We start from the raw sequence: 230686 nt of genomic DNA, 5'->3' as shown, positions 1-230686 counted from the left end.
TGATATTCAATATCATCTCTGCATTCTCCCTGATCTGCATCTTTATCGGCTTCTGCATGGTGAGGTTCAGCTTGCCGTCTTCCCTGACTGACGCAACCCTGCCCTCAACGTGGTCGCCGGCATATATGGCACTGTGTATCTCTTTCTTCGGGATAAGAGCTGAATATTTGTTGTCCACAGCGACAAATGCGCCATACTCCGAGCTGTACTCTATAACTATTCCCGATATAGCATCGCCCTGCTTATATGGGGAATTGCTGCTCAGATACTCATAAACCTTCATGGACACACACAGTCTGTCCGATTTGTCAGTGTACATCCTGACCAAGTATTCATGGTTCTCTCTCACCGGGCCAACCTGCTCCTTAAACGGAAGCAGAATATCCTTTTCAAGCCCCCAGTCCATGAATGCACCTATCTTGGTAGTTCCCACACACCTGAGAACAGCCATCTTACCCATAGTTATATATGGAACATTCACAGTTGCAATGAGTCTGTCATCGGAATCCCTGTATATGAACACGTTGATGTGCTCGCCTGTCTTTATGCCATTCGGAACCTGCTTTCTCGGAAGAAGCACCTCACTGTCAGATTCTGCACATCCAAGATACACACCAAATTCCTTTTCTCTCTTTACTATAAGATCATTCCATTCGCCTATCTTTATCATCGTCATACCGTCCTCTTAATTTTTTCTGTCGACACAGTATATCATATATCCTTACTGCTCCGTTCAAACTGGACAACACACCTTGTCCTGTCCTCTTCATCTGCCAGGATTATCTGAACATATCTGTCGTCAATAAACCTCTTTACTACTATAACATCATCTTTCACATATTGCATCTTATATTCCGCTCTGACTGCAATAATATCCGCAACATCATCCACGTATTCCTGGGCAAGAGCAATATACGCTTCATTATTCATATGATTATTGGAGTCTATCTGATAAGACATGACCTTTCTGGTATCTATAGTCTCCGCATCGCCCAGCAGTTTTACCTTGCGCGGCGCATACTCCATGTCTATGGCTGGCTCCATCGGATATGCGTCTGACATCTCTTTTTCTATCTTGGTAGGCCTCAGTCTCTCAGTGTCCATATAACTCCAAATGGATGCCGCCTTGACTATGCGTTCTCCATTCTCGTCCAGTATATCTATATTTCTGAATCCCAGAGATGCCTTGAAATCATATGCCCACGTCCTGACTTTGATCTTCTCTCCCATCGCAGGATATCTGACCACCTCTATCTGCCAGGAAACCAAGAACCATGCCCTGTGATGCTCTGCCAGATAATCCAGTCCTATGCCGACCTCCTCAGACTGCAGTATGGCACAGTCCTGGAAATAGTTCGCTATGGTCGCCATGTTTGATATCTTATTACCACCGGTCTCACTGTACCTGACGATCGCTTCGTATGAATACATTACGCCACCTCCATGATGCTCATTTTACTATAATTTTATACCCTATTTAGAGGGCTATCGCAAGGTGAAAAACTTTTTTCATTTTTTTTAAAAAAGTGCTTGCATTATTCTGAGCTTTAGTATATACTACCATTTGTTGAGGCAATGGGCTATCGCCAAATGGTAAGGCACTGGACTCTGACTCCAGCATTTTCAAGGTTCGAATCCTTGTAGCCCAGCTACTAAGACTTGAGATTTATCTCAAGTCTTTTTTATTTCATAAACCGCTTCATATAATAATACTTACAGTGGGCAGTCCGCTCCACAGCACATAAAAAAGACATGTCGTTAGGCTCCGACATGTCTTTCGTGTATTACTATCTGTGAAAAATTTCATTGGCGTAACAAAAATGTAACACATTTTTAAAACATTATCAATAGGTTTTCGCGTATTTTTCTAAAAATTCAATTTCAATCCAAGCAATTTTCGCGCATTATTCTCAAATATATTGTTTTTGTCCACATCTTCCAGATCAAGGGCCTCTATGTCCGCACATGACTGTTCCTGATCAGACCATGGACTGTCCGTTCCGAACAGGATCTTGTCAGACCCGTGAGCTGCCACTATCTTCTTAAACATGTCACCACCAAGAAGCTGCCATCTGTGCGATGCCCCCTCCCGCCAGTCTATCTGTCCATAGGAAAATGCCGTGTCAAAATACACATCTCTTCCGCAAAGTCTGTTCAGCACGTCATCCCACATCTGCCATCCACCCATATGGGCAAGCACAAGCTTGTCAGGCCCAACCTCATCCAGCACCTCCTCCGCCATTGCAGGAGTGCAGTGAGTCACATCAGGAAGTCCTATGTCTGTTCCCGCATGTGTCACCACGATAAGCCCAAGCTCTGTGGCATAGCTGATTATCCTTTTATATCTTATATCGTTGAAAAAAGCCCCCTGGTAGTCAGGATGGATCTTTATCCCCTTCAGACCTTTGTCGCATATATCCCTGAGTATCTCTTTGTAATTGTCATTGTCGGGATGTATCCCTCCAAACGACCACACATGTGTCTCTGAAAAGCGCTCATTCTCCTCAACTGCGAATTCATTTATATGCTTATATTGTTTCGGAGACGTTGCCACCGGAAGTACCACAGACACATCCACATGTCTGCTCCTCATGTCATTCTCCAGTCCGTCAAGTGTGCCATCCGAATGTGCCCTTGTACCGGATCTACTCTCCAGAAGCCCTACCGTCTTGGCTGCTATCCTGTCGGGATACGTGTGTGTGTGAAAATCTATTATCATAAATATTCCTCCTGTACATTTATACTGCGTAAGCGCAGAACACCTCTGCTGCGGCCATGCTGTTCACGGTCTCCATATCCACAGTTGAAAAACATCGGATTTTGAGGTATCTTTATCAAAGATATTTCCACAAAGGAGAAAACATGAGCAAACGAAAAAAGAAAATGACGCTGAAACAGATGCGTTCCCTCGTCGTCTTTTTGGTCGCCATAAACATCATACTATTATTGTGCATACTTGTCATGGGATTTTTTCTGGCAAGGGCACAGATCACCAAGGGGAAAGGACAGACTGTCATGCTCCAGAAGGCCAACGACACATACACGGTGTGTGTGGATGCCGGTCATGGAGGAAGCGATGTAGGCGCTGTGGGACTTGACGGAAGCTACGAGAAGGACGACAATCTCCGTCTTGCGCAGGAGGTTGCCAAAGCCCTGAAAAAGAGCGGCGTCAACGTCATAATGACCAGATCCGACGACAGCGACACACAGCTCGACTCCCGTTCAAAGATAGCAAACAAGGCCAAGGCTGATATCTTCGTTTCGCTACACCGCAATTCAACAGCCAACCCAAACACCACAAAGGGCATTGAGATATGGATACACAGCTCAGGATCTGAGCGCAGTTATGCGGCCGCAGATGACATTCTGAGCAATCTCGAGGAAGTTGGTATAACCGCCAACCGAGGGGTGCGAATCGGAACCCAGGGAGACAGCGATGATGACTATGCAGTCATCAGAGACACCGATATGACAAGCATGATCGTTGAGATGGGCTTCATGACCAACCAGGACGATCTGGACTATTTCAATGAAAATCTTGAGAACTACGCCAAGGCAATATCCAACGGTGTGGTTCAGTGGCTGAACGATTATGTCCAGTAACGCCGGACATATCATAACATTTGAATAATTCCATAAAAAAATAACACATTGAGCACAGCCCAATGTGTTATTTTTTATTCACTTATAACTGTTCTGTTTCTTCCTGATTCCTTCGCCTTATAGAGTGCTGAATCCGCTCTGTTGAACCATGCCTTGGAACTCTCTCCCTTGGTGTACTCAGCGACACCACAGCTACATGTTATTCCATCCTTGTTCATAAAGTGGAAATAGTAGCATCTGAACTCTGTTCTTATGTCCTCAACAACATTCATGACCTTGGACAGTTCCACATCATGGAACAGTATCACGAACTCCTCACCGCCGTATCTGAAGGCAAGTCCCATATCCTTCGACTTCTCCTTCATCATCTTACACAGCGCCTTGATAACTATATCTCCATTGCTGTGGCCATATGTATCGTTGACTTCCTTGAAATGATCTATATCAAATATGGTGACATAGGACTTCGCCCCAGTCTGCTCCACATTCTCGATCTCCTTATCAAGGCTCTCCTCAAAAGATCTTCTGTTGTACAGGCCTGTCATCGGATCAACCATAAGCTCACTCATCAGTGTTACCTGTCTGTTGTAGCTTCCGGCAATCGATTCCATAAGTGCCTTCGTGTGCTTGTTGACGACCATAACCATCGCACACATAACAGATACTACCAGTATGTATATGAGCAGTGCTCCAACCCAGTTCATCTGTGTGGCAAGCTCACCGACATTCAAATGTAATCTCACAACATTGATGACCATGAGTGCAAGCACCGCAACTCCCGACCATACCGTCAGCTCCTGATCTGCAAATAACGCCGTGGCAATTATGGTGACACACGGAATAAGTATAAGCGGGTATATGGTGCAATATGTAAATGCTATAACACCGACACATACATATATCATACCTGTCACGACATAATTCTTGTGCTTTATGTCCGCCTCATCGTGCTTCATATAAAAATAGCAAATTGTGATCGCTATAGCCTGTACTATCATCGGCAACACTATATACTTTACTATATATGCGCCTGCTCCTATGCTCTTATCTACTCTGTATACTCCAAATAATATCCATGCAATAACAAAAGAAATACTGCATATAACTATCATCATACGCCATACCAGCATATGCCATCTTGCGTCAATCTCATCCTTGTTAATATCATTCATGTGTACGCACCCCGCAAAACATCATATATGTTGATTTTACCATATGAGGGTCCTTTTTTCCACCATTAATCAACAAAAGACGGACTTTTTTTATGCCAAAATCCGTCTTTTGTACTAAAAATCGTCAAATTACTTAAGGTTGTAGCCAACCTCAAATGCCTCAAGATTCTTCTCCACTGTCTTAGGTGGAACTGTGTTCTTGATAACCTCAACCCATGCATCATGTGAGAAATCCATGTGCTGTGCTGCGATTCCTATGATGACTGTGTTGAATACCTTATTGTTGCCAAGCTTCTTGGCCTCGTCCATGGCATCAACTGAGATAACCCTGTACTTGCCGCTGAGCTCCTCGATGATTCCATCAGGATACTGTGCTGCGCCTGTAACTACAGTGATAGGATCTATTCTCTGGTCATTTACAATGATAACTCCATCCTTCTTCAGGAAGTGTGCATATCTGAGTGCCTCAAGTCTCTCAAATGCTATTAGGACATCTGCACATCCCTCTTCCACGATAGGCTCATTTACCTTCTCACCATATCTTACATATGTAACAACACTTCCACCTCTCTGGCTCATTCCGTGAACCTCTGAGAGCTTTACATCATAACCTGCTGCCGTGGTGATTCCACCGAGTATACGGCTTGTGAGAAGTGTTCCCTGTCCGCCTACGCCGACGATCATAATATTCTTTGTCTCCATGATTAGAACTCCTCCCTTTCTATAGCATCGAACTTACAACGCTTCATGCACAGTCCACAGCCTGTACAGAGTGTGTCATCTATACGGATGGTTCCATCCTCCTGCTTGATAACTGCAGGGCATCCAGGCTTTAAGCACATACCGCACTTCTTGCACTTCTCAGGTATTGCCTTGCATCTTCCTGTTATCTTAGTCGTCTTCAAGAGTACACAAGGTGACTTTGTGATGATGACTGATACCTCATCCTTTGCTGTCTCCTCCTTGATGAGCTTCTTAAGGCCTTCTATATCAAATGCATTTATCTCATGGACGTTCTGGATTCCCAGTGCCTTGCAGAGATTGTAAATATCAATGGCGTATGTAGGATCTCCCATCAGTGTCTTACCTGTTGCGGCGTGATCCTGATGTCCTGTCATACCTGTTGTCGAGTTGTCAAGTATGATGACTGTTCCTGTGCTCTGGTTATATACCATGTTCATGAGTGAGTTCACACCTGTGTGAAGGAATGTTGAATCACCTATGACCGCTACCCAGTTCTTGATATAATCCTTGCCCTTTGCCTTCTCCATTCCATGAAGGGTAGAAATGGATGAACCCATGCAGACTGTTGTGTCAATAACACTGAGCGGTGCGACAGCTCCGAGTGTGTAACATCCGATATCTCCTGCAGCGTGGATCTTCAGCTCTGAGAGGACTGAGAATACGCTTCTGTGTGGACATCCAGGACAGAGGATAGGTGGTCTGGCTGGAACCTGAGCAGCCTCGGCTGTCTCTACCTTCTCGCCGAGAAGCTTCTCTCTGAGCATATTTGCGCTGTACTCACCCTGAACTGTGAGCAGGTCTTTACCGACTGCATCTATTCCCCATGATCTGACCTGAGTCTCGATATGTGGCTCAAGCTCCTCGATGACATACACCTTGTCTACCTGTGCACAGAAGTCCTCGATCATCTTTCTTGGGAGTGGATTTACCATGCCAAGCTTTAAGACCGATGCGTTTGGCATAGCCTCTCTGACATACTGGTAAGGGATACCGCTGGTGATGACACCCACACTCTTGTCTCTCATCTCAACTCTGTTGATCGGCATGTCAGCTCCGTCTGCTGCCATGTCCTTGAGTCTCTGCTCTACAAATACATGACGTGGTATAGCGTTACCAGGCATCATGACATATTTCTTTATATTTCTCTCATATGGCTTGTCAGGAATCTCCTGTCTGTCACAGAGCTCTACAACACCCTGTGAGTGTGAGAGTCTTGTGGTTGTACGGAGCATTACAGGAGTATCATACTTCTCACTCAGCTCAAATGCATACTTTGTGAAATCCTTTGCCTCCTGGCTGTCTGATGGCTCAACAACTGGGATCATGGCTGTTCTTGCTACAAGTCTTGAATCCTGCTCATTCTGTGATGAGTACATTCCAGGATCATCTGCTGCAACAAGTACCATACCTCCGTTCACACCTGTGTATGCTGCGGTGAACAGCGGATCTGATGCCACGTTCACACCTACATGCTTCATCGACACTATTGATCTCACTCCCGCAAATGATGCACCGATCGCTACCTCTGTGGCTACCTTCTCATTTGGTGACCACTCTGAATAGATATCTCCTTTGTACTGCACCATGTTCTCACTGATCTCTGTACTTGGTGTTCCAGGATATGCCGCTGATACCTTGACACCCGCTTCATAACAGCCTCTGGCGATGGCTGCGTTACCAAGCATAATCTTTTTTTCGCCCATGAATCTTACCCTTCCTGTCTATATTGATATTCTTGTTTTTATTTTTTCGTCTTAATTGACACTCTAATTTGTTATTATACAAGAATTATCAATAAAATAAAAGAGTTTTATACAATGTGATTACAAAGTGTGATTACAAAGCCATATCGAACAGCTCCTCTTATCGACATTTTCCCTATTCAGTTATATTCTGCGTCTGACGTACCATGTCTGCAAAGCCCTGCCACTGCATATCAATAATATCGCCACTGCCGGCTGAACTGTCCACCTTACCGCCAACAAGAGCCATAACCATATCAAAATCTGCAGAACCCACATATTCACTGTTTTTGAGGATCATACCATAGGCCGCCACGGCACTTGCCGCACTCATGTCAACGGACATTTCGCTGCTGTAGCTGTCAGTCTTCACCACACGGCTCACAAGACTGCTCTTATCCCCATCCGGCTCCTTGTATCTTACGTTCACTGTCGCAAGCTCACCGGTATAGTCCTCTGCGCTATCAGACTTATCCTTAACGTCTTGTGATGCAGTCTCCGATGTATTTGCCTGATTGGAATCCTGTCCGTATTTGTGCTCGGCTGCAGGCACATCGAAGTCTGATCCCGCAGGCACTATCTCATAGAGCACCGTCACCATATGTCCTGCGCCTATCTCGCCGCCGTCCACAGCGTCATTTGCAAAGTCCGCATCCGCAAGGGCGCGGTTCTCATAACCTATCTGCCTGTAACCCTTGACATTTGCCGGATTGAACTCTATCTGGAACTTCACATCTTTTGCAACAGTGTTCAACGTGCCGCCCATCTCATCCACCAGCACCTTCTTCGCCTCGTATGCAGAATCTATAAATGCATAGTTTCCGTCACCATTATCAGCAAGAGCCTCAAGCTTGTTGTCCTTCAAATTGTCTGTTCCAAACCCAAGCACGCTGAGAAAAATGTTGTTTTCCTTCTTCTCCTCGGTTATCAGATCCACAAGGTCGCTCTCACTGGTAAGCCCCACGTTCAGATCCCCGTCCGTTGCAAGTATGACACGGTTGTTGCCTTCCTCTATAAAGTTCTTCTCCGCCAGCTCGTAAGCTGTGATGATGGCATCGCCGCCGTTGGTACAGCCCTCGGCTGTCATACTTGAAAGCGCCTCATTTATCGTGTACTGCTCTGAGCCGGATGTGCCCGAGAGCACCACCGTATCCTCACCCGCATATGTGACTATGCTCACCTTGTCGTTCTCATCCAGATTCTCCGCCAGCATGGCAAATGACTGCTGCACGAGTGGGAGTTTGTTATCTTCATACATGGATCCCGAGGTGTCGATCAGGAACACCAGATTTGAAGGCTTCTTGTCTCCAAAATCTATTTCATCCGTGTTGATCCCAACCATCATGAGCTTTGTGGCCTTGTTCCACGGGCAATCCGAATATTCTGTGTATATGGAGAACTTCTCTCCATCCTCAGGCTTCCTTCTGTAGTCATAGGTAAAATAGTTCAGCATCTCTTCTATTCTCACCGCTCCGTCCGGTGGGAGACAGCCTGACTCTATATACGACCTGACGTTGCTGTATGATGCCGTATCCCTGTCCACCGCAAATGTGGAGAGAGGTCTGTCCGCTGTGGATACAAATCCATTCTCCGCCACGCTGTCATACTCTCTCGTATCGTAGGCGATCTCTGTATACATAGAATTTGAAGTATCTGTCACCATCGCTGCATCTCCAGCGACTGTTGCCACATCACAAGCTTCCTCCGCATACATAACATCATTCGACATACTGTTGAATATTCCACTCAAGCCATTGTCCTGCAACGACTTCTTTTTTTGCTTACTTTCTTTTTCCCTGTACTTTTCTGCGATCCCTGTTATCTCTGTCTTATCCCCATTTTGTTTTTCAAGGCGCATTCCCCTGCCATCTACTGTATCATCGTTACCGCAGCCCGTAAGACCTCCTACCATCATAACCCCTGCCATAACTGCGCATATGGATCTTGCAAATATTTTTGAATTATATTTCATCATAAAAAATCCCTCCGTAATATGAATTTCAAGCTACCGGTCAAGCTTTATATTCTATATACGAAGGGATTATTATTTTTTATGGTAATTTCTGTATTTTTTTAATTTTTGATTTGTTTGTGCTATTCTGCCCTCTCAAATCTGTACCAGTTGCCCTCAACCTTCACTACAAGGCTGCCATCATCACACACAATGTAGGCTGAGTTTCTGGATGGGTTCATGTCAAAGTTGACCTCGCCGTCATTTGCCGGCACGCCATCGGTGTAGCTCTCAGCATAGGCCGCTTTGCTCTCATCCACGCTGTCAGCATCGACCATGTCGTATGTGTCCCTGTAGAGCACACCATCCAACATGATCATGGGGATATAGTCAGCACTATTCACAGAATTCTGAGCATCAGTATTTCTCTGTACATCATAGCTCGCCGTGGCGTTGTCTGCCATTTCAGCAGCATCGCTTTGAATATCGTCTGCCGCAGCCGCGTCACTTTCTTCTGCATAATAACTTTCATCCGAAGTCACCTTCACACTGTTGTCCTGCGCTGTCTTATCGCTTGCCCTCTTACGGCTGTTCCTTAACGGTCCGGCTACGATCAGCACACACACCACTGCCGCTGCCACAAGACCGGAAACGATCTGGATGGTTCTTCTGTTCCTGACTTTACGGTCTTTCTTGACTCCAAACTTCTTATCTCCAGATTTCTTATCCTGCACCCGCTGCGCATCCACCGCATCAAGTCCTGCCTCTATTTTTCCCCAGAGATCAGGTGCATCCATATTCTCTATATATTTGTCAGCTATTTCCTTTTCCAGTTCATCTTCATGTCTGTTCATAGTCTGCACCTCCTAAGTCTCTTGATCGCACTGTTGTAAAGCCACGTGACTGTTCCCATCGGCTTGCCAACTATCTCTGATATCTCTCTGAAGGTAAATCCTCCAGCCACCTTCATATCAACTATCTCCCGCTCATCAGGCTTAAGCGACTCCATGGCCACCTTCAGTGACACGCTGTTCACAACCTGTTCCTCCATGCTGCCACTCTGCCCGGTCTCCGGTATCTCATCCACCAGAGCCTCACGGTCTATCTTCCTGATCCTGTCCACCGCCATATTCCGGGCGATCGTGACCAGCCATTTCTTATGTCCATTTCCCGGCTTATAGCTTCCCGCAATGCTGTACAGCTTGATGAAGAATTCCGATGTCACATCCTCAGCCTCCTCGCGCTGTCCTATGGTGTCGTACACCACAGCATATATGAGCTTCAGATACGCATCATATATGTGCCGCAGGCTATCCCTGTCGCCCGCCGCCATCGCAGACATGCACTGTTCAAATTCTCTGTCTGTCATAGCTCCCTCCTCATGATAATATACGTTATATCAACTGATTTTTATGGAATGTCATTTAACTTTTTAATCTTTTCCGCCTATTTGCAACATCATATCTTCCGCATGGCGGCAAATCCCATCACGTAATTTTTTCTGCCACCGGCCGTGTCAAATGGCCATACCATATGGCGGCTGTCAACCAGCTCCACGTCATAGTTCATATGAAGCGACATATCCTTCATGAGCTGTGCCACACCTTCTATGTGCTCCACCGACTTCATCGTCTCCACATCCCGCCTGTCAAATGCATTTGCAAGCTTCTCTGCGCATGTCTGATCCTCACATGCAGCGACCTCATATCCATATATGAGGACATCCTTTGTCATATGGTACATGTAGTCATTGAGTCTCTCCACCGCCGCCTCGTTCAGCCCCGAGATGGCACTGCTTATGAGTCTAAGATCCTCGTCATGATAATTGTCCCTGTAGTGGTAAAGCAATGCCGCAAATCTGGAATTTAGCTGGCTGTGAAGCCCGACCGCCACACTGTAATCAAATATATCAAGATACCTGTCGGTGTCATTTACTATATCCCCAGATTTCGTTCTGCCAATATATTTACCGGAATTGGCAGTCGCTATGCCTGTCAGGAACTCAAGTATATGCTCGGTGTCCTCACAGTCCTCAAGCATCGCCTCATACAAGCGGTACTGGTCATCGTCTACATGCCAGAATGGAATATCCGCTATTATATAATCCTGTTTCTTCAGCCCATATTCCCTGACTGCCGAAAGCACAGCTTCCCTGTCTCTGTCTATGAGCACCAGCCTGTAATTATCTGCCAATCTTCCTATATCTATATCGCCGGCCGGCCCTATTCCCCACAGTGCAAGCACAGGCTTTGAATTCGCTGCATCTGCATCCTGCCCGGATTCTTTTTTTACCCGGCAGTTATTTTCTATATATTCCGTCACCTCACGTCTGTACTGTTCCCATCCCACATAGGAATCCGGTATACGCTCCGTGGCGATCATCTCATCAAAATAGCTCATTGTCTTCTCCTGACTCTGTGAACTGACAAATAAAGCAAAAGGGTTATGCCTGTCAGTATTTATTGATCATTCACAGGTATTTTATAAAATTTTATTTTTAAGCACAAGTGGAATGTAGTATAATACACATAGTTGTGCAACAGGACACACCATTCCAGTTTTTTTACATTTTGGAGGAGTTATGGAATCAATACAGACAAACGCTCTGAACAGCAAATACATCAATTCACTCCTGCGCCCGGAGGAAAATCCTTTCATGCAGGAGATGCATAGTTTTGAGGAGATCATGATGATGTATTCATGTGCCATCAGAGAGGTGAAGACAAAATTTGAAGTGCTGAACGATGATTTCAGCGTAAGATATAAGAGAAATCCTATAGAATTCATACAGTCAAGGATCAAGAAGCCTGTCAGCATTGCCAAAAAGCTTGCAAGCAAGGGCTGTCCGGTGACATGTGCAAGTATACTGAACAATCTGGATGACGTCGCCGGAATAAGAGTCATCTGCCCATTCATCGACGACATATATATGGTGGCAGAAAAGCTCATAAGTCAGGACGACATCACCCTGATCGAGGCAAAAGACTACATATCGCATCCAAAGCCAAATGGCTACCGCAGTCTGCATGTCATAGTCGAGATTCCTGTGTTCTTCGCAGACCACACAAGGAATATGCGTGTGGAGGTACAGATCAGAACAATCGCGATGGACTTCTGGGCGAGCCTGGATCACCAGCTCAGATATAAGAAGGATATCCCGAACGTAGACATGATATCCGCAAGACTTAAGAAATGCGCAGATGTGATATCCGCAACAGACCTTGAGATGCAGTCCATCAAGAACAGCATATATGGTCAGAGGTATATTCCTGAACTTAAGAGAGAATCACCTGAAGAATAACTACAGTTATTTATTACTGATATTTTTCAACCTCAGGTAGAATGAAAAAATTGAAATATTTGCAACTTTTCATTTGACATTTTATCAAATCTGTTGTAGTATAACTGATGTTGTTAAGCAACATGTGTGCATAGCTCAGCTGGATAGAGCACTTGGCTACGGACCAAGGTGTCGGGGGTTCGAATCCTCTTGCGCACGTGACAGAAGCTGTCTGAATTATTTCAGACAGCTTTTTTGTTTCATCAAAACAACTTTATAACAGCCAAATATTATTCATAAAAAAAGCCAGGGGTGCGGCTATAAGCTTTATTTACATAAAGTGCTACTCCCTGCTCCCCAGATATTCTTCCACCTTCTCCGACGTATCCAGTCTCAGCCGTACAATAGTCATCATGATCATATACCGAAGCACTTCCTTTAATATCTCATCCTCAAACTGCGACTTCATATTTTCCGGATACGCATGTACGAGAAAATGCACATTGTAGGCATCGCCCTGTCTTGAGATAAATGCACTCACATAGAGGCCATTCATGACCGCTGTTATGATGTCGTCATCCGTGATCTGTATATTTATCTTATACATCTTTGATATAAACTTTACCGTCTTGTCTTCTTTTACGAGAAAACGCCTGTCTGTAATCTCTCCTATGGAAAAGTTCTGTTTATGGAGTGTTATTGCCTGTAGGAATTCTGATTCTTTGTCATTCTCTATTATATAACCATATATATCATTAGGTGTGTATGCCATATCGTTCAAGTTATCCTTTCATCTATTTGTCTATATGCTAAGCGCTTTTGTCTATCACTCGTCCGGAGTCGTCACGTCACACTGCCCATCGTAAGTCCGATCACAAATACCACAAATGCACCAATCGTAAGCACATACCACTCGATAACACGGACTGTAAGTTCCCAGTCAGACGGCTCAACATCATACAGGTTTCTCACCCTGGGCCACATGGCCAATCTGAAAAGTTCATCTGGAAACAGCATACTTACGACTGCAATAATGCATATAATGATTCCAAATATATATAATACTATATTTCCTCTGTTTGTAGTCTGCGGACCAGTAATAAACTTCACTATTTCATAAATATCCGGCGAATTTGCATAATAATCTCCTAAAACCACATCAAAATCGTTGGTCATCGTGCCGTCCGCATTGTATACCATGTATCCATCTTTTGAGACAGCGCCTCTAAAAAACACCTTATCACCCTCCATGATCTTTACTCCGATATAATCATCAGATGATAACATGCCATCCTCTGTCCCTGCCGGTATGACAGAAGAATCCTCCATCCAGCTATATGGTCCATATGTTATGTCCCTATATTCATCTCCTGTAAATCGGTGATAACACTTAAATTCTATCCTCTGGTCATCATATACTGTGATACTTGTATGTCCATCTGTATATGTCACATTTCCCTGTTCTTCTTTTCGGGGCAGAAAGTCACCCCTGAATTCTATTCCCTTTATGGACATTATAATCGGATAAATTATGGAAAATGCTATGACCATTGCCACTATAATGATCATTAGAACCTTCTGCGTCTTAGATAAATTCTTTATTCTTTCCATACACAGTTCTCCCTTCAACCACCAATTTTCTGTTATCTTCATGAGCTGCCAAAACATGCTCTGCAAGTTTCAAGTACATATCGACTGCCTATATTATCCTCCCGTACTATCCGCAGCCCCTGACTAATGCCCACGCACGCCTAGAACAGATCCAGCGTATTGTCAAGATATATCTCTTCTCTTACCCTCAGCTGATACTCTGGCTTTGTCATATAGTATAGCAGAAATTCCAGCACTATGGCACTCCCAAGACTTCTTCCCTCTATCTTGAAATTGGAAAATCCCATCGGCAGGTAAATGTTCCTTATATCATCTATACCTATAAATCCAGGATTCTCCATCGCCTTTGAAAAACGATAGCCGTCTGCTGCGTTCGGCGATGTACAGCGGTGAATTGATCTCTCACCGAGAGCCATACGGCTCACATCCTCATAGCAGGCTTTCCTGTCCTGGCAGGAGAACCAACAGCATTCGTTGCACAGGAATTCCACCTTGTCTTTCTGCTTTTGCGAAAGCGCCCCCAGCCTGTCAAATGCTTTGTTCAGCCGGAAATCCGGCACAACATATCGGAATTCATCCCGGTCAAGCTCTGCCGAAAACTGGTCAAAGTCCGTAATGACCTTTGTTGTAGATGAAACCATATATAGTCCCGGATAGTTCTCCTGCAGATAGTCAAGCAACAACTCCGAATGGACTATGACACCGTTTTGAATATCACCCTTCTCAAACGCTCTGCACAAATCATTACACCGTTTATCCGCAAGATGTTCCGGCCTTAACAATGAGTTGCTGAAAGTCAGCCTCGCCGATATTCCATACTCACTCATAAACTCCAGCACATCTCCGGCATCGCTGTCGCCATATCCCACTCTGCCACCACCCCAGAGGCAGTCTTCCGGTGCTCCATACACCGAGCCGATATCACACCAGTCGTAAAAATATTCCCTGTGCTCACGGTATAGTGGCAGGAATACCCTGTACAGCTCGTAGAATTCAAAAAGTCCGGGCAGATGGTAATGTGCCTTGTATTCTGTTTTGCTATTCCCTGTCTCTGGCTTTGATCTGCCAGACAATGGCTCATTCTTCATAGTGTTCATTTTTCTGTTTTTCTTTCAATTCCCACATGTTATCTTCGTTTCCAGCTTCCGCATACTGTCTACAATTATATAAAAGTTCTTCATCTGTTGCAAACCATGTTTAGGATATTGTATATTTAATATTGCATTTAATGAAGATAAACCTGTTGTTTCTTTCATTGTCAATAGTGATGAGTTAAACTAAAAATACGACTAAACTGCAACGGAGGTTATTATTTATTATGGGAAATACATTCAGGGAAGTGCAGTGTTTCAAATGCGGACACATTTTTATGTGGCAGAAAGATGGTATAGAATATCAGTCTGAATATCGTCTGGAAAGCACCAGCGAACTGCTGGGAATCGCGGCATGTCCTAAATGCGGAACGGATATGTTGGTAGTTCCACATGTTCTTGACGGAATCTCTAAAGATTCAAAGGGAATCGTGAAATCAGTGATACGGGGAATATAAAGACAAAAATAACCGGGTATGTTTCTTCCTGAACATGCCCGATTATTTTTTATATGGGAATATCCTACTCATCTGGATTCACGATGGCGCCTATCTTAAACTCTCTGCCGTCCTTTTGCCACTGTCTGTACTCCGCTGTAGCGGCAAAGAGTACATCTCCCGATGAGTTGATTGCCGTCTCAAGCGAATCCTGGACCACTCCGATGATCATTCCGACAGCAACAGCCTGCATGGATATATCCTGTGGGATTCCAAACAGCGAGCACGCCATAGGAATGAGCAACAGCGAACCTCCCGCAACACCTGAGGCACCGCACGCGCCAAGGGTTGCCATAAGACTGAGCATGAGTGCTGTCGGAACGTCAACCGACACTCCCATGGTATTTGCAACGGAAAGCGCCATTATAGTTATAGTGATGGCGGCACCATCCATATTGATGGTCGCGCCAAGCGGTATGGATACCGAATACACATCCGGGTCAAGTCCAAGTCTTTTGCAAAGTGACATGTTCACTGGGATATTTGCCGCAGAACTTCTGGTGAAGAACGCCGTCACACCTGACTCTCTGAGGCATCTCCACGCAAGTGGATATGCATTTCTCCTTAAGACGATAGTCGCAAGGAGCGGATCTACGATCAATGCAACCGTAAGCATGGCGCCCACAAGCACAAGCAGCAATCTGCCATATTCCTTGAATATCGACAATCCACTCTCCGATACTGTCGTGAACACAAGTCCCATGATTCCAAATGGTGCGCACCCGATGATCCACCTCACGACGGTTGATACCGCATCCGATATGGATACAAGTGCAGATTTTATAGACTTGCTTGTCCGTCGCATGGCAAGTCCAAACAAAAGTGCCCATGCAAGTATGCAGAGATAATTTGCGTTGAGTATCGCATTTACGGGATTATCGGTGATGTTGAGCAAAAGATTCTGGAGGACCTCCATAATTCCCGATGGGACGACATCCGCCTGATATGATTCAAGGTCCAGTGTCATGGTTACAGGGAAAATAAAACTTGCGCTCACCGCCACTACCGCTGCGCATAGCGTGCTGAGCATATACATGATCGTCACCATACGGAACTGCTGGCCATTTCCCTTTCCTGCATTTGCAATTGAGCTGATGACAAGGGCAAACACCAGTATCGGCGCAATTGCCTTGAGCGCCCTGACGAACATGGTTCCGATCAGACCTATTCCCGTTGCCCCCGGCACCAGAAGTCCCAGCACCGCACCGATCACTATTCCAACCAATATCTTCGCGATCAGCGACACCCTATTCCACATCTCTACAATCTTTTTCATGAATCTAACTCCTAACTATATCTATATTTCTGCTTTTTAACATACATTTCCTTTAGCATTCTTCTTTCTCAGAAGAAGTATCCTCACGAGCAAAAGCACTGGGAATATAACTCCCGCAAGGATTCCGCGTTTCTTAATAGTATCATATATCGATCAGGCTTGTATATAACAGATTTCATAACACCCAAAAGCGGCGAACAGATTCTTGCTTCTGTTCGCCGCCACTTCACTTCTATAATATTCTATTTTATGACCAGACTTCCTCTGCTATCTCCTTAACGAGTTTGAGCTTTGCCCACTGCTCATCCTCTGTCAGCTTGTTTCCGATCTCACACGATGCAAATCCACACTGAGGGCTCAGGCATAATCTGTCAAGTGGTACATACTTTGCAGCCTCATAGATCCTTGCAATGACCTTCTCCTTATCCTCAAGAACCGGAGATTTTGTTGTGATGAGTCCGAGCACGACCTTCTTGTTCTCTGAAACCTTTGCAAGAGGTGCAAATCCGCCCGATCTCTCATCGTCATACTCAAGGAACAGCGCATCTACATTCTCATTTGCAAATACATAATCTGCAACTGTGTCATAAGGACCGCTTGTGAAGAATGTTGAGTGGTAATTTCCTCTGCAGATATGTGAAGTGATGACCATATCCTCCGGCTTTCCTTCAAGGGCAAGATTGTTCACTGCAAGCAGCTCCTTTTTGACATCCTCAAGTGATATTCCAAGCGACCTATATCTCTGCTTTGCTGCATCCCCCACTATGGCTCCCCATGTACAATCGTCAAGCTGCAGGTTTCGGCATCCAGCATCATAGAACTGCTTAATAACATCCTGATAAGCCTTTCCGATATCCTGGATAAGCTCCTCATTTGTAGGATAGAACTTCCTTGTGTTTGCAATATTGTCAGGTACTATCATCTGCTGGAATGTCTGTGCAGGAGCCGGTATCGTATACTTTGCAACTGTATTCTCATCCTCGAACTGCTTTAGGAACTTAAAATATTCAACAAATGGGTGCGCCTTTGCCTTTATCTTGCCTACAAGATAAGTGTCGTCAAGAACCGCAAGCTCTGCATCGAATTTCACACCATTTCCAGTGTTCTCATGGGCAACTCCATCAAGTCCCCACATAAAGTCGAGATGCCAGAATGTTCTTCTGAACTCGCCATCTGTGATCGCATGGAATCCAAGTTCCTTCTGCTTTGCAACGACCTTGGTAATCTCCTCATTGACAACTTTGTCGAACTCCTCCTTGGTGATCTTTCCGTCCCTGTATGCTGCCTTCGCATCCTTGAGTGCCTGTGGTCTCAGAAAGCTTCCTACAAAATCGTATCTGAAAGGTGTCTGTAATTTGCTCATATGTCTTTATCCTCCGTAGTGTTTTCTCGTTTTCTTAACTTGAGGATATTCTAGCAGGATAGACTGTCCATGGAAAATACTATTATTTTGAGGCTTGCCATAGCTTTAAACTATGGAATATGATAAGAGTACTCCACTATCAATGCTTAAAATTCTATAAACCGCCAAATCTATAACAAAAAGCCTGCATAATCCCTATGTGAAATCATCCACAATGACAATCGTCAAATATGATTTCATATAGGCTTATACAGGCTTTCATACCCTATTATTCAATATTCTTTAACTCCACTGCGAGTTATACAGATCCGCATAGAATCCATTCTGCGCCATAAGCTCATCATGGTTACCCTGCTCTATGATGTCACCGTCCTTCATAACAAGAATGATGTCTGCATTCTTGATGGTTGACAGTCTGTGGGCTATGACAAAGCTTGTCCTGCCCTTCATCAGATTGTCCATGGCCCTCTGAATCCTGTGTTCTGTTCTCGTATCGACTGACGATGTAGCCTCATCGAGGATCAGGACCGGATTGTCAGCAAGAATTGCTCTTGCGATAGTTAAGAGCTGTTTCTGTCCCTGGGAGATATTTGTTATCTCCTCATTGAGCTCCATGTTGTATCCACCCGGAAGTGCCGAGATAAATCTATGTGCATGAGCTGCCTTTGCCGCTGCGATAACTTCCTCATCCGTAGCGTCCAATCTTCCATATCTGATATTCTCCATGATAGTGCCCTTGAACAGCCATGTGTCCTGAAGCACCATGCCAAATACATCCCTGAGTTCACGCCTGTTGAAGTCCTTAATATTGTGTCCGTCCAGAAGTATAGCACCGCCATTCACGTCGTAGAATCTCATGAGCAGCTTGACCATGGTAGTCTTGCCCGCTCCGGTAGGTCCGACTATGGCTACCTGCTGTCCCGGTTTTACATGGGCTGAGAAATCCTTGATGATGATCTGATCCGGATTGTAGCCAAACTTTACATGTTCAAATGTAACTTCACCCTTGATTCCCTCTGTGGATACAGGATTCTCTACTATCTGCTCCTCTTCTTTCTCTTCAAGAAGTTCAAATACCCGCTCAGCGGCTGCTGCCATCTGCTGCATCATATTTGTGACCTGGGCAACCTGCTGAACAGGCTGTGTGAGGTTCTTCACGTACTGTATAAATGCCTGGATATCACCTATCTGGATAGTTCCTCTGATCGCCAGAGCCGCACCTGATATGGCAACTGCCACATAACCCAGATTGCCGACAAACATCATGATAGGCTGCATCAGTCCTGAGAAGAACTGTGACTTCCATGCTGACTTGTACAAAGTCTCATTTGTCTCATGGAACTCTCTTCTAACGTCGTTCTCCTTATTGAACGCTTTTATGACATTGTGTCCGCCATACACCTCTTCAACCTGGCCGTTTATGTGTCCCACGTATTCCTGCTGCTGCTTGAAGAATCTCTGGGATTTCTTGATGACAAACATCATGAGCATGATACTTATCGGAAGTATCAGCACTGATATAAGTGTCATAAGCGGGCTGATCGTGAGCATCATCACGATTACACCGATGACCGTACTAACCGATGTAATGAGCTGTGTGATACTCTGGTTCAGACCATTTCCCATGGTGTCTATATCATTTGTGATCCTTGAAAGTACCTCACCATAGGTTCTGCTCTCAAAGTAGCTCATCGGCATCCTGTTGATCTTCTCGGACACCTCACGTCTCATCCTGTAACACACCTTCTGGGTGATACCGGTCATGATGAAGCCCTGAACAAAGCTAAATGTCACACTTAGCACATACAAACCGAGACAGAACAGCAATATCTTACCGATATACGTGAAATCAATTCCGCCGTTGCCTGTTATCTTGTTCATGATCCCCTCGGACAGGGCTGTTGTCGCCTTGCCGAGTACCTTCGGACATACTACGTTGAATACCGTACTTCCAATTGCAAATATAGCAACGACAACAACCGCTGCCTTGTACTTGCCTATGTATCTAAATAACTTTCCTATCGTTCCCTTGAAGTCCTTGGCTTTCTCGCCGCCCATCATAGGACCGTGGCCTCTTCTAGGGCCTCTGAAACTTCTCTGATTATTTGTCTGATTCTGTTCTGCCATGTCCTACACCTGCCTTTCTGAGTCAGTTCCAAGACTGGCTGCTATCTCCGATGGGGAAAGCTGCGACTCGGCTATCTGCCTGTACTCCTCACAGGTCTGCATGAGTTCCTTGTGTGTTCCCTTGCCGACTATCGTACCCTCGTCAAGCACAAGTATCTGATCTGCTGAGAGTATGGTGCTTACACGCTGTGCAACGATAAATACCGTGCTGTCATTTACGTGCTCGCCAAGTGCCTTTCTGACTGCCACATCCGTCTTGAAATCAAGCGCCGAAAAGCTGTCGTCAAATATCAGAATCTTCGGCTTTCTCGCTATGGCCCTGGCTATAGCAAGGCGCTGTTTCTGACCACCGGACACATTTCCACCGCCCTGAGCAACCGCACTGTCGTAACCGTGCTCCTTCTCCTCTATGAAGTCGGATGCCTGGGCAATCTCAGCTGCAAGCTTGACATCTTCATCAGATGCATCTGGTGCACCGAATCTTATATTGGACGCAATCGTTCCCGAGAACAGAATTCCCTTCTGCGGAACAAAACCGATATTCTGTCTCACACTCTCCATGGTGAGATCTCTTATATCCTGTCCGTCTATCGTTATCGAGCCCTCCGTAACATCATAGAACCTCGGGAGGAGCTGAACCAGTGTACTCTTACCACAACCGGTACTTCCTATGATCGCCGTGGTCTGTCCTGGCTTCGCCTCAAATGAGATATTCTCCAGCACGTTCTCATCTGCGCCCGGATAAGCAAATGCAACATTATCATACTTTACAACGCCCCTTGGTGCTTCAAGCTTATTTGCCCCGGCTACATCCTGAACTGTCACATCCGTATCTATGATCTCCTGTATTCTGTCTGCTGCCACGCTGGCACGAGGGAGCATAACTGACATCATGCTGAGCATAAGGAATGACATAATGATAAGCATTGTGTATGTAATAAATGCAGTCATTGATCCTACCTGAAGGACACCCGCATCAATCTTGTGGGCTGCCACCCACTCTATAAGTATGCTTATGGCATACATGATGAACATGAGTATAGGCATTGCAAATGTCATGACTCTGTTGACGAACAATGTGTTCTTCGTCAGATCTTTATTTGCCTCATCGAATCTCTCTTCCTCGCGTTCCTCTCTGCCAAATGCCCTGATAACCGGGATACCTGTAAGTATCTCTCTTGACACAAGGTTTACTCTGTCCACCAGTGTCTGCATAACTTTAAACTTTGGCATGGCAATGACCATAAGCGTTCCCATGAGGATCACAACTGCTGCTATACCGATGAATATTACCCAGCCCATTCCGGCTCCGTTCTCAGCAACCTTGACGATTCCTCCAATAGAAAGTATCGGTGCATATAGAACCATTCTGAGCATCATAACTGTAACCATCTGTATCTGCTGGACATCATTTGTAGATCTCGTTATAAGAGATGCAGTTGAGAACTTGTTGATCTCAGCATCCGAAAATGCGATAACCTTGTTGAACACCTTCTCTCTGAGTCCGCAGGCAACGCTTGCCGCAACCCTTGACGCCACAAGTCCTATGAGAACCGCAGCTGCTGCCATGAGAAGTGACATTCCAAGCATCTTCACCGCTGCCCACTTCAGATATGACATCTGTCCTGCCTTATAATCGTAGCCAAAGCTGTCGTAGCATATTCTTGTACATGCTATGGCTGTGGATTCCATATAATTCTCACCCATGCTGTCGAGCATGCCATCAACCGTAGGCTTCATCTGTTCACCGATCTGCGCCCACATCTCCTCCGGCATCTCGTCAAGGGTGATTCCCATCTTGTCTAGCCCTGTCTTGATCTCGTTGTCCTCGTCAGAGTTCACCATCTGATATGGATAGTAATACATCATAAGCCCCTTCATACAGGCACTATCCACTTCGTCTATGTGTTCCTCGCCGTCTTCTGTCAGGTAATAATAACCATCCGAACCATCTTTATAATATTTCTCCCATACGGCTTTCTCATCGTCATCCATAAATCCGCCTATCACTTTGTAGGCTTTCTCCGGGATCTGTTGCGGACTGCAGTTCTCTATACCGTAGTTCTGTATACCGGTATCTATGAGCTTTGAGGTGTAGTCCGGAAGTGACAGATCACAGTATGCCTGCAGAACGAGAAGCAGGGCTATGATAATGACCGACTTCCAATACGGCTTCAGATTTCTGAATATCTGCATGTCATTTCCTCCTTGAACAATTATTAATCAGATGAATGTATCCCCCTCTAGTCTTTCTATGTGCACAACATAACATCACCTGTACCGGATCGCTCCCGCTCATTTCGGCCTACAGCGGTACTAAGGTGCCACTTACATGCCACCTAAGGACCGGTGGCCTCAAATGTCCTGTACAGGTGATGTTATGTTGTACACGTTAATATACATTATGCAGGGATACATTCATCTGATATCTACGCTTTCTTCTGACGGAGAAAATGCCATGCTTTAGCTGACGTTGTTTTCCCCTTTACATTTCCAAGCGTATTCTTACTTTATTTGAATATCTTTGAAAGTTTATCATTGCATATATTCTCAGTCAATTAAATATCTATAAAGATTTAATAATTTTTATGACAAAAAAACGGCAGCCGCTGTTCTCCAGCAACTACCGTTTCTTCTGACTTTCAATCTAAGCCAGCTTTATCCGCTCCGCCGCGTCCCTTGTTATCGCTAGTCTTTTTCCCTTTACCTTGATTATCACATTACCAAAGTAAGACGATACAACCTGCACCTGATCTCCGGTCTCAAGCTGGCATGCGCCGAACAGTGATCTGTCCGCACAGTTCCAGGCTACCTCTCCTGAGAAACCGTTTACTGCATCTGATAATGACATCATAGTAACCACCCCTTCAAAATAATTGTTTTATGAATTCTATTATGTTTCAATGCACTATCCGATATGCAATTTGTCTTTCGTTTCCTCTATTGTCTACACAATTATAACTCTTCAGGGTCGGTGCAAGTCAATTCTAATTGTTAGTATATGGGGCTAATCTTTCTTACACCGAACTAACTTGGATACACAAAAACCCCACCGACATCCGACTTACCATCAGACATCAGTGGGGTTATAATGTTCTCAATATTTATTATCTTACACCGAATTACTCGATCATTACTCGATCATTACTCGATTACCTTAAGCCATCCCTCTGGACCTTCGATTCTGCCCATCTGGATTCCTGTAAGAGTATCATACAGCTTCTGGATAACTGGTCCCATCTTCTCCATACCGCTTGGGAAGCAGATCTCCTTGCCGTGGTCGTTGATCTTGCCTACAGGTGAGATAACTGCCGCTGTACCGCACAGACCGCACTCTGCAAAATCCTTAACCTCATCGAAGTATACTTCTCTCTCCTCAGCCTCAAGTCCAAGGATATCCTTTGCAACTACCATCAGTGAACGTCTTGTGATCGATGGGAGGATACTGTTTGACTTAGGTGTAACTACCTTGCCGTCCTTTGTAACGAATATGAAGTTTGCTCCACCTGTCTCCTCAACCTTTGTTCTTGTAGCTGCATCGAGGTACATGTTCTCATCGAATCCCTCTTTGTGTGCTGTAACTATTGCATGAAGGCTCATTGCATAGTTAAGACCAGCCTTGATGTGTCCTGTTCCGTGAGGTGCTGCTCTATCGAAATCTGAAACCTTGATTGTGATAGGCTTTGCACCGCCCTTGAAGTAAGGACCAACTGGTGTACAAAGGATTCTGAACTGATATTCATCTGCCGGCTTAACACCTATAACAGGGTTTGAGCCGAACATATATGGTCTGATATATAATGTAGCACCTGAACCATAAGGTGGTACATAATCAATGTTTGCCTTTACTGTATCTACTATTGCCTGTACAAATCTATCCTCTGGGAAAGGTGGCATCTCAAGTCTTCTTGCTGAGTCTGCCATTCTGCTTGCGTTAAGGTCAGGACGGAAACATACAACACGTCCATCCTCTGTTCTGTAAGCCTTCATTCCCTCGAAAACTGTCTGAGCGTACTGAAGAACACCTGCGCACTCGTTTAATACTACGTTAGGATCCTCTGTGAGTGTACCCTCATCCCATGCTCCATCCTTATAATTTGCTACAAATCTCTTATCTGTCTGAACATAGCCAAATCCAAGGTTTGCCCAATCGATATTCTTCTTATCCATATCTACATCTTCCTTTCTTCTTGAACACCAGCCATGCAAAATTTGCCTTCGGCAAATGGCTGGTGCTACATGTCAAGTTTTCATAGAAAACTTAACACATACTACTTTAGCTTGTGCTTTTTTGTATGTGTCTGTTATATCACATTATTTCGCCTTTTTCCATATGTATATTTAACATTTGCTTGAAAAATTAAGGTTTTTCTTCCAAAAACGGCTAATTTTTTCATGTTACAATGTACAATTTGATGATTTTCCCAAGTTACAAGCTTGTCTACTTCAACTTATTACCCTCTGAGAAAGCATCGCCAACCCTGTCGCCGAGTGCAAAATATCCATGTCCGATGGTGTCAAACACGATCGGATGGAACTCTTCATATGTGATCTCGCCGTCATCGCCCAGGATACGGTCGTCTGCAACAACATTTACAATCTCGCCGAGGAACTTGTCCCCGTCTATGATCTCCTTGAGCTTGCACTCCATTGTCAGTGAAAGCTCGTTGATGACTGGAGCATTTACAAACTCGCTCTTTCTGGTTGTAAAACCAGCCTTCTTCATCTTGTCTGGCTCGTCATTTGCCGACACGATTCCCACATAGTCACAGGCTGCCACATGCTCTGCATCAGCAATGGCAACTGTGAACGCTTTGTTCAGCTTTATATTCTCGGTAGTCTTATGACTTCCAAGGTCAAATATGATCTCATTTGCTCCGACTATTCCGCCCCATGCCGCATTCATGACATTTGCATTGCCATCGGCATCGTATGTTCCGATCATCATGACCGGTTGTGGCACCAGCATAGGTTTTGCACCAAGATTCTTACTCATATTATCTGCCTCCTTAATTTGAAGAAACTTACCCTTCTATTTTATGACTACTGCCATCTAAGGGCAATATTTTTTTGGCTAAAATAGTCTTACACAATGTACGACAGCAGTGAATATTGTTCATCGTAAGGCACGTTTATTTTATTATATTCCAAATGCATATTAGTACCGCCAGGAACAGCACATTTGCAAATGTGAAATATGCCAGATATCTTCCTCTAGCGCCCTTGTCCTGTCTCGCCACGTATTTGAATGAGATCAGGCTTGCCATGGATGCAATCAAAGTTCCAAGTCCTCCGAGATTGGTACCGACTATCAGATCTGTGTATTTATCTGTAAATCCCGACAATAACACCGCCGCTGGCACATTACTTATGACCTGACTTGCAAGTACTGATGTGATCATCTCATGCCCGCCAAGCACATTCTCTACAAATATCCTAAAGCCATCGATCCTTCCCATATTTCCTATAAACACGAAGAATCCCACAAATGTGAATATCAGCGAATAGTCTACCTTCAGCAGTAATCTTCTCTGGCATATAAGAACAACCACAAGTACTACCGCAAATGTCACCCAGTATGGGACGATCCGCGCCACGGTGAGCAATGACAACACAAAAAGTATGCAGTAAATTCCGACAAGCTTCCTGTCAACCTGTACATCTCCGTCCGAGAGTCTGATCTCAAGCTGCCTGTTTTTCCCTTTCATGCATACTATAACACATATCACAAGAAGCGCTGCCGATGCCACTGTATATGGCAGCATAAGCAATACAAACCTGCCTGCACTGATTCCGGCAAGTCCATACAAGTACAGATTCTGCGGGTTGCCTATAGGTGTCAGCATGCTTCCAAGGTTCGCAGCTATGGTCTGGAGGGTTATCACCGGCACCATCCATCTGGTGAGTACTTCCTCTCCTGCCATACCAAGGACCGTGAGTGTCATCGGTACAAATGTTATGAGCGACACATCATTTGTGATAAACATGCTGAAAAAGAAGCACATGAATATCAGGACAATTGTCACCGCCCGGAGCGAACCCATACGATTTATCATGCTTTTCGCTATGATGCCAAACATCCCCTGCTGTGAAAATCCCGCGACCATTGTCATAAGGCAGAAAAGTATCGCAAGTGTCCTGAAATCTATGTAGTCCACATACACACTGTCCGGAGGCACGATAAATGCCGATATCACCGCCAGCAGAAGTGCCACGGTGAGCACTGTCTCTTTGCGGACAAATTCTCCGATTTTCTTTATACCCCCGATCATGGTCTGAATGTCCTGAGTGCCTCTATAGTCTTGGTAATCAATTCATCAAGTGACCAACCAAGCATATCTGCACCTCGCTCTATGACCTCTCTGGAACATCCTGCTGCAAAGCCTTTACTTTTATATTTCTTCTTTACCGACTTGAGTTCGAGATCCTGAACACTCTTTGATGGTCTCATAAGTGTAACCGCTCCGATAAGTCCTGTAAGCTCGTCCACAGCATAGAGAACCTTCTCCATCTCATGCTCTGGTTTTATGCCAACCGTGATACCATAGCCATGGCTTGCCGTCGCATGAATGATCCTCTCGTCAACACCGTGCTCTCTCATGATCTCCTGGGACTTGATGCAGTGCTGCTCAGGATACTGTTCAAAGTCCAGATCGTGAAGCAGTCCGACTATTCCCCAGAACTCTTCCTCATCGCCATAACCAAGCTCCCTTGCAAAATATTTCATGGTTCCCTCTACGATCTGTGCATGCTCCAGATGGAACTCATCCTTGTTGTACTCTGTGAGTAATTCCCACGCTTCTTCTCTTGTCATCTTTTTATCCTCCTCGTAAAAATACCATATCTATCTAAGCCGTGCAGGTCTGCACACACGTGCCGACATCTGTTCCTTAAGTTCTGTGATCCTTGCGGCACACGTCGTCAGATTCGCCGCAGCATTTTCAGGCTTCATCGCCGTTCTCACCTGCTCCGAATCACTATCATCTATACCAAGCACATTGTTCACTGCGTAACACTCATTGAAAAATCCTTCTTTGACGCAGTTCTCCGCACCATCCCCAAGACATCCTCCTATAGCGATCACATATTTGCCGTGTTTCTTTGCAAGCTTTGCGACTCCCAATGGGGTCTTGCCCATCATGGTCTGGGCATCTATCCTGCCCTCACCGGTTATGACAGTATCTGCCCACTCTACATCCGCCTCAAGCCCTATCTCTGACAAAACTATATCTATTCCCGGCATAAGTTTTCCACCTAGGAACATGAGAAACGCATATCCAAGTCCGCCCGCAGCGCCGGCGCCTAGTGTATACCTGTCGAATTTTCCTGTTTCATTTTCACCTACAGGCTCTGTATCTACGTCAGTTTTTTCATATCCACAGTCAATAAGCTGTGCCGATTTGCTCAAACCTTCTACAGATTCTTCTACAATATCAGCATAATGCTTCATGTATTCTTCCATGAGCTCAACAGTCTCCGCATTTGCCCCCTTCTGTGGTGCAAATATCCGGCTGCATCCGAGCTCACCTACAAGTGGATTCGTCACATCACAGGCGATACGGAATGAACAGTGCATTAACTTTGATACAAATTCCACTTCGCCGTCACCTGTCACACGAGAAACTTCAGCTTCTTTCTGGCCAGATTTATTGTCAATACCAAACATACCATCAGGTCTGATCATACGCTCCAGGACGCCAAGCCCCGCCGCTCCATATGGCACATCCTTCCCATCCGCATCAAGACAGGAAAATCCAAGAGCCTGAAGCATTCCTATCCCGCCGTCATTCGTTGCACTACCACCTATCCCGATGATAAAACGCTCACATCCCTTTGAAACGGCATCATTTATCATCTCACCGACACCATATGTAGTCGTATGCATCGGATCTCTCCGGTTCTCCGGAACAAGTGGAAGCCCCGCCGCCGCTGCCATCTCCATGACAGCAGTTCGCCCGTCTGCGGCATTATATATTGTATATTCCGCAGTGATCCTATCACCAAGCGGTTCGGTCACATAACATCGCTCTCTGCTGACACCATCTCTTCCATATATAAGAGCATCAGTAGTGCCCTCTCCGCCATCAGCCACCGGACGAACCCTTATCTCTGCATCCGGCAATATGGACTTTATTCCTTTTTCTATGGCATTCCCCGCTCCAAGACTAGTCATGCTTCCCTTGAACGAGTCAACCGCCACAAGTATTTTATTCATAATAACTCCTGTCTGTATACTGAAGCACCAGTCATCCTTCTTTGTACATGGCTGAAGCTTCACATCGCCTTTGTATATTATAATACCATCTGCAATTTTTGCACACAAAAAGTGGGGCGTATACAAAACTGTTGTTATGTTCTGTATACGCCCCGTTGTTCAAAATGATGTAATTAAGCTATTTTACTTTAACAGATTTCGCCTTGCTCCACGCAGAGTAAAATGTCACTGACTTTCCATTTATCTTTACTGTCTTGTAGGTTCTCACACGTACATAGTATGTCTTTCTACTCGCAAGCTTCTTGACATTTGTTCTGATCGTCTTGTTCTTGCTTACAGTCTTTACCTTTGTGCCACTTCTGAAATTCTTATTTGCACAATACTGTAACTGGTAACCCGTTGTCTGTGTCATCTGCTTGTTCCATCTGACTGTCATGCTGCCCTTGCCGGACGCAGTCGCAGCAATGGTGGTTCCCTTCGGATTGATGGTGAAATACATTGTCTTCGAATCCTTATATTTATTTCCGCACAATGTGACCTTGACCGAATATTTTCCTACATTTTTTCTCCCCGCACTGTATGTGACCTTGTAATCCTTATTCTTTGTCAGAATATTCCCAGCGGCATCTTTTACTGTAACCGCCGGTGTTCTGACCTTTCCATTATATACATACGAAGCCGCATTAAGCTTAACTGTAGACACCTTGGATATTCTAGATGTCGAAAGCTTTTTGCCGCATGACTTACACGTTGTGGTGATGACGCCAGCCTTCGACATTGTTGCTTTTGTTGTCACAGTGTTCACCTTTGTGGCGTGCTTACATACGGTCGTCTTTGCTGTGAGGACGCCAGACGCGGCATTACTATACACCACGTAAGTGTTCTGTATATATTCAAGCTCACCGGATACCTTGTAACCCTGTGACAACATATACTCATTGCTGTAATACTGGTCTCTTGTAAATGAAACATTGTCTTCTGACTTCTCCACCATACAATATGATGACACATTTCCATACTCGTCTGTCACATCGCCAAGTACACCTGCTATGTCATATTTGAAATATGCATAATCTTTGTAGTTATTATCTATTGAATTATATAAAAATACACACTTATCGCCCGTCTTCTCCTCAATGTACACATATGCAGGTGAAGAGGATCTTAAAGAATATCCGGCAACAGATTCTTGTGTATCGGTGTATCCACACTCCTCAGCGTTGAATGTACCCTCTGTAGTCTTCAGCTCATGCATATAATACTTTCCATCGTTTCCTGGTATAGGCATGAGCTCATACTCTGTATATATACGCACATTCTCTGCCTTTATCGTTCCATCTGGATTATACTCGGTACGCACCCCCTCCGTCACAGTATACAATTTCTTATCATCAGCTTTTTTGTACACCTGACAAATGTCACCTTCACCGCTCAGATCAATCTCTATGCTCTGTATCTGCTCATAGTTCATTCTGGTTGCCTGTGTCTTCTGAAGACCGGTCAAACCATTTACAGCAAAACAATCTGCAACCGTTGTGTTCATGGCCAGAACAAGGTTGCCGTCCGTCTTTCCCGCAAATGCGTGTACCTCAGCATTTACGCTTATCTTGAAGTATGATCTTGTTCCCTCCGGCTGTAAAACTATTGCGTCAGTTGACTTCTGCTTCTCGTTGACATACAATTTACCGTCACCAACGATTTCCACAGAACCGCCATATCCATATCCCCATGCATACAATGCACTTACATGACTCGTTCCCACGAGCTTAATCTTAAAATCATCGCCCATCATATTGGTAACGACCCTGTAATCCGGCAAATTACAATTGGTGAGTGTCAAAGTGTTCGTACTCTTGTCATACACCGCACCTTTGGCACTGGTAGTTGTTCCTGCCTGCGGAGTCCTGAAGCTGTACACATATATCGCTTCGTTATTATCCGGATTGTAGAACTCAACATATGCAAAGCTCCACTCCTCATCCTCACACGGGCCATTGTTTGCGGCCATCGCCGTGACACCGCCTACCGTCAGAATAAAAATAAACGACAGCAGAAATGTCAATCTTCTGAAATGCTTCATAGTCATTCCCCCTTCTATGATATTTTCCGTCTACAGGCAAAAGGCTTCTCTCACCTGTTGTTTTATGTCATAGATTATAGTCATCTGCTGTCGTTTTCGTAACGTTACATATGTCTCATTATATGTTGTATATTAAATTTTGCTTTTATTTATCACTTTTATCTAATCTATATGCACGTTTTCAATTTGGCGCATTTATACTTCCATAGTGATCAACTCTAACGCAACCATCATTCCTCATGCCATCCATAGTAATACTGTATAAGACCTACCCTGGTTTTTGTTCCTGTCTTTTCATTCATGGAAGATATATGCCTATATAGGGATGCCCTTGATATGTACAGCTCATCCGCTATATCCTGTACACTGCCATCAGATACAAGCAGCTTCTGCAACACCTCCCGCTCACGTCCAGTGAGGTGATGAGCATCTGCAAAGCATTCAAAATCAACCTCAACTCTTGCGTTAGAATTCTCCGCCGATTTCGTCACTTTTTCTTCATCATATCGTCTATATTGTTCCTTCTGTAGATTTTCAAGCACAAATACCGCAATGCTTATAAGTACGAGCAACAATATGACCACTACACTCATAACCATGATTCCGGGTGAATCTATCAGCATATATGATATTATTCCCACAATACCCGCACCAATGTTGTTGACTGCCCTTCCGGCACCAGGCCAAAGCGCTGACCAACGCATTCCATAGGATACATTTATGAATCCTGTCGTGAAATACACTACGAAGAATCCGGCTGCAAGATAGAATACAATCAGACCTATGATAAATGCCCCTCCAAACTCTATGATAAGCATGGCTATAACGGACAACACTGTAACGCAGTACATCATCTGATTCATAAAGCGCTGATCTTTTATATCAAACAAGAAGCCTGCTACAACTCCGCTTAATGCGAGAAACAACCTTGGCCATTGCCCCACATCTGCCCCGCCCTCAGCGTGGACAACGGTCACAACATTATCCAGTGCGGAAAATATAAACGTCATAAGAAGAACAACCATCACAAGCGCCACAGCCACCGATCCGCTATCAGGAGTTGTTTCGTCACATTTTTCTTTGCAATCCGTTTTGTTCCGCTCATCTACCATGTATGTGTCCACTTCCGCTTCTGCGTATTCATCTCTGGTCAGAAAAAGTATCACTGCAAGTGCCACTATGGCCAGCGAGAACATAACCATACGCAGGATCACACTGTCTATAAGATTATAATTGATATACTGCAGAAGCAGTCCAAGTGCATATGAAATTCCCACAATTACCGTAAGATGCTTTCTATCCGTATAATCGCGGCTCACATCGTGATACACGCGTCCTCCCATAACACCACACACAATAAAGAATATAATTCCATATAACAGTATCAATTTGCCGGAACACAGTATTATCGCTGCGAGCGCGGCAACCTCCACTATATTCAAAGTAATAATTATTATCTGTTTGATTTTGCTGCCGACATATCTCTCAATCAGTGCATATATGAATAGTCCCACCACACTGGCCAGCAGTATCACGCTCTGATACAACAGAACACTTCTGGCATCCACAAACTCCGCAGCCCCGCTGTCGAAGAAGAATTCCATACCCAGAAATACAAAGCTGAACAGAGCCAGCGAGATCACACTTCTGATATGCGCCGGTTCAAAGCCTTTTTCATTATTATTTATTTTTTCAACATCCACTGATCTTTCCCCTGACATATATGGTCATCTCCTGTTTATTCTGTATTAAAGATAATATAGCGCTGAATTTTTGTCAAAATATAAAGTATGCTAATTCATAACACCTATATTCCTTGGAATATCAATGTGATTGAATCGAAGAAGGACGCCCCCCAAAAGGCGTCCTTGCTATATTAATTATTATCTATGCATTTTCCGTACCGTCATCTTCTCTCTGACACTTTCTTATATACACAGCAAATCTCACAGATGCGGTGAGTGCTATCACAATCCATGTAAATATATTCGTATACCACACTCCCCAGAATCCCATCTTTAACACATACATCAGTATCAGTGCAAATACTATCCTTCCTCCCACCTCAAGAGCACCATTCAGCATGGAGAACACCACATCCCCCATTCCATTTAATGCGCCTCTCATGGTATATATCGTTCCAAGTGCAATATACATACTTCCGGATATCACAAGTCCCTTTGCGCCAAGCCTTATGACATTCTCCTCCGTCACGAAAAATCCCACAACATTTTCCCTGAAAACTGCTACCAGACAGAACAATGCTGCGCCAAGAGCCAGCGTGATGAGCTCTGTCTGCCATACCGCTCTGCGCACCCTTTCGTACTTGCGTGCGCCACAGTTCTGTCCTGCAAATGTAGACAATGCAAGTCCCAGAGAACTAAACGGCTGGAATATGATTCCCTCAACCTTTCCTGTTGCAGTATATGCAGCCATGACCTCCGGACCATATCCATTTATAAGGGTCTGCAGTATTGAGCAGGATATTGATATCATGGAAGTCTGAACCGCCATTGGTATACCGATACTAAAATCTTCCTTCATTATATCTCTGTCAAACTTGAAATGGCATCTCTTCAGTCTGAAATAGGGATTGGTTTTCACCGCATAACATATAGAGCCAACGCTAGACAGGATCTGACTGAGAACCGTTGCATATGCGGCACCGGCAACGCCCATATCCATGTATATGACAAACACTATATCAAGCACAACATTTATGGCAGAAGCAACCATAAGAAATATAAGTGGGGTCTTTGAATCCCCAAGTGCCCTTAGCACAGCAGAAATTCCGTTATAAATAGCCACCGCTATCGTAAATCCACAGGTGATCCTCATGTATGTATATGCGTAGTCAAATGTCTCTGCAGGGGTCTTCATGAGCCTTATAATAGGCCCCGCAAAACAATATCCCAGTATACTCATGAGTGCACCAACCGCCAATATGACAAACAATGCATTTGCTATGGCTTTTTTTACCTGCTCTTCTTTCTTCGCTCCAAAATATCTTGATATGACAACACCTATTCCAGATGCCATTCCATTGCACAAAGAAAAAAACAGGAAACTGATCATTCCAACTGATCCCACACCGCCAAGCGCATTTGCCCCAAGATGACGACCAACCACTATCGAATCAACCAGGCTGTATACCTGCTGAAATAGATTGCCTATAAGTAGCGGAACTGAGAACTTCATGATCAGTTTCATACTGCTTCCCTCTGTCATATCCATAACATATTCTTTTTTGTTCAATACCTTTTCCACTATGTTTGCTCCTTGTATATATTTAGATTATCCATGATATACAAACTCATGAATCACCTTGCAGATTTTCATAGCAGCACCATCCGTATTGTAATCCCTGTGTATTAACCCATATGCCTCATCATAACATAAGTTATGCTAAGGTCAAGAAGCTAAATGGCTAATCTTCTATATACTCAACATAATCTCTTTCATCAGCGAAAAGCTGGTACTCTCCGTCCACATATCCCATATACCCTTCCGAAACAAAATATCCTTTTATCATAGTGCCACCTCCTGAACTCTTTTACTACCAAATATACCTTAATATGGCTCTATCTTATCTTGTCAAGTGTCCAAAAAAGCGTACACCAAGTCTCTTTTATATTCCACAAGTACCGACGCAAATCCGGGCTTGAAGATAAGTGACACGGCATATATAATGTATATAATTTTGAAAAATTTCTGCCATATAAACATGGCACCAAGGAGGAAATATGTACTACGGCGCACTTGAAGCCGGTGGCACCAAGATGGTTTGTGCCATAGGCGATGCAGACAAGAATATAATAGACAGAATATCCATACCGACGGGCACACCTGACCAGTCCGTGCCTGCCATGATAGATTACTTTAAGAAATATGACATATCCGCTCTCGGAATCGGTACATTTGGCCCGGCCGACGTCAATCCTAATTCCCCTACCTACGGCTCCATCATGAGGAGTCCCAAGAAAGCTTGGGAGGGATTCAGCCTTTACAAAGCATTTACGGATGCGCTTAGCTGCCTGGTTGTGGTGGACACAGACGTAAACGCAGCAGCCTGGGGTGAATACCTGTACGGAGCACTGAAAGGACTCAACTCGGGAATGTACCTCACTGTTGGAACCGGCATCGGCGGCGGTATAATATCCGATGGCAGACTCATTCACGGCATGGAACACCCGGAGACAGGCCACATCCTCATCCCTAGACGAACCGGCGATGATATACCATGTACCTGCCGATTCCACCAGAGCTGTGTAGAGGGTCTTGCATCCGGCCCTATGCTTGAGCGCAGAACCGGAATGAAAGGCAAAGACATCCCAGCCGACTCACCGGTATGGGATCTTGAAGCATTTTATATAGCTGAGGCACTGGTCAACTACACCATGTGCTACTCAGTTGAGAGGATCGTCCTTGGCGGCGGAGTCATGGACAACAAATTCCTGTTCCCTATGATCCGCAATTACTACACTGAACTGCTGTCGGGTTACATCGACATGCCACAGGTCAAGGACACCGACACATACATTGTTCCCGCAGGGCTCGAGGGAAATCAGGGCATCATAGGTGCTATGAACCTGTTCTGATACACACATTTGTCCACAAAAAAACAGTTTCACCAATCGACTGGTGAAACTGTTTTTTCTTTTCTATGCTGTTGCCTTCTCGTACTCCTCAAAGGTCTTATCCATGATAACCTTGTACTTGCCATACTCGGTCTTGTTGTAGAAGCACTCCTCTGAAAGACTCTTGATACCAAACTCCTCGAACCACTCTTCCTTAAGCTTGTTGAACAGAACCTCCTTCTTTGGTCCTGTGATGGTCTCCAGATGCCACAGACTGAAATGCAGTGCATAGTTGATGTAATCCTGCTCATACTCCCAGAAATTGCCGTGGGCTTCAAGCGCCGCCTTGAGTGCCACAAGAGCCTCGTGGAAGCACTGCCATGACTTCTCTCTGGTGTTGGACAATGACTTTGGATTGTTTCTTCTCTGGTGTGCAAGCACCTCGTCCACTATCTCTATATTTGTTGCAAATGCTATCGCTGAAAATACGAACAGCATATCATTCGAAGTTCTGAGCTGCTGGAATCGGAAATGGTTCTCCTCAACATATTCCCTGCTGAAGAGCTTATCCCAAGCCCATCCCACAAATACCTTGAATATATTGCCCGTGAAATTACGGAAATACATTGGTCTGTACGGTGGAAGCTCCTTCTCGTGAAGTGTCCATCTGACCTGAACAAATTCCTGAAGATCCTCTCTGTACTGATCTGATCTGAACACAACTACCTGAGCTCCGGTCTCGTGAGCCTTGCTCCATGCCTTTTCCAGCATGTCCGGCTCAAAGAAATCATCGGAATCCAGAAATGAAAGATACTCTCCGGTCGCGATCTCAAGGCCTTTGTTTCTCGCTGCCCCGGCTCCGGCATTTGCCTGCTGTATAACCTTTACACGCTGATCCTTCGCCTCATATTCCTTCAATATCGCCAGAGAATCATCTGTGGAGCCATCATCCACGCAAATGATCTCTATATCCTTAAGTGTCTGACCCACTATGCTGTCCATGCACTGGCGCAGATAATCAGACACATTGTAAACAGGAAGAATAACTGATACCTTTGTACCCATAGCTTTACCTCTATTTGTTTCGACTAAATAAACTCTTGATCTTTCTAGGTATGAACATAATGACCGCACCGATCCTGAATGTAGGTGTCTTCTTCACTCTGTCCAGATCTGCACGGGTCTGATGAACCAGACCACGGAGTCTCTTGACTTCTCTCTCAAGCTTGCGCTCACGGTCTGTACATGCGATTCTTGTATAATAGTAATCGTCAGGGGACTTGATGATAAACTGGATGTTCGCCCACTCAAGCTTTGTAAATATAGTCTGATCAATCTCCTGCATCTCCATTGCTCTCTTGAACTCGGAGCTGTATCTTCTTATATAATCCTTCTTGAATTCAGGTCCGATTCTCCTGATCGTCTCGTTGTAATTGTGGTATTTCTTGAGCCAGTATACGCCTCTGAAACGCTCCCAGATCTCAGGATCCTTTACAAGTATATCTCTGATGTGATCATACTCAACATTGACACAGTATACCTTCTCTCTGCTGTGAACAGATGAATTCGGGTTATCTCTGCGGTTCATATAATATGGCTTGTTCACTATCATAGCTCTCTTGGCATATATAAATGTCTGGAACCAGAAACCATTGTCCTGGAATGATGCTCCCGGAGTCTCGTTGTGTCTGATATGATACTCCTCTATGAAGCTTCTCTTGTAGATTCCACTCCATGTGTTCATAATGAAACGGATCGCACTTGGTGTCTCGCTTGGATTGAACACAACATTATAATCCTCTGCATTCGGTGACAAGTGGTTGTACACCAAAGTCATGTTGCCATTGTCATCGTTGCGCTTAAATCTATAGAAATCTGCCTTTACAAGGTCAAGGTCGTTCTCAACCGCCTTGTTGTACAGTTCCTCATACATATTAAGTGGCACAAAATCATCAGGCTCAACTATACCAATATACTCACCTGTAGCCTTATCAAGACCGATATTCATGCCTATTCCATAACCGCCATTTTCCTTGTCAACAATAATGATACGGTCGTCTTTCTCCGCATATCCCTTTAATATTTCAAGTGAACTGTCTGTAGATCCGTCATTGATACATATGATCTCGATATCCTTCAATGTCTGATTTACAACACTATCCATACACTCCACCAGATACATCTCTACGTTATATGTTGGAATGATGATTGAAACCTTTGCCATCTTTCTTCTCCCATAAAATTTTATCACAATGTTAATATGTGCTATAATGCACAATTCATGGGCATTATAGCACATACTATATATATTATGCAATTTTTGATTTTATTTATTTATAAGCTATGCAAATAAGGCAAAATATGCAAGAACTATAACTCCGAGCACGATCCTGTACCAGCCAAATATCTTGAAGTCATGCTTCTTGATGTAGCTCATCAGGAACTTGATGACAACAATGGATACAAGGTATGCAACGACACAACCTATAATAAGTATAGCGAGCTCAGCACTTGTAAATGACAGTCCGAATTTGATCATCTTCAATGCACTGAGTCCGAACATAACCGGAACCGCAAGGAAGAATGTGAACTCCGCTGCTGCCACTCTTGATACACCGATGAGCAGAGCGCCTATGATGGTGGCACCTGAACGGGATGTACCCGGTATGATGGAGAGCACCTGAAACATGCCTATAAGAAACGCTGTCTTGTATGTTATGTCGTTCAGCGTCTCAACCTTCGGTGTTCTGGTCTTGTTCCAGTTCTCAATCACAATAAATGCTATTCCATAGAAAATAAGGGCAATCGCTATGACAACCGCTGTGTGCAAATGCGCCTCTATGTAATTATCAAACAGTATCGTAACTATCGCTCCAGGTATACATGCAACAACTGTCTTGAACCACATACTCCAGGTATCTTTCTTCATGACAGGCTGTGTCTTGTCTTTGAGCTGGAAAGGCCACATCTTATTCCAGAATATGGTCACGACAGCAAGTATCGCTCCAAGCTGTATCACCACGAAAAACATTTCCTTGAAATCAGTGCTCGCATTCAGTGAGATAAATTCATCCACAAGAAGCATATGTCCTGTGCTACTGATCGGGAGCCACTCTGTGACACCCTCCACGATACCAAGGAATACTACCTTAAGTATCTCGATAAAACTTAATGCCATCTCTTCTCTCTCCTTTTAATTCGTTATATTATTGTGTGAACACCATGGATGTCTGTCCGGCATCCTGGTGCGGTCTCTATGATAACATATTCTCACTCGTTGTACATCATTCTACAGAAAGCTTTAGAAAATGTTATGTATGAGTTTATCTTCTGTCTATAATTTGCATATATCCGGTATCTCAGCTCCCCAGATATCAACCAGCTTGTCCACTGAAAATGCCGCATTTGCCGGACTTGTGGATGGAAGCACCACAGATTTTATGCCAAGAGTCTTCTGCTGGTACTTCGCATAATACTTTCCTGAGGTCTTGCCGTTGCATATCACTTTTGTAACCTTGGAAGCTTCCACTATCTTCGACAGATCCGTGGGCGTAACATTCTTTATACTGCTGTCGCTTGAACCTATGATGTCACAACTGTAGATCGCATCCCACAGGGCTATGTGGTGTGCATGCAGCATGGCTTTCTTCTCATCTATGGTCACCGGAAGTTTCTCGCCAAGCACTCTGCTGATGACATTCCAGAATCTGTTCTGCGGATGTCCGTAGAAGAACATCTGCTCCCTGGACTTCACCGATGGCAGGCTTCCCAGTATGAGTATCCTTGATTTCTCGTCGTATAGTGGGGGAAATGGATGTACTATATGTTCATATCTGTCCTCTGTCAATCTTCTCACCTCTCAGATAATATTCAAATAACTTTTTCCATTTTTCTGGTACATTGTACGCCACCTGCCGGTTATTTTTCAATTAAATTCTTGCTTTTGCAGCTATATTTTAAGTCATGTCCACATTATTTAATTTACTTCCAAATGATATTCATGTATATTAATTAAGTTAACGTAATTTACGGACTATGAGGGAGGTCCGCCAATGCGGTAACGAACACATTTGGGAGGAATTATACATGAAAAAGAGAGAATCTTTTAACAACAAATGGGGCTTCATCCTGGCCTGCATCGGCTCTGCCGTGGGCATGGGCAACATCTGGATGTTCCCTACAAGAGTCTCCATATACGGCGGCGGATCCTATCTCATACCATATTTTATATTTGTGGTACTCATCGGATTCACCGGAGTTATCGGAGAGATGAGCTTCGGACGAGCTACAAGATCCGGTCCAATCGATGCATTTGGAATCGCCATGGAGAAAAAGGGCAAGCGAAAGCTCGGTGAACTGCTGGGCGGCATACCTGTGCTCGGCGCACTGGCAATGGCCATCGGATACACGGTCGTCATGGGCTGGATACTGAAATACATGATCGGAGCTTTCACCGGAAGCACACTGTCACCGGAGGATATAGACGGCTTTGCTTCAAACTTCGGCGGAATGGCATCTTCATTTGGCAACAATGCATGGCAGATCATTGCACTTGCCATCGGAATCACCATCCTTATGTTCGGCGTGGGCAACGGTATTGAGAAGGCCAACAAGATCCTGATGCCGGCGTTCTTCGTATTGTTCATCATCCTGGCCATATATGCGGCATGCCAGCCGGGAGCCATAGAGGGATACAAATACATCTTCCGCATAGAGCCAAAGGTACTTGCAGATCCAAAGACATGGATATTTGCGCTGGGACAGGCATTCTTCTCACTCTCAGTTGCGGGAAACGGAACTCTGATATACGGCTCATATCTGCCAGACGATGAGGATATACCGGGGGCTGCCGGACGTGTTGCACTTTTCGATACGATTGCTGCCATGCTTGCCGCACTGGTAATCATACCTGCCATGGCAACTGCCGGAGCACAGCTCAACCAGGGCGGCCCGGGATTGCTGTTCATCTATCTGCCATGCCTGTTCAAGTCCATGCCTGGCGGTTATATTGTTGCCATACTCTTCTTTGTGGCTGTGTTCATGGCGGGACTGTCATCACTAATCAACCTGTACGAAGCACCAATCGCAACGGTGCAGGAGAAGCTTGGAGTTGGCAGAAAACCTGCATGTGCCATCATCGGTGTCATAGCAGTTGTGGTATCCATCTGTATACAGGGTATCGTATCTGACTGGATGGATGTACTGTCCATCTACATCTGCCCACTTGGCGCAGGACTTGCCGGAATCATGTTCTTCTGGGTATGTGGCAAGAAATATGTTGAGACACAGGTCAACACCGGAAGGGAAAAGAAGTTCACAGAGAAGTTCGTGCCTATATGCAAATACATCTACTGTCCTGTATGTCTCCTTGTATTGATACTTGGTATCCTTCTCGGAGGCATCGGCTAGACAGACATTTCAATATAATTAATAAAAAGCAGTCTGACGGATCATCACCATGTATAACACTGGCGATGTCCGCAGACTGCTTTTTCTTACTTTTTGTTCTTCAGCACCCAGATATGTTCGTTTATTCATCATCTGAAAGTCCAAATCCCTCTTCCAGGAACCTGTTCCACTCAGCATTATTGCTCTCAAGTTTTTTCTTCTGCATAATCCTGTTCCTATCTGTGAGGATGGACAACATCTCATCCACAATCTCCTCAAGAGGCAGCTCCTGATAATGCGACAGATAGCCCATCATCCTGCCCGCCGTAAAATCCGTATTCAGATTCTTTGTTATGAGATCACAGAACTCCTCGGGATATCCCCGGTCAAGCATCATCTCATAGAGCTCCATGCTCATCTCTGATCTTGGTTTCATCAGTCTTTCTCCCAATCACAAAATTTGCCACGATCGTAAATACCGCACTGATTATCAACTCCGTGTAATATCCCAGACCTCTGCTGAGTATCATACCCGGCAGCAACAATTTGCTTCCAAATATCGGCAAAAACATCTCCATGAACAGCTTCTCACTGATTCCCATACCACCTGGAAGTGGAAGCATATCGACCGCAACAGCTATAGCTCCCTGCATCAGTATGATAAGTCCTGCAGATGCCCCCGCAAGTCCGAATGCCTTGTACACAAACCATGTCGCTGCAAACAGTGAAAATCTCTGGACAAGTGTTATGAGAAATACTATTACCAGCATCCCGAAATGTCCCATCATATAATCCGCAGTCTGGTTGTATTTCTCCATCGATGCTGCAAGCTTTTCCTCACGTGACTTCTTGTGTCTCAGGAATCTCATCTTCTCAAGAAGTCTGCTGCCCTTCACAACAAATGCCTTGGCAAGTGACGGATGGAATGCGAACAGCACCATACCTGCCACACACACCACGTTCAGCATAAGTCCCAGATAGAACACCCACTGCACATCATCTATATAAGTATGTATAAACTTCTGTCCAAATATAGCGATTCCAAGTCCAAGTAGCACCAGTACCAGCTTGTACGTGATCGTCACTATGAGCAGTACCTGTGTGGACACCGGGATCGGTATCTTCTTTTTCTTCATATAATATATCTGCGCCGGCTGTCCGCCTGATGCAGATGGTGTAATACAGCTAAAGAAGAATCCAACTGATGAGAAAAGAAAGCATGTGCCCCTGCGTATCCTGACACCTAGCTTGCTCATCATATAATGGATGATCACAGATTCTCCCCATATAAATACAACAACACATACCACTCCCGGTATAAGCCACCACGGATTCACCGTCTTCATTATATCCGCAATCTGCCCTAAATCCTTGCCGTGGAACACTCCGTATATGGTGCCGGCAAATATCAGGACAAGGAACAATACGTTGAATATCATCTTTTTCTTGTTTTCCATATCTCTGCCCTTTTCATAAGTGGGGCAATACCCCTTTAAATACAGCGTGAACGTCATGCACAATGCTAGTATATCATGGATCATTCAATTAAATGGCAAAAAAGGTTGGTTTTTACTTTAATTATTTGTAATGTGAGTTTTATGTGGCATACACATTCTATTTTTCACTGTTCAGGATCGGCAGATTCTGGTTCTCCTCCCAGAGAGTCTGGCCTCCTGTGTTATATCTTCGGCTATGTGAGGATTCTTAGACAGTGCCAGCACAAAACGATCTACGTCTTTGTAGTATTTTTCGTATATTTCTTCTACTCCATTTTTTTCTTTTCCTGACGCCAAGTTTTTTACCTCCCTTCACATATAAGACCAGTATAAATGAAAAACGTTACAAAAGGAGCAGACGCATGTTAGGCGCTTCGCGCGGCGTCTGCGTACTTCACAAGGAATCCTCCCACTTACGTGGGTCCCTCCTTATGAAAATAAAATGCTGTGAATTTCGAAAATTCTTCACAGCATTTTTCATCGTTTATATTTTGTCAGATTTTCTTCTCTTTGACTAGAAGCTGTGGCCTCCACCGCCGCCACCGATGCCTCCGCCTCCGAATCCACCGCCGCCGATTCCGCCATGACCGCCGGATCCGGATCTTGTACTTCTCGTTTCACTGATCATATCATATTTATGATTCATATTATATGAAACCTTTGTACCGGTAAGTAAATTTTTTGAACCCATGTCATAAACCTTCGAGGTCTTTTTCATCAGAAGATAATTAAGCATTATAGAAAATATTATTGCAAGGAGTATGTTGCTGATATGCTTCATTGGACGGCTTATCTGCTCTCCTGCCAGCAGCATATTTATCTGCTTGAATGCCTCATTTGCGCACTCAAAATATTTCTCTTCGCTTGCATATTCATAGACATTGTCTGTTATCGTATACGCATTTGTCTTGGTGATGATCTTGTATGGTCCGCCATACGAATAGATGTATATCTGTCTGTTACGCATATCAATGAAGAACATAACGCCATCGCGGGTGCCAAATTCTCTTTTATAGGCAGATTCCGCATGGTATGCTGTAGATTTGTACATAAGGTTCGATGTAACACACAATACATTGCAATAACGGGCAGTCTCCTTCATAGTCTCCGACAATTGTGCCTCCTGACTTTCAGTCAGCACATCTGCATCATCTTTGATTACCACTTCATGCTGGTGACTATACGAATCATCCTGATCCTTCTCAGATGCCTGAGCAGTCACTACACCATTACATCCCATAACCCAAAACAGCAGTATGATCATTACAGTGATCACCATTCTGGTAATTACCGCTCTACGCACGATGATCACCTCCCTTATACTCAAACTGTGGAAGTGGTCTTGTGGACATCCGGTTGTGGCTGATAACCAGATCTATGAGTGTCAGAATGGTTGCAGCACATACCAGAAGCACGCATCCATAATAATACTTGTCCATAACAGGTTTTATCAACACGACCGCTACAGAAAGAATGGTGGCAAATGCAACAAATAATCCCATGACGCCACTTTTTCTTTTTACTCTTCTCACGTTTACTATGCCTTTTACTGCCCCATAAATGGCTACCAGACACGAGATGCACGCCACAACATAACTGGCCTTTCCCATAATATCCCAGTTAAAAAGAAACGGATTTATATCAAACTTCAGGCAGAATAATACTATTATGCACACTATCAGCTGTATAACTTCCAGAAAACAGGAAAACTTCACAAATGAAGTTATCTTATTTTTTATTTTTCTTTTTGTGTCTTTTTGTGGCTTTTTTGTTTGCAGCTTTTTTGTTTGTAGCTTTTTCTTCTTGCCTCCACTTTTCTTTGCATTGAGTGTGTGCCTTGCGAAGAATCCCACATCATTTTCATGTGTCTCTACATCTGCTATCTTCTCCATCTCATCGCAATATATCATGGTCACAAGCGCACCTATCGCAGATACAAATGCCAGTAGCACGCCAGGTCTCACCGTAAGAAATAAGTTCAGCAAAAAGTATAATGGTGCCACTCCTATCAGGCATCCCAGCAGGAACTTGCCGATATCAAGCGGTATATCCGCAGCCACTTTTCCTGTGCTGCCATTTACCGCTGCATATGCAATACGCTTACCGTTCTTGTATGACAAAAGCCACACAGGAAACAACCCGGTCTTTGCTCCAGTGATCTTTATCTCCATCGTTTCTGACAATGGCTCCTCCGGTTCACCGATAGCATCGTATGTACATAGATGATGCTTTATCTTACTCATCATCACATCATACGCCATATCACCTGTCACCTGCGCTATCTTATCCCTGTAAACCTTATAATCCACATCCGGCAGATCCGCGTAGAACCCACTCAGATATCCCATGGAAAACGTTTTCATGTCAGCCGAGTCAAATGGTGCCACCTTGCTGCTGAGATCATCCGGAAACAGCGATGATGCATCCATGGTTATATTCTCATAATGATTATCTGCAAAGCATCTTACATTATATGTATGACTGACTGTATCAACCCCTGAGCTATAGCTGTCCGTCGCCCTGACAGCGGTTTTACCTTTCTGGTCAACATCACACAGCCAATACGGCATGTAGATTCCACGGAACTCCTGCACATTTCGTCTGTGTTTCAGCCTGTTCGGAGCGTATATCGCCCTCTTCATGACTGTGGCATATGATGCCTTGCACATGTCCTTCGTCACCGCAAACGGTATCACATAGTCCGGTCTTCTCTCGCTTTTCAGCCGGCTGGAAAGCATAGTCGCTGCCCCGCAGTAACTGCAGAATCCCGTCGCTGATTCATCTGTACTGTATATCTCCCCACCACACTGCGGACAAATGAATACAGTAAGCTCCATAAGCTTGCGTTCCTCGCTGTCCTCATCCTTGTCGACACTCTCCGGCTCGTATTCATTTCCACATGCTTTGCAGTACATTTTCTTTCTTGCTATATCATATACCAGATTGCTGCCACATCCGGCACATTGTATCATATGTATTTCCCCCTGTAATATAAATTGTGAAAGATTATTAATGCAATAACCTAACTCATTATACTACCTCTTTTTATAAAGAACCAGTTCCGGATTTGTCCCTTCCGCCTCATATGTCGATATCAATATAAAATCCATATCCGCCAGGACCCCAAAACATCTGTCTCCACCAAACTCACATTCCAGCTGGAGAGCAGTTTCAACGTATCTGTATTCGGTACCGTCTCACCGTTTTCCCATCGCGACACCGCCTGCCTTGTGACCATGACCTTTCCAGCAAGGCCGTCCTGGGATAATCCCCTTTTGGTTCGAAGTTCTAATATAACGTCCTTTGTCTCCATTGCTTCCACCTCCGTTATGGATATCATAGCAGATTGCGGGGATGGTGGAAATCAACGGAGTGTTGCTCTGTTCCTATACCGACTGCGTAAACCGGCATTTCGGGAAGCCCGAGCAACCTATGAATTTTCCAAATTTCCCCGATCTCTCAACCAGCTTTTTCCCGCATTCCGGGCATATCATAGATATCTTTGCAGATGCAGACTTAATATCTCCACTTGAGTCCTGCGGCATTTTATTGCCGTTCTTCTTTAAATGATCGGAGGTCTTAGTGCCTTTTTTTTGCGTACCGTCAGATATAGCTTCGATCTCTTGGGGCTTATCGCTGGCTTCCTTGGGCTTACCGATGAGCAGCTCTCGAACCTCTTTAGCTGTTATCATCTCGGCAGTGCACTCTCTCGCAACCCTCACCGGCCTGCAAGTCCATACCGCCTTATCTCCTATCATGTAGAATCTGAATTTCGCCCTTGTCGCTGCAACATTGACGATATTATTGTTCACCCAGTTGACTGCTCCCATAGATTTGCTGTCGCATCCGAGTAGGAATATAACCTCATCCGTTCCCTGGCCCTGGAAAGTGTGCACTGTTCCAATGTTATTTGCATTAAGCCATTTTCTGACTCTTGGCTCTTTTCCGTATAACTCCGATTTCTTTATCATCTCCAGCATTCCCTCTTTCACCGATGTAAATGGTGTGATGATAAACAACCTAGGGATATCACAGGAATCCCGTTCAAATTTTCTCTCCAGTAGTTTCAGAACAAGCTCGCCCTGCGCCTTGACAAAGTGATCCTTCTTGCCCGAATTCTCAGCACCGGCTACATCTATCCAACAGCTCTTGTCCAGGATAAATGTTCTTGTCCTGTCCTCCTTAGGAGCTGCCGTCTGCTGCTTCATAGTTCCATCATATGAAAGCACATTTGAGATTGTGTACATCGGGTCAATGCAGCGTCTATGGACTACCAGTGGGCAGCCTACCCACTCTTTCTCCTCATCCTTTCCAAGATAAGTTCCATACGGATTTATATAGTCAGCAAAAGCCTGCACAGAGATTTTCTTATCCTTGTAACCTGCCAATATCTCCGCGGTAAGCAGCTGTTTTATCATGTCAGTCTCTGCGGTAACCACAGGCTCGATCTGCTTTGGATCTCCTACTATGATCGCCTTTCTGCATCTGAACATCGCACCAACTGCCATCTGCGGCTGTGCCTGTCCTGCCTCATCGACAATAAGAGTTCCAAGCACTCCGCTTTTCTTCACGTCTCCCAGAAATGTCTGCGCAGAAGCAAATGTAGTGGATATCACAGGGGTCAGCAGGAAAATGCTTTGGAGCATATATGGCATGGCTTCTTCTCTGTCAGCAAGCTTCATCCTCTCACCACAATCATCAAACACATTCCACGCAATCATCAGGTTGATGATATTATGCCGCATGCATTTTGATGAAATGACAAATTCTTTGTGCAGCTTACATGCATACAGGAATAACTTTTCACGCTCTCTATTGTACTGGGCGGTAAACCATGGATTGGTTATCTGTGCTTTTGTTGACAGCCGATCATCCTCGGATACATAACGTTCCATAAATGCAGCGTCCACCGGGGTCATCTTCATCTGCCCATGCGAGTATTTTGAAATACACCGCTGGTATTCCTGAAAATTCTGCAGGCCTGATATCCTGTTGTTCAAAGAAGTTATCTCTCCATTAAGTTTTGATATTGTCGCTTTCTTCTCCTGAATGAATATATCTCTTGCGGATGTATCCTTACGCCTTGCGAACAATCCCTTCGGTCTGCTTTCCTCAAGCTCGATCAGCTCTTTTTGTTCAGCAAATAACTGACGCTCAAGCATCTGCCGCTTTCTTTCCACATCACTTATTTCACATGACAAATCCTCTGGTGCATCTTCCTGCAGCTCCACAGGAACCGAACCTGCCAGAGCACAGATCTGTCCTAATTCTTTTCGTAAGTTTTCAACCAATTTATACTGAGATAAAAACTTTTTTCTTACCTCCAGATATTTTGCCTTATGCTGCTCCCTGACATCATTTGATCTGTAGTCCTCCACAAATGGCTTCAGGACCGAATTGCAATACTTACGGATATTTGCCTTTCTGCCAAACGGAGCGGATATCAATCCCCAGCAGTCAGCTCCGCCTAAAAGTTTATCCGCATAACGCGTAAAATAAATGTCCTTCTCCTCTCGGCTCTTACCATATCTGGTTATAGTCTCCACATCACCTGACTTGTTGATATCAAACAAATCATGAACCTCATCCAGACCGCAGCGGATCTCCTCTTCGTCATCCCCAGACGACTCCAGACTGTCAAGTATATCCCTCGCCTTCGGAAGGTCTATCGTGATATTTTCCACCGCCGCATTGTTACATGACGCGACCAGCATACTATAGTTGTTGATCTCATCAACATTTATCGAATAATAATGAGGCGCATACTGGTAATAAGCATTTGCATTTGTCTCTAGCGGTCCATGAGAAAATGAATGCATTTCGAATATAGAGTCTGGATCTTCTGCGTTCTCAGCGAGAAGTTTGGCACGCTCAACGATATTGCTTGCCACGATCTCCTTGAGCAATGTAGTCTTTCCCGTTCCGGGAGGTCCGTTTACAGAAAAAACTGGAGCATCCCCGTCCTGTCTGATTGCAATATTGACTGCAACCTGCTGCATCAACGCCGGCATATATTTGGCCGGCCATTTTCCCCTTGGCGAATTTGTAACGTTAAGAATTCTGTCAAAGAACAGCTTCATCTCACTTTTTCCCGCATCCGGCGAGATGATCGTTCTCGGTAAATCGTCTGGGCCTTTCGACTTTTCGTACCCTGCCAGAATGTACTCGATCACTTTCTTCTCATATTCATTCCCATCGCCAAAGTTCCCGTTCTGAACCAGCTCTGACAACTGAATAATGTCATTCAAAAAGAAACTTTTACCCTGATCCGCATAGTCAAATGCGTCTTCGTCCGCATCTCTGGCCTGTTCGCTCGCATACCTGTTGTATTCGGCAATTCCCATCGATTCCTGAGGATCATCTAAGAACCTGTGTTTCACATACTCATTAAAAATCTTTTCATATATGGTTGAAATGAACTCATCGACATTCTGGTCCTGCAGTTTCTCATCAATCTCTCCAACAAGTTCTTTATATTTGTTAGTATCGAGAGCAAAGTCATGACTATTATGTGCTCTTGACTCATCCCACCTGGCAACTGCCCACAGTATCGATGACAGCTGGAAACTATTCTTAAGATACACGCCTTTCGTATCTGTCTTGAATGAGCACCATGCGATCGCGCTCTTTTTTGGATAAGCTATCTCAGGATTATCGGATTTATCCTCTATAAACTTCTCAAGATAATCAACTACTGTATTCCTCTCTACCTTCCCCAGACAAAAATGGATCTCATCACCAACCGAAAGAAACTTCGCATAGTCGTCCCTGTCTTTTTCCAGGATCATTTCCAGATCTATATCAGAAGCCGACAAAACTGGCAAATCAAAGAAGACCTCGATCTTCTCTGCCTTAACCTCTTTGCCATTCTTAATATTCTTAATTAGCTTTTTGTTCTCTGAACTTTCCTGTGGAATGTCGGTCTGACCTAGAAATTCTGTGATTTTCCAGTAGTTTAAGATTTCCAGGACTGCGTTCTTTCGTTTGTCTTCCATTCGGTGTGCTCCTTGTGGTGTAACCCCTAATCTTCTTTCTTGAAATATCTTCCGATTTTTCTTATAACCTCACTTTTGAATCTGTTTTTACATTTGCTTACCCTTTATCTTATCCACCAGTGTCACGTCCGCCGGCAGCCAATCGACCGAATCAAGTTCCTCTATAGTGAGCCACTTCGCATCTTCATGTTCTTTTAATTCTATATTAAGGGAGCAAGAGGTGCAAGCTCCAAAGGTGTTATTGTTCCCGATGGTTTTGCAGTTTTTAAAGATTCCCAAATTGCTTCCAGTACCGTGCCCAGTATGTCTGCACCTCCAATCAAATTACGTACTTCTCTTATTGAAAAGGGAATCATTGATTCAAACTTCTGCTTTACAAAAGACTATATCTTTACCAGCCCTTCATTGGCAGCTGCTATTGTTATGGGAAGAAATGCAAACGGAAGAATCGAATGGAAAACAGAAGACCATAAATCAATCAAAGATATTGAAGAAAAACTTTGAAAATTAAAATCATATGTTCCCATTCTTTTCAAGGTTGTCAAATACGAGCCTGGCTGAGCCTTTAGTACAACGATTGATCAGAAAAGCCGGAAATGGTTTTTCTCTTGTGAAAAACAGAGTTAATAAGGTCTTTGGGGAATCTCTTGAAGATTTAACTGTATCCACAACACAGTAAACAAACTCCCACTTAGCATTGTCCTCCAAATGGTCAATATTTTTGTACCCAAATCGTACCCAACGCCATCTAAAAAATTCCTACAAAGCCTGTAAATACAAGCCTTGTAGGGATTTACCCATTTATTCAAACTCGACAAGTCCGAAAGTGTTATTAAACATATCTGTTTAGTTTTTATCTCTTTTCTGCCGTTATTTTATCTCTGTTACATATACTATTTTGGCTTGCTGATTTTCTGTTGCCAATTTGTTGCCACTTTATTATAACTGCGTTAAGATTACTTCGCAATCATTATTTTGAAAATATGCTTCAAATGCTTCAAACAACGCTTTTATGGCATCCCATTCATTTGCTACGGCACTTTCCATTGTATTATCTCCACAAGTAATGTTTCATTTATTGTAACGTCAATACATCACCCAAACACATATATGTTTGCAAAATACATCTTTCAGCATCTTCTTTTGTAATATCTGAATGTACTCCTTCACACTGTAAATTACTCAAATTATCAATCCAGTCCAAAAGATATATCACATTACTTCCTACAAGTGTCTTCTTCATAGACTTATCTTCAAGTTTCTCAATTACAGCAGATAATTTGTTTTTATAATGATTGCCACTCACATCAATTTCTGCACCTGACTTTGTTTTATATACCTTATCTTTATAATCAGGAAAATGCTTAGAAAATAGTTCAACAGCAGTACTTTCAAACAATCTACGACAAGTCGTCAATGCTTGTGAATACATCTCAGGATTTCCAGAATTTATTTTTCCTTCAATTGCTTGTAGTTTTAACAACGTTTCTTTTGACAACTCTGAAAAAGCTAAGTCAACCTGTTCTCTATATCTTGCAAAAACATCTGTTGCAACATTACCAAAATTCAGCTCTATGTGCTTTTTCAAAGCGTATTCATAATACTGGGCTTTTAAAGATGCAAGTCTTTTTTGTGCAATAGCAACATCCGCTACCATTGTAATTGTTGATCTGTGAACATTTGTTGTTAGTCTATCCATAGCCATTAACGCCAACTCACCACTCACAGATGCACCATTAGTTGTAAAATTTCCGACCGCCTTCTGCTGTGCAGTAATTTTTTCTTCAAGTTCAGAGGCTAATTCTGTAAATATATATAATTTTCCATCTTTTTGATAACCTCTTCCTTTTTTATATGCAATATTCCACGCATCACTTATAACTCTTCCATCGTTATTTTGGGGATAACCACCATATTCATATTGAAGCCAAATAAGATTTTCCTCATCATTTGTAAGTCGCGCAATCTTCGAGCATTGTAGCAACGCAGATTCTGTAGTTATTGTACTGTCTTCAATTCCATCGATTACTTTTTCACACGCTTCTAACGCTTTTTCAATCTTATTCAATTTTTCACCTAGCATTCTAATCTCTTATCCAACCTTTTATTGTTTTTTTAATAATTCGTTTTCAAACATACGTTTCCAAATCACTCTATTCATCACAATATATTTTTAATATTTTTAATCAGCCTTATGTTCCACTCTTTCCTCTAAAGCGCTTACTTTAATTTGAACTTTATTAAATATACTCGAATTTTTTGTCAATAAAGAAACATTTTTTTCCTCTTCTTTGTTTATTACATCTCTCACTATAAAAATAGAATCTATAATTATATCTTTTTGCTCAAGTTCTGCTATTTTCTTTCTTTTATATTGATCCTTAAGATTCCTATATGTATTTAACAAAATAATATCTCCAGTATTCATAAAACGAAAACTATCAATATTTTCATTCATCCATATTTGCTTAACTCCTATATATTTGGCAAACTCATCTTTACTACTATTTCGCCTAGTTTTTCTATACAATGTCAAAACTTCGGATATTGCATTATATACATTGTACGCTTCTATAACTTTATCAGCTGTCAAGCCAACTAATAACTCTTCAATTTTGTTTTTATCAAACAACGCATTTTTCCCACGCTTTGCCAAACTTGCATTCTTATCAATCCAGTATCCTACATAGTACTGAATTACATTTTCCAATTCCATGACAATTTTCCCTTGAATATCAACTCCATGTTCCTTCATATATTCATATTCATTAATTTGTCTTTCCAAAAAATATCCTTTTTCCAACAATTTTTTTTGAAGATCCCTAATGACAGTATGATTCGCAATAAAATAACTATCACGTATTGGAGTTTGCGAATTTAAAAATTCTGTTATTCGCATACGCTCACTATAATCCGCTATCGATATCACTCTCACAAGAATATATACGGTATCATTTAATTTTCCCTTTTGAACTGCATTGTAAAGTGTATTCAATGTTTGACATCCATTCACAACTGATGCTCCTGTTAAAAATATTTCATTTGAAGCAGGACTATTCTGTGCTTGATCACAAATAAAAACAATACCATTATTATAAAAATAAAACATATCTGCTTGGTCCGTTGATGTCGCAGTTCTATTAATACCATTGTTTACCGAAGATCCGTATTCATATAAACGAATATTCTCATCAAAAATAGTTGCAATATTATTTGAAATCCCTTGGACAAGCTCTTTTCCATTTACAAATCCAACAAATGAATCTATTTTTCGGGTTTGAACATTATATGCGGGTTGCATCTGCTTATACTTTAAAGATACTGAAATGCTATTTTTTCTATTTATTTTTTCATAAATATTAGCAATAGCATCTCTATCATGGTACACAATTTCCAATTCACTCCCCGTATCTTGCCTGAAAGTTTCCGCATTACTTTCAACAATACTTTTATTTGCGACTATTCCCTTATTATAACTAACAAAACAAATTCTAAAATGTGTTATAAGGCTATTTTCTAATCGCGACTTAAATTCTGCAAATTTTGTATTACTTCCCTCATAGCATCTCTCATTAGATATTAATGTCATAAAACCATTCCATGTTTTCAAGATTTCCCCTTGGTCAATCTCATTCTTAATGTTTTCTTTTTTAGCAGGAAATTTATATTGCATCACGATTAGTGCTTGATTCTCTTCGTCAATAATAACTGAGTCGATCCCTAAATCCCCAGCCCCATCAATTAATGCTTCCGCTATATCTTGTTCCTGTAATTTGTAATAGTTTTTCAAATACCAATGTGCAAAAGCTAAGGAATCTGTTTTGTATTCATTACTTTCTCTAATTCCCTTAATATTTTCACATATTTTCGCATAATAAGATTCGTATTTTGTTACCGCCATTTTTTCTCCTCATATACTTTATCCAAAGTAAACTCTTACATAAATATTTTTCATAACACGATTTGTCAATATAACTTGTCTATTATATCACTTTCAATTTACATTTTTCATTCTCTCGGTCCCATAAATCGATCGCCATTCAGATGTATCATATGCTCCGGCATTTCAGCAATCCAGACCTCTGTTTCCCATGCAAGTTTTTCCGCAAATTTCTTATATGTCTTGAAATCCAGAAATGCGGTTACAAATACTTTTCCTGCTGTTACATCTTTCGTCATTTCTGTAATTTCCAATATACGCTTTGGATCCATCGGACCGACCGATGTTACCGATTCCACAAAATAGATCCAATTCTTATCCTCACGATATAGCACTACATCAGGCATCTTATCATGCAATGTAATTTCAAATCCCAGTTCTTTTAATTTTTCTACATTCTTTACCAGATCTTTTTCTATTGTATCGCCAACGTACAAACATTCAGAATTTGGTGCAAATCTCGGTGCAAATTCCTCGATAATGGCTTTTTGCAGCTCATTATGCTTACCTGCTGAAAATTTAAAGCTTTCACCATTTATATTTACTGGCATCATTGTCATCTTCTTTTTAGAAGCGTACAAATCAATTAACTTTTCATGATAATAAAGAAACCGCTTTATAGATTCTTTCCATGCTAGTGTTTCCATCGTTATCAGTATTTTAATTGTTTCTTCCGTCAATCTGTAGCGATAGTTCGGACTGTTGGTTGCTTTTCCATTATCCTCTATCAAAGCAGCTGTCCTGAATCTGTGCAGAGCCTGCTTTCTAAACGTTTCTCTGCTGTTTTCTGCATAGCTCATACCGTAAAATGTGTTAACAAACTGAATAATATCATGAATACGAATCCACTCATTTGTTGCTTCACTCCATGACATATCCGGCTTTATTCCTGCCATAGCCAGTATCACATAGCAGCATATATCTGCCTGCTGTGCTTTAGGCATACCTATTGTTTGCAGAAATTCTCTTGTTTCCTCTATTTTCTTATCCACAGTATCCCTCCAGTATCAAATTGCAATTTGCCTCCGAATAATCCTTACTTTTAAGCACTTTTCTGCCCATTTCCTGAATATCCTCTAACTCTGGCACAGGCATTGCATTTATCTCTGTTGAATTAACCTGTGTAGACCCATTTAAAATACGATAATATTCATCATAAAGTGTAGAATTAAATAATACATACAACCCATACACCAGACATTCTGACATTTCCGTTAATACACCGTCCACAAAATTAATTTTATTCTGTGTACTTATCTTTTGGTACTGCGGAAATCTTTTAGCTAAATATACTCCACATTGTAATCTTCGTGGTTCTTCCTTTGCTGTAAATCGCTTTACAAATAGATAGTTCTTGTTATCTTGCATTAATCCCTTTTGTTCTGTCACCACATATTCATGTTCTTTCTGGATTGGAAATTCTACCTTTCCTTGCTTTATATGCTGTGAATAAAATAAAGGTATTGCCCCTTCTTCCGCTTCATCCCTCAAAATATCACGATTACGGAAATCTACGGTCAATCCCGTTTTCATTTTTACTCCTATTGCCGGAAGTGTCTTATCAAATTTATGCAATTTCTTTAATACTTCCACTTCATTTTCATCTGTCACAAGATAAACATAATAATCTGATCCTGCTACAACCAGATCATACGGAACTGTTAATGATGTCAGCTTCCCAAAATCACTATTTGATTTCGATGATGTAATCGTAACGGTTTCTGGCTTTTCACTTGTCTTTTTTACTTTAATAATAATTGTTTCCTGCAACACACTTTCTTTGTCAAAAACCTTATTTCTGCTGACAAAAAGATGAATATATTCCAATTTCCCTTCTGTCAGAAAATATTCCCGGAAACGTTTAAAATACGCCCCTGATGTCCATGATCTTGGAATGATGTAAACCATCTCTCCATTTTCACATAAATTAAATAATCCCATGGACGCAAAAATGAAATATAAATTCGGTGCACCATAACATACCTCTGGCATTGCTGTAGCTTCTGGCGCATCTTTCGGAATTTTCATATACGGCGGATTTCCAATCACAAAATCATATTTCTTAGGCTCCGCATTTCCTCCCAACATATGATTAAAATCCAAATACTGGCTCAAAATATAATTATCTTCAACGATATTAACTGTAAGTTTTTTTCTTGTCTCTTCTTTACAATATTCCAGATTACGTTTCAACAATGGCAATACATTTTCATCGTTCTCATAGCAGGTAAGCTCAATCTCCTGAATAGAATCTATTGTTTCCATTCGCTCAATAAAAGCACATGATAATATACCTGAACCAGCCCCTGCATCAAGCACACTTACTCTGCCTGTTTTCTCATCCAACTTATATAATCCCGCCATAAAACGGGCAGTTTCCATACTGGTAAAAAACTGTCCATATTTTTTACGTTCTTTTTTCGGCATACTCTCTATATATTCGTTTGTAAGTTCTATAATTTTTTCTAGCATATTCCACCTACCTACAAGCCTTCTATTTCTTTCTATTATACTATAGCACAGACCCTTTTTCAACGTTTTGTAGAACATGTGTTCTATTTTTTAATTTCCGTTGTATTATAATCATTATCATCTATATCTATAACATCGTCGTCACTCTCACCTTTGACAGAAAAGACTCCTGTCATAAACCATTTATATGCTCGATCTGCGATAACCTTTGTTTCCACCAAATCCAATCCACCACCTACAATAGCACCTACTCCTGGCAACATCTTTCCAAGATTTACGATTCCTTTTGAACCAAATTTCGTAACAAATCTGAAGCCAATCTTCTGATTAATCTTTGTCAGGACCTTCCCTGGTATCTTTTTTATAACACCATTTGCAAATTTTACACCAAATTTGATTCCTGCCTGTTTTAACAAACTATTCACTGCAACTCCTGCAAGACAAGCATATACAAAGGTTTGTGTCTGATCACTACTCAAATCATAATCAGCCATATATGCTGTACAAGCTATCATCCGCATTTGTACATAAATTACACTTCCTATATTCGCTGGTATCGCAACTGGCATTGTTATAAAGCCACCAAGTCCTGTTACAACTCCTGATATTGTACATTTGGCAATTTGATTTTTCAGCATATCCCTACAAGCTTTTTCCTTTGTCTCGTGCTTTGACAAATAATCATTTGCCATATCTTCAACACCGGGACTGACCATCGGTATTCCATTTAAACATTTTTCATAGCAAGAGTCTAATAATTTCATAATGTCTTCTTGCGTCATTTTTTTCTTTTCCATATTTCTCATAATTCCAATCTTCACATTCTTTATAAGCTCATGAATTATATTCAACGCAGACATAGTTCTATTCAAATTTTATCATAATTGCGAGAATTGCTCCATCCTATTTTCACAAACATGCTCCACCTACAGTTAAAAAAAGTGGCAACTATAATCACCTTTTCCATTTATCTATATACGATTTTCTTCAATACAATCTCTTCTGCACAAGCCCTGATATTATTCATTTTCCCAACCCATGCCATCTGATCCTGCATCTTCAGTTCTTCCGTCACTCCATGCACTCCTTTCATCTGCTCTACCAGTCTGTCCATCATCTGGTTACACTCCTCATCAATCAGATGCAAGTGCTCATTTAACTTTCCAGCAAGTACCAACTCCAGATATAGTCCCTTCCGATGCTCCTGCAAATATGTTTTTCTCAATATTCCATACTTTCCAATCAGATACTCTGTCTCTTCTGGAAGGTACAGATCTGGATAATACAGACCGTCCTCTCCTAAAGTATAACTGATTCCATTTTCTCCCATAATGTGTTTCTCCATGATTGTCCTCCTATCTTGCTCCCCGATCTTTGTTCTGACTACGGGTATGCTGTTTATTTTTCTGTTCATTCTGTATTTCTTGTTTCTTTTCTGCCAGCTTCGCCCTAATACCATGTGCTACTGGCTCTTTTCCTGTTTCTTTCTTCCATTTTTCTATTGCAGTTCTATACTGACTATACTCAGTTTGAGAAGCCTTAAAATCCTTTAAAAAATCCTATACACTTCTATAACCGATCTTCTGCACAATTCTTGGAAGGTAATCTTTCATATAGGTGCTGTTTCCTCTGTCTGCATGATTTCTACATCATCATCCTGCTCTTCACAATCCTCAAAGCTTGCCCGAAAGCTGATTGTTGGATATTTGTGTACTCCGCTCATAGCTTGTCCTCCTCATTCTCAAGTTCTAATCTGTCTGCCAGTTCTGCCTGCTTATTCGGATATAAATGTGAATAAGTATTTAATGTGGTTTCTATCTTTTCATGTCCCAGCCGCTCTGCTATTGCCAATGGCTGAAATCCAAGCTCCACCAGAAGTGATGCGTGGCTGTGACGCAGATCATGAATATGGAATCCGCAATCCAAAACCTGACCAGCTTTTAAAGATTGCCAATGCGCTAGGCATCAGCATTAACATTTTCATGGATTTTGATATAGAAACAGTTTCTGATGTATTATCATTACTGTTTAAACTGGATGACCAGATTGATATGAAATTTGAGGCAGATAAGGACGATGAGGGCAATTTCAAACCTGCTACTGTTAAGCTGTCCTTTAAGAACAACCTCATCAATAAAAAACTCTGTACCTATATGAAAGCTCTGGAAATTCGTGAAAATATGCAAAATGCTAAAGATGAATATTCAGAAGAAGAGTATACTGACAGTTTGCAGCATATCAATGAAAATATCGAAGAAATCAAGCAACACCTGCTTGATGACAATATGGTTGTCAAAAAAGACACTGACCGCCTTACTGTAAAAAATTATCCAAATTAGTGAAACCTCGTAAATTATCAAACATAAGATGATAATATCTAATTAAACAGAAAGCACCCACTCCAAGGGTGGATGCTCCGAGTTTAGGTTAATGAATGTCCTTAAGGACACCGCCTATCCTGTTGGCAGACAGGATAGGCATTTTTATTTTCGTCTGCTCTTCCTCGAAGAGCTTTTCTCTTTATCGAGAAAGGCAAGCAACGCTACAATCAAGCTACCAAAGGACATCAACAATGCTAATATCCCAATGAAAATCGAAATGGTCTCATAAGCCGTCATCGGCGCCACCTCTACGTCGCAAAATACTATTTAGCATCGGTTACAATCGGAAAGTTCATTTCAACAATAAACTCTTTTTTTTCTATTCTTGCTTCAATCTCTCCATCCATCCGACTAACCAGCTCCTTTGCAATAGATAGTCCCAATCCAGTAGATGTTTTACTTCTGGCAACATCTGCTTTATAAAATCGCTCAAATACCTGATCTATATTAATCTGTTCTGGATGTGTAACCTGATTGCTGATTCTAAGCACCGCCTGATTTTGATCACGTTCCAACACAATGCTAATCTTCTTTTCTCCATGATCCAGCCCATTTTTTATCACATTCTGGATAACACGGCGGAGTCCCTGCCTGTTTCCATGTATATACAACTGTTCTTCCGTAATCTGAATATCCGGCTGAATTTCCATTCTTACCCATTCATCATAGTATGAAAAAACTGTTTCTTTCAAAATCCGGTTCATACAGCACAATGTCAATTCCAAACTGTAAGATTCGTTTTTTAACTTTGTAAACATAAAAAGTTCTTCCAACATTTCATTCAGACTATGAATTCTTTCGTGGATAGTGCTTAAATAACGTTTCTGATCCTCTATATTTTCACATTCTTCCATTAGCTGGAAATATCCGTCCAAAGATGTCAGTGGTGTGCGGATATCATGAGAAAGATTTGTATAAGTGTCCGCAATCAGAGCTTCTTTCTCCTGATAATGCTGCTTCTCTTTTCTTCGCAGTTCCAGAAGCTCATTCAACTTGTCAGAAAGCTTTCCTATTCCACCCACATCAAATTCATGGTTAATCAACATGTTACTGTCATGTTTCATCATAAACGCCAATTGGCGGCAGATGTCTTTCACCTGCCGCTGGTATTTCCACATAATAATAAATTGTAAGATAATAATTCCTGCTAATATCCCAATTACGATATACATCCGTTAAATATCCCTCTTTTGAAAAACAACGCTGCTTACTGATATCATCATAACGATGAACACTATTGCCACACCAAATGCCGCCAAACACTCATTTCCACTCGGATTCATAGGAAGCAGTGATAATTTTCCTGTTATCGTATACTTATAAATCTGGAAATTCTGAATTCCTATTTTTTGAATGGCACTATTGATCACCCCATACACAATGGTCATTACATTCATGCTAAGACAGACAGCAATGACCATGCTGATTACATTATTTTTCAAAATAATTGCAATCGCCATACAAATCAGCACAAGTGCATAATGAAGAGCCAGTTCAGTCACAAAATAAGATAAAATTGCCTTTGTATTTCCCCATTCCAATTCCCCGAAAACAATACCATTCGCCGCTGCCTGAAATAAGAATGCACCTGCCATTGTCAGTACCGTAAAGACAGCCAAGGCAATTGCCCTGGAAAAAATCAGAGTTCCTCTATTTCTAACCTGACCTCCTATATTCTTAATATATCCGCTACTGATATCCGCTGTTGAAAACAGAACAGTAAAAATCACCAAAAGCAGTGCATACAATTTTCCTTGGGAATTGGCAAAAAAGATATCATATACCGTCACCTTTTCTCCCGGCTCCGTAGGCAGCATTACCATCATTCCCACATTAATATTATCCACAGTAGGTTCAGTAACCTGCTCCTGTTCCATGGCATCCTTTTCAGTCAAAAGCACATAATCCGTCTTGCATAAAGATGTTGTAATCAATAATATTGCTGCCAGTACGATCCAGATTACATACATACTTTTGGTTTTAAGCATCCGGTATAAATCCATTTTTATTATATTAAGCATGATCCGCACCTCCCGTCAGATTCAGAAAATAAGTTTCCAGTTCTTCACTGGTTATGGAAATCCCTTTTACCGGAATTCCTGACTTTGCAAGTTCCATATTCAACGCTGCACTTTCATTCAATCGTTCAAAAATATGAATATGCTCTTTATCTGTTACCTGATAGTTGGTAAATCCCATAGAATCCATCACCGGAATCGCCTGTTTCGGATTATCCAATGTCAACTCTATCCGTTCACTGCATCTTCTTATTAATTCTTCTCTTGTAATTTCCTGTAATAAACTTCCATTATGAATAATTCCATAATCAGTAGCAATCTTCGATAATTCCTCAAGAATATGACTGGAAATGCATATTGTCATATTCTTCTCTTTCTGAAGTCTCTGAATCGTATCCCGGATCTCTGCAATACCCTGTGGATCCAATCCATTGATTGGCTCATCAAGAACTAGTAAATCTGGTTCTCCAACCAAAGCAAGACCAATTCCCAAACGCTGTTTCATTCCAAGTGAAAAATGTTTTGTTTTTTTCTTTCCCACATCCTCCAGACCGATAATTCTCAATATTTCTTCAATATAACTTTTTTTCTTTATTCCAAACAGCTTGCATTTGATATTCAGATTTTCATATGCAGTCATATTTCCATAAAGTCCCGGTGCCTCAATCAGACATCCTATCCGTGATCGAACTTTTTGCAAATCCTTTCCCTTGTATCCGAACATCTCGATTTCTCCACAAGTTGGCTTGGAAAGTCCACTGATCATCTTCAGACAAGTTGTCTTCCCAGCTCCATTCCGACCGATAAAACCATAAATAGCACCTTTTTTAATATGCATATTGACACTGTCCACAGCTTTATGGTGTCCATATTGCTTAGTCAAATTTCTTGTTTCCAATAACATTTCGCTCAAGTTTTTCATCTCCTTTTTCTTATCTGCATTTATCATAAAGGAATAATCCTAATCAAACGCAAATAAATAGTAAAAAAAGAGTAAAGATTATAGATGAAGACGATAACCGATTCCCCAGACTGTTTCAATATATTCCTCAGATGTAACTGTTTTTATCTTTTTACGAATATTGCTTATATGTACATCCAGAGTTTTTGTTTCACCCATATATGGTTCGTCCCACGCATATTCAAAAATGTCCTCTTTACTGAAAACCTGCTTCGGATTTCTGAGCAGTAATTCTAAAATCGCAAACTCCTGTCTTGTTATCTTAGGAAGTATTTTTCCACCAATGCTGACCTGAAAAGTAGCTTTGTTCAATACCATCTCTCTGAACGAAAGGTTAGATTCTTTTATTTCCTTTTCTTCTGTATGACGAAGCTGTACCTTAATTCTTGCCAGTACCTCTCTGATTTCAAAAGGTTTCGTTATATAATCATCAGCCCCACTAGTTAAAACCTTTACCTTTTCATCCAAGCTATCTTTCGCAGTCAAAACAATAACCGGAAGATTTCCCTTTTTCCGTATTTCCTCCAGAACTGCTTCTCCTGTAATTCCCGGCAACATCAAATCCAGCAACACCAGTGCATAGCTATGCTCCTGCATATTCAAAAGCAGCTTTGCCTCAGTTCCGGAAAACGCCTGCTCACAGGAATAGCCTGCTTTGGATAATGCTTCCTGAAGCAGATTATTGATATTTGTATCATCTTCTACAATCAGTATTTTCTGCATGATAGTTCTCTCCTCTATTTTAAACTGTGAAAACATTATTTTCTTGCATTATACGCTTTCCCTGTAAATGTCAATGAAAAAGTTTACCAGTCGCTAGCGAAAAAGTTTACCACTCCGCTAACGAATTAGTTTACCATCTGCTATTGAATAAGTTTACCACTTTGGCTCAAATATAAGGGAATGCCCGTGGTAATTGACATTCCCCCAGATGTTAGCCGTAAAGCTTATCAGCTACACCCTCGTATGCATCAAGCATAAGTTCATAGTTGTCATCCAGTTCCTTTACGGTTTGCTGTAGGAGCCAGATATCTTCTATGAGATTGTTGTATTTTTGGATCAGTTCTGACTTCGTCAGATCTGTGTTTTCATCAAGAAAGTGGTACTCATTCATCTGAGACGGCCTCCTTTCCTGAAGTGATCACAGCTGCGTGTTCGTCCCGATAAGGGTTGGACGAGTTCATGTTGAGTACGTGAGACATAAATGTCAGACGCCCAACCAGAGCAGCTACCATTGTTTTATTTTCAAACATAGTTGTCCATTCAGAGAACTTGAGATTAGTTGATACTATAACGCTTTGTCTCTCTGCCCGATCAGATATGATCTTGAATAACAGCTCAGACTGATGAAGGTTGAATGTCAGATAGCTGAGCTCGTCAATTATAAGAAGTTCGGCTTTATCCAGCTGGCGCTCAAGCTTCATGAGGCTTCGATTGTCCTGCGCTTCAATCAGCGAGTTAGCAAGATTTGCTGCAGTGTAGAATTTAACCTTCATGCCCAGGTTGCAGGCCTTGATGCCGAGTGCAATAGACAGATGTGTTTTGCCGGTACCGGGATTCCCGATCATGACTATGTTTTTACGTTTTTTGATAAAGTCACATGTTGCCAGTTCATTAAGATAAGCTTCATCCAGATGTTCAAATCTGTGCAGATCAAGCTCATCAAAAGTTTTCAGATATGGAAAATGGGCCGCTTTAATGTGCCTTTGTCTTGTTGCAGCTTGTCTGGTATCATACTCATTCTTCATAAGTTTGATCAGGAAGTCTGCATAACTGGAATCGTCATTCAGATGCTGTATTATATCGTTGCAATGCTTGAAAGTTGGCAGTTTTAAAAGTTTAGAGTAGAACTCTATTGTCTGCTGTTTTAATTCATCCATCAGCTCACCCCGCATTTCTTATCAAACCTTACGAGATCCGGGTCAGCTACTTCAATGTCATTACTCATGTGAATGATGTTTGTTTCTACCGGTTTGTGCAGATTTGAGCGTATGATATCAACCGTAGGTACTATTCCTGATGGAAGGCTGTGTTTGACAGCAAGGATTTTTTCTTCACCATAATCCACACACAGTCTGAGAAGCTTAACCATTTCGGCATTACCACCGGGAAGCTTTTTGCCCCAGTCGATGAGTTCTTCAGCAACCGTGTCACGTACTGGTTTTGCCTGAAATACGCCTCTTGACTTGCGTTCCAGCAGATCAATGTAGTGCTCAAGGCGGTAAGAAGTTTTTCCTGAACCAAAGAGCCTGTCATGTGTTGCAATAAGTTTTCCATTATACATGATGAGGACTTTATCAGCGTATCCTTTTACGGTTACTGTACGGCGTAGATATCTTACCGGTACTGAGTAGTTATTCTTTTCAAATCTGGCCGTAGAATAATCACCTATCTCAGGAGTTGCAGTGCGGCTTGTATCATACCTATATATAGGAACAGAATGAAGATACAACTGCTCCTCATGGTATGCTTCATTTACACTTATCGTTCTTGACTGAACTTTGTGAGTTTTGCGGTAATTCAGACAATCCTCTATGAGCTTTGCGTTAAGCTCCTCAAGAGACTTGGCTTTTGGTACTGGCACCATAAAATTTCTTCGTGAATAACCGACTAGATTTTCAACCAGACCTTTTTCGTTACCGCTTGCTATGTTACAGAAATCAGTCTGAAATGCATAATGAGCTGCAAATGCCGCATAGCCATCGGTTGCTATAGCATGTTTGCCAAAGCCCTCCCTAACGGCAACTTTGGCATTGTCAAAAATCAATCGATTGGGCACGCCGCCAAAGTGATCAAACATACGTTGCTGGGCTTCGAGAAACGATTCAAGGTTCTGCGTATAAAACAACTGGACAAATATGTCACAGCTGTAACATAATCGCCCGCAGAAGCTGTATAGCTTTTGCTTGACACCATTTAGATAAACAGTGCATTCACCCCAGTCTATCTGTATGGCATCTCCGGGATCATACTCAAGCGGTATGTCTGCCTGTGGATGTACAGAATGCTCTTTTCTAAGATCGTTTACGGCCTTTCTGATAGTGGATTCTCCTCCGGCGAATCCCTTCTCAGCGACAAGACGATCATAAATACGTTTTGCCGTGTGCCGTTGCTTGGCGAGCCCCTCCCGTTCATCTTCTCTGAAACAAGAGAGAATGAATTCGCGAGTCTCGTCGGTGATGATTGTTGAATCCCTGTGGTACTCTTTCCGATTACCCGGGATAGTAGTTCCATCACAATACTTTTTGACTGTCTGCCTGGATATGCCAAGTGTTTTGGCTATGGCACGGATCGACATTCCGTCATTGTGATAGGAACGGATAAGGTAATACATGTCCATTTCTACTTTCACACCTTTCGTCTCCTTCGTAAGATTTTGAACATAAAAATCTTACAGGATGTATTCCAGGTGGTAAACTTATTCAGTAGCGAAATGGACTAAAGTGGTCAACTATTATAATAGCGTTTACACTTTCCCCTTTTTTCCCGCAATTACTCCCCACAGATCCCCGGAATTCTCCAGTACATAACATACTTTTTTTCCAGCTGAACTTATAATTTTCAGTATTGCTGTGCTTCCAAGATGCATATATCGCTTTTTCTTACCATTATGCCTTTATTTCTCCATCAGTGCTTTCGCACCCCTTATCCCGCCCACAAATAGAGCCAAACTAGAGCCATTTGATAAAACAAATGCCGGAAGCCCGCATAAATACAGGCTTTCGGCATTTTAGTCCGTTATTCAAACTCGGCAAGTTGTCGTTTTAACTTAACCTGTTTTGTTTAAGTATTATTAAAAATCTGCCAATATTTTACTTTATTTGCACACTTTATTTTGGCTTACTGATTTTCTGTTGCCAAAGTGTTGCCAAGAAACGGTTTTTAACAATCTTGTCATTGCAACACACCTATGATGTAATTAATGCCTTAATTTCTTGATGCATTTTTTCATAATCATATTTTTTCCCTTTTTCCTCCAATACATATATTCTGATAAACTCACTTTTATAATTTGCCAATTTACTAACAATTGACAATTTATCCCCCGCTAAATATGAAATTTTTCCATTGTCTGGGTCATACAATTTCACTGCCTCACGTAAATCCTCTGAATCGGCATTTTTTTCTGCTACTTTATAGCTATTATGTATTTTTTCAATTGTAATTGGCACAATTTGATAGCCCCACCTATCACTACCTATAATTTGAGTAATCTTGTCCGGATTCTTTTTTAATTCCCATTTCAAAACTGCAAACTCTTGAGATGGCGAATCTTCATACAAATCTTTTATTTCAAATATTACTTTTGGACGTATTCTATCTCTATACATTTCATACAGTCTCTTATACTCTTCATCATTCGTTTTATCATAATATTCTTTTAAAGATACCTCAAAAAAAGAATCATTAAACTTTAAAAACTCCTCATCATTCACACTATCGTGTATTTCTTCCAATGAATTATATAAAAAATTACCACTTTGAACTAATTTAATGTACATGCACTTTACCATTCCTTCAAAAGCAGCATTCGTTTTATGAAAAATAACCTGTGAATAATGAAAATATCTTGACATCAAAAAATGTTCTACAACATGTTGCCCCTTTTTATTACATGCTAGGACTTTTTTCCCTGGCAAATCGGAATCTTCTACAACCATTAATAATCTAACTAAATACTGCAAATCAACTAAACCATATTTTACTCCTGTTTGATAAGAATCCCTTAACAAATAATCTAATCTATCAGCATCTAAACTTGAATGAAGTAACTGAGTATAAACCATATTTCTAGATCCATATTCTCCTGTAAAAATCTCTCCAATTTCTTCAGAATCCAATCCATATTTTTCTAATATACCTTTAATCTCCTGATTATGAATAATAATATATTTTCCTAAGTGCTCATGATGTGCCGATTTTGAATGGGACGATGACATCTCGTACAAATGTTTTTTCTCGTTTTTTCCCACTAGCTGAACAATACTATTTGCATTTTGGTTATCTTTACAATAACTATAAACACTTTCTCCTAAATGAGAAAGAGGATAATGTCCAATATCATGCAATAATGCAGCTGCACGCATCTTTACAACATCATCCTCTGTAAGCATCCCCTGTTTCAACAAATGTTCTGTCATTAATCCCATAATATATAAAACACCTAGTGAATGAACATATCTAGAATGTTCTGCCCCCGGAAAGACAAAATTGACTCTTGCTAATTGTCTTAAGCCACGCAAACGCTGAAAAATTGGCGTATCAATAATTTCTAATTCCATTTGTGTAATAGCAATTCCGCCATAGACAGGATCATTAATATATTTAACAATTTTCAATCTTTCATCTGCCATTTCTTATACCTCCAGTTGAATAAAACCTTTTTTTCGGAGCGTACCGAAGGCATAAGCACACTGTTCTTTATTGTATTGTGGTTTTTGCTTTATAAGTGCGCCAAAAAGAGCATTATCCCCTTCATCAATTTTCCAACTTCTCTTATTGTTAAAAATATATAAGAGTGAGGCTAATAATTCATACCAAGATGCAATCCCAAAATCTGCTCTTTTATCTTCTAAAAGTGAATTTACTATGTCTATATTATTTTCTGCAGATGAAGATAAACTATATCCACTAAAATCATTACTTGATAAAATTTCCAAATTATTATAAACATAATTTGTTAAGGAAGGGGAATATGGTCCACGCACATACCAATTATATGTGTATCCCAAATCTGTTCCTAAAGACTGCAAAAGATATATCTTTTTTTGACAAATAAGTCTATCTTCAAAACTTTCTTTACTAATTTCCATTTTCTGAAATACAATTCCGTTTGCAATATCAATATTATTCATTATAATCAACCTTCCATTTTCAAATGCACTTTTATAGTAGCATAATTAGAATCAAGTCTCAATTGTTTTTTCATAGTACCATTTACTAGTATATTCATATTCGCTCGCAGTATATTCCGAACATGTGTTCTATTTTATAATATCAAATTAATCAACCAGCGTCAACTAAGAACTATTAAATTCTATACTGTTTAAATTGGCATCATTTTCCATCATTTTGACACCCCATAAAATATCTATCACCTAATATAATCTATCAGATGTATCATGCCGGAAATCCAATCGGCTATACCGATTTGACCTCTGCCTACTGGCAACAGCACATCATTTGTGCCTGAAGAATCAAACAATAGAAAGGACTTGAAATATGTTTAAGAAGAAAGAAAAAACAGAGAAAGCACCTACGAATAAGAAAGTGCGTACCACAACAGCAGGACACATAAGAAATCTGTCCTGCTGTTGTGGGCGGTGCTTTTAGCAAACACCAGCTTTGGTGTGTATAAGAATTTTACCGCTATTAACACACACACGGTACATGAAAAAGAAATCATTCAGCTAAGATTGAACGATACCAATGGGATTGAGAATTTCGTCAAGAACTTTGCAAAAGCCTACTACTCATGGGATACCAGCAAGGAAGCCATTGAAGCGAGGACAGCGGAAATCAGTAAATACCTTACCAAAGAATTGCAGTACTTGAACGCCGATACCATCAGAACGGACATACCAACCAGTGCGACTGTTACAAATGTGCTGGTCTTGAATGTAGAACAGTCTGGAACGGACGATTTTACCGCTGCCTACGAAGTAGATCAGCAGGTAAAAGAGGGAGAACAGACACAGGCAGTCACAGAAAACTATACCGTGACCGTTCATGTAGATAAGGACGGTGCAATGGTCATTACCCAAAATCCTACCCTTGCTCCGGCGGTACAGAAATCAAAGTATGAACCGAAAGCACAGGAAGCCGATGTCAGTGTCAGTTCCGACACAGTTAAGGACGCTACCGCTTTCTTGGAAACATTCTTTAAGCTCTATCCGACAGCTACGGAAAAGGAACTTGCCTACTATGTCAAAGACGGTGTGCTTGCTCCTGTATCCGGCGACTATGTATTTTCGGAACTGGTAAACCCTGTCTTTACCAAAGACGGCGACAACCTCAAAGTCAGCGTGTCCGTAAAGTATCTGGATAACAAGTCGAAAATGACGCAAATCTCACAGTATGAGCTTGTGCTTCATAAGGACGATAACTGGAAGATTGTAGAATAAATGTTACAGCAGAATAGTATGGTAATTGTTTATCCAATCTATACTATTCTGCTTACAATTAGATTGACAAAATAAGAATCCCTCTCATATAATTGGTTGCAATTGTATTGAGGAAATACAACCTTAAATGTATAATGGGAAAGTAGCATTGCAGGAATGAGGTAGGCTAATGAATAAAATATTGATTATTGAAGATGATTTAGAAATAAATGCGTTATTGGCTGATTTTCTAAAAGAAAAAGGATATGCTGTGCATTGCCAATATGATGGACTTCATGTTCTGGATTTTTTGAATAAAGAAAAAATTGATTTGATTATACTTGATATTATGCTTCCTTATCGGAGTGGTGATATTATTTTATCTGATGTACGCAAGAAATTTACGATACCTGTTATTATTATTTCAGCGAAAGAAACTACACAAAATAAAATCGACTTGCTTCGTCTGGGAGCAGACGATTATATCACAAAACCTTTTGATATGGAAGAAGTGCTTGCCAGAATTGAAAGTAATCTGCGAAGAGTACAATTTCAAAATAGCCAGACAGAATGTTTGCAATATAACAATCTGACTTTAGACCTAGAGAAAAATACAGCATTTTTGAATGGAATAGAATTATCCTTAACCGCTAAAGAATTTGGCATTTTAGAATTGTTGATGAAATATCCAGATAAAGTATTTTCAAAATCGAATCTTTTTCAAAGTGTTTGGGGTACAGAATATATTGCTGAGGATAATACACTTAATGTTCATATCAGTAATTTACGCAATAAATTAAAAGCGATATGCTCTGATACAGAATTTATTGATACTGTTTGGGGCATTGGCTACCGCCTACATAAAGCTAAGGATTAAACGTTCCTTAGCTTTATTATTTTTTTAACTTTTCTCATTACGATTTAAGAAATTCTTTAAAATTGCCCGTTATACTGGTTTAAGTAAAGGAGGTTTGGGATATGAGTTCAATTATTTTAGAAGCAAAGTCTTTAACCAAAGAATATAAACAAACATTAGCATTAGACCACATAAATTTACAAATAAAAAAAGGAAAAATTTATGGATTTATTGGTCAAAACGGAGCAGGTAAGACTACTTTTTTAAGATTAGTCACAGGGCTTGCGTTTCCAACAAGTGGTACACTTTCTTTATGGGGAAATTCTGGAACAGAAGAATTGCAGAAACAGCGTAAACGAATTGGAAGTATGATTGAAACGCCTGCTCTATTCCCGTCAATGACTGCCTATCAAAATATGGAAGTACAGCGTATTCAACGAGGCATACCAGATAAATCAGTTATTAAAAGGACATTAGATATGGTTGGATTGCAAGATACAGGCAAAAAGAGTGTCCGCAATTTTTCATTAGGTATGCGTCAACGATTGGGGATAGCGATTGCACTTTTAAATACACCAGAACTATTGATTTTAGACGAGCCTATCAATGGTCTTGACCCTGCTGGAATTGTAGAAATCAGAAATTTATTAAAAATTTTGAATAAAGAATATGGTATGACCATTTTGGTTTCAAGCCATATCTTAGAAGAATTGTATCAAACAGCATCAGAATTTATTCTGATTGACCATGGAAAAATTATAGAAGAGATTTCTGATTATAAATTAAATGAACGGTGTAAACGACATATAGCAATTAAAACAACAGATGTTCAGAAAACGGTTCTGGTTTTGGAAGAGAATCTTCATACAGATAACTTTAAACTAATGCCAGATGGCATAATTCGTTTGTATGATTATTTGAATGATTTAGAGACAGTTGCGTCTGCTTTGGCAGAATCGCACATTCTTGTAACAGGACTTTCTGTATCTGGCGATACTTTGGAGGACTATTTTTTGAGCAAAATAGGAGGAACAAAAGATGTCAAATCTCCTAAAAACTGAGTTATATAAGTTGTTTCACAGTTGGTATTTTTGGGGAATTGGAATATTCAATCTCCTTTTAAGTAGCATATTGCTGTTAGATAGTAAAGAACTCTCTTCAAACTTAATTATGGCATCATTATACAATATTCCGTTACTCTATTTTTTGATTATAGTGTTTATAGCATTGTTCATTGGAAGTGATTTTAGTGGAAGAACTTTAAATACTTATATTACTGCCGGACATAAAAGAAGTTCTATATTTAGAGTAAAGTTAATTGTATCTCAAATAGGTTGTATTATCATTCTGGTATTTCCATTATTTGTACATGGAATTATTAGTCAATTTTATATTGGAGAAAAACTTTTTTGGAATGATAGCACATATACTATGGTTTTACTAACTCTATTTGCCATGATAACACTGTGTGCATTACCAATGTTTTTTGCTTTTATTTTTCGTGATATGGGGAAAACACTGACAGTTTCAATGGTTTTATTTTTTGTTATGATTTTTTTGCTGAACAGTGAATCTGCACAAATAATCAGCAGAATAATACCAATGGGACAACTTAGGTTAATTTCATTGCAAAAGGTCTATTCGACAAACTTTTGCTTGTTTGTAGATTTTTTATGGAATTTTATTTTATATTTCATTGCAGGTAGTGCTTTTTTACATACAGACTTGAAATAACCGGAGGTGTTTTTTATGGATAAATTATTAAAACTGGAAAAATATCAGTTGTTACATAATTCTATTTACTGGTGTGGTATGATTGGAATATTTATTTTAGGATTTTTTACAGCAGATACTTATGTTACAGAGGTCATGGGACCGACAGAAGAAATTGCTTCTTCTCTTGCTGATATTTTTAATGGAATGGTGTATGATTCTACGTTTCTTCTTATCATCATGTCGGCTATACTTGCATTGATTTTAGGACAGGAATTTTCTAAGAGAACAATAAACTTAGAGGTCAGTGCTGGACATTCCAGGAAACAAATTTTTACAAGTAAAATAATATCGTATTTAATTGCTTTTAATCTTATGGCTCTTGTCTATCCAGTTTCAGGGTGCATAAGGGAATTTGGACGCTTTGGTGTTGCAGACGTGGGAATGTTTTTTTACAATATTATAAAAGCAATCATTTATTCTTGTCTGCTTAATAGTGCGATATTTCTAATTGCAATACTTATTTGTTGCTATTTACAGGATGCTGTAAAAGCAACTTCGGTTACAGCAATTATTATTTTTGGTCTTAGCTTATATCTTGGCTATGGAATGATGTTGAGATTACCAGTCGGTTTTTTACCTACTTATCAAATCAGAATCGTTGTCAGCATGAAAACCTTTTTTCAACCGATAGCTATTTTAGTAGGATGTATATGGTCTGGTATATTGGTATTGCTTTCGTGGATAAAATTTTGTAAATGTGATTTTAAATAGGTGGAGAAAATGTCTAACATAGAATGGATTTTAATTATCATAATAATATTTTTAGTAATACTGCTATTTCGATATATTCAATTAAAAAAACAAATCCGTAATCTTGCGGATCAAGTTAATGAATTGAATTCTGGAAATTCACAGCAGATGTTAGACATTTCGTTGATTGATAAAGATTTAGAAAAACTGGCTGGTATATTGAATCAATATAATATCAGACAACGACAGGCTGTTGCAGGCGTATTACGCAATGAAGAGTATTTAAAAGAATCTGTTGCTAATATATCACATGATTTGCGTACACCTCTTACAGTCATTCTTGGTCATTTACAATTATTGCAAAAAGAAAATTTGGAATCCAGTCAAGCACAGCGTGTAAAAGTGATTTTTAGCAAAGCCGAAAAAATGAAAGAATTGGTAGAAACATTCTATGACCTTTCTATTTTGGAGGAACAGCAGACAGTTCCAGAAAAAGAAAAGTTTAATATATCTAATATGTTAATAAATTTAATTACGGAAAATGCCGTTGCATTAGAAAATGAGAATATTTTACCCGAAATAAATCTCCCAGATTATTCAATATACGTATATTCTGATAAAAATATGGTAGAACGAATTTTACAAAATCTGTTGACAAATGCAATTAAGTATTCTGTTGGAACGATAAAAATAACACTTATGGAGAAAGAAAATAATAATATTATATTTACCATTGAAAATCCAATGAGTGACAGTTCAGAAATTGATTGCAATCGACTTTTTGACCGTTTTTATACAGGCGATAAATCAAGACATAATGGAAGTACAGGATTGGGACTTGCGGTAGTAAAAACACTTGTTGCCATTCTTGGCGGAAATATTGTTGCAAAAGTACATACCAATAGCCTTATTATTACTCTTGAATTATAAAGTATTGAAGATATATTCGTACACTCAATGAGCTAAAGGCTTGGCAAAGTGTTCAGCAACAGGTTCTTCCCGATTGTCCACTTGTACTAAGTTATAACGGAACTCCAACCAGTAAAACAACGCTTCCCAGAGCTTTGGAAAAGTTGTCAAATTTAGCAGGTGTTCATCGTATTAAAATTCATGCCTTGCGACATTCACACGCTTCATTGCTTATCAGCATGGGCGAAAATCCTTTACTTATCAAGGAACGTTTAGGACATGAAAAAATACAGACAACACTCGGCACTTATGGTCATCTGTATCCAAATACGAATCTTGAAGTTGCTAAAAAGCTGACTGGAATATTACAAGTACAATCTGCTACTGAAAGCATTGCTAATTATACCAGCAATCAACATACAGCAATCTATCACAGAACAGTTGAAGAAAAATAATGCAATGAAAATGCAATCCTATAAAGGAAAAGCTGTAAAACCCTTGTAAACAAAGGCTTTACAGCTCAGCTTCAACTATTCAAACTCTACAAAGACTAACGCTTTTTGTTTAGGAATTATTCTCTGTAATGTTTCTCGTTCTTTTGATTATTTGATATATCCATATTATCCTGCCTATACGAGCTAATGTTATCATTTTGTTATCGGCATTGATAACACCTACTCGATAACTGTGGATAATAACTATATGTAGCATGTCAAATTATAAGCTATTTTGCTTAGAGATTCAACACAAAACTGAAATTTTACTTTTCCTTATATTCATCTGGTATTGCTATTTGAAATGTTTCACACAACAGCATCACATCATGCACATCATTTTTATCGTGTTCATATCCCAAATGAAGCATTACCTGACTCAATGGTTCAATACAAGAAACAGTTATATCTCCAACTTTTCCAATACCGGAAAAAGTTTTTGATGGAAATATATCTCCCTCATAAACAATTCCGTCATCTGTAAATTCAAAACAATGTAAATCAATGATTCTTTGTTTATCATCTTTCCAGACAGTATGACCATCCGTTGTATAATCAGTATTTACTTCCTCAAATCCATGCTGCTTAATCACATAAATATAATCATGATAATGTTTCAGTTCAACAAACAAATCAATATCATTGTGTATTCTTGATTCTCTTTTAAGAAGTGCATCAACACCCCATCCGCCATCTAAATATACTTTAATTTCGTTTTGCAAAGCATATTTTATAATTTCACATGCATCTTCTGTACGTACCATAATCTATCCTCCAAATTCAAATCTTTGTATGCTTTCCAACTCACTAAAAGCCTGAAATTTGTCAGTCTTTCATCCTTTTTGTTATCAATCACCAATTAGCTGTAATCCATTAGGATTTAGCTGATATATTTTATCGCACACCTCTTCAATATACTTTCTATCGTGAGAAATGCTAATGACAGCCCCCGGAAATTCTCGGAGCATTTTTCTTATTACCGGACCGGACAATGGTGAAAAATTTCTTGTCGGTTCATCCAGAATAAGAACATTTGCACCACTTAAGCTCATCCTCAAGAGAAGCACTTTCGCCTTTTGTCCGCCTGATAACTCCCGAATCGGATGCTCCATTTCATCTGGTGTGTATTTAAGTGAACCAAGGTATGTTCTAATTCTTGTACGCTCTTCTTTATCTCCTGTTTTATCAAGGTAATCAACCGGTGTAACATCCAAATCCAGCAGGTCTTCATAAGTTTGAGGCATATATTCTGCTTTAATGTCATTCCGATTTAGGAGTTCTTCCGCTATCTTTTTTAGAAGAGTCGTTTTTCCTGCCCCGTTGGCTCCTATCATACAGATTTTTTCTGAACCTTTTATTTTTAAATGAATTCCTTCTGCTAAAATTCTTTTGCCATCCGGAGTCACAAGCTTTGAAAGTTCATATTCTATGACCGTTTTTCCTGCGGGAATGTGTGAGTTTTCATCCCCTAATTTGACAAAGATTGCTTCTTCCTGTTCCGGCATCTGAGTCATATTTTCATCTTCTTTTTCAAATCTTCGTTCCATTGCCTTAACCGTATGCATTTTGTCCTTTAAGTTTTTGGCAACAGACGGTGCTTGTCTGGTACAACTTCTTAATGCACCTTGTACACTCTGCATAACTCTTTGATATTTTTCATCGCGAATCTTTTTCTCCCTACGGTCACTCAGTGCCCGCTGTTTTTGGATTTCAAATTTATGAAGCCGTTCTTCCACATAGCGTCTATAGGGAAGCTTTGCCACGGTATATCTCGCCTTTGTTTTTCGTATAATCTGCTCGATATGTATCACCATGTTGGCAGTACGCTCTATCAGCGTTTCATCGTGTGAAATAAAAAGCACAATGTGCTTCCAGTCATTTATGATTTTTTCCAGTAATGTAAGCGTCGCAATGTCGATGTCATTGGAAGGTTCGTCCAACAACAGCACAGAAACATCGCGAATGAAAAGCCTCATAAGTTGTGTCTTGACTTTTTCGCCTCCTGAAAGACTACCCATTGTCTGGTTACTGTAGAAAAAATCATTTTTCATTCCAAATTTTCCCGCAATAACAGACAATTCTTTAGGCGTTTTCTCCCAGAATATTTCCTCTTCAGAAAAATATTCGTATATTGTTTTTTCCTTATCTTCATCGAGCATCTCCTGCGGAAGATAACCAAGACGTTCGTGTCCCATTATCCTTTCCCCATCTGCTTCTATATAGTTTTCTACAAGCGACGGATTGTATATCCACTTCATTAATGTCGATTTCCCATTTCCCTCTTCTCCAATAATAACTGCCTTATCTCCATCATTTAGCACAAGGTTGAAATCATTAAGAATTATTCTCAGGTCTTTTTTATGTGTTAAATTTAATTTTTTTATCTGCAACATTAAAGTTTCTCCTTTTCGAAGTCTGAGCCAATTATTATTTTGAACACACAAAAACGAGTCTTTTTTGCATACGCAAAAATAGACTCGCTAAATAGCCCCTTATTTCTTTTCCAAAAGGAAAACAAAGGAAATGCCTCTTGCGATAATCCAACTTAAGCGTACACAAAACAAACCTATTCTCTACAGGCTCAATAACTATATGTGTCTTACTTAAATCAAATTATCTATTAATCATTTCCTCACCTTACACAAAATGTGCCTTTCTTTCTTCTAATGGCAATACTATCATACTGTATTTTTTGTGTCAATACATTTCACCTTATGGAAGTGCAAATTAAAATTTTCACTTCCTAATTATACATCCAACCATTACGAAATTCAATCTTTCACAACCTCTTTACAACCACAACCACAGCACTCCAGCAAACGCAGGAGCACCATACCGTAAAACGCTTATGTGTAAATCAACTCCGTTCCTACAACTTCCCTCACACAAGCCTGAATATTATTCATTCTTCCAATCCATTCGTAGGGATTATCTTTCTTTAATTGTTCCGTCACATCTTGTCTGTCGGCATATTCCTTTACCAGTCGAAGAAACATATCCTCTGCTTGCTTATCGACTTCTGCAAGATAACTATGCAGCTTTCCGCTTGTCAGCAGGTTCATATATAACACTTTATAGTGTTCCTTTAAATGCCTTGCATGTCGTTTCCCCCATAAACCAATCGGCTCTATTTCTTCTTCGGCTGGTACTGTGATGTTCGGCAATAAATAATCACCCACCTGTCTATAAGTTCCGCCCATTTCTTCAAAAATTGTCTTTGTCATTTTCCTTTTCCTCCTGTGATTTTTGTCTATCGTGATCGTGTATTATCACGCTTGCGACCTTTAACTGTTCTTGCCTGCTCCAACAAATCATCTATCTGTTTGCGACCAAAAACCTTACGGAGCAGGCTGTAATCTTTATTTTCTGCTTTTAGGATTTTGTTTTCTTCGGTCAATCTTTCATTGACTTTCTCCAAACGCTGATTGGTGCGGTATAACTGTGCATTCGCTGTATTCAGCCTATGATAGTTGTCCCACCCCTCAAAGCAGCGGGCAAGCACCGTTTTGACAAGTTGCTTCAATTTCCTTACAACCGGCTCTGCCATTTTGGTTTTATATGCCTTTGCAGTCATAAATTTCTCTGGTTCTGGCAACTGATATTTCGGTGCAGTATCAAGCTCTATTTCAAGATTTGACAGCTCGTCTTTTGCCTTATCATAGTTCAATACTCGTTCCGACAACACATCAAATTCAATCTGTTTCTGCTCGATTTTCGCACCTAATGCCGCCACTTCTTTTTCTCTTTCCTGCTTTTTATAATCCAAAACAGAAAGATGTTTTTCGTGTGTGCCTAAATGTTCCCACTCAATCCCATAACGTTCCATCACCGCCGCAAGCTGTTCTTTTTCGGACTGTATCCATTGCGACCACTCCGTATCGCCACGACTGCCGCCCTTAAAACCTTGCGTTGCAAGAGCCTGCTTTAGTGACACTCTTGTATCAAGTCCACGCTTGCTGCCTGTGGTAAAAGGTACAAAATCTATGTGCAGATGTGGTGTAGCTTCATCCATATGCAGATGAGCCGAGAACACCCGAAGCTGTGGATTTCGCTCCTGAAAACCCTGATAGTATTCATCTAAAATCTGCTTTGCCAGTTCTCCGTTTTCCGTATCGGCGTTCATATTTCCCTTACCGCCCACCTGTAAAATGATTTCGTGGAACGGTTTTTCCTGCTTGGAACTTCGGATTTTTTCATAATAATCTTTTATCTTTCGGTCTGACCTTATCTGCTTGGCATTGTATCTTTCCAATGCTTCATCAAACAATTCGTGATAAACTGTCTTTATATTTTCATTGCAGTAGTCGATATTGAGATGAGTACGAGTTCCGTCTACATTTTCTGCTCGGAACTTTCGGCTATTGTGATTGACCGAGCCTTTACCGACCATTGCACTTATCGTTCTCTGCATTTTTTCATCTCCCATCTGTAAATTTCAACATTCTCAGGTTTTGTTACTTTTGTCAAAAGTAACGCAAAAGCACTTTTGACGGGTACACCCATCAAAAATGCGACCTGTAAACAGGTTTTGCGTTCTCCGAAGGCTCTCCGAGGGGTGAGCGTGTGCCGGTGGCACACACGCCTGCGAACCGACCGAGCCAGCAGGCGAGACCAAAGAGCCGCCTTTGAAAAGGCACTCTCTGCACACTCCCCTAAACTTTATCCGGTGTCAAAGTGTGACGATGGTGACAATGTTTTTCACAGCGTGCTGCTCTCAAAAACATTGACACCTTTGACACCGTTTGTCACGCCGTCTGCTCGGTTTCTTTCCAAAGTGAAACCTTTCTTCCGTCGTGTGTGCGGCTGTTCTGATAACGGATACCGTAATCACGAAACAGCCTGCTTGCGTTGATACTGAGCCTTAAAGAAAGTACATTCGGCTTTATATCCACCGCAAGCCTTTCGCAAAGTTCCGAAGCAGTTCCTTCCCATCTGTCACTTTCCGAAAAGAGCGTATCCGCTATCTTCTCAAGCAGAGGTTCGGGCGGTTCTTTCCACATCTCCGTTTCCGATTTTGCAAAGTTCCACACCAATCGCTCGCTGTCCCTTACAAGATGGATTTTCATATCCTGCTGGTCTCTGCCAGCAACATCAAGTGTGGCATTGTTGGAAGTACGCTTGTCCTTACTGAGAACAAATGCACCGTCTGCCGCACCCATCAGACCATTCGTGCCTGAAATCATATCGAATATATCTTCCGATTTTTGTTTGCGTGTATGATGAACAATAAGCATTGAAACCTTGTAACTGTCTGCCAACGCTTTCAGCCTTGCCACAACATCATAATCACTTGCGTAGCTGTAATCTGCTCCGCCTGCTTCACGCACACGCTTTAAGGTGTCTATGATAATCAAGCCTGTGTCTGGGTGTTCCCTCATAAACCCTCTTATCTGTTCTTCCAGTCCGCCATTGACCGTTTTACATTCCGTTGCGAAATACAGATTGCCTGTCTCCTTTGCACCGAACATCTGAAACAATCGCTTCTGCAAACGTGGGTAATCATCTTCAAGGGCAAAATAAAGCACCGTTGCCTTACGCACCTTATACTCCCAAAGCGGTGTGCCTGTGCTGATATGATAGGCAAGCTGTGCCATCATAAAGCTCTTTCCCACTTTCGGGGAACCTACGAAAAGGTAAGTTCCCCTTTGGAGCAGACCGTCGATAAGTGGTGTCTGAACCTCAAACACCGTATCATACAGCGTTGTCATTGATACTGTTTTCAGATAGGAAGGGTCTAACTGTCTGAGTATTTCCCTTTGCATTTCTTCAAAAGATTGCTCGTACCCCTTGAAATCCGTATCCTGATTGACTATACTATTGTCAGTACATTTGGAAAGTGACTGTTCCGCATCTGTTGCCGCAGATACATTTGGAATAGTCATTTCTTTTTTATTCTCCATTCGCATCCTCTCCTTTCAAACCGCCGAGAATAATGGAAATCAGTTCTATTACACTCAGCAGTTCATCATCCACACCTTTTCCTGCTTCAATCCTTTTCAGTTCCGCAAGGACTGTGGCAAATTCCGTTTTCAACGCCTTATACACTCTCGGATTGCCCTGTACCACCACATCCTGATTTAAGCAACGGCGGTAACAATACTCCTGTTTTGGCAATCCTGATAGAGCTACAGCTCTGTTAATGAGTTCGTTTTCTTCGGGCGATACTCGAAACCCTACTGTGATATTCCTCCAACGATTTTTGTTATCTCTGTTCTTAGCTGACATTTTCAAAATCTCCTTTCCCTAAATCATCTAATTTTTCTGCCATCTCAATCTGCTTTGACGGAAAGAGGTGTGCGTACTGATAAGTAATATCAATACTTTCGTGACCAACTCGGTCAGCAATCGCCACCGCAGAAAAGCCCATATCAATCAAGAGTGAAATGTGGCTGTGACGGAGATCGTGAATGCGGATACGCTTCACGCCTGCCGCCTTTGCCCCTCTGTCCATCTCGTGATGAAGATAGCTTTTCGTCACCGTAAAGATACGGTCTTTCTTCTTCAATCCGTAAAGCATACCGAGATATTCTTTCATTTCCTCACACAGAAACTTCGGCATTTTAATCGTGCGGTTGCTCTTTTTCGTTTTCGGAGAAGTAATCACATCCTGCCCTTTCAAACGCTGATAGGATTTATTGATTGTGACTGTTTCCTTATCAAAGTTGAAATCTGCCGGAGTCAAAGCTAACAGCTCGCCCTCTCGGATACCGCACCAGTAAAGCATTTCAAACGCATAAAAGGAAACAGGCTTGTCCATCATCTCAAAAGAGAATTTCTTGTATTCTTCCTTTGTCCAGAACAGCATTTCCTTGTGTTCCTCACGTCCCATATTTCCCACCTTTGCCGCAGGATTGGAACGCAGTTCATAGTAGCGGACAGCGTGATTGAAAATGGCGGACAACTGATTGTGCAGCGTTTTCAGATACGTCTGTGAATAAGGCTTTTTCTTCTCATCACGATAGGCAAGCATTTCATTCTGCCAAGTAATAATCTCCTTTGTGGAAATCTCGCTGATTTTCAGTTTCCCGAAATACGGAAGTATCTTTGTGCGTATGATATGCTCTTTGGTAAGCCACGTGTTTTCCTTCAAACGGTTCTTCACATCATTGATATAAAGCTCCGTAAAGGCTTCAAAACTCATATCAAGGTCTGAAGAAGTCTGCAATTTGAACATTCTTTCCCATTCCTGTGCTTCTCGTTTGGTAGCAAAGCCACGCTTGCATTTCTGCTTGCGTTCCCCTTTCCAGTTCACATACCTTGCCATCACATACCAAGTACCGTTATCTTCATTCTTAAATACCGGCATTTACATTTCCCCCTTTCCTGCTCCGTAGAGCCTTTCGTAAAAATACTGGCGATTTACACGCCCTGCAATCGTAATAAAGCCCTTTGCTTTCAATTCCTCATTTAATTGTCTGATGAGTTTATATGCATAAGGTTTTGATACGTTTAGTTCCTGAGCCACATCTTCGGCTCGGATAAATCTGTTTTCCATATCCTTTTTCTTCCTTTCTTAAAATAATTTTTTGCTTGCCGCTTTCTCCGTGTTAAAGTTCCAACAGGCACTCCTGCTTGTCGGCAGGCGCTGTGCTGTCCCAATGCACCGCAGTACATCAGGCGCTCGCTCGTATAGGGGTTCCCGAAAAGTCGGAGACTTTTGGGGAAGAGGAGGAGCAGTGCAGCGAATGAGCTTTTGTGCTTGCACACAAGCGAACGATACGGAACTTGCTCCGACGAGGTCTTGGCGGTTTGGCTTTTCGGACGGTCATTCAGTTGTCGCATTAAGCATATTTGTTTAATTCGTAATTTATTTTACTAAACATATTTGCTATTGTCAAGTGGTTGCAAAGAAAATATTAAACATTTTTGTTTCGGTTTTTCTTGACTTCCACTAAACATTTCTGCTATACTTATTTCACTAAATATAAAAGGAGCGTATCATTATGGCTATCAGCGAAAGAATACATTTTTTCAGACTAATGCGTGGTATGACACAAAAGTATCTCGGTACAGCAATCGGTTTTCCAGAAAAGAGTGCTGATGTGCGTTTGGCACAGTACGAAACTGGTACACGCAAACCGAAAGCAGACCTTACAAATGCATTGGCACAGGTGCTTGATGTTTCTCCACAGGCTCTTGATGTTCCTGACATAGACAGCTATATCGGTCTTATGCACACTCTGTTTACCCTTGAAGATATTTACGGTCTTACTGTCAGTGAAGCAGACGGAGAGGTATGCTTAAAGGTCAACAAGGACAAAGGCAGAGAAGCATATGAACTCCTCAAAATGCTGTATGCTTGGAAAGAACAGGCAGACAAGCTATCTTCCGAAGAAATCAACAGAGAAGAATACGATAACTGGCGTTACCATTATCCAGAGTTCGACACCACACAGCGTTGGGCAAAAGTTCCATCACAGGAATTAAGTGACGCTCTCGTGGAAGCATTCAAAGACCACTTGAAAGATAAATAAGCACCTACAGGACCTGCCACTGGCAGCTCCCTACAGATGCTTTGGCAACGACAAAAAAGCCCTTAACTATGGTTATTAACCACAGCTAAGGGCTTAGTTTATAATATGGAATTTGTTCAGAGCCAAGCTCCGAACTTTAGTCTGCAAGCCACCTGTTAATTGTTCCGTTACCCATAAACCACTGGATAACAAGAATAATGGCACTTGCTATGACTGTTATCAATTTGTTATCAAAAGACTAATCGAAATCGCTGAAACCCGCATAAACACTGGCTTTTTTAAGCAACTCGATTTATTCAAACTCAATCGTTCCAGGTGGCTTACTAGTCAGATCATACATTACTCTGTTCACACCCTTAACCTCATTGATAATCCTGTTCATAACCTTCTGAAGAACCTCAAATGGTATCTCTGAACAATCAGCTGTCATGAAGTCTGTTGTATTTACAGCACGGAGTGCTACGGCGTAATCGTACGTTCTGAAATCTCCCATACAACCAACTGAACGCATGTTGGTCAGGGCTGCGAAGTACTGACCGAGGCTTCTGTCGAGGCCTGCCTTTGCGATCTCCTCACGGTAGATGGCGTCGGCATCCTGAACGATCTTGACCTTCTCGGCTGTAACCTCTCCGATGATTCTTATTCCAAGGCCTGGGCCTGGGAATGGCTGACGGAATACCAGGTACTCTGGGATTCCAAGCTCAAGGCCGGCCTTGCGGACCTCGTCCTTGAAGAGAAGACGGAGTGGCTCCACGATCTCCTTGAAATCTACATAGTCAGGAAGTCCGCCTACGTTGTGGTGGGACTTGATGACCGCTGACTTGTCAAGGCCTGACTCGATGACATCAGGATATATGGTTCCCTGTACGAGGAAGTCAACGGCACCGATCTTCTTGGCCTCCTCCTCGAATACACGGATGAATTCCTCGCCTATTATCTTTCTCTTTGCCTCAGGCTCGGTTACTCCGGCAAGCTTGCTGTAGAATCTGTCCTGCGCATTTACTCTGATGAAGTTCAGGTCGTAAGGTCCATTTGGTCCGAATACCGCCTCAACTTCGTCGCCCTCGTTCTTACGGAGAAGACCGTGGTCTACGAACACACATGTGAGCTGCTTGCCTATCGCCTTGGACAGGAGAACCGCAGCTACTGATGAGTCCACACCACCTGACAGGGCGCACAGCACCTTGCCATCGCCTATCTTGGCACGGAGACTCTCTATTGTATCTTTTACAAATGAATCCATCTTCCAGTCGCCTGCGCACTGGCATACATCCATGACAAATGCTCTGAGCATCTTCATACCTTCCTCGGTGTGCATAACCTCTGGGTGGAACTGAGTCGCATACAGCTTCTTCTCAGCATTCTCCATGGCTGCCACTGGGCATACAGGAGTGTAAGCTGTCTTCTTGAAGCCCTCTGGTACCTCTGCAATATAATCTGTGTGACTCATCCAGCAGATGGTCTTGTCATTCACATCTGCAAACAGCTTGGATGTCTTGTCAACCTCAACCTCTGTTCTTCCATACTCGCTGACAGGGGCCGTGCTGACCTTGCCGCCCAGCAGATGAGCCATGAGCTGTGAACCGTAACATATTCCGAGAATAGGAATACCCAGTTCGAATATCTCCTTGCTGCAGCTAGGTGATTCGTCTTTGTATACGCTGTTTGGTCCGCCGGTAAAGATGATTCCCTTAGGGTTCATCTCCTTGATCTTCTCCAGCGGCAATGTGTACGGATGTACTTCGGCATATACATTACACTCTCTTACACGTCTGGCGATCAGTTGGTTGTACTGTCCGCCAAAGTCCAATACGATAATCAGTTCCTTATCCATGTATATCTCCTTTGTTGCCTTTTATTACTTATAACAGATTTCTGAACATTTCCTAGTATAACACAATATGCAGCACTTTTGTGCTGCATATTATCTAAAAATTATGTTGTTTTGATTATTTATGCAAATTACATATACAACACGATATTTACCACTGATTCGTTACCTATTATACATAACATATAACACCGCCCATCAGCTACACGGTTGCATTTGGGAGTTACATTTGGGTTATGAACTCCCCAAAGCTGTAACTTCCACACTGCTAATTATACCGTATCACTCAAAAGCTCCATGTATACATTTTCAATGTATACGCGCGCCTACTTCAGCTTCTCCTTCAGAACCTCAATACCCTTCTGGTACTGGCTGTCGTTCTTGCCCTGAAAGTCCTCGTAGGTGTAATCGTCTGGAAGGTCCACTTCTATATCAGGTGCAACACCCTTCTTGTGGATATCGTTGCCGTCGTGTGTGAAATACTTCTGTGTCGTGAGCTTGATCGCTGTGCCATCACCAAGTGGTATAACGCTCTGCACGATTCCCTTTCCGTAGGTATTCTTTCCTACAACAGTTGCAGCCCCAAATTCCTTGAGTGCCGATGTAAGTATCTCTGACGCACTGGCACTGTACTCATTTGTCAGGACTACCATAGGCATATCTAGGTATTCATCATCTGTCGATTTATACTCGTCCACAACCTTGCCGGTCTTGTCCTTGATGGACACTATGGTTCCCTCTGGGAGCAGATAGTCGCAAATGTTTACGACCGTGGTGAGCATTCCACCCGGATCACTTCTGACATCGATCATCAGTGCCTGCATGCCCTCCTTCTTGAGCTCCTCAACTGCCTTCTGGAAAAGCTCGTCTGTGTTGTCTATGAACTGCGTGATCCTCACATATCCGATCTTGTCGTCTATCATAAATGATGATACCGTGCTGTACTCAACTATCTCCCTGGTGATGGTGACATCGTGGTAAGCCTTATCACGCTCCCTGTATATCTTCAGCGTAACATCAGTTCCAGCATCGCCTCTTATGAGTGATACGAGGTAGTCAAGATCATCGTCTGTAGTGATCTCGTGATCGTCTATCTGTACAATAATGTCATCAGGCTGTATATCCACCTTCTCAGCCGGTGCACCCTCAAGGATATTTACCGCACGGACATATCCCGTATCCTCATCCTTGCTGACCGTAACTCCGATTCCGGCATACTCACCTGAATCATCCTCCTGCAGCTTGGCATATTCTTCCTTGGTGTAATACTGTGCATACGGATCGTCAAGGGATTCCATTATACCCTTGTATATGCCCTCCCTGATCGTATCATCGTCAATATCATTGTAATAATAATTGTCTATGATACTCTCGATCTTCGCTGTCTTGTCAAGTACGTCCGCATCCAACAGATTGCCATCATAGGTTATCTTGGTGGAACTGCCGGTTTTGCCGCTGAGTGTGCCACTGAACACACCTGATGTACCGCAGCCCGTCAGACCGATCACCGTACTTGCCAGCACCGCTGTCACTGCTATCTTCTTCAACATTTTCCTCATATCATTATCTCCTAACCTTGTATTGCCATCAAATACCTGAATCTCTCCATATCCCCTGCCCGGTCTACTGTCCAAGGAAGTCATGCGGATTGACATACGTTCCGTCTATCGACACGCCAAAATGGCAATGCGGACCTGTCGACACCCCCGTACTTCCTGCCTTTGCTATGACCTGACCTTTCACAACCTTGTCGCCAACATTTACACAGAGCTGTGAGTTGTGCATATATACCGTACATATTCCGCCGCCGTGGCTGATCATGACCATGTTGCCACCACCGCCATTGTAGCAGGACATCACGACTGTGCCGGCCTCCGCCGCAACAATATCTGTTCCATAATCACAGCCTATATCAATTCCCTGATGATATGTACTTGCTCCCGCTGTAGGAGCATCTCGGTAACCAAATTCATCCGTGATAACACCTCCGGTCGATACCGGCCACATGAATTTGCCCTTATATTTGGAGGTGTCGTATACCTTTCCATCCTTCGTATACACACCCGTACCATTTGCATTTGCCTTGCCCATCTCCTGTCTGGATATCTCCGCGATACGTCTCTCGGCTTCCTCACGGGCCACAGTGAACTTGTTCATCAACGACTTCTGGGCTTCTATATCACCATCATATCTAGTGATCTCTTCCTGCTTCTGATCTATAAGGGTCTGCAGTTCAGCCTCATTACTCTCCAGATCCGTCTTGACCGACTCCACCTGTCTGAGGTCAGATTCAAGCTGCGCCTCATAATTGGCTATATCTGTCTTGGTCTTGATCAGCTTTGCAAGCTGCCTCTGATCGTATTCCGATATCTGGTCTATATACTCTGATTTGTTCAGGAGATCGCTGAATGATATGGATGTGAGCAGGGCGTCGACATATTCCGTCTCCCCCTCCTCATACAGATACTGTATTCTCTGCTTCATCGCCTCATACTGCTCATCCTCTGCCTTCTGAGCTTCATCCAGACTTTTCTGAGTTGTGTCTATCTCCGTCTGGAGCTCGTCTGTCTGCTCCTGCAGGCTCGTTATCTGAGTCTGGACGGATGTCATCTTGGCATCCAGATCTGCAACGTCCTGAACGATCTTGTTCTGCTGTTCCTCCAGAGAATCCAGAACGTCCTTGGCATTCTTCTCGTTTTCACTGGCATCATCCTTCTGACGCTCAGCCTCTTCCTTCGTCATGGCATATGCCATATTTCCCCCGGTCTGAGACGCAGCCATGCCTCCCATGACTACACATCCCGCAACAAGCAATGCCATCCTTCTGATATTCCCTTTTACATTGACTTTCTTTTTCATAATCTACTACTCCTTGTTATCCCCATCTAACAATTAACTAGTATATCTTATGTCGTCGTGCGTGAGCGCGATGACCTGCGCACGCATCAGCGTGCTTCATTATATTATATCGCCTGCCGGCTCAATGAGGGCATTCGCATTATGACGTCTTGCGCAAGCGCATCCGTCGCAATGCTCATTATATCATACTCTCAAATGCTTCCTCGTGGTAAGGATACTTCCTACCAGTCCAACACCGATACCAAGCACAAGTCCAACCGGTATCATGGTCTTGAACAGGTCATGCTGGCTCACAAATGCAAACAGCGTTGTGACAACCTTAAATCTTCCGGCAACATATGTCAGTATCTTATCATACATGTAGTACAGAAGGACCAGAGGTATAGCCGAACCGACCGCACCTATGATCACACCCTCTATGATGAACGGCGCCCGTACAAATACATTTGTCGCACCGATCAGCTTCATGATCCCTATCTCTTCCTTTCGCACCGTGATACCTATGGTGATAGTGTTGCTTATAAGGAAGATAGATACCAACATCAGTATCACAACTATTCCTATGGATGCATATCCGACAAGAGATGACAGTGTCGTGATGCTGTCCGCAGTCACGTCAGAGCTCTTGACCTTTCTGACTCCTGAAAGTCCCTGGGCAAATGCCACGAACTCCGGCTGTCTGGCCACATCCTTGAGCGTAACCTCATATGAGGCCGAATTCTTAAGTGGATTGTCCTCGCCAAATGCATTCTTTGCCGCCTGTGGATCATCGTAGTTCTGCTCAACAAATTTATTCCATGCGTCATCCGCCGACACGTAATCCATCGTGTTTACATAATCCAGAGTTCTTATCTGTGATCCGATAAGCTGTATCGTGTCGTCCGACACATCCTCGTCAAAGAACACTGATATTGTAACTGTATTCTCAAGCTCCTGCATACCGGACTGAAAGTTTACAACTACCGCATATATGATTCCAAAGAGGAACAGACATGATATGATGGTTCCAAGTGATGCAAGTGAGAACAGAATATTTCTTCTTATATTTGCAAAGCCCTGTCTGAGGATATAGAAAAATGTACTAATCTTCATCTATATATCCTCCTTCCTTCTCGTCACTGATAATTACACCCTTCTTCAGGGTTATAACTCTCTTCTTCATCTCATTGACGATATCCTTGTTGTGGGTTACCACGACAACTGTGGTTCCTCTCTTGTTGATATCCTCAAGGAGGTTCATGATATCCAATGAGTTCTTAGGATCGAGATTTCCTGTAGGCTCATCCGCCAGTATGATGTCAGGATTGTTGACCAGTGCTCTCGCCATGGCAACTCTCTGCTGCTCACCACCTGAGAGCTCTTTTGGATATGATTTGTACTTGTCTGCAAGTCCAACCAGCGTCAGCATGGCCGGAACACGTCTTCTGATGTATCTCGCCGGAGTCTGGATAACTCTCTGTGCAAATGCAACATTCTCGTATATAGTCCTGTCCTTCAGAAGCCTGAAGTTCTGGAATACGACTCCAATCCTTCTTCTGACCTTCGGTATATCTTTTCTCTTTATCTTGCCATAGTCGTATCCGGCAACAGTGATATTGCCCTCCGTAGGATCGAGCTCCTTGAGCAGAAGCCTAAACAGAGTGGTCTTGCCTGATCCACTGCTTCCAACTATAAATACGAACTCGCCTTTTTCTATATTGATGTTCACATTCTTGAGCGCCTGATTGCCCCCAGGGTATGTCATACTCACGTTCTCTAACTCTATCATCTCATGTCTCCTATATTGCCTCTTTACGGCATAAACTGTACATTATCTTACATTTGTCCATAGTCGGATGATTCTGATTCATTTCATCCACGCTTCATTATACTACATATTGATTGTTTTGTTGTGTATAGTTTGTGAATTAAAATTAATACACGATGCGGCAGTCTTCATATATCCATATGTAAGGCTGCCGCTTCTATGCAATCTATATTCCAGATAACTGTCCACCGGACATTTTAATAATCCAGTGACTCCATGTACTTCATGTACTTTACAACCATAAGAGCGATCTTGAATGTGATGGCATCCTCGAATACTCTCAGATCAAGGCCTGTGCTCTTCTGCAACTTATCAAGTCTGTATACCAGAGTATTTCTGTGGATGTACAACTGTCTTGATGTCTCTGATACGTTCAGGCTGTTCTCAAAGAACTTGTTGATAGTTGACAAAGTCTCCTCGTCAAACTCATCAGGGCTCTTGCCGTCAAATATCTCTCTGATGAACATCTTGCACAGAGGAAGTGGAAGCTGGTAAATAAGTCGTCCTATTCCAAGATTGCTGTATGCTATGATATCTGTGTTCTCATAGAATATCTTTCCAACATCCAGAGCCATCTTAGCCTCTTTGTATGAACGTGAAACTTCCTTTATCTCATTGACAATTGTTCCGAATGATACATGTACAGATGACATCGCCTCGGTATTGAGCATGTCAACGATGACCTTGGCAATCTTGTTCATGTCGTCATATGTCTCGTTGGACTTGACTTCCTTGACAAGAATGATGTTCTTCTCGTCCACAGCAGTGATGAAATCCTTTGTCTTGGCTGAGAAGATATTACGTACTGTCTCAAGTGCATTGGTATCCTTCTCATTCTTTGTCTCTATGATAAATACGATTCTTCTCACATCAGTATCTATGTGGAGCTTCTTTGCTCTGTTGTAGATATCAACCAGAAGGAGATTGTCTAAGAGAAGGTTCTTGATAAAGTTGTCCTTGTCAAATCTCTCCTTGTATGCGACCAGAAGGTTCTGGATCTGAAATGCTGCAATCTTGCCGACCATATATGTATCATCGGTCTCGCCCTTTGCCATGAGAATATGCTCTAACTGGTTATCGTCAAACACCTTGAAGAACTGATAACCTCTTACAACCTGGCTCTCTGCCGGTGAATCAACAAATGCACGAACTGAATCCTCGCAGTCATCTATATCCTTAAGTGTTGACGCAAGCACTTTTCCCTCTGTGTCCAACACGCACAGGTCAGTTCTTGTTATACCTTTTAATCCGTCTATTGTATCCTGAAGAATCTGGTTTGATATCATTCTTTTCACTCCTTATACTCATTATACGTTTTATCCCGTAATCCATTACTCTTATTTTAAAGCAAAATTGTAGAAAAAAAAAGAGAAAATGCAGATTTTTTATATGTATTTTCTGCATTTTCTCAATTTTTCAAGAATTAAACTACTGTTTCCAGTTATCTGGAGTGTAATTGTAAGTTCTATGTGTTATCTAAGACTAGTTAACAAGGATCTCCTCTGTCTCCTTATCGAAGATATGAATCTTGCTTAAGTCAAATGCGAACTGAACTGTGTCGCCAGGTCTAGCTGTTGTACGAGCATTTACTCTTGCTGTGATATCGAACTGGTCGATTGTGAAGTATAAGTAAACCTCGGCACCAAGCATCTCGTAGATGTTGATTCTTGCATCGATTACGCTCTCTGGTGATGACTCGATGAAGAGCTGCTCATCATGAATATCCTCTGGACGGATACCAAGAACAACTTCCTTATCGATAGCATCAAGTGCGATAAGTCTCTCAGCCTTGCTGTCTGGAACCTTAATTGAATGTGAACCGAACATAAGGAGAACGTCAGCACCTGACTTAACAACCTTACAATCGATGAAGTTCATAGGTGGCATACCCATGAATCCGGCAACGAACAGGTTACATGGCTTGTCGTAGAGGTTCTGAGGTGTATCTACCTGCTGGATGATACCATCCTTCATAACTACGATTCTTGTACCAAGTGTCATAGCCTCTGTCTGGTCATGTGTTACGTAGATGATAGTTGTCTGGAGTCTCTGATGAAGCTTTGAGATCTCAACACGCATCTGTACACGAAGCTTAGCATCAAGGTTTGAAAGAGGCTCGTCCATAAGGAATACCTTTGGCTCACGGACAATTGCACGTCCCATAGCAACTCGCTGTCTCTGTCCACCTGATAAAGCCTTTGGCTTTCTGTCAAGAAGATGCTCGATATCAAGAATCTTAGCTGCCTCATGTACAGCCTTGTCGATCTTCTCCTTTGGAACCTTTCTTAACTTAAGTCCAAATGCCATGTTATCATATACTGACATATGTGGGTACAGAGCGTAGTTCTGGAATACCATCGCAATATCTCTGTCCTTTGGCTCTACATCGTTTACGAGCTTGTCGCCGATCCATAACTCACCTGAGCTGATATCCTCAAGTCCTGCTATCATTCTAAGAGTTGTTGACTTTCCACATCCTGATGGTCCAACAAAGATGATGAACTCCTTGTCTTCGATCTCAAGGTTGAAGTCCTTAACTGCGTTGAATCCGTTAGGATATACCTTGTAAATGTTCTTAAGTGATAAACTTGCCATTTGAAATTACCTCCGTAGTGTATATAATCTTGTTTTTGTTCACCCTAAAAACTATTGTTATTCTACATCATTGGCATTTTTCATTCTATGTGATTATTGCTCAAAAAAATTTTTGAACTTTTGTCTAAATTGTATACATGCACAAATTTTGCAACATTTTGACGGTTTTCGAACCGTTTTCCCTTGGTTTAAACTTCCTTTTTTGTGAAACCTTCACCATACCCATTTATGTCAATAGGTTTTTTCGTCACGTTTTCGGTATATTTTATTACTTTTGCCTATTGTTTTTACTCATATATATACTTGACAAACCAGAAAAATGTAGAACAGCCGGCAAAATCTGTAACATTTTGTACTACAGTAAAAAAACTCTACTGATATCGGTGTTTTCTATTACGATATCAGCAGAGTTTTCTATATATTTTCTACATGTTCTTCTATATCTAGTTGTTGGCTGCGTTGTCCACACCTATTACTACGACAATGTCTGCACCTGAAATGTCGACATCTGAAGCAACAGATGAGTCAATATCTGATCTGTCAGCCGTTGCCGCTCCACCCAGAAGGCTTACAAGTCCGCTCACATCATATGAATCTGATGTGTAGATAACTGTTGTTGACTGATCTCCGTTGTCATATGTTCCTATATCTACTGATGTGTATCCATCCGCTGTGAGTGTTGTCTGCCATGTAGCTGCCACACCTGACACGCCTGATGCGTTGAGCACTACTACTTTTGCATCCTTGCCATTTCCTGCATTTGCATCATCTGTTGAAGCGTCCTGTGAGCTGTCATCCGCTGATGTGTCTGAGCTGTCTGCAGCATCGCCTGAACCTCCAAATGTAGGATCTGACGGATCTGACTCCTCAGTCACAATGCTTGTCTTATTGCCCGTGTCCGATGCGTCTGATTTCTTGCTCTTGCTGACGGTTCGTGCAAGCAGTACGAGCATGACAACTATAGCCACTGCAAGTATGATAACCGCTGCTCTGAGCATTGTATCTAAGAATAATTTCATTACTTTCTTACCCATTATATAGCCTCCATCTCAATATAAATGTATATTCTCATTTGTTAACAAAAACAACTAGAGTATACCAAAGTGCTTTTTTATTTTCAACATTTAATTCGCATGATATACTAGAATTAAATTTTTGTTCACAAATAGCGGAGGTACAGATTTGAAAACAGCGATAATAATTGGCGCCTCGACAGGCATCGGAAGGGCGACAGCACTGGCGCTTTCAGGCAAATATAACAGCATATCTATCACTTCATTCAAACACAAAGAAGAGCTTCTCTCTCTGAGAGACGAACTTACGGCAAAAGGCTGCATCTGTTACTGTGAGACCGGAGACGCCGGGGATATGGAATTTATGGAGAAGTTTATACAAAATACCATAGATCATCTCGGCAGCGACATCGATCTCCTCATCAACAATGCCGGCATATCTTATGTGGGGCTTATAAACGATATGACAGCCCAGGATTTTGACAGAACCATGAAGTCAAATGTATACTCGGTTTTCAATAGCTGCCGACTCGTGGTTCCTCACATGATCCAGCTCCACAAAGGACACATAATCAATATCTCATCCGTGTGGGGAAATGTCGGTGCGTCGTGTGAGGTCGCATATTCAGCCTCCAAAGGTGCTGTAAATTCCTTCTCAAAGGCTCTTGGAAAGGAGCTTGCTCCAAGCGGCATAACCGTCAACGCCATAGCATTTGGCGCAATTGACACCTCCATGAACGGTCATCTGTCACCGGAGGAACGCCAGATGCTGGAGGATGAAATACCTGCAGGAAGAATGGCCACACCTTATGAAGCGGCAGATTTCATTGTGCACATTGCCGAGTGTGGAGAATACCTGAATGGCCAGGTGATCACATTTGATGGCGCATGGCAATAGGTGCTTTTCATCAAATTTTACAACAGTATAGGCGATTTTGTCCAAATTTCTATTGCTTAATTGTATATATTGCATTAGAATATATTATATATGTTATAGAATCGGGGTTATAAAATGGGATTTGGATTTGGGAAAAAGAAGAAAAATATTTCATCGGACACAGCTCCCGCCGCCGCAGATATCAAGACTACTCTTGACGAGGACGGCAATGTGGAGATTGTTTCCAAAAACTTCAAGATGAAGCCGACACAAAAGCTGGAGGAGCAACCATCCAGTGAAGGGGACACTTGGATCTGCTGGGGATGCGGACAGCCTACGGATCAGGATATCTGTCCTGTCTGCGGTAAGAAACGCACAAAGTAACAACACACACACAAGGGGCTGTGAAAAAACTCGATTGAGTTTTTTCGCAGCCCTTTTTTACTTTATTGCAATGCGGTCACTGCGCATCGCTTATATTTATTTTCTCTACACGCTGCTAAAATGCGATTCCAAGAGCATTTATTATGAGTCCCCACGCAAGTCCTGCAGCATACAGCACCACTGCTATCCTTATATTCTCCGCAGGTCTATGCCTGTTCATCCTAAAGAGCACCACAAGGCCTACTCCTGCACTCACCAGAAGTCCTGACATCATAGCACCCGCGCTGAGTATTCCCTGAAGATACAGCTCGGTTATTATGACTGATGCCGCACAGTTAGGAATAAGGCCCACCAACGCTGCTGCCGCCTCTCCAAGCACAGGCACATCATTGAATATGCGGGCTATGGATTCCTCTCCTATAGCCTCTATGATCACATTTATCACAAGTGAGAATATAAATATAAATATCGCAATCTTTGCAGTGTGCACCAGAGCAGATCTGAATATCCCCCCCTCGCAGTCGCAGTGTTCCTGTTCGCACACCTCATGGATATTCTTCTCTCCCAAATGTCCGTGGTCGTGACTGTGCTCATGGACATAGTCATGCACATGTCCCTTTCCTTTCTTCTCAGCAGCATCCTTATACACTATATTCTGTGTGTGCAGAGAGCTTTCTGCCGCTTTTGCAGAGTCACTGTGCGCATGTCCGCTATGGTGTTCGTGCTCATCATGTCCACCATGTCTGTGAACCGGATCTATCTTCTTTACCTGGACCGGCTTTCTCATTCTGTCCAGCACAAATCCTACTATATAGCCTGTTATTACGGCTATGACCGCCTTTGTCGCAAGGATCTTCACTATTGTCCCCGCGCTTATCGCGTCATTTGACAGCATGATCGGCAGCATCTCGTCCGAGGTTGACATGAACACGGCTATGAGCACGCCCGCCCCTATCACGCCTCCGCTGTACAGGTTGGATGCCATAAGTGAAAATCCGCACTGTGGCACTATTCCCAGCACTCCGCCAATCAATGGTCCAAGCTTCTCTGCCTTTCCAAGCACATGTGCCTGCCGGCCTGCAGTTTTTCTCTCAAGCCACTCCATGACCACATAGGTGATGAGCAGAAACGGGATGAGCTTCACCGTATCAAACAGTGCATCCTTAAATGAATCTATAAGCAATTCCTTCATATTATAAAACACTCCTTCTCAGATCAGCACTCGTAGATATTGTACCCACAATTGTCCTGACTGAATCCAAAATACTCCTCGTTGGTCATATCCATGAAATAGCTGCATATCGCCCTGCATATTCCGTTATGGCAGACAAACAACACCGACGAATCCGGATATGTCTCGCGGGTTTCAATTATCAGATCGTACGTTCTCCTGGCGATATCCATCATGGATTCTCCTCCGGGATATCTGTATGCGAACATCCTTTTGTTGTTCAGGAAATCCCTGTCGTCCCTCTGAACACCCTCATACACACCGTAATCCTGTTCTATAAGCCTTTCATCCGTAAGTACCGGCAAATGCTTTCTCTCCGCCACCGCTCGTGCTGTCTCCTGTGCCCTGGAGAGCGGCGATGCTATTATCACATCAATAGAGCAGCTATCCAATCTCTCTGCAAGGAGCTGTGCCTGCTGAAGTCCTTTATCTGTAAGATGGGAATCTGTCCTGCCACAGACCTTATTAAGTCTGTTCCATTCCGTCTCTCCGTGTCTTGCAACATATAACTTCATATGGGTTCTCCTTCCAGTCATATTGGGTATCTGCTCTTTTTACCAACTGTGTATTAACTACAAAAATCTCATGTCTTTATAATATTAAGCATTTTTGCAAATTAATCAACTGTTTTCGGCTATTAAAGCGTCTGGAATTATCTTCTATATGCTCATGCTGTCTGAGCTCGAACTATTGTCTTTGTTCTGTGAACTGCCATTTGCGCTGTCATTCTGCCCATTATCTAAATCACCATCCGGTCTCTGCATATTTCCATCATCTGAATTGCCACCTGGTCTCTGCATATTTCCATCATCTGAGTTGCCGCCTGGTCTCTGCATATTTCCATCATCTGAGTTGCCGCCCGGTCTCTGCATTCCGCCATTATCTAAATTGCCGCCCGGTCTCTGCATTCCGCCTGAGCCCTCGCTGTATGTAATATCGTCCAGTGTAAATGTACTGTTCTGGTCACCGACAGTCAAAGTGTAGTTATCCCCCTGTTTCATGTCTGATGTGCTGATAACAACCGAGTTAAATTTCTTATCCACCTTATAGCTGAGCACCTCCTTGCCATCTGAATCAGTAAGTGTGATCGTTTCGCCGGCGTCAACCCACTCATCAAAGTTAACAAGAGCCGAGCACTGTGTGGACTCATCTCCAAATCCCTGAGCCATACCGGAACCACCCACAGCTACGATCTCGCCGCCTGTTATCGCAGCACAGATTCCGTAGTCCATCGCGCCATTGCCATTGTCCGAAGGGCCGAGTACATGTACGCTGCCTCCTGTAATTCCAATGTAGCCATTGGAATCTATTCCATCACCGCTGGCATTTATATTTATCGTTCCTCCTGTTATAAGAATATATGCATCATTGTCGGCATCCATGTCCACTCCACCCATGCCCGGGCCGCCTCCAAAACCATCATGGTTGTCTCCCGAACCTGCGCCGCCTCCAGCTGCATTAAAGCCGTCATCACTGGATATCACATCTATATTACCGCCAGCCACAAGGATCTTATACCCCTCTACCCCCTCATAACTCTTAGATACATCTATATCTCCACCGGTTATTATCAGAAGTCCCTCCGCATGGATCGCATCATCCCCAACCGATATGTTGATGTCTCCGCCTTCTATATATACATATCCTTCCTGCTGGTCGTCATTTCCCGCATGTATACCATCCTCATCACAGCTCAGGTTAAATGTTCCGTCCGCAATTCTCACGCTATCCTTAGCGTTCAGGCAGTGATCCTGACTGTCTATGGTATAGGTGCCACCTGTAACCACCAGGTCATCCTTGGACACGATTCCATGTCCCGTAGTGTCTTTAACCGTCAGACTTCCGGTGCCGCCCAGTGTAAGGTCACATTTGGCAAATATCACGGCATCCACATTGTTGTCATCCGTCTGAACGTAGTCCCCAGCCACCGTAAGACTATTCTCTGCCCCTTCCGCCAACGTCACAAATACCTTGTCAGCGTTCTTCGCATATATTGCCGCCTGCATCTCCTCCACAGTCATCTCTGTCTTTACACTGGTATTCTCTGCATCCGCACTGCCATTTGGGCTTTCTTTATCAGCGTCCGTCTCTGTGCTCACATCACTTGTCACCTCAGTATCTGAAGTCGAGCTTGTGCTCTGGCTGGTTGAACATCCGGCAAGCATTGCCATGCACATGGCCGCTGTCAACCCTATAGCCAGACATTTGCGGATTCCCGCTATATGTCTCATATATTTATTCTTCCTCATACGATCATCTCCTTACTAAGTATCTGCCTTATCAACTGACTTCTACAATGTCATGTCCCCCGAATCCACCTGCGCCAGCATGATCTCAAGGTTGCCATTTCTCACTCTGAGCTTATCTATCATATCCTTCTGATTTGTGTGCTTCTTAAGCTTCACCACATATGTAAGCTTGAACAGGCTTCCCATGTTGGTCGTCTTCACATTTATCAGTCTGTAACTGTCTGTACAGTCGGCAAGTATCTCATCAAATGCCTCTGTATAGTCGAGATTTTCAGGCACGGTGATCTTCAGGGCTCTCTCTTCATCCCTTCCGCCGCCAAATCCAGTAAGGCTGCAAATGAACATCGCTCCGCCTAGTATGGTGGCAAATAATACTGCATATCCTATAAATCCCATTCCGGTCACAAGTCCAGCTCCCATCGCAAGGAATATGGCGCATATCTCCTTTGCCGAACCTGGAACCGATCTGAACCTTACAAGGCTAAATGCACCTGCCACAGCAACACCCGCGCCAACATTGCCATTTACCATCATGATCACCACGCACACAACCGCAGGTATAAGTGCCAATGTCACCAGAAAACTCTGGGTGAATTTACTTCTGAATGCGTAAACCAACGCAAGGAATACTCCTATTATAAGGGATACCGCTATGCAGGTCAGAAACTCCTGCACTGATATCGTTGTCGCCGTTCCAAATATACTGTCAAATAATCCTGTCATCTTCTATCTCCTCCTGTCTATGTTTGCCACTTTATCATTTACATAATTCGTCTTTTTTAGTTTCTGGCTTTAAATGTATATGATCCACTTATGTCAGCCTACCATCTGTTTATACGCCTCTCCATACTTTGAAAATGACGTCTTGTATGCTCCATACTTTGTCAGCAGATGTGACAGCCACAGCGGGAACCCACCTGCCATCTTGATCTCCATCAACACCTTATATTCTGGTACGACCTTGTGCCCATATGGTTCTTTCTGAAGTGTCAGATCATCATTCTGCCACAGTATATTGTAATCAAACGTGATCCTGAGCTCCGGATCATCTATCCCTTTGTAGGAATCTCTCTCATACGAGAGAACCACCGCAGGCTCCAGATCTTTGTATACCTGCATGAAATAATCGATCTCTCTGCCGATCTGACAATCCTTGTGCAGCGGCTGGCCGCCCACCAGATAATCCATAGCCTCCTGTTCAGGCACCTCCAGCCTTCTTTTGTACACAACAGATTTGTATTTCTTCTTGAGCTCAATAAAAACCTCTGAATCGTCATCCGGGACTCCATAGCTTCTGAGCCTGAGCTTTTCTTTGTAAACCGGCTTTTCTATGGAGTCTCTGATGAGCCTGTGGGAAGGAGTGTCGAAATATATGTTAATGATCTGGCTATGTGCAAACCTGTCCGGTTGCATATACCTTATCATTTCGCTCATTATCTGCTCGTACTGTTCTCTATCTAACATGTACTTAAGTTCATATCTTTTAAACGTGTTGTCTGCCATAAGCATCATCCTTTCTTTACCTTATTCCCTCTTGATGATGCTATAATAGCCTGTAAAACTTAAACGAACTTTAAATATAAAAAATTGTCTTCGGTGACTCCTGTTGGTGTGTATTCTCTACGTTGTATATCCAATCGGTAGTGTCGGCGACCGAACTTTGACGCTTCTGTGCCGCCGCAGAGAGCTAGGCGCCCTTATCGTGCTTGGCGCGGCGTGCACGATGGAAACAAAGTCAAAGTGAGGGTAGACAAACGTGATTGGATATACAACATAGAGATTACACCAACAGGAGTCACCGAAGACAACCGCAACGCAAAAACGCCCATCTGTGGATCACTCCACAGATGGACGTCTATAGTCTTATATTATAATCTTATGTCTAGTTGATTTGAAGATAAGGCTCCCGCCAAATGCTTAGGATTAGCAAACGCCCTGAGCAAGCATAGCGTCAACAACCTTCTCGAAGCCGGCGATGTTAGCACCTGCAACATAGTCTGCGTTTCCGCCAACTGTCATGTTGTATCTCTTTGCTGCATCTGAGATGTTAGCGTAGATTGTCTCCATGATTCCCTTGAGCTTGCCATCAACTTCCTCGAATGTCCATGAAAGTCTCTCGCTGTTCTGGCTCATCTCAAGAGCTGATGTAGCAACACCACCTGCATTTGCAGCCTTACCACCAACGAAGAGAACACCATTCTCCTGAAGGTACTTAGTAGCCTCAAGAGTTGTAGGCATGTTAGCGCCCTCTGTTACTGAGATAACGCCGTTTGCAACAAGCATCTTAGCATCGTCAAGGTTAAGCTCGTTCTGTGTAGCACATGGAAGAGCAAGGTCACACTTGATTGACCATACGCCGTGATCATTTGCATCCTTCTTTACATGGTACTCAGCTGATGGTCTAGCAGCAGCATAAGCATCAAGACGTGCTCTCTTAACTTCCTTAACTTCCTTAAGAAGTGCAACATCGATTCCTTCTGGATCGTAGATCCAACCTGTAGAATCTGAACATGTAACACACTTAGCACCTAACTGATGTGCCTTCTGGATTGCGTAGATTGCAACATTACCAGCACCTGATACTGCACAAGTCTTGCCTGCGATATCAATGTCATGATCCTTTAACAGTGCGTTTGTAAGGTAAAGCAGTCCGTAACCAGTAGCCTCTGTACGAGCAAGTGATCCACCATATGTAAGTCCCTTACCTGTGAGAACTCCCTCGTATGATCCACGGATTCTCTTGAACTGACCGAACATGAAACCGATCTCTCTAGCACCTGTTCCGATATCTCCAGCTGGAACATCGACATCAGCACCGATATACTTACAAAGCTCTGTCATGAAGCTCTGGCAGAATGCCATGATCTCTCTGTCTGACTTACCCTTAGGGTCGAAGTCTGAACCACCCTTACCACCACCGATTGGAAGTGTTGTAAGTGAGTTCTTGAAAACCTGCTCGAAACCAAGGAACTTAATGATACCAAGGTTTACTGATGGGTGAAGTCTGAGACCTCCCTTGTATGGTCCAATGGCATTGTTGAACTGTACACGGAAACCTCTGTTGACCTGTACCTGTCCGTTGTCATCTACCCATGGTACTCTGAACATGAGCTGTCTATCTGGCTCTGTGATTCTCTCGAGGATAGCATTCTTTCTGTAAAGCTCCTCATTTGCCTCGATGCAAGGTCTGAGTGAATCAAGAACCTCTGTTACTGCCTGTAAGAACTCAGGCTGATCTGCATTCTTCTTCTGTACTATCTCGAGTACTTCATCAACATATGACATAGTAAAAATCCTCCTAAACTGATTATATATCGTGACCTGTTAATTATTTTCTGACCACGCTCCCTATTATAGTATAGGAAATTAAGATTGTAAAGAAAAAACTTGTGAAATCTAAGTATTTTTTTGTTTTTGCTTAATTTTCCCCTGTTTTTATCAATTAAGCTTATTATTTATAAACATTCTTCTTGTTTTGGGGTATTTCCCGCTGAGTTAAACGTCTAAAGTCTTTTCGACACAGTTTTCACTTTTTACTTCTTCTCCTCATCGTGGTGAAGATCATTCTTCCAGTATCTGCATCTGTGCTTTACATTTGTGGAGAATACGATCTGAGTCTTTGTCTTGCCAAATCTCTGAAGTTCACCAACAAAATGATCGAGATCTGCTGTTGTCTTGAAACGTACCTCAATGAGCATTGAGTAATCTCCTGTCACACAGTTGCACTCCACAACATTTAACACGCTGTCTATATATGGATAGAACTCAGCCTTCTGCTCAGGTGAAACCTCCAGATTGATAAATGCCTTGATATAATGACCCATAGCCTCCGGGTTGAGCTTGGTCGTAAATCCCTCAAGCACGCCCTCGGCAAGCATCCTGTCTATTCTTGTTCCAACTGCTGTAGGTGACATGGACACCTCAGCGCCTATATCCTTGAGTGATACACGTGCATTGTCCTGAAGCATGGCAAGTATCTTCTCATCCACCTCATCCAGTCTGTAGTATATCAGTTCTTTCTTTTCCATAAGATGTCTTCTCCTTCTCACTTTCTAAGGCAATTACAATATTATCCTACATAACCGCAATTGTCCTTTTCCCTATTCAAGCACCTTATCTCGTGGTGCAACTTGTGTTTCACAATCATATTAGCATATTTACTTAAGATTATAAATGTGTAGTGTCATTATATACCCTGCTCTGCGCAAATTACAACCTGATTTTTATGTATATTTACCGTTATACCCAACCTGGATTTTTACCCATAAGTTTTCGTCATTTTACGATATAATTATCCTCAAGCCAGTGCGCCACCCCATCCTCATCATTTGATGATATAACCGATGTGGCATACCTTTTTAGCTGTTCATCAGCATTTTGCACTGCGTAGCTTTCGTCAGCAAGTTCAAACATATCTATATCATTCCTGCCATCTCCAAAGGCAACCACCCTGTCGCATTCCAGAAGTTCCTGCAACTGTTTTATTGCATTTGCCTTAGATGCTGCAAACGGCATGATCTCCAGCCATTGTTCATCTGTATAAATGTCTTTCTGATATACACAGTGAAATTTATCCTTATACTTATCGTACAACGGTTTTAATTTTTCCGGACTGTCAATGCAGGTTATGTAGAAAATATCTCCCACTTTCAAGTTCTCTGCTGACTTTACGATATTTGTCCTGACATCCCCCTGCCTGCTGAGCAGGAATTTCTTCATACCATCTGTGCACAGCTCCGGAACATACGAAAATTTCTCCTTGCCATCTATCCGCGCATACACTATCGGAAATATCTGATTACCGAACAGATCGTCAAGCACTGATCCTACCGATTCATCAAAGTAATTTGCAGCAAGGACTTCACCGGTAACATTGTCTACGATAAACGCCCCATTGTATACGATCAGTGGAATTTCTGCCCGCAGTCCGCTTGTCACCTTCTTAGCTGTGATAAGGGAGCGCGCCGTGGCATAAGAGAATATCATTCCTCTATCTGTCAGATTATTGATTACACTGTTTGTATACTCGGATGTGGTCTCATCGCTGCGAAGAAGCGTACCGTCCAGATCTGATACATATAAAGTTTTCATGTTGTCACCCACCTATCACAATTTTTCTGCAATACATACTATATTTCTACAACTCACACATTTTCATACAACGTGCATTATTTCTTATAATGCTTTCGTTTTCCCACAATTCACTCGATTTCCTACTACCCACTAGATTTTCAATTTTCTACTACATACTAGTTTCCATAACACTCTATCTTCTGTACAGGATTTCCACATCGCCGTCCACGAATCCAGCGGCAACAGCCTCGTACTTCTTAAGTTTCTCAGCATATTTTCCTTCTGTGAGATACTTTCTGATCATCTCACAGGAAATATCAAGTATCTTCTCCCAGCCTACACCCTGCTGCCATTCGTACAGATCTTCCCCTGTCGTGAACTCCTCGTAACAATTCCAGTCCTCGTCCTCCTCGTCAAAATAAGTTGAACTTATCAACTGGATCGACCAATGCAAGTCCACCTCTTCATATATATTGAAGTTGATCGCCACCCCCGGCAGCGGCATATTCTCATCTAAAATTCTGTCTAACCATTTTGCAAATTCATCATACATAACTAATCCCCCGTATATAAAACAAAGCTGATGTGAAGTATTCTCTATACACATCAGCCTCGTTTTATGACTCTATATAATTATTACTTGTTGTTCTTGATGTACTCATCAATTCCCTTTGCACCAGCTCTACCAGCTTCCATTGCAAGGATAACTGTTGCAGCACCTGTTACGGCATCGCCACCGGCATATACGCCTTCCTTGGTTGTCTGTCCGTTTGCCTCTTCTGCAACGATACACTTCCACTTGTTTGTCTCAAGTCCCTCTGTTGTAGATGAGATAAGTGGGTTTGGTGAAGTTCCAAGTGACATGATTACTGTGTCAACGTCCATTGTGAACTCTGAATCTGGAATCACAACAGGTCTTCTTCTGCCTGATGCGTCTGGCTCACCGAGCTCCATCTTCACACACTTCATACCGCATACCCAGCCGTTCTCATCCTCAAGGATCTCTGTTGGGTTTGTGAGGAGATCAAATATGATTCCCTCTTCCTTAGCATGATGAACCTCCTCAACTCTGGCTGGGAGCTCCTCCTCTGAACGTCTGTATACGATATGCGTCTCAGCGCCAAGTCTGAGTGCTGTTCTTGCTGCATCCATAGCAACATTTCCACCACCGACAACGGCAACCTTCTTACCTCTCATGATAGGTGTATTTGAATTCTCGTCAAATGCCTTCATGAGGTTGCTTCTTGTGAGGTACTCATTTGCTGAGAATACGCCGTTGGCATTCTCGCCTGGGATACCCATGAACTTAGGAAGTCCTGCACCTGATCCGATGAACACTGCGTCAAATCCCTCATCCTCAAGGAGTGAGTCGATTGTGACTGACTTTCCTACTACTACATTTGTCTCTATCTTAACACCAAGTGACTTGATGTTCTCGATCTCCTTGGCAACTACCTTCTCCTTTGGAAGACGGAACTCTGGAATTCCGTATACGAGAACTCCGCCCGGCTGGTGAAGTGCCTCGAATATAGTTACATCGTAACCCATCTTTGCAAGATCTCCGGCTGCTGTCACACCTGAAGGGCCTGATCCGATGACTGCCACCTTGTGACCATTCATCTCCTTTGCAGGCTCTGGCTTGATTCCGTTCTCACGGGCCCAGTCAGCAACAAATCTCTCAAGCTTACCGATGGATATCGCCTCGCCCTTGATTCCTCTGATACACTTCTGCTCACACTGTGTCTCCTGTGGACATACACGGCCACATACAGCAGGAAGTGCTGATGACTCGCTGATGATCTTGAATGCCTCAGCGAAGTTGCCTTCCTTGACCTGAGCTATAAATCCAGGGATATTGATAGATACAGGACAGCCATTCATACATGGGGCGTTCTTACATCCTATACATCTTGAAGCCTCAGCCATAGCCTCCTCTTCATTATATCCGTAACAAACCTCTTCAAAATTCTTTGCACGTACCTGTGGCTCCTGCTCGCGAACCGGCACTCTCTTCCAAACATCTACTTCTATAGCCATTACTTGTCACCTCCACAGTTTCCACATCCGCCATGATGTGTATCGCCCTCTTTTGCTGCAAGGAATGCTCTGCCCTCTGCAGTCTTGTAGAGCTGCTGACGCTGCATAGCCTCCTCAAAGTTCACCTTGTGACCATCGAACTCTGGTCCGTCTACACACGCAAACTTAACCTCTCCGCCTACTGTTACACGGCAGGCACCACACATTCCTGTTCCGTCTACCATGATAGGGTTAAGGCTGACAACTGTAGGGATCTCAAGCTCCTTTGTGAGCTTACATACGAACTTCATCATGATCATAGGTCCGATGGCAACACATACATCATACTTGTTGCCAGCGTCTACAAGTTTCTGTATCTCATTTGTAACGACACCCTTGCTTCCATATGAACCGTCATCTGTTGTGATATACAGGTTGCCGGCTACCTTCTTCATCTTGTCCTCAAGAATGATGAGTGACTTGTTTCTTCCTCCGATGATGACATCAGCATCGATGCCCTGCTCATGGAGCCACTTTACCTGTGGGTATACAGGTGCTGTTCCAACACCACCTGCAACGAAGAGGATCTTCTTTTTCTTGAGTTCTTCTATATCCTCCTTGCAGAACTCTGATGGACATCCAAGTGGTCCAACGAAATCCGCAAATGAATCTCCAACCTTCTTATTCTTCATCATCTCTGTAGCAGCTCCAACTACCTGGAATACTATAGTGATGGTTCCGTCCTCTCTTGAGTAATCGCAGATAGTGAGAGGGATTCTCTCTCCATCCTCAGAACCTCTGACAATTACAAACTGTCCCGGAAGACATTTATTTGCAACTCGTGGTGCAACCACGTCCATGAGGTATATGGTCTCTGTCAACTGTTCAACCTTAGTAATCTTATACACTCTGTGCTCCGTCCTTTCCGACAGCCAAATTCTGACTGTTATGATCATTTTATTCTGTAAATGGGTGCAAACGCCCCTATTTATACACGTACGTACTTAATTTAGCAAAAAATATCAACAAAATCAAGGTATATGTAAAAATAGCACTGTTCTAAAAATGATCCTCAGGTGCAAAAAATCCCGCCAAAAGAGAAAATTTTCTCTCTGGCAGGGACTATTATATCTTACTTTATATTACTGTCTCTTCCTCTTCGCCTTGGCCTTGAGCGCTTCCTCTTTCCGTCTCTCGTTCTCCTGAATTATAAGCTTCTTCATTCCCTCCAGCTTTTTCTGGTTCAGCCTTATCTGCTCAAGCTCGCTCTCCGCTGCCTGCTGTGCCTCTTTGCTCTGGAAGGTGACAAACTTGTCAAATGCTCCCGGATAGGCAAATGTCTTTTCTACATTATTATAAGAAAATACAATTCTTATATGGCTTCCATCACATTCCATCACACTGCCTTCACCAAACTTCACATGGTTTACTTTTTCATTCTCAAACATTATTACATCCTCCTATCCATATTATTTCCATCTACAATACTGTTAAAACAAACTCACTAAAATTACGATATGATGCACCTGTCTGTTTCGATCTGCAAGGCTGACTCTGTTCACTATGTGTTCTTCCTGCTACTAATTATACTGTAACAAAAAAATCGGCACTTTTTCCAGTTAAAAATGCCGACTTTTTTTATTTTCGTGAAAATAGTCACTACGAGTCATGGTTTTTGTTCATTATTGATTTCTCAAACACATGAACCATACAAAAATGTACTCATATTTTTACCAAGCCATATTGTGCACTTTTATCTATCTTGCATTTGCTTTGAGAAGTTCCGCAACCTCCGTCTCTGTTGCAAGTGAGAGTGCCTTTGCTGCCAACTCATCTGCTTCAGCCTTCGACCACTTGGCTATCGTTCCTCTTGTCGCAAGGACTGAAGTGGCACTGACTGAAAACTCTCCCAGTCCAAATGATATGAGGAGAGGTATGAGCAACGGATCTGCTGCCGCCTCACCGCACATGCCTACCATGATGCCCGCTGCATTTGCCGCCTCGATGATATTCTTCATGGAGCGGAGAACTGCAGGATTGTAGGACGAGTACAGATACGCAACCTTTGCATTGCCTCTGTCGACCGCCATGGTGTACTGTGTCAGGTCATTTGTGCCTATACTGAAGAAGTCTGCCTCCTTTGCGAGCAGGTCTGCTATGAGACTTGCCGCAGGAGTTTCTATCATTGCACCGACCTGGATATCCTTATTGTATGCTATATTCTCTGCATCAAGCTCAGCCATGAGCTCCTTAACAAGAGCCTTCACGCTTCTGATCTCATCAACACATGTGACAAGCGGTACCATGATCTTGATATCGCCAAATGCACTTGCGCGGAGAAGTGCCCTCAGCTGTACTCTGTATGAATCTTTATTCTGCAGACAATATCTCACTGCTCTGAAACCTAAGAACGGATTGTCCTCTTTCTCAAGTCCAAGGTATGGGATATCCTTGTCACCACCCACATCAAGTGTTCTGATGATGACTTCTCTGCCCTCCATGGTCTCGGCAGCCGCCTTGTACGCCTGGAACTGCTCTTCCTCAGATGGGAGCTCTGATGCGCCCATGAACAGGAACTCTGTTCTGAAAAGGCCAACGCCCTCTCCATCACATGCAGCAACCTGCTTTGCATCCTCCGGATTACCGATATTGCCATACAAATGTACCTTTGCGCCATCAGCTGTGACTGTGTCTTTGCCTCTATATACCTCAAGAAGAGCCTTATCACTTAAGTACTTCTCTCTCTTTGCCCGATATTCTTCTATCTCTTCCTGGGACGGATCAAGTATGCAGATTCCATCGCATCCGTCAACTACTGCTGTCATTCCATCTGAAACCATGTCAACTATTCCATCCACGCTGAGTACCGCCGGTATCTCAAGTGCTCTCGCAAGAATAGCTGAGTGGGATGTCTTGCCGCCAACCGCAGTGATGATTCCTGCCACATTCTCCTTGACGATTCCTGCTGTCATGGATGGGGTGAGATCCTCAGCCACAAGGATAGTTCCAGCTGGAACCTCTGATATGTTCACATCAGGTGTACCTGTGAGTATCTTGAGCATTCTCACCTTGATGTCGCCAATATCAGTTGCTCTCTGTCTTGTGAGTTCATCATCTGCCATCTGGAACATTCCGGCAAACATATCACATGTACTCTCAAATGCAGCCTCTGCACAGGTTCCGCTCATAATCGCGCCCTTTGTGATCTCATCCATCCCCGGATCTGTGAGGAGCAGTATGTGTCCCTCAAGGATCTCCGCATTGTGCTCTCCGACACTCTCCTTCATGGCCTCTGCCATGGCATGTGTCTTCTCTGTAAACGCTGCAACTGCATCGTCATATCTCTTAATCTCTGCATCTGTATCTGTGATTGTTCTGTTCTCATATTCCGGCTTTGCGTCAGATATGATCACAACCTTTCCAACGCCGTAGCCGGCTGAACCCGCGATTCCTTTATTCATAAGAAAACCTCCAATTATTCTCTATACAACAAATGGTACTCAATCTGAGTACCATTTGTCCGTAACATTTACTGAAGTCTGATATCAGATTTCACTTATCATTTCCCTGCTGCGACGTCAGAACATCTACATGTCCTACTCGCCGAATCCTGACTCGATGAGCTCAACTGCCTTTGCAAGAGCCTCCTTCTCATCCGCACCGTCACACTCTATTGTAACCTCTGCACCACACTTGATGCATGCTGCGATGATGAGCATTACGCTCTTGGCATTGATCTTCTTGCCTGCTACGTCGAGAGTTACTGCGCATGAGAACTTTGTCATCTCCTTTGCAAATACTCCTGCTGGTCTCATATGAAGTCCCTGTTCATTTACTACTTTTACTGTCTGTGCTACCATAATAGTCTTCTCCTTTTCTAATACGGGCCGCAATGATCATTATACGACTGCAAGTGATTGTATATATCATTTTCGGGTCGCTCCCGCTTATTTCGGCCTGCAGCGTATGCAACAACTGGTGGTTTTCCAGTTGTTGCCGATAATCGTCAATATGTTTTCCATTGACGATTATCTAAGGACCGGTGGCCTCAAATTCCCTTCAAATGATATAAACAATCACTTGCAGAAATCCTCTATCATAAGCGGCCCTTGTGTTGTTAAATAAGTCTTTGTGATCTGTAATTGTCTACCATATGGCATCACAGTCAGATGACCATTTCATCTTTTCATTTGAGCCATGTATAGCTGTTTCACAAACCCCAATTGTATAAATTATAACATTCTGTCGTTTTTTGTGCATTACTTTTGTGCATTTTTTACTCCTGCACTTTTCTCTTGATAAGACCGAGCATGATACATGTGATCACTGATCCAACAAGCCATGAAATGATGTATGGTAACCAGTTGCCTACTGTTGCGAATACAAAGATTCCGCCGTGAGGTGCCATCAGTGTACATTTGAATGCTGCTGACATTCCACCTGCAACTGCTGCGCCTACGAGTGTACATGGTATTACGTGGAGTGGATCTGCAGCTGCAAATGGTATTGCACCCTCTGTGATGAATCCACACGCCATTACGATATTTGATACTGTTGAGTTTCTCTCTGCCTTTGTGAACTTCTTAGGGAAGAAGATACATGCAAGAGCAATTCCAAGTGGAGGTACCATACCACCTACCATAACTGATGCCATTGAGATATAGCATGCCTGAACTGCTGGATCTGAGAGCTGTGCGCCGCCTGCGACAAGCTCTGACGCTGTTGCGAGAACCATTGTTCCGTATACATAAGCTGCCTTGTTGATAGGGCCGCCCATGTCTATCGCCATCATACCGCCGAGGATAATTCCAAGTGGGATGAGAAGATTTTTATTTGCAAGGGCTGTCAGCATATCTGAAAGTCCTGTATTGATCAATCCAATAATTGGATTGAGTATAAATATCATAAGTACTGCAACTATAAACATACCAACAAGTGGATATATAAGTGTTGGCTTAATTCCCTCCAGTGACTTAGGGAATTTGGAGCAGATCTTTCTAAGAAGAAGAACTACATATCCTGCAAGGAAACCTGCCGCGATACCGCCGAGGAAACCTGATACTGTATTTCCGCCGCCCTCTGCTACAAATCCAAACTTTGATATAAATGACTGGAAGCCGCCAAGGTTATCTCCTGCCCATACATAACCGGACAAGGCTGCATTTCCGGAAGATGCCAGGATACCACCAAGGAAACCGACTGCAAGTCCAGGTCTGTCTGCTATAGACTCTGCTATAAATCCTGCAAGCACCGGAACCATCACGCCCATCGCCAGGCCACCGGCATACTTGAAGAATGCTGAGAGCGGGGTCATGGAACCGAAGTTGGATCCACCTGTTGCACCAAATCCGCAAAGTGTATCTATAAGGAATGCAAGAGCTGTGAGGATACCACCGCCGATTACGAATGGGAGCATGTGTGATACTCCGTTCATAAGATGCTTGTATATTCTGCTTCCCACACTGCCATTTGCACTGCTTGACTCTTTTCTGCCGCCCTCCTCGTGGTGAACAGGAACCTGACCATCCACGATCTTCTGTATGAGCTCCTCAGGCTTGTGTATTCCGTCTGCCACTCTTGTGAAAAGAACCGGCTTTCCATCAAATCTTGCTGTTTCAACACTCTTGTCAGCTGCAACTATGATACCATCACAGTTTGCGATCTCTTCATCAGTAAGTATATTTTTTGCTCCGCCTGAGCCATTTGTCTCAGCCTTTAAGGCATATCCCATCTTGGCGCCGGCCTTCTCAAGTGCCTCGGCTGCCATATATGTGTGAGCTATTCCTGTAGGACACGCTGTAACGGCAAGCACTCTAAAGCCTTTCTTCTCAGGAGCCTTCTCAACTGCCTTTTCCTCAGGCTTCTCTGCTGTCTCCTCTGGGAACTTTGCGTTCTCGTATTTGTCAACGACTGCAAGGAATGCATCCTTGTCTGCTGCCTTCAGAAGCTCTGCTCTGAAGTCCTCATCCATGAGGAGCATAGACAGTCTTGAAAGTACCTCAAGATGTACATCTGATCCGCTCTCTGGTGCTGCGATCATGAAGAACAGGTTTGATGGCTGTCCGTCAAGTGAGTCGTAATCAACTCCATCTGGAACTGTCATAGCTGCAAGTCCAGGTCTCTTGACTGCCTTGTTCTTGGAGTGAGGGATTGCTATTCCTTCTCCTATAGCTGTTGAGCCCTCTTCCTCTCTCTTAAGTATTCCTTCTTTGTATATTTTCTTGTCTGAGATGTTGCCTGCTGCATCGTGCAGGTTTACAAGGTAGTCGATTGCTGCATCCTTTGAATCTACCTTTACACCCAGAGCAATGCTTTCCTTTGATAAAAGCTCTGTAATTCTCATAAGCGTAACCTCCTCTTAAATAATCAGCTGCATCCACATATGCTGCTGTGCGATATCTGAATCTCCTAAGTATTCCCTCTCACGACGGAACACGTACGTTTTACTATAACTGCTTGTAGAGTTCTTCTACTTTGTCCGCTGTGGCAAGGCCTTCTGAAAATGCTGTGGCACTTCCGGTTGCTGTTCCTCTCTTCAGCGCTTCCATGTAATCGTGATCCTTCAGGTAGCTTGCTGTAAATCCTGCAACCATGGAATCACCTGCCCCTACTGAGTTCACAACCGTTCCCTTTGGAACTCCGATCTTGTGAACCTCTCCTGTCTCTGTGATGAGTATTGCTCCATCCCCTGCCATGGATATGAGCACATTTCTTGCACCCATGACCTGAAGCTTCTTCGCATACTCAACTATCTCGTCATCTGTCTTTAATACTACTCCAAACATCTCGCCAAGCTCATGATTATTTGGCTTGATGAGGAATGGACGAAACTTCAATACATTGAGCAGAAGATCCTTTGTCGCATCCACCACGATGTCGATGTTCCTGTTCATAAGCTTCTCCATGATCTGCTCGTATATGTCAGATGGAAGTGAAGCAGGGATGGTTCCCGCAAGTATCAGGCAATCTCCCGACTGGAGCTTGTCCAGCTTGTCAAACATCTGCTGAAGCTCATCTTTCTTAATGTCGGGTCCCTGTCCGTTGATCTCCGTCTCCTGTTCTGCCTTGATCTTAACATTTATCCTGCTGAGACCATTCTTCAGCTGGATAAAATCTGTCTTAACTCCCATGGCCTTGACTCCGTCCTCAATCTCCTTACCGGTAAATCCAGCAACAAAACCGAGAGCTACGGAATCAACTCCTATGTTCTTAAGTACGGTGGAGACATTGATACCTTTGCCGCCATAGAATATAGCTTCTGACTTACTTCTGTTCACCATTCCAAGCTCAAGGCTGTCCATCTTGACAACATAATCGAGCGCCGGATTGAATGTCACCGTATAAATCATTATCTGAGTACCTCCTTTACAACTGTGGCATCTATGTACTTATCATTTACAAGTCTGTCAGTGATAATACAGGCTTTTTCGATTGCTGCAAATGTCACTGCCGTCACCTTGTCGAACTTGCTGCTGTCAGCAAGGACTATGCTCGCATAAGATCTGTTCACCGCTTCCATCTTCACCATAGCCTCTTCCACATCAACCGTTGTGAATCCGTAATCCATATGGATTCCATTCGTTCCAAGAAAGCACTTTGTGAAATTGAACTTTTTCATGGAATTGACTGCCTCGGCTCCGATGATCGCCTCTGTGATCGGCTTAACAAGTCCGCCTATCATGTACGTTCTGAGGTTCTTCTTCAGAAGTCTCTTGGCATGTGCTATTCCATTGGTGACAAATGTAGCATTTGTTTCGCCGATATAGTCGATCATGAGCTCCGTGCTGGTTCCTGCATCTATAAATATGAAATCTTCATCATTGATCATCGTTGCCGCATATTTTGCAATGGCACTTTTCTCTTCGACGTTGAGCTGTGCCTTGGCTGAAACCGGTGCCTCATTGGTGATATATTCATGCTCGATCGCCTTGGCACCACCATGGAATCTCTTGATCTTACCCATATCGTCCAGAGCTATCAAATCTCTTCTTATAGTAGATTCTGACGCTCCCGTGATCTCCGTGAACTCTGCAACTGTCATAGACTTTCTCTCTTTCAGTGCATCTAAAATCGCTGTGTATCTATCCTCGGTCATCATAATAATTGCCTCCTGCCTTTTAAGTATGTCTCCTGTATATGTGTTTTTCGTGTTTGTGTATTTTCTTTTTTCGTGGCTTTTCAGAATGCATATATCTGCATCCGGTGCTTTTAACTTTTCTTTAGGATAACATATTTTTTGACTGTTTTCAATTACTTGTGATTGTTTCAAGGTGGTTTTCACTTGATTTCAGTCACTTTCAATCAATCTATATGCATAATATCATCGCAAATGAAGATTGTCAATCATTATTCTGCATATTTTTGAAGATTTTTGAATTATTTTGATTGTTTTTGACTATTTGCAAGGTTGGTACTCGTTTTGCAGCTTCCAGCACACAAAATAAGACACCGACCAAATCTGATCCGTGCCTTACTCTGCGTTATCAATCTATGATTATTCTGCCACATCCGCAGGATTGACATGCACCATCACATGCTTTACCTTTGGAAAATTCTTCTCTATTCCCTCATGGACCTCTTCCGCTATCTCATGCGCATGTCTTAATGTATATGAACCGTTTACACCTATCTCCACATCTACATATATTTTGTTGCCAAATATCCTTGTGTGAAGAAGATCAACACTGAGAACTTCTTTCTGGGCGAGCACAAAATCCCTCATCTCTTTCTCTGTCTCTTCATCGCAGGAGTGATCCACCATCTTATCCATGGCATCCTTGAAGATATCGTATGCCGCCTTAGCTATGAATACAAAGATAACAATACTTGCAATGGAATCCATAACCGGGAATCCCATCATCGCACCACCGATACCGACAAGCGCGCCGACCGATGACAGCGCATCTGATCGGTGATGCCATGCATCTGCCATAAGTGCGCTTGAATCTATCTTCTTCGCATAGTGTCTTGTGTACCAGTACATTATCTCCTTTGTGACAATGGATACAACAGCCGCCACCAGTGCCAGCATCCCCGGTTTCTGCAGGCTTTGGTAATTGCCACCGATTATGTCCTTAACCGCCTGCGAGCCGATCTTGATACCGGTATACAGCAGCACTATAGACAACACGATCGCTGCCACACACTCAAGCCTCTCATGGCCGTAAGGATGCTCCTTGTCGGATTCCTTCGACGCCAGCTTCACCCCGATTATGACTATTATGGTGCTGAACACGTCTGATGCTGAATGTACCGCATCACTTATCATTGCATTTGAATGTGCAAATATTCCCGCAAATAATTTGAATACTGACAACAGTACGTTCTGTACTATCGTTATAAACGATACTTTATTTGCAACCTTTTTAAACTCATCCTCTGATACGGCAGATGCCGCCATCGTGTTTATTTTGTTTGCGCTTTCCATATAATCAGCCATCCTTTCTTAAATGAACACCAGTCTATTGATAATCACCTTAATCAAAAGACCGATGCTGTGCGATCAATAAATTTCAGAAAGCTCTTATCACTAAATATATGTGGGAGATTTTATAGAATGTCTAAAAGAGTATAAAAAAACACCCACGACTCAGTATTAGTAACTACTGTCCCGTGGATGTAAAGATTCCACTGCCATGATGGCCCGACTCCTTGGCTTTCGCCAATGGTCTGCTCAGTTTGTACTGTAGATTTATATGCAGTGCAAAGAGTTAATTTAGGTTACCATCTATGGCAGTCTATGTCAATATTTATTTTCAGATCAAAATTCTTTTTCAAAACTGAACTTAATATCCTTGAGATCAAGTCCATTCGATTTCACATACAGTCGGAGCACATTGAATCTGCCGTAAAATTTGACCTCTTTCCTGATCACAACATCCTTGCCGTCAGTTCCGTTAAATGTGAAGTTGCTCACAGGGAATCCGTTGAAAAACAGGGTACACGGCAACTGGGCAAGCTTTTCGAGTGTCGAGCTTCCCCTCAGGCTCACCTCATACTCTCCCGGATGTTCAACATCAAGTGCTATGACATAATTCGTGTCGGCGGTGCTGGCATTCTCTGTCAGATCTATAAGTATGTCTCTGTCGACATTGATGTATTCCACATCATCAATTGAAAAATCGTCCGCCTGCTTTGGACGGTTTATTATCTCTACCTCTACAGGCTCTCCCACAAGACGCTTAAATGCATTCGTATTCATGGCAAAGTTACACACATTCTTTGCAATTCTCTGAAGCTCAGCTCTCAATATACGTCCGTCCTGAAGTGCCTCTATGACATTATCTCCGCCCATGTTCTTCGAGCCGTCCGGGCAGCACATATACATGTCATTCTGTGCCTGTATCATAGTCGCAAAGTCATTTGCATCCGGCTCCATACCCCTGCGGTTGATGGATGCCCACCAATCTGTCATGACCACGCCTGTAAATCCCCACTCATTTCTGAGTATCGTGGTATTCAGATCATAACTTCCTGCGGTGTAGAGACCATTTACCAGACCATATGTTGTCATAACAGAGTCGGCATATCCCGACTTGACAGCTATCTCAAATCCCTTCAGGTATATCTCCCTGAGTGCCCTCTGGGAGATGACCGAGTCCGTCGTATGGCGGTGATACTCCTGATTATTTCCGCAGAAATGCTTGATCGTTCCGGACACGCCGCTGGACTTAAGTCCCTCTAACTGTGCAGTTGCAATGGAACCCGTAAGGTATGGATCCTCGGAGAAATACTCAAAGTTTCGTCCATTAAGCGGGTGACGGTGGATATTCATTCCCGGTCCGAGAAGAACCTCAACCTTATTTGCTGTCATCTCAAGTCCGAGAAGTGCATACAGTCTGGTGTTCAATTCTTTGTTAAATGAACATCCGCACAGAGTGCCATTTGGAAGTGAGAATGCCTTCATACCTGAGTCGAGTCTCATTCCCGATGGTCCGTCATCACAGCACACCGACGGAATCTTATGTGCGATCAAATTTGGCGATACCCCGGCAAATGCTGACGCTGTTCCCGCCGTCACAAGAGAACTTCCCATTCCCTCGCCGCGGACAAAGCATGCCAGATCCTCATCATCAAACTGCGCTATGAACTCATCCATGGAAGCCTTGCCTTCCCTTACATCAAGAAGCGTAATTCCCTTGTCACCAGTAACCGGTATCTCCTCCGGCAGTTCCTGCTCTCTCCTGTCATACATATCAACAGTGACTAGAGGTGTCTCCTCATACTCTATAAGCATCCTGCCGTTCTCATCACAGAATGGTTTCATGCGGTCAAACTTCTCATATGGTGCAAGTGCCTCCTGAAGTTTCTGAAGCTCCACTGTCTCAGCGAGCTCAAAGAACAGACACTCTGTTGTATTTCTTATGCTGTTTCCTACATGGATAGTGTAGTCTCCAGCTTCAAGCACATAACAGTTTCTATGGCCTGTCGCCCCTGAATCGTCAAATGATGCCATGCGGTCAAGTGGTATCTCAAACTTCAGCTCATCGCTGAGTCCCGGAACAAGCTCCTTTGTCTTCGCAAAATCAATGAGCACTCTGGATGGCTTGCCAAGCCTGCCCTGTGGCATCTCACCGTACACCTGGACAACCTCCTTGCCAAGTCTCTTTCCTGTATTTGTGACTTTGACACAGATATTCGCCACGCCTTTTTCAAAATCCAGGCTTGCATGCTTTACGCCGATCTTGAAGTCTGTGTATGACAATCCGTATCCAAACGGATATCTGACCTTATCCTTTGCAAATGTCTCAAAGTAACGGTATCCCACATAGATATCCTCAGCGTAGAAGTTTCTCTCTTCGCCGCCGAAATTGTCATACGCAGGATAATCCTTGATATCGTAGGCTATCGTGTCTGTGAGTTTTCCTGAAGGGCTGACATCTCCTACGAGGACATCAGCCACTCCATATCCTCCGACCATTCCACCCTGCCATACATACATACAGGCATCCGGGGAAATCGTGTCAAGAAATGACATATCTATAAGACCGCCGACATTCAAGAGAACGACCATCTTCTGGAAATTCTCTCTGACAAGTCTAAGCATATCAGTCTCTATATCAGTGAGCATAAATGCTCCTTTTTCAAGTGTATTGTCCTTGTCCTCGCCTGCCGTCCTAGCGATTATCACTATGGCCGAATCCGACTCGCCGGCAGCCTCCTGCACGAGCTCCTCTGTAACCGGCATCTCTGCCTGTGACCACGGCTCCTGTCCCCAGCCAAGTCCCAGCTCCACAGGATGTTCCTCATCCCATGCGGCATAAGTCTCTGCCAGTTTCTGATTGACATTTACATCCTTGCACTCATTAAGTGCATCAAGGATTCCCACCACTCTGGCAACATTCACCATGCCGCCTGAACCGGTTCCACTCTTATAATAATGGTTCTGCATACGTCCAAATACAGAAACCGTCTCTCCCTGCTTAAGTGGCAGAGCTTTGTTGTCGTTCTTTAACAGAACCAGTCCCTCTGCAGCCATCTCACGGGCTGTCTTCTCATAGACCTCCCAGTCAAGTACTCTATCTTCCATGTATTTAACCTCCGTTGGGTATTTCAAACTTTTTGTGTGTTTCTTGCAATTTATATTTTACAGTCAGTTTCGTTTATTTGATATGGAAAAGTTGTTTTATTGCATTACCTGATGACATAACTTGTCTACTGCTTTACATATCTCTGATTTCTGCTGTTAGGTTTATCAGGCAATGTCATCTTTATCAGTCCAAGCTCCATCGCCGGATTTATATAATTTTTTCTAAGGGTCTCTTTGGACTTAAGCCCCAACGCCTCCATTATGAAATTTGACGTATACGGCACATCATATTCCATGACCGCCAGCATCCGCTTCACATACTCTGAAACCTCAGAATTTGATCTGTTTACCTGCAATACAACTTCATCCAGAATCTGATTTATCATATCGAGCATGAATTCTATAAATATGTCCGAGTTACCTTTTGTATGGCATACCGCTATCGCATCATAATATTCATTCTGAAACCGTTCAATCTGGCTCTCCAGTGGTATATATTCAAATACGCTTCTCCACCTATACAGAAGAACCGTATGCCACAATCTTGCCATTCTTCCATTTCCATCTGCAAATGGATGAATAAACACAAACTCATAATGAAATATTGCAGATAAGATAAGTGGGGGAATAACTCCCTCATTTTCTTTAACCCACTGCATAAGATCCCGCATAAGTTCATTTATCATATGTGGTGGAGGAGCTACAAATATACACTCGCTGCCTGAAAAAACTCCCTCATTGCCTTTTCTGAATACACCGGACTCGTGGACGGTCCTGTACGTCAATATTCCATGAATCCTTTTCAGGTCTGATATACTTGTAGGGTCTATTTCAGGGATCTCCTCATATGCTGCGTAAGCATTTTTCACTTCCTGTATTTCTGTTTGATCTCCAAGAACAAGATGTCCATTTATTACATCTCTGACATCACTTAATGACAGTGAATTTGCCTCTATCTTTAGCGAAGAATGAATTGATCTTATTCTGTTGTTTCTACGCAAATGTGGTTTTGACTCCAGCTCTTTATGACTGGTAATACTTCCAACTTTTTCAGATATCTCTGAAACAAGTTCAAGCATTTTATTCGATATCGTATATGGTGGTACATAACCGCTCATCAGTTCACCTCCATCTTGCTTATTATCTTGCTTACTATCTTACCAATTTATTGTGGAATTTTCAATGAGATTTATATACACATACCACCGGATTCCTTCGCAGAAATTTGCAGATTCAACACATGTGACGCCAAGAACCAACAAATAAAAAAACTACTCTACAAAACATTGCTTTGCAGAGTAGTTTTTCTACAGTCTGAGACTAAATTTTCTAGACTTTCCCCTATTTTTTATATGGCATAAAATTTATTTAACTTTTATCTTCTTTATACCACTATAACTTCCATATATTTTCTGTGATCCTACAATCTTATAACTTCTCACCCTTACATAACAGATTTTTCCAGTCCGTTTCTTAGTTAATGTCACACTATACTTAGAGTTTTTCTTTATTGTATATGTATTTACAGACTTCTTAAATTTACTATCAAGAGCTGTTTGCATCTCATAACCACTTGCCTTTGTATCTTTAACATACTTAACATATATGCTTGATTTTTTCTGTGATTTGATTCCCTTAATTACCTGTATTTTAGGTTTTACAACCACTGTTATCTTCTTTGTTGCGGCTTTATATGTGGTTGTCTCTGCTGCATAAATGAAAACAGTAACCTTACCTGTATTTTTAACAATCATTTTTCCAGTCTTATCAATCGAAACTATATTATTGTTGGAAGACTTGTATGATATTTTTCCATTTCCATTTGTCTTTGCCTTTATGGTACCAGGCTTTCCGCCATATACCAAAGTATAATTTGCAGCAGTAGTTGTTATTGTCTGTGTCTTTTTAACTACAGGCTTTTTGGTTATCTCAAAAACACATGTTGCTGTACCTGCATAATAATCCTCTGTCTCTGCAACATATGCCTTAATTATATACTTTCCTTCATTAGATGGTACAGTATTTGAATACTTGTTACTTCCTACTTTAGAATATGTATATGTAACTTTACCCTTTCCATCATTTCCTGTAAGAACTGGAGAAGATGGGCGATCACCAACATGCCAGCCCGCCATCATCAAAACAAGATTATTGAGTGACTTTTTCGTTACAGGCTGTGAACTACTATATTTATCTGTAATTGTAAACTTACAGGTTGCAACTCCACCATAATATTCATTCGTCTCTGCAACAACAACCTTTGCTATATATGTTCCCGCCTTTGTTGGCATTGTATTTGTAAACTCTGTACTTCCAACTGCTGCATAGCTGTATGTTGCTGCGCCATTACCTAAATTGCCTAATAAAATAGGTGTTGGCGCTCCTTCACTTATATCCCAACCATCAAGTATTAACACTAAATTATCTAATGTTTTTTTAACTATTGGTGTCGGCTTATATTTATCTGTAATTGAGAACTTACATGTTGCCACCCCACCATAATATTCATCAGTCTCTGCAACAACAGCTTTTATTATATATGTTCCCGCCTTTGTTGGTATAGCACTTGTGTACTCTGTACTTCCAACTGCCGCATAGCTATATATTACTGCGCCATTGCCCAAATTGCCTGTCAAAATTGGTGTTGATGCATTTTCGCTTATATCCCAATCGTCAAGTATTAATACTAAGTTATCCAATGATTTTTTGACTACCGGAGCTGGCTTACTATTGTTATCCGTTATTGTGAACGTACATGTTACCACTCTAGCGCAATATCTATCAGTCTCTGCTACCTCTGCCTTTACAGTATATGTTCCTGCTTTTGTCGGAAATTCTGCTGTGAAAACATCGCTTCCCTCTGGTGCATATGTATATGTTACCGCACCATTACCATCATTTCCAAGTAATACTGGCTGTGATGCCGTTCCGCTCAAATCCCAATCAGACATTTTAACTGCAAGATTACTTAATATTCTTTTTGTCGCAATGGTCAAGATATTACTTCTACATCCAGTATAAATTTCGTTCTTATTTTCATATGTACATATACCATATGCTTCTACCAAATAAGTATATGTAGTATTCTGTTTTAAACCAGATATAACACAAGAGGTTGTTGAACCATTTGCTATATCCTTCACCTTTGAATATGTATCATCATTCTGATTATACAAATAAATATTATATCCATCTGCTCCTCTTACTGAATCCCATGATATGTTTACACTATCAGCAGAATACTTTACAAGTGATGCATTTGTAGAATCAAGATACAAGCCATGACATTCGGCACCTGATGCACCTAAACAATAATCATTTGCTGCATTAACCCTGTACTCATATGTTATTCCTGATATACAATTTTTATCTTCGTATGTATCTATGTCTTCTCCTGAAACAACTGCTATTCTAGAATAGTCACTGTCCGTTGCCTTCTTACGATACACTTCGTATTTTGTTGCACCTGACACGGTATCCCATGATAACCGGAAACCGCCCTGTATTGTTGTCAGACCGAGAGCATTACAAGTATCAAGGCTTGTTGCCACCTTCTTTATTGTGAATTTCTGAGCTGAACTCTCATTTTTTTCATACAACCACACATTTGTACCATCTGCCGAGCCATTACTATCTATATCAAGTACCGCATCTCCACATGATGCGTTTATAAAATAAGCACCTTCTGCTCCTCTCACAAACCACTTTTGCGCAGTCGTATTATTTCTTGTATATACTCCTACATTCGTTTCATTTTCCTGTCCCCAATTAGTATCATCAAGAGCTTTATCAGAAGCATTGTTTATTATTTCATATGATCCGCTTTCTCTCTTTCTAAAATGCCAAAGCTGATTTTTCTGTCCCGAGGCGGTTCTTATTGTCACATTGTCATCGCTATCGGCTGTCAAATACTTACCATTTCCTGTATTGATTATATTTGCGTAAAAGTCATCTCCTAAGTTAACTATCGAACTATCATATCCATATGTACTTACTGTCTTCACTGCTTCCTTCTGACGATGCTCTTTATCATTATAAGGTATTGCATATATATCAATTCTATAATGTCCTTCTTCCGGAATTGTAAATTGATAACTATTTGCATTTACATCTCCGTTTGAACCTGTTGCTCCACCGAAGCACTCTTCCCCAGTATCAGTATTGGTGATGATTAACCAATAATGTAAGAAATCACTCTGACTGCTCGTTTTATTCCACGTAATATTTATTTTATCTCCAACTATGTAACACTCTCTGTTTGTTGTAATCGTTGGAGTTGTCATTTCTCCTGAAGCCCCACTCAAAGCACTTATGTGTAATACTCTTGCACCAACATCACACCCATTACTCCATGTGTGTGGATCACACCATTTTCCAAACGCTCTAGGAGTATTATTTCTAGCTCCGTTATGTGCGTAATAGGTTGCATAACCACTACTATTATATCCTCCACAAATCATTATATGTGGTCTGTATGTATGCGTATTACACCACTCTATTACAATATCTCCAGCCGCAAGAATATCTCCATCCAGACTTTTTGTCGCCTGTCCAGATGAATCAAGCTTTAAAATCTGTCCTTGTACTCCAGTTGCATTTGATACTGCATTATAACAATTTGTCGTTATTGTCTCAGTATTTATTGATATACCACCAGCCTGTACACACCGAGAAACAAATTCAGCGCATAATCCTACACCATCATTCCAATGACTTGCTGCATATTGTAACGCTGCTTCAGCGTTATATCCAGCAGCCTCTACTTTATCAGCTTTCTTTCCTGGCATAAATGGTACTAACGTAACAATCATCACGGCTGCCATTATCATGCTAATCCATCTTTTTTTCCGTAGCGAAATACCTTTATTCCACTTTTCATTCATACTCATAAATTTTCCTCCTCTTCCTACAAACTACTCAAGAAAAACACAATCTTCATTATTTGCCAAGTGCATCCCTCCATTTTTCTTTTGCTAATATCCTATTGCTTTTCATTTTAACGGAATGCCCGTTAAAAGTCAATTTCAATGAACATTTGTAATATATTTTATAAAAGTATATTTTTTCAGTGACTCAGGAGTACCTAATGCATTATTATGAAATAATCAAATCTCTTCGCGAAGACAATGACCTTAACCAGACTCAGGTTGCAAATATAATACATGTTGCACAGACAACATATTCTGACTACGAGAAAGGCAAAGTTCGCATGCCGATTGAATGTCTTATCGAACTTGCCAGGTATTACAATGTTGATATGAATTACATAACTGGTGTTTCCGGCTGCAAACAGCCATTTCCCATAAAAAAATAAGACACTGACCAACATCATTTTGATCAGTGTCTTATTTTTATTTACGAGTAAAACCTATGAACGATAATCCCCATTGATCTTCACGTAATCATATGTCAGGTCACAGCCCCATGCCTTGGCTGTCACGTCACCGATTCCGAGATCTATGTTGATGTGGATTTCATCTGAGCTCAATACCTTGGCTGCCTTCTCCTCTGAGAATGGTACGCCTGCGCCGTTGCGGCATACTGGAACTACGCCAAATTCTGACTCAAGGTCAACTGCAACCTTATCTATATCAAAGTCTGCCTCCGCATATCCGATGGCACAGAGGATACGTCCCCAGTTGGCATCCTCGCCGAACATAGCACACTTTGTAAGTGGGGAACGGATAACGCTCTTTGCCACGATGATGGCTGTGTCAAGATCAGGTGCTCCTGCAACTGTACACTCGATCATCTTGGTTGCGCCCTCGCCGTCTGATGCAAGCATCATGGTCATGCACTCCATAACTATATAGAGGGCCTTCTTGAACTTCTCATAAGCTTCGTTCTCCGTGTCGATGAGCTTGTTGCCAGCAAGGCCATTTGCCATGACTGTCAGGGTGTCATTTGTGGACTGGTCTCCATCTACTGAGAGACAGTTGTAAGTAACCTTTACGATCTCTGAGAGCGCCTTCTGGATAAGCTCTGATGTAATGGCTATGTCTGATGTGATGAAGTTAAGCGTTGTAGCCATGTTTGGATGGATCATTCCGCTTCCCTTTGCCATACCGCCTAAAGTACATGTCACACCGTCTATATCAAACTGAACAGCAACCTGCTTATCCACTGTATCTGTCGTCATGATAGCATTTGCCGCCTTGTCGTTGCCGTCTGCCGAGAGACCGTCTGCAAGTTCTTTCATATGCTCCTCAAATGGCTCGATAGGGATGATCTGTCCGATGACGCCTGTTGAAGCATTGATGACAAGGTTCACATCTATACCCAGGGCATCCGCTGCAAGCTGGGATATCTTCTCAGCCTTCTCTATTCCATCTGCGTTGCATGTGTTGGCATTCTTGGAGTTCACAATGACTGCCTGTGCCTTGTTGCCAGATTTCTTCAGGTGTTCCTTGGTAACTGTGACCGGTGCGCCCTTCACTTTGTTCTGTGTATACACGCCTGCTGCCACACATGGCACCTCTGAAAATACCATTCCAAGATCATTCTTGTTCTTGTCAGGGTTCAGTCCACAGTTAAGTCCATTTGCCGTGAAACCCTTGGCCGCGCACACGCCACCGTCTACATATGTGTAACCGTCATAAATCTTTTTATTCATGATTGTCCAATCCTTTCCATATATCTATCTCATCTGTACAATCTATATCATATTTCAATACGCACCCAAGACATAACCCGCATCTCATAATGTATATTTCTTTGAATCGTTTTGCTATTACCTGATGCCGGACATACGAAGGCGCCGGTACTCAGCGAAGAATCGATAACATCAATCCAGCCACTCAGTAGCTTTTTGAGCGCTAGTACCGCTGCAGCCTGAGTCGAGCGAAAGCGTTCCGGCACAGGTATTCAAACACGATTCAAAGGGAAAACAATATTCACATGCGGGTTATGCCTGGTGTTCCGTCCTACTTATTCACCCACGCAAGGAACTTGTCCAGTCTGCCCATGGTCTTGTCTTTTCCTATCACGTTCATGATCGTGAACAGGTCAGGTGAGTTCTGCTTGCCTGTTATGGCAACTCTTACTATGGTACATACATCTGTGATGCTGCCCTTGTATCCGTCAGGATTCTGCTTGTACTCCTTGACATTTGGACAGTAGCCGATCTTCTCGCCCATGACCTTCATGCTTGAGAACCAGTCCTCTGAGTCAAGGAAGAGATCATTCTTGTACTCCTCGATGACCTCTGTGATCATCTCCGGTGTGTACTTCTCGTCTATCTCATACTGGAGATCCAGCTCATCTTCTGGTGTGTACAGATAGCCGAACATAGCGCGCAGATCTGACCATTTGCCGACATCCTTGCGGACCTTCTTGCCTGACATCTTCCACAGATTGATGGTCTTCATGAAGCCGTCCTTATCCTGTGTGCCAAATGTGTATATGTTCTCGTCATGCTCCTTTGCCCACTCCATGATGAGGTCGTAACACTCCTCGGCTGTGAGCTTTGAGATCATCTCCTTGCTGACATCATTGAGCTTCACCATGTCAAAAAGTGCGCCGCTGACAGGCATCTTCTTGAGTGATAATGTAAAGTCGTCTATTGTCTTGTCTGCATGTGCTGCATGCCACTCTTCGTAGTTGGAGTTTGCTATTGTCATAAGGTACTCAAGCACGCTGACTGATGGGAATCCCTGCTCTGCATAGAAGCCAACCGCAGCCTCCGGGTCCTTTCTCTTGCTGAGCTTTCTCTTTCTCTGGTGCTCGCCCTCCTCGTCCACTGTAACCTCAAGCTTCATGATAGGTGCGATGTGCGCATACTTTGGAAGCGCAAATCCACACAGATCAAAGAGCTGCTTGTGAAGTGGATATGATGCAAGCCACTCGTCACCTCTGATGACAAGATTTGTCCTCATGAAATGATCGTCAACTGCATGTGCAAAATGGTATGTAGGTATTCCGTCTGACTTCAGAAGTACCACATCCATGATATTCTCAGGCATCTCGATCTTGCCCCTGATAGGATCGCTGTAGATAACAGTCTTTCCTGCCTCGCCCGGACTCTTGAGTCTAACAACATATGGCTCGCCCGCTGCAAGCTTCTCCTCTATCTGCTCGTATGTCAGATTTCTTCCTACTGCATACTCGCCGTAATATCCTATGTCAACCTTTGCAGCCTCCTGCTTTGCCCTGATCTCATCAAGCTCCTCGGCTGTTGTGAAGTCAGGATATGCATATCCCTCCTGCATAAGCTTCTTGACACAGGTCTGATATATCTCTTTTCTCTCGCTCTGCTTATATGGGCCATATATAGTCTCGCCACCCTCAAATGGTCCCTCGTCAAATCCAAGGTCAAACTTCTTCAGCGAATTGATGATCTCATTTACACCATCCTCAAGCTCTCTCTTTCTGTCAGTGTCCTCTATTCTGAGGTAGAACACGCCACCACTCTGCTTTGCAAGCTTTCTTGAGATCATGGCTGCATACAGTCCACCGATGTGCATGTATCCTGTAGGGCTTGGCGCAAATCTTGTTACCCTTGCCCCCTCTGGAAGCTCTCTCTCCGGAAATCTCTTCTCAAGGTCATCCACTGTATCTGTTATATCTGCAAATATCAAATCCGCTAATTTGTTGTAATCCATCTCCTGTTTTCACCTTTCTGCTATATCACTTATCATCAAGAGTCTGCTTGATGATCGCTTCATTATATCCTGTCTGATTATAATTTGTATTATGTTTTACGTCAATTCCTTAAACCACAATGGCAATTGCATAGATTCCATATACTTATCGCCTTGACTTACACGTAAAATTTTCCACAACTATCTCATACACATTTACCGTTGCCAGCATCTGGTCTGAGTAGTTATACTTCTTCTTTTCTACCTTGTCAAACGATCTCATATTCTCGGTATTTCTCGCAAGCTGATGATTCATAAGGCAGTTGAGTGCCTCGCACTTTTCCTCAGGATCTGTCAGCTTTCTGGCTGTGCCATTTCCCATGATACTGCTGTAGAGATAACCAAAGCTGCAGGCATTTGGTCCCTCAACCAGATAGTGATCTGTATCCATCTCTATGGCCACCTTCGGATCCGCTGCCAGAGCATCCACCTTCCTGCCCTCACCGGCAGAGTGGAAATAAAGCTTCAGAACATCCTCCTCGTAGGTATAACCGAAATTCAGCGGAACTATGTACATTCCCTCTTCATCGTGAACCGCCATCCGGAACACCTTACACGAATCAAGTACATCCACTATCTCTTCACGATCTGTTATCATCCTGTCACTTCTCCGCATCTCCCGCATACAATACCTCCTTTTTCAGCGTACAATCTATTAAAATAGTATAAATGACGTCAGCATATTTGCAAGTTTTTTGAACTTTATATTATTCGGATTTTCAAAACTTTTTTATTTCTGATCCAGGCTCCACGCTTTAACTTTATATGATGTAACTCCAAGTATCGTCTCGCCGTCTATCTGAAGTGGTGTCGGACGATCAAATTCAACCTCAACCTCTTTTGCGTTGAATATATCAACATACTTTTCGTACTTGACATGCTCTCCCTTGAATATAGAAGGAAAGATCATAAGGGTTCCAAGCTTGCCCTTGCCGCGGAACACCATAACCGAAACTGTATGCTCCGGATTCAGTCTGTCCTGCCCGGGGGTAGCCATCATTCCGCCGCCATAATATCTGCCATTCATGGTTGGCACGAGCCAGGCATTTTTATATTCATGACGGACTCCATCCACTTTCACCACAGCATTTCTCGGTTTGAATGCGTAGAGCAGGCCTTTGATAGCTATAGCCGTATAGTTCACAGGCTTGTTCTTATGAGTTTTCTCATTCTTTGTCCTCTGGCGGTCGCCCTCCTCACAGCAGTAACCGTCTATTCCGAATCCAACATTGTTGATGAACAGCCACTTTTTGCCGTTGATCGTCACCTCCGGGAGATGCTGTATGTACTGATTTATCTGGTAATCCGGAGTGTCATGACTGTTATGTCCTATGTCCTTTGCAAAGTCATTGCCGCTTCCGGAGGCATAATAGTAGATGGTATTCTTCACATCCATGTCCTTTATGTCATTCACAAATATGTTCAGCGTTCCGTCACCGCCGCACAGGATAACCTCGTCATCCTCTGCAAGCGATCCCATGAACTCCGCATATGAAGCGATCTCTGTCATCTTCTTGAGTATCGCATCAGGATATGTATCTGCAAGTGCCTGCACGTCATACATACATTTGCCGTTGCCCGCCAGTGAATTATATAAAATGTACTTCCTTCCCATAGTTTTTACCCTTTTCATCTTTCTCAAGAACAAGTCTCACCCTGTCGCTGATCTCATTCTTCTTCATTGCTTTTACCTCATCGGCAGGTATCACATCCACCGCATCTATATAGACGTCAGATCTGCGCCTCAGCACATTCCTGTAGATGTTCTCCGTTCCATGTATCGCCATGACGACTATCGGCGCATGCGCTTTCTGGGCTATTCTGAAAACACCCGTGTGAAATGGCAGAAGTCCGCCCTGTCTGTTTCTCGTTCCCTCCGGGTATACTCCAACTGCCATATCTCCCTTCTGGAGAATCTCGGTAGCCGTCTTGATCGTAGACAATGCCTTACCCGGATCTGATCTGTCTATCGGCATAAAGCAGCATCTTCTGATGATCCTGCCGAATATCGGTATCTTAAAATTCTCCGGCTTGGATATAAATGCCACATCCCACTTCTTAAATACCTGCCATTCTATCAGCGGATCATAATTTGACAGATGATTTCCCACAAAGAGTGGTTTGACATCCACTGGAATCTTCTCCATGCCAGTCACATGCATTTTCACTCTTAGAAACCACATGGCAAATCCGGTGGCACCATACAGCAGATGCCTGTAGAACCTGCTGTCCTCCATATACTGCCTGTCAGTTCTCACGAACAGACTGCACACGAAGAGAAAAAGTATGTACATCAGAAATATGGCTATGATTCCGCCAAGTATATATATAATTATCACTTTTTATTCCACCCTTTTCTAATATCATCCATAAGCTTCATCATATATATAGACTCTGACAAAGGCATCGATTTACTCTGGAACTGTCCCTGTCTGATCATATCAAGGCTTTCCATGATCTCATACTCATAACCACTTATCTGTTCCGGCACATCCACGTGTCTGATAAGCCTGTCCTCGCAGTCAAATACATCTATCCACTGTGGATTATTTATATTCTGGACTATCATGTATCCCTTCTCACCGTAAAAGATGCCTTTTCTGTCTGATCTTCCGTACATGCTGTGGGTTGTCACTGCCATCCTGCCGTCTCTGTATTTGACGGTTATACTCTCCTGTCCGTCTACTCCAGTCTCGTGCATCATAACAGAGGACTCAATATCCGAGATATCCTTTCCCATATGCATGACAATGAAGTTCAATCCGTAAACTCCCACATCCAGAAGTGCTCCGCCTGCCAACTCCGGGTTGGTAAGCCGCTCTATATTTGATATCGGGTAGGACAGATTACATGTCATAGTCCTGACATCACCTATTACGCCAAATTCCAGAATTTCATTTATCATCTGTCTGGACGGCATATACCGCGTCCATATTGCCTCTGCCACGTACACATTCTTCTTTGCTGCCAGACCTGCGATCTCCTCAGCCTGTGCAGCATTGTAGGTAAATGCCTTCTCGCATAGCACATTTCTTCCATGTTCTATGCAGAGCTTCATTTGCTCATAGTGATGCGAATGCGGCGTTGCAATGTATACCAGATCTATCGCATCGTCACTGACCAGTTCCTCATAACTTCCGTAAGCTTTATCTATTGCAAACTCGTTGGCAAATGCATTTGCCTTTTCCCAGCTTCTCGAACCTACAGCATACAGCTTCACATCAGTCATCCTGTTTATCGTGTCCGCCATAATGCCGGCAATCTTGCCTGCGCCTAATATTCCTATGTTCATATGCTGTCATCCTCCTGTTTTTTCTATCTGTTTTCCAGCGCTGACACTGCATATATATCTTCAAAAGTACATCTCTTTTTGTTTTCGACATATTTTGACACTACATATCAGATTATAACACACAGACGGGAAAATAGAAGAAAAACTCCTGATGCCAGCGATAACTGACACCAGGAGTCCTCCCCTTTATCTTGAGCACCATAATAAGCACCCAACCCACTATATATGTTGTTCTATGCATCTCTATCGGCTACACATATTCTACAGTGTAAAATATGTTGTTCCACAATCCGCATGTTACTCTCTGTACATAAGGTAGCTGTACATATCTGCATAATCATGTCTCTCATTCTTGATGAAATCGATGGCTTCCCTTGGATGCTGATTCAGCATTCCGGTCAGCATGTATGGCACATCATAGCCCCATACTGCATCTCCCTTTGCCTTGAGCGGAACCATGTACTGCTCTATGAACTTCAAGATGTGGTACAGGTTGTACTTTGGATTTCTGAGGAATCCAAGAAGAAGCTCAAGCGCACAATTTCCTGCGCCCCTGCCCATACAGCTTACAGTTCCATCGAGCATGCTCGCACCGCTCCTCATTGCCTCAACAGTGTTGGCATAGGCAAGCTTTAAGTTGTCGTGTGCATGTATTCCTATCTTCTTGCCATACTTCTCTCCAACTGCGACATATTTCTCCGCGAGTTTCTTGATCTGCTCAGGGTACAGTGAGCCGTAGCTGTCAACAATGTATATTCCATCTACATTGCTCTTACCAAGCAGCTCAAGGGCAAGATCGATATCCGACTCCTGATCCTTTGAAACTGCCATGATATTGCATGTGGTCTCGTATCCCTTTGCATGTGCATCCTCAATCATCTCGATGGCTGCAGGCATGGTGTTGATGTATGTCGCCACCCTCACCAGATCGATAACACTGTCGGCTCTGTCGATGATATCCTTCTTGTAGTCGCATCTTCCGACATCAGCCATAACTGAAATTTTCAGATCTGTATTGTTCTCTCCAACGATGGCTCTTATATCCTCCTCGTTGCAGAACTTCCATTTGCCGAATTTGTTCACATCAAACATTTCCTTGGAGGCCTTATAGCCGAATTCCATATAATCAACCCCCGCCTTGATGTTCGCTTCATAGAGGGCTCTTATAAACTCGTCAGTAAAATAGAAATCGTTGACAAGTCCTCCATCTCTTATTGTTGCGTCAAGTACCTGAATGTCAGGTCTGTAGGTGATCAGATCTCCGCCTATCATAATAGTGTCCTCCTTCTTCTTTTTTACATCAACCTTTCAATGGGATTTTTGATAACGGCCGATGTTTTCTCAATTTAAACTTGCGTCACTTTAACGCGTTGGTGTATGTTGGTGACTTTGTTCAGTATAGCACATAAAAAAATTAATGCAAGGACTTTATTCAAAAAATACAATGAAAATCAAGATCCCAAAATAATTTTCTCGCAAAAAATTATAAAACAGCCTAAAAGATACAATTTTCTGGAACTTTGTATCTTTTAGGCCTAAATTGTTGATTTCTGGATAATTTTTAGCTCAGATCCTCGCCGTTAGTCTCGATGACCTTCTTGTACCAGTAGAAGGAATCCTTTCTGTATCTCGCAAGATCCTTCATGTCAAACTCATCTCTGTTGACATATATAAAGCCGTATCTCTTGGTGATTCCCTCGTGGGTGGACACGAGATCAATTGCTGACCAAGGACAGTAACCCATCATCTCTGCGCCCTCGTCTGCTGCCAGCTTAATCTGCTCTATATGCTTTCTTAAGTACTCTATACGATAGTCGTCGTGTACCTTGCCGTCCTCTGTAAGCTTGTCATATGCGCCAAGACCATTTTCTGTCACAATCATAGGAAGGTGATATCTGCTGTACATCTCTCTTATAGTTGCCCTGAAGCCGTCAGGGTCTATCTCCCAGCCAAACTCTGTGCGGAGAAGATTTGGATTTGGATACGCCTTGTATACCCCCGGCTCAATACCGGCTGATTGCTGATCCTTTTTTTCTGAGTCCGTCACAGCAACCGGGCTGTCATCCCACTCAACCGTTGCAGTGTTATAATAATTGAAACCTATAAAATCAGGCTTTGCCTGCGCCATGATATCCATATCTCCAGCCTCAATAACAGGGATAGCGTCATGCTCTTCAAGGAACTTCCACACCAGGTCGTTGTATCTTCCATACACTGCCATATCAAGGTAAAGCCAGTTTCTTATCGCGTTGAAGTTCTGTGCTGCCAGGACATCCTTCGGCTTACATGTGGCAGGATATACCAGAGAGATGTTCGGGGCAGGACCAATCTTTGCTCCAGGGCACATCTCGTGGAGAAGTTTCATGGCCTTTGCCTGAGCAAGGAGCATGTGGTGATTCTCCTGGTAAAGCTTCTTGTATTTATTTGTCACGCCCTCCATGTTGCAGGTTCCGATCACGTCACCCACAAGTGTGAGCATGTTCTGCTCATTGATAGTCAGCCAGTACTTTACTCTGTCGCCATAATTTGTGTAGAGAAGCTTTGCAAATTCAACAAACTCGTCAACACTCTCTCTTCTCGACCAGCCACCTTTTTTCTCAAGAGCCGCAGGAAGATCAAAATGGAACATTGTGACAAGCGGCTCGATTCCGTACTTGAGGCACTCATTTATCACATTGTTGTAGAAGTCAATTCCCTCCTGGTTGACTCTGCCGGTTCCCTCTGGGAGGACTCTGCTCCACGCGATGGAGAATCTGAATGTCTTGAATCCCATCTCAGCCATGAGGGCTATGTCCTCTGCATATCTGTGGTAAAAATCAGCGCACACGTCCAGCTCACTTGTTCCCGCTGGAACTGTCTTGATATCCTGCACACTTGGACCCTTGCCGTGTGACAGATTGGCACCCTCAACCTGATATGCGCTTGTCGATGCTCCCCAGAGAAAATTCTCCGGGAGTCCATGTTTCTTTGTGATTATCATAATTTTCCCTCCATGGATTTACATTTTCAATAGTATTTATAAAAGAGATGAACCATCTGTTCCAGTTCATCTCCATCTTACGTTTGTTTTATTGCGATTTTATTTCACGCCCTCATACTTCTGCTTATAATTGTACAACGCGCCAAGAAGATTCGAATCATTGCGGAACTTGCATGTGTCGATAACCATGCCATCGTAGGTCTTTGTAATCTTTCTTATCTTGTCCACATACTTCTTAACCCCCGGAACAAAGTTCGGATTGGCACTCATTCCACCTCCGATAAGTATGACATCCGGATCTATCGTCATGTACAGGTTACAGCAGAGCTTTGCTATGGAGAAGTATGAGTCCTCAACCATATCTATGATCTCCTGATTGCCCTCATCTATCCATTGATATACCATCTCACCGGTCACCTCTTCTGGCTTCATATGCATTATCTTGGATGCCTTGTATGTAATGGAGCTTGCAGTACATGTTGAGGTTACCATGAACGGGTTATATTCAAATGTCTCCTCAACAGTCAGCTCTTCACAGCATCTGACATTATCAGCTTCTTCCCTTGTCATGTTCATGAGGGCATATGACAATTCACCTGCCAGAAGTTTCTTGCCTCTGTGGATCTTTCTGTCAATGATTATTCCACCGCCGATTCCTGTACCCACGACAACGACTGCTGCATTTGTAGCCGTGCTGGCATTGCCCAGCCACAACTCTGCGAGGGCCGCACATTTGCCATCGTTCTCAAGGGCTACAGACACACCGCCGCATGCCTCTGATATGAGATCACCAAGATGTGCACCATCAAGATACTTGATCCCGCCACCGCCGTACACTATGCCGCGCTCGACATCTATCTGTCCAGGAAGCCCCATGGCAATTCCTGTTATGTCACAGTCCAGTACCTTCTCGTCATACACCTTCTTGATCTGCGCCACAAATGCCGGAGTTCCAGCCTCGGCATATCTGTCGGTTGGAGTCTTACCCTTTCCCGATATATTGCCCTCATCGTCCATTAACGCATACTTTATAAATGTTGCCCCTACATCAAATACTAAATACATAAGTCCCTCCTACTTTTCTCATTACCCATTGTTTTTTTCTTTCTATATATATTTTTATATTCACCTTGTCACTCTCGTTCTCTCCACAGCATCCTTCCAGCCTGCAAGGAGCTTCTCCCTCTTATCCTCAGTTATCCCCGGCTTAAATCTTCTGTCGGCCTTCCAGTAGCCCTTGATCTCATCCAGACTGTCATAGTAGCCAACCGCAAGTCCAGCCAGATATGCAGCTCCCAGAGCTGTTGTCTCCGTGATCACAGGCCGCACTATCTCGGCATTCTCTATATCTGCCTGGAACTGCATCAGGAAGTTGTTGGCACTTGCACCACCGTCCACTCGAAGGCTTGTGATTGAAAGTCCTGCATCCATCTCCATAGCCGCAAGAACATCCGATGTCTCATATGCCAGTGATTCAACTGTCGCCCTGACAAAGTGCGCCTTATTTGTTCCCCTTGTGAGGCCGAACACTGCCCCTCTGGCGTACGCATCCCAGTAAGGAGCGCCAAGGCCAGTAAACGCAGGTACCACATATACACCATTACTGTCCGGCACCGACAGAGCAATGCGCTCAGTATCCGCCGCACTGTCTATGAGCTTCATCTCATCCCTGAGCCACTTGATGGCTGCTCCAGCCACAAACACACTTCCCTCAAGCGCATAGCTGACTTTTCCGTCAAGTCCTATGGCTATGGTGGTGAGAAGTCCCTGCTGCGAGTCAACTGCCTTATCCCCCGTATTCATGAGGAGGAAACAACCTGTTCCGTAGGTGTTCTTCACATCACCGGCCTCAAAGCAACACTGTCCGAACAGCGCGGCCTGCTGATCTCCGGCAACTCCCGCTATAGGCACCTCACCGCCAAATATCTCTCTGTCCGTGTATCCGTATATCTCACTGGAATTTCTCACTGCCGGAAGCATGCTCTCCGGGATGTTGAACTTTGCAAGCAATTCCCTGTCCCACTCCAGTGTATGAATGTTGAATAGCATGGTACGCGATGCGTTCGTGTAGTCCGTTGCATGGACTCTTCCGCCTGTGAGCTTGTATATAAGCCATGTGTCAACAGTTCCGAACATCAGCTCCCCTGCCTCTGCGCGTTCCCTGGCTCCAGGCACATTATCAAGTATCCACTCTATCTTCGTTGCAGAGAAATACGGATCTACTATCAGTCCCGTTTTCTCTCTTATCACCTTGTCATATCCTTCAGCCTTAAGCTGCTCTATCCTGTCCGCAGTTCTCCTGCACTGCCACACTATGGCATGATACACCGGATTGCCGGTCTTTCGATCCCACACTATGGTTGTCTCTCTCTGGTTGGTGATTCCTATGGCGGCTATGTCCTCGGTGCGGATTCCCATGGTCTCCCTCGCCTCCATCATCACCGACATCTGGGTTGCCCATATCTCCATAGGGTCATGCTCCACCCATCCGTTATTCGGGAAATGCTGGGTGAACTCCTTCTGTTTCACTGAGCATATCCTGCCTTCCTTATCAAATATTATCGCCCTTGAGCTGGTCGTTCCCTGATCCAGCGCCATTATATAATCTGCCAAATTGCCCTCCTATTAACACGGACGCTCGGTTCTAGTGTTTTGCAACCAAACTGATGGGTATGCCTTCTCAGGGGACGCTCCCGCTCGTTTCGCCCTGCAGCGGTACTAAGATGCTGCTTAGCGCACCATCTAAGGACCGGCGGGCTCAAATGCCCCTGCGAAGGCATACCCATCAGCTTGGTTTATATACACTGTTAAGCCTCGCTGTTCTCCGTAATTATGTATGGTTCGTCGGGCAATTTTGCCCTGACAAACCTTTTTTCATTCTTCCTTTTAAGTATCTATCAAATAAGCCAGAATCAAATAGTTCAGCTTAATTGTTTTGATCAAATTTTCTCAATCGTTTTTCAAATAATTCTCTCTCAAATGTTCGTTCACTCTCTCGACCTCTAGTTTGAAGTCTCTTGAGGACATGCGGATTGCACCCTGTCCCATGGTGACTATCTGCTCCAGTCCGTCCGATGTGACCACAGTGACCTTGTGCTTTCTCGCAAGCTCATGTGTGAGCTTTTCTATATGCGCATCCGCGGTCTCACCCTCCTTGGTGTACACCACCTCTATATCATCATAAGGGAATCTCTCGCCCTTGTTGTCCTTCACCTTGTAGCCGTCAAATACCACTATTAACTTACAGTTCATATATCCCTGATAGTTTGACAGTATGTCCATGAGCTTACCTCTGGCGGAGTCTATGTTGTGCTCCGACAGTTCCCGAAGTGTATCCCACGCAAATATGACGTTGTAGCCATCCACTATGACATAGTCCTCGCCACTCTTTCTGCGCTTGAATGCTCCAGGCGTGGCTATACCTCTATCAGCGGGTCTGCTGCCCACAAACGGTCCATTTCCGGGCTGCCTGTCTCTCGACTGACTTCTATTGTACCGTGCACAGCCTCGATATTCAGACTGGACCGAGGTCCCTGCGGCACCAGCAGACATACCGTTTCCGGCTATGCCATCACTTCCTCTGCCGGAAGTTCCGTTTACCTTATACTCAGATGTAGTTCTCCTGAATCTTCCGTTCAGTGCCACATCCTTATCCTTGTAATCTCCGCCAAATGTCCTTGCAAATATCTCGCTGAGTTCCTCGTCCGTGATGGACATATCCGACACGCTCTTTCCCGGTCTGTTCACCGGAATATCCGTAACATCGCCATCCTCTGTATACCCCAGCTGACCTGAGATCTCAAATCCCGGATCCTCCTTCACATGCATGTTCTCATATACATCGTACCAGTCAACCAGATAACCTGCACCGTGAGCGCAGAATACCGATGATGATGGATTAAATCTGTCAAGCTCAGGATCATAATGTCTCTCAGCCAGAACCTCTTCGGTGTTGTGGCATGGCTGATAGCCGTCTATATCCACCTGAAGCCTGCCTGTACCTCTGGAAAATGCTGTGAGTTCACTGTAATACTCTCTCATTGTATATACCGGGGCATGTCCCGTGATGACTGTCGTCTCACCGGATATCTCCTGACCGTCCATAGTTCCACTCATCTTCACTATGTCTGCAAGAACCCTTCCGGCATACTCCTGTGGTACCTCTATTTTAAATGCATACACAGGTTCCAGCAAGACACTTTCCGCCATCATAAGGCCCTGTCTCACCGCCCTGTATGTCGCCTGTCTGAAATCTCCACCCTCAGTGTGCTTCTGATGTGCGCGCCCCGCAGTGATGCTTATCTTCATATCCGTGATTGGCGATCCCGTAAGCACTCCCCTGAACTCACGCTCCTGAAGATGGGTGAGTATCAGTCTCTGCCAGTTCTTATCCAGTACATCCTCGCTGCAAATGCTGTCAAAGCACATTCCACTGCCATTTTCCATAGGTTCAAGCAACAAATGTACCTCTGCGTAGTGCCTGAGCGGTTCAAAATGTCCTACACCCATGACTGGAGCCGCGATCGTCTCCTTGTATGATATCCTGCCCTGTCCGTATGTGATGGCAATTCCAAACCTGTCTCTTACCATCTGAGCCACTACCTCAAGCTGTACCTGCCCCATGACCTTGATGTATATCTCTCCTGCGGTCTCATTCCACTGCACCTGGAGCTGGGGATCCTCTTCCTCAAGCAGTCTGAGCTTTGACACCATCGTGACCGCATCCACATCAGTCGGGTACATGACCTTATAGCTGAGAACCGGCTCCAGACTTGGAAGCTCTCCATCCGGGCAGGCACCGATTCCCTGTCTGCCGTAGGTATTCACCAGTCCTGGAACAGCACATACACAGCCCGCAGTGACATGATCCACCATGTCATACTTTGCACCGGAGTATACCCTTATCTGATTTACCTTTTCAAATGTTTCCTCGCCTTGTCTGCCTGTAAGCGTGAGTACATCCTTTAGTCTCAGGGTTCCCCCTGTGATCTTCATATAGGTCAGCCTCTCTCCTTTGTCATCACGGCCGATCTTAAATACCCTTGCGCCAAATTCATCCCTTCGCCGAGGCTCTGTCACATATCTGTTCATTCCATCCAGCAGCTCAGCCACACCATCATTTTTAAGTGCCGAACCAAAATAACAAGGAAACAGCTTTCTGTCTGCCACAGCCTTAACTATGTCATCTTCCCGGTTTTCCCCGGTCTCGAGGAATCTCTCCAGCATGTTCTCATCGCACATGGCTATGTGTTCACCAGCATCTTCACATAAAAAATCGACACAGCCATCACTCAGTCTGTGTCTGATATTGTCCATGAGATACTCCCTGTCATACCCCGTCATGTCCATCTTATTTACAAATATAAATACAGGAATCTCATATCTCTCAAGCAGTTTCCACAGCGTCTCCGTGTGGCTCTGCACTCCGTCCATGCCATTGATGACCAGAACTGCATAATCGAGGACCTGAAGAGTCCTCTCCATCTCCGTTCCGAAATCCACATGTCCTGGAGTGTCAAGCAGTGCTATATGCATATCACCAAAGTTAAGCTCCGCCTGCTTGGAAAATATCGTGATCCCCCTGTCCTTTTCCTGACTGTCCGTATCTAGATATGTATCCTGATGATCCACCCGCCCAAGCTTTCTTATCTGTCCTGCCTGATAGAGCATCGCCTCCGACAGGGTGGTCTTACCCGAATCAACGTGGGCCAGTATGCCCGCGACTATGTTCTTCATATGTATCTTTTTCCCTTCACCAGCCGATATATATCACCTGCCACGCATCTTGCTGACCATTGATATATATCGGTTCTTTATAAACTCATTTATCGGTTCAGCTATGAGTCTGTATCCGCCATGCTATCGCCATCCGGGATTCCCTGTTTTTCATTCTGCGCCGCCTTATATCTCTTGAACCTCTTGAAGAATATGGCTGTAAATGCACCTATGATAAAAGGGAACATGAATGTGGCAAATCTATAGAGAAGTGCCATGGCTCCGGCTGCAGCAGAACCAACAAGTCCCGAATAGATCGCTGTCATAACAAGCTCACTTGATCCGATTCCTCCCGGCATAGGAATGACTGCCGCCAGCATGACACTCATGGCTGTTATACCTATTGACGTGACAATATTCATATCACACAAGTTGTGACACACTATATAAGGTATGGCAAACCAGCACGCGAACTTGCATATATCAAGCAGCATGACTACCACTATAAGCCACGGTTTCTTAAGTACAACCCTGGTGGCATCCTCCATCATGGCTGTCTGTTCACTTAAACTGTCAATCTGCTTTACAAATCGTCCTTTAAACAAAGCATCAGTTTTTTCAAGAAGCCATCTGAGGAATCTGTGAAACGGCGGCCAGCACGCAAAGAGCACTATCGCCATAGTTATGAGTATGGTCGCTATAACGCCGAGGACAACATATGAACTGTATTTGCCGAACACTCCAAGCATATATTCTCTGTTCGCAAGAAACAATGCCACCGCCATAACACATATGGTCATCTTGTGTATCGCATAATCAATAGAGTACAGACCAAGCGCTTTCGACGGCTGTATTCTGCAGTGTTTCATGAACAATGTGGATGCCACTATGGTACCGCTCCCAAGCGTTGACACCCTGTAAAATGACACAAAATACGTCATAATATTTGCATCGAAAAATGTCATATTGTTCTCCACCTGTCGCATGAGGATAAACGTTATGCAGCTCTCTATCACTCCGTATAAAAGCGTCGCTCCGAGAATAGCTGCCACGACCACAGGACTTGTCTTTACAAGCTGCGACATTATAGGGCCTGCCATGTCACGGAACACATATATGATAAGTCCGACCAGCACCAGCACACACAACCATTTTATAAGTGTTTTCTGTCTATCTGATAGTTTTTTCATAGTCTTATATCCCTTTTCCCCTAATATCAATTCATTCAGATCAGTCTTATCCCAATCTGCCCACCATCTCAAATGCACCGGCAATTAGCGGCTGATCTCATGTTTCGTACAATAGATTAACAAGCTAAAGTGAAAAAAACAAGCATTTGTTATTTCATTCTGACATAATAGGTAGACTTGCCTGTACCGCCTCTGCCTATATCGCCCTCTTTTACGAGTTTTCTGAGTGCTCCCTCTACCGAACTGATGCTGAGAGACGGACAAAGTTCCATTATATCCTGCTTTGTAAACTTTCCTATTTTCAGCAGTATTGCTTTTCGCACCATCTCAATCGCCGGCAACTTTTCCTCTACGATTTCAAAGCGCTCCTCAAAATCCTTATAAGCAGCCAGTATTGTCCCAAGGAGATATTTTATAAACGGGATCACGTCCTCTGTGCCCTCGTGCCAGCCTGCCTGGGCTTTCCCAAGCGACTTATAATATAACTCCTTATTTCCTGCGATCTTAGCCTCAAGAGAAATATACTTTCCAACATAGAATCCACTTCTATATAGCAGAAGCGTTGTGAGCAGTCTGCTCATTCTGCCATTGCCATCATTAAACGGGTGTATGCACAGAAAATCATGTATGAAAACAGGAATGACGATCAGCGGCTCCACCTCGAAATTACCGATCACCCTGTTGTATTCCCCACATATCCTGTCCAGCGCTTCCGGTGTCTCAAATGGAGCCATCGGCGTGAACAGGACTTCCGTTTGCCCATCAGGATAAGTTGCGCTGATATAATTCTGCACCGTCTTTGTTCTTCCTGCAAATGGGTTATTCATATGACTGTACAACATCTTATGCAGCTGAAGTATATAATTCTGAGTTATAGGTATTGCATCAAAGCTTTCATGTATAACCCCCAGCACATCCCTGTAACCTGCTATCTCTTCCTCGGCTCTGTTCTTCGGTGTGGTCTTCTCCTCAACCAACTGCTTTATTCTTGTATTTGTTGTGACTATACCCTCTATGGCATTGGATGCCTCCGTGCTCTGGATCTTTGCTATCTCAACAAGCTTATCCAGTTCATCCGGACGCTGTCTTAAATACAGTTCCTGTTTACCTGCATATCTATATATTGCAGCTATGAGTCCAAGCACTTCAGAATCCCATTTTTCTTCTTTTATTTTACTGTAATTAAAAGTTCTCATTCCCTTAATTTACTCCTTTTCCCTTAAATATTAGCACATTTTAAGGGAAAGTCAACTCAATTAAGGGCATTTCCCCTCAAAGTTCTATCAGTTTTAAGGTTATCCAATTGTATACTATTTATGCAGCTAATTAAGGGTACTTTCAAAAAAAGCCATCACATCAAAACACGATGTGGTGGCTTTTTCATATAAATTCTATATCACAGCAATTACTATCTATCCATTTAGCCGAATAACGGAGTTGAGTAATATCTGTCTCCACTGTCTGGAAGAAGAACTACGATGTTCTTGCCTGCATACTCAGGGCGCTCTGCGATCTGCTTTGCTGCAAAGTAAGCTGCACCTGATGAGATTCCTACGAGGATTCCCTCTGCTGATGCGATCTCCTTTGCTGCTACAAATGCGTCATCATTCTCAACGGCGATGATCTCGTCATATACCTTTGTATTCAGAGTGTCAGGAACAAATCCTGCACCGATTCCCTGTATCTTGTGTGCTCCAGAAACACCCTTTGAGAGAACTGGTGATGTGGCAGGCTCAACTGCGATGACCTTTACATCTGGATTCTTCTCCTTCAGATACTCGCCAACGCCTGTGATAGTTCCACCTGTTCCGATTCCGGCTACAAATACATCTACCTTGCCGTCTGTGTCCTCCCAGATCTCAGGACCAGTTGTGAGTCTGTGTGCCTTTGGATTGGATGGATTTACGAACTGGCCAGCTACAAAGCTGCCAGGGATCTCCTTTGAAAGCTCATCAGCCTTTGCGATGGCTCCCTTCATTCCCTTTGTTCCGTCTGTGAGAACTATCTCAGCACCGTATGCCTTGATGATGTTACGTCTCTCAACGCTCATGGTCTCAGGCATAACGATGATCGCCTTGTAACCCTTGGCTGTTGCTATGGATGCAAGACCGATACCTGTGTTACCTGATGTAGGCTCGATGATAGTTGCACCCGGCTTGAGTGTTCCATCCTTCTCAGCATCCTCGATCATCTGGAATGCGATCCTGTCCTTAACGCTTCCTGCCGGGTTAAAGTACTCCAGCTTCGCAAGGATATTTGCCTTGAGATCATTCTTCTTCTCTATGTTTGAAAGCTCCAGAAGTGGAGTCTTACCTATAAGCTCTGCTACGCTCTTATATATATTGCTCATTGTATAAAACCTCTCTTTCTAACTGCAAAATTTTAATATATGATTTGCGGTGCGAAAACCAAGTATATCTGTCGCAAGCCGCACCGCAAATATATTACTCCTGAATTGCCTTGAATGCCTCGTCAAGATCCTCGATGATATCGTCTATGTTCTCAGTACCTATTGAAAGTCTGATCGTGTTCTGCTTGATTCCCTGATCGATAAGCTCAGCCTCGTTCAGCTCTGAGTGAGTTGTTGATGCCGGGTGGATAGCCAGCGACTTAACATCAGCGACATTTGCAAGAAGTGAGAATATCTCCAGGTTGTCGATGAACTTCTTGGCTGTCTCTGCGTCACCCTTGATCTCAAATGTGAATATCGAACCACCGCCGTTAGGGAAGTACTTCTTGTACAGTCTCTGCTGCTCAGGATCTGTTGAAACTGAAGGATGGTTTACCTTCTCAACAAGTGGATGATTGTTCAGGTACTCAACTACCTTGAGTGCATTTGATACATGTCTCTCAACACGGAGTGACAGTGTCTCAAGTCCCTGAAGGAATATCCATGAGTGTATTGGTGAGATCGTAGCACCTGTGTCACGGAGGAGGATAGCTCTGATTCTTGTGACAAATGCTGCAGGACCTGCTGCGTCTACAAAGCTTACACCGTGGTAGCTCTCATTTGGCTCAGTGAGCTGTGGGAACTTGCCTGATGCCTTCCAGTCGAAGTTACCGCTGTCGATGATGACGCCACCGATAGTTGTTCCGTGTCCACCGATAAACTTTGTTGCTGAGTGAACTACGATGTCAGCGCCGTACTCGATAGGTCTTACGAGATATGGTGTTGCAAATGTGCTGTCGATCACAAGTGGAATCTTGTGTGCGTGAGCGATATTTGCTATTGTCTCGATATCTGAAACCTCTGAGTTAGGATTTCCAAGGACCTCGATGTAGAGAGCCTTTGTGTTCTCCTGGATAGCATCCTCAAATGCCTGTGGATCAAGTGGATCAACAAATGTTGTATCTACATTGTAATCCTTGAGTGTATGTGCAAGGAGATTGTATGTTCCGCCGTAGATATTCTTTGCTGCTACGATGTGATCTCCTGCAAGTGCAAGGTTCTGAATTGTATATGTAACTGCCGCTGCACCTGAACCAACTGCCAATGCTGCAACGCCACCCTCGAGGGCTGCGATTCTTCTCTCAAATACATCCTCTGTTGGATTTGTAAGTCTTCCGTAGATGTTGCCGGCATCCTTGAGTGCAAATCTGTCAGCTGCATGCTGTGAGTTGTGGAATACGAATGATGATGTCTGGTAGATTGGTACCGCTCTTGCATCTGTAACCGGGTCTGCTGTCTCCTGTCCTACGTGTAACTGTAATGTCTCAAACTTTAAATTTCTCTCTGCTCTTGTCTTCTTTGCCATGATCTTATTCTCCTTAAATTCAAATATTTTATCTGTCATGCGCACCTGCCCATTCATCTTGTCATGTATATGAGCTCATGTGGCATTATACTCTTCTTTATTATTCTCTGTCTATTATGTATGATCTGTTATTTATATCTGTGTCATGATTATTTGTTCTGTGTTCGCTTTAACAGCAGCAACACATGACTTCTATGAAACACATTCGTCTGTCTTCGTTAAGGTACTGTGGTTTAAATGTACTTCCCAGCATATCAACACCTCTTTCTCGATTTTCGTCTTTGAAATTTGACTTGATCGTATCATTTCTGTGATTATTTTTACTTTTCACATAATTCCTACTCGGAAACTATGAATTAAGCATAGCTGTATATTACAGCCTAATTCCCACTTTGTCAATAGGTTTTTTATGAATTATCTTGATTGTTTTTTTTCAGATGTTATAATAGACGTGTAAATGATGTGAAATCATCAGTAAATACAGGCATTTGGGAGGTTTATATTATGAAAGTATCCACAAAAGGGCGTTACGCTCTGCGTTTTCTTATAAATATAGCATCGAGGACAGACGGCAAGCCAGTGAGCATCAAGGATGTTGCCGCACAGGAGGAAATATCCGAGAAATACCTTGAGCAGATCACTTCTGTGCTGAACTCCGGCGGGCTGGTGAAGAGCACCAGAGGACCGCAGGGAGGCTATCTTCTAAGGAAAGCACCGGAGGACATAACTGTTGGAATGGTTTTAAGGCTCACTGAGGGCGGCATATCTCCTGTTGCGTGCCTTGATGCAGATGAATTCCAGTGCGAACGCGAGGCAAGATGCTCCACCATAGGTCTCTGGCGCAGACTGGACAAAGCGATCCGGGACGTGGTAGACACCACCACCATCGCTGACCTTGTGGCAGAAAGACCTGAGGCGGCAGATAACTATTGCATTTAAAGCACATTTACCATATCAAAGCATAAAAGCATGTATATATAATTTCCAGCAGGGCAGCTGGGATTCATATATACATGCTTTTGTTATATTTTTATATTTTGACTTCAAAATCCGTACAACTTTCTCAACATACGGCCTTACACCATCCCCAGGGAACACATCTTCCGGCATCTCAAATCCGTGTTCCTCACGGTACATATAATACCTGTTATCTATTTATTCACCATATTTTTCACAGAGATCATATACCTCCCTCAAATTATGCATTTATTTACAAAAATAATACCCTGTCCTTGCGGACAGGGTAAGTGAACCTGTGGTGTAAAATTTTCGCTCTTACTTGTGAGCCATTGTCTTGATCTCTGTGTCGATCTTCTGTACGAACTCGTCAAGTGGAAGAACTGTTGTGTCAGCCTCACCGTGGAGTCTGTATGATACTGTTCCGTTCTCAGCCTCGTTGAATCCGATTACGAGAAGGTATGGAACCTTCTGAACCTGACCCTCACGCATACGATAACCAAGCTTCTCTGCTCTGTCATCAAGCTCTACACGAACGTCGATGGCATCAAGGGCATCAACAACCTTGTGAGCATAAGCCATAAGATCCTCGTTGTCTGTCTTTACAGGCATAACTCTTACCTGTACAGGTGCAAGCCATGTTGGAAGATTGCCCTTTGTCTCCTCAAGGATGTAAGCCATGAATCTGTCGAGAGATCCAAGGATAGCTCTGTGGAGAACTACAGGTGTCTTCTTCTCGCCGTCCTTGTCGATATACTTCAGATCGAACTTAGCTGGCAGACAGAAGTCGAGCTGACATGTCGAGAGTGTATACTCATTTCCTACGGCCGGCTTAACATTTACATCAAGCTTTGGTCCGTAGAATGCAGCCTCACCGATCTCCTCTGTGTAATCGATTCCTATATCATCAAGAACTTTTCTAAGTGCATTCTCTGCTTTGTTCCACATCTCATCGTCATCGTGATACTTTACCTTGTCCTCTGGGTCACGGAGTGACAGTACGCATCTGTAATCTGTGATTCCGAAATCCTTGTATGTGTCAAATATGAGCTTAACAACTCCTGCAAACTCTTCCTCGATCTGGTCTGGTGTCACAAATATATGTGAATCGTTCTGACAGAAGTGTCTTCCTCTCTCAATACCCTTGAGTGTACCACTTGCCTCAAATCTGAAGTCGTGTGCGATCTCAGCGATCCTGATAGGAAGATCCTTATATGAGTGCATCTTGTTTGCATATATCATCATGTGGTGCGGGCAGTTCATTGGACGAAGTACAAATGACTCTCCCTCCATCTCCATTGCCGGGAACATGTTGTCCTTGTAGTGATCCCAGTGACCTGATGTCTTGTAGAGGTTTACTGTACCTACACAAGGTGTCATAACGTGGAGGTAGCCAAGCTTTCTCTCCTTGCGCTTGATGTAGTTCTCAAGCTCCTGCCATACTGTATATCCCTTTGGAAGGAACATTGGAAGTCCACGTCCTACAAGGTCATCGACCATGAAGAGCTGCATGTCCTTGCCGATCTTTCTGTGGTCTCTCTCCTTTGCCTCCTCAAGTAACTGAAGATGCTCCTCAAGCTCCTCCTTTGTAGGGAAGCACACACCATATATTCTCTGAAGAACCTTGTTCTTGCTGTCGCCCTTCCAGTAAGCTCCTGAATGTCTGATGAGCTTAAAGTTACGGCAAAGCTTTACATTGTCTACGTGAGGTCCACGGCAGAGGTCTGTGAAATCACCCTGCTCATAGCATGTGATTGTTCCATCCTCAAGTCCATTTATAAGATCGAGCTTGTACTCGTCATCCTTGAACATCTCAAGAGCTTCTTCCTTGGATATCTCCTTGCGGATGATCTTCTTGCCGCTCTTGGCAACCTTCTTCATCTCTTTCTCGATGGCTGCGAGATCTTCCTCGCCTCTGATAACGTCATCGCCGAGATCTACATCGTAGTAGAATCCTTCTGCAACTACCGGTCCTACCCAGAACTTTGCCTGTGGGTACAGATGCTTGATAGCCTGTGCCATAAGATGTGCACAGGAATGATTCAGTGTCTTAAGCTGTTCGTCTTCTTTGAAATTAACCATGTCAGTTCTCCTTCTTACTTCTTATAAAGTGAAAATAAATTGCATGTAACAACTAAAAAAGCACCCTTAGATATAATCTATCTAAGGGTGCGTATGCACGTTTCCACCTTAACTTTTAACTCAATTATGCCTTTAACGCAGCTACGCGGTGACGCTTATATCGCGCACGGCTCGGGAGTGGTCTTCATGTGATATATCATAAGCTGCTCCCACCATATGTTCTGGCTCACGTCTGATTCATATCTGAGTCCGATTCACATATGCAGCTCTCTCTGGATGCATCCACCACACTACTCTTTCCGTCTATGCCTTTGTCTTATCTGCCACCTAGTGTAGCACGATATATTTTTTTTCACAATAGTATTTTTTATTTTTTTGCCTTTATTTTTTCAACCATTTTCAGCCTTTTTCAGCCAATCAAACAGCCAACAGACTTCTCTCTACCTCATTTCCATGGAAAGACTCATATCCTGGCCGTCCACCATAAGAGTTCCCATGCTGCCGCATACCACAGGCATCATCGGTGACAGATGTCCGAGATCCACATCCATCACGACAGGCACATTGTATTTTCCTATGATCCCCAGCACAGCCTGATACTGGTCAAGGCCCATCATCTCCTGTCCGAACTGCAGCGGTCTGCCGATCATAAAGCCCTTACAGTATCTGAACCATCCGCCACCATCCATCTGCCACATGGCTCGTCTTATGGACATGACGTTCAGATCACAGGACTCGAGGAACCAGATAAATCCATCATCCTTATATCTCTCAAGGAATTCGCCAACATGGTCAAACTTTGTTCCTATAAGGTTCACCAGACAGTCCATGCAGCCGCCTATCATTCGCCCGCTCACCTGAAACTTCTCAGGATAGCCCTTTATCACTCTTGGCTCTGTGATGTTGTATGGCAGGAATGGATGTTCCTCATCCCTGAGGGATTCCTTCTCCCATCCGTCATATCCGGCAAATGACAGTTTCTGTCCCTGAAGGACCGCCATAGCATCCGCAACTGATCGGTGCCACGGCTCTTGTCCAAATGCCGCCGCACACGGACCATATATGGACGCCGTATCGCACAATGTCGTGAGCAGGAATGTGAGATTTGTGTTGTCCGAATATCCCATAAACCACTTCGGATCTGCTGCCCTCAGTCTATCAAAATCAACATAGTTAAGTATCTCGCACATGAGCTCTCCGCCGCCGCAGGATATGAGTGCATCGTTCTTCTCCGATGTGTAATAGTCATTTATCTCCTGACCGCACAGCTCCGGCTTGTTGCTGATTCCTATGCCTTCTCCGACATAACAGTTTGGCCCGATCTGTATACCAAAACCCATATTCCTGAAGTTCTCCTGCGCTCTGCCAAATGCAGTCTTATACGGCTCTGTATCACAGCCAAATGATGGCGCAACGAAACCTATCGCATCGCCCTTTTTTATAAATTTCGGAAATCTCATATATCATACACAGGTATTTCCTGCTTACCTCCTTCTTATCGTTTTATCATATTCAGCCATCCGGTCCAAATCTCCAGACATCATAAATTTCTACATCAGTTTTAATATCCACTCAACCACGAACACCGTCACACACGCCGCAGCAGCCACAACTATAAGCCCCTTCTGCTTGATTCCAAGTATGAGTGCTACCACAAATCCACATACAGCGCTTATGATACTCTCCGTACTGTATAAAATTGACGGAAGTGTCAACGCCGTGAGACATGAATACGGCACATAGTAGAGGAATGAATTGACAAATCTGTTCTCTATCTTCTTGCGGAACGCCACCAGCGGCACCATTCTTATGAGGTAAGTGACGACCGCCATGGTTATTATATATATGTATATATTCATCACTGCACCTCCTTTTTCTCAGCAGTTCCCACTGGGAAGAATATAGCCCCTATCACAGAGGCTGCCACCGTGCTTATGATTATGGCAATTCCCGTCGATATAAACTTGAATATCGGAACGTAATACAACACGCATGATATGGCAGCAGCCACAAGTGCCACTATGGCAACCGGTCTCGATTTCTTAGCGACCGGCATGACTATGGCGACGAACATTCCGTAGAGTGCCAAGCTTAATGCGCTGCTGATGGACTTCGGAAGGATCCCGGATGCCACCGCACCGAACAGCGTTCCGCCCGTCCAGCCGACTATCGGAAGGATCTGAAGTCCTATCATATACCCAAATGTCAATTCCTTCACATGGCCCATCGCCACCGCAAATATCTCGTCAGTATTTGCAAATGCTATTACGAGTCTCTCCTTGATTCCAACTGCCTCCCCAAGCTTCTGTGAAAGTGACAGGCTCATGAGAGAATATCTCAGATTGATTATGAACTGGGTGAGTATCATCTCAACCAGCGTTCCCCCTGCAAGGATAATCTTGAGTCCTGCAAACTGTCCCGCACTGGTTACATTTGTCAGGCTTATGATGACCGCCTGAAAACTTGTGAGTCCGCCCTTTACCGCCAGCAGACCAAAACTAAAACTTACTGCGAAATACCCCAGTGCTATCGGTATTCCATCCTTTAACCCTTTTCTAAATTCCATCTTAAATACTACTTCTTTCGTGACAAATTATGTTATCTCTTCCTTCTGCGTCCTCCGCAGTCGTAACACTTTACATACTTCCACACAAATCTGTCCTTGAACCCAAGGCCAAGATATGTGTATGCCCTTACCTTTGTATACAGCTTTCTGGCAGCCGCGATCTGCCTGTCATCCGGCTCAACGCGTCCGTATACAGCAGCCTGAACCCATTTTATAAACTCTGTGAACTCATCGCCCTTTATAAAGCTGCACGACTCCGTGACAGTGCCGGCATACTCCGTGTCGTTCTCACTGACGTTCTCTATGGCACCAGAAAACACCATCATATCATACATCGCCGTGGACATCTCGTATATAGCTGATATCCTGTTTCTTCCCACAAGCCTGCGTCTCCTACGCGCAACTATCGTCCTTCTTCTGAAGATGACTGCGCCCCACAATATCAGTATCACAGCAAGCACAACAACAACTGTTCTGAACACTCTGTTCTGTACAAGCTCCGACAGACCATCCCCGGCATCCCCTGGTGATCCCGACTGCGCATCTCCACTGCCATCATTCGGGACATCGACCTGATTGCCATTTTCTCCTGTGCCATTTGAAGAATCACCATCCGTCTCCGTAGTGACTTCTGTATTCTCTGACATCTGGGTTGTCGAATCAGTTGTCGCCTCCGTTGTTACATCCGGACTTGAAGTCTCCTCAGAAGTCTCCGGCTCCTCTGTATCATCCGATGAATTGTCCGCAGTATTATCACCGCTGTAATCCGGTTCCTTCGGTATCCCCAAAGTATCCGCCCTGTCTCCAAGCGGTGTGGCATCCACGATCACCCAGTCACCGGCATCCTCACTGTACGCTTCAATCCACGCATGACTGTATTTATCCAGAACCACCGCACGGTATGTTCCATCCGACTGCTTTATCCACGCAGACGACGGCACCACATAACCTGTATTATACACGGTGGAGATTCCCAGTATCCTGAAGCCCACCGCCGCCGCAGAAGCAAAGTGAACACAATATCCCTCATGAACGTCATACATCGCACTGTTGACCGGATCCTCACCCTCGGTAAATTTCTTTGGTGCTGTGGTATATGACATATGCTGTCTTATATATGTCACCAGTTTGTCCATGACCTCATTGGAAAACTTCTTATCTGGCGCATATCCCTGTATCTCTGATTCGTATCTTGCAAATGTATCCTTATCATAATACACCATGACCTCATCATCAGGGCTGTGTCCATCCGCCCTTCCGTGCCACGCCCCATTCTCATATGTAACATAGCTTCTCGACTTGACGTAGAGATTTCCCTGAGGCTTATCCTCCCTGATTATCTCATCCACAACTTCATCACCGGGATTGACCTCAGAATCATCCACCTTATAGTAACCTGAATATCCTTTGTTACTTTCCCCCGACAGAAAATATTCCATATTGTCCACCATGTCGAGCAGTTTCCCTTGTTCCTTCACACCTCTGTCGTATACGCTGTCATATACAAGAAGGGTGACAACAAGGCACGCGGCAAATACCGTCACAGGAACTGCAATGTTCCACACCACCGACAGCGGCTGTCCCATTCTCATGAGAACATATCTAGCCACGATAAGTGACAATACAGTAAGCACTACTCCGGGTGCACTCACAGGTACACTGAGTGTTGCGCCAGCAAGCATAAACAAAAATGCAAGTCCGATAGCTATCATCAGACTGTTACACCTGTATATCATATAAGTGGCAAAGAACATTGACACCGCCACTATAAAAAGCACAAATTCCGTCACAGCACTCACGCTGACATAGTCAAGATCTATGAGTCCTGTCTTTATCCCATAAACCTTTTTCAGATCATATGCTATGCTGTATACCATGCCCTTTCCTCCGGCATAGAGCAGCTTTCTTCTGGCAAGCCCCCAACCCAGCAACACAGTAACCGGAACCACAATATCCAGTATCCTCTGTTCTTTTCTCAAAATGTACCACAGAGAATAAACCAGTGCTATCACCAGACTTCCTATGATATACGCACCCACAAGATTGGTGGAGTCCATATATTTATTTATATCCGAGCTGTATGCGATATCGCCCACAAGGTATGTCATACCAAGCGACAACGCCCATACAGCCAGTCCCAAAACAACTCTCAATTCCACACCTCTGTAATTCTATGATGATGCCTGGAGAATCTACACCGTGATATAGGATTTTGCAAGATCCTCCTTTATGGTTTCAAATCCCACCTGAAAACTTTCATCTCCACACTCTATATTGCCATTCATGTCTATGTCGATGAAGCTTGTGAAATCCTCACCTCTGTATCTCTCTCTGTACATTCCTATCACATCGTAGCTGTCATTTGTCCTGGCATCCACATACGACAACCTTGCAGCGGCATCGTACACATCCTCCTCACGGACTATGCGGTATCTCGTTATGGACATCTCCTCCGGATCATACCACGCTATAAAGTGAGGGACTTTAACATCTATCAGTGAAAAGCTCACCGATACCATGGATTCCAGCGCAACAGACATTGCCTGTCCATAGTGACGGCAGTTTCTTCCATCGAGATCCATACAGATGATGACCGGACACGACAATGCCTTTGATGTATCCCTGACCATTATCTCATCCTGTCTGGCCGACAACTTCCAGTGGATACGGGTCATCCTGTCTCCAGGTCTGTACTCTCTCACCTGATACACCTCGGTCGAGTCATCGCTTCTCACATCCGAATAATATACATCACTGTCCGTCACAAAATCTCTTGTGTTCTTCGTGACCTCCACCGGAACAAGATAGCACTGAGGCAATACGTAAATGTACGCCGTTCCACCAACCTTTTTCCTGATTGAGAAAATATGGAAAGCATCATATATCCTGACGCCCGATGCCTTTATCTCGTATCTTCCGCTGACATCCAGCTTCATCTTTCCCACGCACTTTCCATACCTGTCATCTATCTGTTCAAATGTACTCTTCTTCTTTTTCTTCATACCCGGAGCAAGAACACTGAACACCGCTGCCACATGGGGTACCTGACCACCGGTGACAGATACCGCAAGTTCTGGATAAAATGTACTGTTCTTCTCAACCACAGGTATATTCATCTGCATCTTAACACTGGTTCTTATGTATCGCACGATCAGCCCGGCTATAAGACTCAGCATGACAGCAGTCATGATCACCGCTGCGAAAAAGTATGATTTTTCTTTATTGATTATTCCTATATATACACATGCCCCTATCAGGACAATATACAATATTCCTCGTCTCATACGACATCCTACCACTACACGCTTCCAAATCTCATGCTACTTTTTCGCCGAACTTCTTCGTCTAACCGACGGTTTGTACACCCTCTCCATTATGTCCTTGAGCACAGCCTCCTGTGTTATGTGGTTCACCCTTGCCTTGGCACTTAAGACTATCCTGTGTCTTATGACGTCCGTCCACACCATCTGCACATCCTCAGGTATGACAAAATCTCTCCCGCTTATATATGCCCAGCTCTTCGCCATCTTGGTGAGGGCTATCGTTCCTCTTGGACTCACTCCTAGCTCAAGGCTTGGATTCTCTCTGGTTCCAACAACAAGCTGGCCTATATAAGAATACACGTCATCACTGACCTTGACATGCTTTACTTCCTCCCTGATAAGCCGCAGCTCAGATGCACCTATTACAGGCTGTACATCCTGAAAGCCATCAGCGGAGGTCCTTCCCTTAACTATATCCAGTTCGCTCTCTATGGATGGATATCCCAGCTTAAGGCACACCATAAATCTGTCGAGCTGGGAATCAGGAAGAAGCTGTGTTCCGGCACTGCCGATAGGGTTCTCCGTGGCAATTACTATAAATGGATCCGGAACCTGATATGTCACTCCATCCACAGTCACATGCCCCTCCTCCATAACCTCGAGAAGTGCCGACTGTGTCTTTGGAGATGTTCTGTTTATCTCATCTGCGAGGAATAGATTGCACATAACCGCACCCGGTCTGTACACAAACTGATTTGTCGCCTTGTCGTACATCGTAAATCCCGTTATATCTCCCGGAAGGACATCCGGTGTAAACTGGACTCTCTTGTTCTGGAGCCCCATTGCATTTGCAAATGCAAGAGCCATCGTCGTCTTGCCGACTCCCGGTACATCGTCCATGAGAATGTTACCGCCTGCGATTATCGCCGCCATTATCTTGGCAATACACACATCCTTGCCTATGACGACCTTCTTCACCTCATCTATAACGTCCATTACCTTGTCATTATAATTCATCTCGTTCTCCCATCCTTCAGATTATCTGTCTACATACGCAACAGGGAGGAAGCTCTTCCACTTCCTCCCTGTTATCATTGCTGCTGAAGCTTCGCCTTTACCGTCTCTATATTATTCATTATAACTCTGTATGTATCATTGTCCCCATAGACACTGTAGAGTTCTTCTGCCGCAAGCTGATAAAATTTGAGTGCCTGCTGGTAGTCCTCCTGTCTGTACCACACCTCTGCAACAGCAGACAGCGCAGCACTGTAGTGATATCCTCTGACACCCTTGAGCTGATATCTGCGCACCGCCTCCGTCAGCTTGTCCTGAGCTTCCTTGAGCCGACCTGCCCTGAGAAGGCTCTCGCCGAGATTGGCATATGTGGCAACAATCTCCGTACCGGCATTCTCATGTCTTTCTATGATGCTGAGCGCGTGCTCCAGTGCATCAACAGCCTTGTCGTAATCGCCAAGCTCCTGATAAATGAGCGCCACGTTGTTATAATAACCCGCCAGCAATATATCATATGGACCGAGCTGCTCCGAATATATGTCATACACCTTCCTGCAATATGACAGGGCTTCCAACAGGTTACCTGCAGCCCTGTTCTCATTTGCAATATTCATGAGAGCGGTTCCATATGGAACTGTATCTTCAATCCCCATCTTATGAGCGAGCCTCATGACCTGCCTGCAAAAATACAGTGCCTTGTCGTGTTCTCCCGTGGTGCGGTGAAAACCGATAAGCTCATTGTATATCGCAAGCATGGAATCAGTATCCTTTTCATATTCAGCATCGCTGAGTGCCTGGGTAAGGTATCTCTCCACCTCCGGCAGTCTGTTCTCTGCGAACAGCTTATCAAGCCCGCTAAAAACCTCATTTATATTCATATAGTCAACCTCAATTTCTCTCACAATATCCTGTCATCACATCATAACACAATATTCGATTCATTTACAGACCCATTAAGGAAATCCATGGCATTGTCCAGAGTGGTCCTGCTTATCGCCTCCAGTGCCTCCTCTGTAAGGAATCCCTGATGAGACGTCACTATCACATTTGGAAATGACAACAGTCTCGCAGTGATCGAGGACTCCAGTATGTCATCCTCCCTGTTCTCAAATACATTTGGAGTCTCCTCCTCGTATACATCCAGCCCGATTCCGAAGAATTTTCTGCTTCTGATCCCAGCTATGAGATCGTCGGTCTTGATGAGTGCACCTCTGGAGGTATTCACCAGGATCACGTGATCCTTCATCATGCCAATGGTCTCTTCATTTATCATATGGTAGGTCTCGTCGGTCAGCGGACAGTGAAGCGATATAAGATCAGATCCCGCCAGAAGCTCAGGGAGCTCCACATATCTGACAAAATCAAGGTCCGGATTCTTATACATATCGTAAGCGATCACATCCATTCCAAATCCATGACATATCCTCGCCATGGCAGCCCCGATCTTACCGGTTCCGACGATACCGGCTGTCTTGCCGTAGAAGTTCATGCCTGTAAGTCCGACCAGACTGAAGTTGTTCTCCCTCACCTTTATATAGCTCTTGTGCAGTCTCCTGTTCACCGCCATGGCAAGTGCCATCGCATGCTCCGCCACAGCCTCAGGCGAATAGCCCGGAACCCTCATCACAGTTATACCGCATTTTTTTGCCGCATCCATATCCACGTTGTTGAAGCCCGCGCATCTCATCAGTATAAGCTTCACGCCCGCATCACTCAGCGCATTCACAACAGGTGCACTCACATCCGAGCTGACAAATGCACATATGGCGTCATACCCCTTTGCAAGTCTTGCGGTCTTCACCGACAGATCTGTGTCCACATAATCTATGGTCAGCTTGTCGTACTGATCTTTTATCGCATCGAACGACTCCATGTCATAACGCTTTGTATCATAAAATAATATATTCATATCTGTTCCTCCTGTTTTTTCCTCTATCGGTATAATGTGTAGCATTGCTTTTTTCTATGTACAAAAACGGAGATTCTCTGAACTGTGTACAGAGGATCTCCGATTATTATTTGCGTGACAGTATAGCTGTAAGTCCCTGTGTCGGAACGTGTGAGTCATCGTCATTCAGCATGTTCGGCAGTGTGAGTGTCGCCTCATACACCTTGCCCTTTCTGCAGGTCGTGAATGATCCATTCATCTCCTCCGCCATCTTCTGACATGTCAATGTTCCTATGTGTGTGCTCTCCGCCTTGCCACCTTCTGGATTTATATAATTTCTGAAATAAATTCTTACCTTTCTCCGGTCTATATATACCCTTATATCTATAGTTTTGGACTTGTCCGAATACTTGCGAATGTTGGTAAATACATTGTCGGTTATTCTCTTCATACCCTGAAGATCAACGTATATTTCGGCTTCCTTGTCCGAGATATCAATGTCGAACTGATATCCATTCTCGCCCAGGAGCACAACATACTCTCCAAGCATCTGGTCAAGGAACGGCCCCGCCGGGAACATCTCCATGTTGAGATCCTCACCGCCCTTTGAATATACATAGAAGTATCTGAACATCTTGTCCGACATCGTCCTGAGCTGCTCCGCCTTCTCAGCACTTATCCTTATGTATTCGTCAAGCTCCTCCTGGGATGAATACTCCTTGTTCTGCATGAGCTCCAGATATCCCGCCATGACTGTGAGCGGAGTTCTTATATCATGGGCCATGGCTGTGACCAGATCACTGTTCGCCTGCCATGCCTCACGCTCCCTGCTGAGCTGCTCAATAATGGTCTGCCTCATGGTGTCTACATTCTCCGCCAGCATACAGATCTCATCCTGACCGTGTATTGTTATCGGCCCATTGATATCCACATCCTTGATATCCATGACCTCATTTGTGAGGCGTCTCATTCTGCCTATCTCTCTTCCGAAATAGACTATTATCACACCGATGAACAGGATACAGCATATGACAAATATCGCTATCTCTCCGACATCCTTGATCGTATCATCCGAATAGTCAACTATGCAGACATCAAACACTCCATCCTTGAATAGCACAGGATAGAAATCGTAGTCAAATTCATTGAGGTCTCCTCGCAGCATGCTGGAATTGCCGTAGTAAGCTCCCTCATCCGCGGTCACCGCATCGGATTTCTTCTGGGATTCGCTGCTCGAGGATGCCTTCCTCTTGATCTTTCTGATATTTCCATAGTTGTCCTGTAACAGAATGATTATCTCACCAGTCTCCGAATTCGTTATGACATATTTGTATGCGCCCTTCTTCTCTATCATCCAGTCAGAGTCGAATACTATATCATTGTTGTTATAAATCAGTATGTACACATTGTCGTGCTGCTCCTGCCATGCCCTGAGTGCCTGCGTATCCGTAGCCTTTATGGAATGGCTGGTCACATATGAAGCAAAGCTCTGGATCTGTCTGGCGGATCTCTTCTGTGTATTCGTGTCACTCATGTATACATTTTTCATGTAGCTGTTCAGTGCAAATGTTCCTGCAAAAAAAGCCGATATGGACAATATTAGCCCAAGCAGTATGATCACAAACAGCTTTACCCTGAGTGTCCGCTTAAATGGCATCTTCATATCAGTCTACCTGATATCCCTTTCCATATATGGTCCTAATGATCTCAGGCTGCGCTGAGTTGTCCTCTATCTTCTGTCTGAGTCTGAGTATGTGTACCATGACCGTATTGGAAGATGAAGGAAGATACTTCTCCTGCCATATATTCTCGTAGAGTGCCTCGAGTGACCATGGCTTTCCTCTGTGCTCCACCAGGAAGAACAAAAGTGCATACTCCTTGTCGGTGAGCTTGATGACCTCACCGTTCTTGATCACAATCCTCTTAAATGAGTCAATATTTATATTGCCGACTGAGATATTCTTTGGATCGGTCTCTGATTTTCCGCGGTACACCTTGTATCTTCTGATAAGAGCATTCACCTTGCGGTTAAACTCGCTCTGGGTGAATGGCTTTGCCAGGAAATCATCGCCACCCACATCGTATGCCTCGTTCTGATCCGGCTCCTTCGTCTTCGCCGTCAAGAAGAGGACTGGGATAGATGAAAACTCTCTGATCTGCTGGCATGCCTCAGTACCTGAAAGCTTTGGCATCATTATGTCCATAACTATGAGATCGATGTCCTTGTCCGCACGCACGGTCTCGACAGCCTCAACTCCATCGGCAGCCTCCACAACATCGTATCCAAGTCTCTTGAGATATATATTGAGCAGCGTTCTGATGTCCTGCTCGTCGTCCACTATAAGTACTTTTACAGATTCTTTTTCGTTCTCCATATCGCATTACTCCTTATCCACACCAAATGTATGTACATTATAACAAATACTCATATCTTTATTCCATTCTAAACTTCTTTGTAAGGAAATTTAAGTCATAAAAAAACGGGAACCCTCACTATGTGAGAAGTCCCCGCCTTTTCTTTATAAAATGATTGGAAGAGCTATAGTTAGGTGTGTCTAACTGTTTCTGAGTATATCCAAATTGCCAGCATATGTCAATAACCTGCCCGCCATTTGTAATGATAACATTTATCAGTTCGCTCTTCTCTCCTGTCTTCTTCGCTTTATGCCTCTCCATGCCCCCATGATCATGTCCCTGTACACGCCAGGATTGAATATGAGCAGCAATGGGAAGAGTTCCAGTCGTCCCGCAAGCATGTCAAACATCAGAACATACTTGGTAAATCCCGTCAGCCCGCCAAAGTTTCTGGTAGGTCCTACCTCGGAAAGACCCGGTCCTATATTGTTGAGACACGATGCCACCGCAGTGAAGTTGGTCACCAGATCCCTGCCCTCAAGAGACACAAGAAATACAGACAGGGTAAATATTCCCATCAGCGTGATGAAGTATACATTTACCGCCCTGACTACCTCGTGCTCCACCGGTTTGCCATCCATGTTTATCTTCTTGATATTCTTCGGATGGAAATACGAACTCAGTTCCTTGACAACGGTCTTGAACATTATCACGAGTCTCGACACCTTCATACCGCCACCGGTGCTTCCCGCACAAGCTCCGACAAACATCAGGATGACCAGCACCGTCTTACAGGTCTGTGACCACTGGTCAAAATCCGCCGATGCGTAACCCGTCGTGGTGATGATCGATGCCACCTGGAAGGCCGCATGTCGCAGGGCATCCCACATATTTGACATGGTGTTCATCAGACTTACAAACAGTATCACCACCGATGTCAGGATGATGAGGAAATATGTCCTGACCTCCTCCATGGAAAGTGCCTTTCGGATGTTCCTGAACAGCACAAAATAATAAAAGTTGAAATTCACACCAAACAATATCATGAACACTGTTACAACCCACTGTATATATGGTGAGAAGCTTCCAAAGCTGTCATTCTTTATTCCAAAACCGCCTGTTCCGGCTGTTCCAAATGCCGTACACAGAGCATCGAACAATGACATATGTCCAAACATAAGGAAAATGACCTCCAGAACCGTCATTCCGAAGTAGATAACATACAATATCCTGGCAGTGTGCTTGAGTCTTGGAACAAGCTTTCCAACGGATGGTCCCGGGCTCTCCGCCTTCATCAGGTTCATATTTGAACCGGACGCACTGTTCATCGGAATGATGGCAAGCAGGAACACCAGAACTCCCATACCGCCTATCCAGTGGGTAAAGCATCTCCACAGCATCATGCCGTGTGACATACTCTCCACATCGCTCAGTATGCTGGCTCCCGTTGTGGTGAATCCCGATATGGTCTCAAACAGTGCATTTGTGAACGAAGGGATCTCCCCTGAAATGACAAATGGCATGCAGCCAAATATACTGAGCAGTATCCAACTGAATGCCGTAGCTACACATCCCTCTTTGAGATATATGGTCTGATTTGCCGGTTTTCTAAGTGTCATAAGCGTTCCTATCACAAGACATGATATTATGACTATAAGGAACGCAAATATTTCATGTTCCTGATATATGAGAGATGTCAGGCATGGAATGATCATGAGCAGACCCTCAAGTCTTATGATCTGGCCAAGTATAAATACTATCATGGAATTATTCATAATCTTCTCCTAATCAAACTGCCTTAAGCAAGTATATCTCTTATATCCGTAAATCCTGTCTCAGTGGTGACTATCATGGCCGTATCTCCAACCTGTATAGAATCCTGACCTGTTGGAAGCAGGATCGAACCGTTTCGATTTATAAATGCTATGAGGAGGTTCTTCTTGAGATTGAGATCCTTCAGCGGTATATCCGTCACCTCCGACTTCTCATCCACACGGAACTCTATCGCCTCAGCTCTTGAGTCAAACATGTGGTAGAGTGTCTCTATGCTGTTACTGTTGGAATTCTTCTTCGCACGGACATATGCGACTATGGACTCCGCAGTTATACTGCATGGATATACAACACTTCCCAGATCGAGGCTGTTTATGACCTCTCTGAAATTGCTCCTGTTTATCTTGGTTATCGTCTTGGCATTTGAATGTTTGCGGGCGTGGAGAGTCAAAAGTATATTCTCCTCGTCGATTCCTGTCAGGGACACAAATGATTCAGTCTCCGCAAGACCCTCCTCGTTCAAAGTCTCCTGATCCGTTCCATCACCGTTTATGATGATAGCTTTTGGTAAAAGCACAGAGAGCTCCTCGCATCGTTTCTTGCTCTCCTCAATGATCTTGACAGATATTCCCATGTTGACAAGCTGCCCAGCCAGATAGTAAGCGACATTGCCGCCTCCTATTATCATGGTGTCCTTGACCCTGGCAGTCTTAAAGCCTATATGCTCCATGAATTTTCTGGACATAGGTCTTGTTCCGACACATGACATGATATCTCCCGCCTTGAGCACAAAATCTCCGGAAGGGATATAGAACTCCCCGGCTCTCTCAACTGCCGCTATAAGTATATTTATCGGCTTCTGTTTATTTGCAAGATCCTTACCCAAATCAGCTATGCTCTTGTTGTCAAGCACGTTCTTCTCCGGGATCTTTATCCTGGTCATCTCCGCCTGTCCGTGTGCAAATGAATTTATCTCAAGAGCCGTTGGCAGATACAGTACCCTCGACACCTCGATTGCAGTCTCAAGCTCAGGGTTTATGATCATGGTAAGTCCAAGCTTTTCCCTGAGATAGCTTGCCTCCTTGCTGTAATCCGGGTCTCTGAGTCTCGCTATGGTCGCGCAGTCTCCGACCTGCTTGGCTATGGTACAGCACAGGATGTTGAGCTCATCCGACGACGTGACTGCAGCTATCAAATCTGCGTTCTGTATTCCCGCTTCAAGCTGCACACTGTGATTTGCTCCGTTTCCAACTATTCCCATAACATCATACTGATTTGCGTATGTTGCGACCTTCTGGGGATCCTTGTCTATGATAGTTATATCATGCCCCTCATTTGCAAGCTGCTTGAGTATGGCCACGCCAACCTTTCCACAGCCCACTATTATGATCTTCAATCCCGTCTTCTTGCTTGATCTGCTACCAAACACGGATTTATCCTCCTTGATTACCTTCAATTAACTAAGCCAAGTATAGCATGCTAAATATAAAAATCAACACCTGCCATTTTTCTTTACTGAAACCTTACACGAACAGTCTTATTATGCAGCACACCAGCACAAATATGACAAATGCTATGCCGACTATCATATTTGTTCTCTTGCTGAAACCTTTGGTGGGTTTTCTGTAGATTCCGTCATCTTCTTTGTTCTTCTTCATAGCCTTTTCTGTCTCCTGTTTTATTGTTATGAGTTTATTTTATATGTGATTTTCCGCAATAGCCTTAAGCCTCTTTATGAGCAGATTCACATTTGTGTGCCTCTTCAAAGAATTTTCCCCACTCTTTATGAAATCCCATGACTCCCCATAAGTCATATCTGTAGTCACAGTCTCATTCTCCTCAAAAAAACGCTCCAGCGATCCCGACGTCTCATGCTTCATCGAGAACTCCGCCGCCCTCCGCACCTTGCCGTGCTCATCTGAATTTGCATCCCGATACAGAAAATGATCCAGGTTGCTCGAAAAATAGTATACGGAGTATTTTATCTTTTTACTTCCTATCTTTATTGATGACAGTGAAGTGAGCACATCCAGATTCGCACTCTTGCAGAGATTGCGCTCCTTCACGTGATCCGGATTTGCCGTCACAATGATATCCGGGTAGTATACCGGCTTGTCTTCATTTCCCCCATCAGTCACGACCAGATTGTCATCTATGTACGCCCCATCCATATCCACAAAATGAATTATCTCCACAATATCCTTCGGATACAGGCCCGTCCTCTTTAGCAGAGGACTGACCATTATCTCATCTATAAACCGCTCTATGTTGTCAGGATGTATGCCATTCTTTGAGGTTATATCACCGCCAAAGCTTCCGTCATCCTGCATGAGCATGGCAAATTCCAGAACAATATCAGGATCTATATCCTCAAGGAGCTGTCCAAATGGCACCTCAAGAGCATTCCGGTCCGACACTCCCTCGACAAGGAACAGGAAGATCTTCTTCTTAGGTCGTTTCCCCATGATCCATACCTGCCTTTCTGAATGCCGATACAATCTTGAACCTCTTCGTATTCCTATACAGCTCCTCGTCCTGTTCTCCAACCACGATCTCCCTGAAATAAGTATTTCTGAGATTGTTGCTGCTTCCGATTCCCTTCATACGGATATACCTATTTCTCGGATTTGTCGTGGTGAAATATATATAATCCTTGCTTATGACCTCCAACGGTCTGAGGTTATGCGATGTAAATATAAACTGCCCCTTGCCAGACTCCTGGAACGTCTGCAGCACCTCTCCCAGAAGATACTCAAACACACCGGCATCCAGCTCGTCTATGGCTATCGTGCACGACTGCTCATTGTACGCATCTATTATCAGACTGAGCACCGACACGATCTTGCGGATACCGTCGGACTCGTACCTGAATGGCATGTGTACTCTTCCGTCAGGCGCAGCCTCCTGATTGTGGAACACACTCATGTCCGTCTCATTCCTGCTGGACACTATCTCCACCACATGTCCCATACTGCCATCCTTCATGAGGGCAGGCGACAGCTCGTGAAGATCAACATTAAGTCCCGGAACTATCTGGCTGAGGACTATGTTTATATTCTCAAACTGGCTCTTTATCTCGCTGAAGACTATCTCCGGCATGATGTTCGGCACATCCGTCTTCAGAAGGAATTTACCGCTCTGTGTGTATAGCGGAAGTCCGTAGTTGAGTCTTATATATCCTGTTGATTTCGTGTCTACCACATGAAGATAGAGCTGACTGTAGTACGCCAGCTCCAGTATAACCTGATAAAACTCAGAGTATAACCCGCACTCATCGCACACCTTTGCAGTTCCGAGCGAGAAGATAAACGATGCCGACTTTTCCTGCGCCAGTCTTCTCACCACATTCAGCTCATCCACGAACTTTCTGTCATTTGTTATGAAATATTTCTGCTTAGATACAGGCCCGAACGGCATGTCGTCAGTGCATGTGTCAATCACAGGCTGAAGTATCATCTTCCTGCCCTCAAAATCACCTGACATACTCAGTTTCTCACCCGATATGCGGACTCTGTAGCTCGGCTGGCCACTGTTCTGATCCTCTCCTCCGTACTGTCTGAATCCGTTATTTGTCTCATTCTCCACGGCGGACATGAGGAATTCGTACACAACCTTTCGGATGCGTCCGTCCTCGTACTGAAGGTCAAATGTAAACTCCAGTCTGGCCATCTCCTGACCCTTTGCCACACATTCTGCATACACCGCCGGAACCTCAGCTCCAATCATCAGAAGCTTCAGTATGGCAAGCGCCTCTATAAAACTCGTCTTACCCGAGCCGTTCTGTCCATAAAGTCCCAATATATCTGATTCTGTTCCATACGGAACAAACTTCTTTCCACAGGCAAATACTATCTCTCCATGCTCCACACTCTTGAAGTTGTCAAGCACCGCTTTCTGCAGTCTTATCGTGGGAAGCCTATCCCAGTGGTCTTCTCTAAATTGTCTGATTCTCATTCACGGTCTCCTCAGATGCTCTTAATATAACGTCATAAAACTGTATTACCATTATATTGTTATCTCCAATTTCCGTCAACAGCCATCAAGTTTTTCGAATTTTATATTCTGTTTTTTTGATCTTTCACAGCTTTACCATTTCTATATCTTAACGGTGGTTCTCCCACCGCCGCAGAAAATTTCCTGATAAAATAACTTACATTTGGGTAACCTGATTTCATGGCAATCTCGGTAACCGACAGATCTGTGGACTCGAGAAGATGCCTTGCATACTTAAGTCTAACATAGTTCACATACTGTGTGAGCGTCATGTGAAATCTCTCACTGAAGAATCTTGACATGTACTTTTCCGACAGATGAAAATGTTCAGAAAGCTCAGCAAGACTTATGTGCTCATGATAATTATCCTGTATATATATAAGTATCTCCTTTTCCAGTCCACCTGACGCTCTCCCTGTCTTCGCTTCAAGCTGATCGTATTCCACTAAAAGATCTACAACCTGCAACAGTCTGATTCTCACCTGTATCTGTCTGTGTGTTCCAAATTTCCCATTTTCCTCTGACAACTCATCAAGAATAGGTATAAGTTTTTCAAGCAGATTCCGATTCGTCACTTCAGGTCTGAATTCCCGTGTGTGATTCCTAAGAGGAAAAAATATCTCATCCTCCAATTCATCCTTGGTCTGAAATGATATGAATTCCATCGGAAACAGAAATGTAAAATAATCCACCGGTGTTTCCGGGGCGGCCATCATATGCAGCACTCCCGGACTTACTATATATACAGCTCCGTCATCCCCTATAAATTTCTGTCCATCAATCTCAACCATAAGTGGACCTTTCCTTACATATATTATCTCCACCTCATCATGCCAATGAACCGGGATCTGGAATGCATGTGGCCAGTATCTCATATGATACTCACAAAATGGATATTCTCTTGTCCCGTGTGGATGATTTTCCTTTAATTCTGCGTACATATTAATCTCCTGCCTCCACATTTGTCTCATACTACGTTGTCATACTACCCCATATGTGGAATATGTGCAACTTTTGATTGATATAGTACAAGATTCAGCCTGTGAAAATGCGATATTATACAATTTAGTTACAATATATAATTTGGCACTAGTCTGCAAAGGAGCAACGGTTATATGAAGAAATTATCTGCACTTTTTATACCTATATGTTTTGAAACACTTTTCTATATGTTGTCCGGTATGGTTGACACACTCATGCTATCATCAGTTGGGGACTATGCCGTGGGTGCTGTCGGAACCGCCAACAGTTATATCGGAATGTTCATCATCATGTTCTCCATCATATCATCCGGCATGATGACGGTCATGACTCAGAATATCGGCGCAGGCAGACCTGGGATTGCTTATCAGGCACGCCAGCTTGGTCTTATATTCAACTCAGTCATAGGTATGGGAATGTCTATATTCCTGTTCATTTTCTCCGGAAATATTCTTGATCTGATAGGAATAGCCGGAAACCTCAGAGAACCTGCCATGAGCTATCTTGAGATCGTGGGTGGCGGCTGTTTTCTGAATGCTCTGATTCCAATCTTTGCAAGCTACCTAAGGGCATTTGGACACACAAAGCAGCCTCTTATCGCTACCATAATCGGCAACCTTGTAAACTTTGTTTTAAATGCGGTATTTCTCTTTGTACTGCACAGAGGAGTACAGGGCGTTGCCACAGCTACGATCATATCTAAAGTTATCAATCTGTCGATAGTTATTATTTTCTCCTGCACCCTTGTAAAAGCAGGCAGAAGCCCTGAAAGGCTCTCAAATGGTACTGTTCTTTCACAGATTATCAAGGTAGGTCTGCCATCCGCATTTGAATCTATGCTGTACAATGTTGCAATGATGCTGGTTGTCAAATTTCTAAATCAGATGGATGCCGACGGATTAAATGTCACCGCCCGCTCATATGCCTCCCAGATAAGCAACTTCTCTTTCTGTGCAGGATCAGCTCTTGCCCAGGCAAATGCCATAATGACCGGATGGCATATCGGTGCTGGTGATATAGAGGCATGTAAAAGAGACACCAAAAAGGCCGCCATGATCGGTGTGATCGTGGCGACCTGTCTTGAATCTTTATTTGCTGTTACTGCCCCATGGACCATGAAGCTGTTCACCGACAACCCGGACATGATCCACATTGTTACAAGGCTTCTTACCATTGACATCATACTTGAAATAGGCAGAGTCACGAATCTTGTCTACGGCCAGGCCCTTAAGACCAGTGGCGATGCAGTATTTCCAGCTTCTATAGCCGCTGTCTTTATGTTTGTATGTGCCGCCGGCGGCACATGGCTGTTCGGATTGCATCTTGGTCTGCTCGTAACCGGAGCCTACATCGGCCTTACCTGTGACGAATGTGTGCGTGCGGTTGGCATGATTCTGCGCTGGCGAAGCGGAAAGTGGACAGAGAAGAAACTGGTGTGATAATACACTAATACCAAACGTATTCCAGAATGTATCAGCCCCATACTTCAGGCTTTTATCACAGAATTCCACCTATCATATACACCACAAATGCTGCAAGCCACGCCACAACGCACTGCCATATCACTACGGCGATAGCCCAGCGGTGCCCCATCTCTCTCTTGATGGAGGCGATGGCTGCTATACAAGGCGAGTAAAGCAGGCTGAATACGAGCAGCGATGCTGCAGCCCTGGTTGTGATAGCTGCGGTCACTGATCCGTTAAACAATATCTCAAGTGTGGATACCACACTCTCCTTCGCCATGATACCACTTATGAGCGACGTACATATTCTCCAGTCGCCAAGTCCAAGAGGCTTAAATATCGGCACCAAAAGTCCGGCTATCGCAGCAAGTATGCTGTCCTGCGAGTCTTTCACCATATTGATGTGCATATCAAAGCTCTGAAGGAACCAGATACATATAGTTGCAAGAAATATAACTGTGAACGCCTTCTGAAGAAAGTCCTTTGCCTTCTCCCACAGGAGCTGGCCTACGTTCTTCGCACCCGGAAGTCTGTAATTTGGAAGCTCCATGACAAAAGGAACCGCATTGCCCTTAAACAATGTGCTCCGATAAACCATAGCCACAATTATTCCTATCGCAATTCCAAGGAAATAAAGCCCTGCCATAATAAGGCCGCCCTTTCCAGGGAAGAATGCGCTTACAAAGAACGCATATATAGGAAGCTTAGCTGAACAGCTCATGTATGGAGTGAGCAGAATAGTCATCTTTCGGTCTCTCTCACTCGGGAGTGTCCTGGTTGCCATGACGGCCGGAACCGTACAGCCAAAGCCTATCAGCATCGGAACTATGCTCTTGCCGGAAAGTCCGATCTTCCTTAGCAGCTTATCCATGACAAATGCAACTCTGGCGATGTATCCGCTGTCTTCCATGAGCGACAGGAAAAAGAACAGAGTCACTATGATCGGAAGAAAACTGAGCACACTTCCGACACCCGCAAATATTCCATCCATAACAAGGCTCTTGACGACCACATTTACATTTGCTGCGGTGAGAAGCTTTCCCACCTGAACCGTGAGTGCATCTATCCCCATCTCTAAAAGTTTCTGAAGTCCAGCTCCGATCACGTTAAATGTCAGATAGAACACCGCCAGCATGATACCTATAAAGCATGGGATTGCGGTATACTTACCCGTAAGAATGCGATCTATCTTTTCGCTTCTGATCCTCTCCTTGCTCTCCTTTGGCTTGACTACACAGTTTTCACATACCTTTTCTATGAAATTAAATCTCATATCAGCTATGGCTGCACTCCGGTCAAGTCCTCGCTCTTTTTCCATCTGGATTATCAGATGTTCTATCGTCTCTTTCTCGTTCTCATCAAGTCCAAGCCTGTCAAGTATGAGATGATCTCCCTCTATGATCTTGGTAGCAGCGAATCTAAGCGGCAGATCTGCCGCCTTTACATGATCCTCTATAAGATGCGCCACCGCATGTATACATCTGTGAACAGCTCCGCCAAACTCATTCTCATCACAGAAGTCCTGTCTTCCAGGCTTTTCCTGATACTTGGCTATATGTATGGCGTGTCTTACAAGCTCATCCACACCCTCGTTCTTTGCCGCAGATATAGGAACAACCGGGGTTCCAAGCATGGCCTCCATCCCATTTACATCTATGGAGCCTGAATTGCCTGTGACCTCATCCATCATGTTGAGTGCAACGACAACCGGTATCTCCATCTCGAGAAGCTGCATCGTGAGATACATATTTCGCTCTATATTAGTAGCGTCTACTATATTGATGATAGCCTTTGGGTGATCGTCAAGCACGAAGTTTCTGGACACGATCTCCTCGCTGCTATAAGGAGACATCGAATATATTCCAGGAAGATCTGTCACGGAAGTATTTTCCCTGCCCCTTATCGGACCATCCTTTCTGTCGACAGTTACTCCGGGGAAATTGCCTATATGCTGATTTGATCCGGTGAGCTGATTGAACAGTGTCGTCTTTCCACAGTTCTGGTTTCCAACCAGGGCAAATGTAAGTCTTGTTCCTTCCGGAAGCGGATCGCCGTCCCCTTTGACGTGATATTTTCCTTCCTCGCCAAGTCCCGGATGTTCCTTCTCCTCTATTGTCTCAACCCTAGTGTGAGCTCTGGATCTTGTCTCTATCTGCTCTGCATCTATCTGCTCTGCATCTGCCAGTCTGAGTGTAAGTTCATATCCATGGATCTGAAACTCCATAGGATCGCCCATAGGAGCAAGCTTCACAAGGGTGAGCTCCGCACCGGGGATAACACCCATGTCAAGGAAATGCTGTCTTAGCTCTCCTTCACCGCCAACTGCCTTTATTCTGGCACTCTGTCCCACCTTCAAATCTCTCAGTGTCATAATTGATTATCCTTCTTTCATCATTCGTCCAGATTCATCCACGCAGTCTTTCAGTACCACAAAATCGTCTGTCGAATGCCGTCTATTTATGTCTATTGATATTTTTTCTCAATTATAACACGATGCGTTGTATGCGCAATATATAGATCCTGATTATCGTCTATATTTTCACGGCTTTTTCATGTGCATCTCTGTCTATAGAAATCAGTTCCTTAAGTTCCCTCACCGTGAACACGCCGCAGACAACTGCGGTAATGCCGTCCGCTATCGGTCCCGCATACATGACACCATCGATTCCCATGAATATAGGGAATATGATGATGAGAGGAAGCAGAAATAGTATCTGTCTTGTGAGTGACATGAACACACCAAGTCTCGCCTTTCCTATAGAGTTGAAGAAGTTTGATGTCACCGGCTGGATTCCATTTACGATGGTAAGAAACATATATATCCTGAAGTATCTCTCTGAAAACTGGAAGTACAGCTCGCTTCCCTCTCCAAATGCGCTGATGATCTGTCTGGGGAATATCTGGAATGCTGCAAATGCCACCACCGACAGAGCCGATGCTGCTGCCAGCGCCAGAAGATAAGTCTTTCTCACCCTCCTGTACTTTCCTGCGCCATAGTTGAAGCCTATTATCGGCTGGGTTCCCTGTGATATTCCTATAACGATCGCCATGAATATCATGTTTACCTTGCTTATTATTCCTGAACACGCAAGTGGTATGTCGCCTCCATACACCGACTGTGCTCCGTATCTTGACAAAGTATTGTTCATGACAACCTGGACTATCGCCATGGCTATCTGATTGAAACACGCCGACGCACCGAATCTGAATATATTGCCGCAGGGCTCTCCTCGCATAACAAAACTTTCCCTGGTAAGATGTATTGTCTTGAAATGGAACATATATCTGAGGCTTATGGCAAATGATATGATCTGTCCTGTGATAGTTGCCAGCGCCGCACCGCGCATACCCATATCGAGCCCGAATATAAGTATCGGATCAAGTATAGTGTTGATGATGGCACCTGTCAGCATGGATATCATTGAATACCTCGGACTTCCATCAGCCATGATCAGCTTGCTCATTCCGGTATTCGCTATCAGGAATGGGAAACCTATCGCTGTTATCCTTGTGTACTCCTGTGCAAATGGCAGAACCTTGTCAGTTGCGCCGAATGCCTTTAGCATAGGTGTCAGGAATATTGTCGTCACAAGGAAAAGTGCCACGCCAAATATCGCCATGAGACAGATTCCATTTCCTGCTGCCTCAGCCGACTTCTTCTCATTTCCGGCACCAAGCTTCAATGAAAAGCTGGTCGCACTTCCTATGCCAAGAAGAAGCGATATCGCAGTACATGCCGTTGAAAGAGGAAATGCTATATTTGTCGCAGCATTTCCAAGCATTCCCACTCCGTGTCCTATAAATATCTGGTCAACTATATTATAAAGTGCTGTCACCAGCATGGATATGATACACGGTATGGCAAAGGTTGTGAGCAGATGTGCCTCATTCTCATATCCAAGGGGATTGTTCTGATTTTCATTTGTCTTTGTGTTATCAGATGTCATGATTCTGTATTGCCTTTCTGTCTGTATTGCGACTCAGTTTTTCATTCCATATTTCTTCAGGTCTACCCGGTCATTTTCAACCTCTATGCCGTCTGCCCTCAGGCGGTCCGCCTGGACATCTGCTCCACCGAACGCAAATGCTCCCGCAAGCTCACCCTTGGAATTCACCACGCGGTAACACGGTATATTCTCAGGATCAGGATTCTTATGAAGTGCATTGCCCACGGCTCTCGCCATCTTCCTGTCACCTGCCATCTCCGCAACCTGGCCGTATGTTGCAACACATCCCTTCGGAATCTTCTTCACCGCATCATAGATCCTCTTTGTAGGGCTGTATGTAACTATGTCATAGCTCTCCGCTATCATCTGCTTCACCGCATCATCGGGCACACTTCCATCAAGTATGATCGTATTCCAGTGTTCTTTGTTCTGATGCCACCCCGGTATGACAGACTCAAATGCCTGCCTCCAGAAATCCCGGCTTTCCGGATCAGCCTTCACATTCAGATTGATATATCCATCCCTCTCATAAGTCCAAAGGAATGCCTTCTTGCTTCCCTTTACCCTGACAAGCTGCCAATTCTGGTCGTGAAATGGCGCCTCCTGGTAAGTGTCCGGAAATGAGAGACCATATGCCAGAACTTCCTCTCTTGTTGTCATGTGTATTTTTCCTTTCTTGTGTTGCGATTATGTAATTATCTGTATCCCTTAAGATATCTCTTCTGCTCATCCGTTATACGGTAACTCTCCACTGCCTTCTGTATCGTCTTTCGGTGAACCCAGTCGGACATGCGGTGTTCTTCTATGTACGGAACGACCGCATCCCACTGCTTTGCCAGGGCTGTAGCCATGTACCACGCTATCATCATGTTGACATAATACTCATCAGACTCAACTCCCGCCACAAGCTTCACATACTCAGGCTCAAAATCCTCGTCAAGATAAAGTCTCATGAGCATTCCTATTCCGTACCTTATAGTATAGGTCTCGCTTGAGGCAATCCAGCACTTGATGACCGGTAGCAGTTCTTCCTTGTGCTTTTCAAAACACTTCGGCGCAGGAAAATCACATGTCGCCCAGTTATCTATATATGGAAGAAATCTTTCTATCTCCGAGATACATCTGTCATAATCCTTTATCCTGGTTATGAGCATCATGTGGAGATTATTTTCCTCGTAATAATGGTGTGGAAGTTCTTTTATAAACTTTTCTGACAGTTCTGTTCCAGCTATACTCTTCGCATACTTTCTGAGCACTGGAACTCTTATGCCTATGACAGTCTCCTTGTCGGTGTCAGGCATAAGCCTGCTGTGAAAATCTCTGTACTTTATATCCTGAAGTTCAAACAGATGCTTTTGAATCTCATCCATATTTTCACCTTACGCTTTCTAATTTTCTCGTTGTTAGTTTTCCATTTTCTACATTTTTCTATTCTAACTCATAATTGTATACAACTATTATATCTAATACTATCTGAATTTCTTCACATGCTCCGATATAAACCGAAACAGTTCGATATTGACCTTCTCATTCTTCTCCTCCGCCTCAAGATATTCAGGCACTGAAATATCTGTCTGAACCTCTCCGCATACATCAACACCCAATATTCTTGAATGTCTTATACCACCGGCATATCTTTCATCATTACGACAAGCGTCTGTATTTTTTTCTTCACCCTGACCGCCAAGAAAGACACCGAGCAGGTGTTCAAGTCCACCGATTGACATATCCCCCTGACTCCAGTTTGTCTCCGTGTATTCTGTTCCGAGGACGTCTTTGTCTATAGATATGTACAAAGGCAGATCTGTTCTGATATGGTTCAGCTTATCCTCAGGCAGTCCACCATGCAGGTCTTTGGCAGAAAATATCAACAGTCTTCCGCTTGAGATATCCCGGGAAATATCATACGAATCATCGTACTCAGCTTCTTGTACATTATACCCACATTTATAGCTTCCCACATTTTCTTGTCTCCCCTTGGAACCTTTATAACTTTCCAAAGTCTGCTCTATATCTGACTCCGGCGGACCTACAACCACCAGCTGTCTTAGATTTTCATTCTGTATAAGAGTCTGTCCCGCCCAGTCTCCGCAGCTCATCATTTCCGGAACCATAGGTATCTGCATGTCTGTATGATGATCATACATAACCAGCCCAAACGGTTCGGTTATATGATCTGTTATAATCTTCGTTATATAATGATAATTTCCCGAATCGATATAATGTATACCCTGGATTCCGTACGGCTCTATCCTGCCCCATATTTTTTCATACGCATTTTTTGAACAATACATATCTGTCTCTTGTATATCAGAGCAATCTATGTATCTGAATCTATCTATATCTTTTATATCCTCATCACGATATACGTGAGTAAAATCCAAAATCATATTCTCATTTTTCACCTTGCTGTCACCCATATACAACCCCCATATATACAATAACAAGTCAATTTCGCAGCAATATCGATTAACCTGTCAATAATAAAATAATCTTAATATAAAAATCGCCCGACTGTATTCTAACACAACCGGACGATTTTAATCACTATTTGTCTTTCTTTTTCCTTATGTGGATCTCCGGGATTGCCACCGTGTCATATGTCACAGACGAGTCATCCTCACCCACATTATCCTCATTGTCATCATGGCTCTTTGTGTTCACCTCAGGAATAGCCAGATTGTCAAATGACATGTTGAATCTGTGATGCTTTTTATGCTGTTCTTTATTTTTTTCTCTCATAGTTGGTTATACCCCCTAAAGTATGTTTATGAAAAATGTAATTACCAGGCTGTTCAGGAAGTCAGCAAATAAACTTCCTATAAGCGGTATTATCAGATATGCCTTGACTGAAGGAACATAGCGGTCGCATATAGCCTGCATGTTAGCCATGGCATTTGGCGTTGCTCCCATACCGAATCCGCATGTTCCGGCGGACAGAACCGCCGCATCGTAATCCCTGCCCATCACGTTGAACACAACAAAATATGTGAACAGCATCATGAGTATAAGCTGCGCTGAGAGCAGTATGATCAGCGGAAGTGCAAGTTCTGCAAGCTGCCACAGCTTCAGTGTGATCATCGCCATTCCAAGGAACAGTGACAGGCAGATACCACCAAGGTTGTTGATCTCACCCATGTATATATCAAACTTACCGGAATACTCTCCGATATTTCTGATGACCGCAGCCGCGATCATCGCACCTATATATATAGGAAATGTAAGTCCTGTCTTTGTTAGGAGTTCCGATATGATGGTTCCTATTCCTACTGCTATGATGAGCTGAAACACTGCTGCCGCATACATATTGGTATGACGCTCATGTTTCTTCTCATCCTCAACCAGTATACTGTCGTCCTCGGCAACTGCAGTGTCCAGAAGTTTCTTCCTGTCTATGAGTCTCTTGCCAATAGGGCCACCTATAAGACTTCCTGCGATAAGTCCAAATGTTGCCGCAGCCGTGCATATAGTTGTTGCCCCCTTGACATCAAAATCCTCCAGCACCGGGCCAAACGCTCCTGCAGTTCCATGACCACCTACCATAGGTATAGATCCCGTGCAGAGTCCAACAAGCGGATCAAGATGCAGCAGCTTACTCACCCCGAGTGCCAGAAAATTCTGGGACACTATAAGCACCACAACCAGTCCAAGGAATATGAACAACGACTTTCCTCCGCTCTTTAAAACCTTGAGATTCGCCTGGAATCCAACGGATGTGAAGAAGAATACCATGCACACCTCTCTCAGCGTATCGTCAAATGTAAATTCTGCTATGCCAAGACTGTAACACACACAGGTCAGGACTGCGAAAAGCAGACCTCCTATGACCGGCGCCGGTATGCAGAATTTCTCCAGGAAATTAATTCTTTTCTTCAAAAACTGTCCCAATATAAGTACCAGAACTGACACCGCCAGTGTCTGATACATATCTATCTGTATCTCCATGTAAGACCTCTCTTATCTATATTATATACACATGCAGACATCCGTGATCAGATACCATTTTACCCAATATCATCTGCATATATTCTTTTCCGCATTCAGTATATTTATTATCAGCAGCTGACAACTACTGTTCAGCCGGGATCTCTATTCCTTTTTTCTGATAATAAGCTTTCGCACCATCATGAAATGGAATGGTCACGTTCTTCACAGCCTCACTCTCATCTATCTGGAAGGTGAGTGCTATTGAATACTGGATATCCTGCGCATGTTCAAAGAGAAGTCCTGTGAGCTCCTCCACTATCTTCTCATCCATATCATCCCTGGCGAGGAGCACTGCTCTGACACCGAGTGTCACAACATCCTGAGTCTGTCCCTCGTAGGTTCCCGCTGGTATGGTGTAATCCGTATAGAAGCCGTACACGGATTTTAGTCTGTCCCTGCATTTGTCATCTATTCCGATGAGCTTTACGTCACATTCCTTAGACAGCTCCTCGATCACCGAGGTCTGTATACCTGCTGTACAAAAGAATGCATCTATCTGTCCTGATTTGAGTTCATTTGCCGCATCCACATAATCGAGATTAACCGTGTCCACAAGGGATTCCACAAGTCCGGTCATCTTAAGTATCTGCTCTGCATTTCTCTGGGTACCGGACTCCTCCTCACCCACAGAAATCTTCTTGCCCTGAAGATCATCCAAGCTGTCTATTCCCGAGTCAGATCTCACCACAATCTGACACGCCTCAGTGTACAGGCTGGCAACTGCCGAGTACCCTCTGTACCTCTTCTTGTCCGTGGCACCTGTTCCGTTGTAGGCCGCATCCACCAGATCCGCCTGGGCTATCGCCATATCCACATATCCGTCGGACAGAAGCCTGATATTCGCCGTGGAGCCTGCAGTAGCCTTTACCTCAAAATCAAGATCCTCATCCTCCGAGGATGCTATCTGCGCAAATGCGTTGGAGAACGCATAGTATCCGCCGCCAACTCCCGCGGCTCCCAGCTTCACGGAATTGCCACCGATACCACACCCGGTCAGCGAAAGTGTCACCGCCATGATGGCCCCTGCCGCCATCAGACGTTTTATCAAATTCCTCTTTATCATGTCGTCCTCCTTGCTCTTCGCACAGCATTCTGTCTGAATCTTCTTTGTTCGTTTATTCATCACACGAAATAAAGGGCTTTTCAGCCCTTTATCACCGCCATCCATTTATTGAAAATACAATTTAAAATACATATTATTATTTTATCTGATTGTATTTAAAAGTCAACTCAGTATTACTATTTACTTATTATTCCCTGTCCATGCTCTTTAAAGTACACCATCATCTCATGGGTAAGGCTCAGGTGCTCCGGATAGTCCGGGATATCCTCACGCTTTACCCACTCTCCAGTTGCAAGCTCCTGTCTGTCTATAGTCAGATGTCCGTCACCGCCCTCCGGTATGTCTGCCTGACAGAAATAACCCATGAGAAGATTGCTGTCATAGCCCCATGGCTGTGACTTGTAATAAGTGATATTCTTAACGCTGATGCCGACCTCTTCCATGACTTCTCGTCTGACTGTCTGCTCAGCGCTCTCTCCTATCTCGGTAAATCCCGCAATCAGGGCATATCTCTTGTATTCTCTTCCAGCATATGTGGTAAGTATTATCCTGTCGCCGTCGATCACGCCCACTATGACAGCCGGGGCTATGACAGGAAATATCAGCCTGCCACAGGACGGACATCTGAGCATCCTCTCTTTTTCATCATGTACAGTTCTCTCTCCACAGGCGCCGCAGAACCTGTTGGTTCTGTACCACAGTGACAGATGCCAGCCGGTAGCCGCCGCAAGCACCGCAGCCTTCGGTTGGCACGCCCTTGTCTTATACATGCTTCGGTAATCATATCCCGGAGCTGTCAGTCGGTTATCTCCATTCCACAGAAAATATGCAGTATCATCTATTGAAAAGAGATAAACCAGATCCCCTATTTTCCTATCGCATCCGGTTATTTTCTGCAGTTCTCCATACGTCATAAACCCAAGCAGGTTCTCATTATCCATAACTTTCGCAAATATCATTTTCTCAGAAAAAGAGAGAACCATATCGTGATCCTCTGGTTCTCTCCTGTTACTATATTGATTATTAAACCTCTGTGGTTCTATATCCTGTATCATACCTATATTTCCTCCACTATTCCAGATGCCCAAAGATCTCAAAGAGAATGAAATCCCTCATTTTCCCTATTATTTTCCTTCAAAGACTTCAACCTGTCAATCCTTAATGTTGGTTACAGCCATGCCATGTAAACATAAAAAATCAGGCAATCGGTATTTCGCCAATCGCCTGATCTTTTTTATGTAGATATTGTATTTAAAATCTTTACGGGGAACCCCCGCTCATCTATTAAGCCTCTGCCTTCTTAGCATTCTCCTTCTTCATATTAACAAGCTTCTTGATACATGTGATAGCCACGATGATACCAAGTACGATAAGGAATACTGCTACAATAAGCTGAAGTCCCTCTACAAGGAATGTTGCTGTTCCAGCCTGGAACTTCTGTACATTGCCTATTACATTGAGCACGATAGCTGTAAATGTAACAGCAAGCATTATCAGCATAGGTGGGTAGAGCATTGCGTGCTTTCTGTTTGTTGCCTTGAGGAATACTGCTACGCCTATAAGTACAAGGGCTGCAAGCATCTGGTTTGCTGATCCGAAGAGTGGCCATACATTTGAATATCCACCCTTGCAGAGAAGATAACCAAAGAACAGTGTTATAACTGTTGCAAAATACTTGTTTGTAAGTATCTTCTGCCATACAGGCATCTTGGATGTATCTGTTGTGTCTCCCATGAAGAGCTCCTGGAATGACATACGTCCGATACGTGCAACTGAGTCAAGTGATGTAAGAGCAAGTGCTGATACACACATTGTCATGAATACATTTGCAACTGAGTTTGGAAGTCCGAACTTCTCGAGGAATCCTGCGATACCCTGTGAGAAGATCTGGAAAGGTGTAAGACCCTCTGGAGCCTTGCCGCCAACTGCGACAGCACCAACTACTATAAGTGAGATAACTCCGAGGAGTGTCTCAAGGATCATTGCGCCGTAACCTACGAAAAGCATATCTTTTTCATTTCTTACTGTCTTAGATGATGTTCCTGATGAAACAAGGCTGTGGAAACCGGAAACCGCACCACAGGCGATCGTTACAAACAGTGTTGGGAACAGATAACTCTTAGCTCCTGTTGATGATACAACTGTGAAACCATTGAATGCATTCAGGTTCATATCAGGATGTCCTACCAGAACTCCGACAAATGCACCAACTAACATACCGATGAGCATGAATGTTGTCATGTAATCTCTTGGCTGCATGAGTAACCACATTGGAAGCACTGATGCAAGGAAAAGGTAAGCCATGATTACGTAATTCCACTGGTCACCATTTAAGTACCAAGGACATTTCATACCTACTGCAAACATTGCAACGATGAGGACGATGGCTACTATAGCTTTGAGCCACTCCCTCATATTCCTGCATGTCTTCATAACCACACCAAATACCATGGCAACTACGATGAACAGCATGGAAACTGTAGCTGCTGCAGCGCCGTTGAAGTTCTTTGTCACAGCTCCATCAGCTCCTGCTGTGAAACCGTTAAATGTCGATGAAACCATCGATGTAAATGCTGCTATAACAAGAAGTGTAAAGAGCCAGCAGAATAATGAAAAGAATCTTCTTCCTGCCTTGCCTATGTACTTCTCAATGACAAGTCCTATTGACTTACCCTCATTCTTGACCGATGCGTACAATGAACCAAAATCCTGAACTGCTCCGAAGAACACGCCTCCGACAAGCAGCCAGAGCAGAACCGGCACCCATCCGAACATGGCTGCAATGATAGGTCCCTGTACAGGGCCTGCACCTGCTATCGATGAAAACTGATGTGCAAATACTGTAAGCTTTGACGATGGTACATAATCCTTGCCATCCTCATTTGCAACTGCCGGGGTCTTTGCATTTGGATCTACACCCCATTTCTTGGCAAGCCATCTTCCATAGCCCAGATAGCCAGCACCTAAAACTACTACTGCGATAAGAATGATAACTAAACTATTCATATCTTTCTCCTTTCTCCCGCCTTGCAGCGGCTCCTTTTTTTAGTATATGCCTGCTCATGAATCCGTAATGACCTCAAGCTGGCTGATACATGATTTATTCGTACAAAGAGTTTATACATAAAAAACACATTAAAAAAGGCTTCCGTCTCTATGCAATCTCATAAAGACGAAAGCCTGTATACTTCCGCGTTACCACTTTATTTGCCATCATAAAAGGATGACCTCTCTGATCTCATCTCGCCTGACCACTACTCACTGTCTATTGAAATAAGCTTCTATGTAACGGTAGAAAACCGGTGACACCTAATGTCTCTGGCATCTCATGACCAGGGAATTCAGCGCACTGCTCGCAGAGGATAATCATCAAGGACATACACCGTCTCACACCAACCGGCGGCTCTCTGAAGTATGCGATCTTTGACGATCGTATTCTGTTCTTTGCATTTGCTCTTTGTTTGGTACATAAACTAGCACTGAAGTATTTTATTGTCAACCCATTTTTTCAAGTAAATAAAAACTCGTATTTTTTTCAAGTGTTTCAACGATATATGTACGCCTGCTGCATATTTTTTCTTGTGAAAACAAAGTATTTTTATCATCGACTCTCAAGACGTTCATGCCATCTCTTTCTTTTCTCGTCCGACCGGGATCTGTGCCAGAAGTATTGCGGCAAATATCAGCCCGCATCCTGCAAGCTGTCTTACCCCCATACGTTCTCCAAGGATGATCCAACCGGCAATGACAGAGAATACCGACTCAAGGCTCATGATCATTGAAGCGACAGTGGGATTTAGTCCGTTCTGTCCAACTATCTGAAGTGTATATGCCACGCCACACGACAACACTCCTGCATAAAGTATCGGAATCCACGCACTCAATGTACCGAGAGGCTGCACCCATGCCGCAATCCCGGCCACACTGTGATGCATCTCCGAGAAAAACGCCGGGAATATGCTGAGAATCCCGCATACCCAGAACTGTATACATGACATTCTGACTCCATCCACAAGCGGTGAGAAATGGTCTATCACAAGTATATGTACTGCAAAAAGCAATGCACATACAAGCACCATAAGATCACTGCTCTGAAATGACAGTGAGCCGCTCATACAAAGCAGATAAAGCCCCACCACAGCTATAACTATTCCAAGCCATATATTCCATCCACACTTCTTCTTCAAAAACAGACTCAGAATTGGAACCAGCAATATGTAACACGCTGTGAGGAATCCCGCTTTTCCCGCCGGTGTTCCCATATAAAGTCCAAGCTGCTGTGCAGAGCTTGCCAGGAACAGAACAGTTCCACAGCATATACCGCCAATCACAAGTCTCTTTCTATCTGATCTATTACTCGGTTTCCTATCAGATGGTTTTATCCTGTCAATTATAAATATGACCGGTATAAGAACAGCACCGCCAATCAGTGACCTTATTCCGTTGAAAGAGAACGGTCCGACCGCATCTCCTCCCTGTCTCTGTGCAACAAAAGCTACGCCCCATATAAAAGCTGTCAAAACCAGCAGCAGTGAGTTCCTTACCTGTCTACTCTTCATCTGTGAAACCTCTCGTTCTTTTTAGTCCGTGCCACAGCATAAACCATATAGGCACTCTCTTAGGTGTTGAGAATTGAACTGAGAAACGCCTTTGTCCTGTCATTCTGCGGATCCCCGAACAGCTGCTCCGGAGTTCCATCCTCAACTATGATCCCATCGGCCATAAATATAACACGGTCAGCCACTTCCCTGGCAAACCCCATCTCAAGCAGCAGTTTTTGCTGTGTTTCTTTATCAATTCTCTCAACAGTTTTATCATTTTCCCGGTGAAGAAACAAGTCCCCATGTATATATATTTTACCGTTTTACTACATACACAAAAAACGGCAATGGAGTTCATATGGCTCCATTGCCACTTTTTAATATCCCGATTCCAGCCTTTGCTCAAATTCATCCTTTGGCAGGGGCTTGTCAAACACATATCCCTGTACTATATCACAGCCAAGTTTTTCCAGGTAGTCAAGCTGCTGATGTGTCTCAACGCCCTCCGCAACTGACTTTTTCCCGAGTCTTCCTATGAGGTCTATTATGCTTGAAAACATTACTATATCCTGATGCTTATTATTGTTTACATCGTCAAAAGGTATCAGCGATTTGTCTATCTTGATGGTATCAAGGTCAACCTTTTTGATCATGTTGAGCGAAGAAAATCCTGTACCAAAATCATCTATAGATGTACTTATGCCTCGTTCCTTGAGTCTTCCTATCACGCTGGACATGATCTCATAATTCTGATAATCCTCACTTTCTGTGAGCTCTATCTCAATATAGCTTCTGTCTATCCCAAATCTGTCTATGGTACCGGTTATTCGTTCTACCAGATCGCCTTCTTCCAGATGTCTTCTGGAAAAATTGACTGATACAGGCACAATCTTCAGACCTTTATCCAGTCTGCTCTTCAAAAAACCGCATACCTGCTCAAGCATATAATAGTCAAGTCTGCACACGCTGCCCTCTCTCTCAAGCTGCGGAATAAATCTCGCAGGTGTGACCACCTGTCCATCTCTCACCCAGCGTACAAGTGCCTCCGCACCATATATGCTTTTGTCTGCAATCCTCACCTTGGGCTGATAATATACTACAAACTCACCCGCAGCAAGTGCCTGGGGAAAAGCAGCCAGAATCTCCTGGTCATCCATAAGATGCTTCTGAATCTCTTTTGTATATACCACTATAGAGCCCGCTCCGGTTTTTCTTGCTGCCTGATACGCAATGCTGGTTCTGGCCATAACTTCCCTCGGCTTATCAACGCCTTCCAGGCAGGCTATACCCGCTGTAACTCCCAGCTGGAATTCTCTTTTGACAGATCTGAACTCATGACTCATATGAACATCTTTAATCTTGCTTATAAAATCAGACGCATTCTCATTACGACAGATTACAACGAAATTATCTCCTCCAAGCCTTGCTATCTCCTCATCGCTGTCAAGATATGACTTCACCATCTGCGCATAATTTCTAAGTATCACATCTCCCTGTGAATAATCAAAAACCTTATTCACATACTTGAAATTGTGGATATTAAAAAATATGCCTGTATAATCACCAATCAGTCCGTTTTTTATCAGATTCACCGCATAATACATCAGGGAATCCTGACTGGCAACACCCGTGTTGATATCTGTATTCATGATCTTTTCAAGCATGCACTGAGCCAATGTCCGGTTGTACTGAATAAATATCTCCCTAAATATAAACCTGTGTGTCTGTATCTCCTCTTCTGAATAACCCGGACCATATGGATAATCCTTGATAAACACAGTACCACCGGTTCTGATCTTCATCTCTATATCAACGGGGGTACCCAATTCAGTCACTTCTCTCTCGTATAATACCACGCTGCTTCTTTCTCCAAGCGGCATAAACCTGTTTTTCGGAATATCAACAGTAATCTCCGCCTTTCCCAGCCTGAGCCTGTCAGCAATAGCAGCAAGACCATTCCTTATACACTGGATTCTCTGTTGCTGTGTATCCGCGTCCCCGCCTATGCACTCGAAGAATTCTTTCATCTGGCTGTCCATTTGTATGCTTTTATCAATTGTATTATCCATTCTCTCTCCTCCAGCCTTCAACACATAGCCTATATCGTCCGGTCTTAAATATCAAAATCGGCCCAAGCGCATCAAAAATTAATAAATATAAACTCTTCCTACATTATAGCAGTGGAAAAATGAATGCACAATGTATTATCCTACCCCTGGCGCCTTTTGCCCCAGAAAAACAAGGCAACTGTGCCAGGTCCTGTATGGCTTCCTATGGTAGTTCCTATATAATTTATCTCCACCTTGCCGTCAAGTTTTGGAAATCTCTCCTCAACAAGCCTTGCCACAGCCTCGGCATCCTCCATACATGCAGACTGCGATATATAGCACTTGCCGGAATAATCAAGCCCATCCTGTGCATTCTCCTCCATGCGCTTTACTATCTCCTGAATAACCTTCTTTTTACCTCTTATCTTTGATCTCGGTATCAGCCTGCCCTCGTTATCCATGTTGAGAAGTGGACATATTCCAAGTATTGTGCCAACCGTTCCAGCAGTCTTGGATATTCTTCCGCCTCTGATATAAAACGTGAGATCTGTTGAGAAGAACCAGTGGTTCAGGTCCAGCTTATGCTGTTCTATCCAGTCATGCAGCTCGTCTATGGACCTGCCTTCATCTCTCATGCCTGCCAGCGTGTCCATGATGAGCCCATATCCCGAGGAAGCCCCCAGGGAATCTACCACATAGAGTTTCCTGTCAGGGAATTCTTCCTCCAGATCCTCCCTGGCAATATTTGCAGAGTTTATAGACCCGCTTATTCCCGATGACAATGTCAGGTGAAGTATGTCATACCCCTGTTCAAGATAAGGTTTCCAGAAATCATAATATTCATCCGAATTTACCTGTGAGGTCTTCGTAGCCGCACCCTCTGTCATCTTCCTGTAAAATTCCTCAAATGGCATGGTCTGTCCCAGGTCATCAGAATGCTCCACTCCATCAAGCTCATAGTGAAAGCATATATATTTTACGTCTATTTTGTCAAAATGCTCCTTTGAAAGATCTGCTGTTGAGCAGCAGCTCAAGATATACTTTGCCATGTTTGTCCACCTCTCCAATATATTTATGATTACTTTTTTACATTCGCGTTTTCTTTTGATCTAGTATTAGCATTTTCTTTCGATTTAACATCCACTTTTTCTTATCATCGTTTCTTGCTTACTATTGTATCATCATCTGTACTTTATTCATAGTCATAAATACGATAAAAAACGGGCAAAAATACCCACAACACGTTGTTTTAAAAACCATGTCATGGACGTTAATATATATGATCATTTGTCATTTAAAATACAGTTGTTATCGCAAGTCGTTCCTCAATCAGTTTTTTCGCAGTGTTGAACCGGTCAAGATAATCTCCCGATATCGTCTCACAGTGTACCCCATACTTGTCAAACCATGCCTTGAGCAAATCACTGTAATGCCTTCTCTCCCGCATTATATCCTCATTCCGGGTCCCGTCCTGAACAAAATCCGTTCCATCAGGATCAAGGAACAACACAAGATCCCACTTATTTATTGCATTTATCGCGCCCGCCATATCTGTAAGCCTGCGTTTTTGTTCATCATCGTCCATGAGCAGATCACAATAAAATCCCGTAGTCAGTGCATCGGTATCCACAAACAACAGTCTGTTGCTATGCCTGGCTGCCCTGCGTACCTCGTCCTTCTGTCTGATGAAGTTCTCCACCAGATCATCTTCAACCATGAACTCCTCGCCACCCGCGTACTCACAGGTGTCACGTCCTATCTCCCGTACAAAATTCGTGTTATATGCCAGCGCAAGATTCTCAACCAGTGTGGATTTTCCTGTGGATTCACCGCCGACAACCAGAATCTTTCTGACGTAGTGATCCCTGCACACCTCTGGAATATACTCCCAATGCGCCGTCGCCCACTCACGGATCTCTGTCGAGGATACCGGAACCTCCGCCCTGTCAAAGTACACGACCTCACTCTCCGGACAGTACAGGCTCTCAAACCTGCCGGTTCCAAGATAATCCGAACCACAGAACACTGCATCTATAGGCTTTCCTATCGTGTCCTTGATATCCTGTGCTCCCTTTTCCCAATAATAATCCGTATTATATTCTTCTTTTGAGACCGCCTTATCCTCTATCATGATTATCTTCACATTTGGCAGATGTCTTGTACTGTTAAGTATCCAGCGATATCTCAGTTCCTTTGAGGCAGACTCTCTGCCCTCACACCAGCTTATCATCACATACAGTTCCTCACACATCGCCGCAGCACGTATGATGTCGTGGATGTGCCCTATGTGAAGTGGATCAAATGAACCTCCATACATTCCCACCTTATATCTATACATCAATTGTCAGCCTCCCTTACTCTGTCGCCATGCCGTCTTCGAAAACGTGTACTTTGTCCAAACGATTCCTTCTGACCTCACGTTCCCATCTGACACACATAATAACGGCGTTTCCAAGGTACACTATCCACATGAGCAGCGTCGCTATGTTGTCATTGCCACTCATAAAGTTTTGTGCCCACATATATATTGTAAACACATCTACCGCAATCCATATCCACCACTGCTCCGCGAACATTCTTACAGATACAACCATCGCCACAACCGATGAAACCGTTGTAAATGCATCCACAAATGGCATGACATCCCCGAGCCTCTTTAACAGCAGTCCATACAGAAAGGTGCCGAGTGCCACCGCCAGCACCATGAATACCCTGCCAACCGCCTTCATGTGTTTCTTTCTGACCTCATGCGTCTCATCGTTCATATGCCTTGACCATACATAGAATCCAACAAACTGCATAGGCACATAATATAGCGCATTGAGCATTGTCTCTCCGTACAGCGCAGCCTTATACGATATAACCGCGTAAAGCACAGTATTCACAAGACCGAATATGTACGCTGACAACTTCCCTTTTCCCGTGCACACTACACAGACCACGCCTGTGGTGGACGATATGATCCCCATAACCGTATCATCCCAATATATGGACAGCCCCACGATGACTGCACATGCGATAAGCAGCCAGGTGACCTCCAGCTTCTTCCAGCCCTCTATCTCATTTTTTATAAATTTCTTAAATGTCATCTATTCATTCCTCCCTTTTAAACATCAATCCACTACACTATAGTCTCTACTTCCTTGCATCATTCCTTCGTGTGAACAGTTTGGCAGGTCTGTATCTCTCACCGGACTGATATGCATCAGTCTCCTCAACATATTCCACAATCTTTCTTCTGAAGTTAGGTGTGGTAAGTTCCATGTCCCATATCTGTTCATATACATTCTGAAGCTCAGTGAGTGTAAATCTATCCGGCAGTAGGTCAAATGCCAGCTTCATATCTCTCCTGACATCCTCCCGCAGTCCTAGCACCGCCTCTGTTATGATTCTTGCGTGGTCAAATGCCAGTCCTTCACATTCCTCTATGTCGTAGCTGTCCGAGCTTCGTCCGCATGAGCTCATATCTGTTTTTCGCAGCACTGCCGTAAGTTTTATATCAGAGTCTGCATTCTTGAGAACCAGCCTGTATCTTTTCCCGTTTTGGACTTTATATGAAGCTTCAACTTCATTTTTCGCAATTTCTTCGACTGTGCCTGACACCTCTGTCAGTTCAACCGTAAACCATCTTGCATCCTGTGCATCATCTCCTGCCTTAAGGCTACAGGCTCCGGCGTTCATAAGTGCCATATAAGTTGATGATATGACCCAGCCTCTCGGGTCTCTGCCCGGCTCGCCATACACTCCGACAAGCTTTACATATGCATCTCCTATACTGGTCTCTTCGCAAAGCTCTCTTCTGGCCGAATCTATGACATCCTCACCTTTTCTGCAGAACCCACCGGGCATAGCCCAGCTTCCTTTATATGGGAATCCACCTCTTCTTATCAGTAGTATCTTGAGCTTCTTCTCCTGAAGTCTTCTTACATCCTCGCACTCGTCATCCTTCATAACTGAAAATACAACCACATCCGCGGCAACAGATGGCCTGTCATATTTTGTCAGGTCATATCCGGCAAGGAATTCCTTCTCTTCGTCACTCATCTCATATGTCTTCATACGTATGCTTCATCCTCCTTTATATTTCCGCCGTTATCTGATTATGTCCACCTGACACATCGCCATGGTCGTCAGCGCAGCCTCATGGCTCTCCGGCGTCACTCCGGCACAGCACCTCGCATCAACCTTCACATTTATCTCAGGGTACAGAGCCTTGATGATCAGAGCATTCGACACGACACATATATCCGTACAAAGACCTACCATCTCAACATCCTGAAGGTCGAAGTCTCCCCATCCTGTATATCCAAAGCTGGTCTTGTTGATGTATATAGCTCCCGGGACTTCAAGGCCAGCTGCGATCTCCCAGCCCTCAGTTTCCTCTATACAATGTGGAACCGGGAGATGACGACCTTCGTTTGTCTCCATGTAATCCTCATAATGCGTATCCCTCGTGAAGATGATCTCATCCCCGCGGTCAGCATACTCCTTTATCTTCTTTTTCACATTCTCCACGATGGCTGCAGCCTCCTTTGTGCCTAGTGCCCCATCAATGAAATCATTCTGCATGTCAACCACTATAAGCGTCTTTTTCCTGTTATCGTCCATAATTCTTCTCCTCCTGCATCTGCATGCGTTCCAACTTATTATCTTTTTGATAATATCTCCCGGTTATTTGTATGATATTATCATTTTGATAATATGTCAACCCATTATTTGAAACTTACTAAAAAACGGCAGTCCTGACATGCCATGTTCCAAGCCGAACCCGCATGCCAGCACTGCCGCGCTATTATATTTCAATTACATTTAATTATATGCAAATACTCTGTCAGTTCACACTCTGTCTCAATTTTCTTAGAAGTACAAATGCAAAGAACAGCACCGATATAACCGCGAACACCGCACCTACAAAACCGATATATGATATCGCGCTCTTGTCGCACACAATTCCGCCGATCCAGCTTCCACCTCCGATACCGAGGTTGAAAAGTCCTGAATATATGGCAGTCGCCACTGCGGAGCTCTTCTCATCAACACTTCTGATGACCTCCGACTGCGTGGTCACATTGAACGCCATGGCTGTTATTCCCCAGAATGCACATAGGAGTACCATGGTCGCCAACGTCTTTGACGCCGGAAGCAGAAGCAGCAGCCACACAAGAAGAGTTGCCATGACTGTACCGATAAATGCAAATCTGTGCTTGTCATAAAGCTTTGAGAACAGATAGCTTCCGAGAAGTCCCATCGCTCCAAATATCAGGAGCACTACAGTGATGACATTGTTCTGGAGCTTTGCAACCTGCTGCATGAACGGCTCTATATAACTGTACACCGTGTAGTATCCAAGCACGAACAGTATCGTCTGAATATACAGGCAGATGAGCACCGGATTCTTCAGAAGAGCAGGGAGATCCTTCACATGGAACTGCTCTCCGCTTGCGATCTTAGGGAATACAAATGCCATGTACACCAGAACCGCAAATGCTATGATTCCAACGATGAGGAATGTAACTCTCCATCCCATATACTGTCCAACAAGTCTTCCAAGCGGAAGTCCGGCTATAGTAGCTATGGACGTTCCAGTCACGACCATGCTCAGTGCAAATGATCTGTGTTCTTCATTTACAAGTCTTATGGCAACCGGTGAAGCTATCGACCAGAATATCGCATGGGTACACGCAACGCCTATACGCGATGCCATGAGCACTCCGTATGTCGGCGCGATCACGGACATGATCTGGCATATTCCAAACAGTGCGATCGTTCCCATGAACAGCTTCCTGAAATCTATCTTCGACACAAGAAGTATGAGCGGCAGGGACAACAGCATGACTATCCACGAATACACTGTGATAAGCATTCCCGCCTTCGACTCCGATATGCTGAACGACTTTGCAATGTCTGTCAGCAAGCCAATTGGCATAAATTCCGATGTGTTGAATATGAACGCCGAGACGGTCATTCCCACAAGCGGAAGCATTTCTTTTCTCGTCAATCTACTCTTCATATTTATTCCTCTTCCTAATAATATGTGGTATATATGATTATTTTTTTGTTCACCAGCCACATATTATAGGAAATGGAATTATGAGTCAATGCACTTTTGAATGGTTATACTGTCCAAATGTTAGATTGTACAAAAAAGAAGGCCGGAAACTCTCCGGCCTTCAGGGTTAAGGGAAAATTTTATGTGAAAAATTGTAGTACACTTACTTTACTGCGAGTCTCTCAAATGTCTCGCTCTCTTCAGGAATCGATCTGAGTCCTCCGCGCTTCTCGACACACAGGCTCGCAACCGCATTTCCGTATCTTGCACACTCTGCAAGCTCATCTATACTGAACTCCTCCAGTCTCTTATCCGCTCTGACAAGCTGTGATACAAATGCTCCCCAGAATGAATCTCCAGCCCCCGTCGTATCTACCACATGGCTGACGAAGCCGGGAACTTTCCGGCTTCCATCCCTGCTGCATATCAGCACACCCTCACTTCCCAGGGTGACCGCAACAAGTCTGACGCCGCTTCCCAGAAGATACTCTGCTGCCTCTTCCGGATCGGAAAATGGTGTGAGTAGCGCTGTTTCCTCGTCCGAAAGCTTCATTATATCTACAAATGGAAGAATACTCTTCATCCTCTCCATCGCATTTTCTCTGCTGTCCCACAGCGGTGCTCTGTAGTTCGGATCATACGATATCACCGCGCCGTATTTCTTTGCCTCCTTCACCGCCTGAAACGTGGTGGTTCTGGCCGGTTCATCCGTGAGAGACAGCGAACCTATATGGAACACCTTTGTGTCTCTTAACAGGTCGGCATCCACTTCCTTGTAACAGAGCATTGTGTCCGCTCCCGGCTTTCTGGCAAATGAGAATTCACGCTCTCCGTTCTCATCCAGAGTGACAAATGCCAAAGTGGTAAATACCGTATTGTCAACCACTATACCTCTGGTATCTATCCCTGCCTGCTTTGCCGTCTCAACAAGGAAATTGCCGTGCATGTCATCTCCAACCTTACCTATAAAGGCGGTCTTAAGCCCGGCTTTACCGACCGCCGTGAGCATGTTTACTGGAGCCCCTCCGGGATTCTGCTCGAAGAGCTTCATCCCGGAATCAGTGCTTCCGGCAGGTGTAAAGTCTATCAGGAACTCACCAAGAGCCACAACATCATATTTCTTTTCCATGTTGGATCCTCCTTGTGAATTTTACTTTCCTGTGATCTCTATGTCATAGAATTCTACTCTTGCATCCTGTGCCAGAAGTCCCGTCTCAAACTCAGGCTTCGCATATATTCTGTATGTAAACGCCACCTGTTCTCCGACAAATACCTCCACCATATCATGGTCAACGATGATCTTCACATCTATCTCGCTGCCCTCTGTTATGTCAAATGTCTTCTCGCACACTCTGACTCCATCAGGGCCCGGCTCCGTTGCAGGAGGCACAGCCTGACAGGACTGAACCCAGAACGGGTCAACTCCCATAGGAAGATTTACCAGCGACACTCTCTGCATGGCCACATCGAACTCAAGGAGAAGGCATCCGCTTGCTTCCTTGTCTGACTTGAGCAGTATACCGAAATGGTCATACACCTCTCTAGGCATGATCTTGCACTTCATCATGTAGCTCTCCTCGTTGTGTCCAAGGAATCCGTATGTACATGTGCTTACTGAATCCATCTCAACCAGTCTGTCTCCGTGAAGCTCTGCATTTCCAAGTACAGGGATGTAATCCCATGCCACAGGCTTCTCAAATACATTCTCATATTCCTTTGGAAGCTTTACGTCAAGTCCTCCATCCGCTGTGGCAACTACCTCATGCGGCACGCAGAAGGTTCCGCCCCAGTACCATTCACCTCTGTCGCTTCTGTCTGCTCTGTCGTGAGCCCAACCGAAGTAGAAGCGTCTGCCGTCATCATCCTGCATGGACTTGGCTGCGTAGAATCTTCTTCCGCCTATGCCATCCTTCTTTGGCTTTCTCCATGGGCCAAATGGTGACTTTGCAACTCTGTATATTGTATTTACATATTCTGAGAATCTTGAGTATGAGAGATACCAATTGTCTCCCATCTTGTACATCTCAGGGCACTCAGGACAGTTGGTGTGTCCCGGTGAATATATCGGTCCGTAATATTCCCAGTTGACCAGATCCTTTGATCTGTAGAGAACTATACATCCTCTTCTGGTTATCGGCATATCCAACCTTCTCGCTGATATGAGGATCCAGTAACATTTGTCCTCCTCATTGTAGAATACATATGGATCTCTCCAGTCAAGCTTCTCGTAAAGCTCTATCATAGGTGTGATGACCGGATTGGCTGCATCCTTCACCCACGTGATTCCATCGTCGCTTGTAGCGTGGCATATGGTCTGCTGATACTCTGCGGTGAGGCAGTAGCCTGTATAGAATGCATGGTATTTGCCCTCGCCGTATATGACCGATCCAGTCCATACTCCTGATGCATCCGGCTCGTCGCCCTCGCCCGGATAGAGCGCTGTAGGAAGCTCCTCCCAGTGCACCAGATCCTCTGATACACTGTGGCTCCATGTTGTTCTGAGTCTTGCCGGGTACACTGTTGTTCCCGGAGGGGAAGTCAGTGAGAATATATGATATTTGCCCTCGTGGTAGAAAGGTATTGCATCTCCCGTGGAATCCGCGAAGGACATCTTTCTAAAAATCTCCATATTATCAGTCCTCTCTTTCTACTAGTTTGCTGCCAGTTTCTTCTTCTTGAGAAGCTCAAGCTTGCCCTTCTGTCCATCAAGGAGTACCGCACATGCGATGATAAGACCCTTGATGATGAGCTGCCAGTATGATGACACTCCGATAAGGTTAAGACCATTTGAGATGATTCCGATGACCATGGCACCAAATACGGTTCCACTGATTCTTCCCTTACCACCTGCCATGGAAGTTCCTCCAAGTACGCAGGCTGCGATGGCATCAAGCTCGTAGCCGCTTCCAACTGAAGGCTGGCCTGAATACATTCTTGAACAAAGTACAAGTCCTGCAAATGCTGAGAGAAGTCCAGATATTGTAAATACTATGATCTCTATCTTCTTGATAGGTACACCTGAAAGTCTTGCAGCCTCGCGGTTACCACCTATCGCATATACATATGTTCCAAACTTTGTCTTGCTGAGGATGAAGCTGAACAGTATGATGAGCACTACCATGTACACTACAGGAAGTGGGATCACATTGAACAGGTATCCTGTTCCGATCTCGATGAAGAGCTTGTTAGTGATACGTGTTGACTGTCCACCTGTGTAGACATAAGCTATACCACTTGCTATGTTCATCATGGCCATTGTGATGATGAATGCAGGCACCTTGAAGTTAGCAACTATAAAACCACTTATAAAGCCCGCTGCTGTACCAACCAGAAGTCCTGCAACTATGGCAACGCCGAGAGGGAGTCCCTGGTTAACTATAAATCCTACGGTCAGTGTTCCCGACATGGCTACTATCGATCCAACTGACAAGTCGATGTGTCCAAGTATAATTATCAGTGTCATTCCAAGTGCTATGTATGTGTTGATTGAAATCTGTCTAAGCACTGATATGATGTTGTTGGTCGTGAGAAACTTGTCCGTGGCAAGTGCTACCGCCACACACATGATTATCAGGACCACTATGATTCCTATGTTGCCCTTGACTATGGATGTCAGGGGATTGTTCTTTAATATAGAAGTTGCTTTTGAATTCTTCTTTGTCTCGCCCATATTATTCGATACCTCCTGCAGCGTATTTCATTATCTCTTCCTGTGAGAGCTCGTCCTTTGACAGCTTCTTCACGAGTCTTCCGGCTCTGACCACACATACGTTGTCGCACATGTTGATGATCTCAGGAAGCTCACTGGATACCATGATTATCGCTATGCCTTCCTTTGCCAGTTCATTGATTACTGTGTATATCTCAAATTTTGCATTTACATCCACGCCTCTGGTCGGCTCATCCAGAATAAGTACATCCGGCTTGGTCGCAAGCCATTTGCCCAGAACCACCTTCTGCTGGTTTCCACCTGACAGGCTGCCCGCCTCAATCTCTGGCGATGCCGCCTTTATCCTAAGTCTCTGTGAATAATGGTCTATTACCTCGCCGCGCTTCTTCTCGCTTATTGCGATTCCGTTCATATAGAATCTGAGGGATGAGAGTGTGAGGTTGAATGCCACGCTGTTGCCGAGTACCAGTCCCTGCTTCTTTCTGTCCTCAGGAACCAGCGCTATGCCTGATTTGATAGCCTGCATCGGATTCTTGAAGTGTACCGGCTTTCCTCCGAGTATCACCTCGCCTGATGTAGGCCGTGTTGCACCAAATACCGCCTCCATGATCTCACTTCGTCCGGCACCGACCAGACCTGAGAAGCCCAGGATCTCGCCCTTGTGCACCGAAAAACTTATATCTTCAAAGACACCTGTCTGGGAAAGATTCTTTACCTCCAGAGCAACCTCTGCCTTGTCCATGTCGCAGTAATCTCTTGCATAGAAGCTCTCCAGATCTCTTCCTACCATCATCGCAACCAGCTCATTCGGGTTGGTCTCTGATGTCTTTTTTGTTCCTACGTATGCACCATCCCTGATGACGGTAACTCTGTCAGATATCCTGAAGAGCTCCTCCATTCTGTGGGAGATGTAGATTATACTTACCTGTTTCTTTCTGAGATTCTCAATGATCTCAAATAACTGCTCCACCTCTTCGTTTGAAAGTGATGAGGTAGGCTCATCCATAACTATGATCTTACCATTGAATGAGACCGCCTTGACGATCTCCACCATCTGCTGCTGTGCGATGGTCAGATTCTCTACTATCGTGTCTGCTTTTATATTCACACCGAGGGATGATATCATCTCCTCTGCTCTTCTGTTCATCTCTGCAAAGTCCAATGTTCCAAGCTTTGTCCTTATCTCTCTGCCGAGAAACAGGTTCTGTGCCACCGAAAGATATGGAACAAGTACGATCTCCTGATGTATTATTCCTATACCATTCTCTCTGGCAGCCGGAACTCCGTTGATCTTTACCTCCTTGCCATTTACCTTGATGATTCCGCTGTCGGGCTGGTAAATTCCGCCAAGGACTTTGATCAGTGTGGACTTTCCTGCACCATTCTCGCCGAGCAGTGCGTGTACCTCTCCCAGCTCAAGGGAAAAGTCGATGCCACTTAAAGCATATATTCCGGAGAAGCTTTTCTTTATCCCTATCATTTCCAGAACTGTCTGTCCCATATTAAACCTCCAAGTTTCTAAAATAGATCTTTTGTTATCCTGCTTTTTCGGGATCTCGGCCGGAGATCTAAGATCCCCGGTCTCTCCCGTATTATATACACCTACGTTGTGTCATGTATGTCCAGCCGGGGGCAGCCCCGTGCTGTTACTGCCGGCTTCGATCCGGCCTTACTGCCAGTCGTTAACTGTCTTTTCAGCCTCATCCTTGAGTACGAGGTGTGAATCAAGATATACCTTCTTCTCGTCGATGGTTGTGTCTCCGCCTACATACTTCTGTGCTGCGTTGAATGCATACTCTGCAATCTGTACAGGAACCTGACATGCAACTGCTGTGAACTCGCCGTCGAGGAGTGCCTTCTTGCCATCTGGTGAAGCATCGATACTGTATACACCAATCTGACCTGTCTTGTTGGCCGCCTTAACTGCTGCTGCAGCGCCAAGTGCTGAAGGATCATTGATACAGAAGAATGCCTGAAGATCTGTGTTTGCTGTGATGATATCCTCTGCAAGGCTCATAGATGCATCAAGTGCTGCCTCGCCATCCTGCTGTGCTACGATGTTGAACTTATCCTTGTTATCACCGAGTCCGTCAAGGAAACCATTTACACGGTCTACACAACTCTCATTTGATGGGAAGTCAAGGATCGCAATGTCTGCTCCGTCCGGATAATCTTTAGCCATCTGCTCACCGACAAGCTGTCCTGCCATGTAAGCATTTGTTCCAACGAACTGTGTTACGAAGTTCTCTATGTCATCCTCGATAACTGCTGTATCTACATTGAAGATTGGGATTCCTGCATCCTTGATCTCTGCAAGACCTGATGTGATACCTGCTGAATCAACCGGGATGATGAACACTGCGTCGTATCCACTATTTGCCACGTCTGATAACTGGCTGAGCTGTGTGTTCAGATCGTAGTCAGGATCAAGACATGTATATGATATTCCGTTCGCATCGCAGAGTTCCTTGAGCTTTGCATCGATCGAACTCTGGAATGTGTTGTTGAGTGTGTTTGTACAGAATGCAAATGAAAGGTCAGATGACTTTGTGCTCTCCTGTTTTGTACCTGATTCAGATGAACCGTTGCCCGAAGCGTTTCCTGATCCTGATCCACAACCTGCCAGTAAACTGAGTGACATGCACAGACATGCTCCAACTGCTAATAACTTTTTAAATCTTCTCATAATTTTTACCTCCAATATCATGCGTTTTTTTTTGCTAACTCGTTGTCGAAAAACTGTTTACAACCGGTTTAATTTACGTAAATTTTAAACTGTTTTTCGTCCCTTGCATGTTTTGATGATATAACCTTTGTCGGTTATTGTCAATATTAAGTGTTTTATTTATTGTTTATTCGGCATTATGCACAAATAACGCTCGATTGCATTATAGGGTTCGCAGGTGTTTTATTATTTTTTACGTAAATATTTTACGATATGTCATACTTATGGGATTTGTAGTGTATGATTGACACCCGTTACTTGTCACCTTGTATCTTGTAATCTTGTCCTTTGTCTCCGGTACCACTTCCCCGGGAATTTTCTCTTTTGGGTGTGGTTACAGCAACTTGGACACAAAATTGTATCCTTGGGAACTTCTCAGGCGAAAAAGATACAATCTTCCAAGGTCTTGTGTATAAACGCAAAAAATCCGCCAGAAAGATACAATTTTCTCTCTAACGGATTCTTTTTTAGATAAAAAGATACAGTTTCTAACTCTGTCCGGCACGGACTAACTAAAGATGTCATATCACCTTAGTCTGTCCGGCATGGACTCATGGAAGATTTCCTTCCATGCAAGCCTGAGCTGTTTTGGCTCGACCTGATACGGCTGAACTCCCACATACTTTGGAAGCTGTTCTTCACTTACCAGGGACTTGGCAACGACTGCCGCGGCCGCCCTTCCCTGCTCGTATGGTCTCTGTGTGCTGAGTCCTTTGACTATTCCTTCCTCCATGCACCGGGCTATACCATGGTCAAGATCAGTTGTGAACACCGCCACATCCTCCCTGCCAAGCTCCTTAAGTGCCTTTATAGCCAGAAGTGCCGGGCGATCCCAGCTCACATACATTGCCTCAATTTCAGGATTGGCAGTTATCACATCCTTGGCTACCTGATATGCATTGGATATCTCTCCAAAACTCCTGATCGTAACTATGTCAATATCAGGATAACTGTCCTTGATTATTCTCTCGGCAGCGTTATCTCTGACTCTTGTTCCATAGAATGCCGCCCCATGAATAATGAAGCCTGCCTTTTTTTTCTTATTCTCCTTGCAGTATTCCCCCAGCATTCTTCCAGTGTTCGTTCCGTTCTCCGACTCATTTACTGATACACAGGACACATAGCTGTTCTTGGACATGCCATCCGGAACATTGCTTATGAACACCAGCTTTGACACCTTGGAAAGCTCCTGAAACTTCTCTCTGGTACGACTATCATCCGCCGGAATAGCTATAACTGCGTCTGGCTTCTGAAGCCTTATTCCATCGAGCTGTGCATTCTGAAGTTCAGAGTCAAAGTGTGCATCCATAACCGACACCACATCTATTCCAAACTGCTCAAGCTCCTCTCGGATACCCTTCTCATGGAGCTCCGCCCAGGACGTACCGGTATAATGAAATGATATGGCCACTCTGAAATGTCCTGCCTTCAGCCTCTGTTTTTCCTCCTTCGTCAGCACCACGGAATCCGGGGCAGCTGCCTTATCTCCAAATGGTCCATTATCCAGCATCTTGGTGGATTTCCTGACAACCAGTTCCACATCGGCATAGCAGTCATGGGATATGGCCGCACCTGTGTTGATCTTCTCAAAAAGCATTCCAACTGCCTTGGCGCTTAAGCCCTTCACATCTCTTCTGATTATGGTAAGCGGAGGATATGTAAGTTCCGACCAGCTCTCATCACCAAACCCAACCACAGATATCTCTCCCGGACAGTCGATTCCCATATCTCTCAGCGTCTTCATGAGATAGAGCGTTATTCTGTTGCCTCCCGCAAGGACCGCGGTCGGCCTGTACCTGCGGAGCGCCTTCTGGATGACGAGCATACAGTCATCCTCGCCATTTTCCAGGGTCACATCCACTATATTTGCATCATTTGTATTGATGTTGTACTTCTCCAGCGCATTTAAAAAGCCCCTGGTCCTCTCGTCCTTCGTCGTGCTGTCCGTGCTCTCCCGGAAGAACAATACATTCTTGTGTCCGCTGGACAACAGATAATCCGCCCCTTTGAATATCGCCTCACGATCCCTGAACTCAACGGAATCTATTCCCTCACCGAGTATATTTCTCTCCACACAGACAAATGGAACACCCGACTGTATGAGCTTTGTGTAGTTAGATGCCACATCGCTCACCGGCGCATGTATGATACCCGCAACCTTCTTGTTCACCAGAAGTCCGGCAAGCACCTGCGCCTCCTCCTTGAGATCATTATCTGTTATCGCCACAAGGAACTGATATCCTTGTACACTGACAAGCTGCTTCACATAAGCTACCACATCTCTGTATATCGTACTCTCTATATTCGGGATGACCGCAACGATAGTTGACTCCCGGCCAACCAGCAGTTTTCTCTCCTTATCTGCTATCTTATTCTGATATCCGGTCTCTACTATGATCTTCTCTATCTTATCCACAAGCTCAGGTCTTACATACCTTGTCCTGTTTATAACATGTGATACAGTGGCTATGGACACCCCGGCCATATCCGCTATTTCTTTTATCGTAACCTTGCTTTTACTCATACAGCATCCTTTCTCCCTTGTAAGCCATATACATCAGTTCTGCCAATTGATATTCTCCCCCTGGATAAGCGGATATCTGGCAAGCGAACTGCTATCCAGATCCTCTCTGTTCATATCCACTGCATTTATCTGATGACCCTCGTAGGTATTGTAATAGTATATTCCCTTGTCAGCATTGCAGCAGGACGTGTATATGGTGATCTCATATTTGTCCGCTGCCACCTCGCAGCAGCCCCTCTGCTGATCCACAGAGCCAAGTATATGGAAGAACTGGCCCACACTCTCAGCCTCTGAATCTGCGGACATACTGTTCTGTTTTACAAATGCCACCCTGGCAAATCTCGACGTGGATGACAGGTCTCCCGGAAGTCCTATGGCCCCCATGCCACGGCTGTAAGTGACAAGTCCCACCTCCGGGGCAAATGTGTTCACCGGCTGCTTTGGTGACAGCCCCATATACTGATTGAGCAGGAACATCTGCTGAGGAAATGGCGGGTTGTTCGTGAGAACCCCAACCGGATTCTCATACACATGCAGCCCATCTGCCATACACTCTACAGTTATAGCTCCATTTCTGTCTGCAATGATCCAGTGGAGCTGCGCTGTAGGAAGCTGCTCAGAAAATGGTGTGCCGGTCAGGTTCATCCTGTCCAGAGCTACCCTTGCCTCACCCACGCTGGCACAGCTTCCGAGTATCCACGGGATGAACTCGTACTGGGCTACATTGTCCCTCTCACCACTCTCATCCGCTTCCTGATACACTGCATTTCCAACAAAATTCAGGCCTGCCATTCCAAGGCCCTTCTCATTTATAGCATCATAGTAGAGAGGATAACCGCCTGCCACATGTGCCATTCCTATCATGGCATAATGGTTGTCCTTCCTGCCCATATATCTGAATTCAAACGGATAATTTCTCGGAGTCACGGTGATCTCATCGCCGTACGAGAATTCATAATCCAGCGTTCTTCCAAAATAGAAATCCTTTGTCTTATATGTCGCTGCTGTACACATATTTTGTCTCCTTTCAAATCTCTGCAGATAATCATATCGTCAGTTCAAAGCCATAACAGCTCTTTTCAAAGCCATAGTGCTCGTAGAATCCATGTGCCCCTGTCCTCGGAAGTCCGGAATCAAGGGTGATGGCCTTGCATCCCCTCTGCCTTGCAAGCTCCTTTGCATGATCCAGAAGTGCCACACCATATCCCTTGCCGCGGTCCTCCTCTCTTGTTATGAGGCTTGACACATAGCATGTGAGTCCCGACATCCAGAATGTATTGAAATAGTCTCCATGGCACATGCCCCTGCAAATGCCTTCATCCCATAATAAAAACGCAAAGCTGCGTTCGTCATTTATAACGTCCATATATACTTTGCGTATTTCTTCCCTGTCATATGTATTATATGTCCATAATTTTTCTATAAAATCAAATACAATATCAAAATCCTCTGCTGCCGCTTTTCTGATCTCCATAATTATATTCTCCTTTCCATTGAACACCAGCCATGCAAAATTTGCCTTCGGCAAATGGCTGGCGCTGCATGTCAAGCCTCAGCCCACTTAAACTGACTTTGCACCGTCAACTAAATTACAGCCAATGCTTACATTATAAAATATCAAAGTGATTATTAACAGACCGTCACTCATAAATTTATTATAAAATATCCCGGTAAAAAGTGAGGAGGCAGATACGCACAACACTGTATCTGCCTCCTCACTTTTATATCTTTGTCTCCACATCCGGGAATTCAAGTACTATCTCGAATCCATTCTGCCACTTTGAATTTGCCGTCACTGTGATACCCAGATCATGCGCCATCTCACTGACAAGATACAGTCCCATGCCCGTTGCACGCTTTCTGTTCTCACCCGAATCACCCGTGACACCCTTCTCGAATATGTATGGCATGTCACAGCTCTTTACACCTATGCCATTGTCACTCACGGACAGCAGCTTTTTGTTGCCCGCCGTCCAGAAGTCAAATGATATCTCCGGCTGTTCATTTGTGTATTTCATGGAATTGCTCACAAGCTGACCGAGTATAAACTGCAATCCCCTGCGGTCACTGTACACTGTTCCGTTCTCAAGACATTTTCTGACCCGTATGCCCTTCTCCTCAAGCAGTGATCTGTAGTCAGCTATCACCTCATCCACGCATTCTTCCACATCTACGCTCTCCATGAGATAATCCTTGGAATCGCTTTTCAGTCTGGCGTAGTAGAGCATCTGATCCACATAGTTCTGCATCTGGCTGGTCACATTGTCCATCTTCGTCACAACATTACGAGGCAGCTCATCTCTCCTGTTGTCCACCACAAATGTCAGCAGAGAGATGGGGGTCTTGATCTCATGTGCCCAGTTCTCCACATACTCCTGATAGTCCCTGAGCTGTCTGCCACTCTGCATCACTGAATCTCTCAGATCGTGAAGCTCCTCCGACAGCACGCTCACATATTCCTGTTCAGAAGCCCCGCACAGGCTCCTCATTTCTATCTCGCTCTGTTCATCCGGGGCAGTGACAAATCTCCTGAACGCCTCAATCTTCTTCCTGTCCTTTATACACAGCACCGAGCACACCGCCGCGAACAGTATCACAGTGAACACGCCAACCAGCACCCTTATTCTGACAAATGCCTCTGGCGCCACAAGCCACATGAAGAAGCAGAACGCCACGTCCGTCAGAAGCAGCAGACCAAGCCAGACAATATTCTGTTTTATAACAAGTCCAAATCTTTTCATATTCTCTCAATTACTCAAGCTTGTATCCAACGCCTCTTACAGCTATGATCTTTGCCTTCATATCCAGTCCCGCCATTGTCTTTTTGAGTCTTGTAAGATTCACCTGCAGGGCATTTTCATCTATATACTCCGATGTGCCCCACACTGCCTCACAAAGCTTCTCCTTAGACACGACATCTCCTCCGCTTGTCATAAGTGTTTCAAATATACGTCCCTGATTCTGTGGAAGCACCGCAGATCTCCCATCTATATACAGAGTGTATGTCTGAGTGTCCAGAAGAAACCCTTCTCCTTCGATCAGGTTCTGTCTGCCCTCGTACCTCTTGAGCACATTTGCCACCCGGGCCAGAAGCCGCTCACGGCGACATGGCTTCGTGAGGAATTCATCAGCGCCCAGTTCCAGCGCATGGAGCTCGTCCTTTAGCTGGTCCCTCGATGTGAGAACCAGCACAGGGACAGAGCTCCGCCTCTTGATCTCCCGGCATATGTCAAAGCCGCTCCTGCCAGGAAGATTGATATCCAGCAGAAGAATATCCGGAGCCATGTCCAGTATCTGTTCTATTATGTTGTCAAATCCATCTGGCTTAACTGCCCTGTATCCTGCCTTTGTCAGCATATCCAGAAGTTCATCGCACATGAGGACATCGTCCTCAACCACCATCACACACTTCACCGTTTACTCAACCCTTTCCGGTGTCATCATCGCCATGAGATATCTGTTGCTTGAGCGTTTCACCGCTGTCATATAGATATATTCTACCACACACAACAGAATTATCATAACCGCAGCTATGATAAGTATCTGTTTCACTCTGCCGCGCATGAATTCTGACAGAATTCCCGTGAGCAGAGCACGCACACCGAATATACTGCTGACCGCCGCCACGGCAACCGGGATTCCAAAATACCAGCCCACCTGTCTGTTTGCTGAGCTGCAGAGCATTTCGTATGTCGCGCCAAGCTTCACAAGGGTTCTGTACCTTCTGCCGGACTTTCTCTGTCCCATCAGGAACTGAACACCGATTATGGTATTTGCAATTATGAGGAACACCACCGCCAGATAAAGCGTTATATATCCTGCAGCCACCGTGTAGAACATATTTCTTCCTATGTTCTGCAGATAACTCTCGCAATCAGCGTTTATGCTCTCAAAATCTATGCCGTCAAGCTTCTCATTTTCATCCATTATGGCTTTCATGAGGCCCTTACCGTCCACGATATCCTTTTTGAGAATGGCGTTTACATATAACTCGTAATTGTCATTTGTCAATCTGGTAAATGTATCATCGTCCACGATAAGTCCGAACGACAGGGTTATCGATGAATCTGTCACGATCTTCGTGGTCTGGACCTCTCCGATCAGATGATACTCATCTCCTCTTACATCCACCTCCGGACTCTCTGCCAATACCTCATTCAGTAAACCCCCGCGGTAATCAGTAAAGAAATCCGTATAGAGTGCCAGTTCATTTTCTCCGAGCTCCAAAGGCTCCTTTCCCGCAGCCTCAAGCACCTTGTTGTACGCACTCTCCTGGATCAGGTAAGGGTATGTCATGTAAGACATGTTATTTATAAGCACATCCCTGTCCTCTGAAGCTTTGAGTTTTTCAAGCTCAGATATGACATTCCCCACGTTCACAGCATCATCATGGGACTCATTTTCACCCATCTTTATATAACCAAGCTTCATATCGAATACGTCCGAGAAATCCTCCAACACGCCGGCTTCCTCCAGCTTCGCGCGGATATTCCTGCTGTCCGCCTCAGCGTCATCCCCATATGAGGCAAATGTATAATCGAGCACATGATACATATTCTGTCTGGATATACATATGCCAACGCCCGAACCGCAGCAGCACAGAGCGCCGAGTATGAGTATCGAGCTTATTGCAAGCGTTCCAGATTTTGTTACTACATTTTCGTGTATCTGCCTGAAACCGAACACAGCAAGTGGTTTTGAGCCATTTGCACGTCTGGCCAGTGCATCAACAAAGAGCCTGAGACCGAAAAACAGCAGGAACATGCCAACAAATCCCAGTGTTATGGTGACCGCCATATATTTTACGCTGATCCACGAATAGCCGCCTATTCCCTGACAGTATGCAATGACCAGCGCAACAAGACCGAAGACTGCACTCACACCATACACAGGAGCCGGAAGCTGTTTCTTCTCTGTCTCCGGTGTATCTACAAGGAGATCGCCTATCTGCTTTCTTGCAAGCTTACCGCTCAGTATGAGAAATGCTGCAAGCTTTATCGCTACAAATCCAACAGTTGTCAGTATGACTGCCTGCAGTGAAAATGATACGTGATGACCTATAACGCCAAGACCTACCAGTCTGGCTGTGAGAAGGCTGACCACCTCAGACACCAGGATCGCTATAGGAAGTCCGATGAGCAGAGCCACTACGCTGCTGCCCAGATCCTCCGCCATCAGCAGGGCAAAAAGCTTTGATCTTCTCATCCCCATCATTATATACATTCCAAATTCGTGCCTCCGTCGTTCGAGCTGGTATTTGCTTGCATAGTATATAAGAAAGAACAACATGACCAGTGAAAATACATAGAACACCGCCGCTATCTGAAGAAGACTGTTCACCGCATCGCTTTCAAGACTTCTCAGGAATATCATCACATCCTGATGGGACAGCGCCAATATGATATAAAATGCCACTATGGACACAACCAGCGAAGCGAAGAACAGACCATTCTCTTTCCTGCTTCTCCTGCTGTTCCTCATTGCGAGTTTAAAGAACATTTGCGCTGCCTCCTCCCATCTGCGCCATCAGCTTGAGTATCCTCTCATAAAACTCCTGCTGCGACTCTCTCTCCATATCTCTTCTGAGCTCATGGAATATCCTGCCATCCTGTATGAAGAGTATCCTCTTGCAGAAGCTGGCCGCATTTGAGTCGTGGGTCACCATAAGTATGGCAGTGTTGTCATCCCTGTTCAGTCCCAACAGCTTCTCCATGAGTGCCTTTGCATTTCTTGAGTCGAGTGCTCCGGTCGGCTCGTCCGCAAGAATGATCCCCGGATTAAGTATGAGCGCTCTGGCGGCCGCAACCCTCTGTCTCTGACCACCAGACATCTGCGACGGGAATTTGTCAAGCACGTTATCTATCTCCAGATATGATGAAAGCTTTTCCAATCTGCTTCTGCTCTCATCCTCGGATACACCGTGTATTGACAACGGAACCATAATGTTCTCTCTGCCTGTTAGATTGTCCAGAAGTTCAAAGTTCTGGAACAGATAACCTATCTCCCTGCCTCTGTACTGCGCAAGCTTCGCACCTTTAAGCACCTGTATCTCTTTGCCCTGGAACTCTATGGTTCCGCTGTCAGGCTTTATGACCGTTGCGATACAGTTCAGCAGTGTGGACTTTCCCGATCCACTGCTACCCATGATGCCAAGGAACTCCCCCGGCATGACCTGAAATGATATGCCGTCCAGAGCCTTAGTCTGGTTTGGCTTTTTGCCATAGTATTTCTTCAGTGATTCTATCTTTAATAAACTATCCATATTGTTCACCTTTCTTATTTTCATGGGGCCGGAGTGCTATCACGGACTTTTGCTCGTTGCCCACGTTAATACAAAAGCAGCGCCGCTCTGATATCATAATATCAGAACGACGCTGTGATTAACACTTACACCTCTTGTAAGTTTTCCTCTCGGATAATCTGTATGTTTTATTGGATCTACTCTGCATCCTCAGTCTTTGGGATCTCGTGGACATCCATGTTCTTAGGAAGCACAAGATTCAGAATGATGGCAACTATGAATACAACAGCCACACAGTTCTCAGCAAATACCGTCTGCACGATCTTAGGGAAGATCTGGATAAGGGAGCCTATTCCTGCAATTATCATCGCGCTCTGAATTTGCTGTTTTAGCTTGTTCTTTACTCATTTTCTTTCCTGTATTTTTTTGTCCATTTCAACAGAAATGATTCTACCATAGTTCGTGCAATATAGACATGTTTTTTTGTCGCTTTTTCCTAATTTTTTTAGTATAATGTAAATGCTAATTTTAAAAAATGGAGGGATAACTATGGCATGGTATGATGAGGCAGTATTTTATCACATTTATCCATTGGGACTTGCAGGAGCCCCTAAACAGAACGACTACGGTGAGCCTGTTCACCGCTTAAACACCCTGCTTCCATGGGTGGATCATATAAAGGAGATCGGCGGTTCAGCACTGTACATCGGACCACTCTTTGAGTCAGTCGGACACGGCTACGAGACTACAGATTACAAGAAGCTCGACTCCCGTCTCGGAACAAATGAGGACCTGACAGCATTTGTGGCTTACTGCCATGAACAGGGAATAAAGGTCATCTTCGACGGAGTGTTCAACCACACAGGCCGTGACTTCTTCGCATTCAAGGACATCCAGGCAAACAGAGAGAATTCACATTACAAAGACTGGTACTGCAACGTGAATTTCTGGGGCAACAACGAGTACAACGACGGTTTCTCTTACGACAACTGGGGAGGCTATAACCTTCTCGTCAAGCTGAATCAGAAGAATCCGGCTGTCGTTGACTATATATGCGATGTGATTCGTTTCTGGGTGAGTGAGTTCGATGTGGACGGAATCAGACTTGACGCTGCGGACGTCCTTGATTTTGATTTCATGAAGGCACTGCGCCGCACAGCAAATGAAGTGAAGCCGGATTTCTGGCTCATGGGTGAGGTCATCCACGGCGACTACAGCCGCTGGGTAAACGGCGAGACTCTTCACAGTGTCACCAACTACACACTTCACAAGGCTCTGTACAGCGGCCACAATGACCACAACTATTTTGAAATCGCGCACACTGTAAGACGTCTCCAGAACATGGGAACATTAAAGCTCTACAACTTCGTAGACAACCATGATGTGGAGCGTATCTATACAAAGCTTACCAATAAGGCTCATTTTGCACCTGTACATGTATTGCTCTACACTCTTCCGGGTGTGCCTAGCATATACTACGGTTCAGAATTTGGCATTGAGGGACGCAAGGAATATGGCTCGGACGACAGCTTAAGACCAGCTCTCAATATAGAAGATTACAAGGATTCAGTAAAAACTAACCCTTGCACAGCACTCATCGCCGCACTCGGCAAGGTACGTCAGGCCGTTCCTGCACTGTCATATGGCAGCTACGATGAGCTGATGCTCACCAACAGACAGTTCGCATACGCGAGGGATCTTGACGGAACACGTGTCATCGTGTCAGTGAACAACGACGATGCCCCAGCCGGAATGCACCTTGCAGCAGGGAACTGCACAGCATACATCGGCGCCCTGTCAGGCGAAAAGGTATCTGTACAGGATGGTCATATCAACATAACCCAGCCTGCAAACAGTGGTGAGATCTGGGTGCCTGAGGGAACAGACCTGGATGTAAAGCCGGTTAAGGTTGTGACGAAGACTGATAGCGAAGCTAAGACCAACACAGAAGATAAAGCAGCATCTGAAACAGCTACCGATGCAAAAGGCAATAAGGAAGCTGAACCAAAGATAGAATCCAAAGGCATTGTGACTGCTACAGAATCTGCAGATGCTAAGAAAAACACTACTGATATTGAGAAGAATACTACTGCCGCCAACGAGGTAAAAGATTCAGCCAAGGACGCTTCTGCCCAAGCTGCCGCCGACACCCCGGTTGATCCAGAAACCATCACAGTTGACTGGAGCAAGTCTCCGGAATCCATGACAGTTCCTGAACTTCAGGCTGCAATCCTGGCAAAGCTTGCCGGAAACGGACCTGTTGACGCACAGATGAAAAAGACAGTCGTAGATAATATCTGGCACGACTCTCTCGTCAATTGGCTGAAGAGTTTCAGATAAAATTACGTAGAAACAGCCAGGTGCATATTCTCCAAATTGGAGAACATACACCTGGCTATTTTTTCACCTAAAAATCAACAAATTGCAGCCTGCGGCCATCAAACCTGATATAACCATCAAAAAAACTGCTGACCATATCGCCTGACTGCTGAATATACCACTGTTTTCCAGATAAAATTCGTACGGATTTTCTGGATTGATATAAAGATATACCACATCGCCTTTACTTATATTCAGTCCATATACATATGTCTGCTCATACACTTTATACTGCTTATCCCTGTATGTAAATTCAAATACTCCCGCCTCCGGATATCTTCTGCCAGCTCTCATATCCTGTCTCATATCTGCACGTACATCATGGCATACAGCTTTCACAGTAAATGAACATCTTCGCTCAAGCGCTTTTCTCTTACATATCACAGAGAGCAGTGTTATTGCACTGACCACAAAGAATGCACAGGCAAATATCTCTGCATAAAATGCTCCAACATTGCAATTTTCTCTCCCCAATATCCGTTCCGGGAGCAATACTATCTTATCCGCGAAAGAGCCATCTTTCACAGCACACGCCGCCAATATCAGCGCCGATGCAGCACCGGCAAACACAGATATGAACACTATACCGATGATGCTCCCCCGCTTTCGCTTCTTAATCATCGGAATAAGAGTCTTTAGAATTATGACAAGAACTATCCCGGCAAAAAACTGCCCCACAACAAGCATAACAGCATCCGTTCCGATCTCACTTGCAACAAATCCGGCTATAATACTGGCAACAAACCATATGCCAAATATTACGCCTCCAATTTTCTCAGGCATAGAAACATTTTTTTCTTCTAAATTGTTATTTCCCATATACCCCACCTCTCAGCAAATATCCCGCAGCGATCCTACTGCTCCCTGAACTTTATCTCGCCCGTAGCAGCATCCATGCTGTCCACTATCGCAAGCGACTCAAGATGATATCCGAGATTCCTGATGACCTGACCACCTGTCTGGAAGCCCTTCTCAACTGCGATTCCGATTCCCTCTACGCTGGCGCCTGCTGACTTGACTATGGAGATGAGTCCCTGAAGCGCACATCCATTTGCAAGGAAATCATCTATGATAAGAATCTTGTCCTCCGGATTTATGAATTTTTTGGATACGATAACCTGATTCTTGCACTTGTGTGTAAATGACTCAACCTCTGCCACATACACATCGCCCTCTATATTGATGCTCTTTGACTTCTTCGCAAATACAACAGGCACGTCAAAATGTCTGGCAGCAACACAGGCAATGCCTATTCCGGATGCCTCTATAGTAAGGATCTTGTTGATCTCTGTTCCCTCAAATCTCTTCTTGAACTCCTCACCGATCTGATCAAACAGACGTATATCCATCTGGTGGTTCAGGAAACTATCCACCTTGAGAACATTGCCCTCCTTTACTATTCCATCCTTAGTTATTCTCTCTTCCAAAAAATTCACGTCGTAATTCCTCCTTGAATACCTGTCAAATACGAATCCGTCCGTACTCGCTCATTCTCTAAGTTCCAAACGCCATCTTCACCAACACTTTTATGCCATACGGAAATTATCCTCATCTCAATCTGACGTTACTGATTCGTATGTAATCATAATTATAGACATAATACAACAACAATCTAAGTTTTTCCACCCTAATTATATACATTCATATACAACTTTTACATGCGGTGTATTCAAGTAAATCACCACCGAACACAAATCTCACAATCACTAGATAAGTCCCCTGTTAGATGCCTCCCTAACCGCCCCGGCCTTATCAGTCACCCCGAGTTTCCTGTACACCTGGTTCAGATGATACTTTACATTCGCCTCCGACATGTTGAGTCTGTCCGCTATCTTCTGTCTGGACAGCCCCTCTGCCTGCAGTTTAAGTATGGCTGTAGCAGTCTCACTGAGCTGAACATCATCCACTCCCGCTTTCATATATCCGGGGTAGTATCTCGTCATACTCTCAGTCTCCTTCTGCAGTTGTCTGAAATATGCCCTTCTTGCGGCTATCTCCTTGTCGTCAGCACCATCTTTCTCGACTTTCCATCCACAGGTATTTATAAGAGTGTTCACTGCTGCGCCTTCCCTGGATATAACCCTTGTGAAGCTGTATTCCATCGCAGTATCCATAGCATGGCACATTGCCTTTTTCCAGTCATCATTTTTCAATCGCTGCAAAGCTACAGCCATCAGCACACTACATTCTATCCCTATATACGTACGGGACATCATCTCAGCATAATATCTCAGCTTTGTCAGCAGCGAATATGCCTGTTCATTCCGTCCGCTTTGAAGGTATACTCTCACTTTGGTTAGATAGATAAACCTGTCATATATCCTGAATTCAACATTTTCATCCGGAGCATTTTCCATCCAACCTGTAACACAGGCTCTATCTCCTCTGTACAGGCTGCATCTGGTCTCAAATGCATATATATTGGGAAGGAGATTTTGTCCTTCCTCTTTTTCAGCCTTTCCCTCTATTCCATTCAAAACCTCAAGAGCCTCCTGTGGCTTTCCGTTCTGCAAATGCAGCCACGCCAATATACCATCAGCAACAAAGCACTGCTCTATTTTCCCTCCTGCTTCCGCCTGCATTCTGCCCTTTGCCGCAAGAGTTGCCACTTCATAATTATCTCCGCTCTTTTCAAGAAAACTCTCCGCCAAAGCAAGATTTACAAGGCCTTTTCCATATTTTCCAAGCACAAACTCAACTATCCTGCCAACCTTCGATGCCAGCTCTCTGTCTCTCTTGCTCCACTCACAGAAATCTTTTCCACCGTTCATCATTGAAGGCAGATTGGATGTAACCGACCATTCCTGTATTCTTACCTCCTTATTAAAGACCATTGTGTATGCTGACTTCAAAAGCTTTAATACATCAACACTTCCTCTGTGCGGCAGACCAATATCCAGATACAGCAAAAGCCCCTTTGCATTTTTCCTGGCACTTCCCTGGTTTTCATCTGCATATAATTTTAGTCTGTCGTACCATCTTTCACTCTCATCAGGATTTAGAAGGAGTGACTGCAGCATGCTCATACCACACATAAGCTCAGGACTTTTCTCGATGACATGATCCGGAAGTTCCAGGTAATATTTTTTCAGATCATAGTAATAACCACTGTTCGCCGCATGTCTGGCATTATCGACAAGTATTGAAACTATTCGCTCTGTAACTCCTGCATTTTCATACATCTCTAGAGCTTTCCTTATATCTCCGTTAAGTCTGTAAAACAGTCCGGCATTCTCATACAGGCCTCTTATACGCTCTTTCTCGTACTTCCGCTTAAGACGTCTGCGCATAGAGACCCTCATGTGAAACTGCAGTTGATATTGTGTATTGCCATCCTTATCCATCCGGCTGGTCATAAAGTTTCCAAGCCACTTTGCCCTCTCGATCAAAAGCTCACTGTCACTTCTTCCGGTTATCATCTCAGCCTGTTTTGTTGTAAACTCATCCACCACGGATATTTCCATGAGAAATTCCTGCATTTCCACATCCCAGTTATCATACACATGATACTCAAGGTAATTACACATCTCATCCTCAACGCGTCTCGAAAAATCATTATACATATCATCTGTTATCTCGCTTGTATATGCCATTTCCATGTATTTGATGTGGCACATCTCCACAGCCAGCGGAAGTCCTGTAGTCTCATAGTACATTCTCTGCACTTGTGCCTCATTGATACTAAATCCAGCGTATTCAGCATACTTCTTTATATCCTCCAGACTGAACATAAGCAGCTTGCTGTCCACCACATAAAATCCTTCTTGAAATCTTACAGCAGAAAGCCATGGGGGAACCGGACACCGGCCAACGAGTATAACCCATACGTCTTCTCTTCTAATGAGTTCTATGATCTGCTCCCTCACTGTGTCCACATCCCCCCATGAGAGCTCGTGCAGATTATCTATGACAATTATTTTTCTTGCGTTGCTGCTTTCTACCACAAGGTCATCCGGTCTGATACCGCCGGCATCCACCACCATGTACTTACGTGTTCCAAGATATCTGCTAACAAGAGTCGTCTTTCCCGAACCACTGACCCCGAATATATATGCAGTTACATTCCCTTCATCCGCTGTCTTCAGAAGCCTCCAGGCTTTTTTCGGTTTTATAAAACAGCCTTTATTACCCGAAGCCGTATTCCCCATATGTACAAATCTCCTTTTCTCACTTTTTAATCCCGGTATAGATAATCAACACCCTGTATATATCAGCAAAGGTGCCTGCATCCAGCCCCAACGGGCCGGATATCAAGCACCTCATGCAGCTACTATTTTTATTTTACTATAATCTGCACAGCCTGTGTAGTGCCATTTACAGCAATTACATAGACCGTACACTTTCCTGCGGCCTTTGCCTTTATTCTTCCTTTGGCATCAACTGTAGCAACATTTTTATTTGTACATGCATACAAATACCTTGCACCATGTGTGCCATTAAGCACCATCTTGCTGGCATCTGCCTTGGTATATCCAGGTTTAAGCTGAATCGTCTGCTTAACTCCCAACACGTAACTCTTCCGTGGAAGCAGAACCTTCTTGATGTTGGTATATTTGCTGCTATTGGTAACTATATGAAGCATGACACTATTGTCTATATACTTCTTCTTACCATTTACCAGCTTATATGCCTTTACTCTCAGCTTGATCATATCTAACTTAGCAAGTGATTTGCCATTAATGCCGGATATTGTAACTCGGGTTGCCGATGCGCCCTTTACCGATTTAATAAGACTTTTCGAGTCAAATTTTACATAGCACTTCTGTGCATATATATCATATCCGTCAGCCTTGTTAACCTTACCCCACACAACTGTCACTTTGTTTCCAGATACTACTGCATGGATATTCTTATTGATACCAGCTGTATTTTGTGCCGGTATTTTTGCTACAAACCTGGCATTGATTTTCATATTCTTATTTGCAGCAACCTTTACCGAAGTTTTTGTACTCTTGAAGCTTCCTGTCCAGCTTCCAAGTTTACAGCTATTTGCCGCCTTTGCTGTGCAGATAAGAACCGTTCCCTCGATCACTGATGCACCATTCTTAACTGTTTTGCCTTCCGCAGTCCTGATTGTGATCGATCCGTTTTCAGTCTTTCCAATAGCTACCTTCACATACCTGAACTTGAATGCCGCGCTTATATTCATGTTCTTTGTCACCGTAAGTTTCACTGTAGTACCAGTCTTGCCTTTGGCATCTCCGCCCCAGGCTGACAGATCACAATGCTTTGCAGGAATTGCCTTGCAGATGATATCTGTGCCTTCCTGAACCAGCTGTCCGTTAGATATCTTCTTACCGTCAGCTGTTGTGACAGTTACCGTACCATTCTTCACTGTGGCAATACTTACCTTCGCATATCTTGCCTTGAAGGCTGCTCCCACTGTGATACTTTCGTCAAGGGCTTTTTCAAATGTGCTCTCAGCCTGATCTGCCGCATCCTCTGTCCATTCGTCAAAGTCATAGTACATATCCGGTGTTGCTGTGTATGTAAGAACAGTTTTCTCGTCAATCATTTCACCGTTCTTCACCTCTGTGCCATCTGGCTTTGTCACCTTTATGTTTCCATGCTCTGTATCTGCTATTGTTACAGAGTAAAGCTTAACTGCATCAACTTTAAACTCCATATTCTTTGTGACGTTTACATCACTTACAAGATATGCTCCTGTCTCAGTTCCATCCTCTGCAAGCACTGGCTGGACTGACATGATATTCTCTGACTCCTCTGAATCTTCAGCGTTCTCTGGTTCATCAATGATTATATCTCTGATTCTCCAGCCCTCAGCAGGTGTAATAACAACACTCGCATCTCCGTTCTCTCTTACCATATTATCAAGAACTACGCCATTGTCATTCTTGAATACCACATTGTCTGGTATCTTTGTAAGGTCTGTTATAGTGTAAGCTGTCTCCGGTGTGCTTTCACCACCTGCAGTCTCTATCAGATTATTATCTCTGTCATAATTTCCCTCTACAGGAATGGCATATCCAACTCTGTCAACAAGCTCTGCACTTACCTCTATGCTGTTTGTAACATCATTTAAAAGTATCTCGTTGGTAAATCCAAAGTCAGTGCCAGACTCTTCCTTGACAACCTTTCCGCCTCTGATGTACTTAACTGTCCATGCCTGGATCATATAATCATCAGAAGGTGTTATGGCAAATCTTACATCCTTGCCAGAACCTATTCTCACTAAGTTATTCTCAGCATTTATTGGCTTAAGTCCGCTTATATCTCCATCCTCGCCGACATAACCTGTACTGATGTCTATATTGTCATATTTCTTAACTTCATCCTCATTCTTGAATATTACATTTACAAGAAGTGATGGTGCGATATATGCATATATCTCTGCATCCTTTGTTATGCCTGTCAGCTTGTATGTGAGTTCATCTGAATCAACATCTGCTCCGTCAACTGTCCAGTGCTCAACTGTGTTGTATTCATCCTTCGGTGCAACTGTAATTGTAAGATCCTTATGTCTCTTGAGCTTAACCTCTCCTGATACGATCTCAAGTTCCTCACCGTCAGAAGATGCAGTGATCTTCGCCGATCCGGTTCCTGTTGTACCTACCTTAACTGTATACTCTGGAATCTCCACAAACTTAACATATACTGCCACATCTGTGTAAATAGTCTTCACCTCATAGGTAGTCTGCTCCAGTTCAGTGCCTTCTATAGCCTGTGTACACTCAGGATCAAGATACCAGCCCTCGATCATCTGGCCATCTGCAGGAGCTGCCGTAAATACTGCATCTCCGCCGGATACCTGGCTATCGCCACTTGTGATCTCAGCCTTCTCGTCCAGTCCATATACCGCTGTCACAGTTCCCAGAGCAGTATCATTTGCCTCAAAGGTTATAACTGACTTGAGTTCCTGCTTAGCAAAGTGAGCAACAACATCTATGTCAGATGCCACCTTGTCAACCACAAATACGTTGCTGCCAAGCTCCTCTGCTGTGTAATCCTTTGTTCCCTCTGCTGTCTTTACTGTGTATCCCGTACACTCCATATACAGATCCGGAATAGCCGTAAACTTAAGCATTCTGTCGCCTCTGATATCCGCAGACTCTCCATATAGTGTTTCTCCTGATGTCACGTTCTCTGCCTCTATCTGTCCGGCTCCGTCCGCTGACCATGTTATCTTATACACAGGTCTGTCAAACACAGCCCTCACATCAACTCTCGTATCCTTTGGCACTTTGTATGCAAATATCTTCTCTGCCACGCCCTGACTGATTCCATTTACAAGCCAGTCTGCAACTTCGTATCCTTCTGCAGCCGCCGCTGTGAATTCCACATATGAAGCAGCACCTATCATATCTCCTGATTCGAGCACCAGCTTTGTAGATGTGATCATGGCGCTCACCTCACCTGTTCCCTCTGTCTCAGGACCAAATGTGAGTACATCACCAACCAGCTCAAGACCAGCCATAACTGTCACATCAGATGAATCTCCGTCAACCGTGATCTTAAGGGTATCATTTACTTTCTTGTCTGAATATAACTTTATATTCTCCGTCTCGCTTGTCAGCTTATGTCCATTTATGATCCATTCTTTTACATTGTATCCATCATCAGGCACAACCTTGAATGTGATGACAGAATCTCTGTATATGTCTGTGATCTGCGCAGATTTGCTCTCCGTCGCATCACTTATGGTATCTCCTATCTGTATGTATGAAGGGAGATTTTTTCTTGACACATCTGCACTTATAGAGCCGTGTGTCTTTCCTGACGCCTCTCCGGCAGAAGCCTTCTCTATCACTTTCAGAGAATACTCAGCCTTCACGGATGGTGAGATCTTTCTGTATGTGGCATTTACTGTCACATCCCCTGTAAATCCATCTGCCGGAGCACTCCACGTAAACGTGTATCTCTCTGTTCCGGACTCAGAATCCGCAGTCTCAGCCAGCTTTCCTTCTCCGCTGTCCTCCGCAAGACTGAATACATCCTCTCCTGCGTAATTTACCTTTATGTCAGCTATCTCATAATTTCTCTTCACCGCAAATGTGAATTTCAGATCATCCTTACTTGCATATGCGATACATCCGCCATTTGCCAGATCAGAATCTCCTGACCTTGCAGTCATCTCTGTGTCATTTCCTGATGTCCACGACACAACCGGCTGTTTGTAGAAGTATACGACAACCTTTGTATCCTTGCCGAGATATTCTAGTTCATACCTCTGGGCGCCAGTACCTTCTGCCTCAGCATCAACCTTCTCGCCATTTACCTCCCAGTATGCTATCTCGTAGCCTTCATTTGGAGTTGCTGTAAATACTATGTCACTTCCCTGAAGCTGCTTGTCACCGGATACAAGTGCGTCTGTACTTCCTGCAGCCACAGCATCTACCACACCAGCTGCATCATCATCCGCACCATATGTCACCTTGTATCTGTTCGGCGCAGTGTACTTAACTGTATAATCGAGGTCTGAAGCTATATCATACACTGTCATCGTCCTGAGATCCGCTGATATAGTTCCAAGTTCCTGTCCATCTGCTGCTGACCATCCGTCGAGAAGAAGTCCTGACGGAACTGTAACCTGAATGGTTACGTTGTCGCCTCGGCTGACTTCATATATACCGTCTTCACCGCTCTCTATAATCACTGTGCCGTCAACTCGCTGAGCCTTGACTGTGACATCCACACCTGTTGTCACTGTAGTCTTTCCATCGCTTCCAACAGTTACAGGCGAGACTGATATTTTGAAATTCTGTGCTTCTGCAAAATATGCCGTGATAAGTGTATCATCGCTGATCTCCTCTGCATCATATGTGAGAGATGTGTTATTTGTCACTCCATCTTCCGCGAGAACGGTCTCCGGAACTCCATCTTCTCCCGTAACAGTCCAATGATCCAGAACATATCCTGCTGCCGGAACCGCAGTGAGTCTTACCTTCTGTTCTATATGAATGTTTGCACCTGAACCGAACGATTTTCCAATTGTTCCATCCGTCACATAGTTTGCTTTGAGTGTTCCATGAGCCTCATTGTCAGGCTTGTATGTCAGCTTGTGATATACAGGCTCAAAGTTTACTGCTACATTCATGTTTGCTTTCAGCTTATCCATCTGGATCTGGTCATCGCTGCACGCCTTGCCACCGGATGTTCCACACTGTGGATCCGTAACTGTCTTTCCATTTAGTGACCAGCTCTTAACCTTATATCCCTTATGAGGAGTAGCAGCTAAAGTGATCGTTGAGTTCTCAGGGAGTCTTGTTCCACTGTCAACTGTGAGTCCGTCACTGTTTTCATTTCCAGGCTGCTGGTACTTGATTGAAACTGTGCCATGTGTATTTGCCGGTCTGGCAGTAACGGTGTACACGTTTCCTGTCAGTGTGTATGATGCCTTAACCAGGTTTATTATATATTTCTTCTCAAGTTCATTCATAACCTGTGAATGCTGATCGCCCACCTTTACGTATACAACATCTATATCATATATACCCGGCAGCAGCCCACTTGCTCCATCTGATCCGAGCTCGTAATCCCGGTCTCTCTGAGGCATTATGTCGGTATCCCATGCCTTGAGACCTGTTATCACCGCATCCTCGCACTCTCTTACAGAATCATTTACACTTTTCTCTGTATCCTGGGCAGCTATCTCAAGCTGTGCCCTTCCAACATTTATATTCTTCTGAGTCTTGTCTCCGCCATTTGATGCCGTTATCTGGAACATTCCAATAGACTTCGGTATAAACACGCCGTTTGCAAGTTCGTATTTGTCTGTGTCTTCAAATTCTCCTGTCTTATTATTCTTTATCTTAACTGTGTATTCTGAATCGTCCGTGATATCCTGAAGCTTTCCTGTATTGTCGTATGACACTCTCTCCAGAGACATCTTCACTGAATCTCCATATCTTACATTATCCTGCATGGTCAGATTCATGTTCGTCTTTCCCTCAAATGAGGTATATATAGACATCGAGTCAGATATACTGTCGTTGTACTGTTTGTTTCCTGCAAAGTATACATATACGTTGTATATTCCCTGTCCGGATGGCTCCCACTGTGCAGTATAGCAGCCATTTGCTCTGTCGTACTTACCAGCTATGCGCTTGCTCTCAGGCCCTGTAATGACAAATTCCACATCTCCCTGTACATCCTCACCTGACAGTGATTTTGGCTGACAGCTGAGTGTGATCTTGTCTCCTGTATATGTGACCTCTGCCCCTGTGGTCTCAGATCTCACCGTCTTGGTCTGATATACTGATTTGAGATCAGTCTGGACCACCTTGACAGTATCTGACACATTCAGAGTCTTCTTTGAAGTCATCGTAAAACTTCCGCTTTCACTATCTGCCACATAATAGTACACCGTACTGTCTTCACTTCCCGATGTGTTTCCGAGGAGATAGAAGTTCTTGCTGCCATCCTCTGATACCCATTTTGCGAGTATCCTGTCATATGTAACATCATCAGATGCATATGACACCTTTTCACCTGCATAGTCATCTGCATTTACGCTGGTCAGCTTGTAAGTATTGCCATCAATATCTGCGATGAAATCTGATTCACTCACACCATATGCCGCGCCACCCACATCAGATGCTTTAAATGTCTGTGATTCATCCACGTAACCATCGCTGTCCTTTTTGACGCTTACGCTGCATGGATAGTAATTCTCGTTACTATCTTTCCACATATAGTTTGTTCCGTCGCTGACAAGAATATATTCCCTGACTCCGGATGTTACTGTTATAAGATTTCTCTCCTTAGTCACGTTCTCCACCTTTGTAGTCTCTGAGCCCGATGCCCTGACTACGCTGCCATCCGACAGATCTTTATTCTCGGTATCGTTGTGCGCCAGAAGCATGACCTTGCTGTCCGCCTTATTTACAGTGAGTGTCGCAGTCTTGGTGTAGAGTGTGATGTCGTTGTAATAAACTCTGCATCGATATTCGTTTCCATCCATTTCATCACTTACATCAGTAAGTCTGAGCGTAGGATTGCTGCCTCCTGTCGATACGCTTCTCCATCCATTATCTGTATTAACCTGCCAGTTGTATCCAACGCTCTGGTTTACTCCATCCCCATCATAATAAACCGCATTTGCCGCAAATTCTGCATTTCCACCCGCAAACGTATTTGTATCATCAGGGTTCTTTGTTATATGGAAATTAGAACTGTCCTGAAGTGTCGTCGCGGTTGCCGGACGGCTGAACAGACTCTTTGAACCATTTGCCTGAAGAGCCCTCACTGCAAATGTGTAAGTCCTGTTGGAATATAGTCCCTTCACTTCATAGTCAGTAACTGTATATGGCACAACTGCCTTGCTGTTGTAATTACCTCCTGCATCAACGATACAGACCTCATAGTAATCTGCATCATTGGACGGTGACCACTCAAGACTGACACTGTTTCTCGTTGTGTCGACAACAGAAAGTCCCATCGGCATACGCGCCGGACGAACAACATTCTTAACATCATAGCCAATGACGAACACTGAATCACTGTCGCTGTTCAGCTTTGCAGTGTTCACTCGCAGCTGCCAGTCAAATGAGAAGCCTGTGCAGTCTGCCGGAACATTGTCCACCGTTCCACTGTATGTAACACCATTCGAGCTTACATAGGTGTGACCAAGACCCGCATGCTGGCTTGATGTCACACCGACGATGACCTTATTACCGAGTCCTCCGCCTCCGGCACCAAGCTTTTCGTTCGCCTCAATGAACACTTCAGTTGAATACTCGTTCTCATCAGTCACAGATATCGTCTGAGTCTGATCTGCACCAGAGCTGGCATTTACAGAAGAATAATTGTTATTTCCACCTGACTGATAGGCGTACTTTAATTTACCTCCAAGAGTCTGGTATGTAGCAGGGTCTCCCGCTGTGTTATTCAGAATATTATTATATATCTCGTTGAGCCCCTTGCTCCTTCTTGCAACCTTGTCGTAATCTGCCACATCTATGATTGAAGTTGAAGGTCCGAGACATACCGGCATAACCACCGGCTCCCATTTTCTCGCAATCGGATCATATATGGAGTATTCGTAATACATATATTTCAAACAGTACAGAACGACCTGATCAGAACCTCCACCTGCGGCATTATATGTTATCTCATATTCCGTTGTCTTTGTATTTGCATATTCAAAGCTTGCTCCATACGAAAGTTCAACCTCTACCTCACCTGCTCCGATGAGCTGGATCTCCGACGACACATACGCGCCAACTGATATTGACAAGTTAGCTGATACCGTGTTCGATGAACCTTTGCTTGTTGAATATGATGTTCCACCGTTATTTACATATTCATATACTTCCTGAACATCATCAAAATACGGACTTGCCTGAAGGATTGCATAGACCTCTGGATTTGTGTATACCGGATACTCTCCCTCGTACTTTAACCGCACACTGTCATTATCAATATCCGGAAGACACAGTGAAACAAATGTTCCATACATATCCTGTCTGCTGTTCGACTGGCATACTACACCCTCCTGACTGCTGTATGGGCTGCCGCCATCCATAGAAAATGTCGCTATGTCCAGCCAGTAATAATCATCTTTATCATTGAGTTTCTTCTCTCTGTGCACTCCCACAACGCACACAAAACTCTGTCTGTAATTGTTCCCCTTGGCATCCTTATCGACACAGCCAACCCTGACATCGCCGATCCACACCTGATCTTTTTTCTTCTTGTCGTTGCCCTGATTGCGCTGGTCGGTACATATACTCATGCTTCCTATCTCCGAACCTGTTATTCCGCCATCTTCCAGTGAGAAAGCATATACCTCTGCGCCAAAAAGCACACTGTCATTTTCATTATTGCCGTTCATGCCCTTAAGGTCTGCACACGCAAGCGCCATAGGTGCATTCACAGGTCTGTAATATTCGTTACTTTTAACCTCGTGATATTTCACGATTTCTTTACTCTTAGTCCCCAGGCTTCTCGTATGATAATCTGACAACACATAATTATCCGTCAGACTATCGTAGTATACGTATCTGTATGCAGCCTGCGTGGCTTCATATTCCCTCTGCACATATTGAGAATTGCTTGAATAATATCCACCAACTATAAGTCCTGTGACCATGGCTCCTGATCCAGGATACTTAAACCGGCCAAATGCACAATTTGCAGCATACATTCCATAGTTCTGTTTTCTGCCATCTGTGTCTCCAAGTGACACTTCATTCAGACCTTCTATAGGGACAAGTCCGCCGTCTTTATATGTATAGACGGTCATATGACCTGCCTTTGCCATGTTGTAATTCAGAACTGATCCAGATACGGCAACCGCGGCCTCATCCCGGCCATCCTGCTCCAGATCACCGCCGGCCAGAGTTACCACAGGAGCTCTTCCTATTCCATAATCACACCACGATCCACCCGTTCCACTTTCATAATTAGATGCAAGCCCGCCCGGTATGCTTATATTATTTCCCTTTGTGAACCTGCCGTTTCTCTTGCCATAATATACATCGACTATGGCATAGCGTATGTTCTGATCGTTTATATTTCTATCCTCGTAAGTTCCACAGTATACGAGAAGATCTTCAAAACCATCTCCATTCAGATCGGCCTTTTCGATCTCAAACATCGCATCCAACTCCTGCTGGTATCTTCTGATAAAATACAAAAGTCCATCGCCATATGTAGAATTCTTGTTTAAAGTAGGGGTAAGCGTAGCAATTGAAGATCTTGTACCATCAGCTGCTATCTTGAAAATACTCACATCTATCTTTCCGCGGTACTCCTTGCCATCTATGACAGTTTTAATACTTTTCCATCCAGCTGGACCGAATACTTTATCTCCATGTACTCTTAGCTCCGCAACGTAGTTGGTTTTTCCGTCGCCTCCATCAAATGCAACGCTTGTCGCATACAGGCCGTTAAAACCATTACTGTCCTTTTTTAGAACATTTCCCATGTTGCTGCTTATGTTACTGTCTCCCGATCCGCCGTGTTCCACTTTCACATTATCTTCGCCAAGATCATAGAAACCATACGCTCCGTACAGATTGCCAAGGCTGCTGTTTACCTTTGTAGTCCTGTCCTTGAAATCTCCAATCCTGTCAAATCCGTCTCGCACAGTGTACTTGTTTCTGTAATTGCCGTTTGCCGCAACGTATACCTCATTCACCTCTGCAAATGTAGATATATTATCCTTGTCATACGGCACCGCAGCTTTGCTTTTGTCTATATCGGTGCTGAGACCCAGAGCTTTGTATGTACTCTCGTCAATCTCTGTCTCGACCACCGTCTTGCCTGTTTTCTTCGAGCTGTCCGCCGCGTATGCTTTTTGTCCGGGAATAAATCCGGACAGCATAGATAGCACCATACTGGCCGTCAGCGCCCAGCTTATCGCCCTCTTTCTCATAATTTCTTCCTCCCTTTCACTTAAAAAACTAACCATGAGCACCAGCCGTTTTAAGCTGCCACATTCTGATATCAATAATATATTTACAATTATAATTGCTATGTTTTTCCATGTACACTAACCAAAAGGCTAGTAACAGGCGTGAAAACAACTTTTTTGCAAAAAAATCCACAGAACGTACCGTCTATACTGTACGCCCTGTGGATCGTAATAAACATCTAAACTATTCTGTTACATGCCATATATGAAAGGATCATTCCACCGACTTAAGCGATTCCGCCATATTTATCTTATCAAGCTTGACTGACATAACTCTGTTGACAAGAAAATTGAACACAAATGTCAGAACGATACTGTACACATAGCTCATCGGCGCTATATATGTATCAAATGCGACCATATCCACCTTGATCTGTCCTATGACAAATGCATGCAAAAACACTCCAAGCACAAGTCCCACAGCGATTCCAAATGTCGTCAGGACTCTGTTCTCCCTGAATACATAAGCTGAAGTCTCGTTTTTGAAAAATCCCAGAACCTTTATGGTTGCTATCTCCCTGATTCGCTCTGTGATATTGATATTTGTCAGGTTGTAGAGGACGATAAATGCAAGCGCACCAGCCGATAGTATGACTACAATTACTATATAATTCAGACTCTCCATCATCTTGGATATCCTGTTCTTCATATCCTTGTTGATAGTCACTGACGCTGTTGCTGCATCACCCATAAGATCAGCAGATATCTCGTGCGAATCTGCGCCTTCCTCAAGATTGAAGTACACCGATTTGTACTGAGGTGCTTCCCCCATCTGATCCTCATATGTTTCAGGTGATATATACACATAGTTGTATACATGATTCCTGAATATGCCTGATACGGAAACTCTTATCTCTTTCATCTCGCTGTCCCTGACCGTTATTACATCGCCTGTTTTGAGGTCGTACTGTTCTGCCAGCGCAGTATTGATCACAGCTTCCCCTTTGCCCGGATATTCTATCTTCGCACCATCTTTATCCGCCAACTTCATATACCTGTCAACGTGCTCAGGTTCTTCCATGATGACCATGTTCACGGACTTTACACCACCATCACACACCAGATCCCAGGTAGATTCACTGACGAGATCATAGCAGGAGGTATCCTCCTCCAGCCGGTCTTTCAGACTACTGAAGCGCTCATCTTCTCTATCACCCGCAATCGATGTATTCAGCGTTATCACTCCATCTCCGACCTGTATCTCCCCATATTGATTGTCCGCAAATCCGCTTATGGAATCATTTATTCCAAAGCCTGTGAGCAGCAGCGCAGTACAGCCGCTTATTCCTATTATCATCATAAAAAAACGTTTCTTATATCTGAATACATTTCTGACACTTACCTTTCTCAGAAATTTCAGTCTCTTCCATATAAATGGGATATGCTCAAGGAACACCCTCTTGCCCGGCTTCGGAGCCTTAGGCCTCATAAGACTTGCCGCAGTCTCAGAAAGCTCGTATCTGCAGGAAAACCAGGTTGTACCTACAGTGCACAAAAGGGATGCTGCCAGCACGCCAATAACCAGCGTCCAGTCTGTGGTTCTCTCAAGTGGCACATGTATATACATCATATGATATGCATACCAGATAACCTCCGGAAATACATATGTACCTATAAGATATCCACCTGCACATCCTACTACAGCCGCAGTTCCCGAATAGATCATATATTTTCCCATGATCGCCGCCTTGCCATAGCCGAGAGCCTTCAGCATGCCTATCATAGAGCGCTGTTCCTCAACCATTCTGTTCATGGTAGTCATACACACGAGCACGGCAACCAATATGAAGAATACCGGAAATACCTTTGCAACTCCATTTACTATATCTGAATCGCTCTCAAAGCAGACATATCCGATATTCGTCTCTCTGCCGAGTATGTAATAGTTCACACCATCTGCATCATCCAGCGTTATGTCCTTCACCATATCCTCCGTCATACCCTTTGCCATGAGGATATCCTTATACCTGTCTAACACACTGGTCTTACATATTGACTCCCATTCGTCTTTCCTGTCGTCTATATAGTCTTCGTACTCATCGGAATACAGATCAAACTTTCTGTCAAATTTCACATATACATCGGTGTAGCATTCGCTGTCAAATGCTTCAGGGCTGACATATACAAAGCCCGCGATCTTACCGTTTCCAAGTGTTGTGGTGCCTCTCTCAAAATTAATATAAAGAGGGGAGTTGACAGTTCCGACAACAGTGAACTTCTTCACCTTCAGTATATCCTGTGTACTGCCGCCCTCGCTTTCGTTTCCCGAGTCAGCGATATCACTGTCTGTTTTCCCGTCAGACTTGCCTTCTGCTGCATCGTCATCTGCCACCTCTATGACATCACCTATCTTTATACTGTCCATCTTGGCATCTACAACACATTCATCTTCCTTTTCCGGCATGCGTCCGTCCACAAGACTCAGTTTGTTGATGTTTTCCGGAACTGACATAGTCTTCAACACCCTGTCATTTTCACCCTGGTTCTTGTATAGGACGTCCAGGCTGTAACCACCCTCTGCGTACAACACATCCTTCTCCCCGGCAAATGAATCCACATCATCATCCGTGTATCCCAGAGTTGACAGAAGATGCAGATCATAGAAATTTCCCTCGTCAAGGAATTTTGATATGGTATTCATCATATCCGGCTTCGTCATCTTGAGCCCCGAGAAGAATCCCACGCCCAGGGCTATGATCGCCATGATGGCTGCAAATCTTCCAAATGTATTTTTTATCTCACGAAATGTCGTGCGTCTCATCATTGATTTCATAGGCCACCTACCATTCCAGATCTTCAACGTTCTTGATGTTATCATTCATAACCACTTTCTCCACAGTTCCGCTCTTAACCGTGATGACTCTGTCCGCCATGGCTGTGAGTGCCTGGTTGTGCGTTATGACTATAACTGTCGTTCCCGTATTTCTGCATGTATCCTGAAGGAGCTTCAACACCGCCTTGCCCGTGTTGTAGTCAAGCGCGCCCGTCGGCTCATCGCAGAGCAGGAGCTTCGGATTCTTCGCCAGAGCCCTTGCTATGGCAACCCTCTGCTGCTCACCTCCGGAGAGCTGTGCCGGGAAGTTCGCCATACGATCCTCAAGTCCCACCTGCTTCAGAACCGTTGCAGCATCCAGCGGTTCCTTGCAGATCTGGGCTGCAAGCTCCACGTTCTCAAGTGCTGTGAGGTTCTGTACCAGATTGTAGAACTGGAACACGAATCCCACATCATACCTTCTGTATGCCGTGAGTTGTCTCTTATTCAGAGTTGATATCTCTCTGCCATCCAGCTTCACGCTGCCGCTTGTCAGAGTATCCATACCGCCAAGTATATTCAAGATAGTAGTCTTGCCCGCACCGGAGGCTCCGACTATGACACAGAACTCTCCCTTTTCTATCTCGAAATCCACATCGCGCAGAGCATTGATCTCCACCTCTCCTGTCTTGTATACCTTCTTAACATCTTTAAATTCTACGTAGCTCATCCTGCACCATCCTTTCACTGTTCTTTCTTACAATCTCATCCAGACTCCACAGCCTTGCCTCGGTCACCCTGTCAAATTTGATCTCTATCCACTCTTCCGTTCCAGGCTTATATATTCCCGCAAAATCATCATTTTGTATTATCTCACAGTCCATCTCCAAAATAAACTTCTCTTCATCATCAGAGAGAACGACAACTGTAAAATCCAGATTTTCTTCCCCCGGCAAAATGTACCGATTTATCAAATGCCCCTCCAGAAGTCCGGGATCGTCAACAAACAAAACTATATGCCTATATCCGCCTACATTCTCGCTATTCACAAAATAATCCAGAGTACCATTTCTTTTCTGAAGCTCATTTGCCAGCATGTCTAACAAGCCCTTCACATCAGCTTCTCCTGCGGCAAAAGAGATTTCTCCATTCTTACGGTCCGCCAGATAAAGCTCATCATATCCTACCCATTCACCATCACCCGGATCACAGGCAAATGCTAGCTGAATCCTGTCATTTGTCTCATTTATCTCAAGCTGGCCTATGATATTTCTCGCTATATCAAATGCACTCTTTTTATTTCCATCACTTACTATTCCTATAACCCCGGTACGGCTGAGATCCAGCACCACCGGCAAGTCGTGGATAACTGCCGTTTTTATCTTCACCTCATTTGCAACGTCTGTGAGCTGTACCTCTCTCTCCCGCTTTCCGCCAGTCTCCTGAACCACCACATGATCAGATATATCCACACTTCCAAGCCCCAGTCTGACCATAAGATGATTGCAGACCCTCGATCTATTCAGACATTCAGCCTGCGCCTCCGAAAAAAGGATTTGGACTACAGGATTGAATCTATCTCTCATATTATCCAAAATTTCCGTCTTATCGATCTCGATCAATCTGCACAAATGCTTTGCATAATTATTTCTCCTGATAGATTCAAGCTCCCCCCGTTTCTCTTTCCCCGGTCTTGTCGAAAAATCCGCTATAGTACCCGGGATTACCCGCATCACTCCGAGGCCAATACACATAAGTATGAGCATAATGAAACCATACAGGTCTATGCCGGCGAATCCTATTGGATGCCAGCGCCCTCTATAGTAATACCCTTTCATGTCAGGATTCCTGCCCTTACCATTTACTGCCATAACTATCACGATCACAGCGATCACTGCCACAATGAGAATTTCCACCAGAAGTATCTTCATATTAAGCTTGTTCTGATTTTGGGGCGTAGAGGCCTTAGGCAGTACAAGCTTGTCCGGCGGCAAAAGCTTCTCATCCAGCTTACCCGTTTTTCTGACCTTATCTGTTGTTTCCGTTCCTTCCGCATTCTCCATATTTTTCATATTCCCCATGTGTCCCAAATCTATTATCCCATCAACACTCAATATATTTTAGTTCGAAAATATATCAGTCTGTCAAGTCCGACAATATATCCCATAAATATTTGTTATATATATTATACATCAGTAACCCCATATTCAGAAATCAAATTTATATATTGCTGTTCCCACGACAAAAAAAGTCCCCCATACCTGCCTGATGCAGATACAGGGGACCTTTGTCTCATATACTATTTATGCTTTTTTGACTTTGGTGTAGCCGGTTCTTCAGCTACTACAGCGTTGTGATTTGCTGTTGCATATACCTTCTGAACTGCTTTCTTTTTCTTCAATGGATGCTTTGGGTTTTTATCCATTTTGAACACTTCCTTTCTGTTTTCCTAAAATGTTATATAACAGAAATCTGCAGTGCATATGTCAAACGGTCATGTGCACCACCGGTTGTGCTATCCTTTTCTTATCTTTGACTATGTTATAGTCCTCTATGCTAGCAATGTCAAGAGGTGAGTGCTAATTATTTTGTGAAGATTTTGTGAAAATTAGGTACTCGCATATTAACCGGAAAAGCGTACTGCCCCTCGGCAAAGATATGGTTCAGATACCCCCAATTTCCCCGCGGTTCATTGACACCATTTTCTCAATTGGATATATTGTGGGTGTTATTAGCAAAAAGGAGCTGACAGCCATGCCAAGTCATCCCTTGAAAACAAGGCCATAAAGACCCCCGATGCAAATCGGATTATAGAGGCAAATATAGTCTACAATGTAAGAACCGGCGAACAGCTTACCAGGAGAAGACAAAATGCCAAAGGCTTCGAAGAGCTTCTTGACTGTGCCGGTGTCCTGTTCCTTGAAAATAACCAGACAGGAAATCTGATCATCAATCCCCCGCTTTCATCCACCGATGACCTGATGAAATATATGCAGATAGATTTTCTGCAGCAGATATACACACTCACATTCAGCAACGGGCCTTGATGCCGGTTCGTCAGCCGCAGTCTCCATCATCGGCGGTGCGGACGGACCTATGGTTTTATTTGCATCACTCAAGCTGGCACCGGAGCTGTTTGTCCCTATATCATTACATGGTTTTATATACACAAAATGCCACAGCAGTTTTATGCTGCTGTGGCATTTGCTTTACCCTATTGCTTTGTGTATAGATTTAACTGATTGTCTGTGTCACGTTCTGCATACATTACTCTAAGAATGGTTACAACCTTTTTATCGCTATCAGGAATATAAAATACCACATAATTATCTACTAGTAATACACGAAGTCCACGGCTTTTCCACGGTTCTTTCTCGTATCTTCGATAACGCTCCGGCATCGTATCCAGACTTAATATCTACTCTTCCAGACGGTCAAGCTGTCCGCTTGCGTTTTGAGAAGATTGTAATTCAAAGGCAATATATTCAAAAATTCCTCTCAGATCATTGTCAGCCTGCTCGGATATCTCTAATTCATATATCATATTCCATAATCCTTACGAATGTCAGTAAAGACCTTTTTAGCATTTTTCATCCGTCCAGCCTGCATATCCGCATACCCCTTCTCCAATTCTTCGTTGAACTCTATCTCTGATAATGTGCTGATGTCAACAGGTCTGTCATATGGTATTTTTACTTCAAATGGAAGTCCTCTCTGTAAGATAATCTGTTTATAAAACATATTTATAGCACTAGAAGCAGGGATACCCAGTGTAGCCAAGATACTTTCTGCTTTTTCTTTGACATCTGGTTCAATCCTTGCATATAAATTTGCAGATTTTGTAGCCATATAAAGCATCTCCTTTCATAAGTAGTGTTTCCATGCTTCCCACTCTTTAATGTTAATTGCGCTACGGATTGTTTTATATCATTTTTCCCTCAAAATCCTGTAATTCATGAAATATATTATCTACTATAATACGTTCTCCTTCTATTCGATATAACATAAAATATCTATGTCTTTCAAAATTAATTCTTCTATATCCCAGCTTTCTCAAGCGCAGATTATCACATAGTTTCAAACTTGAAGCAATTTTTTCCAAATTTCTTTTCGTATTCTCAAAGTCCTGAAGAACATTTGCTGCAGCCTGTTTACTATGTTTTTCAAATAAGAGATATTGAATAAAATTATCCAAATCATTCTCCGCATCTTTTGTCAAAACCACCTCATAAGTCATACTTCTTCCTCATATCATCTATCACAACATCAGCATCACGACATTCACCTTTTTCAGCATGTTGTCTTGACTTCGTCAGTTTGTCTATCATCTGTTCCTCTGTCATTGCCACATATGGATCTGTAACAACCCTTTTTATCTCAAATGGAAATCCATTATTTGCAACTGCCTGGGTAAGAAAAATTCTTATAGCTGTCGTAGTATCTGTTCCAAGATCATGAAATAATTTATCTGATTTTGACTTAAGATCATTGTCTACCCTTACCTGTATTGTGCTTGCCATTCTCATGCACCTCCTAGTATTAATAATATGCAACTTCACCGCTTCTTTATAAATTATAATACTTAATTTATGTCAATTCAATACAAATGTATTGTTTTAGTAGTGATATTCCATATGCAAACACTATGACATCAGCATCCTTCACATCTTCATATATTTCTATCATGTCATCCTGAATGAGATCATAGTTTCATTTTCACTCTATATATGATAATATGATTACGGTTAGATATATCTAACCGTATGGGTGGAATTAGAAATTACAACACAATTATTGAACGGAGGAAATACAATGAAGATAACAAAATGGGATGAACAGGCAGCCGAGGATATCGGCCATGCGTTTGGATATTACGACTACGGGCAAGAAACAGGTATGGGCGTGTTCTACAGCAGCAAAGAGGCAGTGGCAAATTACATAGCCGGCTACGTTCGTATGGCATTTGAGGGACAAATGCTCTACGCGACCAGCGAACGCGGCGAGGGGTATATCGCCTACACCCTGCCGGGACAGAAAATGAATTTCAAAGCTGGCATGGCTATCCTCAAAGCACTGTTTCGCAACATGAGCCTTAAAGAAATGATCTGCATGGGAAAAGCTCTGTCCAAGGGAGGAAAATCCCTTCAGGATCGAATGAAGAAAGAGAAGAAAGATTTTATATTCGTCGGCATGGTCTGCGTCCGCGAACAATACCAGGGACAGGGATACATGAGAAAAGTTCTGAACATGGCTTTCTCTGAGGGAAACAGATTGCACGTTCCAGTCATCCTTGAGACGGATGCCAAGTCAAAGTGCGACAAATACATGCATCTCGGCATGGAGCTTGAGGGTGTGCGCGATATGGGTGCTTATGGTAAGATGTACGATCTGATCAAATATCCTGATTAGAAAACTAAAAATGTCAGCTAGATATGAGTCCCAAACCATTGCTCATATTTATCTGGCATTTTTAATTTTATCTTTTTGACTTAATCTTGCTCTTCTGTGCATAAAATTTTCGCTTATTTGTTATAAACCTCCAAAAAGATACAAACTTTCGATTTTCTGTATCCTTTGCGCATTTTTCGTCAGAAAAAAGAAAGTTTTTTATCTTTTTAGGATAAGTCGAATTTTTCTACCCCAATATCACCATTCCCCTTAATAATCTTCTTGACATCTCAGCCTCAAAAGATAAAAATAGCAAGTGACTGACTAAAATTCAGCAAAAGATTCTATAGATACGAGGTTAGACAAATGTACCAGATAATGACAGCCGACGAGGCAATGGAGCTTATAAATGACGGAGATGTGATCGCGCTCAACTCATTTCTCGGCATAGATATTCCAATCGAGCTTCACGAGGCATTATATAAAAGATACCAGAGGACAGGTTCGCCGAAGCACCTCACAGCTATATCAAGCGCGGGCTTTGGTGCGTGGGATGAGAACAAGGCGGCAGAGGGATACATAAGAGACGGCGCAGTTGACAAGATCATCTGTGGACATTTCGGTGCCATGTACAGCACCAAGAAGCTTGTCCTTGAGGACAGATTTGAGGCATACAATCTCCCACTCGGCTGTATCTCACACGCAATTCGTGCACAGGCCGGCGGACTTCCGGGAGCACTCTCCAAGGTCGGGCTGGATATATTTGTCGATCCGAGACTTGAGGGACCGGGAATCAACAACATATCAAAAGACGACTCACTTGTAAAATACGTTGAGCTTGACGGTGAGGAATTCCTCTACTACAAGCTGCCGCTTATCAACGTGGCTATCATCAAGGGAACTGCTGCCGACCGCAAGGGCAACATCTCATTTGAGGATCTGTTTACCGCAGGAGATGCGCTGTCTATCTGTCAGGCCGTAAAGGCAAATGGCGGAAAGGTCATCGTGCAGGTTGACAGACTTGTGGCAAGGCCATCAAGACCTCACAATACCATCATTCCGGGATGTCTGGTTGACGCTATCGTTGAGATACCGCCGGAGCCAAGACACGCATCATACGAATCCCTGACAGGAAGTTTTGAGATTCCATATTCACAGTGGCAGGACTGGGCTGAAATGCTTTCCGGTCGTACCAAGACAAAGAATGTCGTCAATACAAGCGCAGAGATCATTGGAAGACGGGCCGCTCTGGAATTGAAACCGGACGATATAGTCAACATAGGTGTTGGAATTCCGGAGACTGTATCCAAGTATGCCAGAGAGAACGGTATTCTGGACAAGATAACCCTGACCGTAGAATCCGGAGGTGTAGGAGGATTTCCGGCATCGGGCAAGGTGTTCGGCGCTGTTATCGGCGCGGACTCCATCTATGACATGGCAAACCAGTTTGATCTCTACAACAATGGCGGTCTTGATATCTGTTTCATGGGCGGAATCGAGGTTGACAGGTTCGGGAATGTAAATGCCCACAAGGGTCCTGGCGCATTTGCCGGTGTAGGCGGATTTGCAAATATCACCGCCAAGACAGCAACCGTTGTGTTCTGTCTCACATTTGATACGAAGGGGCTTGCCGTGGAAGACAATGACGGCATCGTGACCATCAAAAACGAGGGAAGCATTCCTAAGTTCGTAAACGATGTCAGAAGCATCAGTTTCTCAGGAAAACGTGCGCTGGCAAACAGGCAGAGGGTTATATACGTCACAGAACGATGCGTATTTGAGCTCACTGAAAAGGGACTTAAGCTCATTGAGGTGTACCCGGGAATTGATCTTGAACATGACATTCTGAACAAGCTTCCTTTCAAGGTTGAGGTGGATGAAAGGCTGCGATAGCTAGAAGTCTGAGAAAAATAAATCCTAATATATTAAAAGGTCGTGAGAAGATCCCTACTCAAAATCTTCCCACGATCTTTTATGTACATCATTTTCTTATCTACATTAACTTTCTCACAATAACTAATGTTTCCCCACCAGCTCCACGCACACAATCTCTGGATAGTTAAACAGCCTCACCGGAACCACACTGTTGCCAAGGCCGCGGCTGACTATCATCTCGGTGCCATTCATATAATATTCACCTGCTGTATATTCTGGAAGAAATCCCTGATCCGGCGCCACTATCCCGCCGACAAATGGAAGTCTGAACTGTCCACCGTGGGCATGTCCGGAAAGCACGAGATCAACACCGATGCCGGCATACCTTGCGAGGTATTGTGGCTCATGTGCAAGAACTACTGTGAATTCTTTTTTCTCAGAGTCCTCATGCGCCACATTCTGAGCGTTATTCAGTAACGTCCCAAGTGTCCCATCCGCAAGACTTTTATCGTCCAGCCCAACCAGCCTGAACTTTGCATCACCCATGGATATCTCCACAACCTGATCATCCAGAATAACCACCCCGGCACCTATAAGCCCATCCATAAGCTCGTCATATTCAGATTTCTCAAGCCAATATTCATGATTGCCTGTGACATAGTATACCGGACATATTTTCACGATTTCATCCACAAATTGGACTGCGCGGTCTACATTTGTGTGATTTGAGTCCACAAGATCTCCGGTCAGGACGATCATATCAGGTTCACATTCTCTTATCCTGTCCACCAGTTCCTGGTTATTCTTGCCAAACTTTGCATTGTGCAGATCCGATATCTGGACTATGCGATATCCCTCAAGATCTGCACCAAGCTGCTCTGCCGCATATGTATAATGTGTGGTTTCAAGGTGTTTGTTCTGAAAATTGCAGAACAATATTATGACAATAACTATGCTCAGAGTAATTGCCAATTTTATATATTTCTGCTTTTTCGTATTTCTACTTTTTTGTTTTTTAGATTTTCCTTTCATTCGCAGCCCCACTTTTAAATTCCCCATTTCCCCTGTTTCTGAGTATCAGCCCACATAAAATTTTACACATAATCAGATGCGTCTATAGTTTCATCTGTTTCTTCACCATTTGAAGAACACGCAGCTCCCTCTTTATCATAATCTCATCGAAATAGTTATCACCGTGATACTCGTCATTTGCACATATCGCCTCATCGATTGGCAAGACTCTTAGCACAAATCCCGCCTCTCGCTCATATTCATCAAGTTCCTGTCCTATATTCGCAGCTTCAACATCACATATATAATAAAAGTTTTCCTGTTCAAATATCGTATTCTCCGATTTATCACTCTTCTGTCTTCGAAGTACACTTCCAAATTCTCTTATGCTATCAGGGATGACCACAAGCCCGGTCTCCTCGCGGACCTCACGGACAAGAGCTGCCTTTTTGTCCTCTCCGCCTTGAATACCGCCACCTGGAAATTTGTAATAGTGCTCCCGCCCACTGTAGACAAGGGCTATCTTGTCTCCCTGCAGGATGATTCCACGTGCCGATGGTCTGCAGTATACCTTGTAGCCCGCTTCGTAGTCCTTTATATCTATGTCAAATAATCTTTTCATCTCTTATTCGACCTCCGCCAAATCTTTCTCTCCTGGGCCTCCTTTATCAGCATATCGCGAAAATCCGGATGAGCTATGGAGATGAGCGCCTCAGCTCTCTCCCATGTGGAGCGTCCCTCAAGGTTGATGACTCCGTACTCTGTCGCAAGGAAATACACCTGACTTCTAGGGGAGGTGATGATATCTCCGTTGAACTGTGGCTTAACCCTGGAGTGTTTCACTCCGTTCCTGTCGGTGTGGGTGGAGCTCATGCATATAAACGCCTTGCCGCCATGGGAGCCAGATGCTCCGATCAGGAAATCAAGCTGTCCGCCGGTTCCGCTGATCTGGCGTGAACCGCTGCTCTCCGCCGCCACCTGTCCGTACAGATCCACAGCCACGCAACTGTTTATTGATACCATATTATCTATCTGCGATATGACATACGGTCTGTTCACATATTCAAGTGGGTACGCCGCTATCCCAGGATTGTCGTCCAGCCACTCATACAGCTCATTTGAACCGATGGCGCAGCCAAATACGCCTTTTCCACGGTCTATGTTCTTGTATTTATTTGTCAGCTTGCCCGCCTTGTACAGGGCCAGATATGCGTCCGAACAGAGCTCCGTGTGCATGGCAAGATCCTTGAGATCTGACTGGGCCAGCATCTCACCCACCGCATTTGGCATTCCTCCGATACCGAGCTGCAGTGTTGAACCGTCCACAATATACGGAATAAGCAGCTCCGCTATCTTCCGGTCAACCTCCCGCGGTGCCTGTGTTTTCACATCAGCAAATGGTTCATGCTCTCCCTCTACGATCATATCCACATCCGATATGTGAATACATTCGTCATATCCGCCGCGTATCTTAGGCATATGCTCATTCACCTCAACTATCACTATGTCAGCCTTCCTGGCAATAGGGGCAGCCACACCGGTATTCACCGAGAAGTTAAAATAACCATGCTTGTCCATAGGTCCCACCGACACCATGACCACATTCACATGAAGGAAATACTCATAATAAGCCGCATTGTTGTGGAACACCATCGGTATATAATAGCATTTTCCCTCATCGCACAGCTTTCTCTCGTACTGCGAACAGTGCCAGCTGTGATAAACAAAATGCTCCTGACTGTCATCGCACTCTGCAACCTCTATAGGCCCAGCCATCAGATTACCCCTGATCTTCACATCGTGCAGCTCATCTCTCCGCTTTGCCAGTGCCCTGTCAAGTAGTACAGGTTTTCCAAGGGACGATGTGTAATCGACCCAGTCTCCATCCTTGACACACTCCACCGCAGCCTCCGGTGTACGCAGCTTTTCTCTATACATTTGCTGAAAATCGAACATATAAATCCCCCTTTATTGAATAACATTTCACCGCTTGTCCTCCCTCAACAGTCTCAACCACTATTATCAAATAAATCAAATACCATTTCAATATTTTTAGAGATATTCCACACAAAAATATTCATAATATTTTTTCGCCTTCACTGGCACAATGCTCATTTACATCTAATAGCAGAACGCAAAAGAGCCCCCCGCATACCTGCACCTTGCAGATACACGGAGGGCTCTACGAATATTAGTCATCTGTTATTAAGTAATTACGCATTTCTTACATTATTCGATTGCGATGTAATTACTCTTCTCTACTTTCTTCTGCTCTTCCTTCTTAGGAATCGACAGTTTCAGTACGCCATGTTCATACTTTGCATGAATGTCTTCCTGGGTAACTCCTTCACCGACATAGAAACTTCTGCTCATGCTGCCGGTATATCGCTCACGCCTGATATACTTGCCGCTCTTCTTGTCCTTCTCATCCTTATCCAGACCCTTTGCAGCCTCAAT

The 230686-nt window shown here is 43.7% G+C and carries 192 protein-coding genes, 2 tRNA genes, 6 pseudogenes, 1 riboswitch and 1 other annotated feature (1 of these 202 cut by a window edge); of the genes and pseudogenes, 26 read left to right on the top strand and 174 right to left on the bottom strand.

What is annotated here, in order from left to right; translation table 11 throughout:
• Together DW159_RS13000 and DW159_RS12995 are read right to left on the bottom strand one after the other, a co-directional pair.
• Positions 1–676, bottom strand: partial view of a CvfB family protein gene (locus tag DW159_RS13000; protein ID WP_330410634.1) — the 5' portion only. The gene continues 374 nt to the left of window position 1, outside the view; the window shows 676 of its 1050 coding nt (coding positions 1–676); its start codon is at positions 674–676; the stop codon falls past the left edge of the window.
• A gap of 35 nt (positions 677–711) precedes the next feature.
• Complete coding sequence (locus DW159_RS12995; protein ID WP_117551306.1) at positions 712–1431, bottom strand: acyl-[acyl-carrier-protein] thioesterase; 720 nt, start codon at positions 1429–1431, stop codon at positions 712–714.
• A gap of 145 nt (positions 1432–1576) precedes the next feature.
• Between DW159_RS12995 and DW159_RS12990 the strand changes: the two genes are divergently transcribed.
• A tRNA-Gln gene (locus DW159_RS12990) sits at positions 1577–1649 on the top strand.
• A gap of 218 nt (positions 1650–1867) precedes the next feature.
• Here the strand turns inward: DW159_RS12990 and DW159_RS12985 are convergent.
• Complete coding sequence (locus DW159_RS12985; RefSeq protein WP_117551304.1) at positions 1868–2719, bottom strand: amidohydrolase family protein; 852 nt, start codon at positions 2717–2719, stop codon at positions 1868–1870.
• 143 nt (positions 2720–2862) lie between these two features.
• On the opposite strand from DW159_RS12985, the gene DW159_RS12980 reads away from it, so the two are divergent.
• Complete coding sequence (locus DW159_RS12980; RefSeq protein ID WP_117551302.1) at positions 2863–3603, top strand: N-acetylmuramoyl-L-alanine amidase family protein; 741 nt, start codon at positions 2863–2865, stop codon at positions 3601–3603.
• A gap of 74 nt (positions 3604–3677) precedes the next feature.
• Here the strand turns inward: DW159_RS12980 and DW159_RS12975 are convergent, their stop codons facing one another.
• The 7 genes from DW159_RS12975 to DW159_RS12945 form a co-directional block, all read right to left on the bottom strand.
• The gene (locus tag DW159_RS12975) at positions 3678–4775 is read right to left on the bottom strand and encodes a GGDEF domain-containing protein (protein ID WP_015533434.1); all 1098 of its coding nucleotides are present in this window, start codon (positions 4773–4775) and stop codon (positions 3678–3680) included.
• A 129-nt stretch (positions 4776–4904) separates the two neighbouring features.
• Positions 4905–5477, bottom strand: coding sequence for an indolepyruvate oxidoreductase subunit beta (locus DW159_RS12970; protein ID WP_117551300.1), 573 nt, complete (start codon positions 5475–5477; stop codon positions 4905–4907).
• A gap of 2 nt (positions 5478–5479) precedes the next feature.
• The gene (gene iorA / locus DW159_RS12965; protein WP_117551298.1) at positions 5480–7222 is read right to left on the bottom strand and encodes an indolepyruvate ferredoxin oxidoreductase subunit alpha; all 1743 of its coding nucleotides are present in this window, start codon (positions 7220–7222) and stop codon (positions 5480–5482) included.
• A 175-nt stretch (positions 7223–7397) separates the two neighbouring features.
• On the bottom strand, positions 7398–9236 hold the full coding sequence (locus tag DW159_RS12960) for a vWA domain-containing protein (protein ID WP_117551296.1): 1839 nt from the start codon (positions 9234–9236) through the stop codon (positions 7398–7400).
• A 119-nt stretch (positions 9237–9355) separates the two neighbouring features.
• Positions 9356–10066 carry a hypothetical protein gene (locus DW159_RS12955; protein ID WP_117551294.1) on the bottom strand — a complete coding sequence of 237 codons (711 nt, stop codon included), beginning with the start codon at positions 10064–10066 and terminating at the stop codon, positions 9356–9358.
• Positions 10063–10581 carry an RNA polymerase sigma factor gene (locus DW159_RS12950; RefSeq protein ID WP_015533439.1) on the bottom strand — a complete coding sequence of 173 codons (519 nt, stop codon included), beginning with the start codon at positions 10579–10581 and terminating at the stop codon, positions 10063–10065. Before DW159_RS12950 ends, DW159_RS12955 begins: the two co-directional genes overlap by 4 nt.
• A gap of 89 nt (positions 10582–10670) precedes the next feature.
• Positions 10671–11612: a hypothetical protein gene (locus tag DW159_RS12945; protein WP_117551292.1), complete on the bottom strand. Its 942-nt coding sequence runs from the start codon at positions 11610–11612 to the stop codon at positions 10671–10673.
• Between the two features lie 181 nt (positions 11613–11793).
• Here DW159_RS12945 and DW159_RS12940 point away from each other — a divergent pair, with 181 nt between their 5' ends.
• Entirely contained in the window at positions 11794–12513 is a 720-nt protein-coding gene (locus tag DW159_RS12940) for a GTP pyrophosphokinase (RefSeq protein ID WP_117551290.1), read from the top strand.
• Positions 12514–12637: 124 nt separating this feature from the next.
• Positions 12638–12711: transfer RNA gene (locus DW159_RS12935), tRNA-Arg, on the top strand.
• Between the two features lie 124 nt (positions 12712–12835).
• Here DW159_RS12935 and DW159_RS12930 read toward each other — a convergent pair.
• The 3 genes from DW159_RS12930 to DW159_RS12920 all read right to left on the bottom strand — a co-directional run bounded on the left by DW159_RS12930 (position 12836) and on the right by DW159_RS12920 (position 15191).
• Positions 12836–13264, bottom strand: a complete 429-nt coding sequence (locus tag DW159_RS12930; protein ID WP_117551288.1) for a hypothetical protein — start codon at positions 13262–13264, stop codon at positions 12836–12838.
• A gap of 71 nt (positions 13265–13335) precedes the next feature.
• Entirely contained in the window at positions 13336–14103 is a 768-nt protein-coding gene (locus tag DW159_RS12925; protein ID WP_242992736.1) for a hypothetical protein, read from the bottom strand.
• 140 nt (positions 14104–14243) lie between these two features.
• Entirely contained in the window at positions 14244–15191 is a 948-nt protein-coding gene (locus DW159_RS12920) for a hypothetical protein (protein WP_420314974.1), read from the bottom strand.
• A gap of 230 nt (positions 15192–15421) precedes the next feature.
• Here DW159_RS12920 and DW159_RS12915 point away from each other — a divergent pair, with 230 nt between their 5' ends.
• The gene (locus DW159_RS12915; protein ID WP_117551286.1) at positions 15422–15652 is read left to right on the top strand and encodes a hypothetical protein; all 231 of its coding nucleotides are present in this window, start codon (positions 15422–15424) and stop codon (positions 15650–15652) included.
• Positions 15653–15716: 64 nt separating this feature from the next.
• Here the strand turns inward: DW159_RS12915 and sstT are convergent, their stop codons facing one another.
• The 13 genes from sstT to DW159_RS12850 all read right to left on the bottom strand — a co-directional run bounded on the left by sstT (position 15717) and on the right by DW159_RS12850 (position 34019).
• Entirely contained in the window at positions 15717–16967 is a 1251-nt protein-coding gene (gene sstT / locus DW159_RS12910; protein ID WP_004853725.1) for a serine/threonine transporter SstT, read from the bottom strand.
• Between the two features lie 247 nt (positions 16968–17214).
• The gene (locus DW159_RS12905) at positions 17215–18330 is read right to left on the bottom strand and encodes a 5-methyltetrahydropteroyltriglutamate--homocysteine S-methyltransferase (protein WP_117551284.1); all 1116 of its coding nucleotides are present in this window, start codon (positions 18328–18330) and stop codon (positions 17215–17217) included.
• Between the two features lie 282 nt (positions 18331–18612).
• A complete protein-coding gene (locus DW159_RS12900; protein WP_117551282.1) occupies positions 18613–20457 on the bottom strand; it encodes an ABC transporter ATP-binding protein in 1845 nt (614 codons plus the stop codon).
• A 3-nt stretch (positions 20458–20460) separates the two neighbouring features.
• The gene (locus DW159_RS12895; RefSeq protein WP_117551280.1) at positions 20461–22653 is read right to left on the bottom strand and encodes an ABC transporter ATP-binding protein; all 2193 of its coding nucleotides are present in this window, start codon (positions 22651–22653) and stop codon (positions 20461–20463) included.
• Between the two features lie 451 nt (positions 22654–23104).
• Positions 23105–23311, bottom strand: coding sequence for a FeoA domain-containing protein (locus DW159_RS12890; protein WP_117551278.1), 207 nt, complete (start codon positions 23309–23311; stop codon positions 23105–23107).
• A gap of 290 nt (positions 23312–23601) precedes the next feature.
• Complete coding sequence (locus tag DW159_RS12885) at positions 23602–24666, bottom strand: branched-chain amino acid aminotransferase (RefSeq protein ID WP_270227997.1); 1065 nt, start codon at positions 24664–24666, stop codon at positions 23602–23604.
• Between the two features lie 232 nt (positions 24667–24898).
• On the bottom strand, positions 24899–25453 hold the full coding sequence (locus DW159_RS12880; protein WP_015533453.1) for a flavin reductase family protein: 555 nt from the start codon (positions 25451–25453) through the stop codon (positions 24899–24901).
• A gap of 136 nt (positions 25454–25589) precedes the next feature.
• Positions 25590–26729, bottom strand: a complete 1140-nt coding sequence (locus tag DW159_RS12875; RefSeq protein WP_117551274.1) for an SLC13 family permease — start codon at positions 26727–26729, stop codon at positions 25590–25592.
• Entirely contained in the window at positions 26726–27271 is a 546-nt protein-coding gene (locus DW159_RS12870; protein WP_117551272.1) for a hydrolase, read from the bottom strand. The genes DW159_RS12875 and DW159_RS12870 overlap by 4 nt, the downstream gene beginning before the upstream one ends.
• Positions 27272–27301: 30 nt before the next feature.
• Complete coding sequence (locus DW159_RS12865; protein WP_117551347.1) at positions 27302–28672, bottom strand: glycerate kinase; 1371 nt, start codon at positions 28670–28672, stop codon at positions 27302–27304.
• Positions 28673–28850: 178 nt separating this feature from the next.
• A complete protein-coding gene (locus DW159_RS12860; RefSeq protein ID WP_158547612.1) occupies positions 28851–30752 on the bottom strand; it encodes a fibronectin type III domain-containing protein in 1902 nt (633 codons plus the stop codon).
• 230 nt (positions 30753–30982) lie between these two features.
• A complete protein-coding gene (locus tag DW159_RS12855) occupies positions 30983–32473 on the bottom strand; it encodes a helix-turn-helix domain-containing protein (protein ID WP_117551268.1) in 1491 nt (496 codons plus the stop codon).
• A gap of 166 nt (positions 32474–32639) precedes the next feature.
• The gene (locus DW159_RS12850; RefSeq protein ID WP_242992732.1) at positions 32640–34019 is read right to left on the bottom strand and encodes an MATE family efflux transporter; all 1380 of its coding nucleotides are present in this window, start codon (positions 34017–34019) and stop codon (positions 32640–32642) included.
• A gap of 476 nt (positions 34020–34495) precedes the next feature.
• On the opposite strand from DW159_RS12850, the gene DW159_RS12845 reads away from it, so the two are divergent.
• Positions 34496–35350 (top strand): ROK family protein, encoded by an 855-nt coding sequence (locus DW159_RS12845; protein ID WP_117551266.1) that lies wholly within the window; start codon positions 34496–34498, stop codon positions 35348–35350.
• 63 nt (positions 35351–35413) lie between these two features.
• On the opposite strand, the gene DW159_RS12840 is transcribed toward DW159_RS12845, so the two are convergent.
• The 4 genes from DW159_RS12840 to DW159_RS12825 all read right to left on the bottom strand — a co-directional run bounded on the left by DW159_RS12840 (position 35414) and on the right by DW159_RS12825 (position 39176).
• Positions 35414–36394, bottom strand: coding sequence for a glycosyltransferase family 2 protein (locus DW159_RS12840; protein ID WP_117551264.1), 981 nt, complete (start codon positions 36392–36394; stop codon positions 35414–35416).
• Positions 36395–36404: 10 nt separating this feature from the next.
• Positions 36405–37553 carry a glycosyltransferase family 2 protein gene (locus DW159_RS12835; RefSeq protein ID WP_015533459.1) on the bottom strand — a complete coding sequence of 383 codons (1149 nt, stop codon included), beginning with the start codon at positions 37551–37553 and terminating at the stop codon, positions 36405–36407.
• A gap of 117 nt (positions 37554–37670) precedes the next feature.
• Positions 37671–38507, bottom strand: a complete 837-nt coding sequence (locus DW159_RS12830; RefSeq protein ID WP_117551262.1) for an undecaprenyl-diphosphate phosphatase — start codon at positions 38505–38507, stop codon at positions 37671–37673.
• 156 nt (positions 38508–38663) lie between these two features.
• The gene (locus DW159_RS12825) at positions 38664–39176 is read right to left on the bottom strand and encodes a DNA-deoxyinosine glycosylase (RefSeq protein WP_199412502.1); all 513 of its coding nucleotides are present in this window, start codon (positions 39174–39176) and stop codon (positions 38664–38666) included.
• A 239-nt stretch (positions 39177–39415) separates the two neighbouring features.
• Here DW159_RS12825 and DW159_RS12820 point away from each other — a divergent pair, with 239 nt between their 5' ends.
• Complete coding sequence (locus DW159_RS12820; protein ID WP_117551258.1) at positions 39416–40738, top strand: sodium-dependent transporter; 1323 nt, start codon at positions 39416–39418, stop codon at positions 40736–40738.
• A gap of 121 nt (positions 40739–40859) precedes the next feature.
• Here the strand turns inward: DW159_RS12820 and DW159_RS12815 are convergent, their stop codons facing one another.
• The 8 genes and pseudogenes from DW159_RS12815 to DW159_RS14315 form a co-directional block, all read right to left on the bottom strand.
• Entirely contained in the window at positions 40860–41153 is a 294-nt protein-coding gene (locus DW159_RS12815) for a hypothetical protein (RefSeq protein ID WP_187115877.1), read from the bottom strand.
• Positions 41116–42174 (bottom strand): lysylphosphatidylglycerol synthase transmembrane domain-containing protein, encoded by a 1059-nt coding sequence (locus DW159_RS12810; protein ID WP_117551256.1) that lies wholly within the window; start codon positions 42172–42174, stop codon positions 41116–41118. The genes DW159_RS12815 and DW159_RS12810 overlap by 38 nt, the downstream gene beginning before the upstream one ends.
• A gap of 171 nt (positions 42175–42345) precedes the next feature.
• Positions 42346–42510, bottom strand: a complete 165-nt coding sequence (locus tag DW159_RS12805; protein ID WP_117551254.1) for a sigma factor — start codon at positions 42508–42510, stop codon at positions 42346–42348.
• Positions 42511–42727: 217 nt separating this feature from the next.
• Positions 42728–43516 (bottom strand): TPM domain-containing protein, encoded by a 789-nt coding sequence (locus DW159_RS14075; RefSeq protein WP_158547611.1) that lies wholly within the window; start codon positions 43514–43516, stop codon positions 42728–42730.
• A complete protein-coding gene (locus tag DW159_RS12795; RefSeq protein WP_117551252.1) occupies positions 43509–45185 on the bottom strand; it encodes a hypothetical protein in 1677 nt (558 codons plus the stop codon). The genes DW159_RS14075 and DW159_RS12795 overlap by 8 nt, the downstream gene beginning before the upstream one ends.
• 122 nt (positions 45186–45307) lie before the next feature.
• On the bottom strand, positions 45308–45526 hold the full coding sequence (locus DW159_RS12790; protein ID WP_242992730.1) for a helix-turn-helix transcriptional regulator: 219 nt from the start codon (positions 45524–45526) through the stop codon (positions 45308–45310).
• Between the two features lie 73 nt (positions 45527–45599).
• The gene (locus DW159_RS12785) at positions 45600–49208 is read right to left on the bottom strand and encodes a topoisomerase DNA-binding C4 zinc finger domain-containing protein (RefSeq protein ID WP_117551250.1); all 3609 of its coding nucleotides are present in this window, start codon (positions 49206–49208) and stop codon (positions 45600–45602) included.
• Between the two features lie 87 nt (positions 49209–49295).
• Positions 49296–49409 (bottom strand): annotated as a pseudogene (locus DW159_RS14315) (8-oxo-dGTP diphosphatase MutT); the annotation flags it as partial.
• A 102-nt stretch (positions 49410–49511) separates the two neighbouring features.
• On the opposite strand from DW159_RS14315, the gene DW159_RS14310 reads away from it, so the two are divergent.
• Positions 49512–49712 (top strand): DUF4357 domain-containing protein, encoded by a 201-nt coding sequence (locus tag DW159_RS14310; RefSeq protein WP_187115876.1) that lies wholly within the window; start codon positions 49512–49514, stop codon positions 49710–49712.
• 5 nt (positions 49713–49717) lie between these two features.
• On the opposite strand, the pseudogene DW159_RS14305 reads toward DW159_RS14310, so the two are convergent.
• The 8 genes and pseudogenes from DW159_RS14305 to DW159_RS12730 all read right to left on the bottom strand — a co-directional run.
• A pseudogene (locus tag DW159_RS14305) lies at positions 49718–49877 on the bottom strand (IS30 family transposase); the annotation flags it as partial.
• Positions 49878–50283: 406 nt separating this feature from the next.
• Positions 50284–51291 (bottom strand): AbiTii domain-containing protein, encoded by a 1008-nt coding sequence (locus DW159_RS12765; protein WP_117551248.1) that lies wholly within the window; start codon positions 51289–51291, stop codon positions 50284–50286.
• A gap of 99 nt (positions 51292–51390) precedes the next feature.
• The gene (locus DW159_RS12760; RefSeq protein WP_117551246.1) at positions 51391–53109 is read right to left on the bottom strand and encodes an AIPR family protein; all 1719 of its coding nucleotides are present in this window, start codon (positions 53107–53109) and stop codon (positions 51391–51393) included.
• Between the two features lie 107 nt (positions 53110–53216).
• Positions 53217–54140, bottom strand: a complete 924-nt coding sequence (locus tag DW159_RS12755; RefSeq protein WP_117551244.1) for a BsuBI/PstI family type II restriction endonuclease — start codon at positions 54138–54140, stop codon at positions 53217–53219.
• Positions 54133–55620, bottom strand: a complete 1488-nt coding sequence (locus DW159_RS12750) for an Eco57I restriction-modification methylase domain-containing protein (protein WP_117551242.1) — start codon at positions 55618–55620, stop codon at positions 54133–54135. Before DW159_RS12750 ends, DW159_RS12755 begins: the two co-directional genes overlap by 8 nt.
• 83 nt (positions 55621–55703) lie before the next feature.
• Positions 55704–56426 (bottom strand): EcsC family protein, encoded by a 723-nt coding sequence (locus DW159_RS12745; protein WP_117551341.1) that lies wholly within the window; start codon positions 56424–56426, stop codon positions 55704–55706.
• A gap of 161 nt (positions 56427–56587) precedes the next feature.
• Positions 56588–56965 (bottom strand): TnpV protein, encoded by a 378-nt coding sequence (locus DW159_RS12740; protein WP_117551240.1) that lies wholly within the window; start codon positions 56963–56965, stop codon positions 56588–56590.
• 374 nt (positions 56966–57339) lie between these two features.
• A pseudogene (locus DW159_RS12730) lies at positions 57340–57528 on the bottom strand (tyrosine-type recombinase/integrase); the annotation flags it as partial.
• Between DW159_RS12730 and DW159_RS12725 the strand changes: the two are divergent.
• On the top strand, positions 57471–57959 hold the full coding sequence (locus tag DW159_RS12725) for a helix-turn-helix transcriptional regulator (protein WP_242992728.1): 489 nt from the start codon (positions 57471–57473) through the stop codon (positions 57957–57959). The pseudogene DW159_RS12730 and the gene DW159_RS12725 sit on opposite strands and share 58 nt — an antisense overlap.
• Before the next feature lie 305 nt (positions 57960–58264).
• On the opposite strand, the gene DW159_RS12720 is transcribed toward DW159_RS12725, so the two are convergent.
• The 9 genes from DW159_RS12720 to DW159_RS12680 form a co-directional block, all read right to left on the bottom strand.
• Positions 58265–59173, bottom strand: a complete 909-nt coding sequence (locus DW159_RS12720; RefSeq protein WP_117551238.1) for a sensor histidine kinase — start codon at positions 59171–59173, stop codon at positions 58265–58267.
• Between the two features lie 3 nt (positions 59174–59176).
• Positions 59177–60022 (bottom strand): ABC transporter permease, encoded by an 846-nt coding sequence (locus DW159_RS12715; protein ID WP_117551236.1) that lies wholly within the window; start codon positions 60020–60022, stop codon positions 59177–59179.
• A complete protein-coding gene (locus DW159_RS12710; protein WP_117551234.1) occupies positions 60015–60968 on the bottom strand; it encodes an ABC transporter ATP-binding protein in 954 nt (317 codons plus the stop codon). The genes DW159_RS12715 and DW159_RS12710 overlap by 8 nt, the downstream gene beginning before the upstream one ends.
• Positions 60969–61019: 51 nt before the next feature.
• A complete protein-coding gene (locus tag DW159_RS12705) occupies positions 61020–61703 on the bottom strand; it encodes a response regulator transcription factor (RefSeq protein WP_187115875.1) in 684 nt (227 codons plus the stop codon).
• A 211-nt stretch (positions 61704–61914) separates the two neighbouring features.
• Positions 61915–62094 (bottom strand): hypothetical protein, encoded by a 180-nt coding sequence (locus DW159_RS12700; RefSeq protein WP_117551230.1) that lies wholly within the window; start codon positions 62092–62094, stop codon positions 61915–61917.
• Positions 62087–62860: an IS21-like element helper ATPase IstB gene (istB, locus tag DW159_RS12695; RefSeq protein ID WP_117551228.1), complete on the bottom strand. Its 774-nt coding sequence runs from the start codon at positions 62858–62860 to the stop codon at positions 62087–62089. Before istB ends, DW159_RS12700 begins: the two co-directional genes overlap by 8 nt.
• Positions 62860–64332, bottom strand: coding sequence for an IS21 family transposase (gene istA / locus DW159_RS12690; RefSeq protein WP_117551226.1), 1473 nt, complete (start codon positions 64330–64332; stop codon positions 62860–62862). Before istA ends, istB begins: the two co-directional genes overlap by 1 nt.
• 556 nt (positions 64333–64888) lie before the next feature.
• Positions 64889–66334 (bottom strand): HD domain-containing protein, encoded by a 1446-nt coding sequence (locus DW159_RS12685; RefSeq protein WP_117551224.1) that lies wholly within the window; start codon positions 66332–66334, stop codon positions 64889–64891.
• 3 nt (positions 66335–66337) lie between these two features.
• Positions 66338–66835: a hypothetical protein gene (locus DW159_RS12680; RefSeq protein ID WP_117551222.1), complete on the bottom strand. Its 498-nt coding sequence runs from the start codon at positions 66833–66835 to the stop codon at positions 66338–66340.
• Between the two features lie 367 nt (positions 66836–67202).
• On the opposite strand from DW159_RS12680, the pseudogene DW159_RS12675 reads away from it, so the two are divergent.
• From DW159_RS12675 to DW159_RS12645, 7 genes and pseudogenes are all read left to right on the top strand, one after another.
• A pseudogene (locus tag DW159_RS12675) lies at positions 67203–68104 on the top strand (conjugal transfer protein).
• A gap of 169 nt (positions 68105–68273) precedes the next feature.
• Positions 68274–68960, top strand: coding sequence for a response regulator transcription factor (locus DW159_RS12670; RefSeq protein ID WP_117551220.1), 687 nt, complete (start codon positions 68274–68276; stop codon positions 68958–68960).
• A 101-nt stretch (positions 68961–69061) separates the two neighbouring features.
• A complete protein-coding gene (locus DW159_RS12665; RefSeq protein WP_117551218.1) occupies positions 69062–70000 on the top strand; it encodes an ABC transporter ATP-binding protein in 939 nt (312 codons plus the stop codon).
• Positions 69978–70673, top strand: a complete 696-nt coding sequence (locus tag DW159_RS12660; RefSeq protein WP_117551216.1) for an ABC transporter permease — start codon at positions 69978–69980, stop codon at positions 70671–70673. The genes DW159_RS12665 and DW159_RS12660 overlap by 23 nt, the downstream gene beginning before the upstream one ends.
• Before the next feature lie 15 nt (positions 70674–70688).
• Positions 70689–71426 (top strand): ABC transporter permease, encoded by a 738-nt coding sequence (locus DW159_RS12655; protein ID WP_055303142.1) that lies wholly within the window; start codon positions 70689–70691, stop codon positions 71424–71426.
• A 9-nt stretch (positions 71427–71435) separates the two neighbouring features.
• Positions 71436–72335 (top strand): sensor histidine kinase, encoded by a 900-nt coding sequence (locus DW159_RS12650; protein WP_117551214.1) that lies wholly within the window; start codon positions 71436–71438, stop codon positions 72333–72335.
• Positions 72336–72355: 20 nt separating this feature from the next.
• Positions 72356–72769 (top strand): annotated as a pseudogene (locus DW159_RS12645) (tyrosine-type recombinase/integrase); the annotation flags it as partial.
• 305 nt (positions 72770–73074) lie between these two features.
• Here DW159_RS12645 and DW159_RS12640 read toward each other — a convergent pair.
• The 8 genes from DW159_RS12640 to DW159_RS12605 all read right to left on the bottom strand — a co-directional run bounded on the left by DW159_RS12640 (position 73075) and on the right by DW159_RS12605 (position 80303).
• Positions 73075–73572, bottom strand: a complete 498-nt coding sequence (locus DW159_RS12640) for a nucleotidyltransferase domain-containing protein (RefSeq protein ID WP_009247521.1) — start codon at positions 73570–73572, stop codon at positions 73075–73077.
• Positions 73573–73656: 84 nt separating this feature from the next.
• Complete coding sequence (locus DW159_RS12635) at positions 73657–75201, bottom strand: ATP-binding cassette domain-containing protein (protein WP_009247522.1); 1545 nt, start codon at positions 75199–75201, stop codon at positions 73657–73659.
• A 453-nt stretch (positions 75202–75654) separates the two neighbouring features.
• Positions 75655–76032 carry a TnpV protein gene (locus DW159_RS12630; RefSeq protein ID WP_009247523.1) on the bottom strand — a complete coding sequence of 126 codons (378 nt, stop codon included), beginning with the start codon at positions 76030–76032 and terminating at the stop codon, positions 75655–75657.
• A 26-nt stretch (positions 76033–76058) separates the two neighbouring features.
• Positions 76059–77198, bottom strand: a complete 1140-nt coding sequence (locus DW159_RS12625) for a plasmid recombination protein (protein WP_019190307.1) — start codon at positions 77196–77198, stop codon at positions 76059–76061.
• A 355-nt stretch (positions 77199–77553) separates the two neighbouring features.
• On the bottom strand, positions 77554–78708 hold the full coding sequence (locus tag DW159_RS12620; protein WP_009247525.1) for an AAA family ATPase: 1155 nt from the start codon (positions 78706–78708) through the stop codon (positions 77554–77556).
• A complete protein-coding gene (locus tag DW159_RS12615) occupies positions 78698–79033 on the bottom strand; it encodes a plasmid mobilization protein (RefSeq protein WP_009247526.1) in 336 nt (111 codons plus the stop codon). Before DW159_RS12615 ends, DW159_RS12620 begins: the two co-directional genes overlap by 11 nt.
• Positions 79023–80114, bottom strand: a complete 1092-nt coding sequence (locus tag DW159_RS12610) for a site-specific integrase (protein WP_009247527.1) — start codon at positions 80112–80114, stop codon at positions 79023–79025. Before DW159_RS12610 ends, DW159_RS12615 begins: the two co-directional genes overlap by 11 nt.
• A complete protein-coding gene (locus tag DW159_RS12605) occupies positions 80115–80303 on the bottom strand; it encodes a transcriptional regulator (protein WP_009247528.1) in 189 nt (62 codons plus the stop codon).
• A 448-nt stretch (positions 80304–80751) separates the two neighbouring features.
• On the opposite strand from DW159_RS12605, the gene DW159_RS12600 reads away from it, so the two are divergent.
• Positions 80752–81282, top strand: coding sequence for a helix-turn-helix domain-containing protein (locus DW159_RS12600; RefSeq protein WP_009247529.1), 531 nt, complete (start codon positions 80752–80754; stop codon positions 81280–81282).
• A gap of 292 nt (positions 81283–81574) precedes the next feature.
• Here the strand turns inward: DW159_RS12600 and guaA are convergent, their stop codons facing one another.
• The 8 genes from guaA to DW159_RS12560 form a co-directional block, all read right to left on the bottom strand.
• Positions 81575–83116, bottom strand: coding sequence for a glutamine-hydrolyzing GMP synthase (gene guaA, locus DW159_RS12595; protein WP_117551212.1), 1542 nt, complete (start codon positions 83114–83116; stop codon positions 81575–81577).
• A gap of 323 nt (positions 83117–83439) precedes the next feature.
• The gene (locus DW159_RS12590) at positions 83440–84672 is read right to left on the bottom strand and encodes a S41 family peptidase (RefSeq protein WP_117551210.1); all 1233 of its coding nucleotides are present in this window, start codon (positions 84670–84672) and stop codon (positions 83440–83442) included.
• A gap of 64 nt (positions 84673–84736) precedes the next feature.
• A complete protein-coding gene (locus DW159_RS12585) occupies positions 84737–85972 on the bottom strand; it encodes a murein hydrolase activator EnvC family protein (protein WP_117551208.1) in 1236 nt (411 codons plus the stop codon).
• Between the two features lie 183 nt (positions 85973–86155).
• Positions 86156–87064 carry a permease-like cell division protein FtsX gene (gene ftsX / locus DW159_RS12580; protein ID WP_015533994.1) on the bottom strand — a complete coding sequence of 303 codons (909 nt, stop codon included), beginning with the start codon at positions 87062–87064 and terminating at the stop codon, positions 86156–86158.
• A complete protein-coding gene (ftsE, locus tag DW159_RS12575; RefSeq protein WP_022216898.1) occupies positions 87054–87740 on the bottom strand; it encodes a cell division ATP-binding protein FtsE in 687 nt (228 codons plus the stop codon). Before ftsE ends, ftsX begins: the two co-directional genes overlap by 11 nt.
• A gap of 236 nt (positions 87741–87976) precedes the next feature.
• On the bottom strand, positions 87977–89065 hold the full coding sequence (locus DW159_RS12570; RefSeq protein ID WP_055224350.1) for a PucR family transcriptional regulator: 1089 nt from the start codon (positions 89063–89065) through the stop codon (positions 87977–87979).
• 196 nt (positions 89066–89261) lie between these two features.
• Entirely contained in the window at positions 89262–90374 is a 1113-nt protein-coding gene (locus DW159_RS12565) for an ABC transporter ATP-binding protein (RefSeq protein ID WP_004851294.1), read from the bottom strand.
• A 443-nt stretch (positions 90375–90817) separates the two neighbouring features.
• Positions 90818–91408 (bottom strand): LytR C-terminal domain-containing protein, encoded by a 591-nt coding sequence (locus DW159_RS12560; RefSeq protein ID WP_117551207.1) that lies wholly within the window; start codon positions 91406–91408, stop codon positions 90818–90820.
• Between the two features lie 148 nt (positions 91409–91556).
• Between DW159_RS12560 and DW159_RS12555 the strand changes: the two genes are divergently transcribed.
• Positions 91557–92285 (top strand): SDR family NAD(P)-dependent oxidoreductase, encoded by a 729-nt coding sequence (locus DW159_RS12555; RefSeq protein ID WP_117551206.1) that lies wholly within the window; start codon positions 91557–91559, stop codon positions 92283–92285.
• A gap of 114 nt (positions 92286–92399) precedes the next feature.
• Positions 92400–92648: a hypothetical protein gene (locus DW159_RS12550; protein ID WP_117551205.1), complete on the top strand. Its 249-nt coding sequence runs from the start codon at positions 92400–92402 to the stop codon at positions 92646–92648.
• Between the two features lie 115 nt (positions 92649–92763).
• On the opposite strand, the gene DW159_RS12545 is transcribed toward DW159_RS12550, so the two are convergent.
• The 21 genes from DW159_RS12545 to DW159_RS12445 all read right to left on the bottom strand — a co-directional run bounded on the left by DW159_RS12545 (position 92764) and on the right by DW159_RS12445 (position 120635).
• Entirely contained in the window at positions 92764–93840 is a 1077-nt protein-coding gene (locus DW159_RS12545) for a putative manganese transporter (RefSeq protein WP_117551204.1), read from the bottom strand.
• Between the two features lie 23 nt (positions 93841–93863).
• On the bottom strand, positions 93864–94394 hold the full coding sequence (locus tag DW159_RS12540; protein ID WP_117551203.1) for a histidine phosphatase family protein: 531 nt from the start codon (positions 94392–94394) through the stop codon (positions 93864–93866).
• Between the two features lie 144 nt (positions 94395–94538).
• Positions 94539–96128, bottom strand: a complete 1590-nt coding sequence (locus DW159_RS12535; protein WP_117551202.1) for a carbohydrate-binding domain-containing protein — start codon at positions 96126–96128, stop codon at positions 94539–94541.
• Positions 96129–96170: 42 nt separating this feature from the next.
• A complete protein-coding gene (locus tag DW159_RS12530) occupies positions 96171–96851 on the bottom strand; it encodes a DUF4956 domain-containing protein (protein ID WP_117551201.1) in 681 nt (226 codons plus the stop codon).
• Between the two features lie 93 nt (positions 96852–96944).
• On the bottom strand, positions 96945–97631 hold the full coding sequence (locus DW159_RS12525) for a polyphosphate polymerase domain-containing protein (protein ID WP_117551200.1): 687 nt from the start codon (positions 97629–97631) through the stop codon (positions 96945–96947).
• A gap of 420 nt (positions 97632–98051) precedes the next feature.
• Positions 98052–99413 (bottom strand): NADP-specific glutamate dehydrogenase, encoded by a 1362-nt coding sequence (gdhA, locus tag DW159_RS12520; protein WP_004851315.1) that lies wholly within the window; start codon positions 99411–99413, stop codon positions 98052–98054.
• A gap of 248 nt (positions 99414–99661) precedes the next feature.
• Positions 99662–100156, bottom strand: coding sequence for an Lrp/AsnC family transcriptional regulator (locus DW159_RS12515; protein ID WP_015534003.1), 495 nt, complete (start codon positions 100154–100156; stop codon positions 99662–99664).
• 247 nt (positions 100157–100403) lie between these two features.
• Positions 100404–101219: a Cof-type HAD-IIB family hydrolase gene (locus DW159_RS12510; RefSeq protein WP_055147172.1), complete on the bottom strand. Its 816-nt coding sequence runs from the start codon at positions 101217–101219 to the stop codon at positions 100404–100406.
• 175 nt (positions 101220–101394) lie between these two features.
• Entirely contained in the window at positions 101395–101754 is a 360-nt protein-coding gene (locus DW159_RS12505) for a hypothetical protein (RefSeq protein ID WP_004851321.1), read from the bottom strand.
• A gap of 83 nt (positions 101755–101837) precedes the next feature.
• Positions 101838–103238, bottom strand: coding sequence for an NADPH-dependent glutamate synthase (gene gltA, locus DW159_RS12500; RefSeq protein ID WP_022216905.1), 1401 nt, complete (start codon positions 103236–103238; stop codon positions 101838–101840).
• Positions 103238–104125 (bottom strand): sulfide/dihydroorotate dehydrogenase-like FAD/NAD-binding protein, encoded by an 888-nt coding sequence (locus DW159_RS12495; protein WP_117551339.1) that lies wholly within the window; start codon positions 104123–104125, stop codon positions 103238–103240. Before DW159_RS12495 ends, gltA begins: the two co-directional genes overlap by 1 nt.
• A 234-nt stretch (positions 104126–104359) precedes the next feature.
• Entirely contained in the window at positions 104360–104665 is a 306-nt protein-coding gene (locus DW159_RS12490; RefSeq protein ID WP_022216907.1) for a hypothetical protein, read from the bottom strand.
• 309 nt (positions 104666–104974) lie between these two features.
• Positions 104975–106678 carry a phosphoenolpyruvate--protein phosphotransferase gene (gene ptsP / locus DW159_RS12485; RefSeq protein WP_117551199.1) on the bottom strand — a complete coding sequence of 568 codons (1704 nt, stop codon included), beginning with the start codon at positions 106676–106678 and terminating at the stop codon, positions 104975–104977.
• A gap of 135 nt (positions 106679–106813) precedes the next feature.
• Entirely contained in the window at positions 106814–107077 is a 264-nt protein-coding gene (locus DW159_RS12480) for an HPr family phosphocarrier protein (protein ID WP_015534007.1), read from the bottom strand.
• A gap of 416 nt (positions 107078–107493) precedes the next feature.
• Entirely contained in the window at positions 107494–109560 is a 2067-nt protein-coding gene (locus DW159_RS12475; RefSeq protein WP_117551198.1) for a PTS fructose transporter subunit IIABC, read from the bottom strand.
• Positions 109561–109663: 103 nt separating this feature from the next.
• Positions 109664–110566 carry a 1-phosphofructokinase gene (pfkB, locus tag DW159_RS12470; RefSeq protein WP_117551196.1) on the bottom strand — a complete coding sequence of 301 codons (903 nt, stop codon included), beginning with the start codon at positions 110564–110566 and terminating at the stop codon, positions 109664–109666.
• Positions 110566–111315 (bottom strand): DeoR/GlpR family DNA-binding transcription regulator, encoded by a 750-nt coding sequence (locus tag DW159_RS12465; RefSeq protein ID WP_015534010.1) that lies wholly within the window; start codon positions 111313–111315, stop codon positions 110566–110568. Before DW159_RS12465 ends, pfkB begins: the two co-directional genes overlap by 1 nt.
• Before the next feature lie 396 nt (positions 111316–111711).
• The gene (locus DW159_RS12460; protein WP_015534011.1) at positions 111712–112644 is read right to left on the bottom strand and encodes a cation diffusion facilitator family transporter; all 933 of its coding nucleotides are present in this window, start codon (positions 112642–112644) and stop codon (positions 111712–111714) included.
• 176 nt (positions 112645–112820) lie between these two features.
• A riboswitch (NiCo riboswitch) is annotated at positions 112821–112904 on the bottom strand.
• A gap of 73 nt (positions 112905–112977) precedes the next feature.
• Positions 112978–115746, bottom strand: a complete 2769-nt coding sequence (locus DW159_RS12455; protein WP_117551194.1) for a glycoside hydrolase family 3 protein — start codon at positions 115744–115746, stop codon at positions 112978–112980.
• A gap of 125 nt (positions 115747–115871) precedes the next feature.
• The gene (locus DW159_RS12450) at positions 115872–116864 is read right to left on the bottom strand and encodes a Fic family protein (RefSeq protein ID WP_117551192.1); all 993 of its coding nucleotides are present in this window, start codon (positions 116862–116864) and stop codon (positions 115872–115874) included.
• 246 nt (positions 116865–117110) lie between these two features.
• The gene (locus DW159_RS12445) at positions 117111–120635 is read right to left on the bottom strand and encodes an RICIN domain-containing protein (RefSeq protein WP_117551190.1); all 3525 of its coding nucleotides are present in this window, start codon (positions 120633–120635) and stop codon (positions 117111–117113) included.
• Between the two features lie 197 nt (positions 120636–120832).
• Between DW159_RS12445 and DW159_RS12440 the strand changes: the two genes are divergently transcribed.
• Positions 120833–121060, top strand: a complete 228-nt coding sequence (locus DW159_RS12440; RefSeq protein WP_117551189.1) for a helix-turn-helix domain-containing protein — start codon at positions 120833–120835, stop codon at positions 121058–121060.
• Between the two features lie 54 nt (positions 121061–121114).
• Here DW159_RS12440 and argJ read toward each other — a convergent pair whose 3' ends face one another.
• From argJ to DW159_RS12365, 15 genes are all read right to left on the bottom strand, one after another.
• Complete coding sequence (gene argJ / locus DW159_RS12435; RefSeq protein ID WP_117551187.1) at positions 121115–122359, bottom strand: bifunctional glutamate N-acetyltransferase/amino-acid acetyltransferase ArgJ; 1245 nt, start codon at positions 122357–122359, stop codon at positions 121115–121117.
• Positions 122360–122669: 310 nt separating this feature from the next.
• A complete protein-coding gene (gltX, locus tag DW159_RS12430) occupies positions 122670–124346 on the bottom strand; it encodes a glutamate--tRNA ligase (RefSeq protein WP_117551184.1) in 1677 nt (558 codons plus the stop codon).
• A gap of 145 nt (positions 124347–124491) precedes the next feature.
• Positions 124492–125010: a pyridoxamine 5'-phosphate oxidase family protein gene (locus DW159_RS12425; RefSeq protein WP_117551181.1), complete on the bottom strand. Its 519-nt coding sequence runs from the start codon at positions 125008–125010 to the stop codon at positions 124492–124494.
• A gap of 105 nt (positions 125011–125115) precedes the next feature.
• Positions 125116–126000, bottom strand: coding sequence for a diacylglycerol/lipid kinase family protein (locus DW159_RS12420; RefSeq protein ID WP_117551179.1), 885 nt, complete (start codon positions 125998–126000; stop codon positions 125116–125118).
• Positions 125975–126724, bottom strand: a complete 750-nt coding sequence (locus DW159_RS12415) for a lysophospholipid acyltransferase family protein (RefSeq protein ID WP_117551177.1) — start codon at positions 126722–126724, stop codon at positions 125975–125977. Before DW159_RS12415 ends, DW159_RS12420 begins: the two co-directional genes overlap by 26 nt.
• On the bottom strand, positions 126721–127677 hold the full coding sequence (locus DW159_RS12410; protein WP_117551175.1) for a Gfo/Idh/MocA family protein: 957 nt from the start codon (positions 127675–127677) through the stop codon (positions 126721–126723). The genes DW159_RS12415 and DW159_RS12410 overlap by 4 nt, the downstream gene beginning before the upstream one ends.
• Positions 127678–127974: 297 nt before the next feature.
• On the bottom strand, positions 127975–128949 hold the full coding sequence (locus tag DW159_RS12405) for an aldolase catalytic domain-containing protein (protein ID WP_015534020.1): 975 nt from the start codon (positions 128947–128949) through the stop codon (positions 127975–127977).
• 289 nt (positions 128950–129238) lie between these two features.
• Positions 129239–130657 carry a glycoside hydrolase family 1 protein gene (locus DW159_RS12400; protein WP_055224569.1) on the bottom strand — a complete coding sequence of 473 codons (1419 nt, stop codon included), beginning with the start codon at positions 130655–130657 and terminating at the stop codon, positions 129239–129241.
• A 99-nt stretch (positions 130658–130756) separates the two neighbouring features.
• Positions 130757–131722, bottom strand: a complete 966-nt coding sequence (locus tag DW159_RS12395) for an ROK family protein (RefSeq protein ID WP_117551173.1) — start codon at positions 131720–131722, stop codon at positions 130757–130759.
• Between the two features lie 60 nt (positions 131723–131782).
• A complete protein-coding gene (glpK, locus tag DW159_RS12390; protein WP_117551172.1) occupies positions 131783–133270 on the bottom strand; it encodes a glycerol kinase GlpK in 1488 nt (495 codons plus the stop codon).
• A gap of 336 nt (positions 133271–133606) precedes the next feature.
• Complete coding sequence (locus DW159_RS12385) at positions 133607–136393, bottom strand: translation factor GTPase family protein (RefSeq protein WP_117551170.1); 2787 nt, start codon at positions 136391–136393, stop codon at positions 133607–133609.
• A 101-nt stretch (positions 136394–136494) separates the two neighbouring features.
• Positions 136495–137562: a lysylphosphatidylglycerol synthase transmembrane domain-containing protein gene (locus DW159_RS12380; protein ID WP_117551168.1), complete on the bottom strand. Its 1068-nt coding sequence runs from the start codon at positions 137560–137562 to the stop codon at positions 136495–136497.
• A gap of 149 nt (positions 137563–137711) precedes the next feature.
• Positions 137712–138758, bottom strand: coding sequence for a Fic family protein (locus tag DW159_RS12375; protein ID WP_117551166.1), 1047 nt, complete (start codon positions 138756–138758; stop codon positions 137712–137714).
• Positions 138759–138982: 224 nt separating this feature from the next.
• The gene (gene cysK, locus DW159_RS12370) at positions 138983–139912 is read right to left on the bottom strand and encodes a cysteine synthase A (RefSeq protein WP_117551164.1); all 930 of its coding nucleotides are present in this window, start codon (positions 139910–139912) and stop codon (positions 138983–138985) included.
• A gap of 94 nt (positions 139913–140006) precedes the next feature.
• Positions 140007–141317, bottom strand: coding sequence for an O-acetylhomoserine aminocarboxypropyltransferase/cysteine synthase family protein (locus DW159_RS12365; RefSeq protein ID WP_015534026.1), 1311 nt, complete (start codon positions 141315–141317; stop codon positions 140007–140009).
• A gap of 504 nt (positions 141318–141821) precedes the next feature.
• Here DW159_RS12365 and DW159_RS12360 point away from each other — a divergent pair.
• Entirely contained in the window at positions 141822–142256 is a 435-nt protein-coding gene (locus tag DW159_RS12360) for an RrF2 family transcriptional regulator (RefSeq protein ID WP_015534027.1), read from the top strand.
• Positions 142257–142592: 336 nt separating this feature from the next.
• Here DW159_RS12360 and thrS read toward each other — a convergent pair whose 3' ends face one another.
• The 17 genes from thrS to DW159_RS12275 all read right to left on the bottom strand — a co-directional run bounded on the left by thrS (position 142593) and on the right by DW159_RS12275 (position 162149).
• Positions 142593–144356 (bottom strand): threonine--tRNA ligase, encoded by a 1764-nt coding sequence (thrS, locus tag DW159_RS12350; RefSeq protein ID WP_022216928.1) that lies wholly within the window; start codon positions 144354–144356, stop codon positions 142593–142595.
• Between the two features lie 440 nt (positions 144357–144796).
• Positions 144797–145816: a S66 family peptidase gene (locus DW159_RS12345; RefSeq protein ID WP_117551160.1), complete on the bottom strand. Its 1020-nt coding sequence runs from the start codon at positions 145814–145816 to the stop codon at positions 144797–144799.
• 90 nt (positions 145817–145906) lie between these two features.
• Positions 145907–146215: an AzlD domain-containing protein gene (locus tag DW159_RS12340; protein ID WP_055147111.1), complete on the bottom strand. Its 309-nt coding sequence runs from the start codon at positions 146213–146215 to the stop codon at positions 145907–145909.
• Entirely contained in the window at positions 146215–146922 is a 708-nt protein-coding gene (locus DW159_RS12335) for an AzlC family ABC transporter permease (RefSeq protein WP_117551158.1), read from the bottom strand. Before DW159_RS12335 ends, DW159_RS12340 begins: the two co-directional genes overlap by 1 nt.
• Before the next feature lie 32 nt (positions 146923–146954).
• The gene (locus tag DW159_RS12330) at positions 146955–149075 is read right to left on the bottom strand and encodes a transglutaminase-like domain-containing protein (RefSeq protein ID WP_117551157.1); all 2121 of its coding nucleotides are present in this window, start codon (positions 149073–149075) and stop codon (positions 146955–146957) included.
• A 39-nt stretch (positions 149076–149114) separates the two neighbouring features.
• Positions 149115–150206: a DUF58 domain-containing protein gene (locus tag DW159_RS12325; RefSeq protein ID WP_117551155.1), complete on the bottom strand. Its 1092-nt coding sequence runs from the start codon at positions 150204–150206 to the stop codon at positions 149115–149117.
• Positions 150207–150242: 36 nt separating this feature from the next.
• Positions 150243–151202 carry an AAA family ATPase gene (locus tag DW159_RS12320; protein ID WP_015534031.1) on the bottom strand — a complete coding sequence of 320 codons (960 nt, stop codon included), beginning with the start codon at positions 151200–151202 and terminating at the stop codon, positions 150243–150245.
• Positions 151203–151276: 74 nt separating this feature from the next.
• Positions 151277–152077, bottom strand: a complete 801-nt coding sequence (locus tag DW159_RS12315) for a tetratricopeptide repeat protein (protein WP_015534032.1) — start codon at positions 152075–152077, stop codon at positions 151277–151279.
• Between the two features lie 41 nt (positions 152078–152118).
• Positions 152119–153108 (bottom strand): 2-hydroxyacid dehydrogenase, encoded by a 990-nt coding sequence (locus tag DW159_RS12310; RefSeq protein ID WP_015534033.1) that lies wholly within the window; start codon positions 153106–153108, stop codon positions 152119–152121.
• A 106-nt stretch (positions 153109–153214) separates the two neighbouring features.
• A complete protein-coding gene (locus DW159_RS12305; RefSeq protein ID WP_117551153.1) occupies positions 153215–154750 on the bottom strand; it encodes a HAMP domain-containing sensor histidine kinase in 1536 nt (511 codons plus the stop codon).
• 1 nt (position 154751) lies between these two features.
• Complete coding sequence (locus DW159_RS12300) at positions 154752–155462, bottom strand: response regulator transcription factor (protein ID WP_015534035.1); 711 nt, start codon at positions 155460–155462, stop codon at positions 154752–154754.
• Between the two features lie 255 nt (positions 155463–155717).
• The gene (locus DW159_RS12295) at positions 155718–157217 is read right to left on the bottom strand and encodes a TrkH family potassium uptake protein (protein ID WP_117551151.1); all 1500 of its coding nucleotides are present in this window, start codon (positions 157215–157217) and stop codon (positions 155718–155720) included.
• Positions 157218–157240: 23 nt separating this feature from the next.
• Positions 157241–158644, bottom strand: a complete 1404-nt coding sequence (trkA, locus tag DW159_RS12290) for a Trk system potassium transporter TrkA (RefSeq protein WP_165854738.1) — start codon at positions 158642–158644, stop codon at positions 157241–157243.
• Between the two features lie 94 nt (positions 158645–158738).
• Positions 158739–158873 (bottom strand): hypothetical protein, encoded by a 135-nt coding sequence (locus tag DW159_RS14070; protein ID WP_015534037.1) that lies wholly within the window; start codon positions 158871–158873, stop codon positions 158739–158741.
• Positions 158874–158912: 39 nt separating this feature from the next.
• The gene (locus tag DW159_RS12285; RefSeq protein WP_015534038.1) at positions 158913–159680 is read right to left on the bottom strand and encodes a hypothetical protein; all 768 of its coding nucleotides are present in this window, start codon (positions 159678–159680) and stop codon (positions 158913–158915) included.
• Positions 159664–161169, bottom strand: a complete 1506-nt coding sequence (locus DW159_RS12280) for an AAA family ATPase (RefSeq protein WP_015534039.1) — start codon at positions 161167–161169, stop codon at positions 159664–159666. The genes DW159_RS12285 and DW159_RS12280 overlap by 17 nt, the downstream gene beginning before the upstream one ends.
• Before the next feature lie 101 nt (positions 161170–161270).
• Complete coding sequence (locus DW159_RS12275; RefSeq protein ID WP_015534040.1) at positions 161271–162149, bottom strand: AraC family transcriptional regulator; 879 nt, start codon at positions 162147–162149, stop codon at positions 161271–161273.
• 174 nt (positions 162150–162323) lie between these two features.
• Here DW159_RS12275 and DW159_RS12270 point away from each other — a divergent pair, with 174 nt between their 5' ends.
• The gene (locus DW159_RS12270) at positions 162324–163628 is read left to right on the top strand and encodes an MATE family efflux transporter (RefSeq protein WP_117551147.1); all 1305 of its coding nucleotides are present in this window, start codon (positions 162324–162326) and stop codon (positions 163626–163628) included.
• A gap of 58 nt (positions 163629–163686) precedes the next feature.
• Here DW159_RS12270 and feoB read toward each other — a convergent pair whose 3' ends face one another.
• The 32 genes and pseudogenes from feoB to DW159_RS12110 all read right to left on the bottom strand — a co-directional run bounded on the left by feoB (position 163687) and on the right by DW159_RS12110 (position 200815).
• The gene (feoB, locus tag DW159_RS12265; protein WP_117551145.1) at positions 163687–166023 is read right to left on the bottom strand and encodes a ferrous iron transport protein B; all 2337 of its coding nucleotides are present in this window, start codon (positions 166021–166023) and stop codon (positions 163687–163689) included.
• A gap of 160 nt (positions 166024–166183) precedes the next feature.
• The gene (locus tag DW159_RS12260) at positions 166184–167599 is read right to left on the bottom strand and encodes an MATE family efflux transporter (RefSeq protein WP_117551143.1); all 1416 of its coding nucleotides are present in this window, start codon (positions 167597–167599) and stop codon (positions 166184–166186) included.
• 33 nt (positions 167600–167632) lie between these two features.
• The gene (locus tag DW159_RS12255) at positions 167633–168259 is read right to left on the bottom strand and encodes a methylated-DNA--[protein]-cysteine S-methyltransferase (RefSeq protein WP_117551141.1); all 627 of its coding nucleotides are present in this window, start codon (positions 168257–168259) and stop codon (positions 167633–167635) included.
• 35 nt (positions 168260–168294) lie between these two features.
• Entirely contained in the window at positions 168295–168969 is a 675-nt protein-coding gene (locus tag DW159_RS12250) for a DNA alkylation repair protein (RefSeq protein WP_117551139.1), read from the bottom strand.
• 99 nt (positions 168970–169068) lie between these two features.
• The gene (locus tag DW159_RS12245) at positions 169069–170019 is read right to left on the bottom strand and encodes an arginase (RefSeq protein WP_117551137.1); all 951 of its coding nucleotides are present in this window, start codon (positions 170017–170019) and stop codon (positions 169069–169071) included.
• 127 nt (positions 170020–170146) lie between these two features.
• A complete protein-coding gene (locus DW159_RS12240; RefSeq protein WP_004851427.1) occupies positions 170147–170341 on the bottom strand; it encodes a hypothetical protein in 195 nt (64 codons plus the stop codon).
• A 15-nt stretch (positions 170342–170356) separates the two neighbouring features.
• The gene (gene gltS / locus DW159_RS12235) at positions 170357–171544 is read right to left on the bottom strand and encodes a sodium/glutamate symporter (RefSeq protein ID WP_055273905.1); all 1188 of its coding nucleotides are present in this window, start codon (positions 171542–171544) and stop codon (positions 170357–170359) included.
• A gap of 124 nt (positions 171545–171668) precedes the next feature.
• On the bottom strand, positions 171669–172646 hold the full coding sequence (locus DW159_RS12230; RefSeq protein WP_117551337.1) for a TAXI family TRAP transporter solute-binding subunit: 978 nt from the start codon (positions 172644–172646) through the stop codon (positions 171669–171671).
• A 179-nt stretch (positions 172647–172825) separates the two neighbouring features.
• Positions 172826–173704: an NAD(+) diphosphatase gene (gene nudC / locus DW159_RS12225; protein WP_117551135.1), complete on the bottom strand. Its 879-nt coding sequence runs from the start codon at positions 173702–173704 to the stop codon at positions 172826–172828.
• Positions 173705–173933: 229 nt separating this feature from the next.
• Positions 173934–175655 carry a carbon starvation CstA family protein gene (locus DW159_RS12220; RefSeq protein WP_117551134.1) on the bottom strand — a complete coding sequence of 574 codons (1722 nt, stop codon included), beginning with the start codon at positions 175653–175655 and terminating at the stop codon, positions 173934–173936.
• A 159-nt stretch (positions 175656–175814) separates the two neighbouring features.
• Positions 175815–176103: a binding site (T-box leader), on the bottom strand.
• Between the two features lie 166 nt (positions 176104–176269).
• Positions 176270–177208, bottom strand: coding sequence for a DMT family transporter (locus DW159_RS12215; RefSeq protein ID WP_117551132.1), 939 nt, complete (start codon positions 177206–177208; stop codon positions 176270–176272).
• 59 nt (positions 177209–177267) lie between these two features.
• Positions 177268–177414 (bottom strand): annotated as a pseudogene (locus DW159_RS12210) (polar amino acid ABC transporter ATP-binding protein); the annotation flags it as partial.
• A gap of 153 nt (positions 177415–177567) precedes the next feature.
• Positions 177568–179259 (bottom strand): putative bifunctional diguanylate cyclase/phosphodiesterase, encoded by a 1692-nt coding sequence (locus DW159_RS12205; RefSeq protein WP_117551129.1) that lies wholly within the window; start codon positions 179257–179259, stop codon positions 177568–177570.
• Positions 179260–179399: 140 nt separating this feature from the next.
• Entirely contained in the window at positions 179400–180287 is an 888-nt protein-coding gene (locus DW159_RS12200; RefSeq protein WP_117551128.1) for a DegV family protein, read from the bottom strand.
• A 245-nt stretch (positions 180288–180532) separates the two neighbouring features.
• Positions 180533–181576, bottom strand: a complete 1044-nt coding sequence (locus DW159_RS12195) for an AAA family ATPase (RefSeq protein WP_117551126.1) — start codon at positions 181574–181576, stop codon at positions 180533–180535.
• Between the two features lie 16 nt (positions 181577–181592).
• Positions 181593–182327: a nicotinamide riboside transporter PnuC gene (pnuC, locus tag DW159_RS12190; protein ID WP_117551124.1), complete on the bottom strand. Its 735-nt coding sequence runs from the start codon at positions 182325–182327 to the stop codon at positions 181593–181595.
• A gap of 46 nt (positions 182328–182373) precedes the next feature.
• Positions 182374–183297, bottom strand: a complete 924-nt coding sequence (locus DW159_RS12185; RefSeq protein ID WP_117551122.1) for an NUDIX hydrolase — start codon at positions 183295–183297, stop codon at positions 182374–182376.
• A gap of 33 nt (positions 183298–183330) precedes the next feature.
• Complete coding sequence (locus DW159_RS12180; protein WP_117551120.1) at positions 183331–183846, bottom strand: cysteine hydrolase family protein; 516 nt, start codon at positions 183844–183846, stop codon at positions 183331–183333.
• Positions 183847–184069: 223 nt separating this feature from the next.
• The gene (locus tag DW159_RS12175; protein WP_117551119.1) at positions 184070–185248 is read right to left on the bottom strand and encodes a sugar transporter; all 1179 of its coding nucleotides are present in this window, start codon (positions 185246–185248) and stop codon (positions 184070–184072) included.
• Positions 185249–185450: 202 nt separating this feature from the next.
• Positions 185451–186416, bottom strand: coding sequence for a carbohydrate kinase family protein (locus DW159_RS12170; protein WP_055223625.1), 966 nt, complete (start codon positions 186414–186416; stop codon positions 185451–185453).
• A 21-nt stretch (positions 186417–186437) separates the two neighbouring features.
• Positions 186438–187916, bottom strand: coding sequence for a glycoside hydrolase family 32 protein (locus DW159_RS12165; RefSeq protein ID WP_117551117.1), 1479 nt, complete (start codon positions 187914–187916; stop codon positions 186438–186440).
• Positions 187917–187937: 21 nt separating this feature from the next.
• Complete coding sequence (locus DW159_RS12160; protein ID WP_117551115.1) at positions 187938–188957, bottom strand: ABC transporter permease; 1020 nt, start codon at positions 188955–188957, stop codon at positions 187938–187940.
• A gap of 1 nt (position 188958) precedes the next feature.
• On the bottom strand, positions 188959–190458 hold the full coding sequence (locus tag DW159_RS12155) for a sugar ABC transporter ATP-binding protein (protein ID WP_117551113.1): 1500 nt from the start codon (positions 190456–190458) through the stop codon (positions 188959–188961).
• A 168-nt stretch (positions 190459–190626) separates the two neighbouring features.
• Positions 190627–191643 carry a sugar ABC transporter substrate-binding protein gene (locus tag DW159_RS12150; RefSeq protein ID WP_117551111.1) on the bottom strand — a complete coding sequence of 339 codons (1017 nt, stop codon included), beginning with the start codon at positions 191641–191643 and terminating at the stop codon, positions 190627–190629.
• Between the two features lie 565 nt (positions 191644–192208).
• On the bottom strand, positions 192209–194206 hold the full coding sequence (locus DW159_RS12145) for a LacI family DNA-binding transcriptional regulator (protein ID WP_117551109.1): 1998 nt from the start codon (positions 194204–194206) through the stop codon (positions 192209–192211).
• A 33-nt stretch (positions 194207–194239) separates the two neighbouring features.
• Entirely contained in the window at positions 194240–195220 is a 981-nt protein-coding gene (gene bsh, locus DW159_RS12140; RefSeq protein WP_117551107.1) for a choloylglycine hydrolase, read from the bottom strand.
• A 31-nt stretch (positions 195221–195251) separates the two neighbouring features.
• Positions 195252–195680 (bottom strand): GNAT family N-acetyltransferase, encoded by a 429-nt coding sequence (locus DW159_RS12135; protein ID WP_117551334.1) that lies wholly within the window; start codon positions 195678–195680, stop codon positions 195252–195254.
• A gap of 247 nt (positions 195681–195927) precedes the next feature.
• Positions 195928–196947, bottom strand: a complete 1020-nt coding sequence (locus tag DW159_RS12130) for a sensor histidine kinase (protein WP_117551105.1) — start codon at positions 196945–196947, stop codon at positions 195928–195930.
• A gap of 10 nt (positions 196948–196957) precedes the next feature.
• Entirely contained in the window at positions 196958–197608 is a 651-nt protein-coding gene (locus tag DW159_RS12125) for a response regulator transcription factor (RefSeq protein ID WP_117551103.1), read from the bottom strand.
• Between the two features lie 15 nt (positions 197609–197623).
• Entirely contained in the window at positions 197624–199705 is a 2082-nt protein-coding gene (locus tag DW159_RS12120; RefSeq protein WP_117551101.1) for an FtsX-like permease family protein, read from the bottom strand.
• Positions 199695–200468, bottom strand: coding sequence for an ABC transporter ATP-binding protein (locus tag DW159_RS12115; RefSeq protein WP_117551099.1), 774 nt, complete (start codon positions 200466–200468; stop codon positions 199695–199697). The genes DW159_RS12120 and DW159_RS12115 overlap by 11 nt, the downstream gene beginning before the upstream one ends.
• A gap of 176 nt (positions 200469–200644) precedes the next feature.
• Positions 200645–200815 (bottom strand): hypothetical protein, encoded by a 171-nt coding sequence (locus DW159_RS12110; RefSeq protein ID WP_158547610.1) that lies wholly within the window; start codon positions 200813–200815, stop codon positions 200645–200647.
• Positions 200816–200996: 181 nt separating this feature from the next.
• Here DW159_RS12110 and DW159_RS12105 point away from each other — a divergent pair, with 181 nt between their 5' ends.
• On the top strand, positions 200997–202787 hold the full coding sequence (locus tag DW159_RS12105) for an alpha-amylase family glycosyl hydrolase (protein WP_117551097.1): 1791 nt from the start codon (positions 200997–200999) through the stop codon (positions 202785–202787).
• Between the two features lie 63 nt (positions 202788–202850).
• Here DW159_RS12105 and DW159_RS12100 read toward each other — a convergent pair whose 3' ends face one another.
• The 9 genes from DW159_RS12100 to DW159_RS13950 all read right to left on the bottom strand — a co-directional run bounded on the left by DW159_RS12100 (position 202851) and on the right by DW159_RS13950 (position 223074).
• Positions 202851–203645 carry a hypothetical protein gene (locus DW159_RS12100; RefSeq protein WP_117551094.1) on the bottom strand — a complete coding sequence of 265 codons (795 nt, stop codon included), beginning with the start codon at positions 203643–203645 and terminating at the stop codon, positions 202851–202853.
• A gap of 35 nt (positions 203646–203680) precedes the next feature.
• Complete coding sequence (locus DW159_RS12095) at positions 203681–204262, bottom strand: xanthine phosphoribosyltransferase (protein WP_117551093.1); 582 nt, start codon at positions 204260–204262, stop codon at positions 203681–203683.
• 270 nt (positions 204263–204532) lie between these two features.
• A complete protein-coding gene (locus DW159_RS12090) occupies positions 204533–206974 on the bottom strand; it encodes a LuxR C-terminal-related transcriptional regulator (protein WP_117551091.1) in 2442 nt (813 codons plus the stop codon).
• Between the two features lie 128 nt (positions 206975–207102).
• Positions 207103–217164 carry an InlB B-repeat-containing protein gene (locus tag DW159_RS12085; protein ID WP_158547609.1) on the bottom strand — a complete coding sequence of 3354 codons (10062 nt, stop codon included), beginning with the start codon at positions 217162–217164 and terminating at the stop codon, positions 207103–207105.
• Between the two features lie 253 nt (positions 217165–217417).
• Complete coding sequence (locus DW159_RS12080; protein WP_187115873.1) at positions 217418–220021, bottom strand: ABC transporter permease; 2604 nt, start codon at positions 220019–220021, stop codon at positions 217418–217420.
• Positions 219984–220685, bottom strand: a complete 702-nt coding sequence (locus tag DW159_RS12075) for an ABC transporter ATP-binding protein (RefSeq protein WP_117551086.1) — start codon at positions 220683–220685, stop codon at positions 219984–219986. The genes DW159_RS12080 and DW159_RS12075 overlap by 38 nt, the downstream gene beginning before the upstream one ends.
• Positions 220666–222018, bottom strand: coding sequence for a hypothetical protein (locus tag DW159_RS12070; protein ID WP_117551084.1), 1353 nt, complete (start codon positions 222016–222018; stop codon positions 220666–220668). Before DW159_RS12070 ends, DW159_RS12075 begins: the two co-directional genes overlap by 20 nt.
• A gap of 236 nt (positions 222019–222254) precedes the next feature.
• The gene (locus tag DW159_RS14065; protein ID WP_278320900.1) at positions 222255–222380 is read right to left on the bottom strand and encodes a hypothetical protein; all 126 of its coding nucleotides are present in this window, start codon (positions 222378–222380) and stop codon (positions 222255–222257) included.
• A 538-nt stretch (positions 222381–222918) separates the two neighbouring features.
• On the bottom strand, positions 222919–223074 hold the full coding sequence (locus DW159_RS13950; protein ID WP_242992726.1) for a hypothetical protein: 156 nt from the start codon (positions 223072–223074) through the stop codon (positions 222919–222921).
• On the opposite strand from DW159_RS13950, the gene DW159_RS14300 reads away from it, so the two are divergent.
• Positions 223028–223231: a hypothetical protein gene (locus DW159_RS14300; protein ID WP_420314973.1), complete on the top strand. Its 204-nt coding sequence runs from the start codon at positions 223028–223030 to the stop codon at positions 223229–223231. The genes DW159_RS13950 and DW159_RS14300 overlap by 47 nt on opposite strands.
• Here DW159_RS14300 and DW159_RS14295 read toward each other — a convergent pair.
• The 5 genes from DW159_RS14295 to DW159_RS12045 all read right to left on the bottom strand — a co-directional run bounded on the left by DW159_RS14295 (position 223170) and on the right by DW159_RS12045 (position 224475).
• On the bottom strand, positions 223170–223355 hold the full coding sequence (locus DW159_RS14295) for a type II toxin-antitoxin system RelE/ParE family toxin (protein WP_442871973.1): 186 nt from the start codon (positions 223353–223355) through the stop codon (positions 223170–223172). The two genes, DW159_RS14300 and DW159_RS14295, sit on opposite strands and share 62 nt — an antisense overlap.
• 18 nt (positions 223356–223373) lie before the next feature.
• Positions 223374–223499: a hypothetical protein gene (locus DW159_RS14290; RefSeq protein WP_015534075.1), complete on the bottom strand. Its 126-nt coding sequence runs from the start codon at positions 223497–223499 to the stop codon at positions 223374–223376.
• Positions 223496–223804, bottom strand: coding sequence for a type II toxin-antitoxin system RelB/DinJ family antitoxin (locus tag DW159_RS12055; RefSeq protein ID WP_117551082.1), 309 nt, complete (start codon positions 223802–223804; stop codon positions 223496–223498). The genes DW159_RS14290 and DW159_RS12055 overlap by 4 nt, the downstream gene beginning before the upstream one ends.
• Positions 223805–223877: 73 nt before the next feature.
• Positions 223878–224192, bottom strand: coding sequence for a type II toxin-antitoxin system RelE/ParE family toxin (locus DW159_RS12050; RefSeq protein ID WP_117551080.1), 315 nt, complete (start codon positions 224190–224192; stop codon positions 223878–223880).
• Positions 224182–224475 (bottom strand): type II toxin-antitoxin system RelB/DinJ family antitoxin, encoded by a 294-nt coding sequence (locus tag DW159_RS12045; protein WP_117551079.1) that lies wholly within the window; start codon positions 224473–224475, stop codon positions 224182–224184. The genes DW159_RS12050 and DW159_RS12045 overlap by 11 nt, the downstream gene beginning before the upstream one ends.
• Positions 224476–224767: 292 nt before the next feature.
• On the opposite strand from DW159_RS12045, the gene DW159_RS12040 reads away from it, so the two are divergent.
• Entirely contained in the window at positions 224768–225364 is a 597-nt protein-coding gene (locus DW159_RS12040) for an N-acetyltransferase (protein WP_117551077.1), read from the top strand.
• 345 nt (positions 225365–225709) lie between these two features.
• On the top strand, positions 225710–227236 hold the full coding sequence (locus DW159_RS12035) for a CoA-transferase (RefSeq protein WP_117551076.1): 1527 nt from the start codon (positions 225710–225712) through the stop codon (positions 227234–227236).
• 123 nt (positions 227237–227359) lie between these two features.
• Here DW159_RS12035 and DW159_RS12030 read toward each other — a convergent pair whose 3' ends face one another.
• From DW159_RS12030 to DW159_RS12015, 4 genes are all read right to left on the bottom strand, one after another.
• Positions 227360–228190: a metallophosphoesterase gene (locus tag DW159_RS12030; RefSeq protein ID WP_242992724.1), complete on the bottom strand. Its 831-nt coding sequence runs from the start codon at positions 228188–228190 to the stop codon at positions 227360–227362.
• 142 nt (positions 228191–228332) lie between these two features.
• Complete coding sequence (locus DW159_RS12025) at positions 228333–228851, bottom strand: NUDIX domain-containing protein (RefSeq protein WP_117551072.1); 519 nt, start codon at positions 228849–228851, stop codon at positions 228333–228335.
• Entirely contained in the window at positions 228848–230185 is a 1338-nt protein-coding gene (locus tag DW159_RS12020) for an acetyl-CoA hydrolase/transferase family protein (protein ID WP_117551070.1), read from the bottom strand. The genes DW159_RS12025 and DW159_RS12020 overlap by 4 nt, the downstream gene beginning before the upstream one ends.
• A 273-nt stretch (positions 230186–230458) precedes the next feature.
• Positions 230459–230686 (bottom strand): Hsp20 family protein (locus DW159_RS12015; protein WP_147323116.1); only part of this gene is annotated, 228 nt, incomplete at its 5' end.

This window comes from Coprococcus sp. AM14-16 (genome assembly GCF_003434675.1).
Classification (GTDB): Bacteria; Bacillota; Clostridia; order Lachnospirales; family Lachnospiraceae; genus Coprococcus; species Coprococcus aceti.
This window is presented reverse-complemented; position numbering and strand designations above follow the sequence as displayed.

What these genes read in the sequence shown, in the direction of transcription:
- DW159_RS12995 (WP_117551306.1), bottom strand. Translation starts at nt 1,431, where the DNA reads ATGTATTCATACGAAGCGATCGTCAGGTACAGTGAGACCGGTGGTAAT.
- DW159_RS12985 (WP_117551304.1), bottom strand. Translation starts at nt 2,719, where the DNA reads ATGATAATAGATTTTCACACACACACGTATCCCGACAGGATAGCAGCC.
- DW159_RS12980 (WP_117551302.1), top strand. Translation starts at nt 2,863, where the DNA reads ATGAGCAAACGAAAAAAGAAAATGACGCTGAAACAGATGCGTTCCCTC.
- DW159_RS12975 (WP_015533434.1), bottom strand. Translation starts at nt 4,775, where the DNA reads ATGAATGATATTAACAAGGATGAGATTGACGCAAGATGGCATATGCTG.
- DW159_RS12970 (WP_117551300.1), bottom strand. Translation starts at nt 5,477, where the DNA reads ATGGAGACAAAGAATATTATGATCGTCGGCGTAGGCGGACAGGGAACA.
- iorA (WP_117551298.1), bottom strand. Translation starts at nt 7,222, where the DNA reads ATGGGCGAAAAAAAGATTATGCTTGGTAACGCAGCCATCGCCAGAGGC.
- DW159_RS12960 (WP_117551296.1), bottom strand. Translation starts at nt 9,236, where the DNA reads ATGATGAAATATAATTCAAAAATATTTGCAAGATCCATATGCGCAGTT.
- DW159_RS12955 (WP_117551294.1), bottom strand. Translation starts at nt 10,066, where the DNA reads ATGAACAGACATGAAGATGAACTGGAAAAGGAAATAGCTGACAAATAT.
- DW159_RS12950 (WP_015533439.1), bottom strand. Translation starts at nt 10,581, where the DNA reads ATGACAGACAGAGAATTTGAACAGTGCATGTCTGCGATGGCGGCGGGC.
- DW159_RS12945 (WP_117551292.1), bottom strand. Translation starts at nt 11,612, where the DNA reads ATGAGCTATTTTGATGAGATGATCGCCACGGAGCGTATACCGGATTCC.
- DW159_RS12940 (WP_117551290.1), top strand. Translation starts at nt 11,794, where the DNA reads ATGGAATCAATACAGACAAACGCTCTGAACAGCAAATACATCAATTCA.
- DW159_RS12930 (WP_117551288.1), bottom strand. Translation starts at nt 13,264, where the DNA reads ATGGCATACACACCTAATGATATATATGGTTATATAATAGAGAATGAC.
- DW159_RS12925 (WP_242992736.1), bottom strand. Translation starts at nt 14,103, where the DNA reads ATGGAAAGAATAAAGAATTTATCTAAGACGCAGAAGGTTCTAATGATC.
- DW159_RS12920 (WP_420314974.1), bottom strand. Translation starts at nt 15,191, where the DNA reads ATGAAGAATGAGCCATTGTCTGGCAGATCAAAGCCAGAGACAGGGAAT.
- DW159_RS12915 (WP_117551286.1), top strand. Translation starts at nt 15,422, where the DNA reads ATGGGAAATACATTCAGGGAAGTGCAGTGTTTCAAATGCGGACACATT.
- sstT (WP_004853725.1), bottom strand. Translation starts at nt 16,967, where the DNA reads ATGAAAAAGATTGTAGAGATGTGGAATAGGGTGTCGCTGATCGCGAAG.
- DW159_RS12905 (WP_117551284.1), bottom strand. Translation starts at nt 18,330, where the DNA reads ATGAGCAAATTACAGACACCTTTCAGATACGATTTTGTAGGAAGCTTT.
- DW159_RS12900 (WP_117551282.1), bottom strand. Translation starts at nt 20,457, where the DNA reads ATGGCAGAACAGAATCAGACAAATAATCAGAGAAGTTTCAGAGGCCCT.
- DW159_RS12895 (WP_117551280.1), bottom strand. Translation starts at nt 22,653, where the DNA reads ATGCAGATATTCAGAAATCTGAAGCCGTATTGGAAGTCGGTCATTATC.
- DW159_RS12890 (WP_117551278.1), bottom strand. Translation starts at nt 23,311, where the DNA reads ATGATGTCATTATCAGATGCAGTAAACGGTTTCTCAGGAGAGGTAGCC.
- DW159_RS12880 (WP_015533453.1), bottom strand. Translation starts at nt 25,453, where the DNA reads ATGAGTAAGAATCTTGGTGCAAAACCTATGCTGGTGCCACAACCGGTC.
- DW159_RS12875 (WP_117551274.1), bottom strand. Translation starts at nt 26,729, where the DNA reads ATGATCGGGGGTATAAAGAAAATCGGAGAATTTGTCCGCAAAGAGACA.
- DW159_RS12870 (WP_117551272.1), bottom strand. Translation starts at nt 27,271, where the DNA reads ATGACAAGAGAAGAAGCGTGGGAATTACTCACAGAGTACAACAAGGAT.
- DW159_RS12865 (WP_117551347.1), bottom strand. Translation starts at nt 28,672, where the DNA reads ATGAATAAAATACTTGTGGCGGTTGACTCGTTCAAGGGAAGCATGACT.
- DW159_RS12860 (WP_158547612.1), bottom strand. Translation starts at nt 30,752, where the DNA reads ATGAAGCATTTCAGAAGATTGACATTTCTGCTGTCGTTTATTTTTATT.
- DW159_RS12855 (WP_117551268.1), bottom strand. Translation starts at nt 32,473, where the DNA reads ATGTCAGGGGAAAGATCAGTGGATGTTGAAAAAATAAATAATAATGAA.
- DW159_RS12845 (WP_117551266.1), top strand. Translation starts at nt 34,496, where the DNA reads ATGTACTACGGCGCACTTGAAGCCGGTGGCACCAAGATGGTTTGTGCC.
- DW159_RS12840 (WP_117551264.1), bottom strand. Translation starts at nt 36,394, where the DNA reads ATGGGTACAAAGGTATCAGTTATTCTTCCTGTTTACAATGTGTCTGAT.
- DW159_RS12835 (WP_015533459.1), bottom strand. Translation starts at nt 37,553, where the DNA reads ATGGCAAAGGTTTCAATCATCATTCCAACATATAACGTAGAGATGTAT.
- DW159_RS12830 (WP_117551262.1), bottom strand. Translation starts at nt 38,507, where the DNA reads ATGGCATTAAGTTTTATCGAGATACTTAAGGTAGTATTCCTTGGTATC.
- DW159_RS12820 (WP_117551258.1), top strand. Translation starts at nt 39,416, where the DNA reads ATGAAAAAGAGAGAATCTTTTAACAACAAATGGGGCTTCATCCTGGCC.
- DW159_RS12815 (WP_187115877.1), bottom strand. Translation starts at nt 41,153, where the DNA reads ATGAAACCAAGATCAGAGATGAGCATGGAGCTCTATGAGATGATGCTT.
- DW159_RS12810 (WP_117551256.1), bottom strand. Translation starts at nt 42,174, where the DNA reads ATGGAAAACAAGAAAAAGATGATATTCAACGTATTGTTCCTTGTCCTG.
- DW159_RS12795 (WP_117551252.1), bottom strand. Translation starts at nt 45,185, where the DNA reads ATGATACAATGTGCCGGATGTGGCAGCAATCTGGTATATGATATAGCA.
- DW159_RS12790 (WP_242992730.1), bottom strand. Translation starts at nt 45,526, where the DNA reads ATGGAGACAAAGGACGTTATATTAGAACTTCGAACCAAAAGGGGATTA.
- DW159_RS12785 (WP_117551250.1), bottom strand. Translation starts at nt 49,208, where the DNA reads ATGGAAGACAAACGAAAGAACGCAGTCCTGGAAATCTTAAACTACTGG.
- DW159_RS14310 (WP_187115876.1), top strand. Translation starts at nt 49,512, where the DNA reads ATGTCTGCACCTCCAATCAAATTACGTACTTCTCTTATTGAAAAGGGA.
- DW159_RS12765 (WP_117551248.1), bottom strand. Translation starts at nt 51,291, where the DNA reads ATGCTAGGTGAAAAATTGAATAAGATTGAAAAAGCGTTAGAAGCGTGT.
- DW159_RS12760 (WP_117551246.1), bottom strand. Translation starts at nt 53,109, where the DNA reads ATGGCGGTAACAAAATACGAATCTTATTATGCGAAAATATGTGAAAAT.
- DW159_RS12750 (WP_117551242.1), bottom strand. Translation starts at nt 55,620, where the DNA reads ATGCTAGAAAAAATTATAGAACTTACAAACGAATATATAGAGAGTATG.
- DW159_RS12745 (WP_117551341.1), bottom strand. Translation starts at nt 56,426, where the DNA reads ATGAGAAATATGGAAAAGAAAAAAATGACGCAAGAAGACATTATGAAA.
- DW159_RS12740 (WP_117551240.1), bottom strand. Translation starts at nt 56,965, where the DNA reads ATGGAGAAACACATTATGGGAGAAAATGGAATCAGTTATACTTTAGGA.
- DW159_RS12725 (WP_242992728.1), top strand. Translation starts at nt 57,471, where the DNA reads ATGGCTGAAATCCAAGCTCCACCAGAAGTGATGCGTGGCTGTGACGCA.
- DW159_RS12720 (WP_117551238.1), bottom strand. Translation starts at nt 59,173, where the DNA reads ATGTATATCGTAATTGGGATATTAGCAGGAATTATTATCTTACAATTT.
- DW159_RS12715 (WP_117551236.1), bottom strand. Translation starts at nt 60,022, where the DNA reads ATGCTTAATATAATAAAAATGGATTTATACCGGATGCTTAAAACCAAA.
- DW159_RS12710 (WP_117551234.1), bottom strand. Translation starts at nt 60,968, where the DNA reads ATGATAAATGCAGATAAGAAAAAGGAGATGAAAAACTTGAGCGAAATG.
- DW159_RS12705 (WP_187115875.1), bottom strand. Translation starts at nt 61,703, where the DNA reads ATGCAGAAAATACTGATTGTAGAAGATGATACAAATATCAATAATCTG.
- DW159_RS12700 (WP_117551230.1), bottom strand. Translation starts at nt 62,094, where the DNA reads ATGAATGAGTACCACTTTCTTGATGAAAACACAGATCTGACGAAGTCA.
- istB (WP_117551228.1), bottom strand. Translation starts at nt 62,860, where the DNA reads ATGGATGAATTAAAACAGCAGACAATAGAGTTCTACTCTAAACTTTTA.
- DW159_RS12685 (WP_117551224.1), bottom strand. Translation starts at nt 66,334, where the DNA reads ATGGCAGATGAAAGATTGAAAATTGTTAAATATATTAATGATCCTGTC.
- DW159_RS12680 (WP_117551222.1), bottom strand. Translation starts at nt 66,835, where the DNA reads ATGAATAATATTGATATTGCAAACGGAATTGTATTTCAGAAAATGGAA.
- DW159_RS12670 (WP_117551220.1), top strand. Translation starts at nt 68,274, where the DNA reads ATGAATAAAATATTGATTATTGAAGATGATTTAGAAATAAATGCGTTA.
- DW159_RS12665 (WP_117551218.1), top strand. Translation starts at nt 69,062, where the DNA reads ATGAGTTCAATTATTTTAGAAGCAAAGTCTTTAACCAAAGAATATAAA.
- DW159_RS12660 (WP_117551216.1), top strand. Translation starts at nt 69,978, where the DNA reads ATGTCAAATCTCCTAAAAACTGAGTTATATAAGTTGTTTCACAGTTGG.
- DW159_RS12655 (WP_055303142.1), top strand. Translation starts at nt 70,689, where the DNA reads ATGGATAAATTATTAAAACTGGAAAAATATCAGTTGTTACATAATTCT.
- DW159_RS12650 (WP_117551214.1), top strand. Translation starts at nt 71,436, where the DNA reads ATGTCTAACATAGAATGGATTTTAATTATCATAATAATATTTTTAGTA.
- DW159_RS12640 (WP_009247521.1), bottom strand. Translation starts at nt 73,572, where the DNA reads ATGGTACGTACAGAAGATGCATGTGAAATTATAAAATATGCTTTGCAA.
- DW159_RS12635 (WP_009247522.1), bottom strand. Translation starts at nt 75,201, where the DNA reads ATGTTGCAGATAAAAAAATTAAATTTAACACATAAAAAAGACCTGAGA.
- DW159_RS12630 (WP_009247523.1), bottom strand. Translation starts at nt 76,032, where the DNA reads ATGACAAAGACAATTTTTGAAGAAATGGGCGGAACTTATAGACAGGTG.
- DW159_RS12625 (WP_019190307.1), bottom strand. Translation starts at nt 77,198, where the DNA reads ATGGTCGGTAAAGGCTCGGTCAATCACAATAGCCGAAAGTTCCGAGCA.
- DW159_RS12620 (WP_009247525.1), bottom strand. Translation starts at nt 78,708, where the DNA reads ATGGAGAATAAAAAAGAAATGACTATTCCAAATGTATCTGCGGCAACA.
- DW159_RS12615 (WP_009247526.1), bottom strand. Translation starts at nt 79,033, where the DNA reads ATGTCAGCTAAGAACAGAGATAACAAAAATCGTTGGAGGAATATCACA.
- DW159_RS12610 (WP_009247527.1), bottom strand. Translation starts at nt 80,114, where the DNA reads ATGCCGGTATTTAAGAATGAAGATAACGGTACTTGGTATGTGATGGCA.
- DW159_RS12605 (WP_009247528.1), bottom strand. Translation starts at nt 80,303, where the DNA reads ATGGAAAACAGATTTATCCGAGCCGAAGATGTGGCTCAGGAACTAAAC.
- DW159_RS12600 (WP_009247529.1), top strand. Translation starts at nt 80,752, where the DNA reads ATGGCTATCAGCGAAAGAATACATTTTTTCAGACTAATGCGTGGTATG.
- guaA (WP_117551212.1), bottom strand. Translation starts at nt 83,116, where the DNA reads ATGGATAAGGAACTGATTATCGTATTGGACTTTGGCGGACAGTACAAC.
- DW159_RS12590 (WP_117551210.1), bottom strand. Translation starts at nt 84,672, where the DNA reads ATGAGGAAAATGTTGAAGAAGATAGCAGTGACAGCGGTGCTGGCAAGT.
- DW159_RS12585 (WP_117551208.1), bottom strand. Translation starts at nt 85,972, where the DNA reads ATGAAAAAGAAAGTCAATGTAAAAGGGAATATCAGAAGGATGGCATTG.
- ftsX (WP_015533994.1), bottom strand. Translation starts at nt 87,064, where the DNA reads ATGAAGATTAGTACATTTTTCTATATCCTCAGACAGGGCTTTGCAAAT.
- ftsE (WP_022216898.1), bottom strand. Translation starts at nt 87,740, where the DNA reads ATGATAGAGTTAGAGAACGTGAGTATGACATACCCTGGGGGCAATCAG.
- DW159_RS12570 (WP_055224350.1), bottom strand. Translation starts at nt 89,065, where the DNA reads ATGATATCAAACCAGATTCTTCAGGATACAATAGACGGATTAAAAGGT.
- DW159_RS12565 (WP_004851294.1), bottom strand. Translation starts at nt 90,374, where the DNA reads ATGGCAAGTTTATCACTTAAGAACATTTACAAGGTATATCCTAACGGA.
- DW159_RS12560 (WP_117551207.1), bottom strand. Translation starts at nt 91,408, where the DNA reads ATGGGTAAGAAAGTAATGAAATTATTCTTAGATACAATGCTCAGAGCA.
- DW159_RS12550 (WP_117551205.1), top strand. Translation starts at nt 92,400, where the DNA reads ATGGGATTTGGATTTGGGAAAAAGAAGAAAAATATTTCATCGGACACA.
- DW159_RS12545 (WP_117551204.1), bottom strand. Translation starts at nt 93,840, where the DNA reads ATGAAGGAATTGCTTATAGATTCATTTAAGGATGCACTGTTTGATACG.
- DW159_RS12540 (WP_117551203.1), bottom strand. Translation starts at nt 94,394, where the DNA reads ATGAAGTTATATGTTGCAAGACACGGAGAGACGGAATGGAACAGACTT.
- DW159_RS12535 (WP_117551202.1), bottom strand. Translation starts at nt 96,128, where the DNA reads ATGAGGAAGAATAAATATATGAGACATATAGCGGGAATCCGCAAATGT.
- DW159_RS12530 (WP_117551201.1), bottom strand. Translation starts at nt 96,851, where the DNA reads ATGACAGGATTATTTGACAGTATATTTGGAACGGCGACAACGATATCA.
- DW159_RS12525 (WP_117551200.1), bottom strand. Translation starts at nt 97,631, where the DNA reads ATGGCAGACAACACGTTTAAAAGATATGAACTTAAGTACATGTTAGAT.
- gdhA (WP_004851315.1), bottom strand. Translation starts at nt 99,413, where the DNA reads ATGTCATATGTTGATGAAGTACTCGAGATAGTACAGAAGAAGAATGCA.
- DW159_RS12515 (WP_015534003.1), bottom strand. Translation starts at nt 100,156, where the DNA reads ATGGAAAAGAAAGAACTGATATACTACAGACTGGATGAGGTGGATGAG.
- DW159_RS12510 (WP_055147172.1), bottom strand. Translation starts at nt 101,219, where the DNA reads ATGAAAACTTTATATGTATCAGATCTGGACGGTACGCTTCTTCGCAGC.
- DW159_RS12505 (WP_004851321.1), bottom strand. Translation starts at nt 101,754, where the DNA reads ATGTATGATGAATTTGCAAAATGGTTAGACAGAATTTTAGATGAGAAT.
- gltA (WP_022216905.1), bottom strand. Translation starts at nt 103,238, where the DNA reads ATGGCTATAGAAGTAGATGTTTGGAAGAGAGTGCCGGTTCGCGAGCAG.
- DW159_RS12490 (WP_022216907.1), bottom strand. Translation starts at nt 104,665, where the DNA reads ATGTTTGAGAATGAAAAAGTAAACCATGTGAAGTTTGGTGAAGGCAGT.
- ptsP (WP_117551199.1), bottom strand. Translation starts at nt 106,678, where the DNA reads ATGAATAAAGGAATCGCGGGTTCAGCCGGCTACGGCGTTGGAAAGGTT.
- DW159_RS12480 (WP_015534007.1), bottom strand. Translation starts at nt 107,077, where the DNA reads ATGGTAGCACAGACAGTAAAAGTAGTAAATGAACAGGGACTTCATATG.
- DW159_RS12475 (WP_117551198.1), bottom strand. Translation starts at nt 109,560, where the DNA reads ATGAGAATTACAGAGCTTTTATCAAAGGAAAGCATTGCTCTGGGTGTA.
- pfkB (WP_117551196.1), bottom strand. Translation starts at nt 110,566, where the DNA reads ATGATTTATACGGTGACATTCAATCCGGCGCTCGATTATGTTGTCAAG.
- DW159_RS12465 (WP_015534010.1), bottom strand. Translation starts at nt 111,315, where the DNA reads ATGATGACCGAGGATAGATACACAGCGATTTTAGATGCACTGAAAGAG.
- DW159_RS12460 (WP_015534011.1), bottom strand. Translation starts at nt 112,644, where the DNA reads ATGGAAAGCGCAAACAAAATAAACACGATGGCGGCATCTGCCGTATCA.
- DW159_RS12455 (WP_117551194.1), bottom strand. Translation starts at nt 115,746, where the DNA reads ATGGAAGATAGAGTACTTGACTGGGAGGTCTATGAGAAGACAGCCCGT.
- DW159_RS12450 (WP_117551192.1), bottom strand. Translation starts at nt 116,864, where the DNA reads ATGAGCGGTTATGTACCACCATATACGATATCGAATAAAATGCTTGAA.
- DW159_RS12445 (WP_117551190.1), bottom strand. Translation starts at nt 120,635, where the DNA reads ATGAGTATGAATGAAAAGTGGAATAAAGGTATTTCGCTACGGAAAAAA.
- DW159_RS12440 (WP_117551189.1), top strand. Translation starts at nt 120,833, where the DNA reads ATGCATTATTATGAAATAATCAAATCTCTTCGCGAAGACAATGACCTT.
- argJ (WP_117551187.1), bottom strand. Translation starts at nt 122,359, where the DNA reads ATGAATAAAAAGATTTATGACGGTTACACATATGTAGACGGTGGCGTG.
- gltX (WP_117551184.1), bottom strand. Translation starts at nt 124,346, where the DNA reads ATGGATTACAACAAATTAGCGGATTTGATATTTGCAGATATAACAGAT.
- DW159_RS12425 (WP_117551181.1), bottom strand. Translation starts at nt 125,010, where the DNA reads ATGCGGGAGATGCGGAGAAGTGACAGGATGATAACAGATCGTGAAGAG.
- DW159_RS12420 (WP_117551179.1), bottom strand. Translation starts at nt 126,000, where the DNA reads ATGGGAAGGAAGTACATTTTATATAATTCACTGGCGGGCAACGGCAAA.
- DW159_RS12410 (WP_117551175.1), bottom strand. Translation starts at nt 127,677, where the DNA reads ATGAACATAGGAATATTAGGCGCAGGCAAGATTGCCGGCATTATGGCG.
- DW159_RS12405 (WP_015534020.1), bottom strand. Translation starts at nt 128,949, where the DNA reads ATGATAGGCGGAGATCTGATCACCTACAGACCTGACATTCAGGTACTT.
- DW159_RS12400 (WP_055224569.1), bottom strand. Translation starts at nt 130,657, where the DNA reads ATGATAATCACAAAGAAACATGGACTCCCGGAGAATTTTCTCTGGGGA.
- DW159_RS12395 (WP_117551173.1), bottom strand. Translation starts at nt 131,722, where the DNA reads ATGTATTTAGTATTTGATGTAGGGGCAACATTTATAAAGTATGCGTTA.
- DW159_RS12385 (WP_117551170.1), bottom strand. Translation starts at nt 136,393, where the DNA reads ATGAAGAACATAGTCGCGGGCATACTGGCCCACGTTGATTCGGGTAAG.
- DW159_RS12380 (WP_117551168.1), bottom strand. Translation starts at nt 137,562, where the DNA reads ATGAAAAAACTATCAGATAGACAGAAAACACTTATAAAATGGTTGTGT.
- DW159_RS12375 (WP_117551166.1), bottom strand. Translation starts at nt 138,758, where the DNA reads ATGAGAACTTTTAATTACAGTAAAATAAAAGAAGAAAAATGGGATTCT.
- cysK (WP_117551164.1), bottom strand. Translation starts at nt 139,912, where the DNA reads ATGAGCAATATATATAAGAGCGTAGCAGAGCTTATAGGTAAGACTCCA.
- DW159_RS12365 (WP_015534026.1), bottom strand. Translation starts at nt 141,317, where the DNA reads ATGGCAAAGAAGACAAGAGCAGAGAGAAATTTAAAGTTTGAGACATTA.
- DW159_RS12360 (WP_015534027.1), top strand. Translation starts at nt 141,822, where the DNA reads ATGAAAGTATCCACAAAAGGGCGTTACGCTCTGCGTTTTCTTATAAAT.
- thrS (WP_022216928.1), bottom strand. Translation starts at nt 144,356, where the DNA reads ATGGTTAATTTCAAAGAAGACGAACAGCTTAAGACACTGAATCATTCC.
- DW159_RS12345 (WP_117551160.1), bottom strand. Translation starts at nt 145,816, where the DNA reads ATGAGATTTCCGAAATTTATAAAAAAGGGCGATGCGATAGGTTTCGTT.
- DW159_RS12340 (WP_055147111.1), bottom strand. Translation starts at nt 146,215, where the DNA reads ATGAATATATACATATATATAATAACCATGGCGGTCGTCACTTACCTC.
- DW159_RS12335 (WP_117551158.1), bottom strand. Translation starts at nt 146,922, where the DNA reads ATGGAATTTAGAAAAGGGTTAAAGGATGGAATACCGATAGCACTGGGG.
- DW159_RS12325 (WP_117551155.1), bottom strand. Translation starts at nt 150,206, where the DNA reads ATGAGACGAGGAATATTGTATATTGTCCTGATAGGGGCATGTGTATAT.
- DW159_RS12320 (WP_015534031.1), bottom strand. Translation starts at nt 151,202, where the DNA reads ATGAATTATAATGACAAGGTAATGGACGTTATAGATGAGGTGAAGAAG.
- DW159_RS12315 (WP_015534032.1), bottom strand. Translation starts at nt 152,077, where the DNA reads ATGAATATAAATGAGGTTTTTAGCGGGCTTGATAAGCTGTTCGCAGAG.
- DW159_RS12310 (WP_015534033.1), bottom strand. Translation starts at nt 153,108, where the DNA reads ATGAATATATTATTTTATGATACAAAGCGTTATGACATGGAGTCGTTC.
- DW159_RS12305 (WP_117551153.1), bottom strand. Translation starts at nt 154,750, where the DNA reads ATGAAGATGCCATTTAAGCGGACACTCAGGGTAAAGCTGTTTGTGATC.
- DW159_RS12300 (WP_015534035.1), bottom strand. Translation starts at nt 155,462, where the DNA reads ATGGAGAACGAAAAAGAATCTGTAAAAGTACTTATAGTGGACGACGAG.
- DW159_RS12295 (WP_117551151.1), bottom strand. Translation starts at nt 157,217, where the DNA reads ATGAATAATTCCATGATAGTATTTATACTTGGCCAGATCATAAGACTT.
- DW159_RS14070 (WP_015534037.1), bottom strand. Translation starts at nt 158,873, where the DNA reads ATGAAGAAGAACAAAGAAGATGACGGAATCTACAGAAAACCCACCAAA.
- DW159_RS12285 (WP_015534038.1), bottom strand. Translation starts at nt 159,680, where the DNA reads ATGGGGAAACGACCTAAGAAGAAGATCTTCCTGTTCCTTGTCGAGGGA.
- DW159_RS12280 (WP_015534039.1), bottom strand. Translation starts at nt 161,169, where the DNA reads ATGAGAATCAGACAATTTAGAGAAGACCACTGGGATAGGCTTCCCACG.
- DW159_RS12275 (WP_015534040.1), bottom strand. Translation starts at nt 162,149, where the DNA reads ATGTACGCAGAATTAAAGGAAAATCATCCACACGGGACAAGAGAATAT.
- DW159_RS12270 (WP_117551147.1), top strand. Translation starts at nt 162,324, where the DNA reads ATGAAGAAATTATCTGCACTTTTTATACCTATATGTTTTGAAACACTT.
- feoB (WP_117551145.1), bottom strand. Translation starts at nt 166,023, where the DNA reads ATGACACTGAGAGATTTGAAGGTGGGACAGAGTGCCAGAATAAAGGCA.
- DW159_RS12260 (WP_117551143.1), bottom strand. Translation starts at nt 167,599, where the DNA reads ATGACATCTGATAACACAAAGACAAATGAAAATCAGAACAATCCCCTT.
- DW159_RS12255 (WP_117551141.1), bottom strand. Translation starts at nt 168,259, where the DNA reads ATGACAACAAGAGAGGAAGTTCTGGCATATGGTCTCTCATTTCCGGAC.
- DW159_RS12250 (WP_117551139.1), bottom strand. Translation starts at nt 168,969, where the DNA reads ATGGATGAGATTCAAAAGCATCTGTTTGAACTTCAGGATATAAAGTAC.
- DW159_RS12245 (WP_117551137.1), bottom strand. Translation starts at nt 170,019, where the DNA reads ATGGGTGACAGCAAGGTGAAAAATGAGAATATGATTTTGGATTTTACT.
- DW159_RS12240 (WP_004851427.1), bottom strand. Translation starts at nt 170,341, where the DNA reads ATGAGAGAAAAAAATAAAGAACAGCATAAAAAGCATCACAGATTCAAC.
- gltS (WP_055273905.1), bottom strand. Translation starts at nt 171,544, where the DNA reads ATGGAGATACAGATAGATATGTATCAGACACTGGCGGTGTCAGTTCTG.
- nudC (WP_117551135.1), bottom strand. Translation starts at nt 173,704, where the DNA reads ATGATACAGGATATAGAACCACAGAGGTTTAATAATCAATATAGTAAC.
- DW159_RS12220 (WP_117551134.1), bottom strand. Translation starts at nt 175,655, where the DNA reads ATGAATAGTTTAGTTATCATTCTTATCGCAGTAGTAGTTTTAGGTGCT.
- DW159_RS12215 (WP_117551132.1), bottom strand. Translation starts at nt 177,208, where the DNA reads ATGAAGAGTAGACAGGTAAGGAACTCACTGCTGCTGGTTTTGACAGCT.
- DW159_RS12205 (WP_117551129.1), bottom strand. Translation starts at nt 179,259, where the DNA reads ATGGATAATACAATTGATAAAAGCATACAAATGGACAGCCAGATGAAA.
- DW159_RS12200 (WP_117551128.1), bottom strand. Translation starts at nt 180,287, where the DNA reads ATGGCAAAGTATATCTTGAGCTGCTGCTCAACAGCAGATCTTTCAAAG.
- DW159_RS12195 (WP_117551126.1), bottom strand. Translation starts at nt 181,576, where the DNA reads ATGTATAGATATAAGGTGGGAATGTATGGAGGTTCATTTGATCCACTT.
- pnuC (WP_117551124.1), bottom strand. Translation starts at nt 182,327, where the DNA reads ATGACATTTAAGAAATTTATAAAAAATGAGATAGAGGGCTGGAAGAAG.
- DW159_RS12185 (WP_117551122.1), bottom strand. Translation starts at nt 183,297, where the DNA reads ATGAAGACATATGAGATGAGTGACGAAGAGAAGGAATTCCTTGCCGGA.
- DW159_RS12180 (WP_117551120.1), bottom strand. Translation starts at nt 183,846, where the DNA reads ATGGACGATAACAGGAAAAAGACGCTTATAGTGGTTGACATGCAGAAT.
- DW159_RS12175 (WP_117551119.1), bottom strand. Translation starts at nt 185,248, where the DNA reads ATGAAGAGTAGATTGACGAGAAAAGAAATGCTTCCGCTTGTGGGAATG.
- DW159_RS12170 (WP_055223625.1), bottom strand. Translation starts at nt 186,416, where the DNA reads ATGGAAAAGAAATATGATGTTGTGGCTCTTGGTGAGTTCCTGATAGAC.
- DW159_RS12165 (WP_117551117.1), bottom strand. Translation starts at nt 187,916, where the DNA reads ATGGAGATTTTTAGAAAGATGTCCTTCGCGGATTCCACGGGAGATGCA.
- DW159_RS12160 (WP_117551115.1), bottom strand. Translation starts at nt 188,957, where the DNA reads ATGGGCGAGACAAAGAAGAATTCAAAAGCAACTTCTATATTAAAGAAC.
- DW159_RS12155 (WP_117551113.1), bottom strand. Translation starts at nt 190,458, where the DNA reads ATGGGACAGACAGTTCTGGAAATGATAGGGATAAAGAAAAGCTTCTCC.
- DW159_RS12150 (WP_117551111.1), bottom strand. Translation starts at nt 191,643, where the DNA reads ATGAGAAGATTTAAAAAGTTATTAGCAGTTGGAGCATGTCTGTGCATG.
- DW159_RS12145 (WP_117551109.1), bottom strand. Translation starts at nt 194,206, where the DNA reads ATGAGTAAAAGCAAGGTTACGATAAAAGAAATAGCGGATATGGCCGGG.
- bsh (WP_117551107.1), bottom strand. Translation starts at nt 195,220, where the DNA reads ATGTGTACAGCAGCGACATATAAGACAAAGGATTTCTATTTTGGAAGA.
- DW159_RS12135 (WP_117551334.1), bottom strand. Translation starts at nt 195,680, where the DNA reads ATGGAGATCAGAAAAGCGGCAGCAGAGGATTTTGATATTGTATTTGAT.
- DW159_RS12130 (WP_117551105.1), bottom strand. Translation starts at nt 196,947, where the DNA reads ATGAAAAGATTTGGACTTGTTATAAAACAGAATATTGTCTGGCTTGGT.
- DW159_RS12125 (WP_117551103.1), bottom strand. Translation starts at nt 197,608, where the DNA reads ATGGTGGTTGAGGACGATGTCCTCATGTGCGATGAACTTCTGGATATG.
- DW159_RS12120 (WP_117551101.1), bottom strand. Translation starts at nt 199,705, where the DNA reads ATGTTCTTTAAACTCGCAATGAGGAACAGCAGGAGAAGCAGGAAAGAG.
- DW159_RS12115 (WP_117551099.1), bottom strand. Translation starts at nt 200,468, where the DNA reads ATGGATAGTTTATTAAAGATAGAATCACTGAAGAAATACTATGGCAAA.
- DW159_RS12110 (WP_158547610.1), bottom strand. Translation starts at nt 200,815, where the DNA reads ATGATAATTGCAGGAATAGGCTCCCTTATCCAGATCTTCCCTAAGATC.
- DW159_RS12105 (WP_117551097.1), top strand. Translation starts at nt 200,997, where the DNA reads ATGGCATGGTATGATGAGGCAGTATTTTATCACATTTATCCATTGGGA.
- DW159_RS12100 (WP_117551094.1), bottom strand. Translation starts at nt 203,645, where the DNA reads ATGGGAAATAACAATTTAGAAGAAAAAAATGTTTCTATGCCTGAGAAA.
- DW159_RS12090 (WP_117551091.1), bottom strand. Translation starts at nt 206,974, where the DNA reads ATGGGGAATACGGCTTCGGGTAATAAAGGCTGTTTTATAAAACCGAAA.
- DW159_RS12085 (WP_158547609.1), bottom strand. Translation starts at nt 217,164, where the DNA reads ATGAGAAAGAGGGCGATAAGCTGGGCGCTGACGGCCAGTATGGTGCTA.
- DW159_RS12080 (WP_187115873.1), bottom strand. Translation starts at nt 220,021, where the DNA reads ATGATAACATCAAGAACGTTGAAGATCTGGAATGGTAGGTGGCCTATG.
- DW159_RS12075 (WP_117551086.1), bottom strand. Translation starts at nt 220,685, where the DNA reads ATGAGCTACGTAGAATTTAAAGATGTTAAGAAGGTATACAAGACAGGA.
- DW159_RS12070 (WP_117551084.1), bottom strand. Translation starts at nt 222,018, where the DNA reads ATGGAGAATGCGGAAGGAACGGAAACAACAGATAAGGTCAGAAAAACG.
- DW159_RS14065 (WP_278320900.1), bottom strand. Translation starts at nt 222,380, where the DNA reads ATGGATAAAAACCCAAAGCATCCATTGAAGAAAAAGAAAGCAGTTCAG.
- DW159_RS14295 (WP_442871973.1), bottom strand. Translation starts at nt 223,355, where the DNA reads ATGCCGGAGCGTTATCGAAGATACGAGAAAGAACCGTGGAAAAGCCGT.
- DW159_RS14290 (WP_015534075.1), bottom strand. Translation starts at nt 223,499, where the DNA reads ATGATATATGAATTAGAGATATCCGAGCAGGCTGACAATGATCTGAGA.
- DW159_RS12055 (WP_117551082.1), bottom strand. Translation starts at nt 223,804, where the DNA reads ATGGCTACAAAATCTGCAAATTTATATGCAAGGATTGAACCAGATGTC.
- DW159_RS12050 (WP_117551080.1), bottom strand. Translation starts at nt 224,192, where the DNA reads ATGACTTATGAGGTGGTTTTGACAAAAGATGCGGAGAATGATTTGGAT.
- DW159_RS12045 (WP_117551079.1), bottom strand. Translation starts at nt 224,475, where the DNA reads ATGGCAAGCACAATACAGGTAAGGGTAGACAATGATCTTAAGTCAAAA.
- DW159_RS12040 (WP_117551077.1), top strand. Translation starts at nt 224,768, where the DNA reads ATGAAGATAACAAAATGGGATGAACAGGCAGCCGAGGATATCGGCCAT.
- DW159_RS12035 (WP_117551076.1), top strand. Translation starts at nt 225,710, where the DNA reads ATGTACCAGATAATGACAGCCGACGAGGCAATGGAGCTTATAAATGAC.
- DW159_RS12025 (WP_117551072.1), bottom strand. Translation starts at nt 228,851, where the DNA reads ATGAAAAGATTATTTGACATAGATATAAAGGACTACGAAGCGGGCTAC.
- DW159_RS12020 (WP_117551070.1), bottom strand. Translation starts at nt 230,185, where the DNA reads ATGTTCGATTTTCAGCAAATGTATAGAGAAAAGCTGCGTACACCGGAG.